This is a genomic window from Pseudaquabacterium inlustre (assembly GCF_038066595.1).
GTDB lineage: Bacteria > Pseudomonadota > Gammaproteobacteria > Burkholderiales > Burkholderiaceae_C > Pseudaquabacterium > Pseudaquabacterium inlustre.
Window position 1 is genome coordinate 906,788 of the sequence record NZ_JBBUTH010000001.1, and the last position, 179,339, is coordinate 1,086,126.

Annotated in this window: 150 protein-coding genes, 3 tRNA genes, 1 other RNA gene and 1 pseudogene (1 of these 155 cut by a window edge); 85 read left to right on the plus strand and 70 right to left on the minus strand. The window is 70.7% G+C overall.

The annotated features are described in order from the left end of the window. The 15 genes from murD to rnpB all read right to left on the minus strand — a co-directional run. On the minus strand, positions 1-518 hold the 5' end (the start) of the coding sequence (gene murD / locus AACH10_RS03875; RefSeq protein ID WP_341409039.1) for a UDP-N-acetylmuramoyl-L-alanine--D-glutamate ligase. Its footprint begins 1,309 nt before the window's first position; the window shows 518 of its 1,827 coding nt (coding positions 1-518); the start codon lies at positions 516-518; the stop codon falls past the left edge of the window. Positions 519-525: 7 nt separating this feature from the next. Continuing rightward, positions 526-1,704: a phospho-N-acetylmuramoyl-pentapeptide-transferase gene (mraY, locus tag AACH10_RS03880; RefSeq protein ID WP_341409040.1), complete on the minus strand. Its 1,179-nt coding sequence runs from the start codon at positions 1,702-1,704 to the stop codon at positions 526-528. After that, the gene (locus AACH10_RS03885; RefSeq protein WP_341409041.1) at positions 1,695-3,194 is read right to left on the minus strand and encodes a UDP-N-acetylmuramoyl-tripeptide--D-alanyl-D-alanine ligase; all 1,500 of its coding nucleotides are present in this window, start codon (positions 3,192-3,194) and stop codon (positions 1,695-1,697) included. The genes mraY and AACH10_RS03885 overlap by 10 nt, the downstream gene beginning before the upstream one ends. Beyond that, positions 3,191-4,717: a UDP-N-acetylmuramoyl-L-alanyl-D-glutamate--2,6-diaminopimelate ligase gene (locus AACH10_RS03890; RefSeq protein WP_341409042.1), complete on the minus strand. Its 1,527-nt coding sequence runs from the start codon at positions 4,715-4,717 to the stop codon at positions 3,191-3,193. The genes AACH10_RS03885 and AACH10_RS03890 overlap by 4 nt, the downstream gene beginning before the upstream one ends. Before the next feature lie 3 nt (positions 4,718-4,720). Then, positions 4,721-6,487 carry a peptidoglycan D,D-transpeptidase FtsI family protein gene (locus AACH10_RS03895; RefSeq protein ID WP_341409043.1) on the minus strand — a complete coding sequence of 589 codons (1,767 nt, stop codon included), beginning with the start codon at positions 6,485-6,487 and terminating at the stop codon, positions 4,721-4,723. After that, a complete protein-coding gene (gene ftsL / locus AACH10_RS03900) occupies positions 6,484-6,828 on the minus strand; it encodes a cell division protein FtsL (protein WP_341409044.1) in 345 nt (114 codons plus the stop codon). The genes AACH10_RS03895 and ftsL overlap by 4 nt, the downstream gene beginning before the upstream one ends. After that, positions 6,828-7,826, minus strand: coding sequence for a 16S rRNA (cytosine(1402)-N(4))-methyltransferase RsmH (rsmH, locus tag AACH10_RS03905; RefSeq protein ID WP_341409045.1), 999 nt, complete (start codon positions 7,824-7,826; stop codon positions 6,828-6,830). Before rsmH ends, ftsL begins: the two co-directional genes overlap by 1 nt. 5 nt (positions 7,827-7,831) lie before the next feature. Beyond that, the gene (locus AACH10_RS03910) at positions 7,832-8,272 is read right to left on the minus strand and encodes a division/cell wall cluster transcriptional repressor MraZ (RefSeq protein ID WP_341409046.1); all 441 of its coding nucleotides are present in this window, start codon (positions 8,270-8,272) and stop codon (positions 7,832-7,834) included. A 711-nt stretch (positions 8,273-8,983) separates the two neighbouring features. Continuing rightward, entirely contained in the window at positions 8,984-10,534 is a 1,551-nt protein-coding gene (locus tag AACH10_RS03915) for an SEL1-like repeat protein (protein WP_341409047.1), read from the minus strand. A 290-nt stretch (positions 10,535-10,824) separates the two neighbouring features. Continuing rightward, positions 10,825-11,904 (minus strand): porin, encoded by a 1,080-nt coding sequence (locus AACH10_RS03920; RefSeq protein WP_341409048.1) that lies wholly within the window; start codon positions 11,902-11,904, stop codon positions 10,825-10,827. Between the two features lie 254 nt (positions 11,905-12,158). Beyond that, positions 12,159-13,715 (minus strand): heavy metal sensor histidine kinase, encoded by a 1,557-nt coding sequence (locus tag AACH10_RS03925; protein ID WP_341409049.1) that lies wholly within the window; start codon positions 13,713-13,715, stop codon positions 12,159-12,161. A 22-nt stretch (positions 13,716-13,737) separates the two neighbouring features. Beyond that, entirely contained in the window at positions 13,738-14,415 is a 678-nt protein-coding gene (locus AACH10_RS03930; RefSeq protein WP_341409050.1) for a heavy metal response regulator transcription factor, read from the minus strand. Between the two features lie 37 nt (positions 14,416-14,452). After that, the gene (locus AACH10_RS03935; RefSeq protein ID WP_341409051.1) at positions 14,453-15,589 is read right to left on the minus strand and encodes a carbonic anhydrase; all 1,137 of its coding nucleotides are present in this window, start codon (positions 15,587-15,589) and stop codon (positions 14,453-14,455) included. Between the two features lie 136 nt (positions 15,590-15,725). Continuing rightward, positions 15,726-16,931 carry a multidrug effflux MFS transporter gene (locus AACH10_RS03940; protein ID WP_341409052.1) on the minus strand — a complete coding sequence of 402 codons (1,206 nt, stop codon included), beginning with the start codon at positions 16,929-16,931 and terminating at the stop codon, positions 15,726-15,728. An 18-nt stretch (positions 16,932-16,949) separates the two neighbouring features. Next, positions 16,950-17,287: RNase P RNA component class A (rnpB, locus tag AACH10_RS03945), an RNA gene on the minus strand. Between the two features lie 63 nt (positions 17,288-17,350). Between rnpB and cysK the strand changes: the two genes are divergently transcribed. Continuing rightward, positions 17,351-18,271, plus strand: coding sequence for a cysteine synthase A (gene cysK, locus AACH10_RS03950; RefSeq protein WP_341409053.1), 921 nt, complete (start codon positions 17,351-17,353; stop codon positions 18,269-18,271). Positions 18,272-18,284: 13 nt separating this feature from the next. Here cysK and pyrC read toward each other — a convergent pair whose 3' ends face one another. Continuing rightward, positions 18,285-19,331 carry a dihydroorotase gene (gene pyrC / locus AACH10_RS03955; protein ID WP_341409054.1) on the minus strand — a complete coding sequence of 349 codons (1,047 nt, stop codon included), beginning with the start codon at positions 19,329-19,331 and terminating at the stop codon, positions 18,285-18,287. A 24-nt stretch (positions 19,332-19,355) separates the two neighbouring features. Continuing rightward, positions 19,356-20,264, minus strand: a complete 909-nt coding sequence (locus AACH10_RS03960; protein ID WP_341409055.1) for a LysR substrate-binding domain-containing protein — start codon at positions 20,262-20,264, stop codon at positions 19,356-19,358. Between the two features lie 207 nt (positions 20,265-20,471). Between AACH10_RS03960 and AACH10_RS03965 the strand changes: the two genes are divergently transcribed. After that, positions 20,472-21,116: a PEP-CTERM sorting domain-containing protein gene (locus AACH10_RS03965; RefSeq protein ID WP_341409056.1), complete on the plus strand. Its 645-nt coding sequence runs from the start codon at positions 20,472-20,474 to the stop codon at positions 21,114-21,116. 72 nt (positions 21,117-21,188) lie between these two features. On the opposite strand, the gene AACH10_RS03970 is transcribed toward AACH10_RS03965, so the two are convergent. After that, the gene (locus AACH10_RS03970) at positions 21,189-22,997 is read right to left on the minus strand and encodes an ABCB family ABC transporter ATP-binding protein/permease (protein WP_341409057.1); all 1,809 of its coding nucleotides are present in this window, start codon (positions 22,995-22,997) and stop codon (positions 21,189-21,191) included. A gap of 98 nt (positions 22,998-23,095) precedes the next feature. Between AACH10_RS03970 and AACH10_RS03975 the strand changes: the two genes are divergently transcribed. Beyond that, positions 23,096-23,530: an acyl-CoA thioesterase gene (locus tag AACH10_RS03975; RefSeq protein WP_423228550.1), complete on the plus strand. Its 435-nt coding sequence runs from the start codon at positions 23,096-23,098 to the stop codon at positions 23,528-23,530. Between the two features lies 1 nt (position 23,531). Here the strand turns inward: AACH10_RS03975 and AACH10_RS03980 are convergent, their stop codons facing one another. From AACH10_RS03980 to AACH10_RS04010, 7 genes are all read right to left on the minus strand, one after another. After that, positions 23,532-24,257, minus strand: a complete 726-nt coding sequence (locus AACH10_RS03980) for an SGNH/GDSL hydrolase family protein (RefSeq protein ID WP_341409058.1) — start codon at positions 24,255-24,257, stop codon at positions 23,532-23,534. 19 nt (positions 24,258-24,276) lie between these two features. Continuing rightward, on the minus strand, positions 24,277-25,038 hold the full coding sequence (locus AACH10_RS03985; protein ID WP_341409059.1) for an enoyl-CoA hydratase: 762 nt from the start codon (positions 25,036-25,038) through the stop codon (positions 24,277-24,279). A gap of 77 nt (positions 25,039-25,115) precedes the next feature. Further along, positions 25,116-26,315: an acetyl-CoA C-acyltransferase gene (locus tag AACH10_RS03990; protein WP_341409060.1), complete on the minus strand. Its 1,200-nt coding sequence runs from the start codon at positions 26,313-26,315 to the stop codon at positions 25,116-25,118. A gap of 15 nt (positions 26,316-26,330) precedes the next feature. After that, positions 26,331-28,712 (minus strand): 3-hydroxyacyl-CoA dehydrogenase/enoyl-CoA hydratase family protein, encoded by a 2,382-nt coding sequence (locus AACH10_RS03995; RefSeq protein WP_341409061.1) that lies wholly within the window; start codon positions 28,710-28,712, stop codon positions 26,331-26,333. Between the two features lie 35 nt (positions 28,713-28,747). Beyond that, the gene (locus AACH10_RS04000) at positions 28,748-29,188 is read right to left on the minus strand and encodes a DUF2147 domain-containing protein (RefSeq protein ID WP_341409062.1); all 441 of its coding nucleotides are present in this window, start codon (positions 29,186-29,188) and stop codon (positions 28,748-28,750) included. A gap of 68 nt (positions 29,189-29,256) precedes the next feature. Then, positions 29,257-31,047, minus strand: a complete 1,791-nt coding sequence (locus tag AACH10_RS04005) for an acyl-CoA dehydrogenase C-terminal domain-containing protein (RefSeq protein ID WP_341409063.1) — start codon at positions 31,045-31,047, stop codon at positions 29,257-29,259. A gap of 100 nt (positions 31,048-31,147) precedes the next feature. Next, positions 31,148-31,846, minus strand: coding sequence for a TetR/AcrR family transcriptional regulator (locus AACH10_RS04010; RefSeq protein WP_341409064.1), 699 nt, complete (start codon positions 31,844-31,846; stop codon positions 31,148-31,150). 226 nt (positions 31,847-32,072) lie between these two features. Here AACH10_RS04010 and AACH10_RS04015 point away from each other — a divergent pair, with 226 nt between their 5' ends. Then, positions 32,073-32,630 carry an HNH endonuclease gene (locus tag AACH10_RS04015; protein ID WP_341409065.1) on the plus strand — a complete coding sequence of 186 codons (558 nt, stop codon included), beginning with the start codon at positions 32,073-32,075 and terminating at the stop codon, positions 32,628-32,630. A gap of 149 nt (positions 32,631-32,779) precedes the next feature. Beyond that, complete coding sequence (locus tag AACH10_RS04020; RefSeq protein WP_341409066.1) at positions 32,780-33,280, plus strand: outer membrane lipoprotein; 501 nt, start codon at positions 32,780-32,782, stop codon at positions 33,278-33,280. A gap of 3 nt (positions 33,281-33,283) precedes the next feature. Here AACH10_RS04020 and AACH10_RS04025 read toward each other — a convergent pair whose 3' ends face one another. Then, positions 33,284-35,908 (minus strand): winged helix-turn-helix domain-containing protein, encoded by a 2,625-nt coding sequence (locus AACH10_RS04025; RefSeq protein ID WP_341409199.1) that lies wholly within the window; start codon positions 35,906-35,908, stop codon positions 33,284-33,286. Positions 35,909-36,320: 412 nt separating this feature from the next. Between AACH10_RS04025 and AACH10_RS04030 the strand changes: the two genes are divergently transcribed. From AACH10_RS04030 to AACH10_RS04050, 5 genes are read left to right on the plus strand one after another with little or no spacing between them, the layout of a single operon-like run. Further along, positions 36,321-37,103, plus strand: coding sequence for an SDR family NAD(P)-dependent oxidoreductase (locus AACH10_RS04030; RefSeq protein WP_341409067.1), 783 nt, complete (start codon positions 36,321-36,323; stop codon positions 37,101-37,103). 29 nt (positions 37,104-37,132) lie between these two features. Further along, the gene (locus AACH10_RS04035; RefSeq protein WP_341409068.1) at positions 37,133-38,323 is read left to right on the plus strand and encodes an acetyl-CoA C-acetyltransferase; all 1,191 of its coding nucleotides are present in this window, start codon (positions 37,133-37,135) and stop codon (positions 38,321-38,323) included. Between the two features lie 10 nt (positions 38,324-38,333). Then, complete coding sequence (locus AACH10_RS04040) at positions 38,334-39,380, plus strand: phosphotransferase family protein (protein ID WP_341409069.1); 1,047 nt, start codon at positions 38,334-38,336, stop codon at positions 39,378-39,380. Continuing rightward, positions 39,373-39,798: a DUF6285 domain-containing protein gene (locus AACH10_RS04045; RefSeq protein WP_341409070.1), complete on the plus strand. Its 426-nt coding sequence runs from the start codon at positions 39,373-39,375 to the stop codon at positions 39,796-39,798. The genes AACH10_RS04040 and AACH10_RS04045 overlap by 8 nt, the downstream gene beginning before the upstream one ends. A gap of 37 nt (positions 39,799-39,835) precedes the next feature. Continuing rightward, positions 39,836-40,687, plus strand: a complete 852-nt coding sequence (locus AACH10_RS04050; protein ID WP_341409071.1) for an enoyl-CoA hydratase-related protein — start codon at positions 39,836-39,838, stop codon at positions 40,685-40,687. A 469-nt stretch (positions 40,688-41,156) separates the two neighbouring features. On the opposite strand, the gene AACH10_RS04055 is transcribed toward AACH10_RS04050, so the two are convergent. From AACH10_RS04055 to AACH10_RS04065, 3 genes are read right to left on the minus strand one after another with little or no spacing between them, the layout of a single operon-like run. Next, positions 41,157-42,731, minus strand: coding sequence for an acetyl-CoA acetyltransferase (locus AACH10_RS04055; RefSeq protein WP_341409072.1), 1,575 nt, complete (start codon positions 42,729-42,731; stop codon positions 41,157-41,159). Then, positions 42,728-43,516, minus strand: coding sequence for an enoyl-CoA hydratase-related protein (locus AACH10_RS04060; RefSeq protein WP_341409073.1), 789 nt, complete (start codon positions 43,514-43,516; stop codon positions 42,728-42,730). Before AACH10_RS04060 ends, AACH10_RS04055 begins: the two co-directional genes overlap by 4 nt. A gap of 36 nt (positions 43,517-43,552) precedes the next feature. Then, on the minus strand, positions 43,553-44,737 hold the full coding sequence (locus tag AACH10_RS04065) for an ABC transporter substrate-binding protein (RefSeq protein WP_341409074.1): 1,185 nt from the start codon (positions 44,735-44,737) through the stop codon (positions 43,553-43,555). Between the two features lie 243 nt (positions 44,738-44,980). Here AACH10_RS04065 and AACH10_RS04070 point away from each other — a divergent pair, with 243 nt between their 5' ends. The 11 genes from AACH10_RS04070 to cynS all read left to right on the plus strand — a co-directional run bounded on the left by AACH10_RS04070 (position 44,981) and on the right by cynS (position 57,907). Continuing rightward, entirely contained in the window at positions 44,981-46,210 is a 1,230-nt protein-coding gene (locus AACH10_RS04070; RefSeq protein WP_341409075.1) for an ABC transporter substrate-binding protein, read from the plus strand. A gap of 90 nt (positions 46,211-46,300) precedes the next feature. Next, a complete protein-coding gene (locus AACH10_RS04075) occupies positions 46,301-47,938 on the plus strand; it encodes a 3-(methylthio)propionyl-CoA ligase (protein WP_341409076.1) in 1,638 nt (545 codons plus the stop codon). A 15-nt stretch (positions 47,939-47,953) separates the two neighbouring features. Further along, positions 47,954-49,153, plus strand: coding sequence for an acyl-CoA dehydrogenase family protein (locus tag AACH10_RS04080; protein WP_341409077.1), 1,200 nt, complete (start codon positions 47,954-47,956; stop codon positions 49,151-49,153). Between the two features lie 11 nt (positions 49,154-49,164). Next, positions 49,165-50,319, plus strand: coding sequence for an acyl-CoA dehydrogenase family protein (locus AACH10_RS04085; protein WP_341409078.1), 1,155 nt, complete (start codon positions 49,165-49,167; stop codon positions 50,317-50,319). Next, positions 50,316-51,275 carry an acyl-CoA thioesterase gene (locus tag AACH10_RS04090; RefSeq protein WP_341409079.1) on the plus strand — a complete coding sequence of 320 codons (960 nt, stop codon included), beginning with the start codon at positions 50,316-50,318 and terminating at the stop codon, positions 51,273-51,275. The genes AACH10_RS04085 and AACH10_RS04090 overlap by 4 nt, the downstream gene beginning before the upstream one ends. 42 nt (positions 51,276-51,317) lie before the next feature. After that, positions 51,318-52,127 carry an enoyl-CoA hydratase/isomerase family protein gene (locus tag AACH10_RS04095; protein WP_341409080.1) on the plus strand — a complete coding sequence of 270 codons (810 nt, stop codon included), beginning with the start codon at positions 51,318-51,320 and terminating at the stop codon, positions 52,125-52,127. A gap of 83 nt (positions 52,128-52,210) precedes the next feature. Continuing rightward, complete coding sequence (locus AACH10_RS04100) at positions 52,211-53,296, plus strand: CaiB/BaiF CoA transferase family protein (RefSeq protein ID WP_341409081.1); 1,086 nt, start codon at positions 52,211-52,213, stop codon at positions 53,294-53,296. 541 nt (positions 53,297-53,837) lie between these two features. Further along, the gene (locus tag AACH10_RS04105; protein ID WP_341409082.1) at positions 53,838-55,394 is read left to right on the plus strand and encodes a long-chain-fatty-acid--CoA ligase; all 1,557 of its coding nucleotides are present in this window, start codon (positions 53,838-53,840) and stop codon (positions 55,392-55,394) included. A gap of 18 nt (positions 55,395-55,412) precedes the next feature. After that, positions 55,413-56,582, plus strand: coding sequence for an acyl-CoA dehydrogenase family protein (locus tag AACH10_RS04110; RefSeq protein ID WP_341409083.1), 1,170 nt, complete (start codon positions 55,413-55,415; stop codon positions 56,580-56,582). 32 nt (positions 56,583-56,614) lie between these two features. Then, positions 56,615-57,403 carry an enoyl-CoA hydratase/isomerase family protein gene (locus AACH10_RS04115; RefSeq protein ID WP_341409084.1) on the plus strand — a complete coding sequence of 263 codons (789 nt, stop codon included), beginning with the start codon at positions 56,615-56,617 and terminating at the stop codon, positions 57,401-57,403. Between the two features lie 60 nt (positions 57,404-57,463). Then, positions 57,464-57,907: a cyanase gene (gene cynS, locus AACH10_RS04120; RefSeq protein ID WP_341409085.1), complete on the plus strand. Its 444-nt coding sequence runs from the start codon at positions 57,464-57,466 to the stop codon at positions 57,905-57,907. 7 nt (positions 57,908-57,914) lie between these two features. Here the strand turns inward: cynS and AACH10_RS04125 are convergent, their stop codons facing one another. Genes AACH10_RS04125 through AACH10_RS04135 form a run of 3 tightly spaced genes read right to left on the minus strand, consistent with a single transcriptional unit; the run spans position 57,915 to position 61,223 of the window. After that, a complete protein-coding gene (locus tag AACH10_RS04125) occupies positions 57,915-58,694 on the minus strand; it encodes a citryl-CoA lyase (protein WP_341409086.1) in 780 nt (259 codons plus the stop codon). Further along, positions 58,691-60,232 carry a class I adenylate-forming enzyme family protein gene (locus AACH10_RS04130; RefSeq protein ID WP_341409087.1) on the minus strand — a complete coding sequence of 514 codons (1,542 nt, stop codon included), beginning with the start codon at positions 60,230-60,232 and terminating at the stop codon, positions 58,691-58,693. Before AACH10_RS04130 ends, AACH10_RS04125 begins: the two co-directional genes overlap by 4 nt. A 22-nt stretch (positions 60,233-60,254) precedes the next feature. Continuing rightward, a complete protein-coding gene (locus tag AACH10_RS04135; protein WP_423228557.1) occupies positions 60,255-61,223 on the minus strand; it encodes a tripartite tricarboxylate transporter substrate binding protein in 969 nt (322 codons plus the stop codon). Positions 61,224-61,333: 110 nt separating this feature from the next. Between AACH10_RS04135 and AACH10_RS04140 the strand changes: the two genes are divergently transcribed. Beyond that, positions 61,334-62,140 carry an IclR family transcriptional regulator domain-containing protein gene (locus AACH10_RS04140; protein WP_341409089.1) on the plus strand — a complete coding sequence of 269 codons (807 nt, stop codon included), beginning with the start codon at positions 61,334-61,336 and terminating at the stop codon, positions 62,138-62,140. A gap of 123 nt (positions 62,141-62,263) precedes the next feature. Next, positions 62,264-64,468: pseudogene (gene katG / locus AACH10_RS04145) on the plus strand (catalase/peroxidase HPI). A gap of 37 nt (positions 64,469-64,505) precedes the next feature. On the opposite strand, the gene AACH10_RS04150 reads toward katG, so the two are convergent. After that, positions 64,506-64,582: transfer RNA gene (locus tag AACH10_RS04150), tRNA-Ile, on the minus strand. Positions 64,583-64,667: 85 nt separating this feature from the next. Between AACH10_RS04150 and AACH10_RS04155 the strand changes: the two genes are divergently transcribed. Then, positions 64,668-65,144, plus strand: coding sequence for a CreA family protein (locus AACH10_RS04155; RefSeq protein WP_341409090.1), 477 nt, complete (start codon positions 64,668-64,670; stop codon positions 65,142-65,144). Between the two features lie 95 nt (positions 65,145-65,239). On the opposite strand, the gene hrcA is transcribed toward AACH10_RS04155, so the two are convergent. Next, complete coding sequence (hrcA, locus tag AACH10_RS04160; protein ID WP_341409091.1) at positions 65,240-66,265, minus strand: heat-inducible transcriptional repressor HrcA; 1,026 nt, start codon at positions 66,263-66,265, stop codon at positions 65,240-65,242. Positions 66,266-66,364: 99 nt separating this feature from the next. Between hrcA and AACH10_RS04165 the strand changes: the two genes are divergently transcribed. The 4 genes from AACH10_RS04165 to AACH10_RS04180 are packed head-to-tail and all read left to right on the plus strand — an operon-like array spanning position 66,365 to position 70,522. Next, positions 66,365-67,240 carry an NAD kinase gene (locus AACH10_RS04165; protein WP_341409092.1) on the plus strand — a complete coding sequence of 292 codons (876 nt, stop codon included), beginning with the start codon at positions 66,365-66,367 and terminating at the stop codon, positions 67,238-67,240. A 2-nt stretch (positions 67,241-67,242) separates the two neighbouring features. Beyond that, positions 67,243-68,976 carry a DNA repair protein RecN gene (gene recN, locus AACH10_RS04170; RefSeq protein WP_341409093.1) on the plus strand — a complete coding sequence of 578 codons (1,734 nt, stop codon included), beginning with the start codon at positions 67,243-67,245 and terminating at the stop codon, positions 68,974-68,976. Beyond that, positions 68,973-69,887: an RNase adapter RapZ gene (rapZ, locus tag AACH10_RS04175; RefSeq protein ID WP_341409094.1), complete on the plus strand. Its 915-nt coding sequence runs from the start codon at positions 68,973-68,975 to the stop codon at positions 69,885-69,887. Before recN ends, rapZ begins: the two co-directional genes overlap by 4 nt. Next, complete coding sequence (locus AACH10_RS04180; RefSeq protein WP_341409095.1) at positions 69,884-70,522, plus strand: LON peptidase substrate-binding domain-containing protein; 639 nt, start codon at positions 69,884-69,886, stop codon at positions 70,520-70,522. Before rapZ ends, AACH10_RS04180 begins: the two co-directional genes overlap by 4 nt. Positions 70,523-70,541: 19 nt before the next feature. On the opposite strand, the gene mutY is transcribed toward AACH10_RS04180, so the two are convergent. The 3 genes from mutY to mutM all read right to left on the minus strand — a co-directional run bounded on the left by mutY (position 70,542) and on the right by mutM (position 74,638). Beyond that, positions 70,542-71,648 (minus strand): A/G-specific adenine glycosylase, encoded by a 1,107-nt coding sequence (mutY, locus tag AACH10_RS04185; protein ID WP_341409096.1) that lies wholly within the window; start codon positions 71,646-71,648, stop codon positions 70,542-70,544. Beyond that, positions 71,645-73,642: a dynamin family protein gene (locus AACH10_RS04190; protein ID WP_341409097.1), complete on the minus strand. Its 1,998-nt coding sequence runs from the start codon at positions 73,640-73,642 to the stop codon at positions 71,645-71,647. The genes mutY and AACH10_RS04190 overlap by 4 nt, the downstream gene beginning before the upstream one ends. Before the next feature lie 162 nt (positions 73,643-73,804). Then, entirely contained in the window at positions 73,805-74,638 is an 834-nt protein-coding gene (mutM, locus tag AACH10_RS04195; RefSeq protein WP_341409098.1) for a bifunctional DNA-formamidopyrimidine glycosylase/DNA-(apurinic or apyrimidinic site) lyase, read from the minus strand. A 50-nt stretch (positions 74,639-74,688) separates the two neighbouring features. Between mutM and AACH10_RS04200 the strand changes: the two genes are divergently transcribed. From AACH10_RS04200 to AACH10_RS04230, 7 genes are all read left to right on the plus strand, one after another. After that, on the plus strand, positions 74,689-76,560 hold the full coding sequence (locus tag AACH10_RS04200) for a tetratricopeptide repeat protein (RefSeq protein ID WP_479725274.1): 1,872 nt from the start codon (positions 74,689-74,691) through the stop codon (positions 76,558-76,560). Further along, a complete protein-coding gene (locus AACH10_RS04205) occupies positions 76,560-77,093 on the plus strand; it encodes a lipoprotein insertase outer membrane protein LolB (protein WP_341409100.1) in 534 nt (177 codons plus the stop codon). The genes AACH10_RS04200 and AACH10_RS04205 overlap by 1 nt, the downstream gene beginning before the upstream one ends. A 71-nt stretch (positions 77,094-77,164) precedes the next feature. Beyond that, positions 77,165-78,055: a 4-(cytidine 5'-diphospho)-2-C-methyl-D-erythritol kinase gene (ispE, locus tag AACH10_RS04210; protein WP_341409200.1), complete on the plus strand. Its 891-nt coding sequence runs from the start codon at positions 77,165-77,167 to the stop codon at positions 78,053-78,055. A gap of 38 nt (positions 78,056-78,093) precedes the next feature. Further along, positions 78,094-78,170: transfer RNA gene (locus AACH10_RS04215), tRNA-Gln, on the plus strand. Between the two features lie 56 nt (positions 78,171-78,226). Then, positions 78,227-79,189 (plus strand): ribose-phosphate pyrophosphokinase, encoded by a 963-nt coding sequence (locus AACH10_RS04220; protein WP_341409101.1) that lies wholly within the window; start codon positions 78,227-78,229, stop codon positions 79,187-79,189. A gap of 84 nt (positions 79,190-79,273) precedes the next feature. Next, positions 79,274-79,900: a 50S ribosomal protein L25/general stress protein Ctc gene (locus AACH10_RS04225; protein ID WP_341409102.1), complete on the plus strand. Its 627-nt coding sequence runs from the start codon at positions 79,274-79,276 to the stop codon at positions 79,898-79,900. 88 nt (positions 79,901-79,988) lie between these two features. Then, positions 79,989-80,555, plus strand: coding sequence for a lipocalin family protein (locus AACH10_RS04230; protein ID WP_341409103.1), 567 nt, complete (start codon positions 79,989-79,991; stop codon positions 80,553-80,555). 11 nt (positions 80,556-80,566) lie between these two features. On the opposite strand, the gene ald is transcribed toward AACH10_RS04230, so the two are convergent. Beyond that, positions 80,567-81,682 carry an alanine dehydrogenase gene (ald, locus tag AACH10_RS04235; RefSeq protein ID WP_341409104.1) on the minus strand — a complete coding sequence of 372 codons (1,116 nt, stop codon included), beginning with the start codon at positions 81,680-81,682 and terminating at the stop codon, positions 80,567-80,569. 126 nt (positions 81,683-81,808) lie between these two features. Here ald and AACH10_RS04240 point away from each other — a divergent pair, with 126 nt between their 5' ends. From AACH10_RS04240 to AACH10_RS04250, 3 genes are read left to right on the plus strand one after another with little or no spacing between them, the layout of a single operon-like run. Next, positions 81,809-82,768, plus strand: coding sequence for a LysR family transcriptional regulator ArgP (locus tag AACH10_RS04240; protein WP_341409105.1), 960 nt, complete (start codon positions 81,809-81,811; stop codon positions 82,766-82,768). An 8-nt stretch (positions 82,769-82,776) separates the two neighbouring features. Next, positions 82,777-83,424, plus strand: coding sequence for an aminoacyl-tRNA hydrolase (gene pth / locus AACH10_RS04245; RefSeq protein ID WP_341409106.1), 648 nt, complete (start codon positions 82,777-82,779; stop codon positions 83,422-83,424). Beyond that, a complete protein-coding gene (locus AACH10_RS04250; RefSeq protein ID WP_341409107.1) occupies positions 83,421-83,993 on the plus strand; it encodes a hypothetical protein in 573 nt (190 codons plus the stop codon). Before pth ends, AACH10_RS04250 begins: the two co-directional genes overlap by 4 nt. A 40-nt stretch (positions 83,994-84,033) precedes the next feature. On the opposite strand, the gene AACH10_RS04255 is transcribed toward AACH10_RS04250, so the two are convergent. The 4 genes from AACH10_RS04255 to hisF are packed head-to-tail and all read right to left on the minus strand — an operon-like array spanning position 84,034 to position 86,181. After that, positions 84,034-84,288 carry a YfhL family 4Fe-4S dicluster ferredoxin gene (locus tag AACH10_RS04255; protein WP_341409108.1) on the minus strand — a complete coding sequence of 85 codons (255 nt, stop codon included), beginning with the start codon at positions 84,286-84,288 and terminating at the stop codon, positions 84,034-84,036. Positions 84,289-84,304: 16 nt separating this feature from the next. Continuing rightward, entirely contained in the window at positions 84,305-84,814 is a 510-nt protein-coding gene (coaD, locus tag AACH10_RS04260) for a pantetheine-phosphate adenylyltransferase (RefSeq protein ID WP_341409109.1), read from the minus strand. Positions 84,815-84,835: 21 nt separating this feature from the next. Beyond that, positions 84,836-85,405, minus strand: a complete 570-nt coding sequence (rsmD, locus tag AACH10_RS04265; RefSeq protein ID WP_341409110.1) for a 16S rRNA (guanine(966)-N(2))-methyltransferase RsmD — start codon at positions 85,403-85,405, stop codon at positions 84,836-84,838. Then, the gene (hisF, locus tag AACH10_RS04270; protein ID WP_341409111.1) at positions 85,402-86,181 is read right to left on the minus strand and encodes an imidazole glycerol phosphate synthase subunit HisF; all 780 of its coding nucleotides are present in this window, start codon (positions 86,179-86,181) and stop codon (positions 85,402-85,404) included. Before hisF ends, rsmD begins: the two co-directional genes overlap by 4 nt. 136 nt (positions 86,182-86,317) lie before the next feature. Between hisF and AACH10_RS04275 the strand changes: the two genes are divergently transcribed. Next, the gene (locus AACH10_RS04275; protein ID WP_341409112.1) at positions 86,318-86,947 is read left to right on the plus strand and encodes a CHRD domain-containing protein; all 630 of its coding nucleotides are present in this window, start codon (positions 86,318-86,320) and stop codon (positions 86,945-86,947) included. Positions 86,948-87,012: 65 nt separating this feature from the next. Here AACH10_RS04275 and hisA read toward each other — a convergent pair whose 3' ends face one another. The 11 genes from hisA to AACH10_RS04330 all read right to left on the minus strand — a co-directional run bounded on the left by hisA (position 87,013) and on the right by AACH10_RS04330 (position 95,179). After that, positions 87,013-87,756, minus strand: a complete 744-nt coding sequence (hisA, locus tag AACH10_RS04280) for a 1-(5-phosphoribosyl)-5-[(5-phosphoribosylamino)methylideneamino]imidazole-4-carboxamide isomerase (RefSeq protein WP_341409113.1) — start codon at positions 87,754-87,756, stop codon at positions 87,013-87,015. A 78-nt stretch (positions 87,757-87,834) separates the two neighbouring features. Further along, positions 87,835-88,506: an imidazole glycerol phosphate synthase subunit HisH gene (hisH, locus tag AACH10_RS04285; RefSeq protein ID WP_341409114.1), complete on the minus strand. Its 672-nt coding sequence runs from the start codon at positions 88,504-88,506 to the stop codon at positions 87,835-87,837. Between the two features lies 1 nt (position 88,507). After that, entirely contained in the window at positions 88,508-89,131 is a 624-nt protein-coding gene (hisB, locus tag AACH10_RS04290; protein WP_341409115.1) for an imidazoleglycerol-phosphate dehydratase HisB, read from the minus strand. Beyond that, positions 89,122-90,219, minus strand: a complete 1,098-nt coding sequence (gene hisC / locus AACH10_RS04295) for a histidinol-phosphate transaminase (RefSeq protein WP_341409116.1) — start codon at positions 90,217-90,219, stop codon at positions 89,122-89,124. Before hisC ends, hisB begins: the two co-directional genes overlap by 10 nt. Beyond that, a complete protein-coding gene (locus AACH10_RS04300; protein ID WP_341409117.1) occupies positions 90,216-90,665 on the minus strand; it encodes a PIN domain-containing protein in 450 nt (149 codons plus the stop codon). Before AACH10_RS04300 ends, hisC begins: the two co-directional genes overlap by 4 nt. Positions 90,666-90,744: 79 nt before the next feature. After that, positions 90,745-90,984: a CopG family transcriptional regulator gene (locus AACH10_RS04305; RefSeq protein ID WP_341409201.1), complete on the minus strand. Its 240-nt coding sequence runs from the start codon at positions 90,982-90,984 to the stop codon at positions 90,745-90,747. Positions 90,985-91,048: 64 nt separating this feature from the next. Continuing rightward, entirely contained in the window at positions 91,049-92,365 is a 1,317-nt protein-coding gene (gene hisD / locus AACH10_RS04310; RefSeq protein ID WP_341409118.1) for a histidinol dehydrogenase, read from the minus strand. Between the two features lie 19 nt (positions 92,366-92,384). Then, positions 92,385-93,032, minus strand: a complete 648-nt coding sequence (hisG, locus tag AACH10_RS04315; RefSeq protein WP_341409202.1) for an ATP phosphoribosyltransferase — start codon at positions 93,030-93,032, stop codon at positions 92,385-92,387. A gap of 106 nt (positions 93,033-93,138) precedes the next feature. Further along, complete coding sequence (locus AACH10_RS04320) at positions 93,139-93,411, minus strand: BolA family protein (protein ID WP_341409119.1); 273 nt, start codon at positions 93,409-93,411, stop codon at positions 93,139-93,141. 59 nt (positions 93,412-93,470) lie between these two features. Next, positions 93,471-94,238 carry an ABC transporter permease gene (locus AACH10_RS04325; protein WP_341409120.1) on the minus strand — a complete coding sequence of 256 codons (768 nt, stop codon included), beginning with the start codon at positions 94,236-94,238 and terminating at the stop codon, positions 93,471-93,473. After that, entirely contained in the window at positions 94,235-95,179 is a 945-nt protein-coding gene (locus tag AACH10_RS04330) for an ABC transporter ATP-binding protein (RefSeq protein WP_341409121.1), read from the minus strand. Before AACH10_RS04330 ends, AACH10_RS04325 begins: the two co-directional genes overlap by 4 nt. A gap of 98 nt (positions 95,180-95,277) precedes the next feature. Here AACH10_RS04330 and AACH10_RS04335 point away from each other — a divergent pair, with 98 nt between their 5' ends. Continuing rightward, positions 95,278-95,955: a TetR/AcrR family transcriptional regulator gene (locus AACH10_RS04335; protein WP_341409122.1), complete on the plus strand. Its 678-nt coding sequence runs from the start codon at positions 95,278-95,280 to the stop codon at positions 95,953-95,955. Between the two features lie 56 nt (positions 95,956-96,011). Next, on the plus strand, positions 96,012-96,788 hold the full coding sequence (locus tag AACH10_RS04340) for a tetratricopeptide repeat protein (protein ID WP_341409123.1): 777 nt from the start codon (positions 96,012-96,014) through the stop codon (positions 96,786-96,788). A 63-nt stretch (positions 96,789-96,851) separates the two neighbouring features. On the opposite strand, the gene proB is transcribed toward AACH10_RS04340, so the two are convergent. The 4 genes from proB to rplU form a co-directional block, all read right to left on the minus strand. Next, the gene (gene proB, locus AACH10_RS04345; protein ID WP_341409124.1) at positions 96,852-97,970 is read right to left on the minus strand and encodes a glutamate 5-kinase; all 1,119 of its coding nucleotides are present in this window, start codon (positions 97,968-97,970) and stop codon (positions 96,852-96,854) included. Between the two features lie 17 nt (positions 97,971-97,987). Continuing rightward, positions 97,988-99,262: an Obg family GTPase CgtA gene (gene cgtA / locus AACH10_RS04350; RefSeq protein ID WP_341409125.1), complete on the minus strand. Its 1,275-nt coding sequence runs from the start codon at positions 99,260-99,262 to the stop codon at positions 97,988-97,990. A 121-nt stretch (positions 99,263-99,383) separates the two neighbouring features. After that, positions 99,384-99,644: a 50S ribosomal protein L27 gene (gene rpmA / locus AACH10_RS04355; protein WP_341409126.1), complete on the minus strand. Its 261-nt coding sequence runs from the start codon at positions 99,642-99,644 to the stop codon at positions 99,384-99,386. 30 nt (positions 99,645-99,674) lie between these two features. Continuing rightward, the gene (gene rplU / locus AACH10_RS04360) at positions 99,675-99,986 is read right to left on the minus strand and encodes a 50S ribosomal protein L21 (RefSeq protein ID WP_341409127.1); all 312 of its coding nucleotides are present in this window, start codon (positions 99,984-99,986) and stop codon (positions 99,675-99,677) included. Between the two features lie 248 nt (positions 99,987-100,234). Between rplU and AACH10_RS04365 the strand changes: the two genes are divergently transcribed. Then, on the plus strand, positions 100,235-101,176 hold the full coding sequence (locus tag AACH10_RS04365; RefSeq protein WP_341409203.1) for a polyprenyl synthetase family protein: 942 nt from the start codon (positions 100,235-100,237) through the stop codon (positions 101,174-101,176). Positions 101,177-101,261: 85 nt separating this feature from the next. Then, positions 101,262-101,338 (plus strand) — tRNA-Pro (locus AACH10_RS04370). A 92-nt stretch (positions 101,339-101,430) separates the two neighbouring features. Here the strand turns inward: AACH10_RS04370 and AACH10_RS04375 are convergent. The 4 genes from AACH10_RS04375 to AACH10_RS04390 all read right to left on the minus strand — a co-directional run bounded on the left by AACH10_RS04375 (position 101,431) and on the right by AACH10_RS04390 (position 107,920). Then, the gene (locus tag AACH10_RS04375) at positions 101,431-104,064 is read right to left on the minus strand and encodes a PAS domain S-box protein (RefSeq protein ID WP_341409128.1); all 2,634 of its coding nucleotides are present in this window, start codon (positions 104,062-104,064) and stop codon (positions 101,431-101,433) included. Positions 104,065-104,083: 19 nt separating this feature from the next. Beyond that, positions 104,084-106,327 (minus strand): PAS domain S-box protein, encoded by a 2,244-nt coding sequence (locus AACH10_RS04380; protein WP_341409129.1) that lies wholly within the window; start codon positions 106,325-106,327, stop codon positions 104,084-104,086. Between the two features lie 64 nt (positions 106,328-106,391). Then, on the minus strand, positions 106,392-106,763 hold the full coding sequence (locus tag AACH10_RS04385; RefSeq protein WP_341409130.1) for a response regulator transcription factor: 372 nt from the start codon (positions 106,761-106,763) through the stop codon (positions 106,392-106,394). A gap of 2 nt (positions 106,764-106,765) precedes the next feature. Beyond that, positions 106,766-107,920 (minus strand): sensor histidine kinase, encoded by a 1,155-nt coding sequence (locus AACH10_RS04390; RefSeq protein WP_341409131.1) that lies wholly within the window; start codon positions 107,918-107,920, stop codon positions 106,766-106,768. Positions 107,921-108,104: 184 nt separating this feature from the next. Between AACH10_RS04390 and AACH10_RS04395 the strand changes: the two genes are divergently transcribed. The 13 genes from AACH10_RS04395 (at position 108,105) to AACH10_RS04455 (ending at position 125,661) form a co-directional block, all read left to right on the plus strand. Then, positions 108,105-108,815, plus strand: coding sequence for a response regulator (locus AACH10_RS04395; protein WP_341409132.1), 711 nt, complete (start codon positions 108,105-108,107; stop codon positions 108,813-108,815). Positions 108,816-108,835: 20 nt separating this feature from the next. After that, on the plus strand, positions 108,836-109,621 hold the full coding sequence (locus tag AACH10_RS04400) for a response regulator (protein WP_341409133.1): 786 nt from the start codon (positions 108,836-108,838) through the stop codon (positions 109,619-109,621). Positions 109,622-109,865: 244 nt separating this feature from the next. Continuing rightward, positions 109,866-111,587 (plus strand): type IV-A pilus assembly ATPase PilB, encoded by a 1,722-nt coding sequence (gene pilB / locus AACH10_RS04405; RefSeq protein ID WP_341409134.1) that lies wholly within the window; start codon positions 109,866-109,868, stop codon positions 111,585-111,587. Between the two features lie 47 nt (positions 111,588-111,634). Then, positions 111,635-112,855: a type II secretion system F family protein gene (locus AACH10_RS04410; protein WP_341409135.1), complete on the plus strand. Its 1,221-nt coding sequence runs from the start codon at positions 111,635-111,637 to the stop codon at positions 112,853-112,855. 4 nt (positions 112,856-112,859) lie between these two features. Continuing rightward, positions 112,860-113,798, plus strand: a complete 939-nt coding sequence (locus tag AACH10_RS04415) for a prepilin peptidase (protein WP_341409136.1) — start codon at positions 112,860-112,862, stop codon at positions 113,796-113,798. Then, positions 113,795-114,454: a dephospho-CoA kinase gene (gene coaE, locus AACH10_RS04420; protein ID WP_341409137.1), complete on the plus strand. Its 660-nt coding sequence runs from the start codon at positions 113,795-113,797 to the stop codon at positions 114,452-114,454. Before AACH10_RS04415 ends, coaE begins: the two co-directional genes overlap by 4 nt. A gap of 36 nt (positions 114,455-114,490) precedes the next feature. After that, positions 114,491-115,246 carry a cell division protein ZapD gene (gene zapD / locus AACH10_RS04425; RefSeq protein ID WP_341409138.1) on the plus strand — a complete coding sequence of 252 codons (756 nt, stop codon included), beginning with the start codon at positions 114,491-114,493 and terminating at the stop codon, positions 115,244-115,246. A 51-nt stretch (positions 115,247-115,297) separates the two neighbouring features. Then, on the plus strand, positions 115,298-115,513 hold the full coding sequence (locus AACH10_RS04430; RefSeq protein ID WP_341409139.1) for a DNA gyrase inhibitor YacG: 216 nt from the start codon (positions 115,298-115,300) through the stop codon (positions 115,511-115,513). Positions 115,514-115,570: 57 nt separating this feature from the next. Beyond that, positions 115,571-119,431: a DUF748 domain-containing protein gene (locus AACH10_RS04435; RefSeq protein WP_341409140.1), complete on the plus strand. Its 3,861-nt coding sequence runs from the start codon at positions 115,571-115,573 to the stop codon at positions 119,429-119,431. 202 nt (positions 119,432-119,633) lie between these two features. Further along, the gene (gene groES, locus AACH10_RS04440) at positions 119,634-119,924 is read left to right on the plus strand and encodes a co-chaperone GroES (RefSeq protein WP_341409141.1); all 291 of its coding nucleotides are present in this window, start codon (positions 119,634-119,636) and stop codon (positions 119,922-119,924) included. 39 nt (positions 119,925-119,963) lie between these two features. After that, positions 119,964-121,610 carry a chaperonin GroEL gene (gene groL / locus AACH10_RS04445; RefSeq protein ID WP_341409142.1) on the plus strand — a complete coding sequence of 549 codons (1,647 nt, stop codon included), beginning with the start codon at positions 119,964-119,966 and terminating at the stop codon, positions 121,608-121,610. A gap of 164 nt (positions 121,611-121,774) precedes the next feature. Continuing rightward, positions 121,775-123,298, plus strand: a complete 1,524-nt coding sequence (locus AACH10_RS04450) for a DUF1631 family protein (RefSeq protein ID WP_341409143.1) — start codon at positions 121,775-121,777, stop codon at positions 123,296-123,298. 38 nt (positions 123,299-123,336) lie between these two features. Continuing rightward, the gene (locus AACH10_RS04455) at positions 123,337-125,661 is read left to right on the plus strand and encodes a patatin-like phospholipase family protein (protein WP_341409144.1); all 2,325 of its coding nucleotides are present in this window, start codon (positions 123,337-123,339) and stop codon (positions 125,659-125,661) included. Here AACH10_RS04455 and AACH10_RS04460 read toward each other — a convergent pair. Together AACH10_RS04460 and yihA are read right to left on the minus strand one after the other, a co-directional pair. Beyond that, positions 125,658-126,575, minus strand: a complete 918-nt coding sequence (locus AACH10_RS04460) for an alpha/beta fold hydrolase (RefSeq protein ID WP_341409145.1) — start codon at positions 126,573-126,575, stop codon at positions 125,658-125,660. The genes AACH10_RS04455 and AACH10_RS04460 overlap by 4 nt on opposite strands. 63 nt (positions 126,576-126,638) lie before the next feature. Then, positions 126,639-127,541 (minus strand): ribosome biogenesis GTP-binding protein YihA/YsxC, encoded by a 903-nt coding sequence (gene yihA / locus AACH10_RS04465; protein WP_341409146.1) that lies wholly within the window; start codon positions 127,539-127,541, stop codon positions 126,639-126,641. A 91-nt stretch (positions 127,542-127,632) separates the two neighbouring features. On the opposite strand from yihA, the gene AACH10_RS04470 reads away from it, so the two are divergent. The 8 genes from AACH10_RS04470 to AACH10_RS04505 all read left to right on the plus strand — a co-directional run bounded on the left by AACH10_RS04470 (position 127,633) and on the right by AACH10_RS04505 (position 135,582). Next, positions 127,633-128,271 carry a c-type cytochrome gene (locus tag AACH10_RS04470; protein WP_341409147.1) on the plus strand — a complete coding sequence of 213 codons (639 nt, stop codon included), beginning with the start codon at positions 127,633-127,635 and terminating at the stop codon, positions 128,269-128,271. Positions 128,272-128,392: 121 nt separating this feature from the next. Then, complete coding sequence (locus AACH10_RS04475; RefSeq protein WP_423228551.1) at positions 128,393-130,591, plus strand: cytochrome c biogenesis protein ResB; 2,199 nt, start codon at positions 128,393-128,395, stop codon at positions 130,589-130,591. Next, positions 130,588-131,964 carry a c-type cytochrome biogenesis protein CcsB gene (gene ccsB, locus AACH10_RS04480; RefSeq protein WP_341409148.1) on the plus strand — a complete coding sequence of 459 codons (1,377 nt, stop codon included), beginning with the start codon at positions 130,588-130,590 and terminating at the stop codon, positions 131,962-131,964. The genes AACH10_RS04475 and ccsB overlap by 4 nt, the downstream gene beginning before the upstream one ends. A gap of 83 nt (positions 131,965-132,047) precedes the next feature. Then, entirely contained in the window at positions 132,048-132,419 is a 372-nt protein-coding gene (locus AACH10_RS04485) for a hypothetical protein (RefSeq protein WP_341409149.1), read from the plus strand. Between the two features lie 125 nt (positions 132,420-132,544). Beyond that, entirely contained in the window at positions 132,545-133,540 is a 996-nt protein-coding gene (gene msrP, locus AACH10_RS04490; RefSeq protein ID WP_341409150.1) for a protein-methionine-sulfoxide reductase catalytic subunit MsrP, read from the plus strand. Between the two features lie 16 nt (positions 133,541-133,556). Further along, positions 133,557-134,243, plus strand: a complete 687-nt coding sequence (locus AACH10_RS04495) for a protein-methionine-sulfoxide reductase heme-binding subunit MsrQ (RefSeq protein WP_341409205.1) — start codon at positions 133,557-133,559, stop codon at positions 134,241-134,243. Positions 134,244-134,293: 50 nt separating this feature from the next. Further along, the gene (locus AACH10_RS04500) at positions 134,294-134,935 is read left to right on the plus strand and encodes a hypothetical protein (protein ID WP_341409151.1); all 642 of its coding nucleotides are present in this window, start codon (positions 134,294-134,296) and stop codon (positions 134,933-134,935) included. A gap of 53 nt (positions 134,936-134,988) precedes the next feature. Then, positions 134,989-135,582, plus strand: a complete 594-nt coding sequence (locus AACH10_RS04505) for a lysophospholipid acyltransferase family protein (RefSeq protein ID WP_341409152.1) — start codon at positions 134,989-134,991, stop codon at positions 135,580-135,582. A 225-nt stretch (positions 135,583-135,807) separates the two neighbouring features. On the opposite strand, the gene uvrA is transcribed toward AACH10_RS04505, so the two are convergent. Further along, positions 135,808-141,513 (minus strand): excinuclease ABC subunit UvrA, encoded by a 5,706-nt coding sequence (gene uvrA / locus AACH10_RS04510; protein ID WP_341409153.1) that lies wholly within the window; start codon positions 141,511-141,513, stop codon positions 135,808-135,810. A 202-nt stretch (positions 141,514-141,715) separates the two neighbouring features. Between uvrA and AACH10_RS04515 the strand changes: the two genes are divergently transcribed. From AACH10_RS04515 to AACH10_RS04530, 4 genes are all read left to right on the plus strand, one after another. Continuing rightward, positions 141,716-142,858, plus strand: coding sequence for an ABC transporter substrate-binding protein (locus AACH10_RS04515; RefSeq protein WP_341409154.1), 1,143 nt, complete (start codon positions 141,716-141,718; stop codon positions 142,856-142,858). 136 nt (positions 142,859-142,994) lie between these two features. After that, positions 142,995-145,031 (plus strand): PAS domain-containing hybrid sensor histidine kinase/response regulator, encoded by a 2,037-nt coding sequence (locus tag AACH10_RS04520; protein ID WP_341409155.1) that lies wholly within the window; start codon positions 142,995-142,997, stop codon positions 145,029-145,031. Positions 145,032-145,191: 160 nt separating this feature from the next. Then, positions 145,192-146,094, plus strand: coding sequence for a winged helix-turn-helix domain-containing protein (locus AACH10_RS04525; RefSeq protein WP_341409156.1), 903 nt, complete (start codon positions 145,192-145,194; stop codon positions 146,092-146,094). Between the two features lie 73 nt (positions 146,095-146,167). Continuing rightward, a complete protein-coding gene (locus AACH10_RS04530) occupies positions 146,168-146,923 on the plus strand; it encodes an EF-hand domain-containing protein (protein WP_341409157.1) in 756 nt (251 codons plus the stop codon). A gap of 29 nt (positions 146,924-146,952) precedes the next feature. Here the strand turns inward: AACH10_RS04530 and ppk2 are convergent, their stop codons facing one another. Then, positions 146,953-147,885 (minus strand): polyphosphate kinase 2, encoded by a 933-nt coding sequence (gene ppk2 / locus AACH10_RS04535; RefSeq protein WP_341409158.1) that lies wholly within the window; start codon positions 147,883-147,885, stop codon positions 146,953-146,955. Positions 147,886-147,993: 108 nt separating this feature from the next. Here ppk2 and AACH10_RS04540 point away from each other — a divergent pair, with 108 nt between their 5' ends. The 10 genes from AACH10_RS04540 to AACH10_RS04585 all read left to right on the plus strand — a co-directional run bounded on the left by AACH10_RS04540 (position 147,994) and on the right by AACH10_RS04585 (position 157,186). Then, the gene (locus AACH10_RS04540) at positions 147,994-149,022 is read left to right on the plus strand and encodes a transporter (RefSeq protein ID WP_341409159.1); all 1,029 of its coding nucleotides are present in this window, start codon (positions 147,994-147,996) and stop codon (positions 149,020-149,022) included. A gap of 92 nt (positions 149,023-149,114) precedes the next feature. Continuing rightward, the gene (locus AACH10_RS04545; protein WP_341409160.1) at positions 149,115-149,588 is read left to right on the plus strand and encodes a PaaI family thioesterase; all 474 of its coding nucleotides are present in this window, start codon (positions 149,115-149,117) and stop codon (positions 149,586-149,588) included. A gap of 586 nt (positions 149,589-150,174) precedes the next feature. Then, positions 150,175-151,362 carry a lipid-transfer protein gene (locus tag AACH10_RS04550; RefSeq protein WP_341409161.1) on the plus strand — a complete coding sequence of 396 codons (1,188 nt, stop codon included), beginning with the start codon at positions 150,175-150,177 and terminating at the stop codon, positions 151,360-151,362. Between the two features lies 1 nt (position 151,363). Next, entirely contained in the window at positions 151,364-151,807 is a 444-nt protein-coding gene (locus AACH10_RS04555; protein ID WP_341409162.1) for a MaoC family dehydratase N-terminal domain-containing protein, read from the plus strand. Between the two features lies 1 nt (position 151,808). Then, a complete protein-coding gene (locus AACH10_RS04560; RefSeq protein WP_341409163.1) occupies positions 151,809-152,225 on the plus strand; it encodes a MaoC family dehydratase in 417 nt (138 codons plus the stop codon). A 14-nt stretch (positions 152,226-152,239) separates the two neighbouring features. Then, positions 152,240-153,400: an acyl-CoA dehydrogenase family protein gene (locus tag AACH10_RS04565; RefSeq protein ID WP_341409164.1), complete on the plus strand. Its 1,161-nt coding sequence runs from the start codon at positions 152,240-152,242 to the stop codon at positions 153,398-153,400. 5 nt (positions 153,401-153,405) lie between these two features. Beyond that, positions 153,406-154,401 carry a Bug family tripartite tricarboxylate transporter substrate binding protein gene (locus tag AACH10_RS04570; RefSeq protein ID WP_341409165.1) on the plus strand — a complete coding sequence of 332 codons (996 nt, stop codon included), beginning with the start codon at positions 153,406-153,408 and terminating at the stop codon, positions 154,399-154,401. A 4-nt stretch (positions 154,402-154,405) separates the two neighbouring features. Beyond that, positions 154,406-154,828: a Zn-ribbon domain-containing OB-fold protein gene (locus AACH10_RS04575; RefSeq protein WP_341409166.1), complete on the plus strand. Its 423-nt coding sequence runs from the start codon at positions 154,406-154,408 to the stop codon at positions 154,826-154,828. Further along, complete coding sequence (locus AACH10_RS04580) at positions 154,828-156,018, plus strand: thiolase (RefSeq protein ID WP_341409167.1); 1,191 nt, start codon at positions 154,828-154,830, stop codon at positions 156,016-156,018. The genes AACH10_RS04575 and AACH10_RS04580 overlap by 1 nt, the downstream gene beginning before the upstream one ends. Positions 156,019-156,025: 7 nt before the next feature. Then, positions 156,026-157,186, plus strand: a complete 1,161-nt coding sequence (locus tag AACH10_RS04585; RefSeq protein ID WP_341409168.1) for an acyl-CoA dehydrogenase family protein — start codon at positions 156,026-156,028, stop codon at positions 157,184-157,186. A 521-nt stretch (positions 157,187-157,707) separates the two neighbouring features. Here the strand turns inward: AACH10_RS04585 and AACH10_RS04590 are convergent. Then, positions 157,708-158,892, minus strand: a complete 1,185-nt coding sequence (locus AACH10_RS04590) for an MFS transporter (protein ID WP_341409169.1) — start codon at positions 158,890-158,892, stop codon at positions 157,708-157,710. A gap of 193 nt (positions 158,893-159,085) precedes the next feature. Between AACH10_RS04590 and AACH10_RS04595 the strand changes: the two genes are divergently transcribed. From AACH10_RS04595 to AACH10_RS04625, 7 genes are all read left to right on the plus strand, one after another. Further along, positions 159,086-160,264 carry an acyl-CoA dehydrogenase family protein gene (locus tag AACH10_RS04595; protein WP_341409170.1) on the plus strand — a complete coding sequence of 393 codons (1,179 nt, stop codon included), beginning with the start codon at positions 159,086-159,088 and terminating at the stop codon, positions 160,262-160,264. 19 nt (positions 160,265-160,283) lie between these two features. After that, positions 160,284-161,417, plus strand: coding sequence for an acyl-CoA dehydrogenase family protein (locus AACH10_RS04600; protein WP_341409171.1), 1,134 nt, complete (start codon positions 160,284-160,286; stop codon positions 161,415-161,417). Between the two features lie 71 nt (positions 161,418-161,488). After that, positions 161,489-162,469, plus strand: a complete 981-nt coding sequence (locus AACH10_RS04605) for a P1 family peptidase (RefSeq protein WP_341409172.1) — start codon at positions 161,489-161,491, stop codon at positions 162,467-162,469. A 42-nt stretch (positions 162,470-162,511) separates the two neighbouring features. After that, entirely contained in the window at positions 162,512-163,900 is a 1,389-nt protein-coding gene (locus AACH10_RS04610; protein ID WP_341409173.1) for a twin-arginine translocation pathway signal, read from the plus strand. Positions 163,901-163,998: 98 nt separating this feature from the next. Then, complete coding sequence (locus tag AACH10_RS04615) at positions 163,999-164,700, plus strand: PEP-CTERM sorting domain-containing protein (RefSeq protein ID WP_341409174.1); 702 nt, start codon at positions 163,999-164,001, stop codon at positions 164,698-164,700. 23 nt (positions 164,701-164,723) lie between these two features. Next, positions 164,724-165,527, plus strand: a complete 804-nt coding sequence (locus tag AACH10_RS04620) for a pseudouridine synthase (protein WP_341409175.1) — start codon at positions 164,724-164,726, stop codon at positions 165,525-165,527. A gap of 8 nt (positions 165,528-165,535) precedes the next feature. Further along, on the plus strand, positions 165,536-166,510 hold the full coding sequence (locus AACH10_RS04625) for a bifunctional riboflavin kinase/FAD synthetase (protein WP_341409176.1): 975 nt from the start codon (positions 165,536-165,538) through the stop codon (positions 166,508-166,510). Positions 166,511-166,575: 65 nt separating this feature from the next. On the opposite strand, the gene AACH10_RS04630 is transcribed toward AACH10_RS04625, so the two are convergent. The 4 genes from AACH10_RS04630 to AACH10_RS04645 all read right to left on the minus strand — a co-directional run bounded on the left by AACH10_RS04630 (position 166,576) and on the right by AACH10_RS04645 (position 179,324). Continuing rightward, entirely contained in the window at positions 166,576-167,892 is a 1,317-nt protein-coding gene (locus AACH10_RS04630; protein WP_341409177.1) for a TolC family protein, read from the minus strand. 47 nt (positions 167,893-167,939) lie between these two features. Beyond that, positions 167,940-169,259 (minus strand): HlyD family type I secretion periplasmic adaptor subunit, encoded by a 1,320-nt coding sequence (locus AACH10_RS04635; RefSeq protein ID WP_341409178.1) that lies wholly within the window; start codon positions 169,257-169,259, stop codon positions 167,940-167,942. Continuing rightward, the gene (locus AACH10_RS04640; RefSeq protein ID WP_341409179.1) at positions 169,259-171,667 is read right to left on the minus strand and encodes a type I secretion system permease/ATPase; all 2,409 of its coding nucleotides are present in this window, start codon (positions 171,665-171,667) and stop codon (positions 169,259-169,261) included. The genes AACH10_RS04635 and AACH10_RS04640 overlap by 1 nt, the downstream gene beginning before the upstream one ends. A gap of 298 nt (positions 171,668-171,965) precedes the next feature. Continuing rightward, a complete protein-coding gene (locus AACH10_RS04645; protein WP_341409206.1) occupies positions 171,966-179,324 on the minus strand; it encodes an SdrD B-like domain-containing protein in 7,359 nt (2,452 codons plus the stop codon). Positions 179,325-179,339: the final 15 nt, after the last annotated feature.

The window sequence follows — 179,339 nt, forward strand, 5'->3', positions numbered from 1 at the left end:
ACCGGCTCGGCATCCAGCGCGGCGGCCAGCGTGTCCAGCATCGTCGGGCCGATGTTGCCGGCCATGGCCACGCGCTTGCCGCAGCGCTCGACCAGCAGCGCCGTCATCGACGTGGTGGTGGTCTTGCCGTTGGTGCCAGTGATGGCCAGCACGGCCGGTGCGTAACCGCGGTCGGCCTTCAGGTCGGCCAGCGCCCGGGCGAACAGGTCGAGCTCGCCGCCCAGCGCGATGCCGGTGGCACGCGCCGCGTCCAGCAGGCCCACGATGCGCGCATCGTGTGGCGCCAGACCGGGGCTCTTGAGCACCAGCTTGAACGTGCCCAGGTCCTCGGCGCCCAGCGTGCCCGAGCGCAGCGTCACCGCCGGCAGTTCGGCCGTCAGCACCGCGGCCTGCGGCGGGTTGGGCCGCGAATCCCACACCTGCACGCGGGCACCGTGGCGCGCGCACCAGCGCGCCATGGCCAGGCCGGAATCCCCCAGGCCCAGCACCAGCACGTCGAGGTCTTGCAAGTGGTTCATCGCGTGCTCAGCGGAGTTTGAGCGAGGCCAGGCCGACCATGCACAGCAGCATCGTGATGATCCAGAAGCGGATCACGACCTGGGTCTCCTTCCAGCCCTTCTTCTCGAAGTGGTGGTGCAGCGGCGCCATCAGGAAGATGCGGCGGCCCTCGCCGTAGCGCTTCTTGGTGTACTTGAACCAGCTCACCTGGATCATCACCGACAGCACCTCGGCCACGAACACCGCGCCCATGATGCCGAGCACGATCTCCTGGCGCGTGATGACCGCGATGGTGCCCAGCGCGCCGCCCAGCGACAGCGCGCCCACGTCGCCCATGAACACCTGGGCCGGATGCGCGTTGAACCACAGGAAGGCCAGGCCGGCGCCGGCCATCGCGCCGCAGAAGATCAGCAGTTCGCCGGCGCCCGGGATGTACGGGAAGAACAGGTACTTGCTGTAGACCGCGTTGCCGACGATGTAGGCGAAGATGCCGAGTGCCGAACCCACCAGCACCACCGGCATGATGGCCAGGCCATCGAGCCCGTCGGTGAAGTTCACCGCGTTGCTGCAGCCGACGATGACGAAGTAGGTCACGCCGATGAAGCCCAGCACGCCCAGCGGGTAGTTGATGGTCTTGAAGAACGGCACCATCAGGCCGGCCTTGGGCGGCAGCTCGGCGGTGAAGCCCGAGGCGATCCACTGGAAGAACAGCTCCAGCACGCGCTGGTTGGTGCTTTCCGACACCGCGAAGGCCAGGTACATCGCGGCTAGCACGCCGATCAGGCTCTGCCAGAAGAACTTCTCGCGCGAGCGCATGCCCTCGGGGTCTTTCTTGACCACCTTGCGCCAGTCGTCCACCCAGCCCACGGCGCCGAAGCCGAAGGTGACCACCATCACCACCCACACGAAGCGGTTGGTCCAGTCGAACCACAGGATGGTGGACACGCCGATGCCGATCAGCACCAGCACGCCGCCCATGGTGGGCGTGCCGCGTTTTTGCAGATGGGCCTGCACGCCGTACTCGCGGATCGGCTGGCCGATCTTCAGTTCGGTGAGGCGGCGGATCACCCAGGGCCCGAAGGCCAGGCCGATCAGCAGCGCGGTCATGCTGGCCATCACCGCGCGGAAAGTCAGGTACTGGAAGATGCGCAGGAAGCCCCACTCGGGGAACTGCGCCAGCAGCCACTGCGACAGGCTCAGCAGCATGCGCCGCCCTCCTGTGCCGGGTTGGCCTGGGCGGCCGCGGCCGCACGGTCGCGCAGCGCGCGCACCACCTGTTCCATGCGCATGAAGCGCGATCCTTTCACCAGCACCGCGCCACAGGCGGGTGCGTCATCCAGCGCGGCCACCACGGCCGCGGCGTTGTCGAAGTGGCGGGCACCGGCACCGCCGGCGGTGCCGCCCGCCGATCCCTGGCCATAGGCTTGCGCCGCGTGGGCGCAGAGCGGGCCAGCGGTCCACAGCGCGTCGATGCCGGCGGCGCGCGCATGGGCGCCCACCTCGGCATGGAAGGCCGGGCCTTCGTCGCCCACCTCGCCCATGTCGCCCAGCACCAGCCAGCGCGGCGCGGGCAGCGTGGCCAGCAGGTCGATGGCGGCGCGCACCGAGTCGGGGTTGGCGTTGTAGCTGTCGTCCACCAGCGTGACGCTGCGGCCACCCTGCAGCAGCCGGCTGGCCTGCGAGCGGCCGCTCACCGGGCGGAAGGCCTCCAGCCCGGCCAGCACCGCGGCCAGCGGCGCACCGGCGGCCAGCGTGGCGGCGGCGGCGGCCAGCGCGTTGCGCACGTTGTGGCGGCCGGCGGCATGCAGATGGCACTCGGCCGGGCCGGCGGGGGTGTGCAGGCGCAGCGCCCAATGCCCGGCCAGCGCGTCCTGCGCGTCGGAGTCGTCGGCCACCCACACGGCATCGTCGTGCACGTCGGCCACGGCATCCAGCGCGAAGGTCAGCGTGGGCCGCGTGCCGGCCAGTTGCTGCCACACGCCGGCATGCGCATCGTCGGCCGGGAACACCGCCACACCGCCGGCCGGCAGCGCACTGATGACGCTGCCGTTCTCGTGCGCCACGGCCTCGACCGAGGCCATGAACTCCTGGTGCTCGCGCTGCGCGTTGTTGACGATGGCCACCGTGGGCTGCGCGATCGCGGCCAGCTGGGCGATCTCGCCCGGGTGGTTCATGCCCAGCTCCAGCACCGCGGCACGGTGGTGCGGGCGCAGGCGCAGCGCGGTGAGTGGCACGCCGATGTGGTTGTTGTAGTTGCCGGCGGTGGCCAGCGCATGGTCCTCGCCCACCCAGGCGCGCAGGATGCTGGCCACCATCTGCGTGACGGTGGTCTTGCCATTGCTGCCGGTCACGGCGATCAGCGGCAGCGTGTGGCGTGCGCGCCAGGCGGCGGCCAGCTGCTGCAGCGCGGCCAGCGCGTCGGGCACTTCCAGGCCGGGCAGGCCGCAGCGATCGATGCCGCGCTCGGCAATCACGGCCACGGCGCCGGCGGCGCGGGCCTGGGGCAGGAAGTCGTGCGCATCGAAGCGCTCGCCACGCAGCGCCACGAACAGGTCGCCCGGCTGCAGCGTGCGCGTGTCGGTGTGCACGCGGTGGATGTGGGCCGCGGCCAGCGCAGCCGGGTCGGCGGCCACCAGGCGGCTGCCGGGCAGCAGCGCGTGCGCCTGGGTCAGCGTCATCATGATGTCGGTGCTCATGCCGCACCCCGCAGGCCCAGCGCCTCGGCGGCCACCGCGGCATCCAGGAACGGGCGCTTGACGCCGGCCACCTCCTGGTAGTCCTCATGGCCCTTGCCGGCGATCAGCACCACATCATTCGCGGCGGCGCTGCGCACGGCATGGGTGATGGCGTCGCGGCGGTCCTCGATCACAGCCACGGCGCTGGAGTCGGCGATGCCGGCCAGGATCTGGCACAGGATGGCGGCGGGCGCTTCGCGGCGCGGGTTGTCGCTGGTCAGCACCACGGTGTCGGCCAGGCGGCGGGCGATGGCGCCCATCAACGGGCGCTTGGTGGCATCGCGGTCGCCACCGCAGCCGAAGACACACCACAGCCGGCCACCGCGGGCCGCCGCCAGCGGACGCAGCGCGCGGATGGCCTTCTCCAGCGCATCGGGCGTGTGGGCGTAGTCCACCACCACCTCGGGCTGGCCGGGCTGCGTGGCCACGCGGTCCATGCGGCCCGGCACCGGCGTGAGCCGCGGCACCACGGCAACGGCATCGGCCAGGGCCACGCCCAGCGCGCGCAGCGCCGCCAGCACCACCAGCAGGTTGTGCGCGTTGTAGTCGCCGATCAGGCCGCTGCGCAGCTCGGCGCGGGCCTCGCTGCCGTCGGCCAAGCGCTCCACCACGCTGAAGGCCAGGCCGCCATCGGCATAGCGCAGGCCATCGGCACGCAGGCGCGCGTCGCGGCGCTGCACGGCGCACGACCACACATCCAGCTGGCCCTGGCCGCTCAGTTCGGCCGCCAGGTGCTCGCCCTGGGCATCGTCCACGTCGATGGCCGCGGCACGCAGCCCCGGCCAGCTGAACAGCGCGCGCTTGGCCGCCCAGTAGGCGGCCATGTCGCCGTGGTAGTCGAGGTGGTCGCGCGTGAAGTTGGTGAACTGCGCCACCGCGATCGGCGCGCCGGCCAGGCGGTGCTCGACGATGCCGATCGACGAGGCCTCGATGGCGCAGGCCGTGCAGCCGGCATCGGCCAGCGCGCGGAAGGTGGCCTGCAGCGTCACCGGATCGGGCGTGGTCAGGCCGGTGAAATCGATGCGGCCGGGCTGGCCGTCCAGCGGCGGCTCGCCCACGCCCAACGTGCCCACCACGCCGCAGCGCTGTCCCAGCGCGGTGAGCGCCTGGGCCGTCCACCACGCGGTGCTGCTCTTGCCGTTGGTGCCGGTGGCAGCCACCACCTGAAGCGCCTGGCCGGGCCGGCCGAACCAGTCGGCGGCGATGGCGCCGGTGGCGGCCTTCAGGCCGTGCAGCGCGGCGATGCGGCCATCGGCGGCATCGAAGCCGAAGGCCTCCACGCCCTCGGCCTCGACGAGGCAGGCGCCAGCACCCGAAGCCAGCGCGCTGGCCACATGGGCGCGGCCGTCGGTGGCGTAGCCGGGCCAGGCGATGAAGGCATCACCGGGCTGGACGCGGCGGCTGTCGGTGCGCAGCATGGCGCCGGCGGCCAGCTGCGACTGCAGCCAGGCCACGGCCTGCTCGGGGTGGGTCAGGCGCAGCATGGCTCAGAAGTTCTCCGGCGCCGCGGGCAGCGCCTTGGCCATGACCTGCGGCGTGACGTCCAGGTCGGGCGACACGTTCATCATGCGCAGCGTCTGCTGCACCACCTGGCTGAACACCGGCGCGGCCACGGCACCGCCGAAGTACACGCCGTTGCTGGGCTCGTCGACCATCACGCCCACCACGATGCGCGGCTTGTCGATCGGCGCCATGCCCACGAACCACGAGCGGTACTTGTGGCTGGCGTAGCCCTGGCCTTCCTGCTTGTGCGCGGTGCCGCTCTTGCCGCCCACCGAGTAGCCGATGGTCTGCGCCAGCGGGCCGGTGCCGCCGGGGCCGGCGGCCATCTGCAGCATCTTGCGGATCTCGCGCGCGGTCTCGGGCGAGAACACGCGGATGCCGGTCGCGGGCTGCTCCTGGCGCAGCATCGACACCGGGATCACCTCGCCGTCGCGGGCGAAGGCGGTGTAGGCGCGGGCGATCTGCAGCAGCGAGGCCGACAGGCCGTAGCCGTAGGCCATGGTGGCCTGCTCGATCGGGCGCCAGCTCTTGTAGGGGCGCAGCCGGCCGGTCACGGCGCCGGGGAAGTTGATCTGCGGCTTCTGGCCGTAGCCCACCTTGGAGTACACGTCCCACAGCTCGTGCGGCTGCATCATCATGGCCATGCGCACGGTGCCGATGTTGCTGCTCTTCTGGATCACGCCCTGCACGGTGAGCCCGCCGTAGGGGTGCGCGTCCTTGATCGGGAAGCCCCCCACCACCACGCTGCCGGGCGTGGCGTTGATCATGGTCTCGGGCTTGACGCGGCCGGTCTCCAGCGCCTGGGCCACGACGAAGGGCTTCATCGTCGAGCCGGGCTCGAAGATGTCGGTCAGCGCGCGGTTGCGCAGCTGCTCGCCATTCAGGTGGGCGCGGGCGCCGGGGTCGTAGCTGGGGTAGTTGGCCAGCGCCAGGATTTCGCCGGTCTGGGTGTCCAGCACCACCACGCTGCCGGCCTTGGCCTTGTGCTCGGCCACCGCGTCGCGCACCTTCTGGTAGGCGAAGAACTGCACCTTGGCGTCGATGGCCAGCGTGATGTCGCGGCCGTCGGCTGACTCGACGCCGGTGCCCAGGTCCTCGATCACGCGGCCCAGGCGGTCCTTGACCACGCCGCGGGCGCCCTTCTTGCCCTGCAGTTCCTTCTGGAAGGCCAGCTCGATGCCTTCCTGGCCCTGGTCGTCGAGGTTGGTGAAGCCGACCACGTGCGCGGCCGATTCGCCCTCGGGGTAGCGGCGGCGGTACTCGCGGTCCTCGTACAGGCCCTTGATGCCCAGGGCCTTGACCTGCGCCCACAGCTCGGGCTCGGCCTGGCGTCGGATCCAGGCGAAGTTCTGGCTGCCGCTGGCCAGCTTGGCCTCGAAGTCCTTGTCGCTCAGGCCCAGCAGCTTGACCAGCGCCTTGCGCTGCTCGGGCGTGGCCTGGAATTCCTTCGGGATGGCCCAGATGCTGGGCACCGGCACGCTGGTGGCCAGCAGCTGCTGGTTGCGGTCGAGGATGCGGCCGCGCGTGGCCGGCACCTCCAGCGTGTGGGCGTAGCGCATCTCGCCCTGCTTCTGGAAGAACTGCGTGCCGATCAGCTGGATGTAGGCGGCGCGGCCCAGCAGGCCGGCGAAGCCCAGGCCCACGGCGGCCACGATGAAGCGGCTGCGCCAGTTGGGCGTGCGGCTGGCCAGCAGCGGGCTGGTGGCGTAGTCGACGCCGCGCACGCTGGCGGGGGTGAGCAGCTTCTTCATCGCGCGGCTCCAGAGGCAGGCGCATTGGCGGGCTTGGCGGCCGCCTTGCCCGCGGTCTTGGGTTCGGCCAGCGTGGCCGTGGCCTGGCCTTCGTACATCGTGACCGCCGGGGTCACGGTGCGCATGGCCAGCTTCTCGCGCGCGGTGCGCTCGACGATGCGCGAGGTGGCCTGGCCCTGGCGCTCGGCTTCCAGGCGCACGCGTTCGCCATCCAGGCGCAGGCCTTCCTGCTCGGCGCGGTGGATCTCGGCGAACAGGCGGCGCGCGTCGTAGGCGGTGCGCACCAGCCACAGCGCGCTGGCGATCACCGCCATCAGCAGCAGCACGTTCAGGCGCGCCATCACGGGGCCTCCGTGCGCTGGGCCACGCGCAGCATGGCCGAGCGCGCGCGCGGGTTGGCCGCCACCTCGGCCGCGCTGGCCCGCTGGCGGCCGAGCGCCAGCAGGCGCATGGCCTTGGGCGGCGCCATCGGCGCGCGGCGGTCGATCTCGTCCTTGCTCTCGCGGGCGATGAAGGTCTTGACGATGCGGTCTTCCAGCGAGTGGAAGCTGATCACCGCCAGCCGGCCGCCCGGCGCCAGCAGGCCGAGCGCGGCGCTCAGCCCCTGTTCAAGCTCCTCGAGCTCACGGTTGACGAGAATCCGAAGAGCTTGAAACGTGCGCGTTGCAGGGTCCTGGCCCGGTTCGCGGGTCTTGACCGCACGAGCCACGAGCTCGGAAAGCTCGCCTGTGGTTCGAACGGGGTTCCCGCCCTCCCTGCGAGCAACAAGCGCCTTTGCAATCTGAACAGCAAACCGTTCTTCGCCGTAGTCACGTATCACCTCTGCGATGCGGCGCTCGGGAGCGCTGGCCAGGAAATCCGCGGCGGTCTCGCCACGGGTGGTGTCCATGCGCATGTCCAGCGGCGCGTCGAAGCGGAAGCTGAACCCACGCACGGGGTTGTCGATCTGCGGGGAACTGACGCCCAGGTCGAGCAGCACGCCGTCCACGCGGGCGATGCCGCGCTCGGCCAGCGCCTCGGCCATGGTGGAGAAGCCGTCGTGCACGATGGCGAAGCGCGCATCCTCGGCAGCCAGGGCCTGGCCCACGGCCACGGCCTCGGGGTCCTTGTCGAAGGCGATCAGGCGGCCGGCCGGCCCCAGGCGGGCCAGCAGCGCGCGGCTGTGGCCGCCACGACCGAAGGTGCCGTCGACGTAGGTGCCGCTCAGGCGCGCCGGGCGGTGGGCCTCGGCGTCATCGCGCCCGCCCGGGGCATCGAGACCCAGCGCGGCATCGACCGTCTCGTCCAGCAGCACCGTGACATGGGAGAGCGCCGGTGTACTGCCTGCGGTGTGGGCCACCGGGCTCACAGCACGAAGTCCTGGATGGCCGCCGGCATCGCGGTGGCCAGGGTTTCGGCCTCATGGGCGGCGTAGCGCGCCGGATCCCACAACTCGAGGTGGCGACCGTTGCCCATCAGCAGCACGTCCTTGTCGAGGCCGGCCACGGCGCGCAGTTCGGGCGACACCAGCACGCGGGCGGCCGAGTCGATGTCCACATCGACCGCCGAGCCCAGGAACACCCGGCGCCAGCCATCGGCGTTCATCGGCAGCGTGAGCAGCTTGTCGCGAAAGGCCTCCCAGGCCGGCCGCGGAAACATCATCAGGCAGCCGACCGGGTGGCGGCACAGGGTCAGCTGGTTGCCGCACAGGGCCGACAGGGCGTCGCGATGGCGCGCCGGGACGGTGATCCGCCCCTTCGCATCCAGCGACATCGCTGACGTGCCCTGAAACACCAATCCAGCCACTTTGCCCCACCAATTCCCACTAAACCCCACTTTAACTCAGAAAGACCAGCCGATCGAGTGGCGGAGCTGAAAAAATTCAGTGAAATCAATGGGTTACAGGCGTTTGTGGAAGTGGCTGTCAGGAAAAAATCATTTCAAAATAGGGACTTGCGGAGGCTTGTGAAAGCAGTGTGTGAACAGTGGGTGGGGGTGGGTGGGGGCTGCCGCACGGGCTCGACGGGGGCAACCCCCTGTTCGGGCGTGTGAATTGTCACATTCCGGGGTAGGTGGACTGCGGCGGTCGGGTGGTGCTTGGCTGCCGCCTGGGTGGCGGTGCGCTGCGGGGAAATGGCCCCATGGTTCGGAGCAGCCCGCCGGGCTCGAACAGGCTGCCGACATACGGCTTGGCTCGGGACGCATGGCCGCCGATGGCATGGCCGTCGCATGGCTGTGCTCTGGCAGCCTTCGTGCCCTGCCGTGTTCTTCACGTGAGTCTTGACCGGGGGGGCTTCGCCTTGGAATAGCCCGTGGCATATCCGGCTGGCTATGTTCGAGCCCGCCGGGCGGGCGAGGCGCCCGTCTCGATGCGCTTCAAGCGCGAGGTGACGTCGGAAAGTTTGGAAGGCGCTTTCTTTGCCTACTTTCTTTTCGCGAAAAGAAAGTAGGTCGCCCGCCGGGGCGAAACCCCGGCGGGCTGAAAGGAACCATGGGTAACCGCCCGCAAACGGCGCCTCAGGCCGCCAAGGCCTCGCTCAATGGCTGACGCGCCCGCCAAGCCCACTTGCTGCCCAGGCGCAGCGCCTCCAGCGTGGTGGCACTCGCATCGGCGAAGTAGAGCGCCTCATCCAGCCCCAGGCGCTCGAACAACCGCCGCTGGCGCAGCGACCGGGTGCGCAGATCGCCCTCACCCGCCGCGCCGCGCTGGCCGTACAGCGCCACGGCCTGCTGCAGCGCGCCGGCGGCGGCGGCACTCACCGCCGGGATGGCGCGCGGCGCCGACAGCCGCACCTGCTGGATGAAGGGGTTGCGGCCCACCACCAGGCCCCAGGGGCGCTGGCCGTCCAGCGGGTCCACGCACAGGCCCTCCAGCTTGGTCAGACCGAAGGCGCGGGCCAGCGCCAGGCGCGCGGCCAGCCAGGGGTCGCTCTGGCGCACCTGGGCAATGCCCCAGGCGGCCTCGGCGTCGCTGCCGGGCACCGGCAGCACCAGCGACTGCAGCAGCGTGGCCGCGTGCGCATCCTGTTGGGCCGCGGCGGCATGCAGCCAGGCGATGGCCTGCTCGGTGCCGGCCAGGCCGGCCGATTCGCGCAGCATCAGCGCGCCCAGCTTGCGCTGCGCCTCGGCCTGGCCACGGGCGGCGGCCTTCTCGAGGAAGAAGCGCGCCATCTGCGGATTGGCCACCGACAGGCTGTGGTCGGCATGCAGGCGGTACAGGTGCAGCCAGGCGGCGTCGCAGCCGGCGTCGGCCGCGCGCAGCAGGAACGCCGCGCCCTTGCGCATGTTCTGCTGGCCGTCGAAGACCTCGGCCGACAGGCCGGGCGTGGGCAGGCCGCTCAGGCCACGGCCCAACGTGTAGGCAGCCTCGCGGTCGCCCTGGGCGGCGCAGCTTTCCAGCGCGTCGCGGATGGCCTGGGCGTCCACGCCCCGCAGCTCGCGGCCCTGGCCCTCGGCCAGCTGCACGGCGGCGGCAATGTCGCGCGGCAGCGCCGCCTCGGGCGCGGCATCGAAGGCCAGCGCCGCGTTCAGGGCATCGGCCAGGGCCTGCAGGTCGCCCTGCTCGCGCGCCTGGGCCACGGCCTGGGCGGCCACGGCCGCGCCGTCCACCTCGCCCGCGGCGTCCAGCGCCTGCAGCACCGCGCGCAGGGCCTGCGCCGGTGGGGCTGCATCCAGCGCGTTCAGCGCCGGCTGCGCCGCCGCAGCCGCCGGCGTGGCGCTGGCCGCGGCCTGCTGCAGCCAGTGCCGTGCCTCGGCCAGGCCGTCGCGCCGCGCCAACTGCCAGGCGGCGGCGCGCAGCTGCGCGGTGGCGCTGCCGGCCGCGGCGGCGCGCTGCAGGGCGGCGTGCTGGCCCTGGGCCAGCAGCTCGTGCAGCGGCAGGCACTCGGCCAGCACGCGGGCGGCGGCCGCGGGGTCGGTGGCGGCGGCCTGGCGCAGATGGTCGATGCCGGCCGCCACGTGGCGGGTGAAGCCGTCCACGCCCAGCAGGTAGCGGCGGCCGACCTCGCAGCGCGCCCGCAGATCGCCCTGTCGGGCCTGGGCCAGCAGCTGAATGTCCTGACGTCGCATCGCCTGTCCTCGCATGTGGTGGGGCCGCCACGCCCGGGCCGGATGGCGGCCTGCGCCGATGGCAGCGGGGGCCCGTTTGGGCATGCGGGGATGATGGAAACCAGGCCCTGTCGACAGACGAACATGCAGATGACGATCCTGTCATCCGCCGGTCAGGCGCACGCCATGCGGGGCCGAGCCGGGCCACCATGACAAAAGGGGCCGCACCCCTCACGGGATGCGGCCCCTTCGGCCATGCGCACCGCACGCGCCAGGCCCGAACGCCCGGCACATGCGGCCACGCGCGGTCATCAGAACATGTGACGCACGCCCACGCCGTAGCCGGTCGACTTGGCGCCGGTGGCATCGCCCAGGCCGCCCACGCTCATGGCCGAGGCGCCCTTGTTCTTCAGCGAACCGGTCTGTGCGTACACGGCGGTGCGCTTGCTCAGGTTGTACAGGTACTCCAGGCCCCACAGCGTCGCGTCGCTGTTGTTGAAGGCGGCGGTGCCACCTTCGGCGTTGCCCTTGCCGTACGAGGCCCGGAACTCGCCCTGGCCCAGCGGCACGCTGGTGCTCAGTTCGTAGGTCGTGTACTTCAGCGCGCCGTACTTGCTCTGGTTGTACAGGGCGTAGACCTTGGCCACGCCGAAGTTGTACGAACCGCCCAGGTTGGTGGTCTTCAGCTTGTCGCTGGTGAACACGTCGATCTGGCTGTACGAGAACGCCACGTCCACCGGGCCGGCGGCGTAGCCGAACAGGCCGCCCTTGTAGCCGTTGCCGGCCACGCCTTCAGGCGCGCCCACCTGCACCTGGCCATAGAAGCCGCCCAGGTCCTTCGGCAGGAAGTAGCTGACCGCGTTGTTCACGCGCAGGGCCGAGGCGGCACCCATCGTGGTGGCGGTGCTCGACTTGTCGAACGGGCTCTTGTTGGCGTACAGGTTGGCACCGTTGCCGAAGCCGTTGGCGCCGAAGGCGTCGAACTTGCCCGACACGTTGAAGTTCACCGTGTAGTCGCGGCCCAGGCGCACTTCACCGAAGCCACCCGACAGGCTCAGCGTCGAGCGACGGTTGAAGAAACCGGTGGTCGAGGCGTTGCTGCTGTTGTAGCCGGTGCCGCCGCCGGCGCCGCCGGTGTCACCGCTCACGCCGGCTTCCAGCCAGAAACCGGCCAGCAGGCCGCCGCCCAGGTCTTCGGTGCCACGGAAGCCGATGCGGCTGGTGTTCAGGCCGGCGGTGTCCATCGACTTGGTGGTGGTGCTGCCGTTCTTCACCGAGTTCACGCTCAGGTCCATCAGACCGAAGACCGTGAGGGTGGACTGGGCGTTGGCCGAGGCAGCGGCGGTGGCGAGCACGGCCAGGGCGATGGCGTGCGGAACGAGCTTCTTCATGATCTTCCTTCGCAGGGGGTTTCGAACATGTCCATGGCGTCAGCCTTGTCCATGGCTTGAACGGGACATGCAGCAGCTTAGGAAGTGCGGCCACCCGGCCGCATGCGTGGTGACGGAACCGGCCACCCCATGCCAGCACAGGGGGGGCGAAATGGCGCCGGCCTGTGTCGCGCCGGCCTCAATCCCGCCGGGCCGCCCCAAGGGATGGAGGGCCCCCTCGGGGGGCCGGAGCACAGCGACGTGGGGGCACCATCTCAGCCGGCCGGATGCGCTGTGCCGGGCGGCGCCGGAAACACCAGCGTGAACACCGTGGGCTCGCCGGCCTGGCTGCTCACCTCGACGCTGCCGCCGTGCAGTTCCATGATCGAGCGCACGATGGCCAGGCCGAGACCAGCCCCCTCGGACGACTGGCAGCGCGAGGCGTCGATGCGGAACATGCGCTCGAAGATGCGCTGATGGAACTGCGGCGGGATCGGCTCGCCCTCGTTGGCCACCGCGATGCGCGCGGCACCGACCGCGCGGGTGGCGATGGTCAGCGTCACCGTGCTGCCCGGGCGCGCATGGCGCAGCGCGTTGTTCAGCACATTGGCCACCGCGCGCGCCAGCAGCGTGCGGTCGGCCCACAGGCGCTGCGGCTGCGGGCCCTCGCCGGGCCATTCGTGAACCGGCACCTGCACGGCCAGCGCCAGGCCACGGTCTTCGGCCAGCGGCTCGAAGTAGTCGCGCAGGCGCTCGGCGAGCTCGCCGGCGTCGATCCACTCGGCCTGCAGCACGGCCTCGCCCTCGTCGGCGCGGGCCAGGAACAGCAGGCTCTCGGTCAGGCGCACCAGGCGCTCGCAGTCCTCCACCGCCGACTCGATCACCGCCCGGTACTCCGACGCCGAGCGCGGGCGCGACAGCGCCACCTGCGCCTCGCCCAGCAGGTTGTTCAGCGGCGTGCGCAGGTCGTGCGCCAGGTCGGACGAGAACTGCGTCAGCCGCGTGATCGAGTCGGCCAGGCGGTCGAGCATGCGGTTCAGCGCCTCGGCGGCGCCACGCAGCTCGGTGGGCAGCGCCGCCACGTCCAGGCGCTCGCCCAGGTCCTTGCCGCCGATGCGCGCGGCCGTGTCGCCCAGCTGCTGGGCGGCCACCACGATGCGCCGCGCCAGCCAGGTGCCGGCCAGCGCCGACACCACGGCCGACACCGCCAGCAGCGCGGCGATCACCTGGGCGCTGTCGATCACCAGCTCGCGCGCGATGCCGGTGTCCATGGCCATCACCGCCCAGCCGTCGGGGCGCGGATGGCCGCCACCCAGCGACCACACGCGCGCCATCGCCACCAGGTAGCGCGAGCCGTCGGCCGCACGCACCTCGCGCGACAGCGGCCCCCAGCGCTCGCGCAGCGCGCGCACGGCATGCGGGTCCAGCCGCGGCGGCAGCGCCTCGTCGGGCACGGTGGCGCCGGGCAGCTCGGCCGCGCGCAGCGGAAAGCCGGGCGTGGCAGCCACTGGGCGGCGCTGCTCGTCCACCACCGCGACATGCAGGCTGCCCACCTGGGTGCCGATGCGCTCGGTCAGCGCGGCGGCCACCAGCGGCAGGTCGCCGCGCGACTCGATCAGCTCGCGCTGCACCAGGGCCAGGTTGCCCAGCATCACCGCATCGGCGATGTCCAGCAGGTCCTGCTTGGACAGGCGCAGCATCAGCCAGGTGCTGCAGGCCACCAGCAGCACCGAGATGGCCATCACCGACAGGCCGATCTGCAGCGTCATCGAGCCGCGCAGCATGCCGCGGCACTGCGCCGGCGCATGGCACAGCGCGGTCCAGGCTTTCATCGGGGCCCCTCGCCTGGCCCGCTCACGCCTCGCGCGCCTCGAACACGTAGCCCACGCCGCGCAGCGTGTGGATCAGCCTGGGCTCGAAGCCCTCGTCGATCTTGGCGCGCAGGCGGCGCACGGCCACGTCCACCACGTTGGTGTCGCTGTCGAAGTTCATGTCCCACACATGCTCGGCGATCAGCGTGCGCGACAGGGCCACGCCCTCGTGGCGCACGAAGTAGTCGAGCAGCGCGAACTCCTTGGCGGTGAGCTCGATGCGCTGGCCGGCGCGGCTGACGCGGCGGCGCACGAAGTCGATCTCGCAATCGGCCACGCGCACCACGGTGGCCGGCTGCTTGTTGGCGCCGCGCCGCAGCACGGTGTGGATGCGCGCCAGCAGCTCGGAGAAGGCGAAAGGCTTGACCAGGTAGTCGTCGGCGCCGAGTTCCAGGCCGCGCACGCGGTCGGGCACAGTGTCGCGCGCACTGAGCATGAACACCGGCGTGTCGCGCTGGGTGCGCAGGCGGCGCAGCAGTTCCAGGCCGTCCAGGCCCGGCAGCATCACGTCCAGCAGCACCAGGTCGTACTGGCCTTCCAGCGCCAGGTGCAGGCCGTCGGTGCCGTTGTCGGCCACATCGACGATGAAGCCGTGCTCCCCCAGGCCCTTGCGGACATAGGCGGCGGTCTTGGCTTCGTCCTCGACGATCAGGATGCGCATGGCGGGGCGGGATGATAGCCGCGCCCCGCGGCAGCCTTCAGTTGCTCTGCTTGATGAGCCGGCCGGACGCTTGTTGAATCGGCCGCGCGTTCATCGGGTACATCTTGGTGAACACCGCCAGCTGCTCGGTGGACAGCGTCACCGGCTGCTGCATCACCATCCACAGCACGCCCTCGCTGCACGGCGGCGTGGTCAGCGAGCCCATGTAGGTGTAGTAGCGGCGGTCGGCGGGCAGCAGGTGGTTCATGTCCATCTGCACGCGGGCGCCCTGCTCCTGGCCTTTTTCCAGCGGCAGGTTGTTCCACACGCTCTGCACCAGCGGGTGAGCGCTGCCGCGGTCCAGCAGCACGGCCACCACGGCCAGCCGGCCCTCGGGGTCCTTGTGCACCAGGTGCGCCACCATGTCGAACTGGCGGCCGTTGATGCGCTCTTCCGACGGCCGGTGGAAGTGGAACTGCACCAGGTCGAAGCGGCGCCCGCCCACCTCGATGGCATTGCCGCCCTGCAGGTTGACCTGGATGGTGTGGCCGTTGTCGATGACGCCGAAGCCGGTGGCACGGTAGTCGAACTGGATCGGCTCCAGGTCCACCTTCACGCCGCCGCGGATGTCGATCGGGCTTTGCCGCGTGCCGCTGGAACACTTGGCGAACTCGGGCTTCAGCTGCCCCCATTGCTCAGGGCCGCCGTCGCCGCCGTAGCTCCAGTGCGCGGCATGGGGATCGGCCTTGTGGCCGGCCGCCGCCTTCTCGGTGCGCAGCTTCTTGATCACCTTGCCGGCCTCGCCGCCGTGCAGTTCCTCGCCCGACTTGGCCACCACGCGCATGACGTAGGGGCTGGGCGCATCCGGCGCCTTGGCGGCACCGAGTTTTTGCGCCAGCTTGTCGCGCAGCGTGTCCATGGGGTCGGCACCGGACGGTGGCGGCGGCGCCGCCTTGCCGTGGCCCGCCGCGGCAGGCGCCGCATGCGCCCCACCCTTGGCCGGCTCGGCATGGGCATCGGCCGCCGCGGGCTTGGCGGCCGGTTTGGCCGCCGGCTTGGCCGCCGGTGCGGCGCCGTGGCCGTCGCCATGTGCATCGGCCGCCCGGGCCAGCGGCTGGGCCAGCAGCAGACCGGCCGCAGCCAGGGCCGCCAGCGTGGGGCGAAGAATCGACAGGGATGCGGCAACAGCAGTCATGGCGCGGGCCTCGGCACGGTGAATGCGGGCCGCGCCGCCCCGGCAGGGGTGGCGGTCGGACCCGTCCCTCAGGCCTATCGGCCGCGCTGCTGAAAACTTGAGCAGACACCGCCCCCGGCGCCGCCCGTGCCGTGCGTCAGGTCCGCAGGCGCCGCACCAGGCCCCAGGCCACCAGGCCCACCGACATCAGCGCCAGCGAGGCCAACGCCAGCCCGGCGGTGGAGTGCATCACCAGCGGCGCGATCACCCCGGCCACCAGGCCGTTGGCCGCGCTGCCCACACAGGCCTGCAGCGACGAGGCCATGCCGCGCCGGTCGGGCGCCAGGTCCAGCACCATCAGCGTGACCACCGGCACCATCAGCGACCAGCCGAAGGAGTACAGCGCCACCGGAAACAGCGCCCAGGACGGGTGCGCGGTGAAGGCCAGGTTCAGCACCACGTTGGCCAGCGAGGTGGCCAGCATCACCGTGAAGCCCCAGCGGATCTGCTGCGCCGGGCGGATGCGCCCGGCCAGCCGGCCCGACAGGAAGGCGCCGCCCATGATGCCGCTGATCGACAGGATGAAGAACCACGCGAACTGCGTAGGCGCCAGCTTCAGGTGCGTGCCCAGCCACTCCGGCGCCGACAGCACGTACAGGAACATGCCGTTGAACGGCACACCGCTGGCGAAGACCAGCAGCACGAAACGCGGGTTGCGCAGCAGCTGCGCATAGCCGGCCAGCAGCGGCCGCGCCGCGAACGGCTGGCGCTGGCTGACATGCAGGGTTTCGGGCAGCAGGCGGCCGTTCAGCGCCATCAGCAGCGCGCCGATGGCGGCCAGCGCCCAGAAGATCGCGTGCCAGCCGGCATGCACGAACAGCCAGCCGCCCAGCACCGGCGCGATGGCCGGCGCCACGCCGAAGAAGATCGTCACCTGCGACATCAGGCGCTGCGCCTCGTCGGGCGGGCACATGTCGCGGATGATGGCGCGCGACACCACCACGCCGGCGCCGGCCGACATGCCCTGCAGCGTGCGGCAGGCCACCAGCATGGCGATCGATTCACTCAGCGCGCAGCCCACCGAGGCCAGCGTGAACACCGCCAGCCCCCACATCACCACCGGCCGGCGGCCGAAGCTGTCGGACAGCGCGCCGTGGAACAGGTTCATCACCGCGAAGCCGAACAGGTAGCCCGACAGCGTCTGCTGCATCTGCGCTGGCGTGGCGCCCAGCGAGGCCGCGATGCCCGAGAAGGCCGGCAGGTAGGTGTCGATCGAGAACGGGCCCAGCGTGCCCAGCGAGGCCATCAGCATGGCCAGCGCCCAGCGCGGATGGCGCCACAGTCGTGAAGCTTCGGGATTCATCAGCGCCTGAAAAATAAAGTGTGAAGCGCGCCGATAGGCCGGATTCTGTGCGCCGCGCCCCGGTTGCCCGGTGCGCGGCGTGACCGCCATTCCTCTGGGCCGGGGGTCGCCCACCCGGCTCGGTGCCACCTACCCGCCAGCTCCGCGGAGCCACATCGACGCTGGCCTATTTGGTGTTGCTGCGCGCAGAGATTGCCCGTTTCACCCGGCGCGGTTGCCCGTGCCGACTCGTCTCTGTTGCTCTGATCCTCACCTCGCGGTGGAGAGCCGTTAGCTCCTGCGCTGTCCTGTGCAGTCCGGACCTTCCTCCAGGGCCGCCTTTCGGCGATTGCCCCAGCGGCGGTCTGGCGCGCTTCACCATGCGATTATCGGGGCTGTCGCACCGACACCCTTTCGCTGCACAGGAGAAACCCGCCGCCATGAAAGCCGCCAACATCCTCGAGACCATCGGCCGCACCCCGCACGTGCGCATCAACCGCCTGTTCGGCGCCGGTGCCAACGTCTGGGTCAAGAGCGAGCGGGGCAACCCCGGCGGCTCGATCAAGGACCGCATCGCGCTGGCGATGATCGAGGACGCCGAGGCCTCCGGTGCCCTGAAGCCCGGCGGCGTGATCGTCGAGCCGACCAGTGGCAACACCGGCATCGGCCTGGCCATGGTGGCCGCCGTCAAGGGCTACAAGCTGATTCTGGTGATGCCCGACAGCATGAGCATCGAGCGCCGCCGCCTGATGCTGGCCTATGGCGCCAGCTTCGACCTCACGCCGCGCGAGAAGGGCATGAAGGGCGCCATCGCCCGCGCCCAGGAGATCGTGGCCAGCACGCCCGGCGCCTGGATGCCGCAGCAGTTCGAGAACCCGGCCAACATCGCCGTGCACGTCAAGACCACCGCCGAGGAGATCGCCGCCGACTTCCCCGAGGGCCTGGACGCGCTGATCACCGGCGTGGGCACCGGCGGCCACCTGAGCGGCTGCGCCCAGGTGCTGAAGGCCCGATGGCCCGGCCTGAAGGTATTTGCCGTGGAGCCGGCGCAAAGCCCGGTGATCTCGGGCGGCGCGCCCAGCCCGCACCCGATCCAGGGCATCGGCGCCGGCTTCATCCCGGCCAACCTGAAGACCGACCTGCTCGACGGCGTGATCCAGGTCGACGCCGAGGCGGCCCGCGAGATGGCCCGCCGCAGCGCCCGCGAGGAAGGCATGCTGGTGGGCATCTCCAGCGGCGCCACGCTGGCCGCCATCGCCCAGAAGCTGCCCGAACTGGGCGCCGGCGCCCGCGTGCTGGGCTTCAACTACGACACCGGCGAGCGGTATCTGTCGGTGGACGGTTTCCTTCCCGCCGCTTGATCTTTGAGGCGGGTCAGGCGACCTGCTTCCAAGCGAGCGTTTCACCGCCACGCAGCGGCTTGAGCGTGGCGTCGCCGAACGGCACGCCCTCGGGCAGCGTGAACGGCTGCTTCTCCAGCGTCACGGTGCCGGTGTTTTCGGCCAAGCCATAGAACGCCGGGCCGTGGCGGCTGGCAAAGCCTTCCAGCTTGTCCAGCGCGCCGGCGGCCTCGAAGGCCTCGGCATACAGCTCCAGCGCGCTCAGCGCCGTGAAGCAGCCAGCGCCGCAGACGCTGGCCTCCTTCATCTGGCTGGCATGTGGCGCGCTATCGGTGCCCAGGAAGAAGCGGTCCGAGCCTGAGGTGGCCGCCGCCACCAGGGCCTGGCGGTGGATCTCGCGCTTCAACACCGGCAGGCAGTAGTAGTGCGGCCGCAAGCCGCCCTGGAAGATGGCGTTGCGGTTGTAGAGCAGGTGGTGGGCGGTGATGGTGGCGGCGGTGTGGGCGCCGGCACCGGCCACGTACTCGGCCGCTTCCTTGGTGGTGATGTGCTCGAACACCACCTTCAGTTCGGGAAAGTCGGCGCGCAGCGGGCGCATCACGCGGTCGATGAACACCGCCTCGCGGTCGAACAGGTCGATCTGGGCATCCGTCACCTCGCCGTGCACCAGCAGCAGCAGGCCGGCCTTCTGCATGGCTTCCAGCACCGGGTAGACCTTGCGGATGTCGGTCACGCCGGCATCGCTGTTGGTGGTGGCACCGGCCGGGTACAGCTTGCAGGCCACCACGCCGGCCTCCTTGGCGCGAGCGATCTCGTCCACCGCCAAGTTGTCGGTGAGGTACAGCGTCATCAGCGGCTCGAAATCGGCGCCGGGTTGGCCGGCGGCCGGGCGTGCGGCCAGGATGCGCTCGCGGTAGGCCTGGGCGGCGGCGGCCGTGGTGATCGGCGGCCGCAGGTTGGGCATGATGATCGCGCGGCCGAACTGGCGCGCGGTGTAGGGCACCACGGCGGCCATGGCGGCGCCGTCGCGCACGTGCAGATGCCAGTCGTCGGGGCGGATGAGGGTGAGGCGCTGGGTCATAGGACGCGATTGTCCCATTGCGCCCTATTGCTTCAGGAAGTCCCAGAGCGCCTGGGCGGCGGCCTTGGGATGGCGCGAGAGTTCCGGCCGCTCGCGGTAGGCGCGGATCTCCATCGTCAGCTCGCCCACGCCCGGCGGCGACGCCGGCACCAGACGACCGGCCTTGAGCTCCTGGCGCACCAGGCTGGACGGCAGGAAGGCCAGACCATGGCCGGCCAGCGCCATGGCCTTCAGGCCCTCGGCCATGTCGGTCTCGTAGGTGGTCTCTAGCGGCGGCGGCACGGCCATCTGGCGGATGATCTGGTCGACCATGTGGCTCATGTAGGCACCGGCGGCATAGGCCAGCAGCGGCACCGCCGGCCCGCCGGCGGCCAGGCGGAACATCGGGTGGCCGTTGGCATCGGCCTTGGCATAGGCGGCCAGCGTCTCGTGGCCCAGCGACAGCATCTCGTAGCGGTCGGGGCTGAGCTGCAGCGGCAGCGACGCGTGGTGGAAGGCGATCAGCAGGTCGCAGCCGCCCTCGGTCAGGCGCAGCATCGCGTCATGCACGTTCAGCGCGTTCAGCCGCGATTTCAGCTGCGGAAAGCGCTCGCGCAGCCCCATCAGCCACTGCGGGAAGAAGGTGAACGCCAGCGTGTGCGGCACGGCGAACTCGATCACGTCCTGCCCGCTGGCGCGGTGCGCACGCATCAGGTTGCGCGCCGACTGCAGCGCCGACAGGATCTCCAGCGACTGGGCGTGCAGCGTCTCGCCGGCCGGCGTCAGCCGCGTGGGGTAGCTGGAGCGGTCGACCAGATCCACGCCAGCCCAGGCCTCCAGCGCCTGGATGCGCCGCGAGAACGCCGGCTGCGTGACATGGCGCAGCTGGGCCGAACGCGAGAAGCTGCGCGTCTCGGCCAGGCTGACGAAGTCTTCGAGCCACTTGGTCTCCACGCGAACCAGTGTAGCGGCGGGGCGATCGTTGCACGCTGACGGTCAAACCGCACCAAGGTGGCATCCAGGCAGGGTGGCGCCCCCCTGAACAGAGGGCAGCCATTCATCGCACCGCAAGGGCGGGTTCGATACATTTGATGCATCGCGCGGTTGGGCTGAGAGGCCTGTTTCCACTTTCCAACTTTGCCGTGCAAGCAGGAACGTTTCATGATGCAAAAAGCTCGGACATTGTTTGCCGTAGGCCTGCTTGGCTGCTTGGCGCCGCTGGTTGCTAGTGCCAGTCTCGTCTCGTTTGACTTTAGCGACAGCAGTTGGAGCAGCTGGACTTGCCCCAGCGGGACCGGGATTTGCCAGTCACCGCTAAACGGTATCTCGATTGAGGGTGCGGTGATTGACGGAGGGTCATTAATACCCGAGCAACAGAGCTCACAGTCCACAGTCACGATCCATATTGATACGACGAAATGGTTTTTCAATACGCTGCGCATCAAGTCTTTCAGTGGCGATTCAGTTCCAATCACGATCACGGGCGATCGCGGCAGCAGTATTCAACCTTTCAATTACGGCGGTGACTATCTCAATAGTGCAGATCCCGACGTCAAGGCCAATGGGTTCAAGGTTCAATATATTGCCTGCACGGCCCCGTGCAACCCAGATGTTCTTACTAAGCGGCCGGACGAATATATTTCTGACATCCAATTTTCGTTGAATCCCGCCGATGGCTTCGACGGCTTGACTATTGGCCTGATACCCTCTAGTACTGGGGGAAGTGTGCCCGAACCCGCCGGTTACGCTTTGGTTGCAACGGCACTCATTGCTGCCAGTGCCGCGAGGCGTCGTCGCTCAAGCTGAACTGCGCTCGCTGGCCGGACACTCCGGATAAGCATGGTATTCAATGGCCCGCTTCGGCGGGCCTTTTGCATATCAAGCCTGATCTCCCGCCTGCTGCAACCGCCACATCTCCGCGTACTTCCCGCCATACGCCAACAATTCGGTGTGCGATCCACTTTCCACCACACGGCCGCCATCTAGTACGACGATGTTGTGTGCATCCACAACGGTGGAAAGGCGGTGGGCGATGACCAGCGCGGTCTTGCCCTGCGCGGCGCTTTTCAGCTCGGCCTGGATGGCGCGCTCGTTGGCCGAATCGAGCGCCGACGTGGCCTCGTCGAAGATCAGGATCGGCGGGTTCTTCAGCAGGGTGCGGGCAATGGCCACGCGCTGCTTCTCGCCGCCTGAGAGCTTCAGGCCCCGCTCGCCCACCACCGTGTCGTAGCCCTTGGGCGTGGCGGCGATGAAGTCATGGATGTGGGCGGCGCGGGCAGCGGCCTCCACGGCGTCGCGGCCAGCGCCGGGGCGGCCATACGCGATGTTGTAGCCCACGGTGTCGTTGAACAGCACGGTGTCCTGCGGCACGATGCCGATGGCCCGGCGCAGGCTGCCCTGCGTGACCTGGCGGATGTCCTGGCCGTCGATGGTGATGCGGCCGCCGCTGACGTCGTAGAAGCGGTACAGCAGCCGCGCCAGCGTGCTCTTGCCAGCGCCCGAGGCCCCCACCACGGCCACGGTCTGGCCGGCCGGGATCTCGAAGCTCACGCCGTGCAGGATCGGGCGATTGGCGTCGTAGGCGAAGTGCACATCCTCGAAGCGCAGCACGCCCTGGCGCACCGCCAGTTCGGGCGCGCCGGGGGCATCGGCCACCTCGCGCTCACGCTCCAGCAGGCCGAACACCTTGTCCAGATCGGTCAGGCTCTGCTTGATCTCGCGGTACAGCACACCCAGGAAGTTCAGCGGCATGTACAGCTGGATCAGGAAGGCGTTGACCATCACCAGGTCGCCCAGCGTCATGCGCCCGTCCACCACCCCCTGCGTGGCGCGCCACAGCATGGCCACCAGGCTGGCGGCGATGATCAGCTGCTGCCCGGTGTTCAGCAGCGACAGCGTGGTCTGGCTCTTGATTTGCGCCATGCGGAAGGCCTCCAGGCCCTCGTCGTAGCGCTTGGCCTCGAAGGCCTCGTTGTTGAAGTACTTGACCGTCTCGTAGTTCAGCAGCGCGTCGATGGCGCGGCTGTTGGCTCGCGAGTCGAACTCGTTCATCTCGCGCCGGAAGCGCGTGCGCCATTCGGTGACCGAGACCGTGAACGCGATGTAGGCCACCAGCGCCGCCAGCGTGATCCAGACATAACCAAGGTCGAACTTGGCACCCAGCACCGCCAGCACCAGCACCACCTCCACCAGCGTGGGCAGGATGGTGTAGAGCGAGTAGCTCACCAGCGACTGCAGCGCGCGCGTGCCGCGCTCGATGTCGCGGGTCAGGCCACCGGTCTGGCGTTCGAGGTGGAAGCGCAGGCTCAGGGAATGCAGGTGGCCGAAGACCTGCAGCGCGATCTGCTTGCTGGCACCGAAACTGACCTTGGCGAACACCAGCTCGCGCAGCTCGGTGAACACGCTGGTCGTCAGGCGCAGGCCGGCATAGGCCAGCACCAGGCCAGCGGGTACCACCAGCACGGCGCGCGCGTCGCCGGGCTTGAGGTCCAGCGCGTCGACCAGGTGCTTCAGCAGCACCGGCACGCCGACATTGGCCGCCTTGGCGCCGAACAGGAACAGCAGCGCCAGCCCCACGCGCCAGCGCCAGGCCCACAGGTAGGGCAGCAGGCGGGCCAGCGTCTGCCAGTCCGAGCGCGGACCGGCGGCGGGTTCAGGAACGGGCAAAGCGGTGGCGGAACGGCGCATGGGGGCAGAGGAGAAGGGAGCAAAGCCCAATGGCAAGGGCGGGCACAACGGCAGGCACGGCCGACAATGCGCCGACACCAACCCCGCAGGTGATGCCGATGACCGACTCTTCCACCCCCACGCCCGTGGCGCCGACGCTCACCGGCCCCCTGAGTTTGCCCGACGGCAGCGAGCTGGTGCTGCGCGTGATGCCGCTGCCGGCCGACGTGAATGGCAACGGCGACATCTTCGGCGGCTGGCTGATGGCCCAGGTGGACCTGGCCGGCGCCGTGCTGCCGGCACGCATCGCCAAGGGCCGCATCGCCACCGTGGCGGTGAACCAGTTCATCTTCAAGCAGCCGGTGTCGGTGGGCGACCTGGTGAGCTTCTACGCCCGCGTGGAGCGGGTGGGCAACACCTCGATCACCGTGCACGTGGCGGTGTACGCCGAGCGCAACCCGGCCAACCTGCAGGTGGTGAAGGTGACCGAGGCCAACCTGACTTACGTGGCCATCGACCACGAGGGCAAGCCGCGGCCGATTCCGAAAGCTTGAGTCAGAGCCGGGGCACCACCGCCCTGGCGATGTGTGCCGCCAGCGCCTCGCCCCACAGCCGGTACAGCGGCGCGCCGGGATGGAAGCCGTCGCGCGCCAGCAGCGTGGCGTCGTCCAGCGGCAGGTCGAAGGGCAGATGGCTGACCTGCGGCTGCCGCGCGGCCCAGCGCCGCAGAGCGGCCTCGTGCGCTGCGGCGTCGCGCCCGGCCAGCCAGCGCAGCGGCTGCGGCAGGCCGGCAAAGCGGTCCATCGGCGGCACGGCGGTCATCACCACCTGGCGCACGCCGGCCTGGCGCTGCAGGGCCTGCACCAGGGCCTCGCGATGCCGCAGCGCAGCGGCCGGCCGCACCTGGTCGACCACATCGTTGACGCCGCTGACCACCACCGCCACATCGGCCGGACGTGCGTCGGCCACCAGGGCCAGCGCCTGCGCCGTGGTGACGCCCGAGCGGGCGCACAACTGCCAGGCCACGCGCCGGCCCAGTTGCGCCGCCAGCGCCTGGCTGAGCTGGCCGGCGAGTGCCAGGCGCTGATGGTCCACGCCCACGCCGGCGGCCGACGAATCACCCAGGATCAGCAGCGACAGCGCCTCGCCACCGCGCCCGGTGTGGCCGACATGGCCCTGTCGCGGGCCGGCGGCCTCGGGCAGTTTGGGCAGGCGCCGGCGCGTCAGCACCGCCTGCGGGATCAGCAGCGGGGCCAGCGCGAGCTTCAGCGGCAGCGACACGCTGGCAACGCTGGATCGGTCAGAACTTCGTGAAGTCGGGCTTGCGCTTCTCGAAGAAGGCCTGGAAGGCCTCGCGCGCCTCGGGGCTGCGCAGGCGCTCGCCGAACAGGCGGTTCTCCTCGGCCATCACGGCCTGGATCTGCTCGCGCTGCGGCGCGCGCATCAGGCGCTTGCTGTCACGCACCGCGCCCGGGGGCAGCGCGTTGAAGCGCTCGGCCATGCGGCGCGCATGCGGCAGCACCTCGCCCGCCGGCAGCACGGCATTGGCGATGCCGAACTCCACTGCCTGCTCGCCGGTGAAGGGGTCGCCCAGCAGCAGCTTCTCGGCCGCCTTGACGTGGCCCACCAGGGCCGGCATCAGCAGGCTGCTGGCGTACTCGGGCACCAGGCCCAGGCCCACGAAGGGCATGGCCAGGCGCGCCTCGTCGCTGACGTAGACCAGGTCGCAATGGAACAGCAGCGTGGTGCCGATGCCCACTGCCGCGCCGGTGACGGCAGCCACCACCGGCTTGTCGCAGGCCACCAGGGCCTGCATGAAGCGGAACACCGGCGAGTCGGGGCCGGCCGGCGGACGCTGCATGAAGTCTTCGAGGTCATTGCCCGAGGTGAACACGCCGGGCTGGCCGGTGATCAGCAGCGCACGCACGCTGGCATCGGTACCAGCGTTCGTGATGGCCTCGGCCATCGCGGTGTACATCGCCGCGGTGAGCGCGTTCTTCTTCTCGGGCCGCGCGATCTCGATCGTGGCCACGCCGTTGACGACGCCGGTGCGGATGTTCATGGACAAGGTCTCCTGCAATGGAAAAGGGCGGCCCCACCGTGACGGGGCCGCCCTGGGATGGGGTCAATGATCGCCGATCAGACGGCTTCAAAAATGCCGGCAGCGCCCTGGCCGGTGCCCACGCACATCGTCACCATGCCGTACTTCAGGTTCTTGCGGCGCAGCGCATGCACCACGGTGGCGGCACGGATGGCACCGGTGGCGCCCAGCGGGTGGCCCAGCGCGATGGCGCCGCCCATCGGGTTGACCTTGCTCGGATCCAGCTTCAGATCGCGGATCACCGCCAGTGACTGCGCGGCGAAGGCCTCGTTCAGCTCGATCCAGTCGATCGCGTCCTGGCTCAGGCCGGCATAGCCCAGCGCGGCCGGGATGGCGGCAATCGGGCCGATGCCCATGATCTCAGGCGGCACGCCGCGGCTGGCAAAGCTGACGAAGCGGGCCAGCGGCGTCAGGCCAAACTGCTTGACCGCCTTCTCACTGGCCAGGATCAGCGCGCCGGCGCCGTCGCTGGTCTGGCTGCTGTTGCCGGCCGTCACGCTGCCCTTGGCGGCGAACACGGGGCGCAGCTTGGCCAGGCCTTCCAGGCTGGTGTCGGGGCGCGCACCTTCGTCGAGGTTCACGGTGCGGGTCTTGACCGACACCTCGCCGGTCTCGAGGTTGGGCACGCGGGTCAGCACGTCCACCGGGCAGATCTCGTTGGCAAACTCGCCGGCCGCCTGCGCCGCCAGCGCCTTCTGGTGCGAGGCCAGCGCGAAAGCATCCTGATCTTCGCGGCTCACCTTCCACTGCTGCGCCACCTTCTCGGCGGTCAGGCCCATGCCGTAGGCGATGCCCACGTTCTCGTCCTTGGCGAACACGGCCGGGTTGAAGCTGGGCTTGTTGCCGCCCATCGGCACCAGGCTCATGCTCTCGGCACCACCGGCGATCATCACGTCGGCCTCGCCGACGCGGATGCGGTCGGCCGCCATCTGGATGGCGGTCAGGCCCGAGGCGCAGAAGCGGTTGATGGTGACGCCGCCCACGCTGTTGGGCAGGCCGGCCAGCGCCACGGCGATGCGCGCCATGTTCATGCCCTGCTCGCCCTCGGGGAAGCTGCAGCCGATGATGGCGTCTTCAATCGCCTTCGGGTCCAGCGTGGGCACCTGGGCCAGGGCCGATTGCAGCGCGGTGATCAGCAGATCATCGGAGCGCGTGTTCTTGAAGTAGCCGCGGCCCGACTTGCCGATGGGCGTGCGGCTGGCCGCGACGATGTAGGCGTCTTGAACTTGTTTCGTCATGGTTCGTCGCTCCGATCAGTTGCGCACCGGCTTGCCGGTTTGCAGAAGACCCATGATGCGTTCCTGGGTCTTGGGGTTCTCGAGCAGGCTGCAGAAGTGCTTGCGCTCCAGCGCCATCAGGTATTCCTCGCTCACCAGCGTGCCGGCGTCCACGTCGCCACCGGTCACCACGTCGGCGATCAGGCCGGCGATGTGGTAGTCGTGCGCGCTGATGAAACCGCCGTCGCGCATGCCCACCAGCTGGGCGGCGATGGTGGCCTTGGCATTGCGGCCGGCCACCGGGAACAGCGTCTTCAGCGGCGCGCGCCAGTTCGACGCGGCCATCGACTTGACCTGCTCGATGGCGATGAACAGCAGCTCGTCGCGGTGCGCCACGATGACGTCGTCACCCAGCAGGTAGCCCAGCTTGCGGCTCTCGATGGCGCTGGTGCCCACGGTGGCCATCGCGGCCGCCTGGAAGGCGTCCTTCAGGCCCGGCAGCAGGTCGGCCGCGCCGGTGAGCGCCGCCTTCTCCGCCGCGCGGCGGGCGATGTAGGTCAGGCCGCCGCCGCCGGGGATCAGGCCCACGCCCACTTCCACCAGGCCAACATAGCTTTCCATGTGCGCGACACGGCGCGCCGCCGCCACGGCGATCTCGCAGCCGCCACCCAGCGCCAGGCCACGCACGGCGGCCACGGTGGGCACGCTGGCGTAGCGCAGGCGCAGCAGCGCGTCCTGCAGCTTCTTCACTTCGGGGGCGATGCCCTTGGCGCCCATCTTCATGAAGGTGGGCAGCATGGCTTCCAGGTTGGCGCCCGCCGAGAACGGCTCATCGGGCGACCAGATCACCAGGCCGTCGTACTGGCCTTCCGCCAGCTCCAGCGCCTTGTACAGGCCTTCCACCGTACCCGGGCCGATGGTGTGCATCTTGCCGGTCAGCGTCAGGATGGCCACCTGGCCGTCCAGCGTCCAGACGCGGCACTCGTCGTTCTTGAACAGCTCGGTGCCAGCGGTGGCAGCATCCACCCCGCCTTCGCCCAGCAGCTTCTCGGGGAACAGCTGGCGCTGGTACACCGGCAGCGCGGCGCGCGGAATGTACTTGCCTTGCGCGGCGCTCCACGAGCCTTCCGGCGTGTGCACGCCGGTGCGTCCGTCGAACACCCAGGCCGGCAGCGGCGCATTGCACAGCGCCTTGCCGGCGTCGATGTCGGCCTTCACCCATTCGGCCACCTGGGCCCAGCCGGCCGCCTGCCACAGCTCGAACGGGCCCTGCTTCATGCCGAAGCCCCAGCGCATGGCCAGGTCCACCTCGCGCGCCGAGTCGGCGATCTCGGCCAGGTGCACGGCCACGTAGTGGAAGCTGTTGCGGAAGATGGCCCACAGGAACTGCGCCTGCGGGTTGGTCGATTCACGCAGCAGCTTCAGGCGCTCGGCCGCGGGCTTCTTCAGGATGCGGTCGACCAGGGCGTCGGCCTTGGCGCCGGCCGGCACGTAGTCACCCTTGGCCGCGTCGAAGCGCAGCACATCCTTGCCCACCTTCTTGTAGAAGCCGGCCTTGCTCTTCTGGCCCAGCGCGCCCGCGGCGATCAGCGTCTGCACCGCCGCCGGGGTGGCGTAGCTGGCGTAGAACGGGTCGGCCTGCAGGTTGTCCTGCATGGTCTTCATCACATGGGCCATGGTGTCGATGCCCACCACATCGGCCGTGCGGAAGGTGCCGCTGCTGGCGCGGCCCAGCTTCTTGCCGGTGAGGTCGTCGACGACGTCGTAGCTCAGGCCGGCCTTCTCGGCTTCGGCGATCGTGGCCAGCATGCCGGCAATGCCCACGCGGTTGGCCACGAAGTTCGGCGTGTCCTTGGCACGCACGATGCCCTTGCCCAGCGTGCGCGTGGCAAAGGCTTCCAACTGGTCCAGCACGTCCGGACGGGTCGTCGGCGTGGGGATCAGCTCCACCAGCTGCATGTAGCGCGGCGGGTTGAAGAAGTGGATGCCGCAGAACTGCGGCTTCAGCGATTCGGGCAGCACCTCGCTGAGCTTGGTGATGGAGAGGCCCGAGGTGTTGCTGGCCACGATGGCATGCGGGGCCACGTGCGGCGCGATCTTGGTGTAGAGGTCCAGCTTCCAGTCCATGCGCTCGGCGATGGCCTCGATCACCAGGTCGCAGCCGGCCAGCAGGCCCAGGTGCTCTTCATAGTTGGCGGGCTGGATCAGGCCTAAGTCATCGGCCACGCCGATCGGGCTGGGCTTGAGCTTCTTCAACCCGTCCAGCGCCTTCAGCACGATGCCGTTCTTCGGGCCTTCCTTGGCCGGCAGGTCGAACAGCACGACCGGCACTTTCACGTTGACCAGGTGGGCGGCGATCTGCGCGCCCATCACGCCGGCGCCGAGCACGGCCACCTTGCGGACATTGAATCGGTTCATGGGGTCTGCTTTCTGGTTGAGTCAGACGGTGGAGATCACTCCACGCGAATCCATTGCTGGTTGCGGAAGAACGGGCCGATGTAGCCGCGCACCTCCAGCTTCTTGCCGCCGTCCAGCGGCTTCAGGCGCAGCTTGTAGACCTTGCCGTTGTTGGGATCGAGGATGTCGCCGCCTTCCCAGTGTTCCTTGTGGTCGTCGGCACGGGCATTGCGGAGGATGGTCATGCCCTGCACCGGCTGGTCCTTGCGCGCATCGGTGCACTTCTCGCACTTCGCGTCGGCCTTGCCGGCCTCGAGGATCTTCTCCACCTTGCCCGACAGCGCGCCGCCGGCCTCGGTGATGCGCACCAGCGACTTCTCGGTCTTGGTCTCGTCGTCGATGGTCTTCCACAGGCCCACCGGCGTGGCCTGGGCCTGCGCGGCGCCGTGGGCGGCGAACGCAAGGGCGAGTGCTGCGAGCAACTTCTTCTGGGTCATGCCATGTCTCCTGGATCGGCGGGAAGGAAGCGGGCGCCACTGCGGTGGCACCCGCCGGCGGGTTCAGCTCAGAACAGGGCCTCGTCCATCGCCATCAGCGGGCTCAGGCCGGCGCGGGCGGTGCGGATCAGCGTGGCCGTCTCGGGCAGCAGCTTGGCGAAGTAGAAGCGCGCCGTGTGCAGCTTGGCGGTGTAGAACGGATCACCGCCATCCTTCTTGGCCAGCGCCACCTGCGCCATGCGGGCGAACAGATAGGCAAAGCACAGGTGGCCCACCACGCGCAGGTAGTCCACGGCCGCGGCGCCCACCTCGTCGGCATTGCCGAAGGCCTTCATGCCGATCTCGGTGCTGAGCTTGGTGACCTTGTCGCCCAGGTCGGCCAGCGGGTTGACGAACTCCTGCATCTCCTCGCTGATGCCGTGCTCTTCCACGAACTCGGCGATCTCCTTGCCAAAGGCGCGCAGCTTGGCGCCGTTGTCGCCCAGCACCTTGCGGCCCAGCAGATCGAGCGACTGCACGGTGTTCGTGCCTTCGTAGATCATGTTGATGCGGGCATCGCGCACGAACTGCTCCATGCCCCACTCGTGGATGTAGCCGTGGCCGCCGAACACCTGCTGGCAGTGGCTGGTGGCCAGCCAGCCGTTGTCGGTCAGGAAGGCCTTGATGATCGGCGTCAGCAGCGCCACGCGGTCATCGGCGGCGCGGCGCTCGTCCTCGTCGTCGGTGTTCAGCGCCACGTCCAGCTTCAGCGCGGTGTAGGCGGTCAGCGCGCGGCCGCCCTCGGCAAAGGCGCGGGCGGTCAGCAGCATCTTGCGTACGTCGGGGTGCACGATGATCGGATCGGCCGGCTTGTCCAGCGCCTTGGGGCCCGACAGCGCGCGCATCTGGATGCGGTCCTTCGCGTAGGCCACGGCGTTCTGGTAGGCCACCTCGGTCAGGCCCAGGCTCTGGTTGCCCACGCCCAGGCGCGCCGCGTTCATCATCACGAACATGGCCATCAGGCCCTTGTTCGGCTGGCCCACCAGCCAGCCGATGGCGCCGTCCAGCAGCATCTGGCAGGTGGCGTTGGCGTGGATGCCCATCTTGTGCTCGAGGCCCGAGCAGAAGATGCCGTTGCGCGCACCCAGGCTGCCGTCGGCTTGGGGGATGAACTTGGGCACCACGAACAGGCTGATGCCCTTGCTGCCCTCGGGCGCATCGGGCAGGCGGGCCAGCACCAGGTGCACGATGTTCTCGGCCAGGTCATGCTCGCCGGCCGAGATGAAGATCTTCTGGCCGCTGATGCGGTAGCTGCCGTCGGCCTGCGGTTCGGCCTTGGTGCGCAGCAGGCCGAGATCGGTGCCGCAGTGCGGCTCGGTCAGGCACATCGTGCCGGTCCACTGGCCGCTGGTCAGCTTCGGCAGGTACAGCGCCTTCTGCTCGGGCGTGCCGTGGGCGTGCAGGGCCTCGTAGGCGCCGTGGCTCAGGCCGGGGTACATGGTCCAGGCCTGGTTGGCGCTGTTGAGCATCTCGTAGAAGCACAGGTTCACCGTGGCCGGCAGGCCCTGGCCGCCGTACTCGGGGTCGCAGCTCAGCGCGGGCCAGCCGCCTTCCACGTACTGGGCATAGGCCTCCTTGAAGCCCTTGGGCGCCTTGACCTCGTGCGTGGTCTTGTCCAGCACGCAGCCTTCCTTGTCACCGCTCAGGTTCAGCGGCGCGGTCACCTGCGAGGCGAACTTGCCGCCCTCTTCCAGCACCGCGTTCACCGTGTCCACGTCCAGGTCGGCATGGGCGGGCAGCTGACGCAGCGTGCCAACGGCATCGAGCAGTTCATGCAGCACGAATTGCATGTCGCGCAGCGGCGGGGTGTACTGGGGCATGGTGTGCTCCTCTATCTGACGGAAAGGACGAAGGGAAAACGGAACAGCGCGGACGTACTGCGTGACAGCGGTACTGCGGTACAGCGGGAAACCCGCCGACTCAGCGTGCCGCCTGCCTGGGCTTGCGCTCGGGCGGCGGCGGCGCGCTCTGGTCGGCGCCAACGACGTAATGGGCGACGATGCGGTCGAAGGCCGACCGGGCGCGGTCCACCGCGCCGGGCAGGCGCAGGAAACGCGCGTCGTGGTGCAGCGCCAGGATCAGGCCATGCACCTCGAAAAGCATCTGCAGCGGATCGGTGTCGGCACGCAGGTGGCCTTCGGCGATCGACAGGCGGATGGCGCGCTCCAGCGCACCCTGCCAGGCCCGCACCATCGAGGCCAGGGCATCGCGAACCGGGCCGGGCCGGTCGTCGAACTCGACCGCGCCGCTGATGTAGATGCAGCCCGAGTCCACCTCCACCGACACGCGGCGCAGCCAGCGCTCGAACAGCGCGCGCAGCCGCGGCAGGCCGCGCGCCTCGCGCACCGCCGGGAAGAACACCTCCTCCTCGAAACGCGCGTGGTACTCGCGGATGACGGCGATCTGCAACTCCTCGCGCGAGCCGAAGTGGGCGAACACGCCCGACTTGCTCATGTGGGTCAGGTCGGCCAGCGCGCCGATCGACAGGCCCTCCAGGCCCATGTGCGAGGCCTGGCCCAGCGCTGCGTCCAGGATCGCAGCGCGCGTCTGCTGGCCCTTCTGCAGCGAACGGGTCGACGCGGCGCGCTTGCGGGCGATGGGCAGCGGGGTGACAGACACGGTAGGCAGCAGAAAGAAACGAACGATCGTTCTATTCTGCAGAAGATTGCCGGCCCCGTGATGTGATTTCGGTGCGGTTTTTCTAGGGTTCGTGCACTAGACGGCACGTTGGCGGGGCGATGGCGGCGGATCACCCGCAGACACCGGCACGGCGGCGCAACCCGATGCCACACCGTTGTCGCGCAGATCGGCTACGCTATCGGGGCCGACAGGAGGTGAGCGTTCCGTGGACGTTTTGCAGCTCGATGTCTCTGGCCGCCCGCAGGCGTGGATCACGCCCCGCGAGGCCGCGGTGATCTACGCCAGCGATGGTGTGGCGTGGACGCTGGGCCGCGCCTTCCGCGTGCTGCGCGGCGGCATCCAGCGGGCCACCGGCCTGCAGTCGCGCATCGAGCTGCACCCGATCATCGCCGTCAAGGGCGCCATGCCCAGCCGGGCCTGGCAGGCCACGCCCTCGATCACCAATCCCAAGCTGTTCGCGCGCGACAAGCACCTGTGCGCCTACTGCGGCCGGCGCTTCGGCTTCGACCTGCTCACGCGCGAGCACATCGTGCCCACCAGCCGGGGCGGGCGCGACTCCTGGATGAACTGCATCACCGCCTGCCGCGGCTGCAACGGCAGCAAGGGCAACCGCCTGCCGGATGAAGCGCGCATGACGCTGATGTACCTGCCCTACGTGCCCAGCCTGCACGAGGACATGATCCTACGCGGGCGCCGCATCCTGGCCGACCAGATGGAGTTCCTGCTGGCCAGCGTACCGCGCAGCAGCCGGCTGCACGGCTGAGCCGCCGCAGGTCCGGCCGCACGTTTCTTTACCGAGGCGCCGGAACCCGGCCCACCGCCGCGCGCTCCAATCGCTGGACACCCGGTCAACGAGCCCCCCCTGGCCACCGTTGAACGGGGACTTCAGACCGAAACACGAGACGCCTGACCATGCTCCGCACCACCCTCGCCCTGGCCCTGGCCGCCACCCTGGCCGCCTGCGCCACCAGCAGCCCCGACGTCATCAGCCGCAACGACGCGCAGCGCATGTCCACCGTGGTCGACGCCACCGTGCTGACCGTGCGCCCGGTGGTGGTGGACGGCTCGCAAAGCGGCGCCGGCGCCGCCACCGGCGCGGTGCTGGGCGGTATCGCCGGCTCGTCGGTGGGAGGTCGTCGCGAATCGGTGGCCGTGGGCGTGATCGGCGCCGTGGCCGGTGCCGTGGCCGGCAACGCCATCGAGCGCGCCAGCACCCGCGAGGAATCGCTGGAGATCCTGGTGCAGCTGAAGAACGGCGAGCGCCGCGCCATCGTGCAGGCCAAGGGCAACGAGACCTTCAAGCCCGGCGACGCGGTGATCCTGGTCACCACCGGCGGCAAGGTGCGCGTGTCGCTGAACCCGGTGCCTGGCGCGGCCGGCAAGCCCGAGCCGGTGCCGGCCCAGCGCTACTGAGTTCTAGCGGATCACCGACAGCCGTCGCGCAATGGCCACCGCCTGCGTGCGGCTGTGCGAGCCCAGCTTGGTGTTGATGTTGCGCAGGTGCGTGCGCACCGTGCTGTCGGACACGAACAGCTTCTCGGCCAGCGCGCTGTTGCTGTAGCCCTCGGCCAGCAATTGCAGCACGCGGATCTCCTTGCGTGTCAGTGTCTCGGGTGAGGGCGCGTCGCCCTCGGCCGGTGGCGCGGCCTCGTCGTCCAGCACCACCGGGCCGCCGGCGGCCGCCAGCAGGCGCTGCACGTACTCGGCCAGGATCGGGTCGGCCGGCCGGCCGCCTTCGTCGTCGGCCGCCTGCACACGCTGCAGCAGCGCCGCCACCGGCGCGCCCTCGTCCAGGATCAGGCGCATGAAGCCCTCGCGGCAGGCCGCGGCCAGCACGGCACTGAAACTGGCCAGGGCCGCCGTGGTATTGCCGGCGCGCCGCCAGGCCAGGGCCAGCAGCACCTGCAACTTGAGCGCGCGGTAGGTGCGGCCGCTGCGCTGGGCCTCGGCCAGCGCCTGCTCCAGCCGCGGAACGGCCTGGCGCGCATCGCCGAACTGGATGTCCCAGCGCAGGCGGCCGATCAGCAGGTCATCGAGCTCCTGCGCCGGCAGGTGCTGGCCTTCGCTGCGCGGCCACACCGCGGGGTCATCGGCCCGCTGCAACTCGGCCTGCGCGCCCGGGCCGTTGCCCTGCAGGCCCAGCAGACGCGCACGCTCCAGCCTCGCGCTGGCCACCACGCGCGGCAGCTGGCGGTGGTGGCCCAGGTACTCCAGCTCGGCCAGGATCTCGAAGGCCAGGTCGATGTCACCCTGGCCGAAGGCGATGCGCGCACGCATGCGGTGGCTGGCGATCATGTGATCGGGCAGGCCCACATCGCGCGCCAGCGGCAGGTAGACGTTGAGCAGGCGCTCGGCGGCCTCCAGCCCGTTGGCCTCGTACACCACGCCGGCGTACAGCACGCCGGCCCAGGCGTTGCCGTTGGTGTGGTGGTACGACACCGCCGCCTGCGGCGTGGCCGCCACCGCCATGCGCAGCCGCGCCGTGGCCTGGCGCAAGCGGCCCTGCTTCAGGTCGAGCACGCCTTCCAGCGACTCGGTGTACATGCGGTTGAAGGCGCTGGCGCGGCCGGCGCGGCGCGCCGCATCCAGCAGGCGCTGCGGCTCGTGCTGGTCGCCCATCACCGACAGCACATGGGCCATGGCGTTGAGCAGCACGCTGTCGGCAAAGGCGCTGGCCGTGGGCAGTGCGGCCAGGCTGGCGCGGCCGGCCTGCACCGCCTCCTCGGGCCGGTCCATCATCGCCAGCAGCAGCGGGCGCAGCGCGTTCACATGGGCCTGCACGCCGGCCTCGGCCACCTCGGCCAGACCCGAGCGCTCCAACAGCGCCATGGCCTCCCAGGGCCCGTGCGTGAAGGCCTGGGCCCACACGGCCACGGCCTGCAGCGGCGGCTGCGCGCGCACCAGCTCGGGCGGCATGGCCGAGAACCAGCGCGCCAGCAGGCGCATGCGGCCTTGCTCGAGGAAGGCCGTGGCGTGCTGGGCCAGCAACGTGAGCGCATGCGGGTGGTCGCCGCCGTCGATGGCATGGTCGATGGCCGGCACCGGCCGGCCCTGGGCCTCGTACCAGCCCGAGGCGGCCAGGTGCAGGCGCGCCAGCTCGTCGGGGTGCTCGCGCGCCAGCTGGGCGCGCAGGAAGTCCGCGAACATGCTGTGGTAGCGGAAGCTGCCGGCGTCCTCGCCGATCGGCGTGAGGAACAGGTTGGCGGCCTCCAGGCGCTCGAGCATGCGCGCGCAGTCCACGCGCGGCAGCAGCGCCTTGCACACCGGCGCCGACAGGTGGCGCAGGATGCTGGTGCGCAGCAGAAAGTCGCGCACCTCGGGCGGCTGGTGGGCCAGCACGTCCTCGGCCAGGTAGTCGGCCACCGCGCGGTTCGAGCCCGAGAAGCGCTCGACGAAATCGCCACCGGCATGGCGCTCGAGCGCCAGCGACACCAGCCACAGCGCGGCCACCCAGCCCTCGGTCTTGCCATGCAGGCGCGCCACGGTGCCGGCCGGCAGCGCCTCGCGGCCGCGCTGCTGCGCCAGCTCGAAGAAGGCCACCGCCTCGGGCAGCGTGAAGCGCAGCGCCTCGGCGTCGATCTCCAGCAACTGGCCGCGCGCACGCAGCCGGCCCAGGCCCAGCGGCGGCAGGCTGCGCGAGCCGATGACCAGCTGGCCGCGGCGCGGCAGCCGATCGATGATCTCGCTGATCAGGCCCAGCACCGCGGTTTCCTGCACGCGCTCGAAGTCGTCGAGGAACAGCGCGAACGGCGGGCCCTCGTGGGCCAGTGCGGCCACGGCGTCCAGCGGCGCCTCCAGCGGCTGCGCCTCGTCGCGGTCGAGCCCGGCCACTGCCGCGCCCAGGCTGCCCAGGAAGCGCGGCAGGTCGTTGTCGGCACGGTCCAGCGTCAGCCAGGCGGTGGCCACGCCGGCCTGGTCGAGCCGCTCGCGCAGCTGCAGCATGGCCGTGGTCTTGCCGAAGCCGGCCGGCGCACGCACCAGCACCACCTTGACGGCGCCGGCGGCCAGCACCCGCTCGGTGACCGCGTCGCGCGGCACCATCGCGGTACGGCGACCCGGTGCCTGCAGCTTGGCCGCCAGGCCCGAGGGCAGCGCGCGCAGTGCCGCAGCGGCGGCCTCGTTGCCGGGCGGGTTCACGGCGGGCCGCTGGGCCGCGGGCAGCGCATCGGGCGTGTGATCGAACGGATGGGCAGGCATCGGATCTCGGGCAGCCTGCCATTCTGGGGCCAGAGCGCCGCCTCCGGCCAGCCCCCTGTCGCTGCCGTGACAGGCGTGGCGACCGCCGCGCGACGGCCGCGCAACAGCCGGGCACGGGGCGCCGGCGGTTCGTCGCTTTCGACGATGGTCGCCGCCCAGACCGCTGCCTAGACTCGCGCCGAATGCCGGTCATGGCCGGCTCCGCACGCGTCAACCCATCGCGACTCCCCTTTCAGCCCCTCCAAGGATCCGCTCCATGCAACTCGATTCGTCGATCACCGCCGTCGTCACCGGTGGCGCCTCCGGCCTGGGTGCCGCCACCGCGCGCCGCCTGGCCTCCAAGGGCGTGAAGGTCGCGCTGTTCGACCTGAACGAAGCCGTGGGCGAGGCCCTGGCCAAGGAGATCGGCGGCGTGTTCTGCAAGGTCGACGTGACCAACGAGGAGCAGGTGATCGCCGGCTTCGCCAAGTCGCGCGCCGCCCTCGGCCAGGAGCGCGTGCTGGTCAACTGCGCCGGCACCGGCAACGCCGTCAAGACCGCCAGCCGCGACAAGACCACCGGCGAGATCAAGCACTTCCCGCTGGCCAACTTCGACCGCATCATCCAGATCAACCTGGTGGGCACCTTCCGCTGCATCGCCCACTCGGCCGCCGGCATGCTGACGCTGGACCCGCTGGCCGACGGCGAGCGCGGCGCCATGGTGTGCACGGCCAGCGTGGCCGCGGTGGATGGCCAGATGGGCCAGGCGTCCTACTCGGCCAGCAAGGCCGGCATCGTGGGCATGACGCTGCCGATCGCGCGCGACCTGATGGGCGAAGGCATCCGCATCAACACCATCCTGCCGGGCATCTTCAACACGCCGCTGCTGCAGGGCGCGCCCGACAACGTGAAGGCCGCGCTGGCCGCCTCGGTGCCCTTCCCCAAGCGCCTGGGCAACCCCGATGAATACGCCCAGCTGGCCGAGACCATGATCACCAACGGCTACTTCAACGGCGAGAGCGTGCGCCTGGATGGCGCCATCCGCATGGCTCCGCGGTAAGCCACCGCCCGCAGCAAAGGAGAACCAACATGTCCGAAGCATTCATCGTCGCCACCGCCCGTACCGCCGGTGGCCGCAAGGGTGGCCGTCTGAGCGGCTGGCATCCGGCGGATCTGGCCGGCCAGGTGCTCAATGCGCTGATCGACCGCAGCGGCATCGACCCCGCCGCGGTGGAAGACGTCATCATGGGCTGCGTCGGCCAGGCCGGTGAGCAGGCCACCAACATCGCGCGCAATGCGGTGCTGGCCAGCAAGCTGCCCGAGAGCGTGCCCGCCACCTCGGTGGACCGCCAGTGCGGCTCGTCGCAGCAGGCGCTGCACTTCGCCGCCCAGGCGGTGATGGCCGGCACCATGGACTGCGTGATCGCCGCCGGTGTGGAGAGCATGAGCCGTGTGCCGATGGGCCTGCCCAGCACGCTGGCGCGCAAGGCCGGCTTCGGCTTCTACATGAGCCCGGAGATGCAGAAGCGCTACCCCGGCATCGAGTTCAGCCAGTTCATGGGCGCCGAGATGCTGGCCAAGAAGCATGACCTGAGCCGTGAACAGCTCGACCGCTTCTCGCTGGAAAGCCACCGCCGCGCGATTGCCGCCACCGAGGCCGGCCGCTTCAAGAACGAGATCGTGCCGGTGGCCATGAAGCGCGTGGACAAGGAGGGCGTCTACAGCGAGGACGGCACCCAGCACGTCACCGACGAAGGCATCCGCTACGACGCCACCTACGAGAGCATCGCCGGCGTCAAGCTGCTGCAGGAAGACGGCCGACTCACCGCCGCCAGCGCCAGCCAGATCTGCGACGGCGCCACCGGCGTGATGGTGGTCAACGAGCGCGGCCTGAAGGCCCTGGGCCTGAAGCCGCTGGCGCGCATCCACCACATGACCGTGACCGGCGGTGACCCGGTGATCATGCTGGAAGCCCCGATCGCCGCCACGCAGAAGGCCCTGGCCCGCGCCGGCATGAAGATCGACGACATCGACCTGTACGAGGTGAACGAGGCCTTCGCCTCGGTGCCGATGGCCTGGCTGAAGGTGCTGGGCGCCGACCCCGCGCGCCTGAACGTCAACGGCGGCGCCATCGCGCTGGGGCACCCGCTGGGCGGCTCGGGCACCAAGCTGATGACCACGCTGGTCAACGCCCTGCACCAGACCGGCAAGCGCTACGGCCTGCAGACCATGTGCGAAGGCGGCGGCATGGCCAACGTGACCATCATCGAGCGCCTGTAAGCCCCGGCCGATGACCAGCCCCGCCTCGGAATCCCCCGCCGGCGGGCTGGCCGACGGCCTGGCCCGCACGCTGGGCGGCCGCATCACGCGGCTGCGCCGGCTGTCGGGCGGCGCCAGCCAGGAGACCTGGGCGTTCACGCTCGAGGTCACTGGCGGTACCCCGACCGACCTGATCCTGCGCCGCTCGCCCCCGGGCGGCCACCACCGCTCGTCGGCCAACGCCGGCCTGGCGGCCGAGGCCGCGCTGATCGCACTGGCCGCGCGCCACGGCGTGCCGGTGCCGGCCATCCACCAGGTGCTGACCGAGGCCGACGGCCTGGGCGCGGGCTTCGTGATGGAACGCCTGCAGGGCGAGACCCTGGGCCGGCGCATCGCCACCGACCCCGCGCTGGCCGCGGCGCGCGAGACGCTGGCCTTTCAATGCGGCCAGACGCTGGCCAGGCTGCACGCGGTTCCCGTCGACGCCGTGCCGGCTGATTTGGGCCTGCGCCGCGCCGGCCCGGCCGACGAACTGGCCCACTACCGCGGCTGGCATGCACGCCACGCCACCGTGCGGCCGGTGTTCCAGCTGGCCTTCCGCTGGCTGGCCGAGCGGCTGCCGGCCGATCCGTCGCGGCCCGCGCTGGTGCACGGTGACTTCCGCAACGGCAACCTGATGATCGACGCGCAAGGCCTGCGCGGCGTGCTCGACTGGGAGCTGGCCCATGTGGGCGACCCGATGGAAGACCTGGGCTGGCTGTGCGTGCCCAGCTGGCGATTCGGCCAATTCGACCTGCCGGTCGGCGGCTTCGGCACGCTGGATCAGCTGGTGGCCGGCTATGAATCCACGGGTGCCCAGGCCGACCGCGCACGCATCCACTGGTGGACCGTGATGGGCGCGCTGAAGTGGGGCGTGATCTGCGAGAGCATGCTGCAGGCCTGGCTGACCGGCGCCGAGCGCGAGGTGGAGAAAGCCGCCATCGGCCGCCGCGCCAGCGAGGCCGAGATCGACCTGCTGACGCTGATCGTGCCCGAGGCCAATCCGCAGCGCGCGGCCAAGGACGAACGCCATGCATGACGCGCCCAGCCCCGCACAGATCACCGAGGCCGCCACGTTGTTCCTGCGCGAGCGGGTGATGCCGGCCTTGGGTGGATTCCAGGCCGCCACGCCCGAGGCGCAGGCTGCGGCCGGTGCCGTGGCGGCCGCCACCGCCCACCATGCCCGCGTGGCCGCCAACCTGCTGGACATCGCGCGCCGCCAGCTGCTGGAAGATCCGGCCGTGGCGGCCGCCGAAGTGCAGCGCCTGCAGGCCCTGCTCGACCGCCCCGACACCGACCTGGCCGCGCTGAACCAGGCGCTGGCCGAGGCCATTTCCACCGGCCGCCTGTCGCTGGACACGCACGGCTTGGCCGAGCACCTGTGGCACACCACACTGGCCAAGCTGGCCGTGGACCAGCCGAACTACGCCACCTATCGCCGTGCGATTGGCGCGTGACCCCAACACACCAAGCACGCGCACTCTGGAGACGACCATGACCGAAGCCGCTGCCGCCGCCACGGCCGCCACCCCCACCGTGCTGCGCGAGGAGCGCGATGGCGACGTGGCCATCCTGGTGCTGGCCGATGCCAAGCGCCTGAACCCGCTGGGCCAGCCCTTGCAGAACGCCTTGCGCGAGCGCCTGCGCGCGCTGGCCGCCGACCGCAGTGTGCGCGCCCTGGTGATCACGGCCGATGGCCGCGGCTTCTGCGTGGGCGCCGACCTCAGCGCGATGAACAGCGCGCTGGGTGGCGACGCCGCTGCCGACACGCGCACGCTGGGCGACAAGACGGCCGACACGATGCACGCGGCCTCGAACCGGCTGATCTCGGACATCCGCCGCCTGCCGTTTCCGGTGGTCAGCGCGATCAACGGCGCGTGTGCCGGCGCCGGCGTGGGCCTGGCACTCTCGGCCGACATCGTGGTGGCCGCGCGCTCGGCCTATTTCTACCTGCCCTTCATGGCCAGGCTGGGCATCGTGCCCGACCTGGGCACCACCTGGTTCCTGGAGCGCCTCGTGGGCCGTGGCCGCGCCACCGCATTGACGCTGCTGGGCGAGAAACTGCCGGCCGAGAAGGCGGCCGAATGGGGCATTGCCTGGGCCTGTGTGGACGACGAGGCTCTGCGTGATAAGGCCTTGAAGCTGGCCCACCGCCTGGCCGCCCTGCCCCCGCAAGCCGCGCTGGAAACCCGCCGCGCCTACGACGCTGCCGCGCACAACAGCCTCGATGCCCAGATGGGCTACGAGGCCGAGCGGCAGCGCGAACTGATCGATGCGCCGAGCTTTGCGGAGGGTGTGCAGGCCTTCATCGGCAAGCGCGAGCCGCGGTTTTCTGGGCGGTCTTGAACTGGTGCGGATGCCTCTGGCATTCGAAGGTTTGCGCGTGGCCAAGGCCGCCGGGTAACCGCCCGGCTCCATGTCCCCCGCCGAGGTGCTCTCGCACCTCGGCTCCTCCTTTACTTACGCCGGGCGGTCACCCGACGTCCTCGTCCCGAGGCACCGTGGCATGCCGTCGTCCGCATGCCTCGACCGTGCGGCCAAGCCGTGCCCGGGTGTCTGGCGCAGCGAATCTGCGCTGGCGAGGAGCGCAGCAGGCGTGGCGGCGGGCGTGAGCCCGCATCGGCCTCTGACTCGCATCGCTTGTCCGAGCACAGTGAGCGTCAGCGAACGGAGCGAGTTGCGATGCGCCGCCGCGCCTGCGAGCACCGCAGCGAAGTCCGATGCAACGCATCGGACCAGCGCAGTTGAGCGAAGCCAGGCACCCGGGCACGGCTTGGCTTGCTCAGAACCCAGCAAGCCCAAACAGCATCAATAACTAAACAGGCACCCAAACGTTGCGAGAACCGTCGTTGGAAACCCCACCCCGACGACCGATGAAGTCCTCTGCTTGCATGGAGGCAAACAGAGAAGCATCCACCGGCGTGTTGGCGATGAACCGCGCGCCATCCATCAAGCGGCCAAACAACACGCCCGCCGAAGGGCCGGCACGCTCGTGCATCACCGTGTAGCTCTCCACCACCGCCTCACCCGAAGCCAAGGGCACGAACGCAGGTGAAGGCACCGAAGCATCCAGCCGCGACTGCAACACAGACGGCGGCTCCGGCGCAAAGTGCACCGCAGGACGCTCGGTGGAATAGATGCCCGCCGAGTGCTTGGTCAGGTAGTTGCCGTTGGCCGTGACCAGGCCGAAGGAACCACGGTCCGCACGCAGCACCTGCACCATCTGCGCGATCGAGTGCGTCACGTAGTTGTTGCCCGGGCCGCCGAAGTACGGCAGGCCGCCGGTGACGGTGAGGCCGCGCGGGTCATCGGGCTGCAGCCCCAGCGCACCGCAGGCCACCTCCACCGCCGACGAGAAGCAGCTGTAGATGTCCAGGTGCCGCATCTCGGCCATCGTCTTGCCTGCCATTGCGAAGGCCTGCTCGAAGACCGCGGCCATGGCCGGCGCGCTGTGGAAGTTGCGCCGCTGGCTCACATGCCAGTGGTCGTGCGCATCGGCGCAGCCGTGCAGAAACACCCAGCGGTCTTCCGGCACGCCCAGAGCCTTGGCCTGGGCCACGCTGGTCAGGATGACGGCCGCGCCCTGGTCGATGTAGGCGTTGGCGCTCATCAGCCGCGTGTAGGGCCAGCCGATCCAGGGGTTGTCAGGGCCGGGTGTGGCGATATGCGCGGGGCTGTAGCCGCCGCGCCGGTCGGCCAACGGGTTGGCCGCGGCCGTCTTGGCAAAGGGTTCGAGCCAGCGGCCCATTGCGGCCTGGTGTTCATCGATGCTGCGGCCCAGGTGGTGGCGGATCGCGTTCTCGAACATCGGGTACATCACGATGGCTGCGCGGGCGCCGTGGGCGCTCTCCACATCCGACCAGCCGCGCCGCGCATCGCCCCAGGCCTCGGGCGTGCCACCGGGGTCTTCATGCCAGCCCAGCGGCACATTCGCGCGCTGGCCCATGCGCCAGGTGGCCAGCGCCTCGGCACCCACCACCAGCGCGGCCTGCAACTGGCCGGCCGCCACCTGCTCGCCCAGGCGGTTGATGCTCCACTGCGGCATGTTGCCGCCCGGCCAGGTGTAGACCAGCTGCTGCGCGGCATCGGCGCCCAGGCGCTGTGCCACGCTGCGCGGCAGGTTGGTGAAGCGGCCCGCAGGGTCGACGAAGCGCGGGCTGGTGTCGGCGAACAGGCGGATCACCACCACGGCCTGCAGCGAGGCCAGCAGGGCTTGCGCCGGGCCGGCATCGGCGGCTGCGGCGCGCGCGGCATCCACCATCAGCTGCAGCGGACCGCGCGCGGTGCGCGGATCGGCACCGCGCTCGGGCCGCTGCGTGATCTGGCCGGCGCCCACCAGCACCGGCGTGCGGGCATCCGCATCGCCGGTGTGGACGGCCGGAGCGTTCAACGTCCCACCCAACGGGGGGCGCGCTTCTCGATGAAAGCCAGCGGGCCCTCCTTGAAGTCCTCACTCTGCATGTTGCGCGCTTGGCCGTCCTCGGACATCTGGCGCAGCTCGGGGTCGGTCTTGTCGAAGGCGGCGCGGGCCACGGCCAGGCTCTCGCGCACGGCCACCGGGGCGTTGACCGTGATGCGCGCGGCCATGGCCTGGGCGGCCTCGATCAGCTTCGCCGGCTCGCACAACGCGTTGACCATGCCGAAGGCATGCGCCTGCTCGGCCGTGATCGGCTCGCCGGTGAGGATGGCCTCGCGGGCGATGGCCGGCGGCAGCGCGCGCGGCAGGCGGTACAGGCCGCCGGCCGAGGCGATGAGGCCGCGCTTGACCTCGGGCACGCCGAAGCGCGTGCCGGTGGCGGCGACGATCAGGTCGCAGGCCAGCGCGATCTCGCAGCCGCCGGCCAGCGCCGGGCCGTTGACCGCCGCGATCCAGGGCTTGCGCTTGGGCGCATGCACGAAGCCGGCGAAGCCGCCCCGGTCGGTGCGCAGCTCGTTGCCGCGGCCGGCCGAGATGGCCTTCAGGTCGGCACCCGCGCAAAACGCCTCGCTGCCCGTGCCGGTGAGGATCACGCACCAGATGTCGTCATCGGCCTCGGTGGCGTCGATGGCGGCCTCCAGGCCGCGCGCCACGTCGCCGTTGACGGCATTGCGCGCCTCGGGGCGCACGATGGTCACCAGCGCCACATGGCCGGGCAGGATGTCGAGGTGGATGGCGGGGGTCAGTTCACGGGGCATGAAGAAAGGGTTCCGTTGGAGGGGATAAAAGCCGCGTCAGCGGTACTCGGAGATGACCTTCCAGCGGCCATCCTTGATCTGCGACAGGCGCGATTGCGTGGAGCCCAGGCGCTGCGTGGCGGTCCAGGTGAGCGGGGGCGAGCCGAAGATGTCGGGCGGCACCGTGCCCATGGTCTCCATGGCCTTGATGAAGCTCTCGGTGGTGAGGTTGGGCCCGGCCTTCTGCGCTGCGCGGGCGAAGATGTCGACGACCTGGTAGGTGCCCACCGCGTAGGTGCTGGGCTCCTCGTTGAAGCGGGTCTTGTACTTGGCGGCCCAGAAGCGCACCGGCTGCGGGCTGTCATCGAGGTACGGGAACGGGATGGTCATCACCGCGTACAGGCCCTCGGTGGCCTTGCCGCCCAGCTTATGGATCAGGTCGGTGTAGGCCGCCTGGCTGGTCAGGAAGGTGGGCTTCCAGCCGACCTTGGCGGCCTCGGCCATGGCGCCCACGGTCTCGCGGATGATGGTGCCCAGCACCACGAAGTCGCAGTTGGACGACTTCATCTTCGCCACCTGCGAGCTGAAGTCGGTGGCGCCGCGCTTGTAGCTGGTCTTCTCGGCCAGTTCCACGCCGGCATCCTTCAGGCCGGCCTCGGCGCCGCGCACCACCTCCAGGCCGTAGTCGTCGTCCTGGTACAGCGCGCAGGCCTTCTTGGCGCCCACTTCCTTGAACAGGCGCGGCGCGTTGAACTTCAGCGTGTCGTAGTACGCGGCCACGTTGGCGAACTTCAGCTTGTGCACCGGCTCGAACATCTCGCGCCCGGCCGACAGCGGCATGAAGTTGATGACGTTCTTGTCGAACTGGATTGGCATGGCCGCGTTGTTCTGCGGCGTGCCGATGTGCGAGGCGATCAGGAACACCTTGTCCTGGTTGACCAGCTTCTGCGCTGCCAGCACCGCGCGCTTGGGGTCGTAGGCGTGGTCTTCCACCACCAGCCGCAGCTTGCGGCCGTGGATGCCGCCCTGCTCGTTGATCTCGTCCACGCGCAACTGTGCGCCGTTGCGCGCCTGCTTGCCATAGGCCGACACCGGACCCGAGAGGTCCTGGATCGTGCCGATGACGATCTCGGTCTTGCTCACACCCTGGGTCTGCGCCTGGGCGCCAACGCCAACGGATGCCAGTGCGGCCAGGGCCGCCAGGGTGGCTGCAGTGCGGGGGAATTGCCGGCTCGGGGTCATGCCTGTCTCCTGCTCGTCGTGGGGTGTTCTGGATCGCCCGTGTCATCACGCGCGGCCCACATCGTGCCCACTCTCGCTGGCCGGGCCATGCTAGGAAACCCGTGTCGGCGCCCTCAATCGTCGGAAGCGACGATGTTGCCGAGCCCCCCCCTGCCTACCATCGTGGCGCAGGGTGCGCCGGGGTTTCGGCGCACCCTTTGTCCATCCCCTCTGCCCCTTTGTTGCCTGTCGCCTGGAGACCCCATGTCCGCCCCCGTTACGCAAGGCCTGTCGCGCCGCCACCTGATCGCCGCCGTGGCCGCCGCCTCCGCCATCGCCGCCGCCCTGCCCGCCCAGGCGCAGAAGAAGTACTCCACCGGGGCCACCGACACCGAGATCAAGCTTGGCCACATCGTGCCGTACTCGGGCCCCGTGTCGGCCTACGGCACCATCGGCAAGACGATCGCCGGCTACTTCACCAAGGTCAATGCCGAGGGCGGTGTCAACGGCCGCAAGATCAAGCTCATCTCGCTGGACGACGCCTACAACCCGGCCAAGACCGTGGAAGTCACGCGCAAGCTGGTCGAGGAGGAGGAGGTGCTGGCGATGTTCGCGCCGCTGGGCACGGCCCAGAACGCGGCCATCCAGAAGTACATGAACGCCAAGAAGGTGCCGCACCTGTTCCTGGCCACCGGCGCCACCCGCTGGGGCAACCCCAAGGAGTTTCCGTGGACCATGGGCTGGCAGCCCACCTACACGGCCGAGGGCCGGGCCTACGCACGCCAGATCCTGGAGACCAAGCCCAACGCCAAGATCGCCATCCTGATGCAGAACGACGACTTCGGGAAGGACTACCTGCGCGGCTTCATGGAAGTTCTGGGCGACAAGGCCAAGACCATGGTGGTGGCCAACCTCACCTACGAGACCAGCGATCCCACCATCGACAGCCAACTGCTCAGCCTGAAGGCCAGCGGCGCCGACGTGTTCTTCGACATCAGCACGCCCAAGTTCGCGGCCCAGGCCATCCGCAAGGTGGCTGAACTGGGCTGGAAGCCCACGCACTACCTGGCCAGCGTGTCGCAATCGGCCGCGGCGGTGCTCAAGCCCGCCGGTTTCGAGAACGCCACCGGCATCATCAGCTCGGCCTACCTGCGTGACCCGTCCGATCCCGCCCACGCCGGCACCCGGGAACTGGCCGACTACCTGGCCTTCATGAAGCAGTACTACCCGGCCGGCGACCCCAACGACACGCTGAACGTCATCGGCTACTCGCTGGCGCAGACCATGGTGCAGACGCTCAAGCAGTGCGGCGACAACCTCACGCATGAAAACCTGATGAAGCAGGCCGCCAACCTGAGCATGACGCTGCCGATGCTCTACCCCGGCATCGAGGTGAAGACCTCGCCCGAAGACTTCTACCCGGTCAGCAAGATCCAGCTGATCCGCTTCAACGGCAGCCGCTACGAGCCCGTCGGCAAGGTGCTGCCAGGCTGATCGCCTGCCACGCGGTGCGCCCGGCGGCGCACCGCAGCGCGTCGTGTCGTCACAGCCACCCTGAACCCCATCCCCCCCGGAGACACCACCATGCTGGGCCTGATGCAAGACCGTCCGCTGCTGATCTCGTCACTGATCGAGCACGCGGCCACGTTCCACCCTGCCACCGAGATCGTCAGCCGCCTGCCCGAAGGCCATGTGCACCGCACCACCTGGCGCGGCGTGCGTGACACGTCCAAGCAGGTGGCCAATGCGCTGAAGGGCTTGGGCATCCAGCCCGGTGACCGCGTGGGCACGCTGGCCTGGAACTCGTACCGCCACCTGGCGCTGTACTTCGGCGTGTCGGGCTCGGGCGCGGTGCTGCACACGGTGAACCCGCGGCTGTTTCCGGAGCAGATCGACTACATCGTCAACCACGCCGAAGACCAGGTCCTGTTCTTCGACATCACGTTCGCGCCGCTGGTCGAGAAGATCGCCCCGCTGCTCAAGACGGTGAAGCACTTCATCGCGATGACCGACCGGGCGCACATGCCCGCGATCAACGTGCCCAACCTGCTGTGCTGGGACGAGCTGATCGGCGCACAGAGCAACCAGTTCACCTGGCCCGAGTTCGACGAGCGCACGGCCAGCAGCCTGTGCTACACCTCGGGCACCACCGGCAATCCGAAGGGCGTGCTCTACAGCCACCGCTCGACGATGCTGCACACGCTGATGGAGCTGGCGCCCGACACCTTCGGCGTCAGCAGCGAAGAGACCATCATGCTCATCGTGCCGATGTTCCATGCCAATGCCTGGGGCACACCGTACGCGGCCGCGATGGTGGGCACCAAGCTCGTGCTGCCAGGGCCCCACCTGGATGGCGCCAGCGTCTACGCGCTGATGCGCGACGAGCGCGTCACCTTCTCGCAGGGCGTGCCGACGGTGTGGATGATGCTATTCGGCTACGTAGATGCGAACCCGGGCCTCGACCCCAAGGAACTGGGCCTGAAGCGCGTGGGCATCGGCGGCGCGGCCGTGTCGCGCGCGATGCTGGAGCGCTTCGAGAACCAGTTCGGCGCCGAGGTGGTGCAGGGCTGGGGCATGACCGAGACCAGCCCCATCGGCGTGATCAGCAAGCTGCTGAAAAAGCATGCCGCGCTGCCCGAGGAAGAGCTGGTCAAGATCAAGCTCAAGCAGGGCCGCGGCGTGTGGGGCGTCGATCTGAAGATCGTCGACGAGGAAGGCAAGTCACTGCCCTGGGACGGCGTGGCCTACGGCCACCTGCATGTGCGCGGCCCGTGGATCACCAGCGGCTACTTCAAGAGCGAAGGCGGCTCGGTGCTGGACGCCGAGGGCTACTTCCCCACCGGTGACGTGGCCACCATCGACCCCGACGGCTTCCTGCAGTTGGTGGACCGCGCCAAGGACGTGATCAAGAGCGGCGGCGAGTGGATCAGTTCCATCGACCTGGAAAACGCCGCGATGAGCCACCCCGCCGTGGCCGAGGCCGCGGTGATCGGCATCGCCCACCCCAAGTGGCAGGAGCGGCCGCTGCTGGTGGTGGTCAAGCGCCCGGGCCAGGAGGTCACGCGCGAGCAGGTGCTGGCCCATCTGGAAGCCCGCGTGGCCAAGTGGTGGCTGCCCGACGACGTGGCCTTCGTGGCCGAGCTGCCGCACACCGCCACCGGCAAGATCCTCAAGACGAAATTGCGCGAGCAGTTCAAGCAGCACGTGCTGCCGACGATCTGAACCGAAAGCCCAGCCATGCAGGATCTGCTGACGCCCGCCGAACAGGCCTTCCGCGACGAGGTGCGCGCCTTCCTCGATGCGAACCTCACGCCTGAGCTGCGCGAGGCCGGGCGCCGCACCTCGGGCATCTTTGCCGAGTACGAGCACGGCAACGCCTGGCACCGCATCCTGGCCCGGAAGGGCTGGAGCGTGCCGCAATGGCCGGTGGCCTTCGGCGGCTGCGACTGGACGCCGATGCAGCACTACCTGTTCGCGGCCGAGCTGGCGGCGGCCGATGCCCCGCCGCGCGCGCCCATGGGCCCGGGCATGGTGGCGCCGGTGCTGATCGCCTTCGGCACGCCCGAGCAGCAGCAGCGCTGGCTGCCGGCCATCCGCGAAGGCACCGACTACTGGTGCCAGGGCTACAGCGAGCCGGGCTCGGGCTCTGACCTGGCCAGCCTGCAGTGCAAGGCCGTGCGGGATAGCGACCACTATGTGCTCAACGGCACCAAGATCTGGACCACGCATGCGCAGTTCGCCAACCGCATGTTCTGCCTGGTGCGCACGTCCAGCGCCGGCAAGCCGCAGACCGGCATCAGCTTCATCTGCTACGACATGGACACGCCCGGCATCACGGTGCGGCCCATCCACAGCCTGTCGGGCGACCACGAGCTGAACCAGGTGTTCTTCGACAACGTGCGCGTGCCGGCCTCGGGCCTGATCGGCCAGGAGAACCAGGGCTGGACCATCGCCAAGTACCTGCTGCAGCACGAACGTGGCGGCGCCTTCTCGCCCGCACTGCGCAGCCGCTGGCGCCGGCTGGCCGATGCGCTGGACGCGGCCTTCAGCGGCCACCGCGCCAGGTCGCCCGAGGCCCAGCAACTGCGCCTGGACCTGGCCGACCTGCACTGCCGCCTGGATGCGCTGCAGGCGCTGGAGTTGCGCACGCTGCGCGCCCAGGCCGCGGGGGCCGAGCGCGGCATCTCGCCGTCGATGGGCAAGCTGATGGGCACCGAGCTGAAGCAGGCGCTGACCGAGCTGCATGTGCGCATCACCGGCACGGCCACCCTGCCCCGCGCGGCGCTGGACCAAGCCGGCCACGGCGCCGTGGCGCTCGACGAGGAAGGCCTGTTCGCGATGTCGTCCTACCTCAACGACCGCGCGGCCTCGATCTACGCCGGCACCAACGAGGTCCAGCGCAACATCATCGCGGCCCATCTGCTGGCCCAGGCCTGAAGGCGCACGCCATGGCGAACGACACCCTGCAAGACGACAACACCGCCGCGCTGCGCGACAGCCTGGCCCGCTGGCTGGCCGACCGCATCGACCTGAACCACCACGCCCGCGCCGATGCACCGCCGCCCGCGGCCGTGTGGCAGGGCCTGGCTGCCGACCTGGGCCTGCTGGGCGCCGGCTTTCCGGAGTCTTCCGGCGGCCTGGCCAGCGATGCGGCCGAGGCCTGGCGCAACCACCTGGCCACTCTGGAAACGCTGGGCGAGTGGCTCAGCGCCGAGCCCTACATCGGCAGCGCCGTGGTGGCCGGCGGCCTGCTGCAGCGCGCGGGCACGCCCGCAGCCGCGGCATTGCTGGCCCAGTTGCTCGAAGGCCAGGCCCTGGTGGCCTGGGCCCATGCCGAGCCCGGCAGCCGCGATGACCCGGCCGATGTCTCGGCCTGCCTGACAGCCGAGAACGGCAGCTGGCGACTGGACGGTCGCAAGACCGCCGTGGTGGCCGCGCCCTGGGCCACGCACCTGATCGTCAGCGCCCGGCGCAGTGGCCAGGCCGGTGACGCCGCGGGCCTGGACCTGCTGCTGCTGCCCCTGGCCACCGCCGGCATCAGCCGCCGCGACGGCCGTGCGCTGGACGGCGGCGTGGCCAGCGAGATCGCCTTCGATGGCGTGGTGGTCGACGAAGCGCAGTTCCTCACCGCGCCGGGCCAGGCCCTGGGCGCCATCGCCCGCGCGCTGGACGAGGCCGCGCTGGCCCTGTGCGCCGAGAGCCTGGGCACCACGCGCCGCCTGTTCGACGCCACGCGCAACCACCTGCGCGAGCGCAAGCAGTTCGGCCAGCCGCTGGCCGCGTTCCAGGTGCTGCAGCACCGCCTGGCCGACATGCACATGGCGCGCGAGCTGGCCGTGGCCCTGGTGGAAGCGGTGGGCGCGCAGATCGCCGATGAATCGCTGACGCCCGAGGCGCGCGCGCTGGCCGTGTCGTCGGCCAAGGTGGCGGTGGGCAAGGCCTGCAAGCTGCTGGGCGAGCAGGCGGTGCAGATCCACGGCGGCATGGGCGTGACCGAGGAGCTGTCGGTGGGCCGCTTCTTCCGCCGCGCGCTGCAGATCGAGCGCAGCGCGGGCAGCAGCGGCCAGCACCTGTTGCGCGTGGTCCGGCTCCAGTCCGCATGAAGCGCGAACCCTGGCGCCGCGAGCCGGCGGCCTATCCATTCCAGACCGAGATCGCGCCGCGCTGGTCGGATGTGGACACGCTGCGCCACCTGAACAACGTGGCGCTGATGGGCCTGCACGGCGAGGCGCGCATGCGCTGGCTGGCGGCCAGCCTGGGCCACAGCGGCGTCGATGCGGCCCAGCCCGCGCTGCGCCCGGTGAGCGTGGCCACCGACTTCGTGGCGCAGGCCCACTACCCGGCGCCGCTGCTGGCCGGCGTGCGCCTGCGCGCGGTGGACGATGCAGGCTTCGAGCTGGCCACCGCGCTGTTCCAGCACGGGCATTGCGTGGGCCTGGCGGCCACGCGCATGGCCGCGTGGCAGAACGGCCAGCCCGGCCCGCTGCCCGGCGACCTGCGCGCGCAGCTGACCCAGTGCCTGGCCAATCAGGCCGCACTGCCCCCGCCGCCGGCCGAGCACCCGCACGCCCACGACGCGGTGATCGACCACCACGCGGCCCCGCCCGATCGCGACCATGCCCCACCGCACTGGCACGGCATGACCACCCGCTATGCCGACCTGGATGCCCACCAGGGCTTGAGCGAACTGGCGCTGGCGCGCCTGGTGGAGCACACCCGCCTGCGCCTGCTGCGCCGCGCGATGAGCCACCGCGCTGGCGACGGCAATGGCGCGCCGGCGCTGGGCTTTCTGGTGGCCCACATGCGCCTGCAGCTGCTGCACCCCGGCTGGGCCGGCGGCGGCGCCTGGCAGATCGGCGCCGGCGTGGCCGAGCTGGGCCGCAGCGCCATCCGCCTGCGCAGCTGGGTGCGTGACCCGCAGCGGCTGGTGGCCGTGGCCGACACGGTGCTGGTCAGCACCGATCCGGTCACGCAGCGCGCCGCCCCGATGGACGACATCACCCGCAGCACGATGCAGGCGCTGGCGATGGTGCCGCTCACCCCATCCCAACCGGCCTGAGCCGCACCGGCCCGGCCGTCACCCCCCACAGGAGACCCGGCCATGAGCCACCAACCCGACGACCTGCTGTTCGAACGCCGCGATGATGGCCTGGCCATCCTGACGCTGAACCGCCCGTCCAAGCTCAATGCGCTGAGCGGCGACACCGTGCGCGCGCTGTGCGCCCGCTTCGACGAGGTGGCCGCCGACCCCACGCTGCGCGTATTGATCATCACCGGCGCGGGCCGGGGCTTCTGCGCCGGCTGGGACCTGACCAGCGGCTCGGCCTCCGGCGGCCAGGGCGACGATGTCACCACCTACATGGCCGGCCAGGAGCTGTTCGCCGGCATGGTCAAGCGTGTGCGCGCGCTCGACAAGGTGGTGATCGCCGCGATCAACGGCGTCACCGTGGGCGCCGGCCTGGCGATGACGCTGGCCAGCGACATCCGCCTCGCCGTACGCTCGGCCAGCTTCCACATCGGCGCCATCCGCATCGGGCTGACGGCCGGCGAATGCGGCATCAGCTACCACCTGCCGCGCCTGGTGGGCGCGGCGCGCGCCTTCGAGCTGATGCTCACCGGCCGCCCGGTGCAGGCTGACGAGGCCGGCCAGATCGGCTTGGTGGCCCGCGTGGTGGACGACGCCACGCTGATGGACGAGGCCCTGGCCATGGCCCAGGCCGTGCTGCGCAACAGCCCTTATGCCACGCGCCACACCAAGCAGCTGATGTGGACCAACCTCGAGGCGCCCAGCCTCGACGCCGCCATCGAGCTGGAGAACCGCGCCCAGGTGCTGGCGCTGTGCACGCAGGACTTCAAGGAGGCCGCCAAGGCCTTTGCCGAGAAGCGGCCGCCGGTGTTCACAGGCAAGTAGTTCGCACACGTTCGTCCGTTCCGACGATGGTGAGAGCCGCGCGGCTTTTGCACCATCACGCACCGAATGACAGGAGAGCCACGATGGCAGGTTCAGCCGCTGGGCCATTGGCCGGCGTGAAAGTGATCGAGATGGCCGGCATCGGCCCCGGGCCGTTCGCGGCCATGGTGCTGGCCGACCTGGGCGCCGATGTGCTGCGCATCACACGCCCCGGCACGCCGCTGCAGCCCACCGACATCACCACCCGCAGCCGCCGCCAGCTGGCACTCGACCTGCGCCAGCCCGAGGCCATCGAGTCGGTGCTGAAGCTGGTGGAACAGGCCGATGTGCTGATCGAGGGCTTCCGCCCCGGCGTGATGGAGCGTCTGGGCCTGGGCCCCGACGTGTGCGCCGCGCGCAACCCGCGCCTGGTGTTCGGCCGCATGACCGGCTGGGGCCAGCACGGCCCGCTGGCCCAGGCCGCCGGCCACGACATCAACTACATCGCCATCACCGGCGCGCTGCATGCCATCGGCCGCAGTGGTGAATCGCCGGTGCCACCGCTGAACTACGTGGGCGACTTCGGTGGCGGCGGCATGCTGCTGCTGGTGGGTGTGCTGGCTGCGCTGCACGAGGCCAAGGGCTCAGGCAAAGGCCAGGTGGTGGATGCGGCGATGACCGATGGCACCTCGCTGCTCAGTGCGTTCATGTACGGCTTCCATGCCGCCGGGCGCTGGAGCAACCAGCGCGGCGAGAACCTGCTGGACGGCGGCGCGCACTTCTACGACACGTATGCCTGTGCCGACGGCAAGTACGTGGCGGTGGGCGCCATCGAGCCGCAGTTTTATGCCGAACTGCGCCAGCGCTGCGGCATCGACGATCCGATGTTCGACGGCCAAATGGACGCCGCCCGCTGGCCGCTGCTGAAGCTGCGCCTGGCCGACGTGTTCCGCACCAAGACGCGCGACGAGTGGTGCGCGCTGCTGGAAGGCAGCGATGCCTGCTTTGCGCCGGTGCTGGATTGGGACGAGGCGCCGCAGCATGCGCACAACCGGGCGCGGGAGACGTTTGTCACGGTCGGTGGCGTCGTTCAGCCGGCACCGGCGCCGCGGTTCTCGCGGACGGCGCCGGCGGTGCCGACAGCGCCCTCTGCAACGACATTGGAAGATGCTTTGGCCAGTTGGCGGTGATGCTTTCTGCCTTGCCTTCTTCTGCTGCTGCTCGGTGCACCGCGCCGGGATTTCGCCCCGGCGGGCGACCCCCTTTCTCTTTCGCGAAAGAGAAAGGGGGCAAAGAGAAGCGCTTCCAAACTTTCCGTTTCGGCACTGCTGCTTCTCCCGCATCGAGGCGGGCGCCTCGCCCGCCCGGCGGGCTCGAACAGGCTGCCGGACGAGGGCTTGATGAAGGAAGCGGCGCCGCCGATGGCAAGGCCGTCGCATGGCGCCGCTCTGGCAGTCTTTCGTGCCTGCCCGCGTTCTTCACACAAGTCCTGACCGGGGGGGCTTTGCCTGGGAATGGCCCATTCCGTTTCCGACTGGCTATGTTCGAGCCCGCCGGGCGGGCGAGGCGCCCGTCTCGATGCGCTTCAAGCGCGAGGGGGTGTCGGAAAGTTTGGGAAGCGCTTTCTTTGCCTACTTTCTTTTCGCGAAAAGAAAGTAGGTCGCCCGCCGGGGCGAAATCCCGGCGCGCTGCAGCGAACACGCACAAACACCAAGCATCGAGACAAGCAAGATGTACCTGACCCAAGCCGTCCACAAGGGCGTGCGCGAACGCCCTAACGACATCGCCGCCATCTTCGGCACCGAACAGCTCACGCGACAGCAATTCGCAAACCGAGTCGCCAAGCTCGCCAGCGTGCTGCAGGCCCAAGGCATCCAGCCCGGCGACCGCGTCGGCATGCTCGGCCTCAACAGCATCCGCTACCTCGAGTTCTTCTACGGCACCTGGTGGGCCGGCGGCGCCGTGAACCCGGTGAACATCCGCTGGAGCCCCGCCGAGGTGGCCTACTCGCTGGACGATTGCGACACCCGCATCCTGATCGTCGACGACGCCTTCGCCGGCATGGTGCCGGCGCTGCGCACGCAAAGTACGTCGCTGAAGACGGTGATCCACTGCGGCACCGGCCCCACGCCCGAAGGCGCACTCAGCTACGAGGCGCTGATGGCCGCCGCCACACCGGTGCCCGACGCCTACCGGCACGACACCGACCTGGCCGCCATCATGTACACCGGTGGCACCACCGGCCGGCCCAAGGGCGTGATGCTCAGCCACGGCAACCTGTTCGTGAACGCGCTGTCGGGCTCGGCGGCCATCCCGCGCGCGCCCTTCACCAGCGGCCTGGTGGTCTCGCCGATGTTCCATGTGGCCGGCTGCGGCCTCAGCATCATCCTGATGATGCGCCTGGGCACCGCGGTGATCGTGCCGGGCTTCGACGAGCTGGCCATCCTGCAGGCCGTGCAGCAGCACCGGCCGGGCGAGATGTTCCTGGTGCCGATGATGATCCGCCGGCTGATCGAACACCCACGCTTCCAGGAGTTCGACCTCAGCTGCATCCAGCTGGTGCTGTACGGCGCGGCGCCCATCGAAGCCGCGTTGCTGGAGGCCGCGATGGCCGCGCTGCCGAATGCCGGCTTCGCCCAGGCCTATGGCATGACGGAACTCTCGCCCACCATCACGCTTCTGAGCCCGAAGGACCACCTGCCCGGCCCCGACCAGGCCACGCGCCTGCGCGCCGCCGGCCGGCCGGTGCCGATCGCCGAGGTGCGCATCGTCGACCCCGACGACAACGAGGTGCCGGTGGGCCAGGTGGGCGAGATCTGCGCCCGTGGCCCGATGGTGATGCAGGGCTACTGGAACAAGCCGGCCGAGACCGCCGCCGCGCTGAAGGGTGGCTGGATGCACACCGGCGACGGCGGCCGGCTCGACGAGCACGGCTACCTCTACGTGGTCGACCGCATCAAGGACATGATCGTCACTGGCGGCGAGAACGTCTACTCGGCCGAGGTGGAGAACGCGCTGGCCAGCCTGGACGGCGTGCAGCAGTGCGCCGTGATCGGCGTGCCCGACGAGAAGTGGGGCGAGCGCGTGCATGCGGTGATCGTCAAGCGCGAAGGCAGCGACGTCACCGAGGCCAGCGTCATGGCCCACTGCAAGACCCTGATCGCCGGCTACAAGTGCCCGCGCAGCGTGGAGTTCCGCACCGAGATGCCGATGTCGGCCGCCGGCAAGTTGCAGAAGTTCGCACTGCGCGAGCCGTACTGGGCCGGCAAGGCACGCCGGGTCAATTGATTCATTGAGAGAAGCACCATGCCACTGAACCTGAAGCGCTCGTGGAGCGACCCCGACCTCGACCAGTTCCGCGACACCGCGGCCCGCTTCGTCGACAGCGAACTGGTGCCCGACGACGAGGCCGCACGCAAGCGCGGCAACGTGGGCCACGCCGTGTGGCGCAAGGCCGGCGAACTGGGCCTGCTGTGCACCGACATCCCCGAGGAATGGGGCGGTGGCGGCGGTGACTTTCGCCACGAGGCCACCATCACCGAAGAATGCGCGCGCCGCGGCATCAGCGGCTGGGCGCATTCGGTGCACTCCATCGTGGCGCACTACTTCCTGAACCACGGCACCGAGGAACAGAAGCGCAAGTACCTGCCGCGCCTGGCCAGTGGCGAGCTGGTGGGCGCCATCGCGATGACCGAGCCCGGCGCCGGCAGTGACCTGCAAGGCATCCGCGCCCGCGCCGACAAGGTGGAGGGCGGCTATGTGCTCAACGGCAGCAAGACCTTCATCACCAACGGCTACCTCGCCGGCGTGGTGCTGGTGGTGTGCAAGACCGACCCCAGCCAGGGCGCGCGCGGCACCTCGATCCTGATCGTCGAGACCGGGCGGCATCAAGGTGGCCCCGGCGACACGCCGGGCTTCCGCGTCGGTCGCGTGCTCGACAAGATGGGCATGAAGAGCCAGGACACCTCGGAACTGTTCTTCGACGACGTACGCGTGGGCGACGATGCCCTGCTGGGCGGCAAGCCCGGCCAGGGCTTCTACCAGCTGATGGGCGACCTGCCCTACGAGCGCCTGTTCATCGGCGTGAGCGCCGTGGCCTGCATGGAAGGCGCTTACGAGGCCACGCTGGCCTATGTGCGCGAGCGCAAGGCCTTCGGCCAGACGGTGGCCGATTTCCAGAACACCAAGTTCAAGCTGGCCGAGGTGGCCACGCAGATCGCCGTGGGCCGCGCCTTCATGGACAAGTGCGTGGAACAGATCGTGGCCGGCACGCTGGACACGGCCACCGCCAGCATGGCCAAGCTGTGGGGCGCCGAGATGCAGGGCAAGGTGCTGGATGAACTGCTGCAGCTGCACGGCGGCTACGGCTTCATGAACGAGTACCTGGTGACCCGCATGTATGCCGATGCCCGCGTGCAGCGCATCTACGGCGGCACCAGCGAGATCATGAAGGAAGTGATCTCTCGCTCGCTCTGATCCCATCCACCATCGACCACCCAGGCTACAAAATGAGCGTCCTTCTAGTCCACGAGGAAGGCCAGGTCGCCTGGCTGACGATGAACCGGCCCGAGCGCCTGAACGCGATGGACGAGACCCTCGTCACCGCGCTGCGCGAGTACATGCAGGCGCTCTACCACCGGCCCGAGATCCGCGTGGTGGTGCTGCAGGGCGCCGGCCGCGTGTTCTGCGCCGGGCTCGACCTCAAAGAGCGCGCACCGGCCGGCCGCCGCGCCGCCGCCGATGTGCTGAAGCACCAGCGCAGCATCCGCGACATCATGCTGGCCATGCGCCGCTGCCCGCAGCCCATCATCAGCGTGGTGCAGGGCTCGGCCTCGGGCGGCGGCTTCGGCCTGGCGCTGGCCAGTGACATCCGCCTGGCCACGCCCGAGGCGCGCTTCAACGCCGCCTTCATCCGCATCGGCCTCACCGCCTGCGACATGGGCGTCAGCTACTTCCTGCCACGCATGGTGGGCAGCTCGGTGGCCAGCGAGCTGATGCTCACCGGCCGCTTCCTGGGTGCGCAGCGCGCGCTGGCGCTGGGCCTGGTGAGCCATGTGGCCGAGATGCCCGAGTTGCTGACCGAGGCCAAGTCGCTGGTGGCCGACATGCTGCGCACCACGCCGATGGGCCTGTCGCTCACCAAGGACTGCCTGAACTTCACGATCGACGCGCCCAGCTTCGACGCAGCCATCGCGATGGAAGACCGCAACCAGGTGCTCAGCAGCCAGAGCGAGGATTTCCAGGAGGGCATCCGCGCCTTTCTGGACAAGCGCGAGCCCAGCTACCAGGGGCGCTGAGCGCGGCAGCCGGCCCGCCTCTTGCTAAGGGGTTGACACCCCAACCGCAGGAGACTGGCCATGAGCCGACTGGACGTCACCGAGAAGATCATCGCCACCAAGGTGGCCAAGGGCATCAAGTGGGCCGATGTGGCCGCCAAGGTGGGCCTGAGCAAGGAATGGGTCACTGCCGCCTGCCTGGGCCAGATGACGCTGGACAAGAAGCAGGCCGACATCATCGGCAAGATCTTCGGCCTGAGCGCCGACGAGAAGAAGTGGCTGATGGTGGTGCCCTACAAGGGCAGCCTGCCCACCAGCGTGCCCACCGATCCGCTGATCTACCGCTTCTACGAGCTGGTGAGCGTGTACGGCACCACCTTCAAGGAGCTGATCCACGAAGAGTTCGGCGACGGCATCATGAGCGCCATCGACTTCAAGATGGACCTGCAGCGCGAGCCCAACCCGGCCGGCGACCGCGTATCGATCACGATGAGCGGCAAGTTCCTGCCTTACAAGACCTACTGAGCCGGCCTCACGGCGTGTCCACGATCGTGGGCATGGCCTGCTCCACCGTGTCCCAGATGAAGCGGCCCGAGGGGCTGTGCTGCTCCTCCACGATGTGGGCCACCAGGCCCGCGGCGCGCGAGATCACGGCAAAGCCGCGCATCACGCCGGTGGGCACGCCGATCTCGCCCAGCAGCGCGGCCACGGCGCCGGTGGCGTTCAGCGTGATCGGGCGGCCGGCCACCTCGTCCACCGCGGCCGACAGCGTCATCAGCGCCTGCAAGTGGCGGCCCGGCAGTTCGGGCTCGGCGCGGGCCAGGTCCAGCAGCTTGTAGGCGCGCGGGTCCACCGGCTTGTGCAGGTGGTGGCCGAAGCCGGGCACGGCACTGCGCTCGGCCTTGTGCTGGCGTGCGATGGCCAGGGCCTCGGCCTGCGGGTCGGCCGCGGCCTGCAGCTGGTCCAGCAGGCGCGCGCAGTTCTCCATCGTGCCGACGAAGGACGAGCCCACCGCCAGCAGGCCGGCGGCCACCGCGCCCTGCAGGTTCTCGGGCGCGCTCATGTAGACTAGGCGCGTGGCGATGGCGCTGGGCGTCAGGCCATGCTCCATCAGCGTGATCAGCACGGCGTCCACCATGCGCATGTCCACGCCGCGCGGCTCGCGGCCCAGGATCTGCATCAGCATCACCTCGGTGAAGCTGCGCTGGCCCAGCAGGTCGTCCACCAGGCTCTTGTCGCGGTAGTGCAGGCTGGTCAGCGTGTGGCTGCACAGTCGGGTTTCGGGAACGGATGGGTTGCGTGCTGCGCTCATGGCGTGTCTCCTGCGGGCAGCGCCAGGCGGCGCAGTTCGGTCTTGAGCACCTTGCCCACCGGCGATCGCGGCAGGCTGGCGTGGAAGTGGACGTGCTTGGGGGTCGGCACCGGGCCCAGACGCTCGCGCACAAAGGCGATCAGCTCGGCCTCGGTAGCCGTCTGGCCTTCGCGCAGCTGCACCGCGGCCGTCACGGCCTCGCCCCACTTGTCGTCGGGCACGCCGAACACCGCGCACTCGTGCACCGCCGGGTGCTGGCCCAGCGCGTTCTCCACGTCGATGGGGTAGACATTGAAGCCGCCGGTGATCACCAGCTCCTTCAACCGGTCTTTCAGGTACAGGTAGCCGCGCGCATCGATCAGGCCGCGGTCGCCGGTGTGCAGCCAGCCATTCACCAGGGTCTCGGCGGTCTTGTCGGGCAGACGCCAGTAGCCGCCCATCACCAGGTCGCCGCGCACCACCACCTCGCCCACCTCGCCGGCGGGCAACAGGCGGCCATCGGGCGCCATCACGGCCACGTCGGTGAACCAGCTCACCTGGCCCACGCTGGCCCACCGGGCTTCGTCGTCGAAGTCGTCCGGGCGCATCACGGTGATGATCTGCGGCGCCTCGGTCTGGCCGTAGGTGGTGCCCAGCACCGGGCCGAAGAAGGCGCGCACCTGGCGGATCTTGCCGGGCGGCATCGGCGCGCCACCGTAGATCAGGCGGCGCAGCGCCGGGTAGTCGCTGGCCCGCGTGGCGTCGGCGCCGGGCAGCGCCATCAGCATGTAGATCAGCGTGGGCGGCATGAAGCAGCAGGTGCCCGCGCGGTCGCGGAAGGCGCCGCGCACGGCCTCGGCGCCGGCCTCGGCCAGCACCACATGGCAGCCGCCCTGCGCCAGGATGGGCAGCACATAGGTGCTGGTGCCGTGGGTGATGGGCGCGGCCAGCACATAGCGGTCGTCGGCCGTCAGGCCCCACCAGTGGATCTGGTTGCTGATGTTGGCCAGCCAGGCGCGGTAGGGCTGCATCACGCCCTTGGGCAGGCCGGTGGTGCCGCCGGTGAACTTGATGGCCTGGGTGTCGCGCTCGGTCAGGCCCAGCGCGGCCAGGTCCACCGGCGCGGCACCGGCATGGGCGGCCACCTGCTGCACCAGCGTGGGGGCGTTCGGGGTGTTCGGCGGGCCGTTGCCTGTCCACAGCACGTGGCCGGGGGCGCCGGCGATCAGCGGGGCACAGGCGGGGTCGGCCACCACGATGCCGGGCTCGGTGGCCTGCACGATGCGGGCGATCTCGGTGGCCGTGCTCTTGGCGTTCAGCGGCACCCACACCTTGCCGCTGGCCAGCACGGCCAGCAGGGCGAGCAGGTGCTCGCGGCTGTTGCCGGCGCAGATGGCCACGCGGCTGCCGGGCTGCGCGTCCAGCGCGCGCAGCGCTGCGGCCAGCGCGGCCACCTGGGCCGCCAGCTCGCCGTAGCGCACGGTGCCCTCGGGGGCATCGATGGCGATGCGCTCGGGCCAGCGCGCCGCGGCGCGCCAGAAGAAGTCGATCGGGAACATGGGTGTCTGGGCCTCCTGCGCGTCAGTCTGCCCGAGCGCCCGACTGCTTCACCACCGCCTGCCAGCGGCGCTGCTCGGCCGCGGCAAAGGCGCGCATCTGCTCGGGCGTGCCGGTGGCCGGCGTGGCGCCCATCTCGGCCAGGCGCCGGGCCACCTCGGGCATGGCCACCAGCTTGTTCAACTCGGTGTTCAGCCTGTCGATCACCGCGCGCGGCGTGCCGGCCGGCGCCGCCAGCCCGAACCAGCTCTGCACGTCGAAGCCGGCATAGCCCGATTCGGCCAGCGTGGGCACCTCGGGCAGCAGCGGTGAACGCTGCGGGCTGGTGATGGCCACCGCGCGCAGCTTGCCGCCCTGCACATGCGGCAGCGCCGACGGCGCGTTGTCGAACATCGACTGCACCTGGCCGCCCAGCAGATCGGTGATGGCCGGCGCGCTGCCACGGTAGGGCACGTGCAGCATGTTGAGCTTGGCCACCGACTTGAACAGCTCGCCCGACAGGTGGATGGACGAGCCGCTGCCCGACGACGCGAAGCTGATGCCCTGCGGCTTGTCCTTCGCGAACTTCACGTAGTCGGCCACCGTGCGGATCGGCAGCGCCGGGTTCACCACCAGGATGTTGGGCACCTTGGCGATCAGGCCCACCGGCTCGAAGTCCTTCTGCGGGTCGTAGCCCAGCTTGTCGTACAGCGAGGCGTTGATGGTGTTGGCGATGGTGAACATGTACAGCGTGTGGCCGTCGGCCGGCGCACGCGCCACCGCCTCGGCGCCCAGGTTGCTGTTGGCGCCGGCACGGTTTTCCACCACCACGGTCTGGCCCAGTGCCTCGCCCAGCTTCTGGCCCACCAGGCGGGCGATGACATCGGTGGCGCCGCCGGCGGCATAGCCCACCACCAGGCGGATCGGCTTGGCCGGCCAGGTCTGCGCCAGTGCGCCGCCGGCCAGCGGGCTGAGCAGCGCGGCCAGCGCGGTGCGGCGGGTGGGGTGCGGCATGGCCCGCGTCATGGCGCGGGTGCCGGGTCGGGGCGTGGGTTCGAAGGGCATGGCGTGTCTCCTGCGGTGCGGCGGCGATGCGTCGGCCGTCTGGATGAAAATTCTTGTCGATGCCGCGCCCCACCCCGCCCTCAAACGTCCGTCAGGCGGACGAATCACGCCCCCACCCGGCGCATGAACCCGAGGGCCGCGCACTGCGCCGCGGCCTGCTGCTGCTGGAGGCCGTGCAGCGCAGCGGCGAGGCCGGCGCGCGCGTGGCCGACCTGTGCCGCGCGCTGGCGCTGGAGCGCGCCACCGTCTACCGCCTGCTGGCCACGCTGATCGATTGCGGCCATGTGCAGCGCCAGGGCCGCTGGCATTACGTGGCCGCGCCGGCGGCGCAGCTGCGCGGCGCGCGGCAGCTCAGCGACATCGCGTCGGAGATGGCGCAGCGCCTGGCGCCGGTGCTGGCGCGGGTGAGCGCCGGTTGCGGCGACGCCGCCTTCGCCGTGGTGCGCGAGGGCCACAGCGCCTGGTGCGTGGCGCGGCACATCGGCAGCTACCCGGTGCAGATCCTGGCGGTGCAGGTGGGCAGCCGCCAGCCGCTGGGCGTGGGCGCCGCCGGCCTGGCCCTGCTGGCCGCCATGCCCGAGGCCGAGGCACGCGCGGCCATCGGCGCGCACGGCGACGCGCTGGCGCGCTACGGCGGCATGACGGTGGAGCGCCTGCGCATCCTGGTGCGCAGCACGCGCGAGCGCGGCTGGTCGGTGGTGGGCAACCATGCGGTCAAGGGTGTGCTCGGCGTGGGCCGCGCGCTGTGCGATGCCGATGGCCTGCCGCTGGCCGGCATCAGCGTGGCGGCCTCGATGGACCGCATGACGCGCCAACGCCAGCAGGCCATCGCCGCGCTGATGCACGAGGCGCTGGCCGGGGCCTGAGAGGCTGGGCCATCGGTGCACTGCGCCATGCAGTGCACCAATCTGCGAAATTGCCAGGCTCAATTGGCCTTTCAATCCCCATTTTCAGAGACTATCGATCTCGATCCTGACCTGGAGACCTCGATGAGCAGCATCAGCCAATGCCCGTTCCACCAGACCACCGGCGCGCGCAGCACCCACGCCCAGCGCTCGAACGCCGACTGGTGGCCCAACCAGCTGAACCTGGCCATCCTGCACTAGCACCAGCCGGTGTCCAGCCCGATGGACGACGGCTTCGACTACGCCCACGCCTTCGGCCAGCTGGACTACAGCGCCCTCAAGCGCGACCTGGCCGCGCTGATGACCGACAGCCAGCCCTGGTGGCCGGCCGATTGGGGCCACTACGGCGGCCTGTTCATCCGCATGGCCTGGCATGCCGCCGGCACATACCGCACGGCCGATGGCCGCGGCGGCGCCAGCACCGGCAACCAGCGCTTCGCGCCGTTGAACAGCTGGCCCGACAACGGCAACCTCGACAAGGCCCGCCGCCTGCTGTGGCCGGTGAAGAAGAAGTACGGCAACGCCATCAGCTGGGCCGACCTGTTCATCCTGGCCGGCAACGTGGCCATGGAGACCATGGGCTTCAAGACCTTCGGCTTCGGCGGCGGCCGCGCCGACATCTGGGCCCCCGAGGAAGACATCTACTGGGGCGCCGAGACCGAGTGGCTGGCCACCAGCGACAAGCCGCACAGCCGCTACAGCGGTGACCGCCAGTTGGAGAACCCGCTGGCCGCCGTGCAGATGGGCCTGATCTACGTGAACCCCGAAGGCCCGGACGGCAAGCCCGACCCCGCGGCCAGCGGCCGCGACGTGCGCGAGACCTTCGCCCGCATGGCCATGAACGACGAGGAAACCGTGGCCCTGATCGCCGGCGGCCACACCTTCGGCAAGGCCCATGGCGCTGGCGACCCCAAGCTGGTGGGCCCCGAGCCCGAGGCCGCGCCGATGGAGGCGATGGGCTTCGGCTGGATCAACCAGTTCGGCAGCGGCCACGGCGTGCACACCACCACCAGCGGCATCGAGGGTGCCTGGAAGCCGAACCCCACCCGCTGGGACATGGGCTACTTCAGCGTGCTGTTCAAGTACGAGTGGGAGCTGGTGAAGAGCCCCTCGGGCGCCCACCAATGGCGCGCCAAGGACTGCGCGCCCGAGGACATGATCCCCGATGCGCACGACCCCACCAGGCAGCACGCGCCGATGATGACCACGGCCGATCTGTCGCTGAAGTTCGACCCCGCCTACGAGAAGATCTCGCGCGACTTCCTGGCCCATCCGGAGAAGTTTGCCGACGCCTTCGCCCGCGCCTGGTTCAAGCTCACCCACCGCGACATGGGCCCCAAGCGCCTGTACCTGGGCCCCGAGGTGCCGGCCGAAGACCTGATCTGGCAAGACCCGCTGCCAGCCGTGGACCACCCGCTGGTGGACGCTGCCGACATCGCCGAACTCAAGCAGCGCGTGCTGGCCACCGGCCTGGGCGTGAGCGCGCTGGTGGCCACGGCCTGGGCCTCGGCCAGCACCTTCCGCGGCAGTGACAAGCGCGGCGGTGCCAACGGCGCCCGCATCCGCCTGGCGCCGCAGCGCGACTGGGCCGTGAACGACCCCACGCAACTCGCCCGCGTGCTGGCCACGCTGGATGGCGTGCGCGACGCCTTCAACGCCGCGCAGACCGGCGGCAAGCGCATCTCGCTGGCCGACCTGATCGTGCTGGCCGGCGCCGCCGGCGTGGAAGCCGCGGCCCGCGCCGCCGGCCATGCCATCGAAGTGCCCTTCACCCCCGGCCGCACCGACGCCACGCCCGAGCAGACCGATGCCGACTCGTTCGCGGTGCTGGAGCCCCAGGCCGATGGCTTTCGCAACTGGCGCAAGGCGCCGTTCAGCGTGTCACCCGAGGCCATGCTGGTCGACCGCGCCCAGCTGCTGGGCCTGAGCGCACCCGAGATGACCGTGCTGGTGGGCGGCCTGCGCGTGCTGGGTGCCAACACCGGCGGCAGCCGCGATGGCGTGCTCACCCAGCGCGTGGGCCAGCTCAGCAACGACTTCTTCGTGCACCTGACCGACATGGCCACCACCTGGCAGCCCGTGGGCGACAACGCCTACGAAGGCCGCGACCGCACCAGCGGCCAGCTGAAGTGGACAGCCACCCGCGTCGACCTGGCCTTCGGCGCCCACTCGCAGCTGCGCGCCATCAGCGAGGTGTACGCCCAGGACGACAACCGCGAGAAGTTCGTGCGCGACTTCGTGGCGGCCTGGGGCAAGGTGATGGCGCTGGACCGGTTCGATCTGCGCTGAGCGGCGACGGGGGCCGGGCAGATCGGATCGGTCAGGGTGGTAGGCCGTATTGGACTTGAACCAATGACCAAAGGATTATGAGTCCTCTGCTCTGACCAACTGAGCTAACGGCCCCCTGTGACGAGGCGCGATTCTAGGCGGCGCAAGACAGCCCCCGGCCCGGCTCACAATGCCGGCACCCTGCACCGGAGTTGCCTGCATGATCGTCCGCCGCCTCGCCCCTGCCCTTGCCACGCTGCTGCTGGCCGCCACTGCTGCCCAGGCCGAGAAGCTGGGCGAGGTGGACACGGCCTTCAAGCTGATCGGGCCGGATCACAAGATCGTCGTCGAGGCCTATGACGACCCCGCGGTGCCGGGCGTCACCTGCTATGTCTCGCGCGCCAAGACCGGCGGCGTGAAGGGGGCGCTGGGCATCGCCGAAGACAAGGCCGAGGCCTCGATCGCCTGCCGCCAGGTGGGGCCGATCAGCTTCCCGAAGCCGTTGCCCAGGCAGGACGAACTGTTCAGCGAGCGCATCAGCCTGGTGTTCAAGCGCCTGCGCGTGGTGCGCATGGTGGATGCGCAGCGCAACGCGCTGGTCTACCTGACCTACTCCGACCGGCTGATCGACGGCTCGCCGAAGAATGCGGTGACGGCGGTGCCGGTGGATCGGGCGACGCCGATCCCAGTGAAGTAGACCGAAGCGAGCCGGTCAAACGCCGGGCCGCCCCAAGCTGACCGGCCAACCCGCCCGGCGGGTGGTTCCGCGTACCCGCGGAACCGGGTGCCCCATCACCTCTGACTCAGGGCGTTGCCGACCAGGCGCGCGGTGATGTCCACGATCTGCACCATGCGCTCGTAGGCCATGCGCGTGGGGCCCACCACACCCAGGGTGCCGACGATGCGGCCGTCCACCTCATACGGCGCCGACACCACGCTCAGCTGCTCGTACGGCACCACGCCGCTCTCACCGCCGATGTAGATCTGCACGCCCTCGGCGCGGCTGCTGTTCTCCAGCAGGCGCAGCAACTCGGTCTTCTGCTCGAACAGGTCGAACATCTTGCGCAGCGAGCCCATGTCCTGGCCGAAGTCCTGCACGCCCAGCAGGTTGCGCTCACCCGAGATCACCACCTGGTCGGCGCCATCGGCCATGGCATCGCTGCCGGCCTGCACCGCCGCCTGCATCAGCGTGGCGATGTCGGCGCGCAGCGCATCCACCTCGCTGCGCAGGCGCAGGCGCATCTCGTCCACCGCCAGGCCGGCGTAATGGGTGTTGAGGAAGTTGGTGGCCTCCACCAGCTCGCTCTCGGGGTAGTCGCGGGCGGTGAAGATGACGCGGTTCTGCACGTCGCCCTCGGGCGTCACCAGAATCACCAGCACGCGCTTGTCGCCCAGGCGCAAGAACTCGATGTGGCGGAACACACCGGCGCGCTTGGGCGCCGTCACCACGCCCACAAAATGCGACAGGCTGGACAGCATCTGCGCCGCCTGGGCGATCACGCGCTGCGGTTGATCCGGCTGCAACTGGTCGCGCACGCTGGCCACGTCGGCCGGCATGGTGTCGAGGTTGACCGGCCGCGCGGTGAGCATGGTGTCGACGAACACGCGGTAGCCGCGCGCCGTGGGGATGCGCCCGGCGCTGGTGTGCGGGCTGGCGATCAGGCCCAGCTCTTCCAGGTCGGCCATCACGTTGCGGATGGTGGCCGGCGACAGCTCCAGCCCCGAGGCCCGCGACAGCGTGCGCGAACCCACCGGCTGGCCATCGGCGATGTAGCGCTCGACCAGGGTCTTCAGCAGGGTGTGGGCGCGCTCGTCCATGACTGTTCCGTGACTCCGATTCATTGTACGGAACGGCCTGTGGGAACCCCGTGGCGCCGAGGGTTTGCCGAGGGGCCCTGTGGTGTAATCCCCCGCACGATGTCACGCCGCTTCCATCATGCCGCGCTGGTGGGCAAATACCAGGCCGAAGGCATCCGGCCGCTGCTGGCCGAGGTGGCGCAGTTCCTGATGCGCGAAGGCCTGGAGGTCTCGCTCGAACGCGAGACGGCACTGAGCACCGGCCTGACCGAGTTCGACGCCCTCACCCCCGCGCAGATTGGCGCGCGCTGCGACCTGGCCATCGTGGTCGGCGGCGACGGCACCATGCTGGGCATCGCCCGCGAGCTGGCCCGCCACAACGTGCCGCTGGTGGGCATCAACCAGGGCCGGCTGGGCTTCATCACCGATGTGCCGCTGGGCCACTGGCGCGAGGCCCTGGCGCCGATGATCGCCGGCGACTACGAGGAAGACCCGCGCGCCATGCTCGAAGGCGAGCTGTGGCGCGACGGCGAGCGCTTCTTCGAGGGCCTGTCGATGAACGACGTGGTGGTGGGCCGCGGCGCCACCGCCAGCATGGTGGAGCTGCGCGTGGACATCGGCGACGAGTTCGTCGCCAACATCCGCGCCGATGGCCTGATCGTCTCGTCGCCCACCGGCAGCACGGCCTATGCGCTGTCGGCCGGCGGGCCCATCCTGCACCCACGCATCGCCGGCTGGGTGGTGGTGCCGATCGCCTCGCACACCATGAGCAACCGGCCCATCGTGCTGCCCGATGCCGAGGAAGTGCGCATCACCGTGGTGGCCGGCCGCGACGCCTCGGCCAACTTCGACATGCAGGGCCTGGCCAGCCTGCTGCACGGCGACCAGGTGCGCGTGCGGCGCTCGGCGCACAAGGTGCGCTTCCTGCACCCGCGCGGCTGGAGCTACTACGCCACGCTGCGCAGAAAACTCCGCTGGTACGAGGGAGTGGTCTAGCCATGCTGCGCCGTCTCGCGCTGCGCGATTTCGTCATCGTGCCGGCGCTGGAACTCGACTTCCATGCCGGCTTCTCGGTGCTCACCGGCGAGACCGGGGCCGGCAAGTCCATCCTGATCGACGCGCTGCAGCTGGCACTCGGCAGCCGCGCGGAAAGCGGCGTGGTGCGCGAAGGCGCCGCCCGCGCCGACATCACGGCCGAGTTTGACCGCCCCGCCGCGCTGCTGGGCTGGCTGGACGAGGCCGGCTTCGATCACGACGAGCCCACGCTGCTGCTGCGCCGCACGGTCGATGCCCAGGGCAAGAGCCGCGCGTGGATCAACGGCAGCCCGGCCACCGTGGCCCAGCTGCGCGAGGTGGCCGACCACCTGCTGGACATCCACGGCCAGCACGCCTGGCAAAGCCTCACCCGCGCCGCCGCCGCGCGCGAGCTGCTCGACACCCAGGCCGGCATCGCCACCGCGCCGCTGGTGGCGCTGTTCGGCGCCCGCAAGGCTGCGGCCGAGGCACTGGCCCGCGCCCGCGAGCAACGCGACGAGATCGAGCGCGAACGCGAGCGCCTGGCCTGGCAGGTGGGCGAGCTCGACAAGCTGGCCCCGACCGAGGGCGAATGGGCCGAGCTGTCGGCCGAGCACCAGCGCCTGGCCCATGCGCAGGCGCTGATCGACGCCACGCGCGGCGCGCTGAACGCGATCGCCGAGAGCGACGAGGCCAATGCCGAGGCCCTGGCCAGCCGCGCCGTGGATGCGCTGGCCGACGTGGCCGACCACGACGCCCGGCTGCAGCCGGTGATCGACACACTGAACGGCGCACTGGCCCAGCTGCAGGACGCCGCGCACGAACTCAACGCCTACCTGGGCCGTGCCGAGCTCGACCCCGACCGCCTGGGCGAGCTGGATGCGCGCATGTCGGCCTGGATGGGCCTGGCCCGCCGCTGGCGCCGCCCGCCCGACGAACTGCCGGCCCTGCTGGCCAGCTGGCGCAGTGAGCTGAAGGCGCTGGACGCCGCCACCGACACCGCCGCACTCGAAGCCGCCTACGCCCAGGCCGATGCCGCCTACCAGGCCGAGGCCAAGGCCGTCGGCAAGGCGCGCCGCGCCGCCGCCAAGCCGCTGGCCGAGGCCGTGAGCCGCGCGATGCAAAGCCTGGGCATGGCCGGCGGCCGCTTCGAGGTGGGCTTCACGCCGCTGCCGGCGCCGCAGTCGCAGGGGCTGGAGGGCGTGGAGTTCCTCGTCGCCGGCCATGCCGGCAGCACGCCGCGGCCGCTGGCCAAGGTGGCCTCGGGTGGCGAGCTGTCGCGCCTGGCACTGGCGATTGCCGTCACCACCGTGCAGTCGGCTGGCGCGAGAGGCAATCAGGCAGGCCCCGGCACGCTGATCTTCGACGAGATCGACGCCGGCATCGGCGGCGCCGTGGGCGACACCGTGGGCGCCTTGATGAAGCAGCTGGGCAGCCGCGTGCAGGTGCTGGCCGTGACCCACCTGGCCCAGGTGGCCGCTTGTGCCGACCAGCACTACGTGGTGGCCAAGGCCCCGCAGGCCGATGGTCGCACTGCCAGCAGTGTGGCCCCGGTGGCTGGCGAGGCCCGCGTGGCCGAGGTGGCGCGCATGCTGGGCGGCGAGCGCATGGCCGGCACCAGCCTGGCCCATGCCCAGGCCATGCTGGCACAGCCGCCGCAGGTTGACGCACCCGCCGCCCCTGGCAAGCCCCCCGCCCGCCGCCGCAGCAAAGCATGAGCACCGACGCCGTACCCGCCTCCCCGTCCGCCCCCGTGTCCGCCAGCCGCGAGCTGGTGCTGATCAGCGGCATCTCGGGCTCGGGCAAGTCGGTGGCCCTGCATGCGCTGGAGGATGCCGGCTTCTTCTGCGTGGACAACCTGCCGCCCGAGTTGCTGTGCGCCTACATGGCCCTCGACAACCCGCGCTACACCCGCCGCGTGGCGGTGGCGGTGGATGTGCGCGCCGGCCGCTCGCTCAACGGCCTGGTGCCGCTGGTGGCCGAGTTGCGCAGCGAGGGCGTGACCATCCGTCCGATCTTCCTGGACGCCGGCACCGACACCTTGGTGCGCCGCTTCTCCGAAACGCGCCGCCCGCACCCGCTGAGCCACCCCGAGATCGACGGCAACGGCCAGCATGCGCTGATCGAGGCCATCGAGCTCGAGCGCCTGCTGCTGGCCGAGCTGCGCGAGCTGTCCACGGTCATCGACACCAGCGTGCTGCGCCCGGCCGGCCTGCGCGCCCACATGCGCCAGCTGCTGGCCACGCCCACCGACCGCCTGACCCTGGTGTTCGAGAGCTTCGCGTTCAAGTACGGCGTGCCGCTGGATGCCGACTACGTGTTCGACGTGCGCATGCTGCCCAATCCGTACTACGTGCGCGAGCTGCGGCCGATGTCGGGCCGCGACCAGCCGGTGATCGACTTCCTGGCGCAGCAGCCCGAGGCCGCCGAGCTGATGGCGCAGATCGAGGCCTTCGTGCGGCGCTGGCTGCCCTCGCTGGCCACCGACCAGCGCGGTTATGTCACCGTGGCCATCGGCTGCACCGGCGGCCAGCACCGCTCGGTCTACATGGTCGAGCAGCTGGGCCGGCGCTTTGCCGACCACGGCGCCACGCTGGTGCGCCACCGCGAGCTGGACGCCAACGGGTGAGCGCCACCGAAGCGCCCGCCGTGGGTGTGACGCTGCCCGACCTGCCGCTGTTTCCGCTGCAGATGGTGCTGTTTCCTGGCGCGAAGCTGGGGCTCAAGGTCTTCGAGGCGCGCTACCTCGACCTGATGAGCCGCTGCCTGCGCAGCGGCGAGCCTTTCGCCGTGGTGTGCATTCACCAGGGCAGCGAGGTGCAGCACCCGGGCGAGGCGCCGCCGCGCTTCGAGAGCCTGGGCACGCTGGCCCGCCTGGACGAGCTGGATGCCGAGCAGCCGGGCATCCTGCGCGTGCAGTGCCAGGGCACGCGCCGTGTGCAATTGGGCGCACCGCGGCAGCAGGCCGACGGCCTGTGGCGGGCCGACGCCACGCCGTTGGCCGACGACCCGGTGCTGCCGATTCCCGCGGCGATGACGGCCTGCGCGCTGGCGCTGGGCCAGGCCATCCAGGCCCTGGCAGCGCAAGACCAGCGCCCCTTCCTGCCGCCCTTCCAGCTCGACCAGGCCGGCTGGGTGGCCAACCGCTGGTGCGAGTTGCTGCCGCTGCCACTGGCCGCCAAGCAGCAGCTGATGGCGCTGGCCGATCCGCTGGCGCGGCTGCAGCTGGTCGACGAGTTCCTGCGCAGCAAGCAGGTGATCTGAGCCGACCGGCGCGCGCGCCTCAGCGCGGCGGGCCGGCGTCCAGCAGCTTGCGGATCGGCGCCGGCAGGCCGGCGGCCAGGGCCTCGGCCACCGTCCACCAGCGGCCGCCGGGCAGCGCCGCCTCGATGGCCGCCAGATCGGCATGCGCCAGCGCCGCCGGCAGCTGCCAGACGCAGGGCTGCAGCGTCCAGTCCAGGTGCGTCAGCACATGCTTGAACGGCGGCAGCCAGCGGCCCTCGCCGGGCCAGGCGGCGGTGGCGGCATCGAGCGCGGCCTCGTCGTCGTACTCGGGCAACGTCCACAGCCCGGCCCACACGCCCTGGGCCGGCTTCTGCACCAGCCACACCTGGCGTACGTCAGCCTCACCGCGCATCAGCCACAGCAGCGCATGGCTGCGCGCACCGCGCTTCAACTTGCGCGTCTTCACCGGGTAGGCCTCGGGCCGGCCTTCGGCGCGGGCCGCGCAGGGCGCACGCCAGGGGCAGGCGTCGCAGGCCGGCTTGCGCGGCGTGCACAGCGTGGCACCCAGGTCCATCAGGCCCTGGGTGTAGGCGCTGATGTCGCTGGCGGCTTCGGCGGCGGCGCCCTCTGTTGCCTGCGTGGCCGCGGGCAGCAGGGTCTGCGCCACATCCCACAGTGCCCGCTCGTTGCGGGCCACGGCCAGGTCGTCGCCGATGCCCAGCACGCGGGTCAGCACACGCTTGACGTTGCCGTCGAGGATGGCCACCCGCTCGCCGAAGCAGAAGGCCGCCACTGCCGCGGCCGTGGAGCGGCCGATGCCCGGCAGCTCGGCCAGCAGCGCGGCGCTGCGCGGAAACTGCCCGCCATGCTGCGCCACCACGGCCTGGGCACAGCGGTGCAGGTTGCGCGCGCGGCTGTAGTAGCCCAGGCCGCTCCACAGCGCCAGCACCTCGTCCTCGTGCGCCGCGGCCAGCGCCGCCACGTCCGGAAAGCGCGCCAGGAAGCGCTCGTAGTAGCCCAGCACCGTGCTCACCTGGGTCTGCTGCAGCATGATCTCGGACAGCCACACGCGGTACGGGTCGCGCGTGCGCTGCCAGGGCAGCGCATGACGGCCATGCCGGCGCTGCCAGTCGATCAGCGCGGGGGCCAGCAGGTGGCGACTCACGCGGCGCCGCGCGCCGCAGCGGTGTCGGCCGGCGTCACCAGCTGCAGCCGGGGCGAGGCTGCACTGTCGCCGCCGGGCGCCGCCGCGGCACGGCGGCGCAGGCGGTCCAGCTCGGCGTCGATGTCCTCGGCCAGGCGCTGCAGGCGCTCTTCCTGGCCCTGCAGATCGGCGATGCTGCGTTCCAGGCCGCTCTCGGCGTCGCGGATGCGCGCATGGGCCTCGCGCCGCTGCTGCAAGGCCTTGCGGTGCTCGCGCAGCTGCTCGTCCATCTGGCTGCCCACGCTGCGCAGCCAGCCTTCGATCTCGTGCGCCGCGCCCTCGAACACCACGCGCAGCTTGGACAGCAGCAGCCGCGTGAACTGCTCGATGAAGCCCGGCTGCGCCAGACGCCACACCTGGGTGATGCTGACATGGCGTGCGTAGCCGGCCTCGATGCGCTGCAGCTCGGCGATGAAGTCGGCCGCCGCCGGCCGCGGTGGCAGGCCCAGCGTCAGGCCGAACTCGCCGTTGAGTTGCCCCTGCGAGGTGGCCAGCATGGTCTCCAGCTCGGCCAGGCGGCGGTCGGCCTCCATCACCATGCCGCGCAGGCGTTCGCCCAGCACCGCGAAGGCCCGCGCCGCACCCAGGCGCAGCAGGCTCGCCTCGCTGTCGCTGCGCATGCGCTGCACGGCCTCGCGCACCTGATCGCTGGAGAGGCTGTCGAGCACGCCATGCGATTCGCGCGACAGCACCAGGCGCAGCGCCGCCAGGCGCGGCGCGCAGCGCTCGAACTCGGCCGCCTCGGCATCCAGCCGGCCGGTCATCAGCTGCAGCCGGGCCAGGCTCTTGCCGCTCAGGCTCTTCAGCTCGAACAGCTGCTCGGCCACCTGGCGCTGGCGCTCGGCCAGGCGGCGCATCGCGCCCTGGTGCAGGGCTTGCGCGCCGTCTTCCACCATGCGGCCCACCACGCGGCTGCGCTGCGGCAGCAGCTGCTGCAGCAGCGCGTCTTCCAGCGCCGGCAGGCGGCTGCGCGCCAGTTGCTCGCCATCGCCGTGCACGCGGCCGGTCAGCGCATCGCGTGCCGACAGCGGAAACACCCGGTCCGGCGGCACGCCCAAGGTCTGGCCCACGCTGTCGCACTGGCGCTGCAGCAGGGCCGCCACCTCGTCGGCGCTGCGCAGCGGGTCGACCAGGGCGTCGATCTTGTTCAGCACCACGAAACGCTCACAGGCCTGGTTGCCCAGGTGGTCGCGCCACACGCTCAGGTCGGCCTTGGTGACGCCGGTGTCGGCCGCCAGCACGAAGACCGTGGCATGCGCCGAGGGCAGCAGGCTCAGCGTCAGCTCGGGCTCGGCGCCGATGGCGTTCAGCCCCGGGGTGTCGACCACCACCAGGCCGCGGCGCAGCAGCGGGTGCGGCACATTCACCAGCGCATGGCGCCAGGCCGGCACCTCGACCAAGTCGTCGGCGTCGCGCGGCGGGTTGTCCTCGGGGTGCTCGTCGTTCCAGAAGCCCAGTGCACGCGCCTGGGCCACGCTGACGCGCTGGGTCTGCGTGACGCGCTCCAGCGCGCCGGCCATCGCGTCGGCATCGTGCACCGGCAGCGGCACCTGCTGCCACAGCTCGGGCTGCTCGCGCAGCAGCGACACCGGCTGGCCGCCGATGCGCGTGTCGATCGGCAGCAGCGCCAGCGAGGGCGGCTGCTGCGCATCCCAGCCCAGCTCCACCGGGCACATGGTGGTGCGGCCGGGCGTGGCCGGCATCACGCGGCGGCCCATGTCGGCGAAGAACAGCGCGTTGATCAGCTCCGACTTGCCGCGCGAGAACTCGGCCACGAAGGCCACCACCAGCCGGTCGGTGGCCAGGCGCTGGCGCACGGCCTGGGCCAGCGCCTTGCCGTCGGCGTCGAGCAGGCCGTTGTCGGTGAGCAGCGCGGTGAAGCGCTCGATGCTGCGGTCCAGCCCGCGCCGCCAGGTGGCGAGCGTGTCGATGCTCGTGAGCAGGGGGCTGTTCATGCGGCCTCGGTGGTGGGCTGGGGTGGAATCTGGCGGAACCGGGTTGGGAAGCCATGCTAGCGCAGGCCCGGCGCGTCGTCCGGTCGCCTGTTTCACGGCGTCCGGCCCGGCCGCCGGCCGCGCTGTGATCGATTTAACGCGGCGTGGCGAACACCCGGCCGTTCAGCGGCGCTGGCAACCGGGGCAGTAGTAGGTGGAGCGCTGCGCCTGCACGATGCGCCGCACCGTGCCGCCACAGCGGCCGCAGGCCTGGCCCTCGCGGCCGTAGACCCCGGCCTCCTGCTGGAAGGCGCCGCTCATGCCATGCGCGTCCTTGAAGTCGCGCAGCGTCGAGCCGCCCAGCGCGATGGCCCGCGCCAGCGTCTCGCGCAGCGTGCCCAGCAGGCGCTCGGCGCGCGGCCGGCTGATGGCGTTGCAGCGCGTGCGCGGGTCGATGCCGGCGCGGTGCAGCGCCTCGCAGGCGTAGATGTTGCCGGCGCCCACCACGATGTCGCCGGCCAGCAGCGCCGCCTTCACCGGCGTGCGGCGGGCATGCAGCTCGGCATGGAAGCGCTGCGGTGTCAGCGCCGCGTCGAAGGGCTCGGCGCCCAGGCGGGACAGCAGCTTGGCCGCCGGATCGCAGCCCAGACCGGCCGACCACACCACCGCGCCGAAGCGCCGCGGATCGGTCAGCCGCAGGACGCCACGGCTGGTGCGCAACTCCACATGGTCGTGCGGGCCGCGCTCGCCGGGCGCGTCGGACAACTGCAACGAGCCCGACATGCCCAGGTGCCACAGCAGGCCGCCGGCGTCGCGCCCATCGGGCGCCGACAAGGGCATCCACAAATATTTGCCGCGTCTTTGCAATGCGCCGACGCGCTGGCCGGGCAGCGATTCGGGCGGCACGCCCAGCGGCCAGCGCAGCGGTTTGCCCAGTTGCGCGGCCTGGATCTGCGCCCCCTCGAGACGCGCCGACAGGCTGGCGCGCGTGACTTCGACCTCGGGCAGTTCTGGCATCGGGGAATTATCCTCGCCACCTAGAATCCATCGGGTTTTCAGGAGTCTTGATGACCGGCCCAGCCGACCCCGCGCGCCGCCCCGGGCGCCTTTTCGTTCGTGGGGCCGTGCTCGCCGCAGCGCTCGCCTGCGGTGCCGCCTCGGCCCAGAGTGCCGAGGCCGCGGCAGCGCCTGAAGCCCCTGCCGCGCCGGTCGAGAACTCGTCGCTGGACGCGCCGATGTTCTACCAGTTGCTGATCGGCGAGATGGAGCTGCGTGCCGGCCGCGCCGGCTCGGCCTACGAGATCCTGCTCGACGCCGCGCGCCGCCAGGGCGACGAGGCGCTGTTCCAGCGCGCGGTCGACATCGCCCTGCAGGCCCGCGCCGGCGACCAGGCCCTGGCCGCAGCCAAGGCCTGGGCCGATGCCAAGCCGCTGTCGGTGGCGCCGCTGCGCTACCAGACGCAGATCCTGTTCGCGCTGAACCGCCCGGCCGAAACGGCGGTCCCGCTCAGCACCTGGCTGCAGAAGCTGCCGGTGATGGAGCGCCCGGGCCTGATCACCGCACTGCCGCGCCTGCTGCAGCGCATGCCCGACCGCGCCCAGGCCCTGGCCCTGGTCGAGAAGCTGGTGGCCCCGTACCAGTCGGCCCCGGCCACGCGCCTGCCCAGCCAGCTGACGCTGGGCCGCATGCACCTGGCCAACAACGAGGCCCCCAAGGCCCTGGCCCTGGCCCAGGCGGCCCAGGCCAGCGATCCGGCGTCGGCCGGCCCGGCCCTGCTGGCACTGGAGATGCTGCCGGCCACGCCCGCCGCCGAGGCCGTGGTCACGGCCTACCTGGCGCGCCCCGACGCCGAGCCGGCCGTGCGCCTGGCCTGGGTGCGTGCGCTCACCCAGTCGCAACGCTACGCCGAGGCCACGCCCCAGCTCGAGCAGGTGACACGCGAGCGCCCGCAACTGCCCGACCCCTGGCTGACACTGGGCGCACTGCGGCTGGAACTGCGCCAGCCCCGCGAGGCCGAGCAGGCGCTGCTGCACTACGTCGAGCTGGCGCAGGCGCCCAAGGGGGCCGACGGCAGCGCGGCGGCCACCACACCCACCGCCAGCCGGCCCGCCACAGCGCCCGACGAGGACGACGACGCCGATGGCGACGCCGAATCGGGCGGCAGCGCCACCACCGGCCTGAACCAGGCCTGGCTGCTGCTGGCCCAGGCGGCCGAGCAGCGCGGCGACCTGAAGGGGGCCGAGCAATGGCTGGCCAAGGTCGACAACCCGCAGCGCCTGATCGAGGTGCAGGCGCGCCGCGCCACCATGCTGGCCCGCCAGGGCAAGATCAAGGAAGCCCGCGCGATGATCCGCGCCGTGCCCGAGCGCACCGGCGACGATGCGCGCGCCAAGGCCATGGCCGAGGCGCAGATGCTGCGCGACGTCAAGCGCTGGCGCGAGGCCGCCGAGGTGCTGGCCGAGGCCGCCGGCCGCTTCAAGGACGATGTCGACCTGATCTACGAACAGGCCATGGTCGAGGAGAAGCTCAACCGCTTCGCCGAGATGGAGCGGCTGCTGCGCCGCGTGATCGAGCTCAAGCCCGAACACCCGCATGCGCACAATGCGCTGGGCTATTCGCTGGTCGACCGCAATGTGCGGCTGCCCGAGGCGCGCGAGCTGATCCAGCGCGCGCTGGAACTCGCGCCCGGTGACCCCTTCATCACCGACAGCCTGGGCTGGGCCGAATTCCGCCTGGGCCGCCACGACGAGGCGCTGCGCCTGCTGCGCCAAGCCTATGGCGCCCGCCCCGACACCGAGATCGCCGCCCACCTGGGCGAGGTGCTGTGGGCCGCCGGCCAGAAGGACGAAGCCCGCCGCATCTGGCGCGAGGCGCAGGCCCGCGACGCCCAGAACGAGGTGCTGCGCGAGACCCTGGGCCGGCTGAAGGTCGGCCTCTGATGCCGCGTCGGCGCGGCATGCTGGCGCTGGCCTGCACCGCGCTGCTGGGCGCCTGCGCTACGCCGGCCTCCCGGCCCGGCGATGCCACCCTCCCCGTGCTGGAAGGCCGCCTGGCCCTGCGCGTGGACGGCCAGCCCGAGCGCGACCTGAGCGCCAGCTTCGAGCTCAGCGGCAGCGCCGAACAGGGTCTGCTGGTGCTCAGCGGCCCGCTGGGCGCCACCGCGGCGCAGGCCCGCTGGACGCCCGCCGGCGCGTGGTTGCGCAGCCCCCAGGGCGAGCAGCCGTTCGCCACGCTCGACGCCCTGGCCGAGCACAGCCTGGGCGAGGCCTTCCCGATCGCCGCGCTGTTCGATTGGCTGCGTGGACGCCCCTGGCCCGGCGCGGCCCATGCCGGGCGCAGCGACGGCGTGGCCGGCTTCGAACAGCTGGGCTGGCAGGTCAGCCTGGCACGCCTGGCCGAAGGCTGGCTGGAGGCGCGGCGCCCCGGCCCACCGGCCGTGACGGTGCGCGTGCGCCTGACGCCGGCCTCCTGAGCGAGTGCCTGAGCGGCCGCATGCCCGTGGCCGTGCCCGCGGCGGCGCCCACAGGCCGCGACAATCGCGCCATGCCCCTGCACGCGCTCTACGACGTTCCGGCCCCGGCCAAGATCAACCTGTTCCTGCACGTCGTGGGCCGGCGGCCCGACGGCTACCACCTGCTGCAGTCGGTGTTCGCGCTGATCGACTGGTGCGACACGCTGCACTTCGAGCGCCGCAGCGACGGCCGGCTGGCCCGCCACGACCTGGGCCCGGCCCTGCCGGCCGACGACCTGAGCCTGCGCGCCGCCCGCGCGCTGCAGCAGGCCAGTGGCTGCACGCTGGGGGCCGACATCTCGGTGCTCAAGCAGGTGCCCTGGGGCGCCGGGCTGGGCGGCGGCAGCTCCGACGCGGCCAGCACGCTGCTGGCGCTCAACCGCCTGTGGCGCCTGCACTGGCCGCGCGAACGCCTGGCCGCGCTGGCGCTGCCGCTGGGCGCCGACGTGCCGTTCTTCATCGGCGGCGACAACGCCTTCGTCGAAGGCATCGGCGAGCAGCTCACGCCGCTGCCGCCCGAAGCCCTGCCGCCGCAGTGGTTCGCGGTGGTCAAACCGGCGGCCTCGATCGCCACCGCTGCAATCTTTTCGAGCCCCCTGTTGGCAAGAGCCACAAAGACTGCTATAGTCATGGACTTTCTCGCAGACGCAAAACAACGCGGCGGCATCGAAAGCGGTTACGGTCAAAATGACCTGCAGCCGCCGGCTGAAAGCCACTGCAGCGAGGTGACGCAAGTCGCCGCGTGGCTTGAACAACGCTTCGGCAACAGCCGCATGACGGGTTCAGGCAGCGCAGTGTTCGCGAGAGCCGGCACCGGCAGCCAACCTTTGGCGAACTGGGCGGCGGATGAACTTCCGCCAACCTGGGTTGGACGCATGTGCCGCAGCCTCGCCCGCCACCCCCTGGTGGAATGGGCAGGTTGAAACGGTTTTGAGGGTTCGGCGCAAGCCGGGTCCTGTGTAGGGGAGTCGCCAAGTTGGTCAAGGCATCGGATTTTGATTCCGACATGCGAGGGTTCGAGTCCTTCCTCCCCTGCCAAACATCTTCAGTTCACCTCCCCCTTGCCATATTCCGAGTCTGACGCGGAGCGAGCCGTGCTGTTCAACACCGTACTGTTCACCGGCAATGCCAATCCCGTCCTCGCGCAGGAAATGGCACGCCACCTGGGCGTCGAACTGGGCAAGGCCCATGTCGGCAAGTTTTCCGATGGCGAGGTGACCGTCGAGATCCAGCAGAACGTCCGCGCCCGCGACGTGTTCGTCGTGCAGAGCACCTGCGCGCCGACGAACGACAACCTGATGGAACTCCTGATCATGGTCGATGCGTTGAAGCGCGCCAGCGCGCGCCGCATCACCGCCGTGATCCCCTACTTCGGCTATGCCCGCCAGGACCGCCGCCCGCGCTCGATGCGCGTGCCGATCTCGGCCAAGGTGGTGGCCAACCTGCTGGAAACCGTGGGCGTCGAGCGCGTGCTCACGATGGACCTGCATGCCGACCAGATCCAGGGTTTCTTCGACATCCCGGTCGACAACATCTACGCCAGCCCGGTGCTGCTGTCCGATCTGAAGAGCAAGGCCTACCCCGACCTGGTGGTGGTCAGCCCTGATGTGGGCGGCGTGGTGCGCGCCCGCGCACTGGCCAAGCAGATGGGTTGCGACCTTGCCATCATCGACAAGCGCCGGCCCAAGGCCAACGTGTCGGAAGTGATGCACGTGATCGGCGAGATCGAGGGCCGCAACTGCGTGATCATGGACGACATGATCGACACCGCCGGCACGCTGGTGAAGGCGGCCGAGGTGCTGAAGGACCGCGGCGCCAAGCGCGTGTTCGCGTATTGCACCCACCCCATCCTGTCCGGCCCGGCCGTCGAGCGCATCGGCAACAGCCAGCTCGACGAAGTGGTGATCACCAACACGATCCCGCTGTCCGACGCCGCCAAGGCCTGCAAGAAGATCCGCCAGCTGTCGGTGGCCTTCCTGTTCGCCGAGACCATCCGCCGCATCTCCGATGGCGAATCGGTCACCTCGCTTTTCGCCGAGCAGAACAGCAACTTCTGACCGGCTTCTCAGGGCGCAGCCTTCGCGGGCCGCGCCCTTTCACCCTTGGGCACCTGGTCGCGGGGCCCACACATGGAGCACACCATGCAATTCGTCGCTTTTGAGCGCACCCTGCAGGGGACCGGAGCGAGCCGCCGCCTGCGCAACACCGGCAAGGTTCCTGGCATCGTCTTCGGTGCCGGCGAGCCCAAGATGATCGAGCTCGATCACAACGCGCTGTACTTCGCGCTGAAGAAGGAAGCCTTCCACAGCTCCATCCTCGAGATGGAACTGGCCGGCGCCACCCAGAAGGTGCTGCTGCGTGACTTCCAGATGCACCCCTGGAAGCAGCAAGTGCTGCACGTGGACTTCCAGCGCGTGGACGAGACCACCCGCCTGCACAAGAAGGTGCCGCTGCACTTCTCGGGCGAAGAGAACTCGGTCGCCGTGAAGACCGACAAGTGCCTGGTGAGCCATGTGGCCACCGAAATCGAGATCGAATGCCTGGCGGTGCAGCTGCCCGAGTTCATCTCGGTCGACCTGTCCGGCCTGGTCAAGGGCCAGTCGCTGCACGCCACCGACATCCAGCTGCCGGAAGGCACCAAGCTGGTCCGTCACGGCAGCCTGAACCCGGTGATCGTCGCGGTGAACCCGCCGAAGGTCGAGGAAGAGATCGTCGCCCCGGTGGCCGCCGCGCCGGCCAAGGGCAAGGACGCCAAGAAGAAGAAGTGATCGCCCGCGGGCCGCGTGCCCGCCATGCCGACACCTCGACGAAGGCCCGCCACGGCGGGCCTTCTGCTTTTTGGGCATGCTGCGCGGCATGACCCCACGTGCCCGTCTTCTCATCAGTGCGCTGGCGCTGGGCCTCGGCCTGCTGGCCGGCCGCCTGGCCAGCGCCGCCGAGGCGCCTGCCGCCCCGCTCGACACCATCGCCACGCTGGACCTGCCGCGCTACATGGGCCGCTGGCATGAACTGGCGCGCTACCCCAACCGCTTCCAGCGCCAGTGCACCGGCGCCACCACGGCCGACTACCAACTGCTGCCCGAAGGCGGCGTGCAGGTGATCAACCGCTGCGGCCTGGCCGATGGCCGCACCGACGAGGCCATCGGCCTCGCCCGCCCGGTGGGCCCGGCCGGCACGGCGCGGTTGCAGGTGCGCTTCGCGCCGGCTTGGCTGGGCTGGCTGCCGCAGGTCTGGGGCGACTACTGGGTGGTGGACCTGGATGGCGACTACCAGCTGTCCATCGTCAGCGAACCGCGGCGCGAGTTCTTGTGGGTGCTGTCGCGCACGCCCGCGGTGGACGCGGCCACCTGGCAGCGCGTGGAGGCGACGCTGCGGCAGCTCGGCTTCGCGCCCGAGCGGCTGCAACGCAGCCCGGCCCGCTGACCGGCCTGCGCTCAAGCCAGCAGTTCGGCCACCGGGCGGTGCGCCAGGCCGTGTGCCCGGGCCACCGGCGCGCAGCCCACCTGCCCGGCCACCACGTTCAGGCCCTGGGCCAGGTGCGGGTCGGCGCGCAGCGCGTCGCGCCAGCCGTGGTCGGCGATCGCCAGCGCATGGCGCAGCGTGGCGTTGTTCAGCGCGAAGGTGGAGGTGCGCGCCACCGCACCGGGCATGTTGGCCACGCAGTAATGCACCACGCCGTCCACCAGGTAGGTGGGCTCGGCATGCGTGGTGGCGTGCGAGGTCTCGAAGCAGCCGCCCTGGTCGATCGCCACGTCCACCACCACGGCGCCGCGCTGCATGCGCGCCACCATGTCGCGCGTCACCAGCTTGGGCGCCGCAGCACCCGGGATCAGCACGCCGCCGATCACCAGGTCGGCCGCCAGCACCGCGTCCTCGACCGTCTGAGCGGTGGAGTACAGCGTGCGGATGCGGTTGCCGAACACCAGGTCCAGCGCGCGCAGGCGGTCGACGTTCCGGTCCAGCACCGTGATCTGCGCACCCAGGCCCACGGCCATCTGCAAGGCGTTGGTGCCCACCACGCCGGCACCCAGGATCACCACCGAGGCCGGCGCCACACCCGGCACACCACCCAGCAGCACACCCATGCCGCCCTTGCTCTTCTCCAGGTGGGCCGCGCCGGCCTGCACGGCCATGCGACCGGCCACCTCGCTCATCGGCGCCAGCAGCGGCAGGCCGCCGCCCGGGGCGGTGACGGTCTCGTACGCGATGCACACCGCGCCGCTGGCGATCAGACCCTCGGTCTGGGCGCGGTCGGGCGCCAGGTGCAGGTAGGTGTAGAGGATCTGGCCCTCGCGCAGCAGTGCGATCTCGGACGGCTGCGGCTCCTTGACCTTGACGATCATCTCGGCGCTGGCAAAGCACTCGGCGGCATCGGCCGCAATGCGCGCGCCGGCCGCCAGGTACTGCGCATCGTCCAGCCCGATGGCCGCGCCGGCGCCGGCCTGCACCCACAGTTCGTGACCGTGGGCCACCAGTTCACGCACCGAGGCCGGTGTGAGGCCCACCCGGTACTCGTGGTTCTTGATCTCGCGGGGCACGGCAATGCGCATGGCGGTCTCCTGTCATGGGTGTGGGGGTGCGGGCCATTCTTCGCAGCGCGGCGGCAGATCAGAAGCGGCATCGACAGAACTCGGACTACATTAGCCCGACTACTGATCCATCCGCCCGCCCCCGCGATGAATGCCTTCGACCCTGCCGCGCTGGAATGCCTGGCCGCCCTGGCCGATGCCGGCAGCTTCGAGCGCGCGGCGCAGCAGCTGAGCATCACGCAGTCGGCGGTGTCGCAGCGCCTGCGCGCGCTGGAGACCGGCCTGGGCCGGCTGCTGGTGGTGCGCAGCCGACCGCTGCGCCTGACCGAGCCCGGCAAGGTGCTGCTGCGCTACGCCCGGCAGATGCAGGCCATGCGCGCCGACATGTCGCGCGAGCTGGGCGCCGCGCTGTCGCAGGACGAGCGGCTGCCCATCGCGGTGAATGCTGACAGCCTGGCCACCTGGGTGCTGCCGGCCCTTGACGAGGTGGTGCTGGCCGGCCAGCGCGAGGGCTACGGCCTGGAGCTGGTCGTCGACGACCAGGACTTCACGCACGACTGGCTGCGCGAGGGCGCGGTGCTGGGCTGCGTCAGCACCGTGGCCGAGGCGCTGCGCGGCTGCAGCGTCACGCCGCTGGGCTGCATGCGCTACGTGGCCGTGGCCAGCCCCGGCTTTGTGGCGCAGCACCTGCCGCAGGGCCTGCACCGCGGCAACTTCGCCACCGTGCCCTGGCTGGTGTTCAACCGCAAGGACGACAACCACAGCGTGTGGGTCGGCCAGGCCTTCGGCGTGCATGCGCCACGGCTGCGTGAACGCCATGTGCCGGCCACCGAGGCCCATGCGCGCGCCGCGGTGATGGGCTGGGGCATCGGCGTGATGCCTGAGCAGATGGCCGCGCGCTGGCTGGCCAACGGCGAACTGCTGGCCCTGCACCCCGAGGTGCATGTGGACGTGCTGCTGCACTGGCACCAGTGGCGGCTGTCGGCCGGCGGCACCGGCCAGGACGGCGCGGCGACCGGCGCCCCGCAGCGCGCCGGCACGCTGGACCGCATCGGCCGCGCGCTGGCCGAGGGCGCGGCGCAGGCGCTGCGGCCCGCGGCGGGATAATCCAGCCCATGATCCGATTGATCGTCGGCCTGGGCAACCCGGGCCCCGAATACGAAGACACCCGGCACAACGCCGGCTTCTGGTGGGTGGACGGCGCCGTGCGCCATCTGGGCGGCACGCTGGCCTTCGACCGCAGCTACCACGGCAACGTGGCGCGGGTGAACCGCACGGAGCGCGAGGGCGGCCCCATCTGGCTGCAGCAGCCGATGACCTTCATGAACCTGTCGGGCAAGGCGGTCAGTCCGCTGGCGCGCTTCTTCAAGATCGCGCCCGACGAGATCCTGGTGGTGCACGACGAGCTCGACCTGCCGCCCGGCGAAGCCAAGTTGAAGCGCGGCGGCAGTGCTGCCGGCCACAACGGGCTGAAGGACATCCAGGCGCAGCTGGGCACGCCCGACTTCTGGCGCCTGCGCCTGGGCATCGGCCACCCAGGCCACCGCGGCGAGGTGGCGGCCTATGTGCTGCGCAAGCCACCACTGGACGAGCGCATCGCCATCGACCAGACCATCTCCCGCACGCTGGAGGCGCTGCCGCAGCTGCTGGAAGGCGCCTTCGACCGCGCCACGGCCAAGATCCACACCAGCAAGCCACCCCGGCCCAAGCCGCCGCGCCCCGACACGGCCGCCCCCGCCAACCCGCCCACCGCGACACCATGACCCTGCTGCACCACGCCGCCGTCATCCGCGTTCTCGGCCCGCTGGTGCTGACGGCCCTGGCCACGCTGTCGGGCGGCGCGGCGGCGCAGGCCCCGGCCGGTGGCGGCACCGCAGGCGCCGGGGGGGCGGGCAGCGCGGGTGGCGCCACGGTCTTCCGCTGCGGCCCGGGCCAGTACTCGTCGGAGCCCTGCCCGGGCGGGGTCAAGCTCGACACGCCGGCCCCGCCGACGGCCGAGCAGCAGCGCGTGGCGCGCGAGGCCGCCGCACGCGAGGCACGGCTGGCCCGTCAGCTGGCGGACGAACGCAAGGCCCGCGAGCGCGAGGCCGCCAAGCAGGCCGCCGCCACCGCCCGCGCCAAACCATCGGCCTCGGCCCCCGGCGCCACCGACGCGCGCGCCGACCAGGGCGCCGACCGGCCGGGCGAGCCGCGCCGCAAGGACCAGGCCGGCTCCGCCGTGCGCACCGCCAAGGCACGAGACGCGGCCGCCGAGCGCAAGCCGGCCGCATCGGGGCAGAGGGCCAAGCGGCGCAAGAAACAGGCGTCATCCGCCCCGCAGGCGCCGACCTGAGCGCCGCCGCCGGCCGGTGCGCGCGCCGCGCGCAGCCGGTTCAGGCGGCCTTGGCCAGCAGCAGCCGGTACTTGGCCCAGAGCTGGTCCTGGCCTTCCACGCGCTCGGGGTTCACCGGGATGCATTCCACCGGGCACACCTGCACGCACTGCGGCTCGTCGAAGTGGCCCACGCACTCGGTGCACTTGTCGGGGTCGATGCGGTAGAACTCCTCGCCCATGGCGATGGCCTGGTTGGGGCACTCGGGCTCGCACACATCGCAGTTGATGCACTCGTCGGTGATCATCAAGGCCATGGCCGGGTCTCCCTGTTCAGGCCTCGGCGGGCGGCTGGGCCACCCGCTCCTTCAGCCGCGCCAGCACCGAGGGCGCGACGAACTTCGACACGTCGCCGCCCAGCGTGGCGATCTCGCGCACGAAGGTACCGCTGACGAACTGGTACTGGTCGCTGGGGGTCAGGAACAGGGTCTCGACCTCGGGCATCAGTTGGCGGTTCATGCCGGCCATCTGGAATTCGTATTCGAAATCGCTGACCGCCCGCAGGCCGCGCACCACCACGTTGCCGTTGTTGGCCACGACGAAATCGCGCAGCAGGCCGCGGAAGGCCACCACCTCCACGTTGCCGTAGGGCTTGGCGATCTCCTTGGCGATCTCCAGGCGCTCGGCGATCGTGAACATGGTGCGCTTGTGGTGGCCGGCGGCCACCGCCAGGATCAGCTTGTCGAACAGCCGCGAGGCGCGGCGCATCAGGTCCTCGTGGCCCAGCGTCATCGGGTCGAAGGTGCCCGGGTACACGGCGGTCATGAACTTGGCCTGGGTCATCGCGCGTCTCCTCATTGATCTTCAGCTGCTGCGCTGCAGCAAATGATAGAACACCGCTCCGGCGCGGCCCTGACGCCAGGGCGTCAACCCTGGCGGCGTGTCGTCGGGCGCCAGCGCCGCCGGGCTCTCCAGGTAGACGAAGCCGCCCTCGCCCACCAGCGGCGCCGCAGCCGCCAGCGCGGCGGGCTGCAGGCCGGCGTCGAAGGGCGGATCCAGCAGCACCAGCTCGAAACGCGCCGGCGGACAGCGGCGCATCCAGGCCACGGCGTCGGCGGTGTCGACCTTCAAGGTGCCGACCTTCAGGCGCTGCTGGCTGTCGCGCAGGCTCTTCACCAGGCCCGGATCGCGCTCGAGCAGCAGCACCTCGGCGGCACCACGCGAGGCGGCCTCGAATCCCAGCGCGCCGCTGCCGGCAAAGGCATCGAGCACGCGCCAGCCACTCAGGTCCTGCCCCAGCCAGTTGAACAGCGTTTCGCGCACGCGGTCGGGCGTGGGCCGCAGGCCGGGCCGGTCGGCCACCGGCAGCTTGCTGCGGCGCAGATCACCGCCGATCAGCCTGACTTCGCGCGGGGGCTTCGAAGGCGCGGTCACTGCCGGACCGGAATGCCGTGCCGCGCCAGTTCGGCCTTGGCCTGGCCGACGGTGAACTCGCCGTAATGGAAGATGCTGGCCGCCAGCACCGCATCGGCACCACCGATCTGGATGCCCTCGGCCAGGTGCTGCAGTGCGCCGACGCCGCCCGAGGCGATCACCGGCACCGGCACGGCATCGCTGACCGCGCGGGTGAGCTCGAGGTCGAAGCCGATCTTGGTGCCATCGCGGTCCATGCTGGTGAGCAGGATCTCGCCGGCGCCCATCTCGGCCATCTGGCGCGCCCAGGCCACGGCATCGATGTGCATGTTCTTGCGCCCACCATGGCTGTAGACATCCCAGCCCGGGCCCTTGGTGGCCAGGTCTTCGCCGACGCGCTTCTTGGCGTCGATGGCCACCACGATGCACTGGGCACCGTACTTGTCGCTGGCCTCGCGGATCACCGGCGGGTTGGCGATGGCCGCCGAGTTGAAGCTGACCTTGTCGGCCCCGGCGTTCAGCAGCCGCCGCACATCGGCCACGGTGCGCACGCCGCCGCCCACGGTCAGCGGGATGAAGACCTGCGAGGCCACGGCCTCGATGACATGCAGGATCACGTCGCGCTGGTCGCTGGTGGCGGTGATGTCGAGGAAGGTGAGTTCGTCGGCGCCCTGCTCGTTGTAGCGCGCGGCGATCTCGACCGGATCACCCGCATCGCGCAGTTCGACGAAGTTGACGCCCTTGACGACACGGCCGCCGGTGACGTCGAGGCAGGGAATGATGCGTTTGGCGAGCATGGTGCGATCGGATGGGGCTGGCGGCCGGATTATCCCTGTCCCTAGTTCGGATGCGGCCGGTGCGGACGCGGCGCGTGCGCCGGTGCGTATGTGCGGGGTGAAGGGTCGTCCTTCGCGCGCACATGGAGCCTCCGACATGCGATTCATCCCCACCCTGGCGGCACTGGCCGCCGCCTCGGCGATGCTGGCCCCCGCCACCGCCCACCAGCAGATCTGGGCCGCCGCCATGCTGGGCAGCAGCGAGACACCCTCGGTGAGCACCACCGGCCAGGGCCAGGCCACGGTGACGATCGACTTCGACCTGATGACGATGCGGGTGCAGTTCAGCTTCGCTGACCTGATCGGCACCGCCACCGCGGCCCACATCCACTGCTGCACGGCCACGCCCGGCACGGGCAACATCGGCGTGGCCACCATCACGCCCTCGTTCCCCGGCTTCTTCTTCACCGGCGGCACCGGCCCACGCAGCGGCAGCTACGACCAGGTCTTCGACATGGCCCTGGCCAGCAGCTACAACGCGGCCTTCATCACCGCCAAGGACACCACGCCCGGCGATGCCAGCGACAACGTGACGCTGGCCTTCAACGCGCTGGTGGCCGGGCTGGACAGCGGCAAGGCCTACCTGAACCTGCACACCAGCAGCTTCCCCGGTGGCGAGATCCGTGCCCTGCTGGCGCCGGTGCCCGAGCCGGGCACCTGGGCGCTGATGGCCGGCGGCCTGGCGCTGCTGGGCTGGGGCGCCCCGCGCCGGCGCCGCCGCGGCTGAACGGCCGGTCCGCAAACGACCAGGGCGCCTTGCGGCGCCCTGGCATGCGAACGGCGTGCGGGCGCTCAGCCGGCCAGCAGTTCGTCGGCGCGCTTTTGCGCCGCGGTGAAATCCAGCGCGCCGGTGTAGATGCTGCGGCCGCAGATCACGCCCTCGACGCCTTCGCTCTCCACCGCGCACAGGCGCTCGATGTCGGCGATGTCGCTCAAGCCGCCCGAGGCGATGACCGGGATGCTCAGCGCCTGCGCCAGCTTGACCGTGGCCTCGATGTTGATGCCGGTGAGCATGCCGTCGCGACCGATGTCGGTGTAGATGATGCCTTCGACGCCGTAGTCCTCGAACTTCCGGGCCAGATCGACCACCTCGTGGCCGGTGAGCTTGCTCCAGCCATCGGTGGCCACCTTGCCGTCCTTGGCGTCCAGGCCCACGATGATGTGGCCGCCGAAGGCGCTGCAGGCGTCCTGCAGGAAGCCGGGGTTCTTGACCGCGGCGGTGCCGATGATCACGTAGCTGATGCCGTCATCGAGGTAGCGCTCGATGGTGTCCAGATCCCGGATGCCGCCGCCCAGCTGCACCGGGATCTCGTCGCCCACGGCCTTCAGGATGGCCTTGATGGCCGGCTCGTTGACCGGCTTGCCGGCGAAGGCGCCGTTCAGGTCGACCAGGTGCAGGCGGCGAGCGCCGGCATCCGCCCAGCGCCGCGCCATCGCGGCGGGATCCTCGCCGAAGGTGGTGGAGACGTTCATGTCGCCCTGTTGCAGGCGGACGCACTTGCCGTCCTTCAGGTCGATGGCGGGGATCAGCAGCATGGCTGTTGCAGCGCAGGAGTGGAGGGGTTGGAACCGGGAAGTGGCGACGGCATCGGGTGCCGTGGCACCCTTGAGCGATCACGGCCGCCAGTGCAGGAAGTTGCGGTACAGCGCGAGACCGTGGTCGGCACTCTTCTCGGGGTGGAACTGGGTGGCAAAAATATTATCCCGGGCCACCGCACTGGTAAAGCGCTCGCCGTACTCGGTGAGGCCCGCGCTGTGGCGCGCGTCCGACGGATCGGCCCAGAAGCTGTGCACGAAGTAGAAGTACGCGCCGTCGGGCACGCCCTGCCACACCGGATGCACGCCGCCGCCGTGCTGGGCGTGGGCCTGCTGGAAGACCTGGTTCCAGCCCATCTGCGGCACCTTGTAGCGGCTGCCGTCGGCCTGGATGCGGCCTTCCAGCCGGAAGCGGCGCACGCGGCCGGGGATCAGGCCCAGACCCGGCGTGTCCTGCTCCTCGCTGTGCTCCAGCAGCATCTGCATGCCCACGCACACGCCCATCAGCGGCTTGGTGGCCGCGGCTTCCAGCACGGCCTCCTTCAGGCCGGAGTCGTGCAGCTCGCGCATGCAGTCGCGCATCGCACCCTGGCCGGGCAACACCACGCGCTCGGCGGCGCGCACCTCGTCGGGGTTCTGGGTGACGACGACGGTGTGGCCGGTGTCGGCCGCCACGTGCATCACGGCCTGCGACACCGAGCGCAGGTTGCCCATGCCGTAGTCCACCACGGCGACGGTTTTGGTGCTCATGTCAGAGGCTGCCCTTGGTGGACGGGATCACGCCGGCCGAGCGCGGATCGGGCGTCAGCGCCATGCGCAGCGCGCGGCCGAAGGCCTTGAACACCGTCTCGCACTGGTGGTGGGCGTTGACACCCTTCAGGTTGTCGATGTGCAGCGACACCAGCGCGTGGTTCACGAAGCCCTGGAAGAACTCGAACACCAGCTGCGTGTCGAGCTGGCCGATCATGCCGGCGGTGAACGGGATGTGCTGGTGCAGGCCCGGCCGGCCCGAGAAGTCGACCACCACGCGCGACAGGGCTTCGTCCAGCGGCACATAGCTGTGGCCGTAGCGGGTGATGCCCTTCTTGTCGCCCACCGCCTGGGCCACGGCCTGGCCGAGGGTGATGCCCACGTCTTCCACCGTGTGGTGGCCGTCGATGTGCAGGTCGCCTTCGCAGCTCACCTCCAGGTCGATCAGGCCGTGGCGCGCCACCTGGTCGAGCATGTGGTCGAAGAAGCCGATGCCGGTGGCCAGCTTGGCCTGACCGGTGCCGTCGAGGTTGACGCGCACGCGGATCTTCGTCTCGTTGGTGTTTCGGCTGACTTCTGCAATGCGGTCCATGGTGCGGTCTTCGGTGGCGGTGGTCACAGGCATTCGGCCAGCGCGGCGATCAGCTGGCCGGTCTCGTCGGGCGTGCCGACCGTCAGGCGCAGGCAGTTGGCCAGCAGCGGATGCAGCGCACTGACGTTCTTGATCAGGATGCCGCGGGCCTTCAGCGCCGCGAAGGTCTTGGCGGCGTCGGGGAAACGTGCCAGCACCATGTTGGCCTCGCTCGGCCAGGGCTGCACGCCCGGCAGCGCCTGCAGCGCGGCATACAGGCGCTGACGCTGCTCGCGGATCGACGCGGCCTGGCGCGCGTATTCATCCACATGTTCCAGCGCAAACAGGCCGGCCTCGGCATTGAGCACGCTGATGTTGAACGGCGGGCGCAGCTTGTCGATCTCGTCGGTCAGCGCCGTGCGGCCGATCAGGTAGCCGATGCGCACGCCGGCCAGGCCGAACTTGCTCATCGTGCGCATCACCAGCACATGCGGGTGGCGGCGCAGCCGGTCCATCGAGTCGCGGCTGGCGAAGGGCTGGTAGGCCTCGTCCATCACCACCAGGCCCTGCACCTGCGCCATGGCGTCGATGCAGCGCTCGATGGCGGCGTCATCCCACAGGTTGGCCGTGGGGTTGTTGGGGTACGAAAGGTACAGCAGCGCCGGCTTGTGCTGAGCGATCGCTGCCAACATGGCCGGCTCGTCGAGCTCGAAATCGGCCGTCAGCGGCACGCCGACAAAGCCCACGCCCTGCAACTGCGCCGACAGCCCGTACATCACGAAGCTGGGCAGCGGCGACATGAACACCGCCCCCGGCTTGGCGCAGGCCATGCTGAGCAGCGTGATCAGTTCATCGGAGCCATTGCCCAGCACCAGGCCGCAGCCCTCGGGCATGCCAGCATGGGCGGCGAGTGCGGCCTTCAGGTCATCGCCGCGCTCGGCCGGGTAGCGGTTGATGGCCACGCGGCCCAGGCGCTCGCCCAACTCGCGCTGCAGCGCCTCGGGCAGGCGGTGCGGGTTCTCCATCGTGTCGAGCTTGACCAGGCCGGCGCTGGGCTGCACGGCATAGGCATGCAGGCCCTGGATGTCCTGGCGGATCACGCGTTGCAGGATGGGGGCAAGGGAGTCGCTGGAATCGCTCATGGGGTCTCGTCGAGCAGGCTGACGTCGGCCTTGAAGGGGTTGACGATGCGCAGGGCGTCGATGCGCTGGTCGTGCTGCAGGTCTTCGGTGAGCAGCACGGTGCAGCCCTGATGCTGGGCGGCCGCCACCATCAGCGCATCCCAGTAGTTGAGCTGGTAACGGCTCTCGGCGGCCCAGGCGGTGTCGATCGTGGCCTGGTCGATCAGCCAGGGCTTCCACAGCTGGTAGCGGCGCACCTCGGCGCGCGCATCGCCGGCCGAGATGGCACTGGCGAAGCGCTTGCGCGCGTTGGCGTAGAACTCGTTGAGCACCTGGGTGGACAGCCGGCCGCAGCGTCGCTGCCAGCACACGGTGAGCCATTGGCGCGAGCGCTGCTGCTTGCCCAGGTCGGTCTCGTCGAACGAGTACAGCAGGACGTTCGTATCGACGAAGACGGTGGCGGTCACCGAACCACCCTCCGGTCACTGCGTGACCACCTCCCCGAGGGAGGAGAGCACTTTCTTCGGAGCGGCCGGGCGAAAGTGCTCATGTCCGCGGTTGGCTGCGGTCGTACATCTCTTCGCGGGTGAGGTACGGCCCGCTGGACTTGCCCCAGCTGCGGAACTCCAGCGCCTCGCGCATCGCCCGTTCGTAGGCGTCGTCATGGCGCATCTTCTCGGCCAGCATCTCGCCGATCAGCCGCGACACGCTGGTGTTGCGGCGGGCCGCTTCCATGCGCGCCCAGTCGGCAACGCTGTCTTCCATCGTGACGGTGACGTTCTTCATGATCGAGCCACTGAGTTCGTGGAACACGAGTTTCGTGCAACACGAACTTCGTGTCAATGTCGGATCAGCGCTTGAGCCGGAACTCCGCCGCCTGCGCATGGGCCTGCAGGCCCTCGCCATAGGCCAGTTCGGCGGCGATCGGGCCCAGCACCTGCGCGCCGGCTTCGCTCACCTCGATCAGGCTGCTGCGCTTCTGGAAGTCGTACACGCCCAGCGGCGAGCTGAAGCGCGCGGTGCCGCTGGTGGGCAGCACATGGTTGGGGCCGGCGCAGTAGTCGCCCAGGCTCTCGCTGGTGAAGGCCCCCAGGAAGATGGCGCCGGCATGGCGCAGCTGCGGCTCCCAGCGGTGCGGCTCGCGGCTGGAGACCTCCAGGTGCTCGGGCGCGATGCGGTTGCTGATGGCGCAGGCCTCGTCCATGTCCTTCGTGAGGATCAGCGCGCCGCGGCCTTCCAGGCTGGCGCGGATCACGTCGCGGCGCGGCATGCCGTCGATCAGGCGGTCAATGGCGGCACGCACCTGGTCGATGTAGGCCGCATCGGGGCACAGCAGGATGGATTGCGCCAGTTCGTCGTGCTCGGCCTGGCTGAACAGGTCCATCGCCACCCAGTCGGGCGGCGTGCTGCCGTCGGCCAGCACCAAGATCTCGCTGGGCCCGGCAATCATGTCGATGCCCACCTGGCCGAACACGCGGCGCTTGGCGGCGGCCACATAGGCGTTGCCGGGGCCGGTGATCTTGTCCACACGCGGGATGGTGGCCGTGCCGTAGGCCAGCGCGGCCACGGCCTGGGCGCCGCCCACGGTGAACGCGCGGCTGACGCCGGCCACGTAGGCCGCAGCCAGCACCAGCGGGTTCTTCTCACCCCTGGGCGTGGGCACCACCATGATGATCTCGCCGACACCGGCCACATGGGCGGGAATCGCGTTCATCAGCACGCTGCTCGGATACGCGGCCTTGCCGCCGGGCACGTAGATGCCCACGCGATCGAGCGGCGTGACCTTCTGGCCCAGCAGCGTGCCGTCCTCGTCGCGGTACTGCCAGCTCAGGCCCGAGGCTTCCTTCTGGCGCTCGTGGTAGCTGCGCACCCGCTGCGCGGCCGATTCCAAGGCCGCGCGCTGGGCCGGGGTGATGGCGTCAAAGGCCGCCTTCAGCTCGTCGCGCGTGAGCTCCAGCGCGGCCACGCTGGCCACGTCGAGGTGGTCGAACAGCGCCGTGTAGCGCAGCACCGCCGCATCGCCGTGCCGGCGCACCTCGGCCAGGATGTCGGCCACGCGCGCCTCGATCGCATCGTCGGTCTCGGCCGACCAATGCAGCACCTGCTGGAAGGCCGCCTCGAAGTCGGGTTGCGCGGTGCTGAGCTGGCGGATGGCGACGGCGGTCATGGCGGTGACGTTGGGCAGGTCAGGATTGGCGGGCGGCGACGGCCTGGGCGAAGGCGTCGATCAGGCGACGGATGGGCTCGCGCTGCAGCTTCAGCGCGGCCTGGTTGACCACCAGGCGAGAGCTGACGTCGAGGATGCGCTCCACCTCGACCAGGTGATTGGCCTTCAGTGTCGAGCCGGTGGACACCAGGTCGACGATGGCATCGGCCAGGCCGGTCAGCGGCGCCAGCTCCATCGAGCCGTACAGCTTGATCAGGTCGACGTGCACGCCCTTGTCGGCGAAGTGCTGGCGCGCGATGGCCGTGTACTTGGTGGCCACGCGGATGCGTGAGCCCTGCTTCACGGCGCTGGCGTAGTCGAAGTCGTCGCGCGTGGCCACGCTCATGCGGCACTTGGCGATCTGCAGATCGAGCGGCTGGTACAGGCCGGCGCCACCATGCTCGATCAGCACATCCAGGCCAGCCACGCCGACGTCGGCGCCGCCGTTTTCCACATAGGTGGGCACGTCGGTGGCGCGCACCAGCACCACGCGCACATCGGCCTGGCTGGTGGACAGGATCAGCTTGCGGCTCTTCTCGGGGTCCTCGCTCACCGTGATGCCGGCGGCGGCCAGCAACGGCAGGGTCTCCTCGAAGATGCGGCCCTTGGACAGGGCGAGGGTCAGCATCGTCATCGGGGGGTCCTCTTCAAAGGGCGCCCCATGCCGCGCGGATCAGGGCCACCGTGTTGCGCGGGTGCCCGAGAGCCACCCGCAGCATGTGGCCGCAGGTGGGTCAGTGGGGGTGGTGCGGCGCGGCAGCGGCCGGCGCAGCCGCCCATTCGGCGGGGGTGAGCGTCTTCATCGACAGCGCATGAATCTCTGCACGCATTCTATCGCCCAGGGCTGCATAGACCCGCTGGTGGCGGCGGATGCGCGGCAGGCCGTCGAACTCGCCCGACACGATGGTGGCGAAGAAATGCTGCCCGTCGCCCTCGACCTCGAGGTGTTCACAGGGCAGGCCTGCCGCGATGTAGCGGCGCACGTCGTCAGCGGTGGGATCAGCCATGGCCGGATTATCGGCGAGCGCCGAATGCCCCAGCGCCTTGCCGCGGGATGCGAAACGGTTCAGGGCCGGATCTTGTAGCCGGTGCGCAGCAGGTTCAGCGTGAGTGCGGCCACCGCGACGAAGGCCGTGCCCACCACGGCCAGGCTCAGCCAGGGCGAGACATCGCTGGTGCCGAAGAAGCCGCGCCGGAAGCCGTCGATCATGTAGAAGAACGGGTTCAGGTGGCTGGCTGCCTGCCAGAAGGCCGGCAGCGAATGCACCGAATAGAACACGCCCGACAGAAAGGTCATGGGCATGACGATGAAGTTCTGGAACGCCGCCATCTGGTCGAACTTCTCGGCCCACAGCCCGGCGATCAGACCCAGCGAGCCCATCAGCCCGGCACCGAGCGCCGCGAACACCAGGATCCACCACGGCTCGGCGAACGGCGGCGGCGCGAACCACACGGTGACGATGAACACGCCGAAGCCCACCACCAGGCCGCGCACCATGCTGGCGCCCACGTAGGCCGCATACCAGGCCCAGTGCGACAGCGGCGACACCAGCAGGAACACCAGGTTGCCGGTGATCTTGCTCTGGATCAGGCTGGACGAGCTGTTGGCGAAGGCGTTCTGCAGCACGCTCATCATCACCAGCCCGGGAATCAGGAAAGCGGTGTAGCCGACGTTGCCGAACACCTCGGCGCGGCCTTCCAGCACATGGCCGAAGACCAGCAGGTACAGGATGGCGGTGAGCACCGGCGCGCCCACGGTCTGGAAGGCCACCTTCCAGAAGCGCAGCACTTCCTTGTAGAACAGCGTGCCCGCGCCTTCGAACATCGCACTCATGCCGAGGCCCCCACGCCCTGGGCCGGCGCAGCCACGGGCGAGCGCCCCTGCATGATCTGCACGAACACGTCCTCCAGGTCGGCGCGGCCGATCTCCAAGTCCTCGACACCCACGCCCGCGCCGCGCAGCGTGGCCAGGAAGCTCTCCACCTCGGCCGCGTCGCGCGCACGCAGTTGCACGATGCGCCCGGTGCTGCGCGCCTGAGCCGCCAGCGCGGCCGGCAGGGCCTGGTCGGTCTTGAAGCGCAGCATGGTGCTGTGCGTGGCCGACAGCAGCGTGGCCGTGCGCTCCAGCGCCACCAGCCTGCCCTGCTTGAGCATGCCGATGCGGTGGCACAGCGCCTCGGCCTCTTCCAGATAGTGCGTGGTCAGCAACACCGTGTGGCCCTGCTTGTTGAGCCGGCCGATGAAGGCCCACAGCGTCTGGCGCAGTTCCACGTCGACGCCGGCGGTGGGTTCATCCAGCACGATCACCGGCGGCTTGTGCACCAGGGCCTGGGCCACCAGCACGCGGCGTTTCATGCCGCCCGAGAGCTGGCGCATGTTGGCATTGGCCTTGTCGGCCAGGCCCAGTTCGGCCAGCACCTCGTCGATCCAGGCGTCGTTGCCCTTCACGCCGAAGTAGCCGCTCTGGATGCGCAGCGTCTCGCGCACGCTGAAGAAGGGGTCGAACACCAGCTCCTGCGGCACGATGCCCAGCGCCTTGCGCGCGGCGGCCGCATCGGCCTGCACGTCGTGGCCCATCACGGTGACGCGGCCTTCGGTGGCGCGGGTCAGGCCCGCCAGCACCGAGATCAGCGTCGTCTTGCCAGCGCCATTGGGCCCCAGCAGGCCGAAGAACTCGCCCTCGCCGATGTCGAAGCTGACGCCATCCAGCGCGCGAAAGCTGCCGCGCGCCCCGTTGTAGGTTTTTCCTACCTGTTGAAAACTGACCGCAGGCATGGACGACGATTGTAGGGAGCGAGGTCAATGTCCTTGCCCCGGCTTGATGCTAGATTGTGTGGCAGCCAATCTGGCCCTTCGGGCCGCTCAGGGCCCGCATGCAATCCCAAGCCAAGAAGCCCCGCCGCACTGCCGAGCGCATCCTCGAGGTCACGCTCGAGTTGTTCAACCGCTTCGGCGAGCCCAATGTCAGCACCACGCTGATCTCGGCCGAGCTGGGCATCAGCCCCGGCAACCTGTACTACCACTACCCGGCCAAGGACGAGCTGATCAATGCGCTGTTCGACCGCTACGAGCGCGGCCTGAACGATCTGCTGGGCGCGGCCGACAACGTGCGCAACGTGGAGGACGCCTGGCTGTTCTTCCACATGCTGTTCGAGCTGATCTGGCAGTACCGCTTCCTCTACCGCGACCTGAACGACCTGCTCAGCAAGAACCGCCGGCTGGAGACGCACTTCCAGTTCGTGCTGAAGAACAAGTCGCGCGCTGTGCAGATCGTGCTGGACGGCCTGGCCCGCGGCCAGGCCATGCGCATCGACCGGCGCGAGGCCGAGCCGGTGGCCACCAGCATGGTGGTGGTGCTGACCTACTGGCTGAGCTACGAGTACGTGCGTGATCCGCGCAAGGCACTCGAGCCCGACAGTGCCGCCGCCGCGCTGTCGCGCGGCGCCTACCATGTGCTGAGCCTGTTGATGCCTTACCTGGAGCCCGCCGCGCGCGAGCACCTGTTCCAGATCGCCGGCGCTTACCAGAAGCCCGATTCAGCGCCTGCCTGACGCCGCGGCCGCCCCACGGCAGACCGCAGCACCCACAACAACCGGAGACAAGCGCCATGGCCAAGTGGACCGCCTTCCCCTACGACGACGTCGACTACACCTACGACCTGGCTGCGCTGAAGAAGGCCTGGGGCGCGCTGCATGCCGGCGACGCCGAACCCTGGCCGACGGACAAGGCGGTGCAGCAGGCCTGGGCGCTGTTCCATGCCGGCGAGTTCCAGAAGGCCCATGAGGCCGGGCTGAAGGCCGGCGGTGCCGCCGGCATCACGGTGGCCAACAAGGCCCAGGCCATCTACGCCAACTACCTGGAAAAGAGCGAGAAGACCAAGCTGGCGATGTTCGAGGCCGTGGCCGGCCGCGCCGAGGCCCTGGCCGCCGAGGAGCCCGGCAACGCCAACGCCCACTACTGGATGGCGTATGCGCTGGGCCGCTACAGCCAGGGCATCAGCGTGACCAAGGCGCTGGCCATGGGGCTGGGCGCCAAGGTCAAGAACGCGCTGGAAACCACGATCCAGCTGGCCCCCAAGCATGCCGACGCGCACATCGCGCTCGGCGCCTTCCATGCCGAGGTGATCGACAAGGTGGGCAAGCTGCTGGGCAAGACCCAGGGCGCCGATGCCGCCACCGGGCTGAAGCTGTACCAGCAGGCGCTGAAGCTGAATCCCGGCTCGGCCATCGCGAAGATCGAGTACGCCAACGGCCTGGTCATGCTGGAAGGCAACAAGCGCATGAAGGAAGCCGAGAAGCTCTACGCCGACGCCGCCGCCTGCGAAGCGGCCGACGCGATGGAACGGCTGGATGTGGAACTGGCCAAGGCCGAGCTCGAAGAGTGACCCGGGCACCCGGCACAGCGGGTGCCCGGTGCCACTCGCCGCGCCGCTCGGCCGGCCTGCCGGCTAGACCAGCACCAGGTTGTCGCGGTGGATCAGCTCGGCCTCGTTGACGAAGCCCAGCAGCCCGACGATCTGTGACGAGGGCTTGCGCGCGATGAGCCGCGCCTCGCCCGAGGCGTAGTTCGCCAGGCCGCGCGCGATCACCTGGCCGGCGGCCGAGCGCACGGCGATCACGTCGCCGCGCTGGAAGTCGCCTTCCACCGCCGTCACGCCGATCGGCAGCAGGCTCTTGCCCTCGTCGCGCAGCTTGGCCACGGCGCCGTCGTCCACCACCACCGCGCCACGCAGCTGCAGGTGGTCGGCCATCCACTGCTTGCGCGCCGCCAGCTTGGCCGTGCCGGCCACCAGCAGCGTGCCGATGGCCTCGCCGGCGGCCAGGCGCAGCAGCGCATCGGTCTCGCGGCCCCAGGCGATCACGGTGCTGGCGCCCGAGCCGGCCGCGCGCTTGGCGGCCAGGATCTTGGTGATCATGCCGCCGGTGCCGATGCCCGAGCCGGCGCCGCCGGCCATGCGCTCGAGCTCGGGATCGCCGGCGCGCGCTTCGTCGATGAAGCGGGCGTCGGGGTTCTTGCGCGGATCGGCCGAGTACAGGCCACGCTGGTCGGTCAGGATCACCAACGCATCGGCCTCCACCAGGTTGGCCACCAGGGCGCCCAGCGTGTCGTTGTCGCCGAACTTGATCTCGTCGTTGACCACGGTGTCGTTCTCGTTGATCACCGGGATCACCTGCATCTGCAGCAGGGTCAGCAGCGTGGAGCGGGCGTTCAGGTAGCGCTCACGGTCGGCCAGATCGGCATGCGTCAGCAGCACCTGGGCGCTGCCCATGCCGTGCTTCGAGAGCTGCGTCTCGTACATCTGCGCCAGGCCCATCTGGCCCACGGCGGCGGCGGCCTGCAACTCGTGCAGCTCGGTCGGGCGGGTCTTCCAGCCCAGGCGCTTCATGCCCTCGGCGATGGCGCCGCTGCTCACCATCACCACCTCGCGGCCCTGGGCCGCCAGCGCCGCCAGCTGGCGGCACCAGTTGCCCACGGCCTCGGCGTCGATGCCGCGGCCCTCGTTGGTGACCAGGCTGGAGCCGACCTTGACGACGATGCGCCGCGCGTTCTTCAGGACTTCGGACATGCGGGGCTCACCTGGGTTCAAGCGTCGTCGTCGAGGCGACGGAAGCGCGGATCGTCGCTGACCGGCGCGGGCGCCGGCTCGGCTGCAGGGGCTGGCGCAGCGGCCGCCGCGGCATCGAAACGCGGATCGGGGTCGTGCTGCACCTGCTGGAAGGCCGCCACATGCTCCCAGATCGCATGCACCAGCGGCTCCAGACCTTCGCGGCCCAGGGCCGAGACCTCGAACACCGGACCCTTCCACTTCATGCGCTTGACGAAGTCCTTCACGCGCTTGGCGCGCTCGTCACCGGGCACCATGTCCAGCTTGTTCAGCACCAGCCAGCGCGGCTTGTCGGCCAGCGAGCCGCCGACGCGGGCGCGCACGCGGCGACGCTTCTTCTTCGGCGCCGGTGCGGGTTCGTCCTCGTCGTCGTCGAAGTCCTCGTCGAAGTCGTCTTCGGCCTGGACCGGCTCATCGACCTCGTCCTCGTCGGGCGCGGCGTCGTACTTCTTCAGTTCCTCGATGATGGCCTTGGCCTGCTGCACCGGATCGACGCCGTCGTCGAAGGGCGCCAGGTCCACCACGTGCAGCAGCAGCCGCGTGCGCTGCAGGTGGCGCAGGAACAGGTGGCCCAGGCCGGCGCCTTCGGACGCGCCCTCGATCAGGCCCGGCACATCGGCGACCACGAAGCTCTTTTCCGCCGCCACGCGCACCACGCCCAGGTTGGGGTGCAGCGTGGTGAACGGGTAGTCGGCGATCTTCGGCCGCGCGTTCGAGATGGCGGCGATCAGCGTGCTCTTGCCGGCGTTGGGCATGCCCAGCAGGCCCACGTCGGCCAGCACACGCAACTCGAGCTGCAGCTTCTTGGCCTCGCCGGGCCAGCCGGGCGTCTTCTGGCGCGGCGCGCGGTTGGTGCTGCTCTTGAAGTGCAGGTTTCCGAAGCCGCCGTCGCCGCCCTTGGCCAGCAGCACGCGCTCGCCGTGGGTCAGCAGTTCGCCGATCACGTCGCCGGTGCCCAGGTCGGTGATGATGGTGCCCACCGGCATGCGCAGCACGATGTCGTCGGCCGCCGCACCGTACTGGTCGGAGCCGCGACCGGCCTCGCCGTTGCGCGCCTCGTGGCGGCGCGCGTAGCGGTAGTCGATCAGCGTGTTCAGGTTGCGGTCGGCCTCGGCCCACACGCTGCCGCCACGGCCGCCGTCACCGCCATTGGGGCCGCCGAAGGGAATGAACTTCTCGCGGCGGAAGCTGGCGCAGCCGGCGCCGCCGTTGCCGGCCGACACGTCGATGGTGGCTTCGTCGACGAATTTCATGGGGGTTCCTTCCTTCGCGGCCCGCCGTGGGCCATGGGTTGCCGTGCGCGTCGCGGCACGGCCCGCAATGCAAAAAGCCCCGGCAGGCCGGGGCTTCTTCGGGGCCTGTGCCGAGACAGCGTCAGGCGGCCGGGGTCACTTCCACCGTCTGGCGGTTGAGCGAACCCTTGGTGGTGAACGACACGGTGCCGTCCACCAGCGCGAACAGCGTGTGGTCGCGGCCCATGCCGACATTGGTGCCGGCGTGGAAACGCGTGCCGCGCTGGCGCACGATGATCGAGCCGGCGGGCACGGTCTGGCCGCCGAACACCTTCACGCCCAGCATCTTGGGCTTCGAGTCACGGCCGTTCCGTGTGGAACCGCCGCCTTTTTTCTGTGCCATGGTTCAAAGACTCCTTGGATCCGTGACCGATCAAACGCCGACGGCGCCGATCTCCAGCTCGGTGTAGCACTGACGGTGACCGCCGTGCTTCTGGTAGTGCTTGCGGCGACGCATCTTGAAGATGCGCACCTTGTCGTGCTTGCCGTGCGACACCACCGTGGCTTTCACGCTGGCGCCGGCCACCAAGGGAGTCCCGACCGTCAGGCTGTCACCGTTGCCGATGGCCAGAACCTGGTCGATCACGATCTCTTGGCCCACGTCCGCAGCAATCTGTTCTACCTTGATCTTCTCGCCGGCAGCAACCTTGTATTGCTTGCCACCGGTTTTTATGACCGCGTACATATGTGCCTCTTGAAGAAACGCTTCGATGTTGCTCCCAACGCGCCGCGCAGCCCAAAGAGCCTTGCACGCGAGGGAACCGACGATTCTAGCACAAACCCTTGAGAAGAAGAAACAGCGGCCAGGCAACACGGCAGCGGCGGCACGCTGGGGGCGCCTCCCTATAATTTTGGGCTCGCCTGGACCTGCCTGACGTGACCGCATCCCACCTTGCCGACTCGGCCGCTGCCGATCCCACGCCCGTCGACCCGATGGCCGACGACATGGCCCAGGTGGACGCCGTGATCCACCGCCGCCTCGCCTCCGAGGTGGCGCTGATCAACCAGATCTCGCACTACATCGTCACCGCCGGCGGCAAGCGCGTCCGGCCGCGCCTGGTGCTGCTGTTCGCCGATGCCCTGGGTTTCGCCGGCCGCGAGAAGTACGAGCTGGCCGCCATCGTCGAGTTCATCCACACCGCCACGCTGCTGCATGACGATGTGGTCGACGAATCGTCGCTGCGCCGTGGGCGCCAGACCGCCAATGCGCTGTTCGGCAACGCCGCCAGCGTGCTGGTCGGCGACTTCCTCTACTCGCGCGCCTTCCAGATGATGGTGGGCGTGAACCGCATGCGCGTGCTGGAGGTGCTGGCCGACGCCACCAACGTCATCGCCGAGGGCGAGGTGCTGCAGCTGATGAACATGCACGACCCCGACCTCGCGGTCGAGGACTACCTGCGCGTCATCCGCTACAAGACCGCCAAGCTGTTCGAGGCGAGCGCGCGCCTGGGCGCGGTGCTGGCCGATGCACCACCCGCCATCGAGGAAGCCTGCGCCGACTACGGCCGCTCGCTGGGCACCGCCTTCCAGCTGGTGGACGATCTGCTCGACTACGAGGGCGACACGCACGCCCTGGGCAAGAACGTGGGCGACGACCTGCGCGAAGGCAAGCCCACGCTGCCGCTGCTGGTGGCCATGAGCCGCAGCACCGAAGCCGAGCGGCAGATGATCCGCCACGCCATCGAGCACGGCGAGGTGGAGCGCCTGGACGAGATCATCGCGCTGGTGCGCCGCACCGGGGCGCTGGACGCCACGCGTGAAGCGGCCCGCACCCAGGCCGATCAGGCCCGTGATGCACTTTCTGTGTTGCCGGCCTCCAAGGCCAAAGATTTGCTGCTAGAATCATGTGCTCGGTCGGTGGAGCGATCCTCCTGACCAGCCGATGACGGGCCGAAGGGTTCGTCATCACCGCCCGGTGGCAGCGCTTCACAGCGTGTTGGTCACCACCCAAAGGGCACATCGGGGTGTAGCTTAGCCTGGTAGAGCGCTACGTTCGGGACGTAGAGGCCGGAGGTTCGAATCCTCTCACCCCGACCAGGCATTCCGAGACGCCACTGTGCAGCGCCACGCTGCAGTGGCTCCACCTTGAAGACGGCCCGCACTGCGGGCCGTTTTTCTTGGTGCGGCGTTCAGGCCTGTGCCGCCTCGCGGGCGGCCACCTCGGCCGGTTCGGCCTGCGCCGTGATCTGCGGCAGCCACAGCGTGAACACCGCCCCACCTTCGGGCCGGTTGTGGGCCCAGATGCGCCCGCCGTGCGCCTTCATGATGCTGCGCGCGATCGTCAGGCCCAGGCCGGTGCCGCCCGAGCCGTCGCCGGTGCGGCTGGACTGCGTGAACGGCTCGAAGATCGTCTCCAGTTCGGCCGTCGGCACACCGGGGCCTTCGTCGAGCACGCGCACGCACACGCCGGACGTGCCTGCGGCCGGATCGGCCCCGGTGGCCACCTCCAGCCGCACCGTGCCGCCCGCACGCGAGAAGCGCACCGCATTCGCCAGCACATTGCGCACCACCTGCGAGAAGCGGAAGGCGTTGAGCTGTGCGGACAGCGGTGTGGCCGCGGCCGCCACCTCGATCGTGATCTGCTGCTGCTGCGCGATCGGCCCCAGCTCGTGGGCCACCTCGGCCACCAGCGCCGCGGGATCGCCGGGCTCCAGCACCAGGTCGACGGCCGCGGTGTCGAACTTGGAGATGTCGAGCACCTCGTTGACCAGCGTGAGCATGCGATCGCCCGAGCGGTGGATGTCCTCCAGCACGCCGCGCACGCGCTCGGGCGGCATGGCGCGGCGCAGGGCCAGCTCCGAGAAACCGAGGATGCTCTGCAGCGGCGTGCGCAGCTCATGGCTGACATTGGCGATGAAGCCCGACTTCACGCGGTCGGAGGCCTCGGCCGCATCGCGCGCATGGGCCATCGCGCGCTGGGCCTGCAGGAACTCGGTGACATCGTTGATGCTGCCCACCAGCCCCACCACGCGGCCGTCGCGCTGGCGCAGCGCGATGGTGGTCACCAGCACGTCGCGCAACTGGCCGTCGGCACGCAGCAGGCAACGCTCATCCTGCGCGCTGGGCTGCTCGCCGCCCAGCAGCTCGGTGTCGTGGGCCTGGTGGATCTCGACCAGCGCCGCGCTGGCGATGCGGCCGTCAATGCGCTCACCCACCACATCGGCCGCCGACAGCCCGGTGAAGTCCTCCCAGGCCTTGTTGACGGCCAGGCAGCGGCCATGGCGGTCCTTCACGAACACCGGCACCGGCATCACCTGCAGCACGGTGCGGCTGAACTCGAGCTGGCGGCGCAGCTCGCGGCGCGCGCGCTCGCGTTCGCTGACGTCGATGGCGAAGCCCATGAAGCCACCGGCCTCGCCCGGGCCGGGCGGGTGCCAGGCCATGCTCAGTTCGACGCAGGGCGCCTCGGGGCCGTCCGACAGCAGCGTGGTGGTCAGGTGGCCGGCCGTGTCGCTGCGGCGGCCCAGTAGGGCCTGCACCTGGCCGCGGTCGGCCGGCGCCACCAGGGCACCCAGCGGCTGGCCGATCAGGTCCTCCTCGAGCCGGCCGGTGAGCTCGAGCAGGCGCTGGTTCACGAAGGTCAGCCGGCCGTCCACGTCGGTGCGCAGCAGCACCTCGTGCAGGCCGTCGACGAGGCGGCGCAGTTCGCGCTCACGGGCCACGGCACGCGCATCCGACTGCGCCAGCTGCCGCGTCAGCAGCCAGCGCGTGCGCAGGCTGCGCCAGGCCGCGGCGCTGAGCACGCCGATCACCGTCCAGGCGGTGAGCACGGCCGCCGCCGTGCCCAGCAGCAGCGCATGCCAACCCGACAGCACCTGGGACATCGGCTTCTCCACCCAGGCCAGCACCGGTATCACGCGCGAGACGCGGTAGGCCACCAGGGCCTCGGCCCCGTCGAGCGCGCCAGGCGCCTGCAGGCTGCCATGCTCGGCCTGTGCCAGGTGCTGGGCGAACACCGGGTGCGCGCGCTGCGGCGACATGGCCAGCGCCGCGCCGGCCGAGGCCGGATGGGCCACCAGCGCACGGCCGCCGATGTCGAACAGCATGCCGGCAAAGCCGCTGTCCTGCGTGGCCATGCGGAAGTGGTTGGCCATGGCGTCGGGGTTGAGCGCCGCCACCAGATAGCGCGCGCCGGGGCCGTCACCGGGCAGGCGCCGCAGCATCAGGATCGTCTCGGCGGGCGAACGCGGCCGCCCGGCGGCGCCCTGACCACCGCCCGCCTCGGGCTCGGCCAGGTCGGCCAGGTCGCGTGCCGCCATGGCCGGGCCCAGCCAGTGCTCGCGCGCCAGCGCTGCGGCCGGCAGCACGCCGGGCGCCAGACGCCGCCGCTCGTTGTCGGGGTTCGAGCTGGCGATGATGCGGCCATCAGCGGCCAGCAGCGACACGCTGCGCAGCGCCGGCTGGCCCGGCAGCGCATGGCGCAAGGCCTGGCCCGCGGCCGGCACCTCGCCAACATGTTCCAGCGTTTCCGCCAGCGTCAGCAGCACCAGCTCGATGCCCACCAGCGTGCGCGTGACATGGTCCTCCAGCACGCGGGCCATCAGCCGGGCGCTGCGGTGCTCCTGCACCAGTGCGTTGTCGCGCTCCAGGCGCAGAAAGGCCGCCGCCGCCACGGCCACCAGCAGCGCCACCGCGCCCCCCACCAGCAGCGCCATGCGGTGGTTCAGCCACGCCGGCAGGCCGGCCGCGCCACCCGGCACCGGTTCGGGCACCGGCCGAGGGGCTGCGCCCGGCAGCGGGGGGGCGTGGGTGGGCTCGCTCATGCTTGCGTCGCGCGGGGGCTCAGGCTGCGGCCAGTTCCTGGCAACCGCTCATGGCCTCGTTGGCCAGCGGCAGCCACAGCGTGACCTGGGTGCCGGCCCCCAGCTCGCTGTCGATCTGCACCTCGCCGCCCTGCAGCTCGACGATCTCCTTGACCAGCGACATGCCCAGGCCGGTGCCCGGGATGTTGCCGCTGGGGTCGGCGCGGTAGAAGCGCTCGCACACGCGCTGCAGCTGGCTGGGCGTCATGCCGATGCCCTGGTCGCTGACCAGGATGCCCACCGACGGCCGGCCACGACGCTCGGCCTGCACCACCGAGACCTCGATGGCGCCGCCGCCCGGCGAGTACTTGTAGGCGTTGGAGATCACGTTCAGCAGGGCCTGGCGGGTCTTCTCGGCGTCCACGTGGATGGCCGCGTCGCCATGCTCCACGCGCAGCGCCACCTGGCGCGTGTCGCCGGGCACCATGAGCGAGCCGAGGGTCGAGTCGATCAGCTCGCCCACACGCATCACGGCCGGCTTCATGTCCTTGCCCTGCCGGGCCTCGATGCGGGCCAGGTCGAGCAGCTCGTTGAGCATCTGGATCAGCCAGGCCGCCTGGCGGTGGATGGTCTCCACCATGTCGCGGCGGCGGTCGTCGGGCACCGGGCGGCGCAGCAGCAGCTCCGAGAAGCCGAAGATGCTGGCCATCGGCGTGCGCAGCTCGTGCGCGGCGGTGGTCAGGAACTCGCTCTTCATGCGGTCGACCTCGGTCTCGCGCGTGACGTCGCGGAAGAACAGGATGGTCTCGCCGGTCTCGGTCATCGTGCGGCGCATGGCGCGGCGCAGCGTGCGGCGCACCGGCCGCATCAGCTCCATCGTCACCTCCTCCTCGGCCGCGGTGTCGGACGGATCGGCCGCCGCGGCGTCGCCCGCGACGATCGGCGCGTAAGGCTGGCCCGCGTCGCACTGCAGCGCGAAGTTGGTGTCGAAGGCCTCCATGTTCATCATGCCGATCACGCGGTCGGCCTGCCAGCCGGTCATCTCGGCGAAGGCCGGGTTGCAGTAGGCCAGCCAGCCATCGCCGTCGAACAGCACGAAGCCGTCGGGGCTGAGCCGGAAGATGGTGTCCAGGCGTGCGCTGCGATCGGCTAGCGCGCGGCGTGCGGCCTCGCGCTGGGTCACGTCGTTGATGATGCCGACGTAGTGCGTGAGCTTGTCCTGCGCGTCGTGCACCGGGGCCAGCGCCAGCTCGTTGAAGAACGGCGTGCCGTCCTTGCGGTAGTTGCGCAGCGTGGCATGCGCGGGCTGGCCAGCGGCGATGGCCTCGCGCAGCACGGCGATGCCGGGCTGGTCGCGGTCGGTGCCCTGCAGCACACGGCAGTTCATGCCGATGATCTCGTCGCGCGCCCAGCCGGTCAGCTGGGCGAAGGCCGGGTTGGCATACACCAGCGGCGCGCCGGGCCAGGACATGTCGGCGATGACCACGCCGTTGGCCGTGGCCTCCAGCGCACGCTGGTACAGGCGCAGCTGGTCGTCGGCCCAGCGCTTCTCGGTCTGGTCACGCACCACCACGGTGTAGCGCAGGCCGCCGCCAGCGGCCACCGCGGGCGCTTCCGAGATCGACAGCTCCACCGGGAACGAGGTGCTGCCGCCACGCACGCCCTCGGTCTCGGCGCGCGCCACGCGCACGCCGCTGCCCGACATCACCGCCGCGGCCCCCAGCTGCTCGCGCGCCCACTCGGCGCTGCAGGCCGGCAGCAGTTGCACCAGGCCCTGGCCGATGGCGTCGCGCGTCTCGATGCCGAACACCGAGGCGACGGCCGGGTTGGCCACCACGATGTTGAGCTGCTCGTCCAGGCCCAGGATGGCGTCGGGCACCGCGCCCAGCAGCGTCTGCAGGCGGGCCTTGACGGCGCGCATGTCGGCCACCTGCTGCGCCAGTGCGCCCGAGGCCTCGTTGATGGCGGCCGCCAGTTCGCGCTCCTCGCGGCTGCCCAGCGGCTGGTCGAAGCGCTCGCCCACGCGCTGGGTCAGCGTGCGGCAGTGCGCCACCAGCCGGGCCAGCGGATCCAGCCGCTGTGCCAGCCGGCGGTCCAGCCCGGCCAGGATCACCGCCGCCAGCGCCGCCAGCGCCAGCAGCGGCCACAGCGCGGCCAGGCCGGTGCTGCGCTGCACCCCCATCAGCCAGCCGCCCAGAAACCCCGCCACGAGGCACAACACGGCCGCCCCGGCGCTCATCGACAGCAGTTGGCGGCGCAGGCCCGCCTCGGATCGCTTGCTCATGTCGTTCGCTCCACGTGCCACGCAGATGCCCGGCGGCACACCGGCCGCCGCGGGGTGGCCCGTCTCAGGCGGTGGCCAGCAACTGCTCGATGGTGTCGATCAGCTGCAGCGGGCTGAAGGGCTTGACCAGGTAGGCCGTGGTGCCGGCGGCCATGCCGGCCTCGCGGTCCTTGACCTGGCCGCGGGCGGTCAGCAGCACCACGGGGATGTGCTTGATCTCGGGATCGGCCTTGATGCGCTGGCACACCTGCAGGCCGTCCAGCTCGCCGGGCATCATCACGTCCATCAGCACCAGGTCGGGCTTCACGTCCTGCGCGGCCTTCAGCCCCGACACGCCGTCGGCGGCCTCGTGGATCTCGTAGTTGTCGAACTCCAGCGTCATGCGGATCAGCTTGCGGATGTCGGCATGGTCTTCGACGATCAGGATCTTCTTCATGGTCACTCCTTGGCCGGACTGGCGGTCGCGGCAGCGGTCTTGGTACGGCGGCGGGCCATCAGTGCCGCCAGGTCTCGCGCGTACTGCTGCGCCTGCTGGATGTCGATCTCGGGGGTCATGCTGCGCACCGGGGCACCGGCGGGCAGATCGATGAGGAAGTTGCGCACGTCGTCGTCGATCTCCTCGCGCAGGTGGCCGCCATGCAGCTCGACGATCTGGCGGCACAGGTGCTGGCCGATCAGGTCGCGTGCGTGCGGCGGCTCGCCATTGCCGGCGCCCTGCCGGATGCGCGCCGTGGCCGTGCCCGCGCTGAGCATCGTGGACTGGCTGCGCGAGGGCGCGAACATGCCGCTGTCGCGGAACACGACCATGATGCGCTGGCCCTGCTGGTGGTACTCGATGTCCACCGTGGCGCCCGGCTGCGCGGCGCGCAGTTCGGCCTCCAGGCACTCCACCAGCACGCGCCGCAGCCAGCTCTCGCTGCCGTACACGCAGGACAGCGGCGCATCGGCCGGAAAGCGCGTGAAGCGCACCTTCACGTTGCGGTGGTTGGCCAGCGGCTGCACCGTCTCCCAGGTGCTGCGCAGCAGTTCCCAGATCTCGATGCGGTCATCGGCCAGCAGCGAGCCGCTGGACCAGATCTGCGCCAGGTCGATCAGCTTGCTGAGGATGGCGCCGACCGAGTCCAGCTCCTGCATCAGCGGGGCCATTGCCGCCATGTCGTCGGCATCGCGCGCCTCGCGCATCGCCGCGGCGCAGCGCTGCCAGGGCTCGGCCAGGTCGGTGCGGATCACGGTCAGCAGGTTTTCCAGGCCGATGTTCGACGGCGCGGCCGCCGAGGCCATGGCCTCGCCGGTGGGCGCCGTCACCTGCTCGACGAAGGCCATCGTGTCGTCGCGGCTGAGGCCGGGCATCACGTCGATCTTCAGCGTGCTGCCGTCGCCGTTGGCGTTGGGCAGCCGGATCGGCATCGTGGCATGCCCCTCCAGCGTGGCCTGCACCGCACGCATCAGCGGCCCGGCCGGCACATGGCCGCCCACCTGCAGGCCCGTCATCGTGCAACCCAGCGTGTTGACGTAGCGAACGCGTGCCTCGCGGTCCATCCAGATGAAGCCGGAGTTCAACGATTCGAAGATGGTGAGCAACGTGGAGTGCATAGACAGGCTTCTCTGCACGGCCCGGTGAGACCGCACTGACGTTTATCATTACAATCATTTTTGCCGCATACAACCGGCAAAATCAGTTCAATGGGAAGTTTGTGGCATTTTTACTGATTCAGACCTCCTGGCGCGGCCCGGACCTCCACCCCGTATGGATGGAATCGGCACAATGGGCCGCACCATGAGTGCGAAGACCGGCTCCGGCAGCGACAACCCAGCGCATTACTCCACGCTGGAGGCGGCTCGCCGCCTGGGCATGGCGGTGCGCTCGGTGCAGCTGATGGTCGATCGCGGCGAACTCGACGCCTGGAAGACACCGGGCGGGCACCGCCGCATCTCCTGCGGATCGGTCGAACGCTGGCTGGCCGAACGCCGGCCTGGCACCCGGCCGCTGTCGCCGTCGCGGCCCGGGCCCGCGACACAGGCCGCGCCGCAAGCCGCCGTTGGCGGCGGCGCAGCGCCCGCCCGCGTGCTGCTGATCGAGGACTCGGTGCACTACCACACGCTGGTGCGGCTGCTGCTGCAGCAGCAGTTCCCGCAGGTGGAGCTGCATGTGGCCGACGACGGCATCGCCGGCCTGGCGCTGTATGGCGAGATCAAGCCCGACGTGCTGATCGTCGACATCCTGCTGCCGGGCATCGACGGCGCAGCCCTGGTCAGCAGCCTGCGCTCGCATGCCCAGTTCGCACGCAGCCGGCTGATCGTCATCACCTCGTTGGACGAGGCGCAGCGCACGCCCTACGGCTTTGCGCTGGCCGGCCTGCCCGTGGTGCACAAGCCGCAGCTGGCGGTGGACCTGCCGCGCTGGCTGGGCGAGGCGCTGGCCGGCCAGGCCGCGGCCGGCGCCACCACCGCGGCCCACGCCGCCAGCAACACCGCCGCCGCGGCCTAGCCCGGCGACCGCCGCCGCCGATGCCCGACGCCCCGCTGCGCGTGCTGCTGGTCGAGGACGACCCGCTGGTGCGCCAGCTGCTGGCCATGGTGTGGAGCGACTACGCGCTGCAGCTGCGCACCTGCACCCAGGTGCGGCAGGCGCTGGACGCCTTGCGCGAGGCACCGGCCGACCTGATCGTCACCGACCTGATGCTGCCCGGCGAATCGGGGCTGGACCTGCTGGCCCGGCTCGCCGCCGAGCCCGCGCTGCGCGGCACGGCCCGCGTGGCGGTGTTCAGCGCCGGCCTGAACGACGCGGTGGCCGCCCGCCTGCGCGACCACGGCGTGTGGCGGGTGCTGCCCAAGCCGCTGCCGATCGAGGCGCTGCAGGACTGCGTGGAGGCCGCCGGCGCCCGCCTGCTCGAGGCGCCCGCCGACCTGACTGCCCCCCGGCCCGCCGGCGCGCCCGCCGACCCGTCGCCGTCGCCCCCTGCCCTCCCCCCGACGCCCGCCCGCCCCCCGGCCGCCGTCGCCACGCACTTCGGTGGCAACCTGGCGCTCTACCAGGCCTTCCGCGAGGCCGCGCTGCGCCAGTTCCTGGTCGACATGGCCGAGGGCGACGCCGCCGCCAGCCGCGGCGACGCGCCGGCGCTGCGGCGTCTGGCGCACACGCTGAAATCGGTGCTGCGCTCGCTAGGCCACGAGGCCTTTGCCGAACTGGCCGCGGCGCTGGAGGACAGCGCCCGTCAGTCCGCCTGGGGCGCTGCGCGGCCCCAGTGGGCCGCCTTGCGCCGGGCCCTGGACGAACTGGCCAGCGGCGACTGACCCCCTGGCCGCACCGGCGCGCCGGCCCCGGCTTCACAGCCGGTTCACCGGGCCTTCACCCGGCGCGCATGCAGCGTTCACACCGCACCAGCACGCGCCCGGCCCAGGGCAGCAATCCGTTACACCCCCTGCTGCAGCGGACCGAACTGCGGCCGGAAGCGCCCGTTTCTTCGGTATACAGTGCGCTTCGGGTCGGCGACGATGAAGCCCTGCGCGACCCGCAGTACCCCCCACGGTTGCGGACTTGGACAACACCACACTGGTCGAAAACCCCCTGGCAACCCTCTCCGGCGTGGCGAGGGTGCTGGTGCACGCCGGCAAGCTGGGCAGCAAGGCCGCCGAGGACCTGGCCAAATCGGCCACCGAACGGCGCATCGGCTTCATCGCCGCGGTGATCGCCTCGGGCGCGGTGTCGGCCGTCGACCTGGCCCACACGCTGTCCACCGCGCTGGCGCTGCCGCTGCTGGACCTGTCCGCCGTCGACGTGGAGCGCCTGCCCAAGGGCGTGGTCGACATCAAGCTCACCACGCAGTACCAGGTGGTGGTGCTGGGCAAGCGCGGCAACCGGCTGTTCATCGGCGGCGCCGATCCCACCGACCAGGAGGTGGTCGAGCGCATCAAGTTCGCCACCCAGCTGCAGCCCGAATGGGTGATCGTCGAGTACGACAAGCTCGCCCGGCTGCTGGAGAGCACCGGCGCCAGCGCCGCCGAGACGCTGGAGGCGTTGACCGCCGAGGACTTCGAGTTCGACGTCACCGACGACACCACCGCGCCGGAGGCGGCCGACGTCACCACCGAGGTGGAAGACGCGCCGGTGGTGCGCTTCCTGCAGAAGATGCTGATCGACGCGATCAACATGCGCGCGTCCGACCTGCACTTCGAGCCCTACGAGTACCACTACCGCGTGCGCTTCCGGGTGGATGGCGAACTGCGCGAGATCACGCAGCCGCCGCTGGCCATCAAGGAGAAGCTGGCCTCGCGCATCAAGGTCATCAGCCGACTGGACATCGCCGAGAAGCGCGTGCCCCAGGACGGGCGCATGAAGATGAAGTTCGGCAGCAAGGCCATCGACTTCCGCGTCTCCACGCTGCCCACGCTGTTCGGCGAGAAGATCGTGATCCGTATCCTCGACCCGTCCAGCGCCAAGCTGGGCATCGAGGCCCTGGGCTACGAGAAGACCGAGAAGGACCGCCTGCTCGCCGCCATCCAGCGGCCCTACGGCATGATCCTGGTCACCGGGCCCACGGGCTCGGGCAAGACGGTCTCGCTCTACACCTGCCTGAACATCCTGAACCAGCCGGGGGTGAACATCTCCACGGTGGAAGACCCGGCCGAAATCAACCTGCCGGGCATCAACCAGGTCAACGTCAACGACAAGGCGGGCATGGGCTTCGCCAGCGCGCTGAAGTCCTTCCTGCGCCAGGATCCCGACATCATCATGGTCGGCGAAATCCGCGACCTGGAGACCGCCGACATCGCCATCAAGGCCGCCCAGACCGGCCACCTGGTGATGAGCACGCTGCACACCAACGACGCGCCCACCACGCTGACCCGCCTGCTGAACATGGGCGTGGCGCCGTTCAACATCGCCTCCAGCGTGATCCTGATCACCGCCCAGCGCCTGGCGCGGCGGCTGTGCGAGAACTGCAAGCAGCCGGCCGACTACCCGCGCGAGGCCATGCTGCGCGCCGGCTTCGAGCCCGAGGAGCTCGACGGCTCCTGGAAGCCCTACCGCGCCGTGGGCTGCTCGGCCTGCAACAACGGCTACAAGGGCCGCGTCGGCGTCTACCAGGTGATGCCGATCACCGAGGCACTGCAACGCATCATCCTGTCCGAGGGCACGGCGATGGACATCGCCGAGCAGGCGCGCAAGGAAGGCGTGCGCGATCTGCGCCTGTCGGGTCTGGTGAAGGTGCGCAGCGGCCACACCACGCTCGAGGAAGTGATCGCGGTGACCAACCAATGAGCAAGCCCCCCGTTTCCGCGGCGCGGGCCTGAAGCACCGGAGCACCGATGGCGACTGCAGCAGCCGCAAAGGGCATCAAGGAGGCGGTCTTCGAATGGGAAGGCCGCGACAAGAACGGCAAGGTCGTGCGCGGCGAGATCCGCGCCGGCGGCGAGGCCGCGGTCAGCGCCTCGCTGCGCCGCCAGGGCATCCTGCTCACCAAGGTGAAGAAGCGCCGCGTGAGCGGCGGCAGCGCGATCAAGCAGAAGGACATCGCGGTCTTCACGCGCCAGCTGGCCACGATGATGCGCGCCGGCGTGCCGCTGCTGCAGGCCTTCGACATCGTCGGCCGCGGCGCCGCCAACCCGCGCATGGGCAAGCTGCTGGGTGACATCCGCGCCGACGTGGAGACCGGTACCAGCCTGTCGGCCGCGTTCCGCAAGCACCCGATGCACTTCGACGCGCTGTACTGCAACCTGGTGGAAGCCGGCGAGGCCGGCGGCATCCTGGAGCAGTTGCTCGACCGCCTGGCGATCTACCAGGAGAAGACCCTGGCGCTCAAGAGCAAGATCAAGAGCGCACTGATGTACCCGGTGGCGGTGCTGATCGTGGCCTTCATCGTGCTGGTGGTCATCATGGTCAAGGTGATCCCGGCGTTCAAGGACGTGTTCAGCTCCTTCGGCGCCGACCTGCCCGCGCCCACGCTGCTGGTCATCGCGATGTCCGAGTTCTTCGTGAACTGGTGGCTGGTGATCTTCGGCGTGATGATCATCGGCGGCTACATGTTCATGCAGAGCTGGAAACGCAGCGAGAAGATGCAGATGGTGATGGACCGCCTGCTGCTGCGCATCCCGATCTTCGGCAACCTGATCCACAAGTCGGTGATCGCGCGCTGGACGCGCACCCTGTCGGTGATGTTCGCGGCCGGCGTGCCGCTGGTCGAGGCGCTCGATTCGGTGGGCGGCGCGGCCGGCAATGCGGTGTACGCCGAGGCCACGCAGAAGATCCAGCGCGACGTGTCCACCGGCAGCTCGCTGACCACTTCGATGATCGGCACCGGCGCCTTCCCGAACATGGTGCTGCAGATGTCGGCCATCGGCGAGGAGTCCGGGTCGCTCGACCACATGCTGGGCAAGGCGGCCGAGTTCTACGAGGAAGAGGTCGACGACATGGTCAAGGGCCTGTCCAGCCTGATGGAGCCGCTGATCATCGTGATCCTGGGCACCCTGATCGGCGGCATCGTCGTGGCCATGTACCTGCCGATCTTCAAGATCGGTGCGGTGGTCTGACGCGATGGACCTGCACGGCCTGAACTGGCTGCTCTCGCCCTGGGCGCTCGGCGTCCTCGGCCTGTGCATCGGCAGCTTCCTGAACGTGGTGGTGCACCGCAAGCCGCAGCGCCTGGAGCGCGAGTGGCTGGGCGACGCCGCCGGCTACCTGCAGGACGACGGGGCCATGGCGCGCGTGCTGCCGGCCAGCACGCCCGCCCGCCGCACGGAACTGGCGCGCCAGGGCCTGGCGCTGCAGACCGAGCTGGAGGCCCTGCCCGAGCTCACGCTGTCCAAGCCGCGCTCGCGCTGCCCGGCCTGCGGCCATGCCATCGCCTGGCACGAGAACATCCCGCTGGTTTCGTGGCTGCTGCTGCTGCGCGGCAAGTGCTCGGCCTGCGGCACACGCATCTCGGCGCGCTACCCGGCCGTGGAGGCGCTCACCGGTCTGCTGTTCGCCGCCGCCGCCGTGCATGCCGGTCCCACGCCGGCCGCGCTGGTGTACTGCGCGGCCATCGCGCTGCTGGTGGCGGCCGCCTTCATCGACCTGGACACCACGCTGCTGCCCGACGACCTGACCCTGCCGCTGGCCGGCCTGGGCCTGGTGGCGGCCTGGCAGCGCTGGATCCCGGTGAGCCTGGCCGATGCCGCGCTGGGCCTGTTCTTCGGCTACTTCTCGCTGTGGTTCGTGGCCGCCAGCTACAAGCTGCTGCGCGGCCGCCAGGGCATGGCCGAGGGCGACTTCAAGCTGCTGGCCGGTCTGGGCGCGCTGCTGGGCTGGCAGGCGCTGCCGGCCATCATCCTGCTGTCCAGCGTGGTGGGTGCGGCGGTGGGCCTGTTCATGATCGCCTTCCGCGGCCATGGCCGCGAGGTGCCGATCCCCTTCGGCCCCTACCTGGCCGGCGGCGGCGTGGCGGCGCTGTTCTTCGGCGCGCAACTGGCCACGCTGTGGCCGGCCCCGTGAGCGCCGCCCCGGCGCCTGCCGGCGGCGCGCTGCGCATCGGCCTGACCGGCGGTATCGGCAGCGGCAAGAGCACCGTGGCCGCGCGCCTGGTGGCCCGCGGCGCCGCGCTGGTGGATACCGACGCCATCGCCCATGCCCTCACCGCGCCCGGCGGCGCGGCCATGCCGGCACTGCGCGCAGCCTTTGGTGACGACGTGGCCGACGCCAGCGGTGCACTCGACCGCGCGCGCATGCGCCAGCGCGTGTTTGCCGACCCCGAGGCCAAGCGTCGGCTGGAAGGCATCCTGCACCCGATGATCGGCGACGAGACCCGCCGCCAGGCCGAGGCGGCCGTGGTCGCCGGCTGCCCGGCCATCGTCTACGACGTGCCGCTGCTGACCGAATCGGCCCACTGGCGCGGCCGCTGCGACCGCATCCTGGTGGTCGACTGCAGCGCCGACACCCAGGTACAGCGGGTGATGGCGCGCTCGGGCTGGGCCGAGGACCAGGTGCGCCGCGTCATCGCCGCCCAGGCCACGCGCGAGGCCCGCCGGGCCATTGCCGATGCGGTGATCGTCAACGAAGGACTGGGCCTCGACGCCCTGCAGGCCGAGGTGGATGCACTGTGGGCGCAGTGGCTGCCGACGGGCAGCGCTGTGGAACAATCCATCGGATGATGGCCCCGGCCCCCGGGGCCTGCGAGGAACCCGGCCTTGGTCCTGTACGAGTACCCGTTCAACGAGAGCGTGCGCACGATGCTGCGCCTCGAACACCTGTTCGACCGCCTGGGCCAGCTGATCGTGCGCGATGCACCGGTCGACCACCATTTCGCGCTGGTCACGCTGTTCGAGATCATCGAGGTGGCCTCGCGCTCGGACCTCAAGGCCGATCTGCTGAAAGACCTGGACCGCCACCGCGGCCAGCTGGCCGCGCTGCGCGACAACCCGCAGGTGGAGCCGCGCGCGCTGGAGGCGCTGATCGCCCGCATCGAGCAGGCTTTCGAGCAGCTCAATGCCCAGACCGGCAAGGCCGGCCAGGCGCTGGCCGGCAACGAGTGGCTCACCAGCGTGAAGAGCCGCATCAGCATCCCCGGCGGCACCTGCGAGTTCGACCTGCCGGCCTACTACGCCTGGCAGCAGTTTGACGCCACGCGCCGCCGTGCCGACCTGATGGGCTGGGTGAACACGCTGGCGCCGCTGGCCGGCGCGCTGCAGCTGCTGCTGCAGCTGGTGCGCGAGGCCGGCGTGCCGCACAAGGTGGCCAGCAGCGGCGGCCAGTACCAGCAAAGCCTGCCGCAGGGCCGCAGCTACCAGCTGCTGCGCCTGCGCATCGATGGCGGCAACGGCCTGGTGCCCGAGATCACCGGCCACCGCCTGATGGTGGCCGTGCGCCTGATGCGCGTGGACGGCGAGGGCCGCCTGCGCCCGGCCGGCAGCGACGCCGATTTCGAACTCACGCTGTGCGCCTGACGCCGGCCAGGCGCAGCGCCACCCTCCGTTCCGTCCCTCCAGCCCAGGCCGATGAGCGCCACCGATCCCCACGCCCGCCGCGTGCCCTGCCCGGGCTGCGGCCAGCCCGCCGTGTTCGCCCCCAGCAACCGCTGGCGCCCGTTCTGCAGCGAACGCTGCCGCACCGGCGACCTGGGCGCCTGGGCGTCCGAGCGCTACCGCGTGCCGGCCACCTCGACCCCCGACACGGACGAAGCGGCCCCGCCGCCCCCGCCGCTGTCCGACTAGCCGGCGGCGTCCGCCCTCCCTCCCGCCCGCTAGCTCGCCGTCGCCACCCCGCCGCCGATGTCCGACGCACCCGACGTGACCGCACCCGCCGCCGCCCGGGCGGGCCGCTGGCCGCGCCGGCTGGCCGTGCTGGGCCTGGTCCTGCTGGTGCTGGCGGCCCTGGTCACCTGGGCGCTGCCGCCGGCGCTGTCGGCCGTGCTGCGCCACGAGTTGCCGCCGCGGCTGGGCGCCCTGCTCGGCCGGCCGGTCAGCGTGGGCGCGGTGCAGGTGCAGCCCTGGCAACTGGCGCTGCAGATCGAGCAACTGCGCATCGGCGCCGCGCCGGGCCAGGGCGACGAGCCGCAGCTCGCGCTGGGCCGCGTGGCGCTGACGCTGTCAGCGGCCTCGCTGCGCCATGGCGCGCCGGTGGTCAGCGCGCTCAGCGTGCAGTCGCCACGGCTGCGCCTGACCCGCACGGCGCCGGGCCGGCTGGACATCGACGACATCCTGCAGCGCCTGGCCCAGCGCCCGACCGACGCCACCGGCGACCAGGCGCCGGCGCGCTTCGCGCTCTACAACCTGCGCCTCGACGAAGGCCAGGTCACGCTGACCGACCAGGTGGTCGGCCGCAGCCACCGCATCGAGGCCCTGTCGCTGGCGCTGCCCTTCCTGTCGAACCTGCCGGCGCATGTGGCCATCCACACCCAGCCGCGGCTGAGCCTGCGCCTGGACGGCACGCCGATCACCAGCACCGGGCAGGCCCTGCCCTTCGCGCAGACGCGCGAAGCCGCGCTGAACCTGCAGCTCGACGCGCTGGACCTCGCGCCCTGGCTCGCCTACCAGCCGGCCAGCCTGCCGCTGCGCCTGGCCAGCGGCCGCCTGGCGGCCCGGCTGAGCCTCGACTTCCGCCAGGCCCCGGCCGGCCGGCCCAGCGTCAGCCTGCGCGGCACGCTGCAGCTGGACGATGTGGCCGTGCAGGGTCGCGACGGCAGCCCGCTGGCCGCCTGGCAGCAGCTGGCGCTGGAACTGCGCGACGTGCAGCCGCTGGCGCAACGCGTGGCCCTGGGCACGCTGCGCATCGACGCCCCGCAGCTGACGCTGAGCCGCGCGCGCGACGGCCGCCTGAACTGGCAGCGACTGCTGGCCACACCCACCACCCCAACCACCACCGCAACCACCACGGCAGCCGATGCCGCAGGGGCCGTCCCGCCGCCGCCCGCCCCGTCGGCCGACGCCCGCCCCTGGCAGCTGACGCTGGACGCGCTGCAGCTGAACGACGGCACCGTGGACTGGCACGACGCCACGCAGGCCGGCGCCCGCCTGCAACTGGCCCGGCTGGCGCTGCGCGCCGGCCCGCTGTACTGGCCGGCCGCCGCGCCGGCCCCGCTGACGCTGACCACCACGCTGCAGCGCGACGGCCAGGCCCTGGGCCAGCTGAGCCTGGACGCCCGCGCCAGCCCGCGCGAGGCCGGCGCCACGCTCACCGCCACCGGCGTGTCGCTGGCCGCGGCGGCGCCCTACCTGACCCCGATGCTGGTGCCGACGCTGCAGGGCCGGCTGACGGCCGAGGCCCGGCTGGACTGGGCCGGCGGCGACGCCGCGCCACGCCTGGCCGTGCACCTGCCCACCGCGCAGCTGGACGACCTGGCCCTGCGCCCGCCCGGCGGTGCGCCCGCCGCCGGCTGGCGCCGCCTGCAACTGCAGGACCTGCGGCTGGACCTGCTGGCCCGCCGCGCCACGGTGGGCCGCGTGGCTGTCGAGGCACCGCGGCTGAACCTGGAACGCCAGGCCGACGGGCGCCTGAACCTCGCCCAGTGGCTGCGCCCGGCCGCGGCCCCCACGACAGCAACCACCACAGCCGCACGCGCGACGGCCTCGCCCAGCCGCCAGCCCGACTGGCAGCTGGCGCTGGACGAGTTCGCCATCGACGGCGGCCGCCTGCGCTTCACCGACCAGACCGTGGATGACCAGCCCGGCACGCCGCTGCAGGCCGAGGCCAGCCAGCTGCGCCTGCGGCTGCGCCAGCTGCGCTGGCCCGCCACGCCGCGGCAGGCGCCGATGCCGGTGCAGCTGGACCTGCGGCTGGGTGTGCCGATGGCGGCCGCAGCCACCGGCGAGCGCGCGGGGGCCAACGCGCCGCCGGCCGGTGAATGGCATTGGTCGGGCCGGCTGGGGCTTGCGCCGCTGCTGGCCGAGGGCCGGCTGCGCGCCCGCCGCCTGCCCCTGCAACTGGCCGAGCGCTATGCCGGCGATGCGATGGGGCCACTGACCCTGCTGCGCGCCGAAGGCGGGCTGGACGGCCGCCTGGCCCTGCGCCAGCAGGCCGATGGCTGGCACCTGGCCACCACGGCCGATGCACGCATCGACGAGCTGCAGCTGCACACCCGGCCCGAGGCCGGCGGCCGGCTCGATGCCGCCAGCGAGCTGCTGAGCTGGCAGTCGCTGGCGCTGACCGGCCTGCAGTTCAGCCTGGCGCCGGGCGCGCGCCCACGCCTGGCGCTGCAGGAGGCCACGCTCAGCGACTTCTACAGCCGGCTGGTGATCACCGAGGACGGCCGCTTCAACCTGCGTGACGCCGCGGCCCGGCCGGCCGAAGGCGCCCCAGCCCCGGCACCGGCCGCAGCCGCCGCGTCCACACCGGCCGCGCCCCCCGCCGCCCCGGCAGACGCGCTGCCGATCGACCTGGCCATCGGCGGCACCCGGCTGGTCAACGGCCGCATCGACTTCACCGACCGCTTCATCCGCCCCAACTACAGCGCCCGGCTGTCGGCGCTGAATGGCCAGCTCGGCGCGCTGCGCTCGGACACACGCGAGATGGCCGCGCTGGCACTGTCGGGCCGCGCCGCCGACACCGCCACGCTCGAGATCAGCGGCCAGCTCAACCCCACCGCGCGGCCGCTGGCGCTGGACATCCGCGCCAAGGCCAGCGATCTGGAGCTGGCGCCGCTGTCGCCCTACGCCGGCAAGTACGCCGGCTATGCCATCGAGCGCGGCAAGCTGAGCATGGACGTGGCCTACAAGATCGACCCTGACGGCAAGCTGGACGCCAGGAACCAGGTCATCCTGAACCAGCTGACCTTCGGCGAGGCGGTCGATTCGCCCGATGCCACCCAGCTGCCGGTGCGCCTGGCCATCGCACTGCTGAAGGACCGCCACGGCGTCATCGACATCAACCTGCCCATCTCCGGCAGCGTCGACGACCCGCAGTTCAGCGTCGGCGGGCTGATCTTCAAGGTGGTGGTCAACCTGCTGGGCAAGGCGCTGACCGCGCCGTTCTCGCTGCTGACTGGCGGCCAGGGGCCCGACATCAGCCAGGTGCAGTTCCTGCCCGGCGTGGCCGAGGTGGCACCGGCCGGCCAGGCCGTGCTCGATCAGGTGGCCCAGGCCCTGCTGGACCGGCCCGGCCTGCAGATGACCGTGGCCGGCGCGGCCGACCCGGTGTCCGAGCGCGAGGCCTGGCAGGCCGCGGCGCTGGAGGCGCGCCTGCAGGCCGAACAGCGCCGTGCGCTGCTGCGCGCCGCACCGGCCACCGCACCACAGGCCACCGCAGCACCGGCGTCAGCACCTGCGGCCAGCCCGCCCACGCCTGCCGCCCCACCCGCGCCGATCACCGGCGAGGCGCGCACCCGGCTGCTGCGCGAGCTCTACCGCAACACCGCGCTGCCCGACCGGCCGCGCAACCTGATCGGCCTGCTGCGCGAGTTGCCGCCAGCCGAGATGGAGGCGCGCCTGAAGGCGGCCATGGTGGTCAGCACCGACGTGATGCGCGAACTGGCGCTGCAGCGCGGCCTGGCCGTGCGCGACGCGCTGGTGGCGCGCGGCCTGCCGGCCGAACGCCTGTTCCTGGCCGCGCCGCTGCTGCGCGCCTCGGACGCCGCGGAAGACGGCGACGCCGCCGCCTGGGTGCCCCGCGTGAAGCTGACGCTGGCGCTGCCCTGAGCGGCCGCGCAATCCCGCACGCGCCGGGGCTCTTGAAACGCCCGGACCGATCCCTATAATCAGCTTGCTAGCACTCACAAGGCGTGAGTGCTAACAGCCGGAAACAGGTTGTGCCTGACCGGCCCATCTAGCCAGTGAACGGGCGCCCGCGGTTGCGGCACCCGTTCGTTCAAGCTGAACTGTGATCCCCCAAGGAGATACGATGAAACTGCGTCCGTTGCACGATCGAGTGATCGTCAAGCGCCTGGAAAACGAAACCAAGACCGCCTCGGGCATCGTCATCCCCGACAACGCCGCCGAGAAGCCCGACCAGGGCGAAGTGCTGGCCGTCGGTCCGGGCAAGCGCAACGACAAGGGCGATTTCGTGGCCCTGAACGTGGCCGTCGGCGACCGCGTGCTGTTCGGCAAGTACTCGGGCCAGACCGTCAAGGTCGATGGCGATGAGCTGCTGGTCATGCGCGAAGAAGATCTCTTCGCCGTCGTCGCCAAGTAAGCCACCGCTTCCCCTCATCCAGATTTCAGAGAGATACACATGGCAGCCAAAGACGTCATCTTCGGTTCCGACGCCCGTCACCGCATGGTGGAAGGCGTGAACGTTCTGGCCAACGCGGTCAAGGTCACGCTGGGTCCCAAGGGCCGCAACGTGGTGCTCGAGCGCTCGTTCGGCGCCCCCACCGTCACCAAGGACGGTGTCTCGGTGGCCAAGGAAATCGAGCTGAAGGACAAGCTCCAGAACATGGGCGCCCAGATGGTCAAGGAAGTCGCTTCCAAGACCAGCGACAACGCCGGTGACGGCACCACCACCGCCACCGTGCTGGCCCAGGCCATCGTGCGCGAAGGCATGAAGTACGTGGCCGCCGGCATGAATCCGATGGACCTGAAGCGCGGCATCGACAAGGCGGTCACCGCCCTGGTCGCCGAGCTGAAGAAGGCCTCGAAGGCCACCACCACCTCGAAGGAAATCGCGCAAGTCGGCTCGATCTCGGCCAACAGCGACGAATCCATCGGCAAGATCATCGCCGACGCGATGGACAAGGTGGGCAAGGAAGGCGTCATCACCGTCGAAGACGGCAAGAGCCTGGACAGCGAACTCGATGTCGTCGAAGGCATGCAGTTCGACCGCGGCTACCTGTCGCCCTACTTCATCAACAACCCCGAGAAGCAGGCCGCCCTGCTGGACAACCCGTTCGTTCTGCTCTTCGACAAGAAGATCAGCAACATCCGTGACCTGCTGCCCACGCTGGAGCAGGTGGCCAAGGCCGGCCGTCCGCTGCTGATCATCGCTGAGGAAGTCGAAGGCGAAGCCCTGGCGACCCTGGTGGTCAACACCATCCGCGGCATCCTGAAGGTCGTGGCTGTCAAGGCCCCTGGCTTCGGCGACCGCCGCAAGGCCATGCTGGAAGACATCGCCATCCTGACGGGCGGCAAGGTCATCGCCGAAGAAGTCGGCCTGACCCTCGAGAAGGTGACGCTGGCCGACCTGGGCCAGGCCAAGCGCGTCGAAGTGGGCAAGGAAAACACCACCATCATCGATGGCGCCGGTGCCGCTGCCGACATCGAAGCCCGCGTCAAGCAGATCCGCATCCAGATCGAGGAAGCCACCAGCGACTACGACCGCGAGAAGCTGCAAGAGCGCGTGGCCAAGCTGGCCGGCGGCGTGGCCGTCATCAAGGTCGGTGCCGCCACCGAAGTCGAGATGAAGGAAAAGAAGGCCCGCGTGGAAGACGCGCTGCACGCCACCCGTGCCGCCGTGGAAGAAGGCATCGTCGCCGGCGGCGGCGTGGCCCTGCTGCGCGCCCGTCAGGCCGCTGGCACCATCAAGGGTGACAACGCCGACCAGGACGCCGGCATCAAGCTGGTGCTCAAGGCCATCGAAGCCCCGCTGCGCGAGATCGTGGCCAACGCCGGTGGCGAGCCGAGCGTGGTGGTGAACGCCGTGCTGGCTGCCTCGGGCAACCACGGCTTCAACGCCGCCAACGACACCTACGGCGACATGATCGAGATGGGCATCCTGGACCCGACCAAGGTGACCCGCACCGCGCTGCAGAACGCCGCGTCGGTCTCGAGCCTGATGCTGACGACCGAGTGCATGGTCGCCGAAGCGCCGAAGGAAGAAGCGGCTGCCGGCGGCATGCCCGGCGGCATGGGCGGCATGGGCGGCATGGGCATGGACATGTAAGTCCCGCCCGCAGGCCCGCCGCCTTGTGCGGCGGCCTGCACCGGCCACTTGCCTCAGCGGGCCACCTTCGGGTGGCCCGTTGTCTTTGGCGCACCGGGACACCGCGACAACGGACCGGCTTTTCGCGGCTTGAGGCCGCGTGCACCCCACGATAATCGGACGCCATGCATGCACCGGCCACGCTGAGCGATTTCATCGACGACGAGTTGTTGCGCGCCCCGATGAGCTTCGACCGCGTGATCGACGCGGTGCTGGAGCGCTGGCGCCTGCGCCGTCCCAGCAACGAGCGCCTGGACAGCCAGGCCGACCGCGTGCTGCAGCAGCACCGCGGCGAACTGGTGAATGCCGCCACGCGCGCGCTGCGCCGGGGCTGCGAGGCCGCCGCCCCGGGCGCCCGCGCCCGGCCCGCCGGCGATCTGCGCGAGCTGTCGCTGATCGGCGACGACGACGTGGCGGTGGACATCGAGATCGCCCGGTGCGTCGAGGCCATCCGCGTGCGGGCCGAGGCCGAGCTGCGCGAGCTGACCACCTACACCTCGGGCCTGGTCGGCGACCACAACGTGGCACGCGACACCAACCCCTTCGGTCCCGAGGCCTACACCCGGGCCTTGTGGGAAGGCGTGCGCACGCTGCCGCTGTCGCGCCAGGCGCATGCCGCGTTCCTGCGCGAATCGGCCCACCCGCTGGCCGAGGCGCTGCGCCTGGCCTACGGCGGCGCCACCGCGCGGCTGCAGGAGCAGGGCGTGGAGCCCGCCACGCACCGCACCATCATCTACAGCAGTTCGGCCTGGGGTGCGCGCCTGCCGCGCTACCGCCCACCGGCCGACCTGTCGGCACTGCAGGTCACGCTGCACGACACCGGCCCGGCCGCCCCGGCCGTGCCCAGTGCCTCGCCGGCCCTGCCGGGTGCAGCGCCGGCCCTGCCGGGTGCCGCCGGCGCCCCCGACCTGCTGGCCCAGCTGTTCGACGCCGTGATGCAGGACCCGGCCATGCCGGCCGACCTGCCGCCGCTGCTGCGGCCGCTGCATGCGCTGGCCGCACGCCTGGCGGCACAGGACCGCTCGCTGCTGGTGCTGCACGAGCACCCGCTGTGGCGCTTCATCGACCGCGTGGTGCACCAGGTGGCGGTGGCTGCGCCGGGCGAGCGCGCACGCATGCTGGGCCTGGCGCGCAACCTCATCGACCACCTGTGCGCCGAGGCCAGCTGCGATCCCGCCCGCTTTGCCTGGGGCAGCGAGCGCCTGCTGGCCAGCCAGCGCCATGCGTTCGACCAGGCGCTGGCCGCGGCGGCGCCGCAGGTCGAGCGCCTGCAACGCATCAGCCGCGCCGAGGCCGGCCCCACCACGGTCACGATGCCGCTGGACGTGGGCTCGCTGGACACCGTGCCGGCCGAGTTGCTGGACATCGAGCCACGCCCGCCGGCCGCCGCGCCGCTGGCCGGCCTGCAGGGCGCCGAGCCGGGCAGCCACTGGCGCCTGTACCTGCAGGGTGACTGGCGCACGCTGCAGCTGCTGTGGGGCGACGAGGCCGCCGGGCTGTGGCTGCTGCGCGAGCCGGCCACCGAGCGGCCCTGGGCCTTGCGCGCCTCGGCCGTCGAGCACCTCGCCCGCGAGCGTCTGGTGCAGCCGCTGCACATGCGCTCGCTGGTGCGCCGCGCCGCCAGCCGCATGCTCGGCGCCGGCTTCTGAGCGCGCCTGCACGCATGGCACGGCGACCGGCCCTCCGATTGGCCCTCACGCTGGCCAGCACGCTGGCCTGGTCACTGGCCCTCTCGCTGGCCGGCGGCGCCGCGATGGCGCAGCCCGCCGCGACCGGTACCGGTACCGGTGCCGCCGTACCCGCCGCACCCGCCGCACCCGCCGGCATGGCGGCCAGCCAGCCGGCCAACCCGCGCCCGCGCGTCGGCCTGGTGCTGTCGGGCGGCGGCGCGCGCGGCCTGGCCCACGTGGGAGTGCTGAAGGTGCTGGAGCAGATGCAGGTGCCGGTGGACGTGATCGCCGGCACCTCGATGGGCGCCATCGTCGGTGGCCTGTATGCCAGCGGCATGCGCGCCGCCGACATCGAGCGCGAGCTGTCCAACGTGGCCTGGGGCAGCCTGTTCAACAGCCGCGTCGAGCGCCGCCAGCTGTCGCAGCGCCGCAAGGAAGAGGACTACGAGGTCTCGCCGCTGGTCGAGCTGGGCTGGCGCGATGGCGAGCTGCGCACGCCGATCAGCGCCGTGTCCAGCCGCGGGCTGGAGTCGCTGCTGCGCCGCTACACGCTGGCCGTGCGCGAGCGCCGGCACTTCGACACGCTGCCGATCCCGTTCCGCGCCGTGGCCACCGACATGGAGACCGGCGCCGCCGTGGTGCTCGACCAGGGCGACCTGGCGCTGGCGCTGCGCTCGTCGATGAGCGTGCCGGGCGTGTTCTCGCCCACCGAGGTGGACCACCGCGTGCTGGGCGACGGCGGCCTGGTCAACAACGTGCCGGTGGACGTGGCCCGCGCGATGGGCGCCGACATCGTCATCGTGGTCAATATCGGCACGCCGCTGGCCGCGCGCGGGACGCTGGGCTCGGCCGTGGGCCTGACCACGCAGATGATCAACATCCTCACCGAGCAGAACGTGCAGCGCAGCCTGGCCTCGCTGGGCGGGCGTGACGTGCTGATCACGCCGCAGCTGGGCACGCTGACCTCGGGCGACTTCGACCAGGCCCCCCGCTTCATCGCGCTGGGCGAGGCCGCCACGCGCGGGCGCAGCGCGCCGCTGGCCGCGCTGGCGCTGGACGCCGCGGCCTATGCCCAGTGGCAGCAGGCGCACCCGGTGCCACCGCCGGCCAGCACGCGGCTGGCCCAGGTGCGGGTGGAAGGCACCGAGGTGGGCAACCCCGAACGCCTGGTCAAGCTGCTGGAATCGCACCCCGGCCAGACCTTCGACGCCGCACGCGCCGAGCGCGACACGCGCCGCCTGGCCGCCGGCGGCGACTACACCCGCAGCGACTACCAGCTGATCCCGCCGGCGCCCGGCAGCGGCGCCAGCGGCGACACCCTGGTGTTCGATCTGGAAGACAAGCCCTGGGGCCCGAACTACCTGCGCGTGGGCCTGGACATGGGCACCGACTTCGCCGGGCACAGCAAGTTCAACCTCAAGCTCAGCCACAACCGCCACTGGCTCACGCGCAACGGCACCGAATGGCGCAACCGCGTGCAGATCGGCGACGTGCCGCTGCTGGGCACCGAGCTGTACCACCCGCTGGCCTGGAACGACTCGCCGGCGCGCGACTGGTTCGGCTCGGCCTATGCCAGCGTGCAGCGCCAGCTGCTGCACCGCTACGACGCCGACACGGGCGAGCCGCTGGCCACGGTGCTGCTGAACACCGCGCAGATGGGCCTGGACATCGGCCAGCCCTGGGGCGAGTTCGGCGAGCTGCGGCTGGGCTGGTCACGCCAGGTGCTGCAGGGCCACACCGAGTTGGTGTCGGCCAGCTACAGCGGCGGCCAGGCCCGCGCACGCTGGGTGGAGGACGGCATCCGCGCCCGCGCCGTGATCGACCAGCTCGACTTCGCGGTGTTTCCGCAGCGCGGCTACCGCGGCGAGCTGCAGCTGGTGGCCGGCCGCCTGAGCGATGACCTGCGCGGCAGCTTCACCCGCATCGAGGCCGACGGCATGGCCGTGCGCAGCTGGGGCCTGGACACGCTGGCGCTGTACCTGCAGGCGCAAAGCGCCGCCACGGCCGGCAGCACGGCGCTGCAGCGCTACAGCCTGGGTGGCTTCCACCGCCTGTCGGGCTACCAGGACGGCCAGCTGGTGGGCAACCACGTGCTGTTCGGCCGCCTGACCTGGTACCGCCGCCTGAGCCAGACGCCGGTGCTGACGCGCGGCTTCTTCGTCGGCGCGTCGGCCGAGCTGGGCAACGCCTGGGCCAGCGGCAGCCAGATGCGGCTGAACGACCTGCGCAGCGGCTTCAGCCTGTTCCTGGGCGCCGACACCGGCATCGGCCCGCTCTACCTGGGCATCACCCACGCGCCAAGGGGCAGCACCGGGCTGGCCCTGTTCATCGGCCGCCCCTAGCCGGCAAGCAGCGCCCGCAGGTGCGCGATCACCCACTCGGGTTGCTCGTGCACGATCCAGTGGCTGGCCTGCGGCTGGCGGTGCACGGTGAGGTCCGGCACCCACTGCTGCAGACCGTCCAGCAGGCCGGGCCGCAGCGCATGGTCGGCCTCGCCCCACAGCACGGTGGTGGGCACGGTGATGCGCACCACCGAGTCGGGCAGCTGCAGCTGGGCCAGGGCCTGGTCGTCGGGGCCGGTGGGCGGGCGCAGCGGCGAGGCGCGGTACCAGTTCAGCGCCCCGTCCAGCCCCTGCGACCACACGGCGCGGTACTGCTCGCGCAGCGCCGGCGTCAGCCAGGCCGCGGGGCCGAAGCGCTCGAGGATGCCGAACAGCGCCGCAAAGCCGTCGGCCGACAGGCTCGCCGCGGCATCGGGCCGCACCAGATCGAGCATGTAGGCGCTGGCCTCGCGCTGCGGCACGCTGGCCAGCAGCTCGCGGCGGAAGGTGGCGGGGTGCGGCGAGTTCAGGATCACCAGCCGGCGGATCAGGTCGGGCCGCAGCGCCGCCAGGTTCCAGGCCACGCCGCCGCCCCAGTCGTGCGCCACCAGCAGGTCCAGCGGGCGCTCGGGCGTCACGCCCAGGTGGGCCAGCACGGCCAGCGCATCGGCCACCAGGTGCTTGGGCCGGTAGGCCGCCACGTCGGCCGGTGCGGTGCTGCCGGCATAGCCGCGCTGGTTGGGCGCCACGCACCAGGCCTGCGGCGCCAGTGCGGTCATCACCTCGTCCCAGGCGAAGGCGGCTTCGGGAAAGCCGTGCAGCAGCAGCACGCGCTGTGCGGCAGCCGGGCTGCCGGCGCTGCGGCAGGCCAGCGTGACGGGCTGGGGCTGGCTGCCCGCGACGGGCAGATCGAAAAGCTGGATGGGGTGGCTCATGGCGGCGCAGTGTGTGCGCCCGCCGGCGGCCATGTCGTCAAGCGGGCGACAGGCCCGATCGGATCAGGCCGAGGGCGGCAGTTCCTCGACCTCGAAGTCATCGCCCAGCGCCGAAGGCTCCCAACCCTCCAGCGCGCCCAGGCGCCAGCCGTGCAGCACCTGGGCCGCGTCGGCCACGCCGGTGCGCTTGAGCGCCGAGAACAGCGCCACGCCGATGTCGGCCTCCTCGGTGGCCAGGTCGGCCAGCGCGGCCTGGGCCGCGGCCAGCGACTGCGCACCCTCGGCGCGGGTCAGCTTGTCGGCCTTGGTCAGCAGCACCAGCAGGCGCACCTCGCCGGTGGTGACGCGGTCGGCCACGAAGTCCAGCAGCTGCTGGTCCAGCGGGGTGAAGCCGTGGCGGCTGTCCACCATCATCACGATGCCGGCCAGCGGCTCGCGCTCGACGAGGTAGTCGGCCATCACCTTCTGCCAGCGCTGCTTGTCGCTGCGCGACACCGCGGCATGGCCGTAGCCGGGCAGGTCGACCCAGCGCGCGTCGGAGGTCTCGCGCAGGCCCAGCTCGAACACGTTCAGGTGCTGGGTGCGGCCGGGTGTCTTGGACGCGAAGGCCAGGCGCTTGTGGTCGGCCAGCGTGTTGATGGCGGTGGACTTGCCGGCGTTGCTGCGGCCGACGAAGGCCACCTCGGGCAGCACGCCCGGCGGCAGCTGGTTGAGCTTGCTGGCCGTGGTGAGGAAGCGCGCGCTGCGCGCCCAGGTGACGGCCTCGCGCTCGGCGGCCTGGGCGGCCTCGCGCTCGGCGCGGCGCGCGGCCTGCTCGGCGGTCTTGCGCGCGGCCTCCTCGGGGCTCAGGTCCGAGGCCTTGCGGGGCCTGGCCGCCGTCTTGGCGGCGGGTGCCGACGCGGTCTTCGCGGTCTTCGAAGGGGCGGGCGCGGCGTCGGCGCCACGGTGGTCGGCTTTGCGGGTCATGGACCATTGTAAAATCCGTGGGTTTGCTTTCCTTGCGCCCCCTCCCACCGGGTCAGGCGCCCCGGCCGTCTCACCGTCAAGGTTCTTCGACATGAAGTCGCTGCTCGCCGTCCTGCCCACCGCCCTGTCCTCCGTCGCGCTGTCCGCACTGCTTGCCGGCTCGGCGCTGGCCGCTGACGCCAAGGGCCCGGCCAAACCCGACCTCGCCAAGGGCGCCGAGAAGGCCGCAGCCTGCCAGGCCTGCCACACCGCCGACGGTTCGCGCGGCAGCCCGGCCAACCCCATCCTGCAGGGTCAGCACGCCGAGTACCTGGTCAAGCAGCTGACCGAGTTCAAGAGCGGCAAGCGCCAGAACGCGGTGATGAGCGGCATGGCCGCCCCGCTGACCGAGGAAGACATGCGCAACATCGCGGCCTTCTACGCCAGCAAGCAGGCCAAGCCCGGCTTCGCCAAGAACAAGGACCTGGTGCAGCTGGGCGAGAAGATCTACCGCGGCGGCATCGCCGCCAAGCAGGTGCCCGCCTGCGCCGGCTGCCACAGCCCCACCGGCGCCGGCATCCCCGCGCAGTACCCGCGCGTGGGTGGCCAGCACAGCGACTACACCGAGGCCCAGCTGAACGGCTTCCGCGCCGGCACGCGTGGCAACTCGGCGCAGATGGTCAGCATCGCCGCGAAGATGAGCGACAAGGAAATCAAGGCCGTGGCCGACTACATGGCCGGCTTGCGCTGAGCCCGCATTCGATGCGCGGCTGAGCCACATCAAGCCCCGCGCATTTGACGCTTGCCCAAGGGCCGGTCGCTGACCGGCCCTTTGCCTTTCCAAGCTGCTTGACCTCGGATAATTCCGGTCCATGTCGTCCGCCCCGTCTTCCACTGCGCCGTCGCAGCCCGCACCGCGCCTGATGCGCGACCTGCTCGACCTGCTGGCGTCGATGCGCTTCGCGATCGCGCTGCTGACGGTGATCTGCATCGCGTCGATCATCGGCACGGTGGTCAAGCAGCACGAGCCATACAACAACTACGTCAACCAGTTCGGCCCGTTCTGGGCCGAGGTGTTCGACAAGGTGGGCCTGTACGCCGTCTACAGCGCCGGCTGGTTCCTGCTGATCCTGGCCTTTCTGGTGGTGTCCACCAGCCTGTGCATCGCGCGCAACACGCCCAAGATCCTCAGCGACCTGAAGAGCTTCAAGGAAGGCGTGCGCGAACAGGCGCTGCGGGCCTTCCACCACAAGGCCGGCGGCACGCTGGCGCTGGCCCCCGACGCCGCGCTGCAGCGCGTGAACGAACTGCTCACCGCCCAGGGCTGGCAGGCACGCGCCCAGGTGCGCGCCAACGGCACCATGGTGGCCGCGCGCAAGGGCATGGCCAACAAGATCGGCTACCTGGCGGCGCACTCGGCCATCGTGCTGATCTGCCTGGGCGGCCTGTTCGACGGCGACCTGGTGGTGCGCGCACAGATGGCCCTGCTGGGCAAGCGCGCCTATGCCGGCGGCGGCAGCATCGCCGACGTGAAGCCCGAGCACCGGCTGCCACTGGCCAACCCCACCTACCGCGGCAACCTGCTGGTCAGCGAGGGCGGGCGCGCCGGCACCGCGGTGATCAGCATGTCCGACGGCGTGGTGCTGCAGGACCTGCCTTTCGACGTGGAGCTCAAGAAGTTCATCGTCGAGTACTACGACACCGGCATGCCCAAGCTGTTCGCCAGCGAGGTGGTGGTGCATGACCGCGACACCGGCGCCAAGACAGCGGCCACGGTCAAGGTCAACGAGCCGCTGATCCACCACGGCGTGGCCATCTACCAGAGCAGCTTCGACGACGGCGGCAGCCAGCTGACGCTGCGCGCGCTGCCGATGAAGGGCCGCAGCGAACCGTTCACCGTGCAGGGCACGGTGGGCGGCAGCACCCGCCTGAGCAAGGGCGGCTCGGACGCCGACGCGCTGACGCTCGAGTTCACCGGCCTGCGCGTCATCAACGTCGAGAACCTGGGCGACAGCGCCACGCCGCAGGCCGCCGGCAGCGCCACCGATGTGCGCAAGGTCGACCTCAGCAGCACGCTGGACAAGCACCTGGGCTCGGGCGTCAAGGGCAGCCGCGACAAGCAGCTGCGCAACATCGGCCCGTCGGTGGGCTACAAGCTGCGCGACGCCAGCGGCCAGGCGCGCGAGTTCAACAACTACATGCTGCCGGTCGAGCTCGACGGGCAGAAGGTGTTCCTGGCCGGCCTGCGCGATTCGCCCAACGAGCCCTTCCGCTACCTGCGCATCCCGGCCGACGAGCAGGGCTCGACCGATGCCTGGTGGCGCATGGCCCAGGCGCTGCGCGACGACGAGATGCGCGCCAAGGCCGTGCGCCGCTACGTGGCCCAGGCCACGCCGGCCGACAAGCCGCAGATGGCCGAGCAGCTGACCACCACCGCGCAGCGCGCACTGGCGCTGTTTGCCGGCGCCGAGCATGTGGTGGTGCCCGGCGGCAAGCCGCAGGACAGCGCCCCCGGCGGCCTGCCGGCGCTGGCGCAGTTCATCGACACCACGGTGCCCGAGGGCGAGCGCCAGCGCATCTCCGAGGTGCTGCTGCGCATCATCAACGGCTGCCTGGTCGAGCTGGCCAACCTCAGCCGCGAGCAGGCCGGTCTCAAGCCCCTGGGCAGCGACGAGGCCACGCAGCGCTTCATGACGCAGGCGGTGATGGCGTTGTCGGACGCCGCCTTCTACCCGGCCCCGGTGATGTTGCAGCTGGCCGACTTCAAGCAGGTGCAGGCCAGCGTGTTCCAGGTGGCGCGCGCGCCGGGCAAGACCCTGGTGTACCTGGGCGCCGTGCTGCTGATCATCGGCGTGTTCGCGATGCTCTACATCCGCGAGCGCCGGCTGTGGATCTGGCTGGCCCCGGCCGACGACGGCGCCGGCGTGGGCGGAACCAAACTGCAGGCCGCGCTGTCCACCACCCGCCGCACGCTGGACACCGACGCCGAGTTCGAATCGCTGAAGGCCGCGCTGCTGCATGACGCCACGCCGGCGGCCGCCACGGCCGCCGCCCCGAAGGACACGCCATGAACACCACCACCGCCTCGCCGACCACCACATTGGTGCTGGGCCGCCCGGGCCTGATCGGCCGCCTGTCGCGCCGCAGCGCCTTCGACTGGCTGTTCGCGCTGCTGGTGGTGGCCGGTGCGGGCTACGCCTTCCAGCGCTACCACGGCTCGATGGACGGCTACGAACAGGGCATCCTGCTGGGCAGCGTGCCGGCCATGGTGGCGCTCGGCTGGGCCTGGGGCCCGCTGCGCGTGCTGGCGCTGGCCGTGGGAGCCGCCACGCTGACGGCCATCGCGCTGTACGGCCGTCACACCGACGGCTTCGGCGCCGACCTGGCGCAGGCCGACAACGTCTTCCTGCTGAAGTACTTCCTGTCCAGCCAGAGCGCGATCCTGTGGATGAGCGTGCTGTTCGGCATGAGCACGGTGATGTACTGGATCGGTCTGATCGCCCGCAAGGACGCCGGTGGCGAGAACACCGCGCTGAAGCTGGGCACGCGCATGGCCTGGGCCGGCGTGTTCATGGCCCTGGTGGGCACCATGGTGCGCTGGTTCGAGAGCCACCAGATCGGCCCCGACATCGGCCACATCCCGGTCAGCAACCTGTACGAGGTGTTCGTGCTGTTCTGCTGGCTGACCGCCGTGTTCTACCTGTACTACGAGCAGCACTACCGCAACCGCGCACTCGGCGGCTTCGTGATGCTGGTGGTCAGCGCGGCGGTGGGCTTCCTGCTCTGGTATACGGTGGCGCGCGAGGCGCAGCAGATCCAGCCGCTGGTGCCGGCGCTGCAGAGCTGGTGGATGAAGCTGCACGTGCCGGCCAACTTCATCGGCTACGGCACCTTCGCGCTGGCGGCCATGGTGGCCTTCGCCTACCTGATCCAGCGCCAGGCCGAGGAAACCCGCTGGTGGAAGCTGGCGCCGCTGGGCGCGCTGGGCCTGGTGCTGTGCTTCGAGCCCATCGTGTTCCGCGCCAGCAAGCTGTCCAGCTCGGCCAGCTACTGGGCGGTGTATGCGGGCGTCAGCCTCTTGATCGTCCTCTTCATCCTGGCCGCGCGCCGGCGCATCGCCGCCGCGCTGCCGGCACCCGAGGTGCTGGACGACATGATGTACAAGGCCATCGCGGTGGGCTTCGCGTTCTTCACCATCGCCACCATCCTGGGCGCCTTCTGGGCCGCCGAGGCCTGGGGCGGCTACTGGAGCTGGGACCCGAAGGAAACCTGGGCGCTCATCGTGTGGCTGAACTACGCCGCCTGGCTGCACATGCGGCTGATGAAGGGCCTGCGCGGCGCCGTGTCGGCCTGGTGGGCGCTGGGCGGCCTGGTGGTCACCACCTTCGCCTTCCTGGGCGTGAACATGTTCCTGTCCGGCCTGCATTCCTACGGCGAGCTGTGAGCGGGCGCTGACCGGCGCAGGCTAAGCTCGCGGGTCCACCGTCCCCACCACCGCCCACCCACACCGGCGCCGACGCCCCAGCCATGCCCTACGTCCACCGCGACGCCGACCGCCGCATCGCCCGCCTGTGCCGCGACGCCGAGCCCGATGCGCAGGAGTTCCTGCCCGCCGGCGACCCCGAGGTGCAGGCCTTCCTCGGCCGCAGCGGCGATGAAAGCAGCGGCTTCCGCGAGCTGGATGCCGACTTCGTGCGCGTGCTGGAGGACGTGGTGGACGTGCTGATCGGCCGTCACATCATCGCAATCACCGACCTGCCGCCCGAGGCGCGCGCCAAGCTGATGTCGCGCAAGAGCTACCGCGACAGCCTGCTGCCGGGCGGTGGCGACCTGGTCTCCGGCGCCGACATCGACGAGGCCGTCGGCCGCACGGGCTTCGGCCGCCCGGCCGACGACTGACCGCCCCTCCCGGCGCCAAACCCCCACGCGCGCGCGGAACCGCGGTCCCGGCGTAAGGTCTGAGCCCCTGCCGGCGACTGACCGGCATGTTGCACCACCCGCCCACGGGCTCCGGAGACCCACCCATGCCGTTCCTGCGCCCCGACCGTGGCTTCGACCACCCCGTGCCGTCCGAGATCACGCCGCGGACGCTGGTGGAAGGCCGGCGAGACTGGATGAAGCGCGTGGCCGCCGGGGCCCTGGGCCCGTCGCTGGCCGCCTGGGCCGGCCGCGAGGCCCTGGCCCAGCCGGCCGCCGCCGCCAAGGGCACGCCCCTGCCCGGCGGCAAGAGCGCCGTGGCCGGCGCGGTGACGATGGACAAGCCCACCGCCCGCCAGGACGCCACCAGCTACAACAACTTCTACGAGTTCGGCACCGACAAGGCCGACCCCGCACGCACCGCCGGCACGCTCAAGACCCGGCCCTGGACCGTGGCCATTGAGGGCGCGGTGAAGAAGCCGCGCACCATCGGGCTGGATGACCTGATGAAGCTCGCCCCGATGGAAGAGCGCATCTACCGCCTGCGCTGCGTCGAGGGCTGGAGCATGGTCATCCCCTGGGTGGGCTTCTCGCTGGCCGAGCTGATCCGCCAGGTCGAGCCCACCGGCAACGCCAAGTACGTCGAGTTCATCACCCTGGCCGACAAGGCGCAGATGCCCGGCCTGCGCTCGGGCGTGCTCGACTGGCCGTATGCCGAGGGCCTGCGCATGGACGAGGCCATGCACCCGCTCACGCTGCTGGCCTTTGGCATGTATGGCGAGGTGCTGCCCAACCAGAACGGCGCGCCGGTGCGCCTGGTGGTGCCCTGGAAGTACGGCTTCAAGAGCGCCAAGTCCCTCGTCAAGATCCGCTTCACCGAGCAGCAGCCCGGCACCTCGTGGAACAAGGCCGCGCAGCAGGAGTACGGCTTCTATTCCAACGTGAACCCCAAGGTGGATCACCCGCGCTGGAGCCAGGCCACCGAGCGCCGCATCGGCGAGGACGGCATCTTCGCCAAGAAACGGCCGACGCTGATGTTCAACGGCTACGAGGCCCAGGTGGGCCAGTTGTACGCCGGCATGGACCTGGCGAAGTTCTACTGAGCGCCCACACGTGCCGCTGAACAAGCTGCTGTCGCACGCGGCGGCCAGGCCCTTGCTGTTCGTGCTGATGCTGCTGCCGGCGGCGCAGCTGGTGTGGGGCGCCTTCGCCAACACGCTGGGCCCCAACCCGGCCGAGGCGCTGATCCGCGGCAGCGGCGACTGGGTGCTGCGCAGCCTGGTGCTGGCGCTGGCCGTCACGCCGCTGCGCGAGGCCCTGGGCTGGACGGCGCTGGCGCGCTGGCGCCGCATGCTGGGCCTGTTCGCCTTCTTCTACGGCGTGCTGCACTTCCTCTGCTACGCCTGGCTGGACATGGGCTTCGCCGCCGACGACATCGTGCGTGACATCGCCAAGCGCCCCTTCATCCTGGTGGGCACGGCAGCGCTGCTGGTGATGGTGCCGCTGGCCGCCACCTCGTTCAACGCCGCCATCCGCATGCTGGGCGCAGCGCGCTGGAAGGCACTGCACCGGGGCGTGTTCGTGGCCGTGGGCCTGGCGCTGCTGCATTTCTTCTGGATGCGCGCGGCCAAGCAGAACTTCGGCGAGTGGAGCGTGTACGCCGGCCTCGTGGCCCTGCTGCTGGGCTGGCGGCTGTGGCGCTGGCGGGCCCGGCCCGCGCCGGGCGTGCAGGCTTCACATCCGGCCCGCCAGCGCGCCGCCGCACCCCGTGCCCAGGGGGGAAGGGCCGTCGGCCCCCCGCCGTAGCATCCTGTCACACCGGTGGCGAAGCCTTCGTCGCTGCCCAGGATGCCGCGATGACCGAACCCAACCGCCGCGCCACCAAGCGCCCACCCGATCTCCGCCCCGCGGCGCACCACCAGCGCGCGCTGAACCTGGCCCTGGTGGCCCTGGACGCCGCCAGCGTGCGCGCACGCCCCACCGAGATGGCCCATCGCCTGGCCGAGGTGGCCAAATGCCTGCAGCGCATGGACGACCTGCGCAGTGCCGATGCCTACCTCGAGCGCGCGCTCGTCTGGGTGGCGCTGATCCCCGCCGGCGCGGCCGACGCCATGCGCGCCGACCTGCTGTGCACCCAGGCCGAACTGGCCTGCCATGCCGCCGACCGCCACGACGAGCAGGTGGAAGCCCTGGCCGAGGCCGGCGACGAGGACCTGCCCGCCGTGCCGGAGGCCCGCGCCGACCGCGAGCGGGTGCGCGACCTGGCCACCGAGGCCGCCCTGCTGTCGGGCCGCGGCTGTGACCCGATGTGGGAGGTGAAGCTGCTGCTGCGCGCCAGCGACGTGCTGGACCGCTGCGGCGAGCACGACGGCGCCGTGGCCATGCAGAACCGGGCCATGGCACTGATGGGCCTGATGAACCCCGACACGGCCGCCGCCCCGGCGATTCCGCCTTCGCGTGACGCACTGCGGGTGGCGGGTCCGTCGTCGCTGATGTAATACAGGCCCCACGAGCGCCCGGGACCGGCCTGTGCGCCAGGGCCCCGAGCGCCATGCACCGCACCATCTTCACCACCCCCGGCGTCAACACGCTGCTGCGCGCCGCCTCGGTGGCGTTTCTGCGCCTCACCGGCTGGAAGCTCGACGGCCAGCTGCCGCCCGGCCAGCCCAAGTGCGTGCTGATCGCCGCGCCGCACACCAGCAACTGGGACCTGCCCTACACGCTGATGGTGGCCTTTGCGCTGCGCATCAACGTCTACTGGATGGGCAAGGCCCAGATCTTCCGCTGGCCCTTCGGCCCGGTGATGCGCTGGCTGGGCGGCATCGCGGTGAACCGCGCCCAGGCCAACAACCTGGTGGCCGCCTCGGCCCAGGCCCTGCGCGAGGCCGATGGCCAGGTGGCCCTGGTGGTGCCGCCCGAAGGCACGCGCAGCAAGACGCGCCACTGGAAGACCGGCTTTTACTGGATCGCCCACGGCGCCGGCGTGCCCATCGTGATGGCCTACATGGACTACCCGCGCAAGCTCAGCGGCCTGGGGCCGGTGCTCGTGCCCTCGGGCGACATCGAGGCCGACATGGCCACCGTGAAGGCCTACTACGCGCAGTTCAAGGGCAAGAACTGGGAGCAGTTCGATTCGGGATCCTGAATCTGCCCCTTACTTGCTATGGGTGGCGCGGGCCAAGCCGTGCCCGGGTGTCGCATGCGCCTGATGGCATGTCACGGTGCCTCGGGACGAGGACGTCGGGTGGCCGCCTGGCGTAAGTAAAGGAGGAGCCCTGAGGCGGGAGCCTCAGGGCGGGGGACATGGAGCCGGGCGGCTACCCGGCGGCCTTGGCTGCGCGCCAACCGAGGCACGCGAACCCCATCCAACTCAGGCCGCGCGCGCCAGCACCGGCTTCAACGCCACCCCGGTGTGCGTGCCTTGCGCCACCAGCAGTTCTGGTGCACCAGCCGCCACCACGGTACCGCCCCCGGTGCCGCCCTCGGGCCCCATGTCGATGACCCAGTCGGCCTCGGCGATCACGTCGAGGTCGTGCTCGATCACCACCACGCTGTGGCCGCCGGCCACCAGGCGGTGCAGCACGTGGATCAGGCGGGCCACGTCGGCCATGTGCAGGCCCACGGTGGGCTCGTCCAGCACGTACAGGGTGTGCGGGGGCTTCTGGCCGCGGCGGGTCACGTCGTCGCGCACCTTGCTCAGCTCGGTCACCAGCTTGATGCGCTGGGCCTCGCCGCCGCTCAGCGTGGGGCTGGGCTGGCCCAGCGTCAGGTAGCCCAGGCCCACGTCCTGTAGCAGCTGCAGCGGGTGCGCGATGCCGGGCATGCTGGCGAAGAACTCCACCGCCTCGTCCACGCTCATCTGCAGCACGTCGCCGATGCTCTTGCCGCGCCAGCTCACCGCCAGCGTCTCGGGGTTGAAGCGCTGGCCGTGGCAACTGTCGCAGGGCACCTTCACATCGGGCAGGAAGCTCATCTCGATGGTGCGCACGCCCTGACCCTCGCAGCTGGGGCAGCGGCCATCGCCGGTGTTGAAGCTGAAGCGCCCCGGCGCATAGCCGCGCGCCTTGGCCTCCAGCGTCTCGGCAAAGAGCTTGCGGATGGCGTCCCAGAAGCCGATGTAGGTGGCCGGGCAGCTGCGCGGCGTCTTGCCAATCGGCGTCTGGTCGACCTCGAGCACGCGGTCCACGGGGTCGAAGCCCGCCAGGCCCGTGCAGCCCACCCAGCCGCCGGCCGGCCGCTCGCCTGCGGCCAGCGCGTCGCGGCCGGCCTTGCTGCCCTTCATGGCCACGGCGGCCTGCACATTGGCCAGCAGCACGTCACGCGCCAGCGTGCTCTTGCCCGAGCCGCTGACGCCGGTCACCGCCACCAGGCGCTGCAGTGGCACGTCGATGTCCACCTGCCGCAGGTTGTGCAGGTGGGCGCCACGCAGCTGCAGCTGGAAGGTGGCGCGGTTGACGATGCGCCGCGGCTGCATCGGGTGGGTCAGCGGCCGGGCCAGGTAGCGGCCGGTCAGTGAATCGGGGTGTGCGGCCAGGTCGGCCGCCTGCCCCTGCGCGATCAGCCGGCCACCGCGCTTGCCCGCGCCGGGGCCGATGTCGATGATGTGGTCGGCGCGCCGGATGGTGTCTTCATCATGCTCCACCACCACCAGGGTGTTGCCCTGCTCGCTCAGGCGCCCCAGCGCCTTCAGCAGGATGCCGTTGTCGCGCGGGTGCAGGCCGATGGTGGGCTCGTCCAGCACGTAGCACACGCCCTGCAGGTTGCTGCCGAGTTGAGCGGCCAGGCGGATGCGCTGCGCCTCGCCGCCGCTGAGCGTGGGCGCGGCGCGGTCCAGCGTCAGGTAGCCCAGGCCCACCTCTTCCAGGAACTGCAGGCGGTTGGCGATCTCGGTCACCACGTCGCGGGCGATGGCGGCGTCGCGGCCTTCCAGCCGCAGGCCCTGCACCCACTGCCGCGCATCGCCCACCGACCACTGCGCCACCTCGGTGATCGCATGGGCGTCGAAGCGGATGGCGCGCGCCGTGGGGTTCAGGCGCGTGCCCTGGCAGTCGGGGCAGGGCTCGCCCGACACGCCTTCGAGCTCGACCTCGTCGCTGGCGAAGCTCTGCTCGCGGCCCTTGTCGTTGTCGTCGCGCACGCTGTCGTCCAGCGCCTTGCGCTGCTCGCGGGTCAGCGTCAGGCCGGTGCCCACGCAGCCGGTGCACCAGCCGTGCTTGCTGTTGTAGCTGAACATGCGCGGGTCCAGCTCGGGGTAGCTGGTGCCGCACTGCGGGCAGGCGCGCTTGGTGGAAAACACCTTCAGCGTGCCGATGCCCAGCGTGGGCTCGCCAGCCTCCATCGCCGCGGCCAGGCCGTCCAGCGGGCTCAGCAGGTGCAGCACGCCCTTGCCGAGATCCAGCGCCTTGGCCAGGGCCTCGCGCAGCGCGGCCTCGTCGGCCAGGTCGACCACGAAGTCGGCCACCGGCAGCTCCAGCGTGTGCTCCTTGAAGCGGTCGAGCCGCGGCCAGGGGTCGGTCTTGATGAACTCGCCGTCCACACGCAGGTGGGTGTGGCCGCGCGCCTTGGCCCACTTGGCCAGATCGGTGTAGACGCCCTTGCGGTTGACCACCAGCGGCGCCAGCAGGCCCACGTGCTGGCCCTTGTGGTCGCGCAGGATCTGCGCGGCGATGCTCTCCACGCTCTGCGGCCGCACCTCGGCGCCGTCGTGGATGCAGCGCTGGATGCCCAGCTTCACCCACAGCAGGCGCAGGAAGTGCCACACCTCGGTGGTGGTGGCCACCGTGCTCTTGCGTCCGCCGCGGGACAGGCGCTGCTCGATGGCCACCGTGGGCGGGATGCCGTAGACCGCATCCACCTCGGGCCGGCCGGCCGGCTGCACGATGCTGCGGGCGTAGGCGTTCAGGCTTTCCAGGTAGCGGCGCTGGCCCTCATTGAACAGGATGTCGAAGGCCAGCGTGCTCTTGCCCGAGCCCGACACGCCGGTGATGACGCTGAACTTGCCGCGCGGGATGTCGACGTTCAGGCTCTTGAGGTTGTGCTCGCGGGCGTTGACGATGCGGATGGCCTCGTCGTGCGCGGCGTTCAGCGCACGCTGCGCATCGCGCCGCGCCTTGGCCAGCAGCTGCAGCGGCCGGCCCTCCTCGGCCTGCGGCGTGCCGGTGCCCAGGTCGCGGTCGTAGTCGCGCAGTGCCGCACCGGTGTGGCTGCTGGGGTGGGCGCGCAGGTCTTCGGGCGTGCCGGTGGCCACCACCAGACCACCGCCCTCGCCGCCTTCGGGGCCCAGATCGACGATCCAGTCGGCGCTGCGGATCACGTCGAGGTTGTGCTCGATGACGATCAGCGAATGGCCGGCATCGAGCAGCTTGCGCAGGCTGCGCATCAGCTTGGCGATGTCGTCGAAGTGCAGGCCGGTGGTGGGCTCGTCGAACAGGAACAGCGTGCCCTTCTTGGCCACCGCCTGCTTGGGGTTGCTGGCCGCCTCGGCCAGGAAGCCCGCCAGCTTCAGGCGCTGGGCCTCGCCGCCGCTGAGCGTGGGCACCGGCTGGCCCAGGCGCACATAGTCCAGGCCCACGTCGACGATGGGCTGCAGCCGCGCCACCACCGCCGGGTCGCCGCTGAAGACCACGGTGGCCTCGGCCACGGTGAGGTCCAGCACATCGGCCACGCTGAGCGCGTAGCTGCCGCGCACCAGCTTCACCTCCAGCATCTCGGCCCGGAAGCGCCGGCCATCGCAGTCGGGGCAGCGCAGGTACACGTCGGAGAGGAACTGCATCTCCACATGCTCGAAGCCCGAGCCGCCGCAGGTGGGGCAGCGCCCGTCACCGGCATTGAAGCTGAACATGCCGGCCGTGTACTTGCGCTCCACCGCCAGCGGCGCCAGCGCGAACAGCTTGCGGATCTCGTCCCAGGCGCCCACGTAGCTGACCGGGTTGCTGCGCGCGGTCTTGCCGATCGGGCTCTGGTCGACGAACACCGCATCGGCCAGCCAGTCGGCGCCCAGCAGGCGCTCATGCGCACCAGGGGCCTCGGTGGCCTGGCCGAAGTGGCGCAGCAGCGCCGGCACCAGGATGTCCTGCACCAGCGTGCTCTTGCCCGAGCCCGACACGCCGGTGACGACGGTCAGCCGTTGCAGCGGGAAGGCCACGTCGATGCCACGCAGGTTGTGCTCGCGCGCGCCCTCGACGATCAGCTTGGGCGTGTTCTCGGCCACGAAGCGGCGCAGGCCCAGGCCCACCTGCTTGCGCCCGCCCAGGTAGGCGCCGGTCAGCGTGTCGGCCGTGCGTGCGCTGTCGGGCGTGCCGTCGAACACGATCTGACCGCCGCGCTCGCCGGGGCCGGGGCCCATGTCGATCAGGCGGTCGGCGGCCAGCATCACGGCCGGGTCGTGTTCCACCACCACCAGCGTGTTGCCGGCATCGCGCAGGCGCTGCATGGCCTCGACGATGCGGTTCATGTCGCGCGGGTGCAGGCCGATGCTGGGCTCGTCCAGCACGAACATGGTGTTGACCAGGCTGGTGCCCAGCGCCGTGGTCAGGTTGATGCGCTGCACCTCGCCGCCGCTGAGCGTGCGGCTCTGGCGGTCCAGCGTCAGGTAGCCCAGGCCCACGTCGCACAGGTACTTCAGCCGCGTGCGCACCTCGTCGAGCAGCATCTTCAGCGCCTCGTCCAGTAGGGTGCTGGGCAGGCTCAGGCCATCGAAGAAGCGCTTCAGCCGCTCGATGGGCAGCAGCATCAGGTCGTGCAGGGCCAGGCCCGGCAGCGCGTCGAGCTGCGCGCGCGTCCAGTCCACGCCCACCGGCAGGAAGCGCTGGTAGCGGCCGCCGTCCATCGCCGCGTCGGCATCGGCCTGGCTGCCGATGCGCCACTGCAAGGCCTCGGTCTTCAGCCGCGCGCCGCCGCAAGCGTGGCAGGGCGTGTAGCTACGGTACTTGGACAGCAAGACGCGGATGTGCATCTTGTAGGCCTTGCTCTCCAGGTACTCGAAGAAGCGGCGCACGCCGTACCACTGCTTGTTCCAGTTGCCGGTCCAGTGCGGGCTGCCCTCGATGACCCAGTGGCGCTGCGTGTCGCTGAGCTGCAGCCAGGGCGTGTCGCGCGGGATGCCGGCCTCGCCGGCGTACTTGATCAGGTCGTCCTGGCACTCGGCCCAGGCCGGCGTCTGCAGCGGCTTGATGGCGCCGCCGCGCAGCGTCTTCTTGTGGTCGGGGATCACCAGGCCGAAGTCGACGCCGATCACGCGGCCGAAGCCGCGGCAGGTCTCGCAGGCACCGAAGGCCGAGTTGAAGCTGAACAGCGCCGGCTGCGGCTCGGCATAGCGCAGGTCGCTGTCGGGGCAGTGCAGGCCGGTTGAGTAGCGCCACAGCGCGGACTCGCCCTCGTCCTTCAGCACGTAGACGTTGACCCGGCCGCTGCCGCGGCGGATGGCGGTCTCGATGGCCTCCAGCACGCGCGGCTTCTCGGCGTTGCCCAGGCGGATGCGGTCGGCCACCACATCCAGGATCTTTCGGTTCTCAACCACGCGCTCGGCCTGCACGCGCGTGAAGCCGCTGGCGCTCAACCACTGTTCCACCTCGGCCGGCGTCACCGTGGCCGGCAGCTCGACCGGGAAGGTGATCACCACGCGCGGGTCGCCCGCATCGGCGGCGCGGGCGCACAGGTCGGCGTAGATGGTCTCGGGCGTGTCGTGGCGCACGCGCTGGGCGGTCTGGCGGTCGAACAGCTCGGCGGCGCGGGCGAACAGCAGCTTCAGGTGGTCGTTCAGCTCGGTCATCGTGCCGACCGTGCTGCGGCTGGTGCGCACCGGGTTGGTCTGGTCGATGGCGATGGCCGGCGGCACGCCGTCCACCTTGTCCACCGCCGGCCGGTCCATGCGGTCGAGGAACTGGCGCGCATAGGCGCTGAAGGTCTCGACATAACGCCGCTGGCCCTCGGCATACAGGGTGTCGAACACCAGGCTGCTCTTGCCCGAGCCGCTGGGCCCGGTCACCACCGTCAGCTCGCCGGTGCGGATGTCCAGGTCGAGGTTCTTCAGGTTGTGCTGACGGGCGCCACGGATGCGGATCAGGCCGGAGGACATGGTGTGGATGCGGGTGGCGCAGGGGTGGGGGCGGACCATTCTAGGCAGGCGCTCCCGGCGGCGGCGGACGCCACCCCCAAGCCCCGCCGGCCGGCACGCCCTCCCCGTCGGCGCACCGTCCACCGAGGGTCAGCACGTAGGCGGCGGCCCATGCGATTGGTCACACAATCGCGCCTCCGCGGATCATCGGAGGCAGTGGGCGATGAACAAGAGTCGCAGGGTCGTGTGCGCAATGGCCGCCTCGCTGGGCCTGGCGGGGGCCATGCTGGCCTGGCCGGCCGCGGCACAGGCCCAGCTGCGCGTGGGCCAGACGGCCGGCCTCACCGGCGCCGTGGCGGCCACGGTGAAGGAAGCCACCGCCGGTGCGCGGCTGGCCTTCGCCCAGGTCAATGCCCAGGGCGGCATCGGGGGGCAGAAGGTCGAGCTGGTGCAGCTGGACGACCGCTTCGAGCCCGAACAGGCCGCCGCCAACGCCCGGAAGCTGGCCGACGAGGGGGTGATCTCGCTGTTCCTCACGCGCGGCACGCCGCACAACCAGGCCATCCTGCCGGTGCTGGCCCAGGCCAAGCTGCCTCTGGTGGGCCCCAGCACCGGCGCGATGCTGCTGCACCAGCCGGTCAACCCCTGGGTCTACAACGTGCGCGCCTCCTACCAGCGCGAGGCCGAGCGCATCGTGCGCCACCTGGTGCAGGTGGGCGTGTCGCGGCTGGCCATCGTGCAGGTGGCCGACAGCTTCGGTGACGCCGCCGCGGCCGGCGCGCTGCGCGGCTTCGGCGCCACGCTGAAGCCGGTGGCGCACCTCAAGTACGACCGCAGCAAGCCCGACTTCGCGCCGGTGGTCAAGCAGCTGCTGGCCGCCGATGCGCAGGCGGTGCTGTTCCTGGGCTCGGGCACGGCCGTGGTCGACGGCATCAAGGCCCTGCGCGCGGCCGGCAGCGCCGCGCAGCTGGCCACGCTGTCGAACAACGCCTCGGCCGGCTTCGTCAAGTCGCTGGGCCCGCTGGCGCATGGCGTGATCGTCAGCCAGGTGCTGCCCAGCGAACGGGCGCTGGCCGTGCCGCTGGTCAAGGAGGCGCACGACCTGGTGGCGCAGTACCCGCAGCTGGCCGGCGAGGTGACGCCGGCCCTGCTGGAAGGCTATGCCAGCGCCAAGGTGCTGCTGGAGGGCCTGCGCCGCGCCGCCGCCGCGCGCGACCTCACCCGCACCGGCCTGCAGCGGGCGCTGGACGGCCTGACCCGCTACAACCTGGGCGGGCTGGAGCTGAGCTACAGCGCCAGCGACCACAGCGGCCTGGACTACGCCGACCTGTCGATCGTCGGCGCCGACGGACGCTTCAAGCGCTGAGCGCCGGCCGCCGCGCCTGAAAGCGGTACCGCAACCGGTGGAAACACGTGGTTACGGGTGTTAGAGTCGCCGGGGGAAGGGAGTGGATCCGCATCGAGCCGAGAAACGGCCGCGGGCCGAGCTCGTCGCTGTACGGATGACCGCTGACGCCCAAACGCCTTCATTGCTGCGCTGCCAGCGCGCACTCGCCTCGTCGCGAGACGGCTATTGGGAACACGACCTGCGCAACGGAGACCTGTGGCAATCGGCCAGTCTCCGCAGCCTGTTCGGGTTCGATCCCAACGCCACCCTGCTGCCCGCCCGCCTGGTGCGCGGGCACATCCACCCCGATGACCGCGCCAGCGTGCTGGCCGCCTACCGCCAGGCGCTGGGCCGCGGCGGCCCCTTCGACTACGAGATCCGCGTGCGCGACGCGGCCGGCCAGTGGCGCTGGGTGCGCGGGCGCGGCCAGGTGTGGCCGGCCGACGATGGCCGCCCCGCCTTCGTCAGCGGCGCCGTCACCGACGTGCACCAGGAAAAGCTGGCCCGGCTGGACCTGGCCGCCCAGCAGCAGGCGCTGGAAGCCCTGGTGCAGGAGCGCACCGCCCGCCTGGAGGCCGCGCTGGCCCTGGCCGAGCAGCGCCGCCAGGAGGCCGAACGCGCCGCCGCGGCCAAGAGCCGCTTCCTGGCGCACATGAGCCACGAGATCCGCACGCCGCTGAACGGCGTGCTGGGCCTCACCGAGCTGGCGCTGCGCAGCGCCGACACGCCCGAGCTGCAGCGCTTCCTCAGCGCCGCGCACCAGTCGGGCCAGGCCCTGCTGCAGACCATCAGCGACGTGCTGGACCTCTCGCGCATCGAGTCGGGCCATGCCGACCTGCGCCGCAAGCCCTTCGACGCCACGCAGGCGCTGGCCGACACGCTGCGCGCGGTGATGCCGCTGGCGCGCCAACGCGACCTGCTGCTGATGTTCGACTGGGTGGGCGACGCGCACTGGCTGATGGGCGACCCCGGCGGCCTGCGCCAGATCGTCACCAACCTGCTGGGCAATGCACTGAAGTTCACGCCGCAGGGCTCGGTGAGCCTGCGTGGCGTGTCGCGCCGCACCGACGACGGCCGCGTGGCGCTGGAGGTGCAGGTGGCCGACACCGGCCCCGGCATCCCGCCGGAGCGCCGTGCCCAGGTGTTCGAGCCCTTCGTGCAGGGCGACGAGAGCCTGTCGCGCGGCCATGGCGGCGCCGGCCTGGGCCTGGCCATCGCCACGCTGCTGGCCGAGGCCATGCACGGCCAGCTGACGCTGGACTGCCCGGCGCAGGGCGGCTCGGTGTTCACGCTGCGCCTGTGCCTGGACGAGGCCGAGGCCCCAGCCCAGCCGGCCGAGCCGCCCGCATCGGCGCCAGGCCTGGCCTGGCTGGTCTACCACCGCGAAAGCGCGGGCCAGTGGCTGGCCGAGCGCCTGGCCCGCCTGGGCTGGCAGACGCAGGTGCTCGACAGCGTGGACGCCGCCACCGCGCTGGCCCGGCAGGCCGAGCGCGACGACGCGCCGCCACCCGACCTGGTGCTGCTGGCCGAGCCGGCGCTGCATGCCGACGTGGACCTGCCGGCACTGCGCCGCACCCTGCCCGACGCGCAGATGCGCCTGCTGGTGCGCCCCGACTGGCGCGACACCGCGCTGGAGACCACCGCCGCCGCGCTGCAGATGCGCCCGCTGGTGGCGCCGCTGACGCCGCGCCAGCTGCGCCACATCCTCACCTGCACCGACGACGGCCTGGGCGGCCACAGCAGCGGCACACGCCATGCCGAGCCGGCGTTGCAGCCCTCGGCCAACGTGCTGCTGGTGGAGGACAACGAGGTCAACCAGCTCGTCGGCCAGGAGCTGCTGCGCGCACTGGGCCTGCGGCCCACGCTGGCCGGCAACGGCGCCTCGGCGCTCACCGCCTGCATGGAGCAGCCGCCCGCGCTGGTGCTGATGGATCTGCAGCTGCCCGGCATGGACGGCCTGGAGACCACCCGCCGCCTGCGGGCGCTGCAGCGCGAGCAGCGCTGGCCCGGCGCGCCCATCGTGGCGCTGACTGCCCACGCCAGCCCCGAGGACCATGCCGCCTGCCGTGCCGCCGGCATGGACGGCGTGCTGACCAAGCCGCTGCAGCTGGACACGCTGCGCCGCCGCCTGGCGCGCTGGCTGGCCGCCTGACGCCCGCGCCCCCCGCACGCCCTGCCTTGCGCGGCGGGGCGTGCGGGAGGGCGTGGCGGACGGCCCATGTTGCTGGCCGGTGAACGCCAGGTAAATAGCCCTTCGGCGGGCCGACTGATCGCGCCTTGGCGGGCCCCGCCGGCCGCGTACCGTTGCTGCCATGTCCGCCACTGCCCATTCCCTGCCCGAGCCCGCCGCGCCGTCCGTTCCTGCACGGGTGCTGGTGGTCGACCCCGACGCACGCATGCAGCAATGGCTGGCGCAATGCCTGCGCCCGCATGGCCACCGCGTGCACACCACCACCGAGGCCGAGGCCATCGCCCTGGCGCCGGCCCGCGGCTTCGACCTGGTGCTGATGAGCCCGCGCGCCACGACGGCGCGCGATGCACGGGCCGGCCACGGCGGCGGCGATGCCTGGCAGCGCCTGCGCGGCCTGCGCGACGCGGCCCCGCGTCTGCCGGTGATCGTGCTGCAACCCCATGCCGACGCCACCGACCGCGCCGTGGCGCTGGAACTGGGCGCCGACGCGGTGGTGGATGGCGAGTGCGGGCCGCGCGAGCTGCGCGCCCGCGTCAGCGCCCTGCTGCGCCGCCACCGCGAGGACCGTCTCGGGCTGCCGCCCGAGGCCCGCGGCAGCGGCGGCTGGCGGCTCGACCCCGCCCGCCGCGGGGTGCACACGCCGCCCTCGGCCCCGGAGCCCGACGCGGCGCCGCCGGAACGCTTCATCCCGCTGTCGCCCAGCGAGTTCCGCCTGCTGCGCGCGCTGATGCAGCGCCCGGGCCGGCCGCTGGGCCGCAGCGAGCTGCTGGAGCTGGCGCTGGGCGCCGCCCATGCGCAGCGCGACCGCAGCATCGACCTGCTGGTCTCGCGCCTGCGCCGCACGCTGGGCGACGACCCGGTGTCACCGCGTCTGATCCGCACGGTGCGCGGCCAGGGCTACTGTTTTCTGCCGCTCCACGACAGTGTTGTGCTGAGCCAGGCGCCGATGGTGTCAAGCGCCTCACACGATGGCGACACCGGATTGACAGACCGCGCCGAGGATCACATCACCGGCACTCCGTGACCGCCAGTGACCGAGCTTGGCGGGCCGACGGCACACCGGCTCACCTCATCGACCGACGCACGAAAGGTTCACGATGCAAGTCTCCTCCTCCTCCTCGATGCAGGCCAGCCAGGCCTGGGCCATGCAGGCCCTCAACCGGGCGGCCAGCCAGGCCACGGCCAGTGGCAGCACCCAGGGCACCAGCGGCAGCAGCTTTGCCGCCATCGCCCAGCAGGCCGGCGAGGCCGGCCGCAGCGGCCCGCCCCCGGGCCCGCCGCCCGATGCCGCCAGCGGCGGCAGCGCGATGTCGGGCATGTCGACGATGCAGTTTGCCGGCATGGGTGGCATGGGCGGGGCGGAAGGCGCCGGCGGCCCGCCGCCCGACCCGATCGCCTCGCTGGACAGCGACGGCGACGGCAGCGTCTCGGGCAGCGAGTTCGGCCTGGACAGCGCCAGCGAGGCGGCCCAGTCCTTCTTTTCGGCCATCGACACCAGCGGCGACGGCAGCCTGAGCAGCGACGAGATCAGCGCGATGCGCGACCAGATGATGGCCGCGCACGAGGCCGAGCGCGCCAGTGCCAGCGAAGGCACCGACGCCACCAGCGGCACGCAGGCCACGCAAGGCCCGCAGGGCCCGCACGGCCACCATGGCGGCCCGCCGCCCGCCGCCAGCAGCAGCGACGAGGACAGCACCGGCACCAGCACCACCGGCAGCACGTCCGGCACCACATCCGGCAACAGCACCGCCAGCTTCGACGCCAAGGCCATGATCGAGAAGATCGCCCAGGCCTATGCGGCCTATGCCGCCTCGCAGGTGTCGGCGACCAGCAGCCTGACCGCCACCGCCTGAGGCGCTGCCGCGCCGCCGCGCGCGCCGGCTCAGTAGCGCTCGGGGACGAACATCTCCGGCGGTACCGGGTGGCGCACGTAGTCGGCGTGGCGCTCGCGCGGTGGCAGGTGCACCGGCGCGCGCTCGACCTCGTGGTAGCTGAACTGGCCGAGCAGGTGCGCGATGCAGTTCAGCCGCGCGCGCTTCTTGTCCACCGCCTGCACCACCCACCACGGCGCCTCGGGAATGTGGGTGCGCTCGAGCATGGCCTCCTTGGCGGCGGTGTAGGCCTCCCAGCGGCGGCGGCTTTCCAGGTCCATCGGGCTCAGCTTCCACTGCTTCAGCGGATCGTGGATGCGGCCGAGGAAGCGCACATGCTGCTCCTCGTCGGTGATCGAGAACCAGTACTTGATCAGCCGGATGCCCGATCGCACCAGCATGCGCTCGAACTCCGGCACCGAGCGGAAGAACTCCTCCACGTCGTCGTCGGAGCAAAAGCCCATCACCCGCTCGACGCCGGCGCGGTTGTACCAGCTGCGGTCGAACAGCACCATCTCGCCGGCCGCCGGCAGGTGCGGCACGTAGCGCTGGAAGTACCACTGGGTCTTCTCGCGGTCGTTGGGTGCCGGCAGCGCCACCACGCGGCACACGCGCGGGTTCAGCCGCTGCGTGATGCGCTTGATGGCGCCGCCCTTGCCGGCCGCGTCGCGGCCCTCGAACAGGATCACCACCTTCTGCCGCGTGTGGGCCACCCAGTCCTGCAGCGTCACCAGCTCGCGCTGCAGGCGGAACAGCTCGCGGAAGTAGGCCACGCGCGCGCTGCGCGTGCCGGCGTCGTCGGCCGGAGTCTCGCGCTCCAGCTGCGCCAGGGCATCGTCGACGGTGCGGTCCTCGATCTCGAGTTCGAGCTCCTCGTCGTAGCCGTCGAGCAGGTCGGCGCGGATGCGCGCCATCAGGTCATCGTGTTCCGGATTCAGGGGCATGGCAGCGGCAGGCGGCCACAATGGGCCGGCGATCGAAAGCCGGATGCTTGGCCTTGTGTGTGACATCACCGTGACACAGGCCCGTGCCAGCATCGCCCACCCCCGACGATGAGCACCCCCCTGACCCACCCCCTGCCGGCTTATGGCGCCGACGAGCACGGCCTGATCTGCGGCTACCGCTGCGCGCCGGGCCAGGCGCCCGAGGCCCTGCCCGCGCTGGGCCCTGGCGACGAGGTGCTGGAGGCCCCGCCCGGCGGCTTCGTGTGGCTGCACTTCAACCTGGGCCACACCGGCGCCGAGCCCTGGCTGCGCCGCCATGCCGGGCTGGAGGATTCGTTCTTCGAGGACCTGAGCGAGGGCTCGCGCGCCACGCGCATCGAGCGCGAGGGCGACGCGCTGTTCGCGGTGATCAACGATGTCACCTACGACTTCAGCTTCGACGCCAGCGATGTGGCCACGCTGTGGGTGTGGGTGACCGAGCGCCTGGTGGTGAGCGCGCGGCGCCACCCGCTGCGCTCGATCGACCGGCTGCGCATGGCGGTCAAGCGCGGCGACACGCTGGACACCAGCCTGGCGCTGCTGGACCACCTGCTGCGCGACCAGGCCGACGAACTGCAGCGCATCGTGCGCCGCGTGGCCAACCGGCTCGACGACATCGAGGACGCCGTGCTGGCCGGCCACCACGAGCGCCATACCGCCGAGTTGGGCCGGCTGCGGCGCCTGATGGTGCGGCTGCAGCGCCTGCTGGCCCCCGAGCCCGGCGCGCTGATGCGCACGCTGGCCAACCCGCCGCGCTGGGTGTCGGGCCCCGACCGGCAAGGCCTCAATCACGCCAGCGAGGAGTTCGCGCTGGTGCTGCGCGACGTGGGCGCGGTGCAGGAGCGCATCAAGCTGATGCAGGACGAGGCTGCCACCCGTGTGGCCGAGGAGAACAACCGCAGCCTGTTCGTGCTGACCATGGTGACGGTGCTGGCGCTGCCGATCAATCTGATCGCCGGCCTGATGGGCATGAACGTGGGCGGCATCCCGCTGGCCGACCACCCGCACGGCTTCTGGGCCATGCTGGCCATCATCGCGGTGCTGACCGCGGCCATCGCCGGACTGGTGCTGTGGCGCCTGCGACCACGGCGCAGCTGAGGCGCCCAGTGCCGGGCTGATCGTTTCGGCCAATGCCACCGGGCGGGCCGGCCATCGCGGCCGGCGGGCCGCTGCGGCATGCTCGCGAGTGCATGAGCCCGACCAAGACCGCCACCTCGACCGCCCAACCCGCTGCAGCCTCCCCGGCCAAGGCCCTGCATGGCCGCGACCGGCATGTGCCTTTCATCGAGCACCTGGGCGTGCGCCGCGTGCGCGCCGACCATGGCGAGGCGCTGATCGAGCTGGATCTGCGGCCCGAGTTGTGCAACAACCACGGCGGTGGCCACGGCGGCGTGTTGATGACGCTGCTGGACTGCGCAATGGCCCACGCCGCGCTGAGCCGCATCGACTACAGCCGCGAGGTGGTGACGGTGGACATGCACATCGCCTTCATGCATCCGGCCTCGGGCCGCCTGTCCGCCACCGGCAAGGCCACCGGCGGCGGCCGCTCGGTGTGCTTCTGCGAGGCCGAGGTGCACGACGAGCATGGCCATGTGGTGGCCAAGAGCATGGGCACGTTCCGGTATCGGGCGCCGGCGACGGGGGATGGGCCGGGGCGGGTTTGATCTCATCCTTGTTGCTGTCTGCTTGCCGGGGTCGGCACACGGCCAAGGCCGCCGGGTAGCCGCCCGGCTCCATGTCCCCCGCCAAGGTGCTCCCGCACCTCGGCTCCTCCTTGACTTACGCCGGACGGCTACCCGGCGTCCTCGTCCCGAGACACCGTGACAAGGCACGAGCCGCATGCGGAAACCGTGCCGCCAAGCCGTGCCCGGGTGTCCGGCGCAGCGAATCTGCGCTGGCGAGGCGCGCAGGAGGCGTGGCGGCGGGCGTGAGCCCGCATCGACCTCTGACTCGCATCGCTTGTCCGAGCACAGTGAGCGTCAGCGAACGGCGCGAGTTGCGATGCGCCGCCACGCCTTCGAGCACCGCAGCGAAGTCCGATGCGCAGCATCGGACCAGCGCAGTTGAGCGGCGCCGGACACCCGGGCACGGCTTGGCTCGCTCCGACGAAAGCAGCGCGAAACTCCTCGTAAACCCACACAAAAGCCTGAGCGTTTCGGCCAATCCCCAGCCACCCTCCCTGCCATTGCCCCAACAAGATCCCGGCGCGCACACTCAAACCAGAACCTGAGCCGCGAAGGAGACAAAGGCATGGGCAACGCCGTGTACGTGGTGGGCGTGGGCATGATCCCGTTCACCAAGCCGGGCGCCAGCGCGCCCTATCCGCAGATGGGCGCCGAGGCCGCGCGCCGCGCACTGGCCGATGCCGGCGTGCCCATCGAGCGCGTGGAGCAGGCCTACGTCGGCTATGTGTTCGGCGACTCGTGCGCCGGCCAGGCGGCGGTGTACGACGTGGGCCTGACCGGCGTGCCGGTGGTCAACGTCAACAACAACTGCGCCACCGGCTCCACCGCGCTGTTCCTGGCACGCCAGGCCGTGGCCTCGGGCGCCATCGAGTGTGCGCTGGCACTCGGCTTCGAGCAGATGGTGCCCGGCCCGCTGAAAGGCGCCTGGACCGACCGGCCCAGCCCGCTGGCGCGCTTTCTGGACACCATGGCCGAAGACCAGGGCTACGACGAGGCCCTGCCCCGCGCGGCGCAGTTCTTCGGCGGCGCGGCGCGGGCCTACATGGCCGAGCATGGCATCGCCGCCAGCACCTTTGCGCGCATCTCGGTCAAGGCGCGCCAGCATGCGGCGCGCAACCCGCTGGCCGTGTTCCGCCAGACCGTCACGCTGGACGAGGTGATGGCCTCGCCGATGGTGTTCGATCCGCTCACGCGCCTGCAGTGCTGCCCGCCCACCTGCGGCGCTGCGGCGGCCATCGTCTGCAGCGAAGACTTCGCCCGCCGCCACGGCCTGGACCTGCGTGTGCGCATCGCCGCCCAGGCCATGACCACCGACACCGCCAGCACCTTTGCCAGCCACGACATGCGCAAGCTGGTGGGCGCCGACATGGCGGTGGCCGCATCGAAGAAGGTGTACGAGGCCGCGGGCGTCGGCCCCGAAGACATCGACGTGGTGGAACTGCACGACTGCTTCACCGCCAACGAGCTGGTGACCTACGAGGCCCTGGGCCTGACTGCACCGGGCACGGCCGAGAAGTTCATCCTCGACGGTGACAACACCTATGGCGGCCGGGTGGTGACCAACCCCTCGGGCGGCCTGCTCAGCAAGGGCCATCCGCTGGGCGCCACCGGCCTGGCGCAATGCGCCGAGCTGACCTGGCAGCTGCGCGGCCAGGCCGAACAACGCCAGGTGGAAGGTGCGCGACTGGCACTGCAGCACAACCTGGGCCTGGGCGGCGCCTGCGTCGTCACCTTGTACGAACGGAGTCATTGAGATGATGAACAAAGCCTACATCGGCCACGAGCTGCCGCCGTTCACGGTCGACGTCGAGAAAGGCCGGTTGAAGTTCTTCGCCAAGGCCATCGGCCAGACCGACCCGGTTTACACCGACGAAGACGCGGCCAAGGCGGCGGGCCACCCCGGCCTGCCGGTGCCGCCCACGTTCCTGTTCTGCCTGGAGATGGACGCGCCCAACCCTGGCGCCCTGCGTGACCTGCTGGACATCGACATCGCCAAGGTGCTGCACGGCGAACAGCGCTTCAAGTACCACGGTGGCATCCATGCCGGCGACCGGCTGACCTTCCAGCAGCGCATTGCCGACATCTACGACAAGAAGGGCGGCGCGCTGGAGTTCGTGGTGCGCGAGACCCGCGTCACCAACCAGCGTGGCGAGCATGTGGCCGATCTGGTCGGCACCACCGTGGTGAGGAACGCCTGAGATGAGCACCGTGAACCTGAACGACCTGAAGGTGGGCGACGCCCTGCCCGCCTTCACCACCGAGCCCGTCTCGCGCCTGACGCTGGCGCTGTACTGCGGCGCCTCGGGCGACCACAACCCCATCCACGTGGACATCGACTTCGCCAAGCGCGCCGGCTACCCCGACGTGTTTGCCCACGGCATGCTGTCGATGGCCTACCTGAGCCGCCTGCTCACCAACTGGGTGCCCCAGCAGCGCCTGCGCGAGTACGGCGTGCGCTTCACCGCCATCACCCAGGTGGGCGATGCCATCACCTGCAGCGGCACCGTCACCGAGCTGTTCGAGCAAGCCGGCGAGTGCCGTGCGCGGCTGGAACTGAAGACCGTCAACCAGGCCGGCCAGGTGAAGCTGGTGGGTGATGCCGTCGTGGCGATCTGAACGGGAATGACGACATGAGCACGATCACATCGCCCAAGCCCGAGTGGCTGACACCCGAACTGGAGATGCTGGCCGACACGGCCGCCAAGTTCGCCGAGAAGGAGATGCTGCCGCACGACGCCCGCTGGCGTGCGCAAAAGCACGGCGACCGCGGCCTGTGGAACAAGGCCGGCGCGGCCGGCCTGCTGTGCGCCAGCATCCCCGAGGCATACGGCGGCGGCGGCGGTGACTTCCGCCACGACATGGTCATCCTGCAGACCTGGGCGCGGCAGATGGCCGGCGGCTTCAGCAACAGCGTGCACTCGGGCATCGTGGCCCAGTACCTGCTGCGTTACGGCACCGAGGCGCAGAAGCAGCACTACCTGCCGAAGATGGCCACCGGCGAATGCGTGGCCGCCATCGCGATGACCGAGCCCGGCGCCGGCACCGACCTGCAGGCCATCCGCACCCGCGCGGTCAAGGACGGCAGCGACTACGTCATCAACGGCAGCAAGATCTTCATCACCAACGGCTACCACGCCGACCTGGTGGTGCTGGTGTGCCGCACGGGCGAAGAAAAGGGCGGCAAGGGTGTGAGCCTGGTGCTGGTGGACACCAGCACGCCGGGCTTTCGCCGCGGCAAGCTGCTGGACAAGGTGGGCCAGCACACGGTGGACACGGCCGAGCTGTTCTTCGAGGACATGCGCGTGCCGCAAAGCCAGCTGCTGGGCACGCAGGAGGGCCGCGGCTTCATCCAGCTGATGGAAGAGCTGCCGCGCGAGCGCCTGATCATCGCCGCCGGCGGCGTGGGCACCATGCAGCGCGCCATCGCCGAGACCGTGGCCTATGTGAAGCAGCGCAGCATCTTCGGCGAGACGCTGATGAGCATGCAGAACACGCGCTTCAAGCTGGCCGAGTGCCAGATGAAAGCCACCATCGCCGAGAGCTTCGTCAACGACCTGGTGGCGCGCTCGCTGCGCGGCGAACTCGACCTGCCCACCTCGGCGATTGCCAAGTGCTGGGTGAGCGACGCCGTGTGCCAGATCGTCGACGAATGCGTGCAGCTGCACGGCGGCTACGGCTACATGATGGAGTACCCGATCGCGCGGCTGTACGCCGACACCCGCGTGGGCCGCATCTACGGCGGCAGCAACGAGGTGATGAAGGAACTGATCGCGCGAGCGATGGAGAAGTGACGCGCATGCCTATGCTCAAGATCCGATCGCGCCGACGCGCGCTGGCCGCCAGTCTGGCCGCCGCAGTGGCTTCCCTGGGCTTGGCGCCCATGGCGGCACAGGCCCAGGCCTGGCCCGCCAAGCCCATCAAGCTGGTGGTGCCCTATGCGCCCGGCGGCGCCACCGACATCCTGGCGCGCCTGGTGGCCACGCACCTGCAAACATCCCTCGGCCAGCCCGTGGTGGTGGAGAACAAGCCCGGCGCCGCCGGCGTGCTGGGCAACGACTTCGTGGCCAAATCGGCGCCCGATGGCTACACCGTGCTGCTGGGCATCACCGCCATCATCCAGAGTGCCACGCTGCTGAAGCTGCCTTACGACCCGTACAAGGACTTCATGCCGGTGTCCATGCTGGCCACCAGCACCAGCCTGTTGTCGGTGCCCAAGACGCTGCCGGTGAAGAACATTGCCGAGTTCGTGCAGCTGATCAAGAGCCAGCCGGGCAAGCACAGCTACGGCACCTATGGCGCGGGCAGCAGCTCGCACATCCAGGGTGAGGCGCTGAAGGCGCAGGCCGGGCTGGACCTGGTGCACGTGCCCTACAAGGGCGCGGCCCCCATGGTCAACGACCTGCTGGGCGGCCAGATCAGCGCCGCCTTCGTCGATGCCGGCACGGCCCGCGCGCATGTGGCGTCGGGCGCCTTCAAGGTGCTGGCCGTCACCGGCACCGAGCGGCTGAAGATGGCGCCCGATGCGCCGCTGCTGTCCGAGGCCGGCTATCGCCTGTTCGAGCCCAAGGGCTGGTTCGGCTTCTTCGTGCCGGCCGGCACACCCACGCTGGTGGTCAACAAGCTGTCGGGCGAGATCGCGCGCATCACGCGCCTGCCCGAGGTGAGCAAGCGCATCGATGACCTGGGCCAGGTGCCGGTGGGCAGCACGCCCGCCGCCTTTGCCGAGGTGATCCGCAAGGACGGGCCGCTGTACGCCAAGCTCATCAAGGATCTGAACATCAAGCTGGACTGAGACCATGGCAGACGCAAACGAACCCACGGGCAACGCCCACCAGGCCTACCAGCGCGCGCTGGACCAGGGCCGCTTCCTGATCCAGCGCTGCGGCGGCTGCGGCCAGGCCGTGTTCCAGCCGCGCGAGCTGTGCCCGCACTGCGGCAGCGGCACGCTGGCCTTCGAGGCGCCGGCCGGCACCGGCACGGTCTACGCCACCACCGTGGTGCGGCGAAAGCCCGCCGAGGGCGGCGACTACAACGTGGCGCTGATCGACCTGGACGAAGGCTGCCGCCTGATGAGCCGCGTGGAGGGCCTGCCCCCTCCCGAGGTGCGCATCGGCCAGCGCGTGAAGGCGCGCGTGCAGGTCAGCCAGTCGGGCAAGGGCCTGGTGCTGTTCGATCCCGTGGGCGACCCCATCGCCGCCACCGCAGCAGGAGCCGCCTGATGCGCCCCGCCCGCACCCCTGACAACCGCGCGCTGCGCGGCCGCTGCGCCATTGCCGGCGTGGCCACCTTCGGCTGTGGCGAGGCCCATGGCCACGACGACATGTCGCTGCTGGCGAACGCCGCCCGCCTGGCCGTGGCCGATGCCGGCCTGACCATGGACGACATCGACGGCATCGCCACCTGCAGCGCCGGCGCCTCGATGTGGGTGATGCCCGCCATCGAGCATCTGGGCATCAACGCCAACTACATCGACGGCACCATGCTGGGCGGCAGCAGCTTCATCGCCCACCTGCTGCCGGCCATCCGCGCACTCGACAGCGGTCAGTGCAACGCCGTGCTGGTGTGCTATGGCAGTGCACAACGCACCAGCACGCTGAGCCGCAGCGCCATCGGCCAGGCCCGCCGCGCGCTGGACCCGCAGCCGTATGAGCAACCGTACGAGCCCTTCATGCCCGCCAGCGCCTATGCACTGGCCGCCTCGCGCCACATGCACCAGTACGGCACCACGCGGCGCCAGCTGGCTGAAGTTGCCGTGGCCGCACGCGCCTGGGCGCGGCTGAACCCAGAGGCCTTCACGCGCGACCCCTTGAGCATCGACGACGTGCTGAACGCCCGCATGATCAGCGACCCGCTGACCGTGCGCGACTGCTGCCTGGTGACCGACGGCGGCGGCGCCCTGGTGCTGGTGCGCAGCGACCGCGCGAAAGACCTGCCGCACAAGCCGGTGCATGTGCTGGGCGCGGCCACCGCCTGCTGGAACCGCCAGATCAGCAGCATGCACGACCTGACCGTCACCTCGGCCAGCCAGTCGGGCGCGCAGGCCTATGCCATGGCCGGCCTGGCCGCGAAGGACATGGATGTGGTGGCGCTGTACGACGCGTTCACCATCAACACCATCCTGTTCCTGGAAGACCTGGGCTTTTGCGCCAAGGGCGAAGGCGGATCGTTTGTGGAAGGTGGCGCCATCGCCCCGGGCGGGCGGCTGGCGGTCAACACCAACGGTGGCGGCCTGAGCTGCGTGCACCCCGGCATGTACGGCATCTACACGCTGATCGAGGGCGTGCGCCAGTTGCGCGGCCAGGGCGGCGAGCGCCAGGTGGCGAACGCCAAGCTGGCGCTGTGCCACGGCAACGGCGGCACGCTGAGCAGCCAGGCCACGGCCATCCTCGGCACATCCGACACCTTGTGAGCACGCCATGATCCGCGACACCGACACCCTGACCGCCCTGTGCGATGCCGTGCGCCGCTTTGTCCGCGAACGCCTGGTGCCCGCCGAACACGAGGTGGCCGAGACCGACCAGATCCCCGAAGACATCGTGCAGCAGATGCGCGAGCTGGGCCTGTTCGGGCTGACCATCCCCGAATCCTTCGGCGGCCTGGGGCTGACGATGGAAGAGGAAGTGCGCGTGCTGCTGGAGCTGTGCCAGACCTCGCCGGCCTTCCGCTCGGTGATCGGCACCACGGTGGGCATTGGCGCCATGGGCATCCTGATGGACGGCACCCAGGCGCAGAAGGACCAGTGGCTGCCCAAGATGGCCACCGGCGAGGTGATGGCCAGCTTTGCACTGACTGAGCCTGAGTCGGGCTCGGACGCCGCCTCGCTGCGCACCACCGCGATCAAGGACGGCGACCACTACATCGTCAACGGCAGCAAGCGCTACATCACCAACGCGCCGCAAGCGGGGGTGTTCACGCTGATGGCGCGCACCAACCCCGCTGACAAGGGCGCGGGTGGCGTGTCGGCCTTCATCGTGGACGCCAAGAGCCCCGGCATCTCGCTGGGCAAGCCCGACAAGAAGATGGGCCAGCGTGGCGCGCACACCTGCGACGTGGTGTTCGACAACGTGCGCGTGCCCGCTGCCAACCTGATTGGCGGCGTGGAAGGCCGCGGCTTCAAGACCGCGATGAAGGTGCTGGAGAAGGGCCGCATCCACATCGCCGCGGTGTGCGTGGGCGTGGCCCGCCGCATGCTGGACGATGCGCTGAAGTACGCGATGGAGCGGCAACAGTTCGGCCAGAAGATCGCCGAGTTCCAGCTGGTGCAGGCCCTGCTGGCCGACAGCCAGGCTGAGTTGTACGCGGCCGAGTGCATGACGCTGGACGCCGCCCGCAAGCGCGACGAAGGCCGTGACGTGGCCCTGGAAGCCAGCTGCTGCAAGATGTTCGCCAGCGAGATGTGCGGCCGCGTGGCCGACCGCGCGGTGCAGATCCTGGGCGGCGCCGGCTACATGAGCGAATACGGCATCGAGCGCTTCTACCGCGACGTGCGCATCTTCCGCATCTATGAAGGCACCACGCAGATCCAGCAGATCGTGATTGCGCGGGCGATGGTGAAGGCGGCTGCGGCTTGTTCGTGATTCGTTTCCCTCTTGGTTGTGCCGCTCGCTTGCTGTGATGGGCGCGTGGCCAAGGCCGCCGGGTAGCCGCCCGGCTCCATGTCCCCCGCCGGCGTGCTCCCGCACACCGGCTCCTCCTTTACTTACGCCGGGCGGCCACCCGACGTCCTCGTCCCGATGCACCGTGGCATGCCACCAGCCACATGCGACCACCGGGCGGTGGTGATCAGACCGCATGCGGAAACTGTGCCGCCAAGCCGTGCCCGGGTGTCCGGCGCAGCGAATCTGCGCTGGCGAGGAGCGCAGCGGGTGTGGCGGCGGGCGCAGCCCGCATCGACCTCTGACTCGCATCGCTTGTTCGAGCACAGTGAGCGCGAGCGAACGGCGCGAGTTGCGATGCGCCGCCACGCCTTCGAGCACTGCAGCGAAGTCCGATGCGCAGCATCGGACCAGCGCAGTTGAGCGGCGCCGGACACCCGGGCACGGCTTGGCCCGCTCAACCCCCAGCAAGCCCAAGCCCAAGCCCAAGCCAAGAGAGCAAGCTACCGCGCCGAAGGCCGCCGAGCCAACCCGAAGCAAACCACCGCCACCAAGCCCAGAAGACAAAGCGCCAACAGCAAACCCCGATACCCACCCAACCACACCAGCAACCCCGAAGCCGCCACAGGCGCAAAGGCGCGACTGACCGCCCCAATCCCGCCCATCACGCCCCCAATCCGGCCAATGTGCGCACGGCCGAAATACTGCGGCACCAGCGCCCCGCGCACGATGGTCACCAAGCCATTGGCAATGCCGAAGGCCAGCGCGAACAGCAGCCACGCCACCCAGCCCGAGCCCAGCGCCAGCAGCGCGTACGACAGCGGCAGCGTCAGCAGCACGCCCGCGCCCACCACCCGCAGGCTCCAGGCGCGACCGGCAAACATGTAGAGCAGGCGCCCCGCCACCTGGGCCGGACCGATGACCATCAACACCTTCACCGCATCGGCCTCGCTGGCGCCGCGCTCGGCAAAGGCCGGCATCACATGCGACCAGAAGGCCGACTGCGAGAAGGCGTAGAGCGTGAAGCACAGCGTCAGCAGCCAGAAGGCGGCATGGCGAAGCGCCTCGTGCAGCGTGCTGTCGGCCTGGGCGTCGGCCCGGTGCGGCGGGGCCACCACCATCGGCCCGCGCAGCGCCCAGGCATGCAAGGGCGCCACCACGGCCAGCATCACCACCGCCATCACCTCCAGCGAGGCGCGCCAGCCCCACTGCAGCAGCCAGGCCGTGGCCGGAAAGCTCAGCGTGCTGGCAAAGCCGCCCAGCAGCGTCAGCACCGTGATGCCGTGCGCGTAACGCTCGGGGTAGCGCTTGGTCAGCACCGCAAACGCCGGCTCGTACAGCGTCATCGCCATCGCCGCGCCCAGCAGCACCCACACGGCATACAGCATCCACGGCGAGCTCACCTGGCTCCAGCCCAGGCAGCCGATGCCGGCCAGGATGGCGCCGCCGGTCATCACCAGCCGCCCGCGCCCGGCATCGATGGCCGCACCCACGGCGTAGCCGGTCACACCACTCACGCCCAGCCCCAGCGTGAACGCGCCCATCAGCGTGGCCTGCGGCCAGCCCAGTTCACGCCCCATCGGCAGCACCAGGCTGGAGAAGGCGTAAAACAGCACCGCCCAGGCCAGCACCTGGCCCACGGCCAGCGCCGACACCGTGGGCCAGTAGCCCGGCCCCTCCTCCCTCATTCCGCCAGGTGGACTGGCCGTGTTCGACTTCATGCGCCGGAATTATCCCGATACCTCCCTGTCGCAGCAGGGACAAAGAAGAATCGAACGGTCGTGCTAAAAATCCGGGGTTGTGTGCCGCCGGCCGGAATGCGTCCCGACTGGCACCCCGAATCGTCGGCCCGGCCGACCCTGCCAAGGAGACACGTTCACCATGGATCTGAACTTCACCCCGGAAGAACTCGCCTTCCGCGCCGAGATCCGGCAATGGGTGGCCGAGAACCTGCCCAAGGACTTGAGCCACAAGGTTTTGAACTCGCTGCGCCTGTCGCGCGACGACATGCAGCGCTGGGCCAAGATCCTGGGCAGCAAGGGCTGGCTGGGCTATGGCTGGCCCAAGCAGTTCGGCGGCCCGGGCTGGACCGCCATCCAGAAGCACCTGTTCGAGGAAGAGTGCGCCCTGGCCGGCGCGCCGCGCATCGTGCCCTTCGGCCCGGTGATGGTGGCCCCGGTGATCATGGCCTTCGGCACGCCCGAGCAGCACAAGCGCTTCCTGCCCGGCATCGCCTCGGGCGAAGTGTGGTGGAGCCAGGGCTACAGCGAGCCCGGTTCGGGCTCCGACCTGGCGTCCTTGAAGACCCGCGCCGAGCGCCAGGGCGACAAGTACATCGTCAACGGCCAGAAGACCTGGACCACGCTGGGCCAGTTCGGCGAGTGGATCTTCTGCCTGGTGCGCACCAGCACCGAAGGCAAGCCGCAGACCGGCATCAGCTTCCTGTTGATCGACATGAAGTCGCCCGGCATCACCGTGCGCCCGATCATCACGCTGGACGGCGAGCACGAGGTCAACGAGGTGTTCTTCGACAACGTCGAGGTGCCGGCCGAGAACCTGATCGGCGAGGAGAACAAGGGCTGGACCTACGCCAAGCACCTGCTGGCGCATGAGCGCACCAACATCGCCGACGTCAACCGCGCCAAGCGCGAGCTCGAGCGCCTGAAGCGCATCGCCAAGGCCGAGGGCGTGTACGACGACCCGCGCTTCCGCGACCAGATCGCGCTGCTGGAAGTGGACGTGGTGGCGCTGGAGATGCTGGTGCTGCGCGTGCTGAGCGCCGAGAAGAGCGGCAAGCAGAGCCTGGACATCGCCGGCCTGCTGAAGATCCGCGGCAGCGAGATGCAGCAGCGCTACACCGAGCTGATGATGCTGGCCGCCGGCCCCGTCACCCAGCTCTATGCGCACGAGGCCATGGAAGCCGGCTGGCAGGGCGACTTTGCCGGCGCCGCCGCCGTGGCACCGCTGGCCGGCACCTACTTCAACATGCGCAAGACCACCATCTACGGCGGCAGCAACGAAGTGCAGCGCAACATCATTGCGCAGACCGTGCTCGGCTGACCGACCAGGAGAACAACACATGGACTTCGAATTCACCGATGACCAGGTCTCGCTGCGCGACGCGGTGGCCAAGTGGGTCGAGAAGGGTTTTGATTTCTCGCGCCGCCATGCGCTGGCCAAGGCCGGCGGCAAGACGCGCGAGGTGTATGCCGAGCTGGCCGAACTGGGCCTGACGGGCCTGGCCGTGCCCGAGGCGCATGGCGGCATGGCCTTTGGCGCCGTGGAAGCCATGGTGGTGATGGAAGAACTGGGCCGCGGCCTGGTCAACGCCCCGTTCGCCGCCGCCGCGCTGGTGTCGCCCGCGCTGCTGCAGGCCGCGCCGCAAGAGGTGCAGGCCGCCTGGTTCCCGAAGATCGCCGACGCCTCGGCCCTGGTGGTGCCGGCGCTGCAGGAGCGCGCCGCGCGCTACAAGCTCAGCCATGTCACGACCACGGCCACGCAAGCCGGCGGGGCCTGGCAGCTCAGCGGCCAGAAGAGCGTGGTGCCGGCCGCGGATGAAGCCGATGCCTTCATCGTGCCGGCGCGCATCTCGGGCGGCGCCAGTGACACTGCCGGCATCGGCCTGTTCCTGGTCGAGAAGGGTGCCAGCGGCGTGACGGCCACCGGCTACGCCACGCAGGACGGCGGCCGCGCCGGCGAGTTGAAGCTGGCCAACGCCACCGCCACGCTGATCACCACCGACGGCTGGGCCACGCTGGAAAAGGCCGTGGACGTGGGCATCGCCGCGGCCTGTGCCGAGGGCGTGGGCGCGATGGACCGCATGGTGGCCATCACGGTCGACTACCTGAACACGCGCAAGCAGTTCGGCACCACGCTGGCCACCTTCCAGGCCCTGCGCCACCGCACGGCCGATGTGAAGATGCAGCTGGAGCTGGGCCGCTCGATGAGCTACTACGCCACGCTGAAGCTGGGCGAGGCCGCCCCGCAGCGCCGCCGCTCGATCAGCCAGGCCAAGGTGCAGCTGGGCAACAGCATGCGCTTCGTGGGCCAGGCCTGCACGCAGATGCACGGCGGCATCGGCGTGACCGACGAGTACATCAGCAGCCACTACTTCAAGCGCCTGACGATGCTGGAGATGGCCTACGGCGACACCCTGCACCACCTGGGCGAAGTGTCCGACCGCATGCAGGACACCGCAGGCGTGTTCGCCTGAACGGGCGGCGTTCTCGCCTACGATCCCAGGGCCGGCTTGACCGGCCCTTTTTCATTGCCTGAAGCCGACCCATGTTTCCTGGCGCCATCACCGACATCGCCGGCCTCTCGGTCGGCCATTTCACCGACAGCCGCCGCCCCACCGGCTGCACCGTGCTGCTGTGCCCGCAGGGCGCGGTGGCCGGCGTGGACGTGCGCGGCGCCGCGCCCGGCACGCGTGAGACCGACCTGCTGCACCCGCTGGCCACGCTGGAGACCGTGCACGCCCTGCTGCTGACCGGCGGCAGCGCCTTCGGCCTGGATGCCGCCACCGGCGTGATGCGCTGGCTGGAAGAGCGTGGCCATGGTGTACCCGTGGGGCCGGCCCGGGTGCCCATCGTGCCGGCGGCCGTGCTGTTCGATCTGTGGGTGGGCGATGCCCGCATCCGCCCCGATGCCGCGGCCGGCTACGCGGCCTGCCAGGCGGCCAGCGCCGCCCACCCGGCCCAGGGCAGCGTGGGCGCTGGCGCGGGTGCGTCGGTGGGCAAGCTGTTCGGCATCCAGGGCGCGATGAAGGGCGGCATCGGCACCGCGTCCATCAAGGTCGGCGCCATCACCGTGGCGGCGCTGATCGCGGTGAACGCCATCGGCGACGTGGTCGACCCGGCCAGCGGCCGCGTCATCGCCGGCGCGCGCGGGCCCGATGGCCGCACGCCGCTGGACACGCTGGCCGCGCTGTGCGACGGCCAGCTGCCGGCGCACCTGCTTGACGGCATGGCCACCACCATCGGCATCGTGGCCACCGATGCCGCGCTCACCAAGGCGCAGGCCAACAAGCTGGCCAGCATGGCCCATGACGGCCTGGCTCGCAGCATCAACCCGGTGCACACCGCGACCGACGGCGACGCGCTGTTTGCCGTGGCCACCGGCGGCAGCGGCAAGCCCGGCCACCTCAGCGTGCTGGGTGCGCTGGCCGCCGAGGTGACCGCCCGCGCCGTGCTGAACGCCGTGCGCGCCGCCCACGGCCTGGCCGAGCCCGATCTGCCCTCGGCCCGCGAACTGGGCCTGGCCTGAACCCACCACCCCAGGCCCCCAACGACCACCCCGGAGACACGCATGACCCTGCCCCTGTCCGTTTTGCACCGCCGCGCCTGGATCGCGCTGGCCGCCAGCGCCCTGCTCTCGGCCTGCGCCAGCCTGGGCACGCCGCCCGGCGCCGATGTGCAGCCACCCATCGTGTTCGTGCATGGCAATGGCGACTCGGCCGCCACCTGGCAGACGACGATCTGGCGCTGGGAGAGCAACGGCTGGCCGCGCGAGCGCCTGCATGCGGTGAACTTTCCGTACCCGCTGGCGCGCGACGACAACACGCAGGCGCAGGACGGCCGCAGCAGCAGCACCGACCAGCGCAACCACCTGGCCGCCGAGGTCGACCGCGTGCTGGCCGCCACCGGCGCGCGCCAGGTGGTGCTGATGGCCAACTCGCGCGGCGGCAATGCCATCCGCGACTGCATCCAGAACGGCGGCTGCGCCGGCAAGGTGTCGCATGCCATCCTGGGCGGCACGCCCAACCACGGCGTGTGGGCCAACCCCGGCTTCCGGCCCAACAACGAGTTCAACGGCGCAGGTCCGTTTCTGACCGCGTTGAACGCGCCCAAGGGACCGAATGGCGACGAGGTCACGCCCGGTCTGAAGTGGATGACGATCCGCTCCGACCACAACGACAAGTTCGCCCAGCCCGACGGCGTGTGGATCGGCGCCAAGGGCACACCCACCAACGTCACCGCCGAGGGCCCGGCGCTCAAGGGCGCCGAGAACGTGGTGCTGCCCGGGCGTGACCACCGCGAGGTGAGCTACCACGCCGAGGCCTTTGCCCAGGCCTGGCGCTTCGTCACCGGCCGCGCACCGGCCACCACGGCGGTCAAGGCCGAGGCGCGCGTGCTGCTCGATGGCCTGGCCACCGGCATCCAGGCCGGCAGCCCGAGCAACCTGCCGGCGCCGGGTGCGCGGGTCACCGTCTACGCGGTGGATGCGGCCACCGGCGCGCGCCAGGGCGCGCCGCTGCTGGACAAGACGGTGGCCGCCGACGGCCGCTGGGGCCCGCTGGCCACCGATGCGCGCACGCCGCTGGAATTTGTCCTGGCGGTGCCGGGGCTGGCCACCACGCACGTGTACCGCGCGCCCTTCGCCCGTTCGTCCAGCGTGGTGCACCTGCGGCCCGAGCGCCTGCTGCCGGCCGATGCACAGGCGGCCGCGGCGGTGGTCACGTTCAGCCGCCCGCGCGGCTACTTCGGCCTGCCGCGCGACACCGTGCTGCTGGATGGCGCGGCCGCCCCCGGCATCCCGCCCGGCGTGGCCGGCGTGTCCACCAGCAAGAAGCTGATCAACGAGCTGGACCGCCCGGTGGCGGCCGAATTCCGCTCCGGCGCCATCGCCGAGCGCATCGTCGCCCGCCCCTGGCCGGCCAAGGAAGGGCATGTCACGTTGATCGAGCTGCACGACTGAGCCACACTCGGCGCGGCTGCCGATGTAGGGCAGTCCCAGAAGATCCAGGAGGAAGCCGCCCGATGTCATCCGCTCGCCACCCCGCCCCGCTCGCCGCCTTGGCGGTCGTCACCGTGTTCGCTGCGGCGCCCGCGCCAGGCCATGCCGCGCTGCAGGCGCGCAGCCTGGACGGCGCCAACGCCACGGTGGAGGCCTATTACGACACGCTGCTGGACATCACCTGGCTGGCGGATTTCCGCAGCCAGCAGGCCTTGCTCAGCTGGTCGGGCGCCATGTCCTGGGCAGCGCAGCTGCAGGCGGGTGGCGTCACCGGCTGGCGCCTGCCCACCGTCTCGCCCGTCAGCGGCGGCAGTTTCCTGCTGACCGGCACCAACAACGGCAGCACCGACGCAGGCACCGCCGCCGCGGGCATCGGCTGGGGCACACGTTCCGAGCTGGGCCACCTGTACTACGTGACCTTCGGCCTCACCGGCAAGTGCCAGCCCAACAACGCCGCGCCGAGCAGCTGCGTGACACCCGCCGCTTACGACAGCACACCCGACCTCAGCCCGCTGAAACACGTGGGGCTGAACATGGGCTACTGGACCGGCACCTTGGTGAACAACAACAACTCGGCACTGGCCTTCCTGTTCTCCGAAGGCCGCCAGGGCACCGGATCGCTGGGCATCCAGGCCTATGCCGTGGCCGTGCATGCCGGCGACGTGGGCGTGGCCCCCGTGCCCGAGCCCGCCACCGCGGCCAGCCTGCTGGGCGGGCTGGCCCTGCTGGGCGCGGTGATGCGCCGGCGCCGCAGCGCCTGAGCCCCGGCCGGGATAATCCGGCCATGTCCTCTGCCCGCCCCGCCAAGCCCGCCCGCCCCCAGCGCCTGGACGAACTGCTGTTCAGCCAGGGCCACGGCACCCGCCGCGTCTGCGCCGGCCTGATCGAGCAGGGCCTGGTGCGCGTGCAGGGCGAGGTGGTCAGCGACCCCGGCGCGCTGTTCCCGCCCGACGGCCTGGTGCTGGAGGTGGAGGGCCGGCTTTGGCCGGTGCAGGCCACGGCCCTGGTGCTGCTGAACAAGCCGGCCGGCTACGAGTGCTCGCAAAAGCCCGGCGCCTGGCCCAGTGTGATGCTGCTGCTGCCGCCGCCGCTGCGCACGCGCGGCGTGCAGCCGGTGGGCCGGCTCGACCAGGACACCACCGGCGCGCTGCTGCTCACCGACGATGGCGCGCTGATCCACCGCCTGACCTCGCCCAAGCACCATGTGCCCAAGGTGTACGAGGTGCACACCGCCCGGCCGGTGGACGAGGCCCAGGTCAAGCGCCTGCGCGAGGGCGTGGTGCTGCTCGACGACCCGGTGGCGGTGCGCGCCGAGGGCTGCGAGATCATCGGCCCGCAGCAGCTGCGCCTGACCCTGGTGCAGGGCAAGTACCACCAGGTCAAGCGCATGGTAGCGGCGGTGGGCAACCACTGCGAGCGCCTGCACCGCAGCGGCTTCGGCCCGATCGACATGCCCGAGCCGCCGGCCGTGGCCGACCCGGCGCCGGGCCAGTGGCGCTTCGTCACCGATGCCGAGCGCGCCGCGCTGCTGGCCTCGGGCAAGGGGGTCGCCAAGGCTGCAGGCAAGCCCGCGCCGAGCGCCGGATAATCGCGGGCATGAAGGTCTTTCGAGGTTTCCACCACCCGCAGCGCGCCGCCGCCTGCGCGCTGACCATCGGCAACTTCGACGGCGTGCACCGCGGCCACCAGGCCATGCTGGCGCTGCTGACCAGCGAGGCGCGCCACCGCGGCCTGGCCAGCTGCGTGATGACCTTCGAGCCGCACCCGCGCGACTTCTTCGCCCAGCGCCTGGGCAAGCCCGAGATGGCGCCGGCGCGCATCGCCACACTGCGCGACAAGCTGCAGGAGCTGGAGCGCTGCGGCGTCGACCAGGTGGTGGTGCTGCGCTTCGACGACGCGCTGGCCGGCCTGCCGCCGGAAGACTTCGTCAGCCGCGTGCTGGCCCAGGGCCTGGGCGCACGCTATGTGCTGGTGGGCGACGACTTCCGCTTCGGCGCGCGCCGCGCCGGCGACTACGCGATGCTCGATGCGCTGGGCGAGCGCCACGGCTTCGATGTCGCGCGCATGATGAGTTACGAGGTGCACGGCCTGCGCGTGTCCAGCTCGGCGGTGCGCGAGGCGCTGGCCGCCGGCGACATGGCCCGCGCCGCCACGTTGCTGGGCCGGCCCTACGCCATCAGCGGCCATGTGGTGCATGGCCGCAAGCTGGGCCGCGAGCTGGGCTTTCGCACGCTGAACCTGCGCTTCGCCCATGCCAAGCCGGCGGCCATGGGCATCTTCGTCGTGCAGGTGCGCGGCCTGGGCGACAAGCCCCTGCCCGGCGTGGCCAGCCTGGGCGTGCGGCCCAGCGTGGAGGATGCCGGCCGCGTGCTGCTGGAGACGCATTGCCTGGACTGGCCGGCCGGGCTGCCCAGCGAAGCCGCCTATGGCCGCACCGTCACCGTCGAGCTGATGCACAAGCTGCACGACGAGCGCAAGTACCCGTCGCTGGAGGCGCTGCGCGAGGGCATCGCGCAGGACACGGCCGACGCGCGCGCCTGGTTCAGCACCCACCCGCCGCGCGGCGTCTAGGCGCCGCAGCGCTCAGCGGGCCGAGCGGGTGGTCTCGCGTACCCGCGAGGCCGGGTGCCCGCCATTCACTCCAGGTTCAGCGCCGGCAGCAGGCCACCGGTCAGCGACAGCTGACGCAGGCGCGCCTGCAGCAGGCGGTGCGACTGCTCGACGCGGCGCTGCTCGGCATTGAAGCGGCTGTCATGCAACTGCACCAGCTGCGCCAGCGTGCGGCGGCCGGCCTCGAACTGCAGCTCGCCGGCGCGCACCAGCGCGTCGTACTGCGCGATCTGGCGCTCGATCTGGGCCACGGCGCGCTCGGACTGCGCGATGCGCGGCGGCAGGCTGGCCAGCTCGGACTGCGCGGCGCGCAGCACGCGCTCGGCCTCGGCCTCGGCCGCCTCGGCGCGGCGCTCGCCCTCGGCGCGGCGGGCGAAGTTCTCGCCGGCCACCGGGAAGTCCCAGCGCGCGCTCAGCGTCCAGCCGAAGCGCTCGGTGGTGGTGCTGGCCGGTGTGGTGTGGTCGGCCAGGCGCTGGCGGTACTCCAGGTCGACCTTGGGCGCCACCAGCGAGACCATCGGCCGCACGCGCTCACGGGCGCCCTGGGCCCGCTCGCGCGCGGCCGCCACCAGGCCGCTGCGCGCCTCCACGCTGGCACCCGGCGGCGGCAGGGCCACCGGCACGGCCTCGCGCAGTTCGCTGCCGGTCAGCGTGGCCAGGCGCTCGCGCGCGCTCACCAGATCGGCCAGCAGCTGCTCGTGCGCCACCTCGGCATCCAGCAGCGAGGCCTGGGCCTGCTGCAGGTCGGCATCGGACACCTTGCCGGCCTGGTTCTGGCGGCCCACCTGCTGCACCAGCTGACGCACGGCGTCCAGCCGCCGCTGCGAATGCGGCACCACCAGCTGCACGCGCAGCAGCTCGATGTAGGACTCGCCGATGCGCTCGGCCGTCTCCTCGCGGGCGCGGCGCATGTCCTCGGTGGCCGCGGCCAGGTCGCGGCTGGCGCCACGCAGTTCGGCGGCGTCGTTGCCGAAGTTGTAGAGGTTCCAGCGGATGCTGGCCTCGGTGCGGTCGGTGCGGCGGTCGAAGGGCAGGTTGCTGCCGAACAGGCTTTCCTCGGTGACGTTGGCGCTGCCGCGCGTGCTGCTGACCCCCACCGTGGGCCACAGCCGCGACTGGGCCTGCCTGCGCCGCTCGTCGGTGGCCTGCAGCAAGGCGCCCTGCACGCGCACCGCCGGGTCCTGCGACAGCACGCGCGCCACCATCGCCGCCAGCGATTCGGCCGGCGGCGTGGCCGCGAGCGGGGCGGCCGGCGCCGCCGCCTGGGCGCGCACGCCCGGCGCCACGCCGGCCAGCGCGATCGCCAGGGCGATCACCAGCCCTGGCGCCGATCGGGCGGACAAGGGCGACGCCGGCACGCCAACGCGTGCCGGAAGACGACTGTGACGGCTCATCGTTCCTGCAAAGCTCCCTGGATACCGCGCAGCACCGGCTTGAACAGGTACTGCAGCACGCTGCGCTGCCCCGTGAGGATGCCCACGTCGCAGGGCATGCCCGGCGTGATGGGCAGGGGCTTGCCGTGCAGCTTGATCTGGTCGCGCGCCGCGGTGAGCTGCACCTCGAAGTACGACTCGCCCTTCTCATCGACGATGGCGTCGGCGCCCACGCGTTCCACCTGCGCCTCCAGCGCGCCGTAGGTGCCCGAGTCGTAGGTGAGCATCTTCACCTGGGCCTTCTGGCCGGCGCGGATGAAACCGATGTCGGCCGGCTTGACGCGAGCGCTGAGCTGCAGGCGGGCCTCGTCGGGCACCACCTCCAGCACCGCCTTGCCCGGCTGGGCCACACCGCCCAGCGTGTTGACCAGCACGCGGTTGACCACGCCGTCCATCGGCGAGACCAGCTCGCGGCGATCGGCGCGGTCCTGCTTGCCGCCGATGGCAGCCCCCAGCGTGGCCACCTTCACCTCGTACTCGGCGCGCTGCGTGCCCCATTGCGCCTTGGCGCGGGCCTCGGCCTCGGTGGCCTGGGCCTGGGCCTCGGCCAGACCGGCGCGCAGGCGCGGCAGCGACTGGCGCAGCGAATCGAGCTCGGTGCGCGCCTGCAGCAGGCGCTGCTGGGCCGAGAGGTAGTCGGCCCGGGCCCCGGCGCCTTCCTTGAACAGGCGCTCCTCGATCGCGAAGGACTCCTCGGCCACCTTCACCGAGGCCTGCAGCGAGCCGATGCGCGCCTCGGCCTCGGCCAGTTCGCCGCGGCGGCGGGCCGTGCCCTCGCGCGCGGCCGCCAGGCTGGACTGGTGCTCGCGCTGGGCGTCGCGCCACAGCTGGGTTTCCTTCTCCACCAGGGCCGGTGCCTCGCGGCGCAGCTCGTCGTCGAAGCGCGGCGCGCCACCGCTGATCAGCGCCTCGGCGCGGGCCCGGGCGGCCAGCGCGGCCAGGCGCTGCTGGCGGCTCTCGTCGACATCGGCGGTGGCCTGGGCGGTGTCCAGCCGGGCCAGCACCTGGCCCTTCTTCACCCGCTCGCCCGGCGCCACCAGCAGCTCCTTGACGATGCCGCCTTCCAGGCTCTGCACCTCCTGCAGCCGGCTGGGCGGCACCACCACGCCGCGGGCCTGGGTGGCCACGTCCAGCTCGGCCAGCGCGGCCCAGCCGATCAGCGTGGCCGTGAACACCACCAGCAGGGCCACCACGGCCAGCACCGTGCGGCGCGGGCCCTGGTCGGGGTCGGGATGCGGCGTCGACAGCGGACGCAGGGCGATCGCGTGGCCGCTCATCAGCGCTCTCCCGCCACGGTGCTGTCGCCTCGGCGATCGGGGCTGGGCGCAGCCGGCCGGGCGGCAAAGCCCGCCACGGCCGCGCCCATGCTGGCGCCCAGGTTCATGCCGGCCCCCGGCGCGGCGGCGCCGGCCACCTTGGGCGGTGCCGCCACGCCCGGCGGCGGCCCGTCGGCCGTACCTCGGGCACCGCCCTGGGCCGCCTCGGCCGCGGCACGGGCCGTGGCCGCGCGCGCGGCGGCGGCCGCGTCCTCGGCCTGGCGCTGCGTGCTCAGGGCCTGCAGCACCTGGTCACGCGGGCCGTCGGCCACGATGCGGCCGCGGTCCATCACCACCAGGCGGTCCACCAGGGCCAGCATGGCCATGCGGTGCGTGACCAGCACGATGGTGGTGTCCTTCAGGCCGCGCATGCGCTCGATGAGCTTCTGCTCGCTGGCCGGGTCGACCATCGAGCTGGGCTCGTCCATCAGCACCAGGCGCGGCTTGTTCAGCAGTGCGCGGGCGATGGCCACGCTCTGGCGCTGGCCGCCCGACAGGCGCTCGCCGCGCTCGCCCACCTGGGTGCCCACGCCCTCGGGCAGCTGGGCCACGATCTCGTCCAGCCCGGCGATGCGCGCCGCCTCCAGCAGGCGGGTGTCGTCGGGTCGCACGCGGCCGAGCTCGATGTTCTCGCGCAGCGTGCCGTGGAACAGCGTCACGTCCTGCGGCACGTAGCCGATCTGGCGGCGCATCGACAGCGGCTCGAGCTGGGTGTTGACCAGGTTGTCCAGCAGCACGCTGCCGGCGGTGGGCGCGTACTGGTTCAGGATCAGCTTGAGCAGCGTGCTCTTGCCCGAGCCCAGCTTGCCGATGATGCCCACGCGCTCGCCAGCGCGGATGCGCAGCGAGACGCGCTCGACCACCGGCGGCTGGTCGGGGTAGGCGAAGCTGACGTCGCGGAACTCCACCTGGCCGCTCAGCGGCGGCGCCTGCAGCGCCCCGGGCACCTCGTCGGTGGGCGCGTTCATGATCTTGTCCAGCGCCTGGTAGCTCATCTTGGTCTGCTCCCAGCGCACGATCAGGCTGGCGATCTGCGCCACCGGCCCCAGCGCACGGCTGGTGAGCATGCTCACGCCGATGATCTGGCCCAGCGTGATGGCCTGCTCGGCCACCATCACCGAGCCGGCGGCCACCACCGCCACTGTGGACAGGCCCATCACCGCGGCATTGCCGTAGTTGATGCGGGCCATGATCTCGCGGGTCTGCAGGTTGTTCTCGGCGATGGCCTGGGTCAGGCCCTCCCACTTGCGCCGGCTCCAGGCCTCGGCGCCGATGGCCTTGACCGTGTCCAGCCCATTCATGGTCTCGAACAGGTGGGCGGTGCGCTGCGAGCTCTCGCGCATCGACTCGTTGACCTTGCGCGACAGCGGCCCACGCGCCAGGAAGCTGATGCCCAGCAGCAGCGGGATGCAGGCCACCGTCACCCAGCCGAGCTTGCCACCCACCAGGAAGATGATGGCCAGGTACAGCAGCATGAACGGCAGATCACCCAGCACCGTGAGCGTGGTGGTGGTGAAGAAGTCGCGCACCGATTCGAAGTCGCGCACGGTGTTGGCCAGCACGCCACCCGACGCGGGCCGGCTGGACGCGCGCAGCTTCAGGCACTGCGCGAAGATGCGCGCCGACAGCGCCACGTCGATGCGGCGCGCGGCCGTCTCGAGCAGGTGGCTGCGCATCAGCTTCATCACGAATTCGAACGCGATCAGCAGCAGCACGCCGGTGGTCAGCACCGCCAGGCTGCCCAGCGCGTTGTTCGGGATCACGCGGTCGTAAACCGCCATCGAATAGAACGGCACCAGCGCGCCGAAGATGTTCAGCGCCACCGTGCCGGCCAGGGCCCAGTGGTAGATCCACTGGTTGCGGCGGAACACGCCCCAGAACCAGCGCGCCGGCTCGGGCAGCGCGTACAGCAGGCTGCGCTGGTCGAAGAACAGGCGCGGGCGCACCGCATACCAGCGCGCGCCGGGCGCCTCGGACGCCAGCGCCGCGGCATCCAGCCAGGTGGTGCCCTGGATGCCGGTGAGCTGGCACTCGAAGCGGCCGTCCTTCATGGCCACCACGGCCACCGTGGCGCCGCCGGCACCCACCAGCAGCGCCGGCAGCTCGGTGGGCTTGCGGTGCTTGCCCGCCGACAGCGGCGAGCCCACCAGGCCGGCATTGGCCAGAAGGCGGCGCAGCACCTCGGGGTCGATGTCGCCGTGGCGCGAGGTGTCCTGGCCGGCCAGCGTGTCGCGCAGCCGCTCCAGTTGCACCGAGGTGCCGAGCAGCTGCGCCAGGAACAGCACGCTCTCGTGCACCGGCACCGGGCTCAGCTGCTGCGTGTCACCGTCGACATCGGACGACAGCGACGGTGGGCTGGGGTGGTTCATGGTCGGCGGCGTGTACGGCAGGAAAGGGTCGGGCCCGGGACTGCGGATCAGGCCCGGCGCTGCGCAGCAACCGGCGCATCGGAACCGTTATCGGAGATTCTGGCCGCGGCTTGACCGGATCGGCCCACAACCTGGCTTTTCCAGGGGCGGCGCGCCCGGTTCGCGCGCAGCATTGCCCGGTCCGCCACGCCCGGCCTGCCTGAAGCGAGACGCGCCACGAGCCCCGGCAGGGGCCGCGTGGCGCGGCGGCAGGCCACCGCGGCGGCCGGTGGCGGCCGTCGCGGCAGTCGGCGTGGGGTCAGGCCGAGTGGCTCTGGTGGCATTGCTCCTGGGCCAGGCTGGCCAGCTTGCGCAGCGTCTCGGCGGCATCGCCGGCGCAGCTGCCCGTGTCGGCCGTGGCCGCCAGGGTGCTGGCCGCGGCCGGCGCGACGGTGCTGGTGCCCAGCACGGCGTCCAGCGAGGTGTCGTCGCCGAGCAGCTGGGCGATCGTGGGCAGGTCCACACCGGCGGCCTGGGCGTCCTCGGCCGACACGTTGAAGTACACGTCGGTCATGTCGGCGCTGCGGCCGTCGGCCATCGTGGCCGAGCTGCGCTCGAGGTGCAGGTTGCCCTGCGCGTCGAGGAAGGGCAGCTCGGTGTAGCCCACGGTCAGCGCGGCCACCCCGGCCTGCGCCAGCGTCAGCAGTTCGCCGGCATCGGTCTGGTGGTTGCCGTTGGCATCCTGCCAGACACGCAGGTCGGCAAAGCCGGCATCGCTGGCGTTCACCTGGCCATCGCCGTTGCTGTCGTAGCTGGCCAGCTGCGCGAAGCCCGCGCCCTTGGCCGTGCCGCCGAACAGCTCGGAGATGTCGTCGATCTGGCCGTTGCCGTTCTTGTCCACGGCCAGGAAGCCGTCGCCGCCCGAGATCCAGCCCGACTTGACGGCGGTGCCGTTGCCGAACAGGTCGAAGGTGGCGTCCGACGCCGAGCGCGCCACGGTCTGGATGCCGTTGCCGTCCAGGTCGATCACGATCGGCGTGATGCCGGCGTCCTTGGTCATGTCGGCCTGGCCCGAGACCAGCGTGAACGCCGAGGTGCGGGTCACGTTGGTCGTGGCCACGCCGTCACCGGCCACATCGGAGTCGATGCCGTCGTTGGTGCCGTAGTCCTTGACCGCCCACTTCCACGCGCTCATGTTGTAGCCGGCGCCACCGTTGTTGCCCCAGTAGCTGTTCATGAAGACCACGTTGGTCTTGTCGAACTGCAGCATGTAGGTGCCGGGGTTCAGGTTGGCGAACAGGTAGTTGCCGCTGCTGTTGGTGGTGGTGGTGGCCAGCACCGTGGTGCCGGTGGCGTCCAGCAGCTGCACCTTGATGCCGCCGATGCCGCCCTCGCCCACGTCCTGCACGTTGTTGTGGTTCCAGTCCTCCCACACCTTGTCGCCCACGCTCACCTTGCGGTAGGCACCGGCGTCGACGGTCATCTTCTGCTCGCCGGCGGCCAGCGTGATGACGTCGGTGCTGCCGTCGGCATTGACGTCGGAGTCCTTGCCGTCGTTCGTGCCCTGGTCCTTCTTGGTGACGTACCAGCCGGTGTTGGTGCTGTCACCGAAGTACAGCTGGTACTTGCCGGCGTCCAGGTCCTTGAACTCGTAGAAGCCGTTGGTGCCGGTGTAGGTGACCGAGGTGATGTCGTCCTGGGTGCCGAAGGTGCCGTCGGTGCCCGCGCCCTTGAGCGTGACCTTCACGCCCGACAGGCCGCCTTCGCCGGCATCCTGGATGCCGTTGTAGTTGCAGTCCTCCCAGACACGGTCGCCGATGGCGCCCTTGGCCACGGTGGAACCCACGCCGGTGTAGTAGGCCGCGTCGTTGTCGGTGACCTTGGTGACGCCACCCAGCGCATCGACCGCCGTGACGGTGCCGATGTTCTTGATGGTGCCGGCCGAGGCCACTTCGGTGGCGGTGTAGGTCCAGGCCTCGTTGGTGTCCAGCAGGCCGTCGTTGTCGGTGTCGCCGCTGACGTACGTGACGCTGGCGATGCGGTCGTCGGTCAGCACCACGTTCTTCAGCGCGTTGTCACCGGTGTTGCGCACGATGTAGGTGAAGGTGACGGTGCTGCCGGTGTTGACTTCCAGCCCCGGAGGCGCGTCGGCGTCGTAGAGCTGGCGGTCGACCGTGCAGCTGTAGCTGGTCTTGGTGGTGTTCCAGTCGCAGCCACGCTCGTTCTCGCTGGAGAAGGCGTTGCAGGTCTCGTCGTATTTGGTGCTGCTCAGGGCGTACTTGGTCTGGGCGCACACCTGCTCGGTGGTGTAGGCGTAGTCCACCTTGCCATGGCACGAGTTCAGGTAGGCCGACACGCACTCGCGCATCAGCTTCTCGAGCGCGGTGGTGCCGGTGCCGCACAGCACCTGCCAGATGGTCTGGGTGCCGCCGGTGCAGTTCACGCCGAACAGCTGGTTGAAGGTGGTGCTGGACTTGCAGCCCGTGCCCGACCAGCTGTAGTCGTTCAGCGACGAATCCCACACGCGGCAGTTCTTCCACCAGGTGACCGAGGCGCCTTCGCCGCCGCAGTTGTTGGTGGTGGTCACCTTGTTGCCGGAGACGTACTTCTCGACATCGACCGCCACCTTGTACAGGCCGGCGTCGACCGTGAGGTTCTGCTGGCCCGCGGTCAGCGTGATCTCGGCCGTGGTGCCGGTGGTCACGTTGGCGTCGCTGTCCTTGGCGTCGGTGGTGCCGGCGGCGTCCTGCTTGGTGATGGCGTAGCCGGCCGGCTCGTCGAAGGTGACGGTGTACTTGCCGGCGTTGAGGTCCTTGAACAGGTACGAACCGTCGGCCGCCGTGGTGGTGGTGGCGGTGATGTCGTCGGCCGTGTTGAACTGACCGTCCACGCCAGCGCCCTTGAGCGTGACCTTCACGCCGGCCAGGCCGACTTCACCGGTGTCCTGCACGCCGTTGGCATTGCAGTCGTACCAGACCTTGTCGCCCAGCGAGGCCTTGTTCACCGTCGAGTTGATGCCGGTGTAGTACGCGGCATCGTTGTCGGTGACCTGGGCACTGCCGATCGCATCGACGGCCGTGACCGTGCCGATGTTCTTGATCGTGCCGGTCTGCGCCACCTCGGTGGCCTTGTAGACCCAGCTCTCGCCCACGTCCAGCAGGCCGTCGTTGTCGGTGTCGCCGCTGAGGTAGGTGACGGTGGCAATGCGGTCGTCGGTGACCTGCACGTTCTTCAGCGCGACATCACCGGTGTTCTTCACGATGTAGGTGAAGGTGACGGTGCTGCCGGTGACCACCTCCAGGCCCGGAGGCGTGTCGGCGTCGTACAGCTGGGTGTCGACCGTGCTGGTGTAGCAGGTCTTGGTCGTGGCCCAGTCGCAGCCCTTGTCGTTCTCGTACTTGAAGGCGTTGCAGGTGTCGTCGTAGCGGCCGCAGGACAGCGCGTTGCGCACCTCGGCGCACACCTGGTCCTTGGTGTAGGCGTAGTTCACGCCGTTGTGGCACGCGTTCAGGTAGGCCGAGACGCATTCGCGCATCAGCTTCTCGAGGCTGGTGGTGCCGGTGCCGCACAGCACGTCGTAGATCGACTTGCTGCCGGCGCTGATGTTGCAGCCGAAGATGCTGTTGAAGCTTTCCTTGCCGGTGCAGCCGCTGATGCCGCCCCAGCCGGTGGGCGTGGTGGTGGTCACCCAGTTCCACGACCAGCCGTTCCATTGCCACGCGCCGCTGGTGCTGGTGGTGCAGGCCGACTTCCAGTAATCGCAGCCGGCGCCTTCACCACCATTGCTGTTGGTGTAGGTGCACTTGACGCCGGACACGTACTTCTCGATGTCCACGCCCAGCTTGTAGTTGGCGGTCAGGCCGGCATCGATGGTCAGGTTGTCATCGCAGGTGCTGACCGTGACCGGTGCCGTCTCGTACACCGTGGTGGTGGTCACCAGGCGCACGTTGTCGATGATGCCGCCCACGCTGTCGTCGTCACCCGCCTGCTCGCGGAACTCCAGGCGGTCGGCACCGCCGGTGCCCTTGACGGTGAAGTTGTAGGTGGTCAGCGCCGTGCTGGTCGGGTCGATCGTCGCGATCTTGGTGCCGGCCCAGTACACCTCGACGGTGTTGGTGGCGAGGCTGGTGTTGGCGCGCGCCGCCAGGTCGACCGACAGCTGGTAGGTCTGACCCGCCACGGTGTTGACGTCCTGGTACAGGCCGCCGGTGGCGCAGTTGTTCGCGTCCAGTTCGACGATCTGCGTGCCGCTGACATTGGTGACGCCGAAGTCGGCGCCACGCGCCACCTCGATCTTGTCGCCGCTGCCGGTCCAGCCGGTGATGCTGGCGTACTGGCCCCAGGCCGCCGTCTGGCTCTCGAAGCTGCCGTTGACGATCAGGTTGGTGCTGCCCTTGACGACCGTGGCCACCACGTCGCTGTCGATCTCGTCGTTGCTGCCCACGTTGGCCGTGGTGTAGCCGTACATCGTCGAGTTGGCCTCGAAGCGCACCTTGTAGGTGCCGTGCTCCACGTCGGCGAACAGGTAGTTGCCGTTGGCATTGGTGGTGGTGGTGCGCAGCACCGTGTCGTCGGCCGTGCCGATGACGCCGTCGGCGCCGACACCGATCAGCTTGACGGTGACGCCCGCCACGCCCACCTCGCCGTTGTCCTGCAGGCCGTCCTTGTCGGCATCCAGCCAGACCTTGTCGCCGAGGTCGACCAGGCAGATCTTCTTCTCGCCGAAGTTGTTCGAGACGCTGGCCTCGCCCGACTTCAGCACGATGGCGCTGATCACGTCGTTGCCCGCGGTGCCGGTGGTCACGCCACCGATCGTGCCGGCCGTGTCCTTGCCGTCCACATACGTGCCCGGCTGGGTCTCGTTGACCTGGTAGGTGCCGGGGCGCAGGCCATTGAAGCTGTAGGCGCCGTTGGCGTCGGTGGTGACCGACAGGTTCACCGCCTGGCCCAGGTCGTTGGTGCCGGTCAGCGTCACGGTGACACCGGCGATGCCGTTCTCACCGGTGGCCTTGGTGCCGTCGTCGTTGCCGTCTTCGTAGACGAAACCGCTGACCGAGGCCGGCTTGATCTCACCGAAGTTGTTCTCGACGCTCGCGTCACCCGACTTCAGCGTGATCGCGCTGATCACGTCGTTGCCCGCCGTGCCACCGGTGCTGCCGGCGGTGTCCTTGCCGTCGAGGAAGGTGGACGGCTGGGTCTCGGCCACCGCGTAGGTGCCCGGACGCAGATTCGCGAAGCTGTAGAAGCCGTTGGCGTCAGTGGTCACCGTGGTGCTCACCGCGTTGCCCAGATCGTCCGTGCCGGTCAGTTTTACCGACACGCCGGCGATGCCGGTGTCGCCGGTGCGTGCCCCGTCGTTGGCCGCGTCATGGAAGACATAGCCCGACAAGCTGGCAGACCTGACTTCACCGAAGTTGTTGTTCACACTGCTCTGGCCTGCCGCCAGCGTCACCGCGATGGCGTCGTTGCCCGTCACGGCCTGCGCCGTGCCGCCCGTGCCGGCCGTGTCGATGCCGTCCAGGTATCCACCCGGCTGGCCTTCCACCACCTTGTAGCTGCCCGGTGCCAGGTTCGCGAAGCTGTAGCTGCCGTCTGTGCCCGTGGTCGTCGTTGCGACCACCGCACCCGCCGCGTTCAGCAGCGTCACCGTCGCGGTCGCGATCCCGCTCTCGCCCGCAGCGCTGCCGTCGTTGTTCGCGTCGTAGTAAACCTTGCCGCTGATCGAGGCCGGCAGCAGTTCACCGAAGTTGTTGTTCACGCTGCTCTGGCCCGCCGCCAGCGTCACCGCGATGGCGTCGTTGCCCGTCACGGCCTGCGCCGTGCCGCCCGTGCCGGCCGTGTCGATGCCGTCCAGGTATCCACCCGGTTGGCCTTCCACCACCTTGTAGCTGCCCGGTGCCAGGTTCGTGAAGCTGTAGCTGCCGTCTGTGCCCGTGGTCGTCGTTCCAACCACCGCACCCGCCGCGTTCAGCAGCGTCACCGTCACGGTCGCGATCCCGCTCTCGCCCGCAGCGCTGCCGTCGTTGTTCGCGTCGTAGTAAACCTTGCCGCTGATCGAGGCCGGCAGCAGTTCACCGAAGTTGTTGTTCACGCTGCTCTGGCCTGCCGCCAGCGTCACCGCGATGGCGTCGTTGCCCGTCACGGCCTGCGCCGTGCCGCCCGTGCCGGCCGTGTCGATGCCGTCCAGGTATCCACCCGGTTGGCCTTCCACCACCTTGTAGCTGCCCGGTGCCAGGTTCGCGAAGCTGTAGCTGCCGTCTGTGCCCGTGGTCGTCGTTGCGACCACCGCACCCGCCGCGTTCAGCAGCGTCACCGTCGCAGTCGCGATCCCGCTCTCGCCCGCAGCGCTGCCGTCGTTGTTCGCGTCGTAGTAAACCTTGCCGCTGATCGAGGCCGGCAGCAGTTCACCGAAGTTGTTGTTCACGCTGCTCTGGCCTGCCGCCAGCGTCACCGCGATGGCGTCGTTGCCCGTCACGGCCTGCGCCGTGCCGCCCGTGCCGGCCGTGTCGATGCCGTCCAGGTATCCACCCGGCTGGCCTTCCACCACCTTGTAGCTGCCCGGTGCCAAGTTCGTGAAGCTGTAGCTGCCGTCCGTGCCCGTGGTCGTCGTTGCGACCACCGCACCCGCCGCGTTCAGCAGCGTCACCGTCACGGTCGCGATTCCGCTCTCGCCCGCAGCGCTGCCGTCGTTGTTCGCGTCGTAGTAAACCTTGCCGCTGATCGAGGCCGGCAGCAGTTCACCGAAGTTGTTGTTCACGCTGCTCTGGCCCGCCGCCAGCGTCACCGCGATGGCGTCGTTGCCCGTCACGGCCTGCGCCGTGCCGCCCGTGCCGGCCGTGTCGATGCCGTCCAGGTAGCCACCCGGCTGGCCTTCCACCACCTTGTAGCTGCCCGGTGCCAGGTTCGTGAAGCTGTAGCTGCCGTCCGTGCCCGTGGTCGTCGTTGCGACCACCGCACCCGCCGCGTTCAGCAGCGTCACCGTCGCAGTCGCGATCCCGCTCTCGCCCGCAGCGCTGCCGTCGTTGTTCGCGTCGTAGTAAACCTTGCCGCTGATCGAGGCCGGCAGCAGTTCACCGAAGTTGTTGTTCACGCTGCTCTGGCCTGCCGCCAGCGTCACCGCGATGGCGTCGTTGCCCGTCACGGCCTGCGCCGTGCCGCCCGTGCCGGCCGTGTCGATGCCGTCCAGGTAGCCACCCGGCTGGCCTTCCACCACCTTGTAGCTGCCCGGTGCCAGGTTCGTGAAGCTGTAGCTGCCGTCCGTGCCCGTGGTCGTCGTTCCAACCACCGCACCCGCCGCGTTCAGCAGCGTCACCGTCACGGTCGCGATTCCGCTCTCGCCCGCAGCACTGCCGTCGTTGTTCGCGTCGTAGTAAACCTTGCCGCTGATCGAGGCCGGCGCAATCTCGCCAAAGTTGTTCTCGACGCTCGCGTCACCCGACTTCAGCGTGATCGCGCTGATCTGGTCGTTGCTCACCGCGCCGACGCTCACGCCACCGATCGTGCCGGCCGTGTCCTTGCCATCCAGGTACGCCGCCGGCACCGTGCCCTCGTTCACCGTGTAAGTGCCCGGGCGCAGGTTGTCGAACTTGTAGCTGCCGTCGGCCAGCGTCGTGGTCGTCAGCGTCACGCTGGCGCCCAGGTCGTCCGTGCCCGTCAGCGTGATCGTCACGCCCGCGATGCCCGTGTCGCCGCT

Bases quoted from the DNA above. Each gene is read 5' to 3' on its own strand.
- rplU (WP_341409127.1), bottom strand. From the start codon at position 99,986: ATGTACGCGGTCATAAAAACCGGTGGCAAGCAATACAAGGTTGCTGCC.
- AACH10_RS03970 (WP_341409057.1), bottom strand. From the start codon at position 22,997: ATGCGCCGTTCCGCCACCGCTTTGCCCGTTCCTGAACCCGCCGCCGGT.
- AACH10_RS04585 (WP_341409168.1), top strand. From the start codon at position 156,026: ATGATCCGCGACACCGACACCCTGACCGCCCTGTGCGATGCCGTGCGC.
- AACH10_RS04520 (WP_341409155.1), top strand. From the start codon at position 142,995: ATGACCGCTGACGCCCAAACGCCTTCATTGCTGCGCTGCCAGCGCGCA.
- AACH10_RS04435 (WP_341409140.1), top strand. From the start codon at position 115,571: ATGTCCGACGCACCCGACGTGACCGCACCCGCCGCCGCCCGGGCGGGC.
- recN (WP_341409093.1), top strand. From the start codon at position 67,243: ATGCTGCGCCGTCTCGCGCTGCGCGATTTCGTCATCGTGCCGGCGCTG.
- AACH10_RS04060 (WP_341409073.1), bottom strand. From the start codon at position 43,516: ATGCCCCGTGAACTGACCCCCGCCATCCACCTCGACATCCTGCCCGGC.
- AACH10_RS04570 (WP_341409165.1), top strand. From the start codon at position 153,406: ATGCCTATGCTCAAGATCCGATCGCGCCGACGCGCGCTGGCCGCCAGT.
- AACH10_RS04365 (WP_341409203.1), top strand. From the start codon at position 100,235: ATGGCCGACGACATGGCCCAGGTGGACGCCGTGATCCACCGCCGCCTC.
- AACH10_RS04430 (WP_341409139.1), top strand. From the start codon at position 115,298: ATGAGCGCCACCGATCCCCACGCCCGCCGCGTGCCCTGCCCGGGCTGC.
- AACH10_RS04635 (WP_341409178.1), bottom strand. From the start codon at position 169,259: ATGAGCGGCCACGCGATCGCCCTGCGTCCGCTGTCGACGCCGCATCCC.
- groES (WP_341409141.1), top strand. From the start codon at position 119,634: ATGAAACTGCGTCCGTTGCACGATCGAGTGATCGTCAAGCGCCTGGAA.
- ald (WP_341409104.1), bottom strand. From the start codon at position 81,682: ATGCGCATTGCCGTGCCCCGCGAGATCAAGAACCACGAGTACCGGGTG.
- hisG (WP_341409202.1), bottom strand. From the start codon at position 93,032: ATGCTGACCCTCGCCCTGTCCAAGGGCCGCATCTTCGAGGAGACCCTG.
- mraY (WP_341409040.1), bottom strand. From the start codon at position 1,704: ATGCTGCTGAGCCTGTCGCAGTGGCTGCTGGCGCAGTTCCCCGAGTGG.
- AACH10_RS04640 (WP_341409179.1), bottom strand. From the start codon at position 171,667: ATGAACCACCCCAGCCCACCGTCGCTGTCGTCCGATGTCGACGGTGAC.
- AACH10_RS04395 (WP_341409132.1), top strand. From the start codon at position 108,105: ATGAGTGCGAAGACCGGCTCCGGCAGCGACAACCCAGCGCATTACTCC.
- AACH10_RS04115 (WP_341409084.1), top strand. From the start codon at position 56,615: ATGAGCGTCCTTCTAGTCCACGAGGAAGGCCAGGTCGCCTGGCTGACG.
- hisB (WP_341409115.1), bottom strand. From the start codon at position 89,131: ATGCCTGTGACCACCGCCACCGAAGACCGCACCATGGACCGCATTGCA.
- AACH10_RS04340 (WP_341409123.1), top strand. From the start codon at position 96,012: ATGGCCAAGTGGACCGCCTTCCCCTACGACGACGTCGACTACACCTAC.
- AACH10_RS04410 (WP_341409135.1), top strand. From the start codon at position 111,635: ATGGCGACTGCAGCAGCCGCAAAGGGCATCAAGGAGGCGGTCTTCGAA.
- AACH10_RS04545 (WP_341409160.1), top strand. From the start codon at position 149,115: ATGAGCCCGACCAAGACCGCCACCTCGACCGCCCAACCCGCTGCAGCC.
- AACH10_RS03975 (WP_423228550.1), top strand. From the start codon at position 23,096: ATGACCGACTCTTCCACCCCCACGCCCGTGGCGCCGACGCTCACCGGC.
- hisC (WP_341409116.1), bottom strand. From the start codon at position 90,219: ATGAGCGATTCCAGCGACTCCCTTGCCCCCATCCTGCAACGCGTGATC.
- AACH10_RS04605 (WP_341409172.1), top strand. From the start codon at position 161,489: ATGTTTCCTGGCGCCATCACCGACATCGCCGGCCTCTCGGTCGGCCAT.
- AACH10_RS04595 (WP_341409170.1), top strand. From the start codon at position 159,086: ATGGATCTGAACTTCACCCCGGAAGAACTCGCCTTCCGCGCCGAGATC.
- AACH10_RS04045 (WP_341409070.1), top strand. From the start codon at position 39,373: ATGCATGACGCGCCCAGCCCCGCACAGATCACCGAGGCCGCCACGTTG.
- pyrC (WP_341409054.1), bottom strand. From the start codon at position 19,331: ATGACCCAGCGCCTCACCCTCATCCGCCCCGACGACTGGCATCTGCAC.
- AACH10_RS03990 (WP_341409060.1), bottom strand. From the start codon at position 26,315: ATGACGAAACAAGTTCAAGACGCCTACATCGTCGCGGCCAGCCGCACG.
- proB (WP_341409124.1), bottom strand. From the start codon at position 97,970: ATGTCCGAAGTCCTGAAGAACGCGCGGCGCATCGTCGTCAAGGTCGGC.
- AACH10_RS04155 (WP_341409090.1), top strand. From the start codon at position 64,668: ATGATCGTCCGCCGCCTCGCCCCTGCCCTTGCCACGCTGCTGCTGGCC.
- AACH10_RS04325 (WP_341409120.1), bottom strand. From the start codon at position 94,238: ATGAGTGCGATGTTCGAAGGCGCGGGCACGCTGTTCTACAAGGAAGTG.
- AACH10_RS04090 (WP_341409079.1), top strand. From the start codon at position 50,316: ATGAAGCGCGAACCCTGGCGCCGCGAGCCGGCGGCCTATCCATTCCAG.
- AACH10_RS04620 (WP_341409175.1), top strand. From the start codon at position 164,724: ATGTCCTCTGCCCGCCCCGCCAAGCCCGCCCGCCCCCAGCGCCTGGAC.
- AACH10_RS04500 (WP_341409151.1), top strand. From the start codon at position 134,294: ATGACCGAACCCAACCGCCGCGCCACCAAGCGCCCACCCGATCTCCGC.
- AACH10_RS04125 (WP_341409086.1), bottom strand. From the start codon at position 58,694: ATGAGCGCAGCACGCAACCCATCCGTTCCCGAAACCCGACTGTGCAGC.
- pth (WP_341409106.1), top strand. From the start codon at position 82,777: ATGATCCGATTGATCGTCGGCCTGGGCAACCCGGGCCCCGAATACGAA.
- ccsB (WP_341409148.1), top strand. From the start codon at position 130,588: ATGAACACCACCACCGCCTCGCCGACCACCACATTGGTGCTGGGCCGC.
- rpmA (WP_341409126.1), bottom strand. From the start codon at position 99,644: ATGGCACAGAAAAAAGGCGGCGGTTCCACACGGAACGGCCGTGACTCG.
- cgtA (WP_341409125.1), bottom strand. From the start codon at position 99,262: ATGAAATTCGTCGACGAAGCCACCATCGACGTGTCGGCCGGCAACGGC.
- AACH10_RS03965 (WP_341409056.1), top strand. From the start codon at position 20,472: ATGATGCAAAAAGCTCGGACATTGTTTGCCGTAGGCCTGCTTGGCTGC.
- ispE (WP_341409200.1), top strand. From the start codon at position 77,165: ATGCCCCTGCACGCGCTCTACGACGTTCCGGCCCCGGCCAAGATCAAC.
- AACH10_RS03930 (WP_341409050.1), bottom strand. From the start codon at position 14,415: ATGCGCATCCTGATCGTCGAGGACGAAGCCAAGACCGCCGCCTATGTC.
- coaD (WP_341409109.1), bottom strand. From the start codon at position 84,814: ATGACCCAGGCCAAGTTCATGACCGCCGTGTACCCGGGCACCTTCGAC.
- yihA (WP_341409146.1), bottom strand. From the start codon at position 127,541: ATGACCCGCAAAGCCGACCACCGTGGCGCCGACGCCGCGCCCGCCCCT.
- AACH10_RS04030 (WP_341409067.1), top strand. From the start codon at position 36,321: ATGCAACTCGATTCGTCGATCACCGCCGTCGTCACCGGTGGCGCCTCC.
- AACH10_RS04470 (WP_341409147.1), top strand. From the start codon at position 127,633: ATGAAGTCGCTGCTCGCCGTCCTGCCCACCGCCCTGTCCTCCGTCGCG.
- AACH10_RS03985 (WP_341409059.1), bottom strand. From the start codon at position 25,038: ATGAACATCCGCACCGGCGTCGTCAACGGCGTGGCCACGATCGAGATC.
- AACH10_RS04100 (WP_341409081.1), top strand. From the start codon at position 52,211: ATGGCAGGTTCAGCCGCTGGGCCATTGGCCGGCGTGAAAGTGATCGAG.
- AACH10_RS04050 (WP_341409071.1), top strand. From the start codon at position 39,836: ATGACCGAAGCCGCTGCCGCCGCCACGGCCGCCACCCCCACCGTGCTG.
- hisD (WP_341409118.1), bottom strand. From the start codon at position 92,365: ATGACCGCCGTCGCCATCCGCCAGCTCAGCACCGCGCAACCCGACTTC.
- AACH10_RS03925 (WP_341409049.1), bottom strand. From the start codon at position 13,715: ATGAAAGCCTGGACCGCGCTGTGCCATGCGCCGGCGCAGTGCCGCGGC.
- AACH10_RS04230 (WP_341409103.1), top strand. From the start codon at position 79,989: ATGACCCCACGTGCCCGTCTTCTCATCAGTGCGCTGGCGCTGGGCCTC.
- hisH (WP_341409114.1), bottom strand. From the start codon at position 88,506: ATGAGCACCAAAACCGTCGCCGTGGTGGACTACGGCATGGGCAACCTG.
- AACH10_RS04275 (WP_341409112.1), top strand. From the start codon at position 86,318: ATGCGATTCATCCCCACCCTGGCGGCACTGGCCGCCGCCTCGGCGATG.
- groL (WP_341409142.1), top strand. From the start codon at position 119,964: ATGGCAGCCAAAGACGTCATCTTCGGTTCCGACGCCCGTCACCGCATG.
- AACH10_RS04065 (WP_341409074.1), bottom strand. From the start codon at position 44,737: ATGACCCCGAGCCGGCAATTCCCCCGCACTGCAGCCACCCTGGCGGCC.
- AACH10_RS04550 (WP_341409161.1), top strand. From the start codon at position 150,175: ATGGGCAACGCCGTGTACGTGGTGGGCGTGGGCATGATCCCGTTCACC.
- AACH10_RS04530 (WP_341409157.1), top strand. From the start codon at position 146,168: ATGCAAGTCTCCTCCTCCTCCTCGATGCAGGCCAGCCAGGCCTGGGCC.
- AACH10_RS04085 (WP_341409078.1), top strand. From the start codon at position 49,165: ATGGCGAACGACACCCTGCAAGACGACAACACCGCCGCGCTGCGCGAC.
- AACH10_RS04035 (WP_341409068.1), top strand. From the start codon at position 37,133: ATGTCCGAAGCATTCATCGTCGCCACCGCCCGTACCGCCGGTGGCCGC.
- AACH10_RS04505 (WP_341409152.1), top strand. From the start codon at position 134,989: ATGCACCGCACCATCTTCACCACCCCCGGCGTCAACACGCTGCTGCGC.
- mutM (WP_341409098.1), bottom strand. From the start codon at position 74,638: ATGCCAGAACTGCCCGAGGTCGAAGTCACGCGCGCCAGCCTGTCGGCG.
- cynS (WP_341409085.1), top strand. From the start codon at position 57,464: ATGAGCCGACTGGACGTCACCGAGAAGATCATCGCCACCAAGGTGGCC.
- AACH10_RS04040 (WP_341409069.1), top strand. From the start codon at position 38,334: ATGACCAGCCCCGCCTCGGAATCCCCCGCCGGCGGGCTGGCCGACGGC.
- AACH10_RS04375 (WP_341409128.1), bottom strand. From the start codon at position 104,064: ATGAGCGAGCCCACCCACGCCCCCCCGCTGCCGGGCGCAGCCCCTCGG.
- AACH10_RS04320 (WP_341409119.1), bottom strand. From the start codon at position 93,411: ATGGCTGATCCCACCGCTGACGACGTGCGCCGCTACATCGCGGCAGGC.
- AACH10_RS04600 (WP_341409171.1), top strand. From the start codon at position 160,284: ATGGACTTCGAATTCACCGATGACCAGGTCTCGCTGCGCGACGCGGTG.
- AACH10_RS04335 (WP_341409122.1), top strand. From the start codon at position 95,278: ATGCAATCCCAAGCCAAGAAGCCCCGCCGCACTGCCGAGCGCATCCTC.
- AACH10_RS04225 (WP_341409102.1), top strand. From the start codon at position 79,274: ATGCAATTCGTCGCTTTTGAGCGCACCCTGCAGGGGACCGGAGCGAGC.
- AACH10_RS03935 (WP_341409051.1), bottom strand. From the start codon at position 15,589: ATGACTGCTGTTGCCGCATCCCTGTCGATTCTTCGCCCCACGCTGGCG.
- AACH10_RS03915 (WP_341409047.1), bottom strand. From the start codon at position 10,534: ATGCGACGTCAGGACATTCAGCTGCTGGCCCAGGCCCGACAGGGCGAT.
- AACH10_RS04565 (WP_341409164.1), top strand. From the start codon at position 152,240: ATGAGCACGATCACATCGCCCAAGCCCGAGTGGCTGACACCCGAACTG.
- AACH10_RS03895 (WP_341409043.1), bottom strand. From the start codon at position 6,487: ATGAAGAAGCTGCTCACCCCCGCCAGCGTGCGCGGCGTCGACTACGCC.
- rapZ (WP_341409094.1), top strand. From the start codon at position 68,973: ATGAGCACCGACGCCGTACCCGCCTCCCCGTCCGCCCCCGTGTCCGCC.
- hisF (WP_341409111.1), bottom strand. From the start codon at position 86,181: ATGCTCGCCAAACGCATCATTCCCTGCCTCGACGTCACCGGCGGCCGT.
- AACH10_RS04190 (WP_341409097.1), bottom strand. From the start codon at position 73,642: ATGAACAGCCCCCTGCTCACGAGCATCGACACGCTCGCCACCTGGCGG.
- AACH10_RS04140 (WP_341409089.1), top strand. From the start codon at position 61,334: ATGCCGCGCCCCACCCCGCCCTCAAACGTCCGTCAGGCGGACGAATCA.
- AACH10_RS04330 (WP_341409121.1), bottom strand. From the start codon at position 95,179: ATGCCTGCGGTCAGTTTTCAACAGGTAGGAAAAACCTACAACGGGGCG.
- AACH10_RS04200 (WP_479725274.1), top strand. From the start codon at position 74,689: ATGACCGGCCCAGCCGACCCCGCGCGCCGCCCCGGGCGCCTTTTCGTT.
- AACH10_RS03890 (WP_341409042.1), bottom strand. From the start codon at position 4,717: ATGCTGCGCCTGACCCACCCCGAGCAGGCCGTGGCCTGGCTGCAGTCG.
- AACH10_RS04485 (WP_341409149.1), top strand. From the start codon at position 132,048: ATGCCCTACGTCCACCGCGACGCCGACCGCCGCATCGCCCGCCTGTGC.
- AACH10_RS04005 (WP_341409063.1), bottom strand. From the start codon at position 31,047: ATGCCCCAGTACACCCCGCCGCTGCGCGACATGCAATTCGTGCTGCAT.
- AACH10_RS04255 (WP_341409108.1), bottom strand. From the start codon at position 84,288: ATGGCCTTGATGATCACCGACGAGTGCATCAACTGCGATGTGTGCGAG.
- AACH10_RS04250 (WP_341409107.1), top strand. From the start codon at position 83,421: ATGACCCTGCTGCACCACGCCGCCGTCATCCGCGTTCTCGGCCCGCTG.
- AACH10_RS04575 (WP_341409166.1), top strand. From the start codon at position 154,406: ATGGCAGACGCAAACGAACCCACGGGCAACGCCCACCAGGCCTACCAG.
- ppk2 (WP_341409158.1), bottom strand. From the start codon at position 147,885: ATGCCCCTGAATCCGGAACACGATGACCTGATGGCGCGCATCCGCGCC.
- AACH10_RS04625 (WP_341409176.1), top strand. From the start codon at position 165,536: ATGAAGGTCTTTCGAGGTTTCCACCACCCGCAGCGCGCCGCCGCCTGC.
- AACH10_RS04560 (WP_341409163.1), top strand. From the start codon at position 151,809: ATGAGCACCGTGAACCTGAACGACCTGAAGGTGGGCGACGCCCTGCCC.
- AACH10_RS04135 (WP_423228557.1), bottom strand. From the start codon at position 61,223: ATGCCGCACCCCACCCGCCGCACCGCGCTGGCCGCGCTGCTCAGCCCG.
- AACH10_RS04105 (WP_341409082.1), top strand. From the start codon at position 53,838: ATGTACCTGACCCAAGCCGTCCACAAGGGCGTGCGCGAACGCCCTAAC.
- AACH10_RS04525 (WP_341409156.1), top strand. From the start codon at position 145,192: ATGTCCGCCACTGCCCATTCCCTGCCCGAGCCCGCCGCGCCGTCCGTT.
- AACH10_RS04580 (WP_341409167.1), top strand. From the start codon at position 154,828: ATGCGCCCCGCCCGCACCCCTGACAACCGCGCGCTGCGCGGCCGCTGC.
- AACH10_RS04110 (WP_341409083.1), top strand. From the start codon at position 55,413: ATGCCACTGAACCTGAAGCGCTCGTGGAGCGACCCCGACCTCGACCAG.
- AACH10_RS04020 (WP_341409066.1), top strand. From the start codon at position 32,780: ATGCTCCGCACCACCCTCGCCCTGGCCCTGGCCGCCACCCTGGCCGCC.
- AACH10_RS04000 (WP_341409062.1), bottom strand. From the start codon at position 29,188: ATGACCCAGAAGAAGTTGCTCGCAGCACTCGCCCTTGCGTTCGCCGCC.
- AACH10_RS04555 (WP_341409162.1), top strand. From the start codon at position 151,364: ATGATGAACAAAGCCTACATCGGCCACGAGCTGCCGCCGTTCACGGTC.
- AACH10_RS04515 (WP_341409154.1), top strand. From the start codon at position 141,716: ATGAACAAGAGTCGCAGGGTCGTGTGCGCAATGGCCGCCTCGCTGGGC.
- AACH10_RS03940 (WP_341409052.1), bottom strand. From the start codon at position 16,931: ATGAATCCCGAAGCTTCACGACTGTGGCGCCATCCGCGCTGGGCGCTG.
- uvrA (WP_341409153.1), bottom strand. From the start codon at position 141,513: ATGTCCTCCGGCCTGATCCGCATCCGTGGCGCCCGTCAGCACAACCTG.
- AACH10_RS03995 (WP_341409061.1), bottom strand. From the start codon at position 28,712: ATGAACCGATTCAATGTCCGCAAGGTGGCCGTGCTCGGCGCCGGCGTG.
- AACH10_RS04590 (WP_341409169.1), bottom strand. From the start codon at position 158,892: ATGAGGGAGGAGGGGCCGGGCTACTGGCCCACGGTGTCGGCGCTGGCC.
- hisA (WP_341409113.1), bottom strand. From the start codon at position 87,756: ATGCTGCTGATCCCCGCCATCGACCTGAAGGACGGCAAGTGCGTCCGC.
- AACH10_RS04400 (WP_341409133.1), top strand. From the start codon at position 108,836: ATGCCCGACGCCCCGCTGCGCGTGCTGCTGGTCGAGGACGACCCGCTG.
- AACH10_RS04095 (WP_341409080.1), top strand. From the start codon at position 51,318: ATGAGCCACCAACCCGACGACCTGCTGTTCGAACGCCGCGATGATGGC.
- AACH10_RS04475 (WP_423228551.1), top strand. From the start codon at position 128,393: ATGTCGTCCGCCCCGTCTTCCACTGCGCCGTCGCAGCCCGCACCGCGC.
- AACH10_RS04205 (WP_341409100.1), top strand. From the start codon at position 76,560: ATGCCGCGTCGGCGCGGCATGCTGGCGCTGGCCTGCACCGCGCTGCTG.
- AACH10_RS04380 (WP_341409129.1), bottom strand. From the start codon at position 106,327: ATGAGCAAGCGATCCGAGGCGGGCCTGCGCCGCCAACTGCTGTCGATG.
- cysK (WP_341409053.1), top strand. From the start codon at position 17,351: ATGAAAGCCGCCAACATCCTCGAGACCATCGGCCGCACCCCGCACGTG.
- msrP (WP_341409150.1), top strand. From the start codon at position 132,545: ATGCCGTTCCTGCGCCCCGACCGTGGCTTCGACCACCCCGTGCCGTCC.
- AACH10_RS04070 (WP_341409075.1), top strand. From the start codon at position 44,981: ATGTCCGCCCCCGTTACGCAAGGCCTGTCGCGCCGCCACCTGATCGCC.
- AACH10_RS04385 (WP_341409130.1), bottom strand. From the start codon at position 106,763: ATGAAGAAGATCCTGATCGTCGAAGACCATGCCGACATCCGCAAGCTG.
- ftsL (WP_341409044.1), bottom strand. From the start codon at position 6,828: ATGGCGCGCCTGAACGTGCTGCTGCTGATGGCGGTGATCGCCAGCGCG.
- hrcA (WP_341409091.1), bottom strand. From the start codon at position 66,265: ATGGACGAGCGCGCCCACACCCTGCTGAAGACCCTGGTCGAGCGCTAC.
- AACH10_RS04390 (WP_341409131.1), bottom strand. From the start codon at position 107,920: ATGCACTCCACGTTGCTCACCATCTTCGAATCGTTGAACTCCGGCTTC.
- AACH10_RS04460 (WP_341409145.1), bottom strand. From the start codon at position 126,575: ATGAGCCACCCCATCCAGCTTTTCGATCTGCCCGTCGCGGGCAGCCAG.
- AACH10_RS04240 (WP_341409105.1), top strand. From the start codon at position 81,809: ATGAATGCCTTCGACCCTGCCGCGCTGGAATGCCTGGCCGCCCTGGCC.
- AACH10_RS04450 (WP_341409143.1), top strand. From the start codon at position 121,775: ATGCATGCACCGGCCACGCTGAGCGATTTCATCGACGACGAGTTGTTG.
- AACH10_RS04305 (WP_341409201.1), bottom strand. From the start codon at position 90,984: ATGAAGAACGTCACCGTCACGATGGAAGACAGCGTTGCCGACTGGGCG.
- AACH10_RS04080 (WP_341409077.1), top strand. From the start codon at position 47,954: ATGCAGGATCTGCTGACGCCCGCCGAACAGGCCTTCCGCGACGAGGTG.
- AACH10_RS04075 (WP_341409076.1), top strand. From the start codon at position 46,301: ATGCTGGGCCTGATGCAAGACCGTCCGCTGCTGATCTCGTCACTGATC.
- AACH10_RS04165 (WP_341409092.1), top strand. From the start codon at position 66,365: ATGTCACGCCGCTTCCATCATGCCGCGCTGGTGGGCAAATACCAGGCC.
- AACH10_RS03920 (WP_341409048.1), bottom strand. From the start codon at position 11,904: ATGAAGAAGCTCGTTCCGCACGCCATCGCCCTGGCCGTGCTCGCCACC.
- AACH10_RS04540 (WP_341409159.1), top strand. From the start codon at position 147,994: ATGAGCACCCCCCTGACCCACCCCCTGCCGGCTTATGGCGCCGACGAG.
- AACH10_RS03885 (WP_341409041.1), bottom strand. From the start codon at position 3,194: ATGAGCACCGACATCATGATGACGCTGACCCAGGCGCACGCGCTGCTG.
- AACH10_RS04130 (WP_341409087.1), bottom strand. From the start codon at position 60,232: ATGTTCCCGATCGACTTCTTCTGGCGCGCCGCGGCGCGCTGGCCCGAG.
- AACH10_RS04025 (WP_341409199.1), bottom strand. From the start codon at position 35,908: ATGGTGCCGCGCGACGCGGTCACCGAGCGGGTGCTGGCCGCCGGCGCC.
- AACH10_RS04610 (WP_341409173.1), top strand. From the start codon at position 162,512: ATGACCCTGCCCCTGTCCGTTTTGCACCGCCGCGCCTGGATCGCGCTG.
- AACH10_RS04415 (WP_341409136.1), top strand. From the start codon at position 112,860: ATGGACCTGCACGGCCTGAACTGGCTGCTCTCGCCCTGGGCGCTCGGC.